The sequence below is a fragment of the Corynebacterium sphenisci DSM 44792 genome, from assembly GCF_001941505.1.
GTDB lineage: Bacteria > Actinomycetota > Actinomycetes > Mycobacteriales > Mycobacteriaceae > Corynebacterium > Corynebacterium sphenisci.
This window is the reverse complement of the sequence record NZ_CP009248.1, coordinates 1,114,772-1,339,844: the sequence shown is the minus strand read 5'-3', so window position 1 is coordinate 1,339,844 and position 225,073 is coordinate 1,114,772. Positions and strand designations below refer to the sequence as shown.

Below are 225,073 nucleotides of genomic sequence, written 5' to 3'. Positions count from 1 at the left end.
CGCCTCCTCCAGTTCGGCCGATCCCGGCGGATCCCGGATCGGTGCGTTCCCCCGGGGATCCTACCGGCGCCGGCCGGCGCCGCCCGCCGGCGGTGCTCAGCGGCGGCCGAGCCCGGCCAGGGCGGCGGCCAGCCGCCGCGGATCATGGCGGCCGGTGGCCCGGCCGTCGGCGTCGAGTTCGGCGACCGCCGCGTAGACCACCTCGGCGCCCACCCCGGCGGCGGCGCGCTCCAGGTAGCTGCGCTCCGAGGCGCCGCGCACGGTGTCCTCGTCGACCAGGATCCGGTCCACGCCCAGGCCCGGGGCGTGCTGGGCGATCATGTGGATATGCCGCTCCGCGGAGAACCCGGCGGTCTCCCCCGGCTCGGAAACCAGGTTGAGCACCACCACCCGCAGCGCCTCGGTGCCGTCGAGGGCGGCGACCAGCTCGGGCACCTGCAGATGCGGCAGCACCGAGGTGAACCAGGAGCCGGGGCCGAGGGTGACCATGTCGGCGCCCCGGATCGCGGCGACCGCCTCCGGGGTGGCCGGGGGCTGCTCCGGGATGAGCCGGATCCGGCGCACCTGGCCGGGGGTGCTGGCCACCGCGACCTGGCCGCGCACCGGGCGCACCACCCGGGCGTCCTCCTCCAGGCCCACCACCTCCGCCTCGATCTCCAGCGGCCGGGGGCACATCGGCAGCACCCGGCCCCGGATGCCCAGCAGCCGGGCCACCTCGTCGAGGGCGGCCACCTCATCGCCGAGCACGCTGGTCAGCCCGGCGATCATGAGATTGCCCACGGCATGGCCGGCGAGCGCCCCGGTGCCGCCGAAGCGGTGCTGCAGGGTGGTCTCCCACAGCCGGCCGCGTGCATCGCGGGGGGACAGCGCGGCCAGGGCCATGCGCAGATCCCCGGGCGGGATCTGGCCCAGCTCCCGGCGGATCCGCCCCGAGGAGCCGCCGTCGTCGGCGACGGTGACCACCGCGGTGATGTCCTCGGCGATGGTGCGCGCGGCGCACAGGGTGGCGAACAGGCCGTGCCCGCCGCCCAGGCAGGTGATCGTGGTCATGGGCCGGGTCCTCCTAGGCGCGGTCGATGTCGCGGTGCGTGACCGAGACCTCGACCCCGGACAGGCCGGCGAGGCGCTCGGCGAGGGCCTCGGCGACGGCGACGGAACGGTGGTGGCCGCCGGTGCAGCCGATCGCGATGGTCATGAAGCTCTTGCCCTCCCGGCGGTAGCCGGGCAGCGCGGTCTCCACCATCTGCCGCAGCAGATCCAGGAACCGGGCCGCGGCGGGCTGCTCCAGCACGTACCGGGCCACCGCCTCCTCGGTGCCCCGGTGCGGGCGCAGCTCCGGAATCCAGTACGGGTTCGGCAGGAAGCGCACGTCGACCAGGAGATCCGCGTCCCGGGGGGCGCCGTGCTTGAAGCCGAAGGACTGGATGGTCACCCGCTGGGTGTGCGTGTCCGGGTCCGCGAAGCGCCGCTCCAGCTCCCGGCGCAGCTCGTGGATGTTCATCGCCGAGGTGTCCACCACCACGTCCGCGGTGGCCTTGATCCCGGCGAGCATCTCCCGCTCCCGCTCGATCCCGGCGACCAGGGTGTCGCCCTCCTGCAGCGGATGCCGGCGGCGCACCTGGTCGTAGCGGGCGATGAGCACGTCGTCCTGGGCGTCGAGGAACATCACCAGGGGGCTGCGCCCGGCCGAGCGCAGCCGGTCCAGCACCTCCCCGAGGTTGCCGGCGAAGGCCCGGGAGCGCACGTCGGTGACGATCGCCAGCCGCTCCACCGGGGAATCGCCCTCGAAGGAGAGCTCCACCATGCGCATGATGAGCTCCGGGGGCAGGTTGTCGGCGACGTACCAGCCCATCTCCTCCAGCACCGCCGCGGCGGTGTTGCGGCCCGAACCGGACATGCCGGTGATGAGGACCAGGGAGGTGTCCGGGGTGGACTCCGGTGCATGCGCGTCGCTCATGTCCGCGACTCTACTTATCCGGCCCCGCCCCCGCCGCCGGATGCAGCGCCGCGTGCACCGCGGCGGCCAGGGCCGGGCCGATCCCCGGCGCGGCCTGGATCTCCGCGACGTCCGCGGCGCGCAGCCGCTTCACCGAGCCGAAGTGCTTGACCAGCTCCGCCCGCCGCTTCGGGCCCAGCCCGGGGACGTCGTCGAGCACCGAGGCGCGCATCCGGGCGCTGCGCCGCTGCCGGTGGTAGCCGATGGCGAAGCGGTGCGCCTCATCGCGGATCCGCTGCATGAGGAACATCGCCTCGCTGTTGCGCGGCAGGATCACCGGGTCCTCCTCCCCCGGCACCCAGATCTCCTCCAGCCGCTTGGCCAGGCCGACCAGGGTGACGTCGTCCACGCCGAGCTCGTCGAGCACCGCCTGCGCGGCGGCGACCTGGGGGGCGCCGCCGTCGACGATGAACAGCTGCGGGGGGTAGGCGAAGCGGCGGGCGCCGGTGGTCTCCTCCACCACCTCCGGGGCCTCGTCGGCGAAGGCGGCGTCGTCCTCCTCGGGCACCGCCCGGCGGTCCTCCACATGCCGGCGGAACCGCCGCCGGGTGACCTCGGCGATGGAGCCCACGTCATCGCTGCGCCCCTCCCCCGCGGCCTCCCGGATCCGGTAGCGCCGGTAGTCGGATTTGCGGGGCAGCCCGTCCTCGAAGACCACCAGGGAGGCCACCACGTCGGTGCCCTGGATATGGGAGATGTCGGTGCATTCGATGCGCAGCGGCGCCTCCGCCATGCCCAGGGCGTCCCGGATCCCCTCCAGGGCCTGGGAGCGGGCGGTGAGATCCCCGGTGCGGCGCAGCTTGTGCTGGGTGAGCGCCTCCTCGGCGTTGCGGGCCACGGTGGCCATCAGCTCCCGCTTGTCGCCCCGCCGGGGCACCCGCAGATCCACCGCCGACCCGCGCAGCCCGGCGAGGTAGTCGCGCACCCCGGCGGCGTCCGCGGGCATCGCCTGCACCAGGATCTCCCGGGGCACCGCGGTGACCCCGCCGGTGGCGCCGTCGCCGTCGACCCGGGCGTGGTCGGCGGCGTCGCCGTAGAACTGGATCAGGAAATCGGCGATGAGCCGGGGCAGCGCCGGATCGGCCTCCCCCTCGGCCAGCGCCCCGGTCTCCGCGTCGCCGCTCTTCTCCACCGCCCAGCCGCGCTGGCCGTGGATCCGGCCGGCCCGGACGTGGAAGATCTGCACCGCCGCCTCCAGCTCGTCGGTGGCGAAGGCGATGAGATCGGCGTCGGTGCCGTCGGGCAGCACCACCGCCTGCTTCTCCATCACCTGGTGCACCGCGGCCAGGTCATCGCGCAGCCGGGCGGCCCGCTCGAAGTCCAGCTCCTCCGCGGCGGCGGCCATCTCCGCCTCCAGTTCGCGCACCACCGGGCCGGTGCGCCCGGCCATGAAGGAGACGAACCCGTCGACGATCTCGCGGTGCTCGGCGGCGCTCACCCGGCCCACGCAGGGCGCGGCGCATTTGTCGATGTAGCCCAGCAGGCAGGGCCGGTCCAGCTGCCGCTGCCGGTTGAACACCCCGGCCGAGCAGGTGCGGGCCGGGAACACCCGGGTGAGCAGGTCCAGGGTCTCCCGGATCGCCCAGGCCTTGGAGTAGGGCCCGAAGTAGCGCACCCCCTTGCGGCGCGGGCCCCGGTAGAGGAAGAGGCGCGGGTACTCCTCGCCGATGCTGACGGCGAGCATGGGATAGGACTTGTCGTCCCGGTACATGACGTTGAACCGGGGGTTGAAGCGCTTGATCCAGGTGTACTCCAGCTGCAGCGCCTCGACCTCGGTGCGCACCACCGTCCAGGTCACCCGGGAGGCGGAGAGCACCATCTGCCGGGTGCGCGGATGCAGCCCCGCGGTGTCCTGGAAGTAGTTCGACAGCCGGGCCCGCAGGTTCTTCGCCTTGCCCACGTAGAGCACCCGGCCATCGGCGTCGAGGAAGCGGTACACCCCCGGCTCCACCGGGATGGTGCCGGGGGCGGGGCGGTAGGTGGCCGGGTCCGCCACGGCCCTAGTCCTCCGGCATGTAGCGGTCCTCGAGCTCCCGGAAGCGGTGCACCGCGGTCACCGCCGCCTCGCCGTCGCGGGCCTGGATCGCCCACATCGGCACGAACTCGAAGTCCGGCAGCTCCAGCCGCGCCCAGCGGGCCTCGGCCGGGAAGCTCAGCCCGTAGACGTCCGCCCAGACGTAGAAGCGCGCGGAGAGGAAGTTGCGCACCTCCACCCCGCGGGCGTTGACCCGCACCCGGGCGCGCAGGCCCAGCAGGCAGATCCCCGCCAGCAGCAGGCCCACCAGGGGGAAGGCGAACATGTCCACGGTGGTCACCGCGGCGCCGGTGTCGCCGACGTTGACCACCAGGCCCATGAACACGTGCACGGCGAGCACCACCGCGGCCGCGGTCCAGGACCACAGCCGCATGGTGCGGGAGGTCACGGTGAGCTCCCAGTCCCCGGCGAGGACCTCGCGCACCACCTCCGGGGTCTCGTCGCCGGCGAAGGGGGTTTCCGGGTTGCTCATCGGCGATCCTCCAGGTCACGAAGCAGGCGGGCGGTGTGCAGGGCGGCGATCATGGCCTCGCGGCCCTTGTCCTCGGCGGCGCCCGGGCCGCCGGCGCGGGCCACCGCCTGCTCCTGGGTGTCGCAGGTGAGCACCCCGTTGCCCACCGGGGTGCCGGTGTCCAGGGCGATCCGGGTCAGCCCCGCGGTCACCGAGTCGCAGACGTAGTCGAAGTGCGGGGTGCCGCCGCGCACCACGCAGCCCAGGGCCACCACCGCATCGCAGTCGGCGGCCAGCGCCCGGGCGACCACCGGGATCTCCAGGGCGCCGACGACCACATGGGCCTCGGCGGTGGCCCCGGCCTCGGCGGCCGCGGCCAGCGCGCGCTCCTGCAGCAGCGCGGTGACCGGCTCGTTCCAGCGGGAGGTGACCACCCCCACGCGCAGGCCCCGTCCGTCGGGGATCCCGATCTCCGGCAGTCCGGCTCCGCTCATCGCCGCTCCTCCTCCATCGCCTCGGCCCCGCCCCCAATGTAGTCGTCCAGCCAGGGCAGCTCGTGGCCCATCCGCTCCCGCTTGGTCATCAGGTAGCGCACGTTGTCCTCGGTGACCTCCACCGGCACCGGCACCCGCCGGCTCATCCGCAGCCCGTAGCCGCCGAGCCCGGAGCGCTTCGCCGGGTTGTTGGTGAGCAGCGCCATGGAGCGCACTCCCAGATCCCGCAGGATCTGCGCCCCGGTGCCGTACTCCCGGGCGTCCGCGGGCAGGCCCAGGGCCAGGTTCGCGTCCACGGTGTCCGCCCCGTCGTCCTGCAGCCGGTAGGCCTCCAGCTTGTGCATCAGCCCGATCCCGCGGCCCTCGTGGCCGCGCATGTAGAGCAGCACCCCCCGGCCCGCCTCCTGGATCGCGGCCATCGCCTTGTGCAGCTGCTGGCCGCAGTCGCAGCGCCGGGAGCCGAGCACATCGCCGGTGAGGCATTCCGAATGCACCCGCACCAGCACGTCCTCCCCGTCGCCGATCTCCCCGCAGACCAGGGCGATATGCTCCACCCCGTCGACCAGGCTGCGGTAGCCGCAGGCCAGGAACTCGCCGAATTCGGTGGGCAGCTTCGTCCGGGTCACCGGCTCCACCAGCGACTCGTGGTGCCGCCGGTGCTCGATGAGCTGCTCGATGGAGATCAGCGCCAGGTCGTGCTCATCGCAGAAGCGGCGCAGCTCCGGGGCCCGGGCCATCCCGGTGGGATCCTCCTGGGAGACCACCTCGCAGAGCACCCCGGCCGGGCGCAGCCCCGCCAGGCGGGCCAGGTCCACGGCGGCCTCGGTGTGCCCGGCCCGGGCGAGCACCCCGCCCTCGCGGGCGCGCAGCGGCACCACGTGCCCGGGGCGGGTGAAGTCCGCGGCGGTCGACCCCGGATCCGCCAGCCGGCGGATGGTGCGCGCCCGGCAGGCCGCGGAGATCCCGGTGGTGCCGGTGTCCGCGTCCACGGTGACCGTGTAGGCGGTGCCGCGGACGTCCTCGTTGCGGGCCACCATCGGCGGCAGCCCCAGCCGGTCGCAGTCGGCGCCGGTCAGCGGCGCGCAGATGTACCCGGAGGAGTAGCGCACGGTGAAGGCCAGCAGCTCCGGGGTGGCCTTCTCCGCGGCGAAGATGATGTCGCCCTCGTTCTCGCGGTCCTCGTCGTCGACGACGACGACCGCCTTGCCCGCGGCGATGTCCGCGATCGCGCGTTCCACGGTGTCCAGTGCAGTCACGCCCATGAGCCTAACGGTCGAGCATCCTCTCGACGTACTTCGCCAGCACGTCGACTTCCAGGTTCACCGTGGCGCCCGCCGGCCGGTCGCCCAGGGTGGTCTCCGCCAGGGTGGTCGGGATGAGGCTCACCTCGAACCAGCCCTCGCCGATCCCGGAGACGGTGAGCGAGACCCCGTCCACGGCGATGGAGCCCTTCTCCACCACGTAGCGGGCCAGCCGCCCCGGCAGCGAGATCCGGACCACCTCCCAGTGCTCGGCGGGGGTGCGGGCGAGCACCTCGCCCACCCCGTCGACGTGGCCCTGCATGATGTGCCCGCCGAGCCGGCCGCCGGCGGCGAGCGCCCGCTCCAGGTTGACCGGGTCGCCGGGGGCGAGGGCGCCGAGGCCGGTGCGGTCCAGGGACTCGCGCATCACGTCGGCGGTGAAGCCGTCGGCGCGGGGTTCGGTGACGGTCAGGCACACCCCGGCCACGGCGATGGAGTCGCCCGCGGCGGCGTCGGCGACGACCCGGCGGCAGGCGATGTCCAGGACGATCGCGTCGCCCAGGTCGCGCACCGCGCGGACGCGGCCGATTTCCTCAACGATTCCGGTGAACACGCCGTCCAGGGTAGACGGCCCTCAGCCGCGGCCGGCGACGGGGCCGCGCACCGCCCGGATCAGCACGTCCCCGCCGAGGTTCTCCACCCCGGTGGTGCGGAAGCGGGCGATGTCGGCGACGGTGGTCGCCGAACCGGTGTCCACCACCGCGGTGCCCGCGCCGAGCAGCCCGGGGGCGACGTAGGACTCGATCGCGTCGACCAGGCCCGCGGCGAGGAAGGCCCCGGCCAGTCGGGGCCCGCCCTCGACGAGCACGTCGATGAGGCCCAGGTCGGCGAGCACGTCGACCACCCGGTCCATGTCCCGGGTCTGGATGTGCCGGAAGCCCCCGCCGAGCTCCGGGGTGTCCGGGTCCGCCGGGCCGGCCCCGCCGCGCACCGCCGCGTCGGCGGGCACCGCCTTGCGGCCCACCACCACCCGCAGCGGCTGGTGCGGCAGCAGGGCGCCGTCGCCGCTGCGGGCGGTGAGCCGGGGGTCGTCGGCGAGCACGGTGCCGGTGCCGACGATGATGGCGTCGCGCCGGGAGCGGTCCACGTGCACCCGGCGCCGCGCCAGGTGCCCGGTGATCCACTGGGAGGAGCCGTCGGTGGCGGCGGCCAGCCCGTCGACGGTGCCGGCGGTCTTCAGGGTGATATGCGGCCGGCGGTGCGCCTGCCAGTGCAGCCAGGGCCGCAGCACCCCGTCCGCGATATCCGCGGCGAGCACCCCGCCGACCACCGCCACGCCCCGGCCGACGAGCCAGTCCGCGCCCCCGGCGGCCACCGGGTTGGGGTCGGCCACGCCGTGCACGACCTCGACGATCCCGGCCTCGACGAGGGCGCCGGTGCACGGCGGGGTGCGGCCGACGTGGTGGCAGGGCTCCAGGGTGACCACGGCGGTGCCGCCGCGGGCGCGCTCCCCGGCGGCGGCCAGGGCCTGCGCCTCGGCATGGGGCCCGCCCACCGGGTCGGTGCCGGCGGCGGCCACCGCGATCCCGCGGGCGTCGAGGATGACGCAGCCCACCGGGGGGTTGGGCCGGGTGGTGCCGCGCACCCGCTCGGCCGCGGCGATCGCCAGGCGCATCGCCTGGTCGTGGCTCAGGGGCGTCGTGGGCAGCAGGTCGGGGTGCAGCGGCATGGCGGGCCTACCTCTCCGCGGCGGCGAGGCGCCGCAATTCGGCGACGGCGGCGCCCGGGTCGCCGGCCCCGTAGACCGCGGAGCCGGCGACGAAGGCGTCGCAGCCGGCCGCCGCGGCGGCGCCGATCGTGGCCGGGGCGATCCCGCCGTCGATTTCGATCAGGGTGTCCAGGCCGCGGGCGTCGATCTCGGCGCGCAGGGCGCGGACCTTGTCCAGCTGGTCGGGCATGAAGGACTGGCCGCCGAAGCCCGGTTCCACGCTCATCACCAGCACCACGTCGAATTCGCCGAGGTGCTCCAGCAGCGGCTCGATCGGGGTGCCCGGGCGCAGCGACACCCCGGCGCCGACCCCGGCGGCGCGCAGCCGGCGGGCCAGGGCCACCGGGTCGGCGGCGGCCTCGACGTGGAAGGTCACCGAATCGGCGCCGGCGGCGATGTAGTCGTCCACCCAGCGCTCCGGGTTCTCGATCATCAGGTGCACGTCGAGGTGCTGGTCGGTGACCCGGTCCACGGCGGCGAGCACCGGGGCCCCGAAGGACAGGTTCGGCACGAAATGGCCGTCCATGACGTCGACGTGCACCCAGTCCGCGTCGGCGATGGCCGCGATCTCGCGGTCCAGCCGGGCGAAGTCGGCGGAGAGGATGGACGGGGCGATGATGGGTTGCCTCATGGCCCCGATCCTAGCCGGGCCGGCTACTCCGCGAGGGGCCGGCGCAGCAGCGCCAGGAACATCGCGTCGGTGCCGTGCCGGTGCGGCCACATCTGCACCGCGCGCCCCGGCCCGGTGCCGGCCATCGGCGCCACCGCCGCGGCGGCGTCGAGCTCGACCAGGCCGAGGTCGCGCACCGCCCGATCCACCGCCGCCCGGGTCTCCCGCAGATGCGGGGAGCAGGTGGAGTAGGCGATCACCCCGCCGGGGCGGACCAGCCGCGCGGCGGCGGCGAGCAGCTCCCGCTGCAGCCGCACCAGGCCCGGCAGATCGGCGGGCCGCTTGCGCCAGCGCGCCTCCGGGCGGCGGCGCAGCGCGCCCAGCCCGGAGCAGGGCGCGTCCACCAGCACCCGGTCGTAGCCGGGGTCGAGGCCCGGGTCGCGGCCGTCGGCCTCGTGCACGGTCACCGGCAGGCCCGTGGTGGCCCGGCGCACCAGCTCGGCGCGGTGGGCGGCCGGCTCCACCGCGTCCACGGCGGCGCCGTCGACCGCGGCGATGGCGCCGAGCAGCGCCGCCTTGCCGCCGGGGCCGGCGCACAGGTCCAGCCAGCGGCCGCCGTCGGCGCCGGCCAGGGGCGCGATGCTCAGCGCCCGGGCGATGAGCTGGGAGCCCTCGTCCTGCACCTGGGCGAGGCGCTCGCGCACCGCGTCGAGCTCCCCGGGATCCCCGGCGGGCAGGTGCACCGCGTAGGGCGAGTAGGGGCCGACCTCGCCCCCGGTGGCCAGGGCCAGCTCCTCGGCGGTGATCTCCCCGGGCCGGGCGGCCAGGTGCACCCCGGGCCGGGCGTCGTCGGCGGCCAGCGCCGCGGCGAGCTCCCCGGCCTCCGGGCCCAGCGCCTGGGCGAAGGCCTCGGCCACCCAGCGCGGGTGCGCGTGCCGGAAGGCGAGGTGGCCCACCGGGTCGGCCCCGGCGTCCGGGGCGAGCCGGGCCACCCAGGCCTCCTCGTCCCGGGCGGCGACCCGGCGCAGCACCGCGTTGACGAATCCGCCGGCGCCCTCGCCGGCGGCGATCCGGGCGGCGGTGACGGAGGTGTCCACCGCGGCATGGGCGCCGACCCGGGTGCGCAGCAGCTGGTAGGCGCCCAGCCGCAGCACGTCGAGCACCTCCGGGTCGAGCGCGTCCAGGGGCCGGTCGCAGACCTCCGCGAGGACCGCGTCGAGCAGCCCCTCGGCGCGCAGGGCGCCGTAGGCCAGTTCGGTGGCGAAGGCGGCGTCCCGGCCGGCGAGGCCCCGCCGGCGCAGCTCCCCGGGCAGCACGAGGTTGGCGTAGGCCCCCTCCGCGCGGACCTTGCCGAGCACGGTCAGCGCCGCATGCCGGGGCGCGTCCAGGCGGCCCGGGCGGCGCCGCCCCCGGGCCCGCCGGTCCCGCTCCGCCCCGCGGGCGCGGCGGCGGGGCGCTCCCCCGTCGGTGCCGGCCATCTAGGACACCCGCCTTCCGTCCGGGCGGGCCCCGTTGGCCCAGTCCGCGGCGGCCATCATCCGCTTGCCGGGGGCCTGCACCCCGGTGAGCGCCACGGGGCCGGTGCCGGTGCCGACCAGCACCCGGCGCCGGCGCACCCGGATCTCCCCGGGGGCGGGGGCCCCGCCCGCCGCCTCCGCGGCGGCCTCGTCCAGGGGACGCACGGGGCCGAGCTTCAGCCGCTCCCCGTCCAGGGTGGTCCACGCCCCCGGCGCCGGGGTGTGCGCCCGGATCCGGCGGTCGATGACGTGCGCGGGCAGGGTCCAGTCCACCCGGGCGTCGCCGACCCGGATCTTCGGGGCGTGGCTGACCCCCTCGGCGGGCTGCGCCTCGGCGCGCAGCACCCCGGCGGCCAGCCCGTCCATGGTGGCGGCGAGCAGCCCGGCCCCGGAGTCGGCGAGTCGGCCGAGCAGGTCCGCGGCGGTGTCCTCGGCCCGGATCGCCTCGGTGACCCGGCCGAGCACCGGCCCGGTGTCCAGGCCGGCCTCGATCCGGAAGGTGGAGGCGCCGGTGACGTCCTCCCCGGCGGCGATCGCGGCCTGCACCGGGGCGGCGCCCCGGTAGGCGGGCAGCAGCGAGAAGTGCAGGTTCACCCAGCCGTGGGCGGGCAGGTCGAGCAGCTCCCCGGGCACCAGCAGCCCGTAGGCGACCACCGCCACGCAGTCCGGGGCGAGTTCGCGCAGCCGGGCGGCGATCGCGTCGTCGCGCAGGGTGGCGGGGGTGAGCACCTCCACCCCGGCGGCCTCGGCGACCTCCTTGACCGGGGAGGGCCGCAGCCGCCGGCCCCGGCCCACGGGCGCATCGGCCCGGGTGAGCACCGCGACCACCTCGTGGTCGGGGTGGTCGAGCAGGGCGCGCAGCGCCGGCACCGCCGGCTCGGGCGTGCCCGCGAAGATGATCCGCATGGCCTCTCCTACCTTCCGTTCCGGAACCAGTCCATGGCGCGCACCCGCGCCATCGCCGCCCGCCGCGCCGCCGGCTCCAGCCGGCGCAGGAACAGCACCCCGTCGAGGTGGTCCGCCTCATGCTGGATGCACCGGGCCAGCAGGCCCTCGGCCTCGATGGTCACCGGGGTGCCGGCGGCGTCCTGCCCGGTCGCGCGCACCCGCAGATGCCGTTCGGTGTCCGCGGCGACCCCGGGGATGGACAGGCAGCCCTCCTCCGCCACCTCGGTGGCCTCCCCCACCGGCTCCCAGCGGGGGTTGACCAGCACCCCGCGGCGGCCCTCGCAGTCGTAGGCGAAGATCCGGCGCAGCACCCCGATCTGGTTCGCGGCGAGGCCCACCCCGCCGCCGGCGTCCATGGTGTCGAGCAGATCCTCGGCGAGCCGGCCGAGTTGCTCGTCGAAGACGGTGATCTCCTCGGCGCGGCTGGTCAGCGCCGGATCGCCGAAGAGGCGGATGTCGCGGATCGCCATCGGGGGCGTCACCTCCGGGGTCTCGGGCCGGCGGGGGCCGGCGGGGCGGGGCCGCACCATGGTACCCGCCCGGCCGGCTCAGCCGATCCGGGCCGGGTCCACGATGACGCGCACCGGGCGCTCCTCGCGCACCAGGGCCCGGGAGGCCGCCGCGGCGCGCAGCGCCCGGCCGAGCTCCCGGGCGTGCTCCCGGGGCACCCGCAGCAGCGCCCGCCGGGTCTCCGCGGCGGTGAGCCCGGCCGGCGGCCGCGGCCCGGGCGGGAAATCCACCGGGCCGAGCACCTCGGCCCCGGCGGGCAGGGCCAGCTGGCCGAGGAAGCGGCGCACCGCCTCGGCGGTGCCGTCCACGGCGGCCATCCGGGTCGCCGGGGGGAACCCGGCCACCGCCCGGTCCGCCAGCTCCGCCGCCGCCGCCCCGGCCGGGTCCCAGCGCAGCAGCGCCGCCACCGCCGGGATCGCGGCGTCGGCGTCGACGACCACCGCGCCGCCGGCGGCCGCGGGCCGGGCCAGGGCCGCGGCGGCCAGCCAGTGCGCCAGGGCGTCCTCGGCGGCGCGCAGATCCTGCCGGCCGAGCATCGCCCAGGTGTCCAGGAGCAGCACCGCCCCGTAGCCGCCCTCGGCGACCGGCTCCGCGCCCGGGGTGGCCACCACCACCCGGGGCCCGTCGTCCACCCGCCGCAGGATCCGCTCCCCCGCCGAGGAGCGCACCGGGTGCGGGGCGAAGACCCGGCCGAGCTCCTCGGCGGTGCGCTCGGAGCCGGTGATCGTGGCCCGCAGCCGCGGCGAACCGCACTCCCGGCAGCGGTGCCGGGCCACCGGGTGCCCGCACCAGCGGCAGGCCGGCGGCTGCGCCGCCCCCTCCGGGCCGGGGGCGGGGATGCCCAGCGGGCCATTGCAGGCCGGGCAGCGCGCCGGGGTGCCGCAGCGCCCGCAGGCCAGGGCCGGCTGGTAGCCGCGGCGGGGCACCTGCACCAGCACCGGGGCCCCGGCGCGCAGCGCGGCGGTGGCCGCCCGGTAGGCGGCCGCGGGCAGCCGGCCCCGGGGGGCGGCGTCCGGGTCCACGGCGCTGTCCGCGGTGGCGCTCAGCGCCGGCGCCGCCGCGGCCAGCGCCGCGGTCTCCGGCACCAGGGAGCCCGCCCAGCCGCGGCGCACCAGATCGGCGACCTCGGCGGTGCGCGCCCAGCCGCCGAGCAGCAGCGCGCAGCCCTCCTGGGAGCTGCGGGTGACCAGCACCTCCCGGGCGTGGGCGTAGGGGGCCCGGGGGTCGACGAGGTTGTCGTCGCCGTCGTCGAGCAGCACCGCCAGGCGCAGCCCCGGCAGCGGCGCGAAGGCCGCGGAGCGGGTGCCCACCACCAGCCGGGCGGAGCCGTGCAGGATGTCCAGGTAGCGCCGGTAGCGCGCCTCCGGGCCGACCTCGGCGGTGAGCACCGTGATCTGCCGGGCGGCGACCAGCTCCCGCAGCGCCGCCTCGACCCGGGCCACCCGGCGGGCGTCCGGGACGATGATGAGCGCCCCGCCGCCGGCGCGCGCCACCGCCACCGCCAGCTCCGCGACCCGGGCCGCCCGGTCCTCGCCGGGGGCGGCCTGCCAGGCCGCCCGCGCCGGGGCCCCGGCCAGGGTGGCGTCCACGAAGGACTCCCCCCAGGCGTAGCGGGACCAGGCCCCCAGATCCGGCGCCTCCCCCGCCAGCGGGCCCAGCTCCTCCCAGCTGGGCGGCTCCCCGGTGCGGCCCCGCTCCACCCGGGCGTGCCGGCCGGGCACCGCGGCCCGGATGAGATCGGAGCGCACCCCGCCGAGGTACTCGGCGAGGGAGTCCACCAGCCGCGCCAGCCGCGGCGGGTAGACCACCTCCGGGGAGATCACCGCCTTGAGCGGCTGCAGATCCCCGGGGTGCTCGGTGGCGGCGGCGCGCTCCAGCAGGATCCCGTCGACCAGCCGGCCGGCGAAGCGGATCCGCACCCGCACCCCGGGCCGGGCCGCCTCGTCGAGGTCCCCGGGGATCCGGTAGTCGAAGGCCCGGTCCAGGTGCGGCAGCCCGAGCAGCGGCAGCACCCGGGCCACCATGGGCCCCGCGGGGGCCGGGCTCGTCTGCTCCATGTCCGCCGATGGTAGGCGCGCGGGCGGCGGCGCCGCGGTGCGGGCCTAGGCCCCGGCGGCGGCGCGCAGGTCCGCCACCCGGTCGACCCGCTCCCAGGGCAGATCCACGTCGGTGCGGCCGAAGTGGCCGTAGGCGGCGGTGGGCGCGTAGATCGGCCGGCGCAGGTCCAGTTCGGCGATGATCGCCGCCGGGCGCAGGTCGAAGACCTTGCGGATCGCCTCGGCGATCCGGTCCTCGGGCACCTGCGCGGTGCCGAAGGTCTCCACGTACAGGCCCACCGGGTTGGCCCGGCCGATGGCGTAGGCCACCTGCACCTCCACCCGGTCGGCGAGGCCGGCGGCGACGATGTTCTTCGCCACCCAGCGCATCGCGTAGGCCGCGGAGCGGTCCACCTTCGAGGGGTCCTTGCCGGAGAAGGCGCCGCCGCCGTGCCGGGCCATGCCGCCGTAGGTGTCCACGATGATCTTGCGGCCGGTGAGCCCGGCGTCGCCCATCGGGCCGCCGAGCACGAAGGAGCCGGAGGGGTTCACCAGCAGGGTGAGGTCCGCGGTGGCGAGCTCCGGGAGGCCCTCCTCGGCGAGCACCGGCTCCAGCACCGCGGCGCGCAGGTCCCGCTCCAGGTCGGCGTGCGCCACCCCGGGGTTGTGCTGGGTGGAGATCACCACGGTGTCCAGGGCCACCGGGCGGTCGTGCTCGTCGTAGCCGATGGTGACCTGGGTTTTGCCGTCGGGGCGCAGGTAGTCCAGGGTGCCGTCCTTGCGCACCTCGGTGAGCCGGCGGGCCAGCCGGTGCGCCAGGGCGATGGGCAGCGGCATCAGCTCGGGGGTCTCCCGCACCGCGTAGCCGAACATCAGGCCCTGGTCGCCGGCGCCGGCGCGGTCCAGGTCCTCCACCGGCCCGGCGCCGCTGCGCGACTCCAGGGATTCGGTGACGCCCTCGGAGATCTCCGGGGACTGCTCGCCGATGGAGATGGACACCCCGCAGGTGGTGCCGTCGAAGCCCTTCTCCGAGGAGTCGAAGCCGATCTCGCGCAGCCGGGAGCGCACGATCCCGGCGATGTCGACGTAGGCGGAGGTGGAGACCTCGCCGACGACGTGCACCAGGCCGGTGGTGACCACGGTCTCCACCGCCACCCGGGCCTGCGGGTCCTTCGCCAGCATGGCGTCGAGGATGGAGTCGCTGACGGCGTCGCAGATCTTGTCCGGGTGCCCCTCCGTCACCGATTCGCTGGTGAAGAGTCGGAGTCGTCCGCTCACGGTGTCCTGGCCTTTCCCCGCCCGCGCCGGTCTCGCCCGGCCGGGGGCGTGGTGCTCATCGTCTGTGCTGGTTCGCCCGCCGCCCCGGTCGCCCGGGACGGCACCCCGCAGAGTCTAGACCAAGCGGTACGCCCGGGGGGAGCCGGGGGCGGCCCCGGCGGGTCCGGCGGGGTTCAGCGGGCCGCGGCCGCGGCGGCGGCCCGGTCCAGGATCGCGGCGGCCACCGCGTGCTTGGAGCCGCGCGGCACCTCGGTGACCTCGGCGCCGGCCTCCCCCGCCGCCGGGGCGAGCAGCCAGCCGGCGTTGTCCTCGGCGCCGAAGGTGGCGCCCCCGGAGACGTCGTTGCACATGAGCAGATCGCAGCCCTTGCGGGCCAGCTTCGCCCGCGCATGCGCCAGCGGCCCGGCCTCGGCGTCCCCGGTCTCCGCGGCGAAGCCGACGATGACCGGGCCGGCGGCGCCGCGGGTGCGCACCAGCTCGGCGAGGATGTCCGGGTTCTCCACCAGCTCCAGGGTGGTGGGGCCCTCCCCCGCGCCGGCGGCCTTCTTCAGCTTCGCCTCCGCGGCCCGGGCGGGCCGGTAGTCGGCCACCGCCGCGGCCATCACCACGATGTCCGCCGCCGGGGCCCGGGAGGTCATCTCGGCGCGCAGCTCGGCGGCGGAGACCACGTCCACCCGCCGCACCCCGGGCGGGTCCGGCAGCGCGTCCACGGCGCCGGCGACGAGGGTCACCTCCGCGCCGCGGTGCGCCGCGACCTCGGCGATCGCGAAGCCCTGCCGGCCGGAGGAGTGGTTGCCCAGGAAGCGCACCGGGTCCAGGGCCTCCCGGGTGCCGCCGGCGGAGACCAGCACCCGGGTGCCGGCGAGATCCCGGGCGAGCGCCCCGGGGCGCTCGGCGGCGAGCAGCGCCATCGCCCCGATCTGCGCCGGCTCCGGCAGCCGGCCGGGCCCGGAGTCGGCGCCGGTGAGGCGGCCCACCGCCGGCTCCAGCACGATGGTGCCGCGGCGGCGCAGGGTGGCCACGTTGTCCCGGGTCGCCGGATGCGCCCACATCTCGGCGTGCATCGCCGGGGCGAGCACCACCGGGCAGGTGGCGGTGAGCAGGGTGGCGGTGAGCAGATCATCGGCCCGGCCGGCGGCGGCCCGGGCGAGCAGATCCGCGGTGGCCGGGGCGACCACCACCAGATCCGCCTCCTGGCCGATCCGGACGTGCCGGACCTCGTCCACGGCCTCGAAGACGCCGCTGGACACCGGGTTGCCGGACAGCGCCTCGAAGGTGGCGGCGCCGACGAAGTTCAGCGCCGCGGGGGTCGGCGCGACCCGCACCCGGTGCCCGCGTTCGGTGAGGAAGCGCACCAGGTGGCAGGCCTTGTAGGCGGCGATGCCGCCGGCGACGCCGACGACGATGTTCAGCCGCGCACGGGGATCTCGGCCAGGCATGGGCGCCCCGCTAGCCCTCGGTGTGCTCGAGCAGCCCGGAGTTGATCTCGCGCAGCGCGATGGACAGCGGCTTCTCCGCCGCCGCCGGGTTGAGCAGGGGGCCGACGAACTCGAGCATGCCCTCGTCGAGCTGCTGGTAGTAGTCGTTGATCTGCCGGGCCCGCTTCGCCGCGAAGATGACCAGCGCGTACTTGGAGGACACGGTGGACAGCAGCTCGTCGATCGGCGGGTTGGTGATGCCCACCGGCGGGTCGAACACGGCCTCCGGGGCGGGGGTCGCCACGGCGGCGGTGGTGGAGTCCTGGGTCACGTCGATTGCTTCCTTCGGTTCTCGGTTCGGGTGTCGGCGCGCGCCGGGGGCGGCGCCGGACAAGACGCCCGGCCGGGGGCCGGGCGCCGGGGTGCGGGCCGGTGGGTGCGGGGTCAGCCGGCCCGGAGTTCGGCGGCGATGGCGGCGACCGCGGCGGTGACGTCGTCGTTGACGACCACCCGGTCGAACTCGTCGCGGGCGGCGAGCTCCACCTCGGCGGTGCGCAGCCGGCGCCGGATCTTCTCCTCGTCCTCGGTGCCGCGGCCGGTGAGGCGCTCCACGAGCACCTCCCAGCTGGGCGGGGCGAGGAAGACCAGGCGGGCCTCCGGCATCGCCCGCCGGATGCTGCGGGCGCCGGCGAGGTCGACCTCCACCAGCACCGGCCGGCCGGCGGCGCGGGCCTCGGCCACCGGGGCGCCCGGGGTGCCGGAGCGGTGCAGGCCGCCGTGCACGTCCGCCCACTCCAGCATCTCCCCGGCGTCGATGCGCTCCTGGAACGCCTCCGGGGTGACGAAGAGGTAGTCCTCGCCGTCGACCTCGCCGGGGCGCGGGGCGCGCGTCGTCATGGAGACGCTGAAGAACAGCCCCGGAACCTCCGCCCGCAGTCGCGAGACCACGGTGGACTTGCCGACCCCGGCGGGGCCGGAGAGGACGACCAGGGGTGCGTCGCCGGTTCCGGTACCGCGCATGGGGCTAGTCCTCCGGGGAGAAGCCGAAGCGCTCCAGCAGCGCGCGGCGCTGCCGATCGCCCAGGCCGCGCAGGCGGCGGGTCTGGGCGATCTCGAGATCCGACATGATCTCCTGCGCCTTGACCTTGCCCACCTTGGGCAGGGCCTCCAGGAGGGCGGAGACCTTCATCTTGCCGATGATCTCGTCCTTGTCGGCCTGCTTGAGGACCTCCGGGAGGTCGGTCGCGCCGCGCTTGAGCTTGTCCTTGAGCTCGGCGCGGACCTTGCGGGCCTGGGCGGCCTTCTCCAGCGCTGCGGCGCGCTGCTCCGGGGTCAACTGCGGAAGGGCCACGGGTTCCTCCGTTACATCTAGGGGTATGGGTTGATTCGCCTCGGCCGGGTGGCCTGCGGCGGTTTCTCGACGGTACCGCACCGGTGACCCGTTGCGGTAATGCCCCGCCGTGTGTTTCGCCTGTTCGGGTGCGCGGGGCTCCGCGCGCCCGGGGGCGTCGACCGGCCAAGTGTAGCACCGCGCGATCCCGGCGCCGGCACCGCCCGGGGGCGGCGGGTGGGCCGGTCCGCCCAGCTCAGGCCGGGAAGTCCGCGGCGGCGGCGAGCGCCGCGGCGCGCAGCGCCGCCGGATCCGGGCCGGCGGCGAGCACCGCCCGGGAGATGTTCGGCAGGGCCAGCCGGGCCGCCGCCCCCGCCACCCGCGCCACATCGGCGGCGTCGGCGCCCTGGGCGCCCACCCCGGGCATGAGCACCGCCCCGCCGAGGTGGTCCAGCCGGGGCGGTTCGGCGACGGTGGCGCCGACCACCACGCCCACCGGGCCGGCGGGCTCCCCGGCGGCCAGGTGCGGCGCATTCGCCGCGGCGGCGGCGTCCACCATCGCCTGGGCGAGGGTGCCGCCCCCGGTGCGCGCGGACTGCACCGCCGCCCCCTCCGGGTTGGAGGTCGCCGCGAGCACGAACAGCCCGCGGCCGGTGGCCTCGGCGGCCTCGATCGCCGGGGCCAGCGCGCCGAAGCCGAGATAGGGCGAGACGGTCACCGCGTCCGCGGCCAGCGGCGAGCCCTCCCCCAGCCAGGCCCGGGCGTAGGCGGCCATGGTGGAGCCGATGTCGCCGCGTTTGGCGTCGGCGACGGTGAGCGCCCCGGCCTCGCGCAGCGCCGCCAGGGCCCGCTCCAGCACCGCGATGCCCGCGGAGCCGTACTCCTCGAACAGGGCCACCTGGGGCTTCACCAGCGCCACGGTGTCGCCGAAGGCGGCCACGCAGATCTCGGTGAACCGGGCCAGGCCCGCGGCGTCGGCGGGCAGCCCCCAGGCCGCCAGCAGCCCCGGGTGCGGGTCGATGCCCACGCACAGCCGGCCGCGCGCGGCGGTCGCCGCGGCCAGCCGGGAGCCGAACCCGGCCCGGCTCACCGGGACTCCGGGTGCAGATCCTGCAGGGCGCGCACCGAGGTCTCGTTGTTGAGCACCGCGGAGATGCCCTGCACCGCGGCGACCGCGCCCTGCACCGTGGTGACGCAGGGCACGCCCATGGCCACCGCGGCGGCCCGGATCTCGTAGCCGTCGGAGCGCGACCCCGCCGAGCCCACCGGGGTGTTGATGATGAGATCCACCTCGCCGCCGCGGATCGCGTCGACGATGGTGGGCTCCCCGGCGACCTCCGGGCCCTCCGCGGTGAACTTGTGCACCTCCCGGCAGTCGATGCCGTTGCGGCGCAGCATCGCCGCGGTGCCGTGCGTGGCCAGGATGGTGAAGCCCAGGCCGGCCAGGCGCTGGATCGGGAACACCAGGGTGCGCTTGTCCCGGTTGGCCAGGGACACGAACACCGTGCCGGCGGTGGGCAGCTGCCCGTAGGCGGCGGCCTGGGACTTGGCGAAGGCGGCGCCGAAGTCCCCGGCCAGGCCCATCACCTCGCCGGTGGACTTCATCTCCGGGCTGAGCAGGCTGTCCAGCTGGCGGCCGTCCGGGCTGCGGAAGCGGTTGAAGGGCAGCACCGCCTCCTTCACCGCGATCGGCGCATCGGCGGGCAGGTCCCCGCCGTCGCCCCGGTCCGGCAGCATCCCCTCGGCGCGCAGTTCGGCGATGGTGGCGCCGAGCATCACCCGGGAGGCGGCCTTGGCCAGCGGCACCCCGGTGGCCTTGGAGACGAAGGGCACCGTGCGGGAGGCCCGCGGGTTGGCCTCGATCACGTAGAGGGTGTCGTCCTTCAGCGCGTACTGCACGTTCATCAGCCCGCGCACCCCGATGCCGCGGGCCAGTTCCGCGGTGGCCCGGCGCACCTCCTCGATGGTGTCCGCGCCCAGGGTCATCGGCGGCAGCGCGCAGGCGGAGTCGCCGGAGTGGATCCCGGCCTCCTCGATATGCTCCATCACCCCGCCGAGGTAGATCTCCCCGCCGTCGCACAGGGCGTCCACGTCGATTTCGATGGCGTTGTCCAGGAACCGGTCCACCAGCACCGGGTGGTCGGTGGACAGCTCCGTGGCCCGGTTGATGTAGTCCTCCAGGGTCGCCTCGTCGTAGACGATCTCCATGCCCCGGCCGCCGAGCACGTAGGAGGGCCGCACCAGCACCGGGTAGCCGATCTCCTCGGCCACCGCCCGGGCCTGGTCGAAGGAGGTGGCGGTGCCGAACCGGGGGGCGGGCAGCCCGGCCCGGGCGAGCACCTCGCCGAATTCGCCGCGGTCCTCGGCCAGGTCGATGGCCTCCGGGGTGGTGCCCACCACGGGCACCCCGGCATCGGCGAGGCGCTGCGCCAGGCCCAGCGGGGTCTGCCCGCCGAGCTGCACGATCACCCCGGCGACGGTGCCGGAGCCGGATTCGGCGTGGTAGACCTCCATGACGTCCTCGAAGGTCAGCGGCTCGAAGTAGAGGCGGTCGGCGGTGTCGTAGTCGGTGGAGACGGTCTCCGGGTTGCAGTTGACCATCACCGTCTCGTAGCCCACCCGGGACAGCTCCAGGGCGGCGTGCACGCAGGAGTAGTCGAATTCGATGCCCTGGCCGATCCGGTTCGGCCCGGAGCCGAGGATGATCACCTTCTCCCGCTCGGTCTGCGGGGCGACCTCGCTCTCCGCGGCCGGGTCCAGCTCATAGGCGGAGTAGTGGTACGGGGTGGTCGCCTCGAATTCGGCGGCGCAGGTGTCCACGGTCTTGAACACCGGGTGCACGCCGAGCCGCCAGCGCAGCGAGCGGATCCCGTCCTCCCCGGCGAACTCGGGGCGCAGCGCCGCGATCTGGGCGTCGGACAGGCCCCAGTACTTCGCCCGGCGCAGCAGCGCCTCGTCGAGCACCGGCGCCTCCAGCAGCGCGGTGCGCAGCTCCTGCAGATGCTCCATCTCCGCGATGAACCAGGGGTCCAGCCCGGAGGCCTCGTGGATCTGCTCGATGCTGGCGCCCAGCCGCTGGGCCAGCTCCACGTCGTAGATCCGGCCCTCGGTGGGCCGGCGCAGATCCGCCAGCACCGCCGCCACGTCGCCGGCGCGCTCCCCGGCGAAGTCCTCGTCGGGTACGGTCCAGAACCCGGCGGGCTTGCCCTCCAGGGAGCGCATCACCTTGCCGAGGGCGGAGATGTAGTTGCGGCCGATGGCCATCGCCTCGCCCACCGACTTCATGGTGGTGGTGAGGGTGTCGTCGGCGCCGGGGAACTTCTCGAAGGCGAACCGGGGCGCCTTGACGATGACGTAGTCCTGCACCGGCTCGAAGGCGGCCGGGGTCTCCCCGGTGATGTCGTTCTGGATCTCGTCCAGGGTGTAGCCGATGGCCAGCTTCGCGGCGAATTTCGCGATCGGGAAGCCGGTGGCCTTCGAGGCCAGGGCCGAGGAGCGCGACACCCGCGGGTTCATCTCGATGGTGATGATCCGGCCGTCGTCGGGGTTGATCGCGAACTGGATGTTGCAGCCGCCGGCGGCCACCCCGACCTCGCGCAGGATGGCGATGCCCTGGTCCCGCATGATCTGGAACTCGCGGTCGGTGAGGGTCATCGAGGGCGCCACGGTCACCGAGTCGCCGGTGTGCACGCCCAGGGCGTCGACGTTCTCGATGGAGCAGATCACGACCACGTTGTCGTCGGAGTCGCGCATCAGCTCCAGCTCGAACTCCTTCCAGCCGAGGATGGACTCCTCGATGAGCACATTGGCCTCCGGGGAGGCGGCGAGGCCGCCGCCGGCGATGCGCTCCAGGTCCTCCTGGGTGTAGGCCAGCCCGGAGCCGAGCCCGCCCATGGTGAAGGAGGGCCGCACCACCACCGGCAGGCCCAGTTCGGCGACGGTGTCGTGCACCTCGGCCATGGAGTGGCACACCCGGGAGCGGGCGGATTCGCCGCCGACCCGGGCGACGATGTCCTTGAACATCTGCCGGTCCTCGCCGCGCTCGATGGCGGGGATGTCCGCGCCGATGAGCTCGACGCCGTACTCCTCGAGGATGCCCGCCCGGTCCAGGGCCATCGCCGCGTTGAGCGCGGTCTGCCCGCCGAGGGTGGCCAGCACCGCGTCGATGGGGTGGCCCTCGGCGCGCTCCTTGGCCAGGATCTTCTCGATGTACTCGGGCTGGATCGGCTCGATGTAGGTGTGGTCGGCGAACTCGGGGTCGGTCATGATGGTCGCCGGGTTGGAGTTGATCAGGGTGACGCGCAGTCCCTCCTCGCGCAGCACCCGGCAGGCCTGGGTGCCGGAGTAGTCGAACTCGCAGGCCTGGCCGATGACGATGGGGCCGGAGCCGATGACCAGGACGTGGTTGATGTCGGTGCGACGGGGCATGGGTTTACTCAGTTACCTTCCTGGTCGGCGGTGCGGTCCATCAGCTCGAGGAACGCGTCGAAGAGGCTGTGCGCGTCATGCGGGCCGGCGGCGGACTCCGGGTGGTACTGCACGGAGAAGGCCAGGCCGGAGTCGAGGGCGACGCCCTCCACGACGCCGTCGTTGAGGCAGGTGTGGGTCACCCGGGCGGTGCCCCATTCGGTGTCGAAGGGCGTGTCCGGCTCCCCCTCCAGGGCGAAGCCGTGGTTCTGCGCGGTGATGTAGATCCGGCCGTCCCGGTGGTCCTGCACCGGCACGTTGATGCCGCGGTGCCCGAAGCGCAGCTTGTAGGTGCCCAGGCCCAGGGCGCGGCCCAGGATCTGGTTGCCGAAGCAGATGCCGAACAGGGGCATGCCCGCGCTCATCGCGTCCCGGGCGACCTGCACCATGTGGTCGGCGGTGGCCGGGTCCCCGGGCCCGTTGGACATGAAGATCCCGTCCGGGCGGTGCGCGGCGACGGCCTCGGCGTAGCCGGTGTCCGCGGGCACCACCACCACCCGGATGCCGCGGCGGGTGAGCTCGCGGGGGGTGTTGGACTTGATGCCCAGGTCCCAGGCCACCACCGTGCGCCGGGCCTCGCCCTCGGGTTCGATGACGTAGGGCTCGGCGCAGCTGACCTCCCCGGCGAGCTCCGCCCCGGCCATCGGCGGCTGGGCGCGCACGATCTCGATCAACTCCTCGACGTCGCGGCCGGCCTCGGCCCCGGAGAAGATGCCCGCCGGGGTGGAGCCGTTCTCCCGCAGATGCCGCACCAGGGCGCGGGTGTCGACCTGGCGGATGCCGACGATGCCCTGCGCGGCGAGCTCCTCCTCCAGGGAGCGGGCGGCCCGCCAGTTGGAGTGCGCCCGGGCGAGGTCGCGGATGATGAACCCGGCGGCCCAGATCCGGCCGGTGCGGGATTCGCTGTCCTCGTCATTCCAGCCGGTGTTGCCGATCTGGGGGGCGGTGGCGATGACCAGCTGCCGGTGGTAGCTGGGGTCGGTGAGGGTCTCCTGGTAGCCGGTCATGGCCGTGGAGAACACCGCCTCGCCGAGGGTGCGGCCGACGGCGCCGAAGCCGAGGCCGCGGAAGACCCGGCCATCGGCGAGCACCAGGATCGCGGGGGTGTCGGGGCGCGCGGGCGCGTGTGTCACGGGGGTGCCTTTCTTGCTGCTGCGGGGGTTGTTCTCTGCGCCGGCGGCGCCGGCGGGGCGGCTCATGCGGCCGGCCCGGGGTCGGCGACGCCGTCGAGGGCGGTGACCCGGCCGCGCAGGATGGTCGCGGCGACGCCGACGGCCAGCTCCATGCCCTCGTAGGGGGTGTTCGCGGACTTCGAGGCGAGGTCCTCGCCGTGCACCGTCCACCGCCGGTCGGGGTCGACGACGGTGAGGTTGGCGGGCTCGCCCACCGCGATCGGCCGGCCGTGCCCGGGCAGGCGCACGATCTCGGCGGGCCGTTCGCTCATCACCCGGGCCAGCCAGCGCCAGTCGCAGGGCCCGTCGAGGACGAAGGCCCCGGCGATGAGCGCCAGCGAGGTCTCCAGGCCGAGCATGCCCGGTTTGGCGTGCTCGAATTCGCAGCACTTCTCCTCGGAGCCGTGCGGGGCGTGGTCGGTGGCCACGCAGTCGAGGGTGCCGTCGATGAGCGCGGCGCGCAGCGCCGCGGCGTCGCGGTCCTCGCGCAGCGGCGGGTTGACCCGGTACACCCCGTCGTAGCTCTCCAGCCGGGCGTCGGTGAGCAGCAGATGGTGCGGGGTGACCTCGGCGGTGAGCGGGATGCCGCGCTCCTTGGCCCAGGCGATGAGCGCCACGGTGCCCTCGGTGGAGGCGTGGCAGATGTGCATCCGGCCGCCGTAGTCGCGGGCCAGGATCGCGTCCCGGGCGACGACCGACTCCTCGGCCACCCGGGGCCAGCCGGCCAGACCGAGCCGGGCGGCGGTGGCGCCCTCGTGGGCGACCGCGCCGACGGTGAGCCGGGGGTCCTCGCAGTGCTGGGCGAGCAGCACGTCCTCGCCGCGGGCGTATTCCACCGCCCGGCGCATCAGCATCGGGTCGTCGACGCATTTGCCGTCGTCGGAGAAGACCCGGACCCGGGCCTGGGAATCGGCGAGCATGCCGAACTCGGTGAGGCCCTCGCCCCGGAGCCCCCGGCTGATCGAGCCCACCGGGTGCACATCGCACAGGCCGATCGCCTGGGCCTTGAGCCACACCGCCTCCGCGATCGCGGGGTCGTCGGTGACCGGGGCGGTGTTCGCCATGGTGAACACGGCGGTGAACCCGCCGCGGGCGGCGGCCGCCGAGCCGGTGGCCAGGGTCTCGGTGTCCTCCCGGCCGGGTTCGCGCAGGTGCACGTGGATGTCCACCAGGCCGGGCAGCAGCACCAGATCATCGAAGTCGAGGGTGCGCGCGGCGGGGTCGGCGGGCTCGGCGCCCTCGCCGATGGCGGCGATCACCCCGTCCCGGATGAGCACCCGGGTGGGCTCGCCCTCCCCGTAGGGGCGCACCCCGGTGAGCAGCAGCTCCCCGGGGGCGGGGGCGGCCAGCGGGCCGACGGCCGGGTAGCCGGCGTCGTCGCGGGTGGCGGGGCTCATTTCGCGGCTCCTTCGGTCTCCGGGGCGACCCCGGCGGTGAGCAGGGTGAACAGCACGGCCATCCGCACGTGGACGCCGTTGGCGACCTGCTGCAGCACCGCGGTGCGCGGCAGGTCGGCGACGTGGTCGTTGATCTCCATACCGCGCAGCATCGGGCCGGGGTGCAGCACCACGCAGTCCTCGCGCAGCAGCCGCTCCCGGTCCCGGGACAGCCCGTAGCGGGTGGCGTACTCCCGGTGCGAGGGGAAGAACCCGCCGGTCATCCGCTCCGCCTGCACGCGCAGCATCATCACCGCGTCCGCCTCGGGCAGCTCCGGCTCCATCCGGTGCGCCACCCGCACCGGCCAGGTCTCCACCCCGACCGGCAGCAGGGTCGGCGGGGCGACGAGCACCACCTCCGCGCCGAGGGTGGACAGCAGGTCCGCGTTGGAGCGGGCCACCCGGGAGTGCAGGATGTCGCCGACGATGACCACCCGGCGCCCGGCGATGCCGCCGAGGCGCTGGCGCAGGGTCACCGCGTCGAGCAGCGCCTGGGTGGGGTGCTGGTGTTTGCCGTCGCCGGCGTTGATCACCGCCGGGGCGCCCCCGTGCGCCCCGGTCCAGTCGGCGATGAGCTTCGCCGCCCCGGAGGCGGGGTGGCGCACCACGATCGCGTCGGCGCCGATCGCGTCCAGGGTCAGCGCGGTGTCCTTCAGCGACTCCCCCTTCTTCACCGAGGAGGAGGAGGCCGAGATGTTGATCACGTCGGCGCTCATCCACTTCCCGGCGGTCTCGAAGGAGGCCCGGGTGCGGGTGGAGTTCTCGTAGAAGCAGGTGAAGATGGTGCGCCCGCGCAGGGTGGGCAGCTTCTTGATCTCGCGGCCGGCCAGCGCCTCCCGGAACCGGTCCGCCTCGTCCATCAGGCCCAGGATCTCCTCGCGGCTGAGGTCCGCGATGCTCAGCAGGTGCTTCATGACCCGGCCCCCCGGGTGAGCAGCACCGCGTCCCGGCCGTCGATGGCCCGGGCCAGCACCCGCACATCCTCGCTGCGCGAGGTGGGCAGGTTCTTGCCCACGTAGTCGGCCCGGATCGGCAGCTCCCGGTGCCCGCGGTCGACGAGCACCGCCAGCTGGATGGCCGCGGGCCGGCCGATGTCGCCGATGGCGTCCAGGGCGGCGCGGATGGTGCGCCCGGAGAACAGGACGTCGTCGACCAGGATGACGATCGCCCCGTCCACCCCGCCGTCGGGGATCCGGGTCGGCTGCAGCGCCCGGTGCGGCCGGTCGCGCAGGTCATCGCGGTACAGGGTGATGTCCAGGCTGCCGGTGGCGGGCCTGATGCCGGAGAAGCGCTCGATGTCCCCGGCGAGCCGCTCGGCCAGCGGCACCCCGCCGGAGGGGATGCCCAGCAGCACCACCGTGGGTGCCGCGGATCCGTCCAATGCGGTCTTCTCGATGATCTGGTGCGCGATGCGCGCGACCGTGCGCGAGACCTCCTCGGCGTCCAGCAGCTTCGCCGTCGCCCGGGTCCCGTCCGGTGTTCCGTCGCTCATCGTGACCTCCTTCCCCGCCTCTCGGTGCGGTCCGTTAAAGGATGTCGACTTGTGACATGCCGATCCGAGGTTACCACCGGTGATCCCGGCCACCCGGATGCGGCTCAGCCGGCGGCGGGCGGCTCCTGCGGCGCGGCCGCCGCATCCGCCCCGTCCGGGGGTGCCGGCGCCTGCCCGGGCGCCTGCCCCGGGTCCCCGGCGCGCACCGCGGCGGCCGCGGCCCGGGCGTGCTCGGCGACGTCCGCGGCGGCGTCCAGCACGGCGTTGATGTACGGCGGCGCGGCGTCGGTGGAGTACTCGGCGGCGAGCTCCACGCCCTCCACCACCGCCACCCGGGCGGGCACCTCCGGGTTGTGCAGCAGCTCCCACACCGCCACCCGCAGGATCGCCCGATCCACCGCGGGCAGCCGGTGCAGCGGCCATTCCTCGGTGAGGTAGCCGACGATGGTGTCGTCCACGCCGTCGAGCTCCCGGGCCACGCCGACGACGATCCGCTCGGCGTACTCGGCCACCGGGGCCACCCCGGAGCCGTCCTCCCGGGACATCTCGATCCGCTCCGCGACCAGGTCCACGGGGTTGACCCCGCGCTGCTCGGCCTCGAAGAGCAGGTCCACGGCGCGCCGGCGGGCCCGGTAGCGGGCGCCGCGGCGCTTGTAGTTGGGTTCCTTCATGCCTCGGTCAGCTGTTCACCCGGGACAGGTAGGAGCCGTCGCGGGTGTCGATCTTCAGCACGTCGCCGGTGTTGATGAACAGCGGCACCTGCACCTCGGCGCCGGTCTCCAGGGTGGCGGGCTTGGTGCCGCCGGTGGAGCGATCGCCCTGCAGGCCCGGGTCGGTGTGCTCCACGGTGAGCTCCACGGCCACCGGCAGTTCGGCGAACAGCGGCTGGCCCTCGTGGAAGGACACCTGCACCGGGGAGTTCTCCAGCAGGAACCGGGCGCCGTCGCCCATCAGCTCCGGGGCGATGTTCAGCTGGTCATAGGTCTTGTCGTCCATCAGCACGTAGTCGGTGCCGTCGTGGTACAGGTAGGTCATATCCCGGCGGTCCACGGTGGCGGTCTCGACCTTGACGCCGGCGTTGAAGGTCTTGTCGGTGGTCTTGCCGGTGACCACGTCCTTGAGCTTGGTGCGCACGAAGGCGGGGCCCTTGCCCGGCTTGACGTGCTGGAATTCGACGATCTGCTGAAGCTTGCCGTCGATCTTCAGCACGAGGCCGTTCTTGAAGTCGGAGGTGGTTGCCACGTGAGTTGCTCCTGTACCGGGGTCGGGGACGTCGCTGTCGCGGGCCCGCCGCCGGCGGGCCCGGGGGATCAGGCTACCCGGTCGGCGCCCCGCGCGGGAAACGCCGCGCGGGGCCCCCGGCCCTAGAGCGTCTTCGGCAGGTCCACCAGGTTCTCCGACTCCCCGGAGGTGATGATCACGGTGTCCTCGATGCGCACCCCGCCCCGGCCGGGCACGTACACCCCGGGTTCGATGGTGAGGGTCATCCCCTCCGCCAGGGCGCCGCGGCCGCGGGTGGCGGCGAAGGGCGGCTCGTGCACGTCGACGCCGATGCCGTGCCCGGTGGAGTGCACGAAGTACTCCCCCCAGCCGGCGGCGGCGATCACCTCCCGGCAGGCGGCGTCGACCTCGCGGAGCCCGGTGCCGGGCCGGGCCGCGGCCAGGCCGGCGAGTTGGGCGCGCAGCACCACCGAGTGGATCTCCCGGGCGAAGTCGTCGGCGGCCTCGGCCCCGCCGACCACGGTGGTGCGGGTCATGTCCGAGCAGTAGCCGTCGACCAGGGCGCCGAAGTCGATGGTGACCAGGTCCCCGCGGGCGAGCACCCGGTCCGCGGCGCCGTGGTGCGGCAGCGCCGAGTTCGGCCCGGAGGCGACGATGGTGTCGAAGCTGGGCCGGTCCGCCCCGCGCAGCCGCATCCGGTGCTCCAGGTCGGCGGCGACCTCCCGTTCGGTGCGCCCGGCGGCGATCCCGCCGGCGGCGAGCAGATCCCGGTAGGCGCCGACGGCGACCGCGGCCGCGCGGCGCAGCAGGTCCAGCTCCGCCGGCTCCTTGACCAGGCGCAGGTCCTCCACCAGGCCCCGGGTGGGTTCCAGGCCGAGCCCCGCGGCGGCCTCGCGCAGGGCGCCGGCGGCGGCGAAGCTCAGCCAGTCCGCCTCGAAGCCGACCCGGGCGGGGCCCCCGGGATCACCGGCCCGGCCCGGCCAGGCGGAGCCGTCGCGGTAGTCCGCGAGCAGCGCCGGGGGGCAGTCCCGGGCGGTGACGCAGCGCAGGCCCGGGGCCTGGTCGGCGACCTGGGTGGTGTAGCGGGAGTCGGTGGCGATCGCCGCCGCCCCGGAGGCGTCGAGCAGCAGCGCCGCATTGGAGCCGGTGAAGCCGGTGAGCCAGCGCACGTGCTCGGCGCGGGTGACCAGCAGCGCGGCGGTGCCGGCGGCGGCCAGGGCCGCGGCGAGCCGGTCGCGGCGGGCGGCGTGGTCGATGGCGGTCATGGGTTCACTCCCCCGTCCCCGCCAGCCGGTGCGCCACATCGCGCAGGGCCAGCGCGTAGCCGTTGGTGCCGCAGCCGATGAGGATCCCGGCGGCGATCCCGGACAGCAGCGAGCGGTGCCGGAACTCCTCCCGGGCGTGCACGTTGGAGATGTGCACCTCGTGGAAGCCGGGCCCGGCGGCGACCTCGGCGAGGGCGTCGCGCAGCGCCACCGAGGTGTGCGTCAGGCCCCCGGGGTTGATGATCACCGGCCAGCCGCGGTCGGCGGCCTCATGGGCCCATTCGATGAGCCGGCCCTCGTACTCGGACTGCCGGCAGTCCACGGCCAGGCCCAGCTCCGCGCCGAGCGCGATCAGGCCGCGCTCGACCTCGGCGAGGGTGGTCGCCCCGTATACCCCGGGTTCGCGCCGGCCGAGCCGGGACAGGTTCGGCCCGTTGAGCACCAGCACCGTGGGCCGCTCCGCGGCGCTCATCGCGCACCCCCCGTCCGGGCCGGCCGGCCGGATTCGCACAGCGCGGCGTAGGCGGCGCGCAGCGCCTCCTCGGCGGGGGCCTCGATCCGGGTGCACTCCCCGGGCCGGGTGACCGCGACGAAGCGCAGCCGGCCGCCCCGGTTCTTCTTGTCCCGGGTCATCGCCGCGTGCAGCTCGTCGAAGAGGCCCGGGGCGTAGGTGGTGGGCAGGCCCACCGACTCCAGGATCCGGCGGTGCCGGGCGAGCAGCTCGGGGCCGATCATGCCCAGGTGCGCGGCGAGCTCGGCGACGTAGACCATGCCCACGGCCACGGCGTGGCCGTGCCGCCAGCGGTAGCGTTCGTGCAGCTCCACCGCGTGGCCGAAGGTGTGCCCGTAGTTGAGGGTCTCCCGCAGCCCGGCCTCGCGCAGGTCCGCGGCGACGACCTCCGCCTTGACCGCGATCGCGCGGGCGATGAGCTCCGGCAGCGCCCGGTCCACGTCCAGGCAGGCCGCCGGGTCGGCCTCGTAGCGGTCCAGGATGACCGGGTCGTCGATGAACCCGGCCTTGATGATCTCGGCGCTGCCGGCGACGATCTCCGCCTCCGGCAGGGTGCGCAGCTGGTCCAGGTCGGCGAAGACGGCCCGCGGCTCGTGGAAGGCGCCGACCAGGTTCTTCCCGGCGGCGGTGTTCACCCCGGTTTTGCCGCCCACCGCGGCGTCCACCATGCCCAGCAGGGTGGTGGGCACCTGGATCACGTCGATGCCGCGCATCCAGCCGGCGGCGAGGAAGCCGCCCAGGTCGGTGGCGGCGCCGCCGCCGACGGCGACCACCGCGTCCCCGCGGCCCAGGCCGCGCTCCCCGAAGGCGTCCCAGCAGGCCCCGGCGACCTCGAGGGTCTTGCCCTCCTCGGCGTCGGGCAGCCCGATCCGGGCCGCCGCCACCCCGCGGGCCTCGATCGCCTCGGCGATCCGCGCGGCGTAGCCGGCCACGGTGGGCTGGTGCACGACCGCGGCGACCGCCCGGTCCCCGGCGGTGGCGGCCGCGGCGATCGCCTCGACCAGGCCGTGGTCCACGGTCACCCGGTACGGGTCGGGTCCGCGGACCTCGATGATGCTGCTCACGTCGTACTCGTCCTTTCACGCGGCGGGGCGGGCTACGCCCCGTCGTCGCCGTCTGTCTCCAGGAAGGAGAGGATCTGGGCCACCACCCGCTGCGGGGAGCGCTCGTCGGAGCGCACCCGGAAGTCGGCGACCTCGTCGTAGAGCGGCCGCCGCCGCCCGAGGAGTTCACGGTAGCGCGCCTCGGGGTCCGCCCCGGCCAGGATCGGCCGGTGCCCGCCCCGCGCGGTGCGGCGCACCCCCTCGGCCACGGAGACGTCCAGGTGGACGACGGTGTGCCGGGTGAGCAGCTCCCGGGTCGCGGGGGTGACCACCGCTCCCCCGCCCAGCGCCAGGATCCCCTCCCCGGCGAGGGCGGCCTCGACCACCTCGGCCTCCAGCACCCGGAAGGCCTCCTCGCCGAGCTCGGCGTAGACCTCCCCGCAGGCCCGGCCGGTGCGGTCCTCGATCATCTCGTCGGTGTCGGCGAAGGCCACGCCCAGGGCGCGGGCCAGCCGCCGGCCGACCGTGGTCTTGCCCGCCCCGGGCGGGCCCACCAGCACCGCCGCCGGCCGCCGCGGATCCTGACCTCTCGCCACCGCCGCCCCCTAGGCCCAGTCCAGCCGCTCGGCGACCCGCGCCAGGTAGCCGCGGGCGTTGCGGGCGGTCTCCCCGATGGAGTCCCCGCCGAACTTCTCCAGGGTCGCCTGGGCGAGGGTGAGCGCCACCATCGCCTCGGCGACCACCCCGCCGGCGGGCACCGCGCACACGTCGGAGCGCTGGTGGATGGCGGTGGCCGGCGCCCCGGTGGCCATGTCCACGGTGCGCAGCGCCCGCGGCACCGTGGAAATCGGCTTCAGGGCGGCGCGCACCACCAGCGGCTGGCCGTTGGTCATCCCGCCCTCCAGGCCGCCGGCCCGGTTGCTCAGCCGGCCCACCCCGGAGTCCTGGCGGACCATCTCGTCATGGGCCTCGGTGCCTCGGCGGCGGGCCTCGGCGAAGCCGTCGCCGATCTCCACGCCCTTGACCGACTGGATGCCCATCACCGCCGCCGCCAGCCGGGAGTCCAGCCGGCGGTCCCCGGAGACGTGCGCGCCCAGGCCCACCGGCAGCCCGTGCACCACGACCTCCACCACCCCGCCGAGGGTGTCGCCCTGCTTCTTCGCCGCCTCGATCTCGGCGATCATGGCGGCCTCGGTGGCCGCGTCGAAGGCGCGCACCGGGGAGGCGTCGATGGCCTCCTGGTCGGCGAAGGCCGGCGGCGGGCCGGCGTAGGGCTCGGCGGCGCCGATGGACACCACGTGGCTGACCACCTCCACGCCGAGCACCTCGCGCAGGATGGACCGGGCGACCACGGCGGCGGCGACCCGGGCGGCGGTCTCCCGGGCCGAGGAGCGCTCCAGGATGTTCCGGGCGTCGTCCTGGTCGTATTTGAGCATCCCGGTGAAGTCGGCGTGCCCGGGCCGGGGCCGGGTCAGCCGGGCCCCGCGGGCGGTGTCCAGCTCCGCCGGGTCCACCGGGTCGGCGCTCATCACGGTGGTCCACTTCGGCCATTCGGTGTTGCCCACCTGGATCGCCACCGGGGAGCCGAGGGTGCGGCCATGGCGCACCCCGCCGAGCAGGGTGACCTCGTCGGCCTCGAACTTCATCCGGGCACCGCGGCCGTAGCCGAGGCGGCGCCGGGCGAGGTGGTGGGAGATCTCGTCGCGGGTGACCGGCACGTCCGCGGGGACGCCCTCGAGCATCGCGATCAGGGCCTGGCCGTGGGACTCGCCCGCTGTGGTCCATCGAAGCATGCGGACATTGTGGCATGAGCGGGCCCGCCGTGGCGGCACCGCCTCCCGCGAAACGGGTGACCGGGCTCACCCGGCGGCGCCGGGCAGCGCCCGGGCGGCGAGCGCGATCCCGGCCGCGGCGAGCATCCCCGGCCCGTGCGGCAGGCTGCGCCGACCGATGGCCAGGCCCGCCGCGGCGGTGAGCAGCCCGGAGAGGGCCCCCGCCAGCCAGGCCGCGGCGGCCGCGTCGACCGCGGACCCGGCGCCGCCGCCGAGCAGGGCGCCGAGGGCGGCGCCGAGTTTGACGTCCCCGCCGCCGAGCCGGCCCGGGGCGGCCAGCGCCGCCGCCAGCAGCGGCCCGGCCCACGCGGCCGCCCCGGCGAGCGCCCCCGGCAGCGCCCCGCAGCCGGCCGCGCCGGCCAGGGCGAGGCCCAGCCCCGGCAGGGTGAGCGCGTCATCGAGCCGGCCCCGGCGCAGATCCCGGATGGCCAGCGCCGCCGCCCACGCCGCCCAGCAGGCCCACCAGGCCACCGCGGCCGGCGGCCCCGGGCAGATCCCCGTCCCCATGCCGGCAGGCTAGGCCGGGGCGCGCCCCCGCGCAGCCCGGGCCGCGGCGGGGGCGGCCGGGTCCCCCCCTTACCCCCCGGCGGCGAGGGCGGCGCGCATCGCCGCGGCCGGGGCGGGCCGCCCGGTGAACTGCTCGAACTGGCCGAGCGCCTGGTGCAGCAGCATGTCCAGGCCCCCGGCGGCGGGGGCGCCGCGGCGGCGCGCGGCGGCGGCCAGCGGGGTGGGCCAGGGCTCGTAGATGACGTCGAGCACGTACGGCGCCCGGGCCAGCTGCACGGCGATCCCGGTCAGCGCCCCGGCGGGCACCGTGGAGACCAGCGCATCGGCGGCCCCGGCGACATCGGCGAGGTTCGGCGCGTCCAGCGGCACCCAGGTCATGCCCACCCCCAGGGCGGCGGCCAGCGGCTCGAGCACCAGGGCGCGCTCGGAGCGGGCCAGCACGTCGACATGGCGCACCCCCATCCCGGCCAGGGCGAACAGCGCCGGGCGGGCGGTGCCCCCGGCCCCGACCACCGCGGCCCGGCCCCGCCGGGCCCGGGTCAGGCCCAGCTCCGCCAGCGCCCCGGCGACGCCCTCGCAGTCGGTGTTGTCCGCCCGCCAACCCCCGTCGGGCAGCCGGGTGAGGGTGTTCACCGAGCCGATCAGCCGGGCCCGGTCGGTGACCTCGTCGGCGACCTCCAGGGCGGCGAATTTGCCGGGCATGGTCACCGAGAACCCGGCCCACTCGGGGCCGGCGCCGCGGACCAGGCCGGGCAGCTCCTCGGCGGTGCACCGGATCGCCTCGTAGCGCCAGTCCGGCAGCCCCGCCGCCCGGTAGCCGGCGTTGTGCAGCAGCGGGGAGCGCGAATGCGCCACCGGGTCGCCGAGCACCGCCGCGCGGCGCCGCACCTGCCCGTTCATCGGTTGGAGTCCAGCACCCCGTTGTCGATGGCCTCCTGGATGGCCGCGGTGTGCTCCTCGAGGGTGGTGGTGAACACGGTGGTGCCCTCCCGGTCCACGGTGACGAAGTACAGCCAGTCCCCGGCCGCGGGGGCCTCCATCGCCCGGATCGCCTCAATCGAGGGCGCGGCGATGGGGGTCGCGGGCAGCCCGTCCGCGGCGTAGGTGTTCCACGGGGTGGGCCGGGCCCGGTCCTCGTCGGTGGTGGCGATCTCCTGGTCCGGCAGGTCGTAGTTGACGGTGGAGTCGAATTGCAGCCGCATCGGCTCCGCCAGCCGGTTGAGGATCACCCTGGCGACCTTCGGGAAGTCCTCGTCGCGGGCCTCCATCTGCACCAGGGAGGCGGCGGTGAGCACCTCGTAGGGGCTCAGCCCCACCGCCTGGTCGGCGGAGCCGATCCCGGAGTCCTCGTAGCGGGCCACCGATTCGCGCACCAGGGCGCCCAGGATCTCCGCGGGGGCGGCGGTGGGGTCGAACTGGTGCACCCCGGCGATGATGAGCCCCTCCAGCCGGCGCGGGTCATCGCCGCGGGCGGCGACCGGGCCGCGCGCCCACCCCGGCACGCCCAGGGCGTCCAGGTCGGTCTCCGCGGCGGCGCGGCGCAGCTCCTCGACGCTGACGCAGTCGTCCTCGGCGATGCAGGAGGCCTCGGAGATCAGGGTGAAGATGCCCTTGCGCACGTCCTCGCTGGCCACCACCCGGGTGTCCTCGAAGCGCACCCCGGTGGGCAGGTCCACGGTGCCGGCCCGGTTCTCCGGCTTGAGCAGCGCATCCACCGCCGCGGCCGCGGACATGTGCTCCTCCAGCCGGTACCAGCCCGGCTGCAGCTGGTTGGCCCGCGGGTGATCCGCGGCGGCGCCCATGAACGCCCCCTCGGAGGCGACCACCCCGTCGTCGACGAGCCGGGCGGAGAGATCCGACAGCGAACCCCCGGCGTCGACCTCGACCAGCACCACGGTGCCGTTGCCCTCGCCCCGGTAGTCCCCGCCGGTGCCGCCGACGGCCCAGGCGAAGCCGACCCCGGCGACGACCAGCAGGCTGAGCAGGATGGAGGTGATGTTGATGGCGAGGGCGGTCTGCCGTCGCCGGATCCGCCGGCCGGGCCCCCGGCGGGCCGCGGCGGGCCCCGCGGGGCCCCGGCTGGGTCGACGTCGGTTGCCGGACATCGGTTCTCCTTCGGGCGTGCAACGCGCAAGGTGTCCCCGCGGCGGCGGTGCCGCGGGGGTCGTGACCGCCCGATTCTCCCCCATCGGGGGCGGCTTTGTCACGTTCCGGTCACGTCCGCGCGCCGCATGTCGAGCCAGGACTGCAGGATCTCCACCGCCGCGGCCTGGTCGATCCGATCCCGGCCCTCCCGGGCGCGCACCCCGGCCGCCCGCATCCGGCGGGCCGCGATCGCGGTGGTCATCCGCTCATCGCCCAGCCGCACCGGCACCGCCGGGCCGAGCCTGCGGCGCAGCCGGAAGGCGACGTCGGCGGCCTTGCGGGCCGAGGAGCCGGCGCTGCCGTCGAGCATCAGCGGCAGCCCCACCACGATCTCCGCAACGTCCAGCTCCCGGGCCAGCGCCACCAGCCGGTCGATGTCCGGCCCGTCCGGGCCGCGCCGGCCGGTGGCCCGGGCGATGGTCTCCACCGGGGTCGCCAGCAGCGCCCCCGGGTCGCTGACCGCGACCCCCACCCGGACATCGCCGACGTCCACGCCGAGCCGCCGGCCGGGGCCGGGATCGTCGGCGCCGGGCCGGTCCGGGACGGGCGCGGCCACCGCCGGCCCCCTAGGCCCCGGCGAGCCGGGCGCGCACCGCGGCCAGGCCCGCGTCGATCCCGGCCGGGTCGGCCCCGCTGCCCTGGGCCAGCTGCGGTTTGCCGCCGCCGCGGCCGCCGATTTCGGCGCCGAGCACCGCCACCAGGTCCCCGGCGGCGTAGCCGGCGGCGACGCCGGCGTCGGAGACCGCGATCGCGAAGGGCGCCTTGCCGCCGGCCTCGGCGGCCAGCGCCACCACCGCCGGCCTGTCGCCGAGCCGCCGGCGCAGATCATCGGCCAGGGCGCGCATGTCCTTGGCCTGGGTGCCCTCCGGCAGCCGCAGCCCCAGGTAGGTCACCGCGCCGAGGTCCTCGGCCCGGTCCAGGTGCGCCGCGGCACCCGCGCGCAGCTGCGCCGCGGTGAGATCGGCGATCCGGCGCTCGGCGGCGCGCAGCTTCTCCGACAGTGCCGCGATCCGCTCCGGCAGCTCCGCCGAGGGGGCCTTGAACTCGGTGGCCAGCCGCTCGGCGAGGAGCCGCTCGGCGGAGAGGTAGCGGAAGGAGTCCATCCCCGAGTAGGCCTCGATCCGGCGCACCCCGGAGCCCACCGAGGATTCGCCGAGCACGGCCACCGGGCCGATCCCGGAGGTGTGCGCGACATGGGTGCCGCCGCAGAGCTCCATGGAGAAGGGCCCGCCCATCTCCACCACCCGGACCCGCTCGCCGTAGTTCTCCCCGAACAGGGCCAGCGCGCCCATCGCCTTGGCCTCCTCCAGGGAGGTCTCGATGGTGTTGACCGTCCAGTCCGCGTCCACGGCCTCGTTGGCCACCTGCTCGACCTCGCGGAGCTGCTCCGGGGTGAGCCCCTGCGCCCAGGAGAAGTCGAAGCGCAGGTAGCCGGGCTTGTTCAGGGAGCCGGCCTGCACCGCGTCCGGGCCGAGCACCTGGCGCAGCGCCGCGTGGATGAGGTGCGTGGCCGAATGCGCCTGCTCGGCGCTGTGCCGCCACGCCGGGTCCACCCGGGCCTCGGCCAGGGAGCCCACCGCGACCTCCCCGGCGGCGACCCGGCCGCGGTGCAGCCACAGCCGCTTGCCGGCCTTCTGCACGTCGGTGACCTCGATCGCGGAGCCGTCGGGCAGCGTGATCCGGCCGTGGTCGCCGAGCTGGCCGCCGGATTCGGCGTAGAGCGGGGTGCGGTCCAGGATCACCTCCACCTCCTCGCCCTCGGCGGCGGCGGGCACCTCCGCCCCGCCGGAGAGCAGGCCCAGGATGGTGGATTCGTCCACCAGGCGGTCGTAGCCGGTGAACTCGGTGGGGTGCTCGTCGAGGAAGCGCCGGTAGACCCCGAGGTCGCCGTGATCGCGCTTCTTCGCCCGGTTGTCCGCCTTCGCCCGGGCGCGCTGCTCGGCCATGAGCTCCCGGAAGCCGGCCTCGTCGACGCCGAGCCCGGCCTCGGCGGCCATCTCCAGGGTCAGGTCGATCGGGAAGCCGTGCGTGTCGTGCAGGGTGAAGGCGTCCGCCCCGGAGAGCCGGGAGCCCCCGGAGGCGCGGAGCCGCGCGGCGGCCTCGTCGAAGAGCCGGGTGCCGGTCTCCAGGGTGCGCAGGAAGGCGCGCTCCTCGGCGGCGGCGGCGTGGCTGATCCGCTCCCAGTTCTCGGCCAGCTCCGGGAAGGAGGGGGTCATCGTGGCCCGGGCGGTGTCCAGCAGGGCGACCAGGGTCTCCCCGCGGGCGCCGAGCAGCCGCGCGGAGCGGATGATCCGGCGCAGCAGCCGGCGCAGGATGTAGCCGCGGCCCTCGTTGGAGGGGGTCACCCCGTCGAGCATGAGCATCAGCCCGGTGCGGGAGTGGTCCGCGATCACCCGGAAGCGCACGTCGTCCTCGGCGGCCGCGTCCCCGCCGGCGGCGTAGCGGGCGCCGGTGAGCTCCTCGGCGGTGTCGATCACCGGGCGCAGCAGATCCGTCTCGTAGACGTTCTCCACCCCCTGCAGCAGGAAGGCGACCCGCTCGATGCCCATCCCGGTGTCGATGTTCTTCTTCGGCAGGGCCCCGACGATCTCGAAATCGCCCTTGCCGGTGCCCTCCCCCCGCTCGTTCTGCATGAACACGAGGTTCCAGATCTCGATGTAGCGGTCCTCGTCGGCGACCGGGCCGCCCTCCACCCCGTAGTCCGGGCCCCGGTCGTAGAAGATCTCCGAGCAGGGCCCGCAGGGCCCGGGCACGCCCATCGACCAGTAGTTGTCCTCCATGCCGCGGCGCTGGATCCGCCCCTCCGGCACGCCGACCACGTTCGCCCAGATGTCGTGGGCCTCGTCATCGTCGAGGTAGACGGTCACCCACAGCCGCTCCGGGTCGATGCCGAAGCCGCCCTCGGCCACCGGGGTGGTCAGCAGCGACCAGGCCAGGGTGATCGCGCCCTCCTTGAAGTAGTCGCCGAAGGAGAAGTTGCCGGCCATCTGGAAGAAGGTGTTGTGCCGGGTGGTGATCCCGACCTCCTCGATGTCCAGGGTGCGCACGCATTTCTGGATGGAGGTGGCGGTGGCGAAGGGCGGGGTCTCCTGGCCCAGGAAGTAGGGCTTGAAGGGCACCATCCCGGCGTTCACGAAGAGCAGGTTCGGATCCTCCAGGACCAGCGAGGCGCTGGGCACCTCGACATGGCCCGCGGCGGTGAAGTGCTCCAGGAAGCGCTTGCGGATCTCATGGGTCTGCACGTCGGGTCCCCTCGGTGTTCTCTCGTCGGTGTCCGGTATCGGCCGCGCCCGGGTGCCCCGGGGCGCGCCATGACTGACCCAGCATACTCCGGGTGCCCCCGGCCCTCGCGGGGGGCGGGGCCCGGCATGCCGCGCCCGGCCGCGGTCAGCGCCGGAAGGCGCGCACGATCCGGCGCAGCCCCGCGAGATGGCCCACCATCGGCTTCTCCCGGCCGTGCCCGGAGGGCCGGTAGTACTCGGCGTCGAGCAGCTGCTCCGGGGGGTACTGCTGGGCGACGATGCCCCGCGGGTCGGCGTGCGGGTAGGCGTAGTCCACGGCGTTGCCCAGGGCCTTGGCCCCCGAGTAGTGGCCGTCGCGCAGATGCGGCGGCACCGGGCCGGTTTTGCCGGCCCGGACGTCCCGCAGGGCGGCGTCGATGGCGGTGATCACCGAATTGGACTTCGGGGCGGTGGCCAGGTGGATCACCGCCTGGGCCAGCGGCAGCCGGCCCTCGGGCAGCCCGATGAGCTGCACCGCCTCCGCCGCGGCGACCGCGACCTGCAGCGCGCCCGGATCGGCCATCCCGATGTCCTCGCTGGCCAGGATGATGATCCGGCGGGCGATGAACCGGGGGTCCTCCCCGCCCTCGATCATCCGGGCCAGGTAGTGCAGGGCGGCGTCCACGTCAGAGCCGCGCACCGATTTGATGAAGGCGCTGGTGACGTCGTAGTGCTGGTCGCCGTCGCGGTCGTAGCGCACCGCGGCGGTGTTCACCGCCGCGCGCACCCGCGCCGCGTCCACCTCGGCGCCGTCGGCGGCGCCCTCCGCGGCGGCCTCCAGGTAGGTCAGCGCCCGCCGGGCGTCCCCGGCGGCCAGGGCGACCAGCTCCGCCCGGCCGTCGGCGGACAGCCGCACCCGGCCGGCCAGGCCGCGCTCATCGGCGACCGCCCGGTCCAGCACCGCGGCGATGTCCGCCTCCCCGAGGGGCTCCAGCTGCAGCAGCAGGGAGCGGCTGAGCAGCGGGGCGACCACGGAGAAGGAGGGGTTCTCGGTGGTCGCGGCGACCAGCAGCACGGTGCGGTTCTCCACCGCGGCGAGCAGCGCGTCCTGCTGGGTCTTGGAGAACCGGTGCACCTCGTCGATGAAGAGCACGGTCTGGGTGCCCTCCCGCACCAGGGTGCGCCGGGCCCGCTCGATCACCGCCCGGACCTCCTTGACCCCGGAGTTCAGCGCGGACAGCGCCTCGAAGCGCCGCCCGGTGGCGGTGGAGATCAGGCTGGCCAGGGTGGTCTTGCCGGTGCCGGGCGGGCCGAAGAGGATCACCGAGGCGTCCCCGCCGCCGTCGACCAACCGGCGCAGCGGGGCGCCCTCGCCGAGCAGGTGCCCCTGCCCGGCGACCTCGCCGAGCTCCCGGGGCCGCATCCGCACCGCCAGCGGCGCATGCGCCCCGGGGTGGAAGTAGTCCCCCGCCGATCCGGCGGCCGACGCGGCGGCCTCGCCGCCGGGGGCGTCGAAGAGTCCCGGCTCCCCGGCCATCGGCTAGCGGCCCCCGCGGTCGGCGAAGAGGCGCAGCACCCCGTCGGCGAACTCCACCAGCCCGGCGAGCTCCGCCGATTCCGCGGCGAAGCCGCGCAGCGCCCGGGCGGTCTGCGCCAGATCCGCGCGTTCCCGGGCCCCGCCCCAGGTGGCGGGGCGGCCGCCGGCGGCGGCCGGCTCCGCCAGGCCCCGCTCCAGGGCCTCCTCGAATTCGAGGGCGGCGTCGACGGTGCCGAAATGCAGCAGGGTCACCGAGATCAGGGTCCAGCCGAGCAGGGCGACGGTGATCCGGGCGTGCAGGGTGCCCTCGGCCTCGATGTCCGGCCACAGGTGCCGGACCTCGGCATACCAGGTCTCCACGAAGGCCCGGGCCTCCTCCCCGGTCAGCGCGGGGGTGCCGGGGTGCTGCGGGAAGCCGGCGACGACGCTGGCCACGTCGAAGGCGACGTCGCGGAAGCCCGCCCACTCGTAGTCCAGGAAGCTCAGCCGGTCCCCGGCGAGGATGTTGTCCGGGGCGAGATCGAAGGGGGTGAAGGCCCGGTGGTAGCCGGCGGCGATCCGCCGGGCGGCCTCCGCGGCCGGCCCGAGCACCGCCTCGTCGATGACCACCCCGTGGCCGCGCAGCAGCCGCGCCCCGGCGTCGATGGAGCGCACGATGCCCCGATCCCGGGCGCCCTCGGCGGTGTCCGCCGGGCGGTGCCGGGCCCACAGCCGGTGCAGCAGGGTGTGGAAGCCCTCCTCCCGGCTGGCGGTGGCGGCGTGCATCCGGCCCAGCGCGGAGCCCAGGGTGCGCAGCGCGCGCAGCCGCTCCTCGGCGGGCACGGTGGCGCGCAGCAGCTCATCGTAGGTGCCGTGGTCCCCGCAGTCGGTGAGCACCAGCAGCCGGCGGGCCACGTCATGGGCGAGCAGCGCCGGACCGGGCCGGACCTCCTCGGGCAGGGCGTTGGTGAACTGGTAGGCGGCGATTTCGCGCAGCAGCGAGGGATCCGCCCCGGTGGTGGCGGAGGCGGGCAGCCGCTTGACCACCACGGTGCGCTCCGGCAGGAAGTTGTTCGGCGCCACCCGGAAGCGCAGCACCGTGGACTCCCCGGAGCCGCCGAGGTCCTCCGGGTCGGAGAGCCGCTGCTGCCCGCCGAAGCGGCGGGCCAGCAGCTCCTCGGCCAGCGCCAGGATCGCCGCCGGGTCCCCGGCCTCGGCCGGCTCCCCGGGCGCGGCGCCGCGCGCGGTCTCGTCTGGTTCGTGCATGGTGCGGTCCTCCCGCCCGCCGGCGGCGGGCTAGTTCGCGGGCTCGCCCGCCGGCCGCGGCTTGGCGTCGATCCCGGATTCGCGGCGCTGGGCGGCGGTGATCGGGGCCGGGGCGTCGGTGAGCGGATCCACCCCGCCGCCGGACTTCGGGAAGGCGATCACCTCGCGGATGGAGTCCACCCCCGCGAGCAGGGTCATGATCCGGTCCCAGCCGAAGGCGATGCCGCCGTGCGGCGGGGCGCCGAAGGCGAAGGCGTCGAGCAGGAAGCCGAACTTCTCCCGGGCCTCCTCGGCGTCGATGCCCATCACCGCGAACACCCGCTCCTGCACGTCCCGGCGGTGGATCCGGATCGAGCCGCCGCCGATCTCGTTGCCGTTGCAGACGATGTCGTAGGCGTAGGCCAGGGCCGAGCCCGGGTCGGTGTCGAAGGTGTCCAGGTGCTCCGGCTTCGGGGAGGTGAAGGCGTGGTGCACCGCGGTCCAGGCGCTGTGCCCCAGGGCCACGTCCCCGGAGGCCTTCGCCTCCGCGGCGGGCTCGAACATCGGCGCGTCGACCACCCAGGTGAAGGCCCAGGCCCCCTCGTCGATGAGGCCCAGCTTCTCCGCGATCGCGCCACGGGCGGCGCCGAGCAGCGCCCGGGAGGACTTGATCTCCCCGGCGGCGAAGAAGATGCAGTCGCCGGGCCGGGCCCCGACGTGCTCGGCGATCCCGGCGCGCTCGGCCTCGGTGATGTTCTTGGCCACCGGGCCGGCGAGCTCGCCGTCCTCGCCGACCAGGATGTAGGCCAGGCCGCGGGCGCCGCGCTGGCGGGCCCACTCCTGCCAGGCGTCGAGCTGCCGGCGGGGCTGCCCGGCGCCGCCGGCCATCACCACCGCGCCGACGTAGTCGGCCTGGAACACCCGGAAGGTGGTGTCGGCGAAGAACTCGGTGCAGTCCACCAGCTCGATGTCGAAGCGCAGATCCGGCTTATCGGAGCCGTAGCGGGCCATCGCCTCGGCGTAGCTCATCCGCGGGAAGGGGGTGCTCACCCGGTACCCGGCGGCGGACCACACCGCGGCGAGGATCTCCTCTGCCAGGGCGATCACGTCCTCCTGGTCGGCGAAGCTCATCTCCACGTCCAGCTGGGTGAACTCCGGCTGCCGGTCGGCGCGGAAGTCCTCGTCCCGGTAGCAGCGCGCGATCTGGTAATAGCGCTCCATCCCGGAGACCATGAGCAGCTGCTTGAACAGCTGCGGGGACTGCGGCAGGGCGTAGAAGGTGCCGGGCTTCAGCCGGGCCGGCACCAGGAAGTCGCGGGCGCCCTCGGGGGTGGATCGGGTCAGGGTGGGGGTCTCGATCTCGGTGAAGTCGTGGGCGTCGAGGACCTCCCGGGCGGCCCGGTTAGCCCTCGCGCGCAGCCGCAGGATCGACGCCGGGCCCTCCCGGCGCAGGTCCAGGTAGCGGTAGCGCAGCCGGGTCTCCTCGCCGACCTCGTTGGCCGAGGACTGGTCGTCGAGCTGGAAGGGCAGCGCGGTGGACTCGTTGAGGATCTCCAGGGAGCCGACGTTGACCTCCACCTCGCCGGAGGGCAGGTTCGGGTTCTCGGAGCCCTCCGGGCGGCGCTCGACGACGCCGACGACCCGGATGCAGTACTCGGAGCGCAGCCGGTGGGCCTGCTCGGCGACCTCGGATTCGCGGAAGACGACCTGCGCCAGCCCGGAGCGGTCGCGCAGGTCGATGAAGATGACGCCGCCGTGATCGCGGCGGCGGGCCACCCATCCGGTGAGGGTGACGGTCTGTCCGGCCTGCTCCGCGCGGAGCTCTCCGGCGAGATGGGTACGCAGCACTGCGTGGTCCTTCCAGGGGTCGGGATGGGACGGTTCCTTGGGTCGCCGGCGGGCCCCGCCGGGCGTACGGTGCCCGAAGTCTACCCCCATCCGCCCGCGCCGCCCCGCCCGGGGCGGCGTCGCCGCGGCGCCGGCCGGCGGCCGTGGGATACTGGCGGCCATGACCTTCAAGTCGGATTTCCGGAAGAGCGGCGCCCGGGTGCGCCGCGCCGGCGGCGGCCCCCGCCGCGGCGGGATCGCCGTCGGCGGCGGCCTCGGCGGGCTGCTCCTGGTCGGCCTGTTCATCATGCTCGGCGGGGATCCCGCGATGCTCGCCGGGGACGGCGGCGGGCCGGCGCCGGCGCCGGAGGCCCGGCAGGAGGCCGGGGCGGATCCCTGCGAGACCGGGGCGGACGCCAACCGGCGGGCCGACTGCCGGGTGGAGTTCACCGGGATCTCCCTGGACCGGGTGTGGGCCGAGCAGCTGCCCGCCCAGGCCGGGATCGAGTACCAGGCCCCGGAGCTGGCGCTGTTCCAGGGCAGCGTGTCCACCGGCTGCGGGGCCGCGGAGGCGGCGACCGGGCCGTTCTACTGCCCCGCCGACCGCACCGGCTACTTCGACACCTCCTTCTTCGACACCCTGGTCCGGCTCGGCGGCAGCGACGGGCCGCTGGCCCAGCAGTACGTGGTGGCCCATGAGGTGGGCCACCACATCCAGAACCTGGAGGGCACCCTGGGCCGCTCCGACTACGGCAACCCCGGCGCGGACTCCGATGCGGTGAAGATCGAGCTGCAGGCCGACTGCTACGCCGGGATCTGGGCGCATTACGCGGACAAGGGCCCGGAGGCGATCCTGGAGCCGCTCACCGACGCCCAGGTCGCGCAGGCCGTGGAGACCGCCCGGGCGATCGGGGACGACTCCATCCAGCGCCACTCCGGCCGCGGGGTCAACCCGGACGCCTGGACGCACGGTTCCTCGGAGCAGCGCCGGGAGGCCTTCCTCGCCGGCTACCGCAGCGGCCGGATGGCCTCCTGCGACACCCTGGGCCGCGGCGCCTACCGCTGAGCGGCGCCTACTATGGCGGCCATGACCACGCAGGAGCAGCCCGGGGACCGCGCCACCGCCTTCCTGGCGGCCTTCAACGAGATCGAGCGGCATCTGCGCCGCGAACTCGACGGGAAGCGCCATGTCGGCTTCACCTGGATGGTCAACGAGCTGCATGAGCGGGGCCGGCTGCCGGAGCGCCAGCAACGCGCCCTGGTCGCCTTCGCCCGGCTGCGCAACGCCATCGCGCACGGCGAGTACCGGGACGGCCGCCCGATCGCGGACCCGCTGCCGGAGACCGTCGCCGAGATCCGCCGGCTGGCCGGGATCCTCGTCGATCCGCCGACCGTGCTGGGGGTGCTGGAGCGCCGGGACCCGGTGACCGTCGCCCCGGACGACCCGGTGGACCGGATCCACGCCCTGCTCCGGGAGACCACCTACTCCCAGTTCCCGGTGTACGAGGACGGCTCCTGCGTGGGCCTGCTCACCACCGACGCGGTGGCCCGCTGGGTGGCCGCCGACCTCGGCGCGGACGGCAGGCTCGGCGCGCGCACCGTCGCCGAGGTGCTCGGCCACGCCGGGCACGAGGAGATCCCGGTGCTGGTGCCCCGGGACATCACCGTCGCCGAGGCCGCCCGGCTGCTCACCCGGCCCGGCGCCGACGGCCGGCTGCCCCGGGCGCTGGTGGTCACCGAGCACGGCCGGGCCGGGCAGAAGCCGCTGCGGGTGGTCGGCGGCGGGGATCTGCCCGCGATGTACGAGGCGCTCAGCCTGACCGCCGGCTGAGCCGCGGGGCGCCGGCGCCGCGGCCACCCCCGGGGGGAGCGCCGGGATCGGCCCGGGCCCGGCGGGCGGGCCCGCCGGGCGGATACGATGCCCGGGTGAGCACCATGACCCGCGCCCCGGAGGGCCCAGACCATCCCGTCAACGAATACCCGGGCCACGGCAGGCTGCTGCTGCTCGGCTTCCAGCATGTCCTGGCCGCCTACGCCGGCGCGGTGGCGGTGCCGCTCTTCGTCGGCTGGGCGCTGGTCGAGGCCGGCCGGATGCAGCCCTCGGACATCCCGCACCTCATCGCCGCGGACCTCTTCGTCGCCGGCATCGCCACCGTCGTGCAGTCGGTGGGCATCTGGCGCTTCGGGGTGCGGCTGCCGCTGATCCAGGGCTGCACCTTCTCCGCCGCGATCCCGATGGTCGCCATCGGCGGCACCTACGGGGTGCCCGCCATCTACGGCGCGGTGATCGCCTCCGGGCTGTTCATGATGGCCTTCGCCCCGCTGTTCGCCTCCCTGCTGCGGCTGTTCCCGCCCCTGGTCACCGGCACCGTGCTGCTCATCATCGGCACCACCCTGATGCCGGTGGCCGCCGACTGGGTCGGCGGCGGGGCCGCGGTGAAGGGCACCGCCGAGTACGGCGCCCCCCGCAATCTCGCCATCGCCGCCTTCGTGCTGGCGCTCATCATCGTCATCGAGCGCTGGGGGCCGGCCTGGCTGTCCCGGATCGCGGTGCTGGTGGGCATGCTCACCGGCCTGGCGCTGTGCATCCCGCTGGGCATGGTGGACTGGACCGAGACCCAGGACTCCCCCGTGTTCGGCCTGACCACCCCCTTCTTCTTCGGGCTGCCCCAGTTCGTGCCCGCCGCCGTGTTCGCCATGTGCATCGTCAGCCTGGTCACCATGGTGGAGGCCACCGGGGACGTGCTCGCCATCGGCGAAATCACCGGCGCCGAGGTCGACGACCGCCGGATCGCGGACACCCTGCGCGCCGATGGCGCGGCCACCGTGCTCGGCGGGGTGTTCAACACCTTCCAGTACACCGCCTTCGCGCAGAACATCGGGGTGCTGTCGATCACGGGCGTGAAATCGCGCTGGGTGACCGCCGCCGCCGGCGGGATGCTGGTGGTGCTCGGCCTCATCCCGAAGACCGCCGCCCTGGTCGCCGCGATCCCGGCCCCGGTGCTCGGCGGGGCGGGCCTGGCCCTGTTCGGCATGGTCGCCGCCTCCGGGGTGCGCACCCTGTCCACGGTGCGCTTCACCGAATCCAACATCATCGTCGTCGCCGTGCCCCTGGCGCTGGGCCTGCTGCCCGCGGTGAGCCCGGGGCTCTTCGCCGGCACCCCGGACTGGGCGCAGACCTTCCTGTCCTCCGGCATCGTGATCGGCTCCGTGGCCGCCATCGTGCTCAACCTGGTGTTCAACACCGGCTCCCGGGCGCCGCTGGTGGCCAAGCCCACCGCGCACGACTCCTTCCGCGGCAAGCTCAACCTCAGCGACGACGACCACGACGGTTTCGGGGACACCCCCGCGGAGCGCTCCCGGCGGGCGGCCGGGCCGGGGGCGGGCGCCTAGCCCAGCACCACCCGGAACCCCGCCGCCGCGGCGGCCGGGCCGGCGAGGAGCTCGGCGAAGGACAGCGCCGGGCCCTCCTCGGAGACCCCGGAGAGCAGCCCCACCGCCGCCGGGGCCCGCCCGGGCCGCTCCAGGTACACCGGGGAGCCGGAGTCGCCGCGGATCGCCGCCGCGGCGAAGGCGACGTCGGAGCCCTCCCGCCCGACCAGGGCGGTCATCGGCCCGCAGCTGCGCCCGGAACGCTGCCCGGTGAAGCACAGCCGGGGCCGCCGCGCGGCCAGCTCCGCCGGGGCGAGCACCCGCCCGGGCGCGGCGCCGGCCTCCCCCGGCCCCGCCGGGTCCGCGATCCCGGGCTCGCCGCCGGCGGGGTCGTCGAGGGCGATGAAGCCGAGGTCGAGCTCATCGGCCCACTGCGAGCCGCCCGCGGCGAAGGTGAACTCCCCGATCCTGGTCCAGCCGCCGAGGCGGCCGGGCACCAGGGCGGCGTCGCCGACCGATCCGCAGTGCCCGGCGGTGAGGAAACCGCGCCGGCCGGCGGGGTCCTCGGCGAGGAAGCCGAGGGTGCAGGTGCCGTCCGCGGCCGGGTTGACGTAGCCGGCGCCGGGCCGCGGCGGCTCCGCGGGGGCGTCCAGGAGCTGCGGCAGCAGCGCCCCGGCGGCGGCCATCGCCGCGACCGTGCCGGCCGCGATCGCGGCCAGCCCGGCGAGGATCCGCGCCCGGCCGGCGCCCACGGTGGCCATGGCCCCCATCCTGCCACCCGCCCCCGGCGAGCCGGGCGGCGGCACCACTGGTGCGCCGCGGGGGTTTCACGCTCCCGAAACACGGGGGAAACCCACGGGGTGACCTGCGGGAATATCCTGCGGCCATGACCGTCTGCCTGGAGGACATCTACCGCATCGGGCCGGGCCCGCACCTGCTCGACGCGGTCGCCCCGATGGCGGCGGCGGCCCGCTTCGCCGCCGCGGCCCGCCCCGGGCCCGGAGACCTGGTGGAGGTGGCGCTGCGCGGCCGGCTGGCCCGGGTGCCGCTCGGCCGGGGGCCGGGGCGGGCGGTGCTGCTGGGCCTGGCCGGCCGGGATCCGCGCACGGTCACCGCCGCCGAGGCCCCGGTGCTCGGCGCCCCGATCCCCGCCGAGGGCTCGGTCGCCGGGGTGCGCTACCGGATCCGGCGCGACCCCGCGGAGCTGCCGGTGGTGCCCGACGGGCTGGTCCTCCGGCTGCCCCTGGCCCGCGGCGACGCCCCGGCGCCGGGGATCGTGCTGCACTGCCGCGCCGATGGCCGGGTGCTCTCCGCCGGGGAGCTCGCGGGACGCCGGCCCACCGCCCCGCCGACCGCGCTCCCCGACGCCGGGGAGCTGCTGGACCGGGCCCGGCTGGCCGGCTCCCTGGCCGGGGCGGTGGCCGCCGCGCATGCCGCGCGCACCGGGGACCCCGATTCCGCGGCGGCGCATCTCGACGACGTGTGGGCGGTGATGCGCGAATCGGTGGCGGCGGGGCTGAGCCGCCGGGTGGGCCCGGCCGGGGTCAGCCCCCGGGCGCCGGGGCTGCTCGACGGGCTGCTCCGCGGGGCCGGGGCCGGCGGGGCCGGGCTGGACTGGGTGCGGCTCTACGCCCTGGCGGTCAGCGAGGAGAACGCCGCCGGCGGCCGGGTGGTGGCCTGCGGGGGCAACTCCTGCTGCGGGGTGCTGCCCGCGGTGCTGCACCACGGCCTGGGCGGGCCGGCCGGGCCGCGCCGGGCGGCCGCGCACGAGTTCCTGCTCGCCGCCGCCGGCGCGGGCGCGGTGTGGGCCACGGCCCCGGAGCCGGAGCGGGCCGCCGCGATGGCGGCGGCCGGCCTGGCCACGGTGCACGGGGCGGAGCCGGCGGCGGCGCTGGCCGCCGCCCGGCGGGCCGCGGCGGGGCTGCCCGCCGGGGCGGACGCCGGGGATGTCGCGGTGCGCGCGATCCGCGCGGTCGCCGCGCCCCGGGCGGCCTGAGCGCTACACCGGCGGGGCGCCGCCGAGGATGGCGATGAGGTCATTGGCCGCGCCGAGGTACCAGCCCTGCAGATAGCCCACCGCCGCGCGCACCGGCTCGGGGGCGTGCAGGGCGCCGAGGAGGTCATCGGAGCCGGTGAGCGAGCCGTCCACGGCGGCGCGCACCGCATCGGCGATCATCGGCCCACCCGCCCGGCGAGCAGGGCGACGACCTCATCGAGGGGCACCGGCCGCTGGCCGTGCTCGGCGAGGTCCTTCAGCTGCACCTCCGCGCGGTCCAGCTCCGCGTCGCCGAGCACCAGGGCGTAGCGGGCGCCGGCCCGGTCCGCGGCCTTCATCGCGCCCTTGAGCCCCCGGCCGCCGTAGGCCATGTCCGCGCGCACCCCGGCATCGCGCAGCCGGTTGACCAGGACCGCCATCCGGGCGGCGGCGGCCGCGCCCAGCGGCACCCCGAACACGTCCACCCGGGAGGCCTCCCCGGCGGTGACGCCCTCGGCGGCCAGGGCCAGCACCGCCCGGTCCACGCCCAGGCCGAAGCCCACCCCGGAGACCTCCTGGCCGCCGAGCTGCGCCATCAGCCCGTCGTAGCGGCCGCCGCCGCCGATCCCGGACTGGGCGCCGAGCCCGTCGTGCACGAACTCGAAGCAGGTCTTGGTGTAGTAGTCCAGGCCCCGGACCATCCGGGAGTTGATGGTGTAGGCGATGCCCATGTCCTCGAGCAGCCCGGTGACGGTCTCGAAATGGGCCCGGCAGTCCGCGGAGAGGTGGTCCAGCATCAGCGGCGCCTCGGCGAGCATCTCCTGCACCTCCGGGCGCTTGTCGTCGAGCACCCGCAGCGGGTTGAGCTGCGCCCGCCGCCGGGTCTCCTCGTCCAGGGGCAACCGCAGCAGGAACTCCTGCAGCTTCGCCCGGTAGGCGGGCCGGCAGCCCTCGTCGCCGAGGCTGGTCAGCTCCAGGCGGTAGCCGGTGAGCCCGATGCTGCGGAAGCAGGCCTCCGCCAGGGCGACCACCTCCGCGTCCAGGGCCGGGTCGTCGACCCCGACGGCCTCCACGCCGACCTGCTGCAGCTGCCGGTAGCGGCCCGCCTGGGGCCGCTCGTAGCGGAAGAAGGGCCCGGCGTAGGACAGCTTCACGGGCAGCTGGCCGCGGTCCAGGTTGTGCTCGATCACCGCCCGGATCACCCCGGCGGTGCCCTCCGGGCGCAGGGTGACGGAGCGGCCCCCGCGGTCGGCGAAGGTGTACATCTCCTTGCTCACCACGTCCGTGGACTCGCCCACCCCCCGGGCGAACAGGCCGGTGTCCTCGAACACGGGCAGCTCCACCGGCGAGTAGCCGGCCAGCCGGGCGCGGCGCACCCAGGTGTCGCGCACCGCCTCGAACTCGGCCGAGGCCGGGGGCACGTAGTCGGGCACCCCCTTGGGGGCGTGGAAGGGCCGGAACCGCTGCGTCGTCTGCTCGCTCACCCGGGCAAGACTACCCGGCTAGCGCACCTGGGCCAGGAAGGGGTTGCCCGCCCGCTCCGCCCCGATCGTCGAGCCGGGGCCGTGCCCGGGCAGGATGGGCAGCCCGTCGGGCAGCGGCAGCACCCGATCCCGCAGGCTGGCCAGCATCGCCGCCGGATCCGAGGCGGGCAGGTCGGTGCGCCCGATGGAGCCGGCGAAGAGCACGTCCCCGGTGAAGAGCACCTCCTCGGCCCCGTCGGCCACGCGCAGCATGACGCTGCCCGGGGAGTGCCCGGGGGCGTGGCTGACCCGCACGGTGAGCCCGGCGAGGGCCAGCTCCGCCCCGTCGGGCAGGTCCCCCGGGTCCTCGGGCGGATCCATCGCGGCGACGTTGAACATGGCGCCCAGGTTCAGCCCCGCCCCGATGACGGGGTTGGCCACCATGAAGCGGTCGTGGGCGTTGATCCGCACCGGCGCGCCGTGCTCGCGCTGCACCTCGGTGCTGTCCCGGGTGTGGTCGATGTGCCCGTGGGTGAGCAGCACCGCCTCCGGGGCCAGGCCGTGCTCGGCGCACAGCTCGCGCACCCGCGCCGCGGCGCCCATGCCCGGGTCGATCACGATGCAGGGCCGGGCGGGGGCCCCGGCGCCGGCCTCCGGGTCGGCGGCGACCCCGGTGACGAGGTAGCAGTTGGTCTGCAGCGGCCCGGCCGCGAATCCGATGATCTCGATGCTCATGGGGGCCATTGTCCACGAAAGGGGCGCGCCGGGTCCGCCCCGGCGGCCGCGCCGGGCATAATGGGCGCGGTACCGGACCGGTATTCTTCAGCGACACACCGACGATCGGAAGGCGGGCACCACGTGGCCGGGAACGAGCAACGGCGCCGCGAGGCGATGAGGAACCTCGAGCGCGAACTGCGCAAGCGCGAGCGGGCCGAGAAGACCAAGCCGCTGGGCGTGGTGGCCGCCACCCTGGCGATCCTGGTGGTCATCGTCGGCGGGATCTGGTTCCTCACCACCATCGGCGGGGAGGACGAGGAGGTCGAGGCGGAGTCCACCACCCCGGTGACCGACCCGGCCGACGAGGGCGTCGAACCGCTGTCCCTGGTCCGCGCCGAGGCGCTGCCGGACACCGTCACCTGCGATTACGTCGAGGACGGGGCCGCGGCCAAGGAGGTCGCCGCCCCCGACGGCGCCGAGGTGCCCGCCACCGGGGAGGTCACCGTCACCCTGGCCACCTCCGCCGGGGAGATCCCGATGGTGCTGGACCGGTCCCTGTCGCCCTGCGCGGTGCACGCCATCGAGCACCTGGCGCGATCCGGCTACTTCGATGACACGGTCTGCCACCGGCTGACCACCGGCGGACTCAACGTGCTGCAGTGCGGGGACCCCACCGGCAGCGGCACCGGCGGGCCGGGCTTCCGCTTCGCCGACGAGTACCCGGTGGACGGCTCCGAGGCCGGGGCCGGGCAGACCGTGGTGTACCCGGAGGGCTCCATCGCGATGGCGAACAGCGGCCCGGACACCAACGGCAGCCAGTTCTTCCTCAACTACGCCGACGGCACCCTGCCGCCGAACTACTCGGTGATCGGCCGGATGGACGACACCGGCCTGGCCACGGTGCGGGCCGTGGGCGACAAGGGCGTCGCCGACGGCGGCGGCGACGGGGCCCCGGCCGAGGAGGTCCGCATCCGCGAGGCCACCGTCTCCTAGGGCCGCGCCCGCCCGGAACGCCGGCGGCCCCGGGGGGTGCTCCCCCGGGGCCGCCGGCGTTCCCCGGTGCCGGGGGCTCAGCCGCCGCTGGTGACCCGGAAGACGTCGTAGACGCCCTCGATCCCGCGCAGCACCGAGATCACGTAGCCCAGCTGCTTGGTGTCGGAGACCTCGAAGGTGAAGCGCATCGTGGCCACCCGGTCCGCCGAGGCGTGCGAGGAGGTCGACAGGATCGACACCTTCTGGTCGGAGATGGTGCGGGTGATCTCGGAGAGCAGCCCGTGCCGATCCAGGGCCTCGATCTGGATGGTCACCGTGAACACCGCGCCCGGGGCCTCCGCGGCCCATTCCACGCCGATGATCCGCTGCGGCTCGGCCCGCAGCTTCGCCGCGTTGGTGCAGTCGGTGCGGTGCACCGACACTCCCCCGCCGCGGGTGACGAACCCGAAGATCCGGTCCCCGGGCACCGGGGTGCAGCATTTCGCCAGCTTGGCCATCATGTCCGCGCTGCCCTCGACGAGCACCCCGGCGCCGTCGGCGCGGGCCCGCTTGGCGGGGGCCTGCATCTTGGACAGCGGGGTGCGCGCGGCGAGCTGGTCCTCGGCGTCGTCGCGGGAGCCGAACTGGGCCATCAGCCGGTTCGTGACGTGGCCGGGGCGCACCGTGCCCTCGCCGATCGCGGTGTAGAGGGCGTCGATGTCCGGGTAGTTCAGCTCGGCGGCGATCTGCTGCATGGACTGCGGGGTGAACAGGCGGTGCAGCGGCAGCCCGCCGCGCTGCACCTCCGCGGCCAGGGCGTCCCGGCCGGCCTCCAGGGCCTCCTCGCGGCGCTCCTTGGCGAACCACTGCCGGATCTTCGCCTTCGCCCGGGGGGTGCGCACGAAGGACTGCCAGTCCCGGGAGGGCCCGGCGTGGGTGTCCTTGGAGGTGAACACCTCCACCCGGTCCCCGGTCTTCAGCGGGGACTCCAGGGCGACCAGCTTCCCGTTGACCTTCGCCCCGATGCAGCGGTGCCCGACCTCGGTGTGCACCGCGTAGGCGAAGTCCACCGGGGTGGCCTCCGCGGGCAGGGTGATCACGTCCCCCTTGGGGGTGAACACGAAGATCTCGTTGGTGGCCAGGTCGTAGCGCAGGGAGTCGAGGAACTCGTTGGGGTCGGCGGCCTCGCGCTGCCAGTCCAGCAGCTGGCGCATCCAGGCCATCTGCTCCACCTCGTGGGAGTCCCCGGAGTGGGAGCCCTTGGTCTCCTTGTACCGCCAGTGCGCGGCGATCCCGTACTCGGCGTTGAAGTGCATCTCCCGGGTGCGGATCTGCACCTCGAGGGGTTTGCCCGAGGAGCCGATGACGGTGGTGTGCAGTGACTGGTACACCCCGAACCGGGGCGCGGAGATGTAGTCCTTGAACCGGCCCGGCATCGGCTGGTACAGGGTGTGCACCGCGCCGACCGCGGAATAGCAGTCCGCGTCAGTGTCCACCAGGATCCGGATGCCCACCAGGTCGAAGATCTCGTCGAACTGGTGCCCGCGCACCATCATCTTCTGGTAAATCGACCAGTAGTGCTTGGGCCGGCCCTGCACCTCGGCGGCTATATGCGATTTGCGCAGGAAGGCGGTGACCTCCTCGCAGACCTCGGCGAGGTACTTGTCGCGCTGCGGGGCCCGGTCGGCGACCAGGCGCACCAGCTCCTGGTACTTCTTCGGGTGCAGGATGGCGAAGGAGAGGTCCTCCAGCTCCCATTTCACGCTGGCCATGCCCAGCCGGTGCGCCAGCGGGGCGATCACCTCGAGGGTCTCCCGGGCCTTCTTCGCCTGCTTCTCCGGGGGCAGGAAGCGCATGGTGCGCATATTGTGCAGCCGGTCGCAGACCTTGATCACGAGCACCCGCGGGTCGCGGCTCATCGCCACGATCATCTTGCGCACCGTCTCCGCCTCCGCCGCGGAGCCCAGCGCCACCTTGTCCAGCTTGGTCACCCCGTCCACCAGCCGGGCCACCTCGGGGCCGAAGTCGGCGGTGAGCTGCTCCAGGGAGTAGTCGGTGTCCTCCACGGTGTCGTGCAGCAGCGCCGCGATGAGCGTGGTGGTGTCCATGCCGATTTCGGCGGCGATGGTGGCCACCGCCAGCGGGTGGGTGATGTAGGGCTCCCCCGATTTGCGGGTCACCCCCTCGTGCAGGCGCTCCGCGGTGTCGTAGGCGCGCTGCAGCTCCGCCAGATCCGCCCGCGGGTGCACCTCCCGGTGGATCGCCACCAGCGGCTCCAGCACCGGGCGCACCCGGCCCCGGGCCCCGGTGAGGCTGCGGGCCAGGCGGGCGCCGTAGCGCCGGGCGGAACGATCCTGGTTCACCTGGCGGCCGCCTCGCGCACCGGCTTGACCACATGCACCGGCAGATCCGGGAAGCGCCCCCGGCCACCGAGGTCGGGCACCTCCAGCACCGCGGCGACCCCGACCACCTCCGCCCCGCAGGCCTCCAGCAGCGCCCGGGCGGCGCCCATGGTGCCGCCGGTGGCGAGCACGTCGTCGACGAGGGCGACCCGGCGGCCGGCCAGCGGGATCCCGCCGGCGGGCACCTCCAGGGCGGCGGTGCCGTACTCCAGCTGGTAGTCCTCCCGGTGCACCGGCGGGGGCAGCTTGCCCTCCTTGCGGACCGCGAGCACGCCCAGGCCCATGGAGTAGGCCACCGCGGAGCCGAGCAGGAAGCCGCGGGCGTCCAGGCCGGCGATGAGCTCCGCGTCGACCGCCGCGCAGGCCGCGGCGAGGTCCTCGATGATGAGCCGGAAGGCCCCCGCGTCGGCCAGGGCCGGGGTGAGGTCCTCGAAGAGGATTCCCTCCTCGGGGAAGTCGGGCACGAGCCGGATCAGATCCGACAAGGCCTGCTGGGCGGTGGCGTGGGTCACGGGTGCCTCCATGGGTCGAGTTCCCGGGGCCCGGGGGTGCCCCCCGGGGCCGCGGGGGGCCGGGCCGGTGCTCACCTTCACGTTACCCCGGCGTCAGCGCCCGCCCGGCCGCCAGGTCAGGGGTCCGGACTCGCCCGCGCCCGGGGCCGGGTCGATGCCGGCGCGCGGCGCCCCGGCGGCGGGCGCGGCCTCGGCCGCCGCGGCGGATTCCGCGGCGTCCGGGTCCTCCCCGGCGCGGGCGGCCGCCACCCGGGTGGCGTGCTCGCGGTACTTGCGCTGCCGGGACTTCAGGGCCACCAGGATCGGCGCGGCGAGGAAGATCGAGGAGAAGGTGCCCTCGATGATGCCGATGAACTGGATCACCGCCAGGTCCGCCAGGGTGGACACGCCCAGCGCCCACACCGCGATGAGCAGCAGCGCGGCCACCGGCAGCAAGGTGGACACGGTGGTGTTGATGGAGCGCATGATGGACTGGTTGACCGCCAGGTTCACCAGCTCCGGGTAGGAGCGGCGGGTGGACCCGGCGAAGCCGGCGGTGTTCTCCTCCACCTTGTCGAAGACCACCACGGTGTCGTAGAGGGAGAAGGACAGCACGGTGAGCAGGCCGATCACCGTGGCCGGGGAGACCTGCAGCCCGGTGAGCGAGTAGCAGCCCAGGATCACCACCCCGTCGACGAGCAGGCCCGCGATCGCCGCGATCGCCATATCCCGCTCGAAGCGCAGGGTGATGTAGCCGAAGACCAGGACCAGGAAGACCACCGCGGCGATGAGCATCCGCTCGGTGATGGAGCTGCCCCAGGATTCGGAGACGGTGGAGTCGCCGATGGTGTCCGGGCTGGGCGCGCCGGTGGCGTCGACGGGGGAGAACTCCTCGAACAGGGCCTCCCGGGCGTCGCCGATCTCGGCCTCGCTGAGCCGGGTGGAGGTGATCTCCAGCACCCGGCCCTCCCCGGAGCCGATGATCTGCACCTGCTCCGGGACCACCCCGGTGGCGTCGGTGAACACCTCCTCGGCGGCCTCCTCGGCGACCTGCCCGGCGGGCATGGTCATCCGGGTGCCGCCCTCGAAGTCGATGCCCAGGCTGAAGCCGCGGATCGCGATCGCGGCGAGGGCGATCACGATCACCGCGGCGGCGATGGTGAACCAGCGCCGCGAGCGGCCGACGATGTCGACCCCGCCGGCGCCGGTGTAGAGGCGGGTGAGCACGCCGCCGGCCTGCCGGCCGCGCAACGAGTCCTGCGGGGCGACCGCCCCGGTCCCGGTGGTGGTGGGCTCGGCCATGTCAGCTCTCCTTCCGGGAGGCGGTTCGGGGGGCGTCGACGTCGCCGGGCAGGGTCTCCCCCGCCCCGCGCCGGGTGCGCGCCAGGGCCATCACCGACCCGAAGCCGTTCATCGACGGCTTCGCCAGCCAGGGTTTCCGGGAGGCCAGGATGACCAGCGGCGCGGTGACCAGGAAGGCGGTGATGATGTCGAAGGCGGTGGACAGGCCCAGGGTGAAGGCGAAGCCCTTGACGTCGCCGACGGCGAGCACGTAGAGCACCACCGCGGCGATGATGGAGACGAAGTTGCCGGACCAGATGGTGCGCTTGGCGCGGCGCCAGGCGTGCGGCACCGCGGAGCGGAAGGTCCGGCCGTCGCGGATCTCGTCCTTGATCCGCTCGAAGAAGACGATGAAGGAGTCCGCGGTGGTGCCGATCGAGATCACGATCCCGGCGATGCCGGCGAGATCCAGGCTGTAGCCGATCCACCGGCCGAGCAGGATGAGCACCCCGTAGACCATCGCCCCGGAGGCGGCGAGGGAGACCAGGGAGATCGCGCCCAGGCCCCGGTAGAGCACCAGGGCGTAGACCACGATGAGCAGCACGCCGATGAGCCCGGCGACCAGGCCGGCGGTCAGCGAGGCCGCGCCGAGGCTGGCCGGGATGGTGGTGGCGGTGCCCCCGGATTCGCCGTCCTCGCCGGCGAAGCTCAGCGGCAGCGCGCCGTAGCGCAGGTTGTTCGCCAGCGCCTGCGCCTCCTCCAGGGTGAAGTCTCCGGTGATCGAGGTCGCCGAGCCCACCGGGGTGGCCTCGCGGATCACCGGGGCGGAGAGCACCTGGGAGTCCAGCACGATGGCGACCTGCTGCTGCAGGTACTCGGTGGTCAGCTTCGTCCAGGTGGCCGCGCCGGTGGCGCCCCCGGCGGAGCGGAAGCGGAAGGAGACCTCCACCTCCCCGGTCTGCTGGTTGTAGCCGCCGTTGATCGGCGAGGAGGTGTCGATGGCGTCGCCGGAGAGGCGCTTGCCGCCCTCGTCCTCGCCCTCCAGCAGCGGCGCCGGGCCCAGCAGCAGGGTCTGCCCCGGGTTCGAGGGATCGCAGGTGACCAGCGGCTTGGCCGGGTCATCGGCCCCGCCGAGCGGATCCGCGGCGGCGGGGTCGGCGCACTGCAGCAGGGCCGCGGCGGCCATCAGGGTGGTGGGGTCCTCGGCCTGCCGGGCGGCCAGCAGCACCTCGCGGACCCGCTCCCGGCGCTCGGCGCGTTCGATGGAGTTCGCCGGCTCCGCGGGGGCCTGCGCCTCCACCGGCGGCACCGGCTCCGGGTCCTCGGCCATCCCCGGCGGCAGCGGCTCATCCGGGTTGGCCTCCTCGAAGGCCGCGCGCTGCTGCTGCACGGTCTCCGCCAGACGCTCGTTGAGCCCGTCGACGGCCTCGGTGGCCTGCTCCGGGGTGATCACCCCGGCCTCCACCCAGTCCACGGCGACCTCGTGGGTGCGCTCGCCGAGGACGGTGATGTCCGGGTTCTCCGGCTGGCTCACCGGGCGAAAGAACAGCTGGGAGGTCTGGCCCAGGGCCCGGGCCTCCTGGGAGTCCTCCCCGGGCACGGTGATCACCAGGGTGTCGCCGTCGGTGACCACCTCGGCGCCGGTGACGCCCATCCCGTTGACGCGGTTCTCCAGGATCCGCCGGGCCTGGTCGAGCTGCTCCGGGGTGGGCTGGTCGCCCTGCGGCACCAGGGTCACCCGGGTGCCGCCCTGCAGGTCGATGCCGAGTTTCGGGGTGGCGTTGCGATCCCCGGTGAACAGCACCAGGGCGTAGGTGAGGAGGAGGATGACGACGAACAGCGCCAGCGCCAGCATGGGGCGGGCGCCGCGCCGGTCGCGTGCGGTGGCGCGGCGGCGTCGGGTGGAGGTGGCCAAGACGGGACTCCTGCCGGGGTCGGGGATGATTCGGGCGGCCGCACCGGGTGCGCGCGGCCGCGGGGGCGGGGGCGGGGCGGGCGGCTCAGGCGCCGTCGGCGGGCGCCTCGGGCGCCTCGGGCGCCTCGGGCGCCTCCGGGGCGGGCCGCGCCGGCCCCTCGGCGGCCTCGGCCTCCCGGGTGAGGTTGCGCAGGATGGCAGCGCGCTCCCAGGTGGTCACCACGCCGTCCGCGATCTCCAGGTCCACGGTGGTCTCGCCGACCGCCACGATCCGGCCGTGCACGCCGGCGCCGGTCTGCACCCGCTCACCGGGGGCGACCCGATCCTGCATCGCCCGGATTTCCCGGATCTTCTTGTTCTGCCGGAAGGTCTGCCACAGGGGCACCGCCAGCAGCACGACCATGAGGAGCAAGAGCAGCATCGGTTCCATGGCGCATGAGTCTAACCTGCCCCGTCCCGGGCGCACCCCCCAGGGCGCGGCGTGGCGCTCAGAACAGGCCCGGGGCGCCCTCCGGCGGCTCCAGGCCGAGATGCCGCCAGGCGGTGGCGGTGGCCACCCGGCCGCGGGCGGTGCGCGCCACCATCCCGGCGCGCACGAGGTAGGGCTCGCAGACCTCCTCCACGGTGCCCGGGTCCTCGCCGACGGCCAGGGCCAGGGAGCCCACCCCCACCGGGCCGCCGCCGTGGCCGCGGATGAGCGCGTCGAGCACCGCCCGGTCCAGCCGGTCCAGGCCCATCTCGTCGACGTCGAAGACGATGAGCGCCGCCCGGGCGGCGCCGAGATCGATCACCCCGGAGCCGTGCACCTCGGCGAAGTCGCGCACCCGGCGCAGCAGCCGGTTCGCGATCCGGGGGGTGCCCCGGGAGCGGGAGGCGATCTCCACCGCGGCGTCGGGGTCGATGGCCACGCCCAGGATCCCGGCGGCGCGGGTGACCACCTCGGTGAGATCCTCGACCTCGTAGTACTCCATCTGGGCGGTGTAGCCGAAGCGGTCCCGCAGCGGCCCGGTGAGCATCCCGGAGCGGGTGGTCGCCGCCGCCAGGGTGAACGGCGGGATCTCCAGGGGGATGGAGGTCGCCCCCGGGCCCTTGCCGACGATCACGTCGATCCGGAAATCCTCCATCGCCATGTAGAGCATCTCCTCCGCCGGCCGCGCGATCCGGTGGATCTCGTCGATGAAGAGCACGTCGCCCTCCATCAGGTTCGACAGCATCGCGGCGAGATCCCCGGCCCGCTCCAGGGCCGGCCCGGAGGTCATCCGCAGCGAGGTGCCCAACTCCTGGGCGATGATCATCGCCATGGTGGTCTTGCCCAGCCCGGGCGGCCCGGAGAGCAGGATGTGGTCGGGGGTGACCCCGCGCCGGCGGGCCCCGGAGAGGATCAGGTCGAGCTGGCCGCGCACCTTGGGCTGGCCGATGAACTCGTCGAGGGATTTCGGCCGCAGGGTGACCTCGGCGGCGCGCTCGGCCTCCAGCGGGCCCGGGTCCACCGGGCGCTCGCGGCCGGCCCCGCCGCCGCCGGCGAGGTTGAATTCGGTGCTCTCGATATCGCCCATGTCCGCCCAGCCTAGTTCCGGCCCAGTTCCGCCAGCGCCGCGCGCAGCGCCGCGGGGACGTCCAGCTCCGGGTCCGCGGCGAGCACCCGCTCGGCGGCGGCGGCCGCCTCCGGGCGGGCGAAGCCCAGCCCCAGCAGCGCCTCCACCACGGTCTCCCCCGCCGCGCCGGCCGCGGCGGCCGGGGCCGGCCCGGCGGCGCCGCCGGCGGGTTCGCCGGTCGGGGCGGCGAAGGGGGCGACCTTCTCGCCGAGCTCCACGATCATCCGGGCGGCCATCCGGGTGCCCACTCCGTTGGCCCGGGCCAGCGCCTTGGCGTCCTCGGCGGCCACCGCGGCGGCGATCTCCGCCGGGGTGAGCGCCTCGAGCACCGCCAGGGCGAGCTTCGGGCCCAGCTTGGAGACGGTCTGCAGCACCTCGAACATGCGCCGCTCCTCGTCATCGGCGAAGCCGTAGAGGGTCATCGAGTCCTCGCGCACCACCAGGGTGGTGAGCAGCCGGGCGGCCTCCCCGCGGCGCAGGGTGGCCAGGGTGCGGGCGGTGGCGGTGACCAGGTGGCCCACCCCGGCGCATTCCACCACCGCGAACCCGGCGCCGAGGTCGACGACCTCGCCGCGCACCGAGGCGATCATCGGCCGGCCCCCGCCCGGGCGGCGAGGTCGGCGGCGGCGCGCTCCCGGGCCAGCTGCGGGGCCCGCCAGCAGTGGCACACCGCCAGCGCCAGGGCGTCGGCGGCGTCCGCCGGCTGCGGCGGCTCGGCCAGGCCCAGCACCCGGGTGACCATGGCGGTCATCTGCGCCTTGTCCGCCCGTCCGTTGCCGGTGACCGCCTTCTTCACCTCGGAGGGGGTGTACTCGTGGATGTCCAGGCCGCGGCGGGCCGCGGCGAGCATGATCACGCCCACCCCGTGCGCGGTGTGGATCACGGTGGAGACGTTGCCGCGCTCGAAGACCCGCTCCAGGGCCACCACATCGGGCTGGTAGCGGTCCAGCCACTCCTCGGCGGCGTTGGACAGCCGCAGCAGCCGCTCGGCCAACGGCAGGTCGGCGGGGGTGCGGGCGACGCCCACGGCGACCGGGGTGACCCGGCGGCCGGCCGCCCCGTCGGCGATGGAGAGGCCGCAGCGGGTCAGCCCGGGGTCGACGCCCATGACGCGGATGGGGGTGGCGTTGATTCTCACGCGTCCATTCCTACCAGATCCCCCGAACAGATGTTTGCACCCGGCGTCGGACGGGGCCCGGCCGCGCGGCGGCGGCCGGGCGGCGCGCCTACTCCTCCTCGAGCTCGGCGAGCACCTCATCGGGGATGGACATGTTGGTCCACACGTTCTGCACGTCATCGGAGTCGTCGAGGGCGTCGATGAGCCGGACCATCTTCCGGGCCCCGGCCAGGTCCAGGGGCACCTCCACATCGGCCCGGTAGTCCGGGTCCGCGGAGTCGTACTCCACCCCGGCGTCCTTCAGGGCGTTGCGCACGTTCATCAGGTCGTTGATCCCGGAGACGATCTCGAAGGAGTCGCCGAGGTCGTTGACCTCCTCGGCGCCGGCGTCGATGACCAGCATGAGCAGATCATCCTCCTCCTGCCCGTCCTTGGGCAGCACCACGACGCCCTTGCGCTCGAACATGTACGCCACCGACCCGGGGTCGCCCATGTTGCCGCCGGCCTTGGTCACCCGGGAGCGCACCTCGCTGGCCGCCCGGTTGCGGTTGTCGGTGAGGCACTCGATGAGCATGGCCACCCCGCCGGGGCCGTAGCCCTCGTAGAGGTTGAGCTCCCAGTCCGCGCCGCCGGCCTCCTCGCCGGAGCCGCGCTTGCGGGCCCGCTCGATGTTGTCGTTGGGGACGGAGAGCTTCTTCGCCTTCTGGATCGCGTCGTAGAGCGTCGGGTTGGCGGCCGGATCCCCGCCGCCGGTGCGCGCCGCCACCTCGATGTTCTTCACCAGGCGGGCGAACTGCTTGCCCCGCTTGGCGTCGTTGGCGGCCTTCTTGTGCTTGGTGGTCGCCCATTTCGAGTGGCCTGCCATAAGCGAAATCAACTCCCTCGTCGAAGCCGGTCAAATCCGGCCCCACTATAGCCGGGGGGTGTTACCGCCCGGTTTCGCCCGCGGCCGCCGGCAGGTCGATCCCGGCGCATCCGGTGAGGAAGAGCCGGTGCAGCCGGTCCTCCCCCGGCGCGCACTCCGGGTGGAAGCTGGTCGCCAGCACCGCGCCATGGCGCACCGCGACCACCGCCCCGGAATGCGGGCCATGGCCGGCCGGCACCCGGGCGAGCACCTCCACCCCCGGGCCGACCGCGGTGACCTGCGGGGCCCGGATGAACACGGCGTGCACCTCCCCGGCCACCCCGCGGACGGCGAGATCGGCCTCGAAGGACTGGGCCTGGCGCCCGAAGGCGTTGCGGCGCACGGTCACCGGCAGCGCGCCCAGGCGCACCGCGTCCGGGCGGGTGTCGAGGACCTCCTCGGCCAGCAGGATCATCCCGGCGCAGGTGCCGAAGGCGGGCAGACCCCCGGCCAGCGCCGCGGCCAGGGGCCCGGCCAGGCCCTCGGTGCGCAGCAGCCGGGAGATGGTGGTGGATTCGCCCCCGGGCAGGATGATCCCGGCGAGATCGGCCAGATCCGCCGGCCGGCGCACCCGGCGATGCGCCACGCCGAGCCGGTCGAGTACCCGCTGGTGCTCGGCGACGCCGCCCTGCAGGGCGAGCACCCCGATGACCGGGGCGCTCACCCGGCCGCGCCCGGGTCGTGCGGCACCGGGTCCACCCCCGGCGCCAGGTGCCGGGTGAGCCCCTCCTGGGTGACCACCGCGACGAGATCCCCGGCCCGGTTGAAGATCCGGCCGTGGGTCAACGCCCGGCCGGCGTGCGCCGAGGGCGAGACCTGGTCGTAGAGCAGCCACTCATCGGCCCGGAAGGGCCGCAGGAACCACATCGCGTGGTCCAGGCTGGCCTCCTGCACCTCCACCCCGGGATGCGGCACCAGGGCCGAGGACAGCAGGGTCATGTCCGACATGTACGCCAGGGTGCACACGTGGAAGGTGGGGTCGTCCGGCAGCGCCGCCTTGGAGCGGAACCACACCACCTGCTGGGAGGCGGTGTACGGGTTGTGCCGGTAGTCGTCGGCGTCGACCACCCGGATGTCCCAGTCCGACCATTCCCGCAGCAGCAGCCGGCGGGTCCGGGTCATCCCGGAGGTGTCCATCACCACGTCCTCCGGGTCCGGCACGGCGCGCATCTGGTCGGAGTGCTCGATCCCGGTGTCGCCCTCCCGGTGGAAGCTGGCCTGCATGGCGAAGATGGTGCGCCCGTCCTGCACCGCCTTAACGTGCCGGGCGATGAAGGAGCGGCCGTCGCGGATCCGGTCCACCACGAACACGGTGGGGATATGCGGCCGGCCGGGGCCGACGAAGTAGGCGTGCAGGGAGTGCACCGCGAAGCCCTCGCCGACGGTGCGGGTGGCCGCGACCAGCGCCTGCCCGGCGACCTGGCCGCCGAAGGTGCGCTGCAGCACCGACTCGATCACCGGGCCGCGGAAGATGTCCCGGTCGATGCGCTCCAGGTCGAGCACGCGCTGGATATCGGCCATGGTCGCCTACCAGCCCCGCTCGGCGAGGCGGTGCGGGGCGGGGATGTCGTCGACGTTGATGCCGACCATCGCCTCGCCCAGGCCCCGGGAGACCTCGGCGACGACCTCCGGGTCGTCGTAGTTCTGGGTGGCCCGGACGATGGCCTTGGCCCGGCGCTCGGGGTCGCCGGACTTGAAGATCCCGGAGCCGACGAAGACGCCCTCGGCGCCGAGCTGCATCATCATCGCGGCATCGGCGGGGGTGGCGATCCCGCCGGCGGTGAACAGCACCACCGGCAGCCGGCCGGCCTCGGCGACCTCCCGGACCAGCTCGTAGGGGGCCTGCAGCTCCTTGGCGGCGACGTAGAGCTCATCGGGGGCCATGGAGCGCAGCCGGTTGATCTCGGCGCGGATGGTGCGCATGTGGGTCACCGCATTGGACACGTCGCCGGTGCCGGCCTCGCCCTTGGAGCGGATCATCGCCGCGCCCTCGTTGATCCGGCGCAGCGCCTCGCCGAGGTTGGTGGCCCCGCAGACGAAGGGCACCTCGAAGGCGAACTTGTCGATGTGGTTGGCGTAGTCGGCGGGGGTGAGCACCTCGGACTCGTCGATGAAGTCCACCCCCAGCGAGGCCAGCACCTGGGCCTCCACGAAGTGGCCGATCCGGGCCTTGGCCATCACCGGGATGGACACCGCCTCGATGATCCCGTCGATCATGTCCGGGTCGGACATCCGGGACACGCCGCCCTGGGCGCGGATGTCGGCGGGCACCCGCTCCAGGGCCATCACCGCGGTGGCCCCGGCGTCCTCGGCGATCCGCGCCTGCTCCGGGGTGACGACGTCCATGATGACGCCGCCCTTGAGCATCTCGGCGAGTCCGCGCTTGACGCGGGCGGTGCCCTGGCCGGTGGTGTTTTCGGAGGTGGTCAACGCAGGCTTCTCCCATGTCTCGGGTGTGTCGGCGGACCCGGGCGGCGGCGTGGCCGGCGCCCGGGCCCCGGTGGTCACCGACAATAGTAGACCGCCCGGTACAAGTCCCTAGGAGCCGGGGCGGGCGACGATGTCGAAGTACTCCGGGCTGGGCGCGGTGCCCGCCAGGCGCAGGGCGCGCACCAGCCGCCGCCGGCGCAGCGCCCGGGTGTCGGTGACCGCGTCATTGTAGAAGCGGCGGGCCAGGTCCACCCGGGTGCGCGCGTCGTTGACCTCCAGGGCCACCGGGGCGGGCACCGCCGCCCCGGCCTCGTCCAGGGCGGCGGAGAGCGCCGCGGCGAGCCGGTTCTCCGCATCGGCGCGCGGGCCGGGCTCCGCGGCGGTCAGCGGCAGCGCCTCCGCGGCCCCGGCGAGCCCGGCCAGCTCCGGGAAGGCCGCCCGGGTCACCGCGGCCCGCCGGCCCAGGGCGGCCTCCAGGGAGGCCCGGGCCAGATCGCAGCGCACGTGCATGCGGTTGAGCCGCTGCGCCATGGAGGACGCCAGCAGCGCCAGGATGGCCAGGGCGACCACCAGGATCGCGGCCAGCAGGGCCCATACCGGGATATGCACCATCGTCAACCCACCCGCACCTTCTCCCCGTCCCCGCGGACGGTGTCGTAGACCTGCAGCACCCGGTCCGCGATCGCGGACCAGTCGTAGTCGCGCGCCCGGGCGTGCCCGGCGGCGACCAGCGCCGCCCGGCGGTCCGGATCGTCGAGCACCCCGCGCACCGCCCGGGCCAGATCCGCGGCGTCGCCGTTGCGGAACAGCTCCCCGTGCGCCCCCTCGCCGAGCACCAGCCGGAAGGCGTCCAGATCGCTGGCGACCACCGCGGCGCCGGCGGCCATCGCCTCCACCAGCACGATGCCGAAGCTCTCCCCGCCGCGCTGCGGGGCGACGTAGACGTCCGCGGAGGCCAGCACCGCGGCCTTGGCCCGTTCCGGGACCCGGCCGACGAAGCGCAGCGCCTCGGCATGCCGGCCGGCGCGGCGCACCGCCGCCTCCAGCTCCCCGTCGCCGACGACGACCACCTCCACCCCGGGATGCGCCGCCCGGATCCCCGGCAGCGCGTCGAGCAGCACGCCGAGGCCCTTGCGGGGCTCGTCGAAGCGGCCGAGGAAGACCAGCCGGGGCCGGCCCGGCTCGGCCGGGCCGATTCCGGCCTCGGCGGCCACCGCCGGGTCCGCCAGGCCGGGGGCGCGCTCGTAGTCGGCGACGCGCACCCCGTTGGGGATGAGCACCGGGTCGCCGCCGAGCTGCTCGACCTGCCAGCGCCGGGCCACGTCGGAGACCGCGATCCCGCCGCGGATCCGCTCCAGCAGCGGCCGCAGCGCCGGCAGCGCCAGGCGCAGCAGCCGGGAGCGCTCCGCGGCGGAGTGGTAGGTCGCCACCACCGGGCCGGTGGCCTGGGCCAGGGCGAGCATGGACCAGGAGGGCGAATTGGGCTCGTGGATGTGCAGCACGTCGAAGTCGCCGCGCCGGATCCAGCGGCGCACCCGGTACGCGGTGCGCGGGCCGAAGGCGAGCCGGGCCACCGAGCCGTTGTAGGGGATCGGCACCGCCGCGCCGCCGCGCACCACGAACCCCGGCACCTCGGCGTCCCGGCCGGCGGGGCCGATGAGGGAGACCTCGTGGCCGCGGCGGCGCAGTTCCGCGCACAGGTCGATGGCGTGGGCCTGCACCCCGCCGGGGTAGTCGAAGCTGTAGGGGCACACCATGCCGATCCGCATCTCAGCGCCCCCCGCGCCGGTCGGCGGGCCAGAAGGGCTGCAGCAGATGCCAGTCCTCGGGGTGGGCGGCAATCGCCTCCTGCATCTGCGCCGCCTGCTCGGCGACGATCTCGGGGACCGGGCGGCCGGCGACGGCGATTTCCGGCCGGATCCGGATCCCCCAGCGGCCGGGGCCGTCGAAGAACAGGTCCACCACGTGCAGCGCCGCCCCGGTCTCCCGGGCCAGCGCCGCCGCCCCGGCGGGGATGGTCGCGGCCTCGCCGAAAAACTCCACCGGCACCCCGTCGCCGGCGAGGTCCCGGTCCCCGAGCAGGCAGACCACCCCGCCGCCGGCGAGGGTCTCGCGCAGCCCGGCGATCGGCGGCTCACCCCCGGTGAGCGGCAGCACCCGCATGCCCAGGGACTCCCGGAAGTCCACGAAGGCGTCGTAGAGCGCCTCCGGGCGCAGCCGCTCGGCGACGGTGGTGAACCCGCCGACCCGGTCGATGAGCCAGGTGCCGGCCATGTCCCAGTTGCCGGAGTGGGTGGTCACCAGCACCACCCCGCGGCCCCGGGCGTGCGAGGCGTCGAAGTGGCCGGCCCCGGTGAGCCCGGCGCCGATCCGGGCGGTCAGATCCGGGGAGGCCATCCGGGGCAGCCGGAAGGCCTCCACCCAGTAGCGCAGGTAGGAGCGCAGCGAAGCGCGCACCAGCCGGTCGGGCACCGCCCCGGGGGCGCGCCCGGTGACCCGGGCGAGGTTGCGGCGCAGCTGGGCCGGGCCGCCGTCGCGCGCCGCCATCCGGTCGGCGATGGCGTAGCCGGCGCGCAGCACCGGGGCCTCCGGCAGCAGGCCCAGCACCCGCCAGCCGGCGAGGTAGCCCAGGGCGGCCAGCTCCTCGCGGCCCCGGGCCGGCCGGGCCCTCATCCCGCGGCGCCCTTCGGCGCGGCGATCGGGTCCCCGGCATGGGGGTCGCGGGCGGCGATGACCATGCGCTGCACCACGGTGGCCGCCGAGCCGAGGGCCAGCGCCACCAGGGCCACGTCGAGGGCGTGCGGCACCCCCAGGCCGCTCAGGCCCAGGCCGACCAGGGCGAGGATGAGCCGCTCGGCGCGCTCCACCAGGCCCCCGTCCACGGCGATCCCGGAGGCCTCGGCCCGGGCCTTGACGTAGGACACCACCTGGGAGGCGACCAGGGTGACCAGGCAGGCCGCCTGGATCGCGGGATGGCCGTGCCCGTCATGGGCCAGCCACCACAGGATCGCGCCGAACAGGGCGCCGTCGGTGATCCGGTCGCAGCCGGCGTCGAGCACCGCGCCGAAGCGGGTGCCGCCGCCGCGCAGCCGGGCCATGGTGCCGTCGAGCAGGTCGAAGAAGGTGAACACGGCGGTGAGCACCGCGGCGGCGAAGAGGTGCCCGGCCGGGATCAGGGCCACCGCGATCCCGGAGGCGGCGGCGGTGCCGGCCACGGTGAGCGCGTTCGGGCTCACCCCGGCGCGGTTGAGCGCCGCGGCCACCGGCTCCACCACCACCGCCACCGGGCGGCGGCCCCTGGCGCTGAGCATCTAGTCCTCCCCCCACGCCGCGGCGAGCAGCCGGCGGGTCTCCCGCAGCAGCTGCGGGAGCACCTTGGTGCCGTCGAGGACGGTCATGAAGTTCGCGTCGCCCACCCAGCGCGGCACGATGTGCATGTGCAGGTGCTGGCCCACCGAGCCCCCGGCGGCCCGGCCCAGGTTGAAGCCCACGTTGACCGCATGCGGCCGGGAGACCCGCTTCAGCGCCCGGATCGCGCGCTGCGCGAAGGCCATCAGCTCCGCGGCCTCCGCCGGGTCCAGGTCCTCCAGGTCGGCGACCTCCCGGTAGGGCAGCACCATCATGTGCCCGGCGTTGTAGGGGTACAGGTTGAGCAGGCAGTACACCCGCTCCCCGCGGGCGACGATGAGCGCCTCCTCGTCAGCGCGCCGGGGCAGCTCGGTGAAGGGGTTCGCCCGGGTGCCGTCGCCGGCCGCCGCGGCGTCATCGGCGATGTAGCCCATCCGGTAGGGCGCCCACAGCCGCTCCAGGCGGTCCGGGGCGCCCAGCCCCGAATCCACCACCCGGCCGGGCTCAGCGGCGGGCGTCAAGGCGCTCCCCGTTCGGCTGCTCGTTGATCCGCTCGGCGATCCAGGAGGTCACCAGCGCGGCGGCCTCGGCCACCGGCACCCCGTTGACCTGGGAGCCGTCCAGGAAGCGGAAGCTCACCGCGTCGGCCTCGACGTCGCGGGCCCCGGCGAGCACCATGAAGGGCACCTTCTGGGTGGTGTGGTTGCGGATCTTCTTCTGCATCCGGTCATCGGAGGAGTCCACCCGGGCGCGCACCCCGGCGCCGCGCAGGCGGTCCATGAAGGCCTCCAGGTGCGGCACGCAGTCCTCGGCGACCGGGATTCCGACGACCTGCTCGGGGGCCAGCCAGGCCGGGAAGGCCCCGGCGTAGTGCTCCAGGAGCACCCCGAAGAAGCGCTCGATGGAGCCGAACAGGGCCCGGTGGATCATGATCGGGCGGTGCTTGGCGCCGTCGGCGGCGGTGTACTCCAGCGCGAAGCGCTCCGGCAGGTTGAAGTCCAGCTGCACCGTGGACATCTGCCAGGTGCGCCCGATCGCGTCGCGGGCCTGCACCGAGATCTTCGGCCCGTAGAAGGCCGCCCCGCCCGGGTCGGGCACCAGGTCCAGCCCGGAGGCGTCGGCGACCCGGCGCAGGATCTCCGTGGAGCGCTCCCAGATTTCGTCGGTGCCGACGAACTTGCCCTCGTCCTTGGTGGACAGCTCCAGGTAGAAGTCGTCCAGGCCGTAGTCGCGCAGCAGGGAGATGATGAAGTCCAGCACATCGGTCAGCTCCGCCTCGAGCTGCTCCTCGGTGCAGTAGATGTGCGCATCGTCCTGGGTGAACCCGCGGGCCCGGGTGAGGCCGTGGATCACCCCGGACTTCTCGTAGCGGTAGACCGTGCCGAACTCGAACATCCGGATCGGCAGTTCCCGGTAGGACCGGCCCCGGGAGGCGAAGATCAGGTTGTGCATCGGGCAGTTCATCGGCTTGACGTAGTAGTCCTGCGGGGCCCGGATGCAGGTGCCGTCGGGGGCGTACTCGCCGTCGAGCTGCATCGGGGGGAACATGCCCTCGGCGTAGAAGTCCAGGTGCCCGGAGCGCTCGAAGAGCTCCCCCTTGGTGACGTGCGGGGTGTTCACGAAGTCGTAGCCGGCCTCGATGTGCCGGCGCCGGGAGTGCTGCTCCATCTCATTGCGCACGATCCCGCCCTTGACGTGGAACACCGGGAACCCGGAGCCGATCTCGTCGGGGAAGCTGAACAGGTCCAGTTCCGCGCCGAGCCGGCGGTGGTCGCGCTTCTCCGCCTCGGCGAGCATGTCCAGGTAGGCGTCCATGGCCTCCCGGGACTCCCAGGCGGTGCCGTAGATGCGCTGCAGCCCGGCGTTGGCCTGGTCGCCGCGCCAGTACGCCGCCGAGGAGCGGGTCAGCGTGAACGCCGGGATGTACCGGGTGGTGGGCACATGCGGGCCGCGGCAGAGGTCGAACCAGACGGTGTCGCCGGTGCGCGGGTTGACGTTGCGGTAGCCGGTGAGCTCCGCGCCGCCGACGTCGACGTTGGCGTCCTCCTCGGCGCCGACCGCGCCCCGGGACTTGTCGGCGATGAGCTCCAGCTTGTAGGGCTCCCCCTTGAGCGAGTCGGCGGCGGAGTCGGCGGAGTCGAAGACGAAGCGCTCGAAGCGCTGCCCGGACTTGATGATCTTGCGCATGCGGCGCTCGATGCGCTTGAGGTCCTCGGGGGTGAAGGGCTCGGCGACGTCGAAGTCGTAGTAGAAGCCGCCCTCGATGGCCGGGCCGATGCCCAGCCGGGTGCCGGGGAACTCGGCCTGCACGGCCTGGGCGAGCACATGGGCGCAGGAGTGCCGGATGACCGAGCGGCCGTCCTCGGTGTCGGCGGGCACCGCCTGCACGGTCTCCTCCGCGGCCGGGGCGTAGGCCAGGTCGCGCAGCGCCCCGGCGGAGTCGCGGACGCAGACGATGGCCTCGGGGCCCTTGTTCGGCAGTTCCAGGTCGCGCATCGCGGCCCCGGCGGCGACCCCGGCGGGGACGGTGAACGAGACGGCGGGGCGGGCGGGGGTGGTCACTTCGGATCTGCTCCTTCATGCTCGGGCGGGTGCCGCATACCGGGCGACTCCCGCGGACCGGGCCAACCTTACCCGGTGCCCGCGCGCGCCCGGGCGGCGGCGAGGCCCGGCCCGCTAGTCGGCGAGCAGATCCGCGGCCCAGTCCTCCCCCGGCCGGGTGCCCCGGGGCACCGCGAACACCGCGGAGGTGGTGGCGGTGGCGTAGCCGCCGAAGAGATCCGCCCGGCCCAGCCGGCGCCGGATCGGATCGAACTGGGCCAGCGGATCGCGCTGGAAGGCGATGAAGAGCAGCCCCGCCCGCTCCGGCCCGGCCACCCCCGGCCCGGCGGCCGGGTCGGCGGCGATGAGCTCCTCGAAGGGGTAGCTGCGCCGCAGCAGCCGCCGGCCCGGGTCCTGCCGGGGCGCCGCCGCCCGGGCGACGTGCGCCAGCGGGGAGACCCCGGTCTCCGGCGGGGCCCCGTCGGCGAGCCGGCGGCCCACCGCCCGCTCCCGGGCCGGGCGGTCCAGCCGGGACCAGGCGGGCAGGTCCAGCTCGATCCGGCGCACCACCATGGCGGTGCCGCCGCGCAGCCAGTCCGGGCCGGAGTCGATCCACACCAGCCGGTCCAGCTCCTCCTCCCCGCGCGGGTTGCCCACCCCCAGCAGATGCCCGCTGTGCCCGCGCGGGTGCTCCCCGGCGGCCCGGCCCCGGGCGTCCGGGATGGCTCCGTCGGCGGACCAGCGCAGCCGGGCGGCGGTGGCGTCGCGCAGCAGCAGCCGGGTGGCGTGCGCCAGGGTCATCGGGTCATCGGCGCACAGCTGCAGCAGCAGATCCCCGCCGGAGCGGGCCGGGTCGATCCGGTCGCCGGGGTACTCCGGCAGCGGGGCCAGCCACGCCGGGCGCTGCCCGGCCCGGCCGGCGGCCTCCAGGAAGCCCGGGCCCAGGCCCAGGGTGACGGTGAGGTTCGCCGGGGCCCGGCCCAGTTCCGCGGCGAGATCCCCGGGCACCGGCTCCCCGGCGGTGAGCCGGCGGGCGTCGTCGGTGAGCAGGGCCAGCATCCGGCGCAGCGCCGGCCGGTCGGCGCCGTCGACGAGGTCGAGGGCGAGCAGCCGGGCCAGGGACTGCCGGGGGGTGGCCACCCCGGCCTGGTGCGGCCCGTCGAAGGCGACGGTGGCCGCCTGCAGCTCCGGTACCGGCTCCGGCTCCTCCGGGGTGGGCCAGTTCAGCAGCGCGGAGCCGGGCACCAGGCCCAGCCCGGCGAGGAAGCCCCGCCTGTCCAGGATCATGCTCCGTCCCTCCTGCCCGGCCGCGATCGCCGCGGACCCCCACCAAGATAGCGGGGACCGCCGGGCCCGTGCGGGCGCCGGCGGTCCTGCGCTGGCCGGGGGCGGCGGGGGTTACTTGTCCCCGTCGTGCTCCATGTCCCCGTGGTCCATGTCGCCATGGTCGATGTCACCGTGGTCCATGCCCTCCTCGTAGCCCTCGTGGCCCTCGATGTCGCCGTAGTTCTCCTCGCCGGAGGGCTGCACGCGCACCGGCAGGTCGATGGTGAGCTCGGAGCCGTCGGAGAGCTCGATGACGACGGTGTACTCGGCACCGGGCTCCAGGGCCTCGTCATTGTTCATGATCATGAGGTGATCGCCGCCGGGGACGAGCTCATGGGAGCCGCCGGCGGGGATCGTGTGCCCGCCGTCGATCTTGCGCATCACGCCGTCGGCGACCTCGTGCTGCTCGAAGACGGTGCCCTCGGCGAGGCCCTCGACCCGGAAGCCGGTGATCTCCACATCGGCGTCGGTGTTGTTGACCAGGGTGCCGAAGATGGCGGTCATCGGCTTGTCGGCCGGCTTCTCCTTGATGTAGCCGTCCTCCAGGGTGACCCCGGCGGCGGCCTCCTCGGACTCACCGGCGGAGGTGGCGGTGGCGGTGGTGGCCTCGGTGGCGCCGGTGGCGTCATCGGCGCCGTCGTCGGTGGAGCAGCCGGCCAGGGCCAGCGCGGCGGCGGCGCCGGCGGCGGCCAGGATGCGGGTGCGGCGGTGCAGTGACATGGGGGTTCCTTTCGGGTGGCGCCTGCCCGCCCGGCCGCCTGCGGCGGGCCGGGCGCGTCGGGCGCGTCGGGTGGGATATCCGGTTATCGGATGGTCGGGGCTGCTGAACCCGCGCGGGATCAGCCCTCCAGCAGCGACTGCGCCCAGTACTCGTCCTCCCGGGTTCCCCCCGGGATGGCGAACACGGCGGAGCCGATATGCACGATCCACTCGTTGAGCCGGTCCTCCTCGTCCAGCCTGCGCTGGATGGGATCGAACTGCTCGAGCGGATCCTTCTGGAAGCATATGAACATCAACCCGGTGTCCTCGGACTCCGCGGAGCCGGGCTGCGGCGGGTGATCGTACTGGTAGACCCGGCGGCGGATCTGCAGGCCGGGTTTGCCGTCGGCGGGCATGGAGCGGGCCATGTGGCTCTTCGGGTCGACCACGGGCAGACCGAACTCGTCGCGCAGCTCCAGATCGGCCGGGTCGTGCTCCTTCTCCTTGCCCAGCGGGGCGCCGGTGTCCAGGGTGCGGCCGACGACCTCCTCGCGGCCCTTGCGGTCGAGCAGCTCCCACAGGTCGATGAGCATGTCGATCCGCCGGATCACCATGGAAGTGCCGCCGCGCAGCCACTCGGGGCCGGAGTCGATCCAGACGATCTCATCGAACTCCTCCTCGGTGCGCGGGTTGACGGTGCCGTCGAGCTGGCCGAAGCGGTTGCGCGGGGTCTCCCCCGGCGCCCGGGTGCCGTTGGCGTTGAGGAAGCCGTCCTGGATCCAGCGCAGGTCCAGGTAGGTCCCGGCGTTGCGGATCATGTACCGGGTGGCGTGCGAGAGGGTCATCGGATCATCGCAGCACACCTGCAGCATGACGTCCCCGCCGCACCAGCGCTCCTCCAGCCGGTCCCGGGAGTACGCGGGCAGCGGGCCCAGCCAGTCCGGCTTCTGGTCCCGGCGATCGATGGCGTCGAAGAAGCCCTCGCCGAAGCCGACCGTGAAGCTGAGGTTGGCGGGCTTGGCCACCATCTCCGGCTCCAGCTCGGTGATCGAGGGCTCGCCCCGGCTCATCCGGCGGGCGTCCTCGGTCCAGGTGCGCATCAGCCGGCGCATCTGCTCCCGGCCGGCGCCCTCCTTCACGTCGAAGGCGATGACCCAGGCCACGGCCTGCGACTGGGTGTCGATGCCGGCCTGGTGCGGGCCGTCGAAGGGGACGATCTCCCGGGCGACGGGGGTGTCCTCGGCGGACCGCTCCGCCGGTTGGCGGGAGCCCGCGGCCGCCGGGGTGGCGGCGGTGGCGGCCAGGGCGGATGCCCCGGCGCCGACCCCGATGCCGGTGAGGAACCTGCGGCGGGGGAATGTGCTGCTCATGTGTCCTTCCACTGCATAGCCGAAACCGACCGTCACCCGTCCCGCCGGCTGCGGCGGGTGATGACGGAGACGCCGGCGATGACACCGCCGACGAGGACCGCCAGTGCGACGCCCGCGCCGATGGCCCAGCCGGGCAGTGCGTCCCGGCCGTTGCCGGCCTCGCCCGCGGCCGGCGCCTGGGCCGCCGCGGGGTCGCCGACGCTGAAGGTCACCTTGCCCCGGGTGGAGTGCCCGTCCGAGGAGGTGATCTGGAAGCCGACCATGTAGTCGCCGTCGCCGGGCCGGACATCGTCCGGCACCGCGACGGTGACGTAGCGACCGTCCAGCTCCGGTTCCGCGGTGAAGAGCACCTCGCCGGTGCCGGTGTCGCTGACCGCGACGGTGTTGAAGTTCAGCTTGGGCTCCCCGGAGAAGGTCAGCGTGATCTCCCGGGGGAACTCCTCGACCGTGCCGCCCATCGGGGGGTCGGCGTCGATGACGGAGTCGTGCGCGGCGGCCGGGGTGGCCGAGGCGGCCAGCAGCGCCGCGGCGGCGAGACCGCCGGCGAGCATGCGCCCCCGGCGGATCGGCGAGTCGATCATCGTGCTCCTCCCTCGGCGGACGGCGGGTACCGCACCATCGTACGGCCACCCGCGCGGGCGGGGGCGGCGCCGCCGGGGTTTCCGGCGGTCTCCGAGTAGTCGGGCCGCGGGGCCGGAAAGTTCCCGGCCGGGGCCCCGCGGGGCCCCGGGATCGGCGAAACCCGCCCGGCGGCTGCCGGACGGGTCTCGTCCTCGGTAGCTCCAGCTGGGATTGAACCAGCGACCTTTCCGGTGTGAACGGAACGCTCTCCCACTGAGCTATGGAGCTTCGGCTCCGGGCTTCCCCGGCGCTGGGGGATAAGTTAGCACAGGACCGCGCCGCCGGGAAAACCCGGTGCTCAGCGGCCGTTTCGACCCGATCCCCGGGGACGTGCCGCGACGGCCGGCGCCGCCCCGGGGGTGCGGGCCGGCACCGGGGAACCGGGCCGCCGGGGCGCTCCCGGCGGAGGCCCGCCGGGGTGGGAGACGCGGTGACGCACCGCCCCACCTGGGGATTTGTGCCCGCGGATCGAATGCCGCTATTGTTCTTCACGCACCGCGAGCGGCACGGCAGGCCCGCGCCGACCACGGTGCGATGCGGATGTAGCGCAGTTGGTAGCGCATCACCTTGCCAAGGTGAGGGTCGCGGGTTCGAGTCCCGTCATCCGCTCGGATTTCCCGGGGCATCCGCCGTCTGGTATATCTCTTGGGGAATCACGAGGCGGAGCACGCCACGGTGGAATGGCCGAGTGGTTAGGCAACGGTCTGCAAAACCGTGCACACGGGTTCGATTCCCGTTTCCACCTCGAAGTACGCAGGTACTGTCCCGCGCGATTAGCTCAGCGGGAGAGCGCTTCCCTGACACGGAAGAGGTCACTGGTTCAATCCCAGTATCGCGCACGAGTACCCGGGTCTTTCGCCCGGGGACTTGCGGATGTAGCGCAGTTGGTAGCGCATCACCTTGCCAAGGTGAGGGTCGCGGGTTCGAGTCCCGTCATCCGCTCCACCGGAAGCCGCCGCCCCCCCCCCGGGGGCGGCGGTTTTCGCATGGTCCCGCCGGGCCTGCGGCGGGGCCCTCCCCCGGCGGCCGGCCGCGGGTCCGCGGGCGGCCACGGAGCACGCCGGCGCCCGGTGGGCGCACCGGGGGCCGACGGCGCCGCGCCGCCCCGGGTGGCGGGGCGGCGGGGCGCGGACGCGGCGAAAGCCGGCGGCGGACCCTGGGTGGGGGTCCGGCGCCGGCCTTCGACCGGGGCTGGTGTCATCCGGCGAGCTCGTCGCCGGGCGTCGGGGCCTGATTCATCCGACTCATCCTGCGGGGATCCCGCGGCCGGGTGGGGCCGTGGGGGTCCTGCATCCGGGGCCGTGCGGCCCCGGGTGGGCGGGGGCGGGCAGCCCCCGGGTCACCTGGTTCAGCGGTGGCCGAGCTGGTCGTCGATGCGCAGCAGGCCGGAGCCCTCGTCGCCGACGATGGTGAGGCGGCCGATGATGGTGCGGACGGTGTCCTCCTCCTCGATCTGCTCCACGAGGAACTCGTCGAGCAGCGGGCGGGAGTCGACGTCGCCCTCGTCGTCGGCGAGCTTGCGCAGCGCGCGGATGGAGGCGGAGACCTTCTGCTCATGCTCGAGGGCGAGGCGGAAGGCGTCGATGGCCGCGGAGATCTTCACCTCGGGCTTCTCGACGGTGCCGATCTGGGCGCGGTTGTCGCGGGAGTCGAGGTGCTCGATGAACTTCTCGGCGTGCTCGATCTCCTCCTCGGCCTGGGCGCGCATCCACGCGGCCATCCCGGTGAGGTCCATCTGGTCGAGCTCGATGGCGAGCTGGCGGTACACGGCGGAGGCGGTGAGCTCCATCGTGATCTGGTCGTTGAAGGCCTTTTCGAGTGTGTCGTTGAGTCGCATGCCTCGAGGATAGAGCGCGCCTTTCAAAAACGGCAAGCATGTTCGACGTTACGATAATTGCGTGTCCTGGCCTTTTAGGATTAGGGTCCCCGCACATATAGGCCCTGACCAGGGCCCGACCGTGCCCGGTTTCCGCCCGGATGGGTCCGGAATCCCCGGCGGCCCGGGACGGCCCGGGAAAACGGGGGTGCCCCGGGGGTAATCTGGGGCCCGCGGGGCCGGGCCGGGAGGCTCCCGGCGCCTCGGGCCCCGGGCGAGGAGCGCGCGATGGACTGGTACGGCCGGATCGACGGCGGCGGGGGCGACCTCGCCGGGTTCATCGGGGCCCGGGCCCCCGGCACGGTCACCGCGGTGGGCATCTGCTCCCTGGACGGCCGGGCCGCCCTCGACGGGGTCTCCGGGGCGCTGGGCGATCCGGCGGACCGGGCGCTGCTCGCCGGTCTGCGGGAGGGCGCCGACGCCATCCTGGTCACCGCCGGCACCGTCGCCGCCGAGGACTACGGCCCGGCGGCCATCCCGGTGGCGGTGGTCACCGGCTCCCTCTCCCCCGATCCCGCCGCCCGGCTCTTCCGGCCCGGCCCCGGCCAGGCCGCCCCGCTGCTGCTCACCACCGCCCCCGCCGCCGGGGACGGGGCCGCACCGCGGTGGCGGCGCCGGCGCGCCCGGCTCACCGCGGCCGGCGCGGAGGTGCTGGAGCTGCCCGGCACGGCACCGGGCCAGCTCATCGCGGCCCTCGCCGCCCGGGGGCTGCGCCGGGTGCTGCTCGAGGGCGGCCCCTCGTTGTACGCCGCCTTCCTCGCCGCCGACGCCGTCGACGAGCTCTTCCTCACCATCGCCCCGGTCACCGCGGGATCCGGGCCGAGCCTGCTCGGCGCGGCCGAGTCGGCGCCCCGGCGCTTCACGCGCACCGGGCTCGCCGCCTCCGACTCGCATGTTTTCCTCCGCTACGGACGGCGCCGGGCCGGGTAGCCTCGGCGGGGTGAGCCCCACCCGCACCGCCATCGAGCCCCCGCCCCCGGCGGCCCCGGCGCCCCCGGGCGCCGCCGCCGGCCGCGTCAACCGGATCCTGGCCACGCTGGCGTGGCCGCTGGCGATCATCGCGATCCTCCAGCGCGCCGTGTTCCACGCCGCGGACACCTCCACCACCGACGACTTCACCACCGTGTTCTCTGCGGTGCGCCGCTTCGTCGAGGGCGACTTCGTCTACCGGCAGGACTACCAGTCGGTGCTGCCGCACTACCTCTACTCCCCCGGCGGCACCCTCGTGCTGACCCCGCTGCTCGGCTGGACCGATGAGGTCGACGCATCCCGCACCCTCTTCCTGTGGCTGCAGGTCGGCGCCATCATCGCCGCGATCCTGCTGCTGCTGCGCTGGGTGGGCGTGCCGGCGCGCTCCTGGCTCACCCCGGCGGCGATCGGGGCGGCCTTCCTCACCGAGACGGTTACCAACACGGTGGCCTTCACCAACGTCAACGGGCTGCTGCTGCTCGCCGAGGTGGCCTTCCTGATGCTGCTCGGCCGGGGCCGGGGCATCGCCGCCGGCCTCATCCTGGGCCTGGCGATCACGGTGAAGCCGGTGGTGGCGCCGCTGCTCTTCCTGCCCTTCGCCCGCCGCCGCTTCGCCGCGGTGGCCGCCGGGGTGGCGGTGCCGGTGGTCGCCAACCTCGCCGCCTGGCCGCTGATGCGCGCCCCCGGCGAGTACTTCACGCTCACCGTGCCCTATCTGGGCCAGGTCCGCGACTACGCCAACGTCTCCCTGGCCGGCCAGTTCGTCTTCTTCGGCGCCTCCCCGCGGTGGCTGGCGCTGTGGCAGGCGGTGATCGCCGCCATCGTGGTCCTCGGCGTGGCGCTGCTGCTGCGCTGGATGGACCGGGACCCCCGGATGTGGTCCGCCGCCACCGCGGCGCTGCTGCTCACCGGGGTGTTCCTGCTCGGCTCGCTGGGCCAGATGTACTACACGATGCTGCTGTTCCCGCTGGTGGCCACGGTCGCCGGGCCGCTGACCGGGGCGGTCGACGCCCTGGGGGAGCCGGCCCGCTCCCCGATGACCGCCTGGCCGGCGGTGGCCGGCCTGGTGCTCTGCGTCTGGTACGACTCCTTCGCCACCAACGCCTGGCCACTGGGCTCCTACTGGTTCGAGGTCGGCCGCGGCACCATCGGCTGGATCCTGATCGCGGCGGCGATCACCGGCTGCGCGGTGAAGTGGACCATCGAGGACCTCGCCGCGGGCCGGCCGCTGCTGCCGGGGCTGACCCCCGGGGGTGGTCGCCGTGGCTGAGGGCCCGGAGGACCTCCGCGCGCTGGACGACGCCGAATGGCGCCGCCGCCTCGACGCGGCGAGCTACCGGGTGCTGCGCCGCGGCGGCACCGAACCGCCCTTCACCGGGGAGCACACCGACCGCGACGAGCCCGGGGTGTACCGCTGCCGGGGCTGCGGGGCGGAGCTGTTCCGCGCGGAGGCGAAGTTCGACGCCGGCTGCGGCTGGCCGGCGTTCTTCGACCCGGCGGACTCCGGGGCGGTGGTCACCCGCCGCGACGCCTCCCTGGGCATGGTGCGCACCGAGGTGCGCTGCGCCCGCTGCGACGGCCATCTCGGGCACGTCTTCGCCGGGGAGGGCTTCGGCACGCCCACCGATCTGCGCTACTGCATCAACTCGGTGTGCCTGGACTTCGTCCCCGCCCCCGGGCAGGACGATCCGGGCGGCGCCGCGCGCTGACCCGGGCATGCGCGGGGCCCGCCGGCCCCGGGGGCGACCCCGGGGCCGGCGGGCCCTGCGCCGGACGCCCGATCGGGTGGATCAGGGCAGGGTCTCGACCAGCTCGCCGATGTCGGCGACCCGGCGGCCGGTGAAGAAGGGGATCTCCTCGCGCACGTGCAGCCGGGCCTCGGTGTAGCGCATCTTCCACATCAGCTCCACGATGCGGCCCAGGTCCGGGCCCTCGAAGGCGAGGATCCACTCGTAGTCGCCGAGGGCGAAGGACGGCACCGTGTTGGCGCGCACGTCCGGGTAGTCCCGGCCGGCGGCGCCGTGCTCGGCGAGGATCCGGCGGCGGTCCTTGGCGTCCATCAGGTACCAGTCGTAGGAGCGCACGAAGGGGTACACGGCGATGTAGTCGCCGGGCTCCTCGCCCATGATGAAGCTGGGCAGATGGGACTTGTTGAACTCCGCCGGGCGGTGCAGGCAGGCGTTCGACCAGTACGGGGCGGCGGCCCGGCCCAGGGCGGTCTCCCGCTGGAAGCGCTTGTAGAACTCCTGCAGATCCTCGATCCGCTCGGCGTGCACCCAGAACAGGATGTCCGCCTCGGCGCGCAGCCCGGAGATGTCGTAGACGCCGCGGATCTCCAGGTCCTCCTCAGCGTAGGAGTCGAGGAAGGCGCGCGCCTCGGCGACCGCCTCGGCGCGGTCGGCGCCGAGGGCGCCGGGGGTCACCTTGTAGGCGGTGAACATCGCGTAGCGGGTGATTTTGTTGAGCTTGTCGAAGTCGAGCTTCGCCATCGTGGGATCTCTCCTCGGTCGTGCCTGCTGCGGATGCCGGGGCGGCGAATCCGCGTACCCGGTTGAGGGTACCCTCTAACGCCGCGCGAGGACCGCCTCGGCGACCTCGTCGGCGGCGCGGCGGCCGTCGGCGAGGCAGGCCGGGATGCCCGGGCCCCGGTGCCAGGCCCCGGCGGCGGCCACCCCGGCCAGCGCCGGATCGGCCAATGCCGCGTCCGCGACGTCCATCAGCTCGGTGTGGCCCACCCCGTAGCGGGGCAGCCCGCCCCACCAGCGCTGCACCATGGTCTCCACCGGCTCCGCGGTGAAGCCGGTGACCCGGCGCAGATCCCGCAGCGCCAGCTCCACCAGGCGATCATCGTCCTCGTGCACCAGGGAGTCGTCGTCGAAGCGGCCGAAGCTGGCCCGGATCAGCGCCCCGCCGCGCTCGCCGAGATGCGGCCACTTCCGGGAGGAGAAGGTGAAGGCCTTCGCGTCCAGGCCGGCGTCCGCGGCGACCAGGATCCCGGAGTTCTCCGGCAGCCCGGCGTCGGTGTCGAAGCGCAGCGCCACCACCGCGGAGCTGGCCAGGTCCACCCCGGCGATGATCTCCGCGGCATCGGGGGCGAGCCCCGCCAGCAGCCGGCCGGTGGCCGGGGCGGGGGCGGCGAACACCACCGCATCGGCCCGGCCCACCCCGGGCACCTCGTAGCCGCCGTCGGCCCGGGCGACCGGGCCCGGCTCCACGCCCAGCCGCAGCTCCGCGGCCGATTCGCGCACCAGGGCGTCCAGCAGCAGCCGGAAGCCGCCGGCGAAGGTGCGGAACACCGGGGCGGGCTTCTTCGGGGCGGTGGAGGCCACATGGGGCTCCGATTTCGCCCGGCGGGCCTCGAGCACCGCCTTGGCCGCACCGGTGAGGGTCACCGGCTCCCCGGCGCGGGCCAGATCGTCGAGGGCGCCGGCGAGCTGCGGCACCGTGGCGCGCACCCCCAGGTCATCGGCGAGGGTGGAGTACACCCCGCCGAGCAGCGGGGAGACCACGTGGTCGGCGACCTCCTGGCCGAGCCGGGCGGCGACCAGCTGGCCGAGGTTGCAGTCGTCCCCGGGCACCCAGTGCATCGGGGCGACCTCCTCCACGGCGGCCTCGGCCCGGATCCGCTCCGCGCAACCGGCGGAGACCAGGTCGGCGATGTCCTCGGCGGTGGCGGGCACCCCCATCACGGTGTTGCGGGGCATGGCGCGCAGCGCCCCGTCCACGTAGAGCGCCGAGGGCAGGCCCGAGGGGGTGACCAGCTCCCCGCCGAGGCCCAGGGACTCGAAGAAGGCGGTGGCGTCGGCGCGGAAGGCCAGGTACGCCTCCGCGCCGACCTCCACCGGGCCGGCGCCGGAGTCGACGGTGCGCAGTTTGCCGCCCACCCGGCCCGCGGGATCGGCGACGATGATCCGGGCGCCCGCGCCGAGCCGTTCGCGCAGCCGGTGCGCGGCGGCCAGCCCGGTCACCCCGGCGCCGAGGACGATGACGGTGGACGGTTCCTGCATGGGCTTCCTCCAGGTAGGCGGCGGGCGCCGGGATCGGCCGGGGTCCGCCGGGCGGGTGGGGCGGGCGCGCCGGCCCGCGGCGGGCGCCGGCTAGCGCGGCGCCGGGGGCTGGGCGTGCACGAAGTCGACGGTACGCGTGATGGCGTCGGCGTCGGTGTCCGGCAGCACCCCGTGGCCGAGGTTGAAGATGTGCCCGCGGGCGTCGCCGCGGTCGATCGCCCGGTCCGCCTCGGCGAGGATCCGGCGCACCTCGGCCTGCACCGCGGACTCCCCGGCGAAGAGGATCGCCGGGTCCAGGTTGCCCTGCAGCGCCCGGGCGGAGTCGCCGCGGCCGTCGGCGGGATCGTCGTCCTGCAGCGCCGCGGAGATCCGGCGGGCGGCGATGTCCAGCGGCATCCGCCAGTCCACGCCGACGACCTCGGTGCCGGCGGCGGCCATCGCGCCGAGCAGCTCCCCGGTGCCCACCCCGAAATGGATCCGGGGCACCCCGGCGTCGGCGATGGCGCCGAGGATCCGGGCCGAGTGCGGCAGCACATGCCGGCGGTAGTCGCGTTCGGTGAGGAAGCCCGCCCAGGAGTCGAACAGTTGCACCGCGTCCACCCCGGCGTCGATCTGGGCGCGCAGGAAGCCGGTGATGAGCGGGTCGATCCGGCTCATCAGCCGGTCCCACAGCGCCGGCTCGGAGTGCATCAGGGCCTTGGTGCGCTCATGGTTGCGGCTGGGCCCGCCCTCGATGAGGTAGGAGGCCAGGGTGAACGGCGCCCCGGCGAAGCCGATCAGCGCCTGCCGGTCGGTGAGCTCGCCGAGGATGGCGCCGATGCCCTCGACCACCGCGGCGACCTGGTCGGGGTCGAAGCCGGGCAGCGCGTCGATGTCCGCGGCGGTGCGCACCGGGTGCGCCACCACCGGGCCGCGGCCGGGCACGATGTCCAGGTCCACCCCGGCGGCCTTGAGCGGCACCACGATATCGGAGAAGAGGATCGCGGCGTCGACGTCATGCCGGCGCACCGGCTGCATGGTGATCTCGGCGAGCAGATCCGGGCGGAAGCAGGACTCCAGCATCCCGATGTTCGCGCGGATCTCCCGGTACTCGGGCAGGGAGCGGCCCGCCTGGCGCATGAACCACACCGGGCGCCGGGAGGGGGTGCGGCCGGCGGCGGCGTCGAGGAGCGGGGCGTCGGTGAGCACACGGCGATTCGTCATGCGCCTAATCATGCCCCATCGCCGCGGCGGCCCGCGCCCGGGTGCCGGCCCCGGCGCGCCTTCACCGGGCCGGGCCCGGCGGCGGCTATCTTCGGCGATCGTGACCGAGAACGACTCCGCCCCGCAGGCCTTCCGCGATGCCGTGGCGTCGATGCACGACGTGCGGCTGCGGCCCGAAATCTCCCTCGGCGAGATCCGGCCGCCGCGCAGGCTCGCCCCGTTCTCGCATGCCGTGGGCCTGGAGGTGGTGCGCCCCGAACCGGAGGTGATCCCGGAGACCTCCGGGGACGACGCCTTCGGCCGGCTCATCCTGCTCCACGATCCGCGCACCGAGGAGACCTGGGAGGGCACCATGCGCCTGGTGGCCTACATCCAGGCGGACATGGACCCCGACGTCGCCGGGGATCCGCTGCTGCCCCAGGTGGCCTGGCAGTGGCTGCTGGAGGGCCTCGCCGAGGCCGGCGCCGGCTACTCCAACCTGGGCGGCACGGTGACCTCGACGAATTCGGTGCGCCACGGCGACATCTCCGGGCCCCCGCAGGCCTTCCAGCTGGAGCTGCGCTCCTCCTGGACCGCGGTGGAGGAGGATCTGGGCCCCCATGTGGAGGCCTTCGCCCATGTGCTGGCCCATGTCGCGGGCCTGCCCCCGGAGGGCGTCACCCGGCTCGGCGGCTAACCGCTCCCCCGCCGCCGCGGGGTCAGTAGTACACCGCCAGCGGCCCGTCCGGGCCGTCGATGATCCGCACCTCGGTGTCGAACACCGCGGTGAGCAGCCCGGCGTCCATGATCTCCGCGGTGGGCCCGAAGGCGGCGACCCGGCCGTCCTTGACCGCCAGGATCCGGTCGGCGTGCCGGGCGGCGAAGTTGATGTCGTGCAGCACCGCCACCACGGTGCGGCCCAGCTCCCGGACCACCCGGGCGAGATGCCGCATCATCTGCGCGCTGTGCCGCATGTCCAGGTTGTTCAGCGGCTCGTCGAGCAGCAGGTAGTCGGTGTCCTGGGCGAGCACCATGGCCACGTAGGCGCGCTGCCGCTGGCCCCCGGAGAGCTCGTCGAGGTAGCGGCCCTCCAGCTCGGTCAGGCCCAGGAAGTCGATCGCCTCGCTCACCCGCTCCTCGTCGGCGGCGGTGAGCCGGCCCCGGCTGTGCGGGAAGCGGCCGAAGCCGACGAGCTGGCGGACGGTGAGCCGGGTGATGAAGTGGTTCTCCTGGCGCAGGATGGCCAGCACCCGCGCCAGGTCCCGGGAGTCCGCCTCGGCGACGTCCATCCCGGCGACCTCGATCACCCCGGCGTCGGCGCCCATCAGCCGGCCGATCATGGTGAGCAGGGTGGATTTGCCGGCGCCGTTGGGGCCCACCAGGGCGGTCACCCCGCCGGCCGGGATCTCCAGATCCACCGGCCCGATCCGGACCTCCTCGGTGTAGTCCCGGCGCACTCCCTCGAGCGTGATCACAGCCGCCCCTTTCGCATGACGTGGAGGAGGAAGGCGGTGCCGCCGACCACCTCGATGATGATGCCCACCGAGCCCTCGGCGTAGAAGACGTGCCGGAGCAGGAAGTACGCCCCGGCGAGCACGGTGAGGCCGGTGAGCCAGGCCACCGGCAGCACCAGCCGGTGGTCGTGGGTGTCGGCGAGCTGGTAGGCGAGCATCGCCACCAGGAAGCCGAGGAAGGTCATCGGCCCGACCAGGGCGGTGGACACCGCCATCAGCACCGAGACCAGCAGCAGCACGATGATGGTCTCCCGGCGCTCGCGCAGGCCCAGGTTCACCGCCACCGGGGCGCCCAGGGCGAGCGCGTTGAGCCGCCGGGAGCGGGCGTAGAGCGCCATCCCGGCAGCGCCGGCCAGGGCCGCGGACAGCGGCAGATGGGCGATGTCGGCGTTGGCCAGCGACCCGATGAGCCGGGCGGTGAGCACGTCGAAGTCGCTCGGGGTGAGCAGCCGCTGCAGGAAGGTGGCGGTGGCACCGAGTCCGGCGCCGAGGATGATGCCGACCAGCAGCATCACCTGGATGTCGCCGCGGGCGCCGGTGAGCAGCCAGCCGTAGAGCAGCGCGGCGAAGCCCACCATCAGCGCCACCTGGCCGAGGAACTGCCAGCTGCCGCGCACCGCGGTGGCCCCGGCGGCGCCGAGGGCGAATACCGCTGCGGTCTGCACCAGCACGTAGAGCGACTCGAAGCCCATGATGGAGGGGGTGAGGATCCGGTTGCGGGTCACCGTCTGGAAGGCCACCGTGGCGGTGGCCTGGCAGAAGGCGACCAGGGCGATCACCGCCAGGTCGGCGGCGCGCATGCCGGCGATGATCCGCCAGCCGCGGCTGCCCGCGGGCATCGGGTTGTCCCAGGCGAGGATGCCGAATCCGGCGGCGGCGGCGAGCGCCGCGAGCACGAGGACCACGGCGAGGTAGCGCCGGCGGGCGGCGGCGGTGGGCAGCGGCCCGCTGGAGCGCCGGGCCGGGGCGGCCGGGGCGCTCATCCGGCCGGCTCCCGGGTGCGCAGCAGCAGGGTGATGAACACCGCGGCGCCGACCACGGCGAGGATCAGCGACACCGGCACCTCGAAGGGGGCGATGATGGTGCGCCCGATGAGATCGCAGACGATGACGACGGCGATCCCGGCCAGGCACACCCAGGGCAGGTTGGCGCGCAGGTCGTCGCCGCGCACCAGGGAGACCAGGTTGGGCACGATGAGCCCCAGGAAGGGCAGGTTGCCGACCACCACCGTCACCGCCCCGGCGGCCACCGCGACCAGCCCGGTGCCGAGCAGCACCACCGCCCGGTAGTTCAGGCCCACGTTCACCGCCACGTCCTCGCCGAGCCCGGCGACGGTGAACCGGTCGGCGGTGAGGAACACCGCCACCAGGATGGCCAGGGTCAGCCACAGCGGCTCGTACTGGCCGCGCAGCACCGAGGTGAAGGAGCCGGCGAACCAGATGCCCATGGACTGCAGCAGGTTGGCGCGCAGCGCCAGGAAGGTGGACACCCCGCCGACCACGGCGCCGAGCATCATGCCCACGATGGGCACGATCACCGAGGAGCGCAGGGTGACGGTGCGCAGGAAGGCGAAGAAGATCATGGTGCCGGCGAAGGCGGCGGCGATGGCCACCGCCATCTTCACCCAGATCGGCGCCGCGGGCGCGAGGATCATCGTCGCCAGCAGGCCGAGGCCGGCCCATTCGGTGGTGCCGGTGGTGGTCGGCTCCACGAAGCGGTTCTGCGTGATGAGCTGCATCACCAGCCCGGTCATCGCCATGGTGGCCCCCGCCAGCACCAGGGCGATGGTGCGCGGCACCCGGGTGATGGCGAACATCTCGGCGCCGTCCGCGGCGCCGAGGACGTCGTACTGGCCGGTCAGCAGGCTGGCCGCGATGAGCGCGGCCACCCCGGCCAGGCCGAGCAGCAGGGTGGGCGGGAACAGCCGGCCGCGGCCGGGTCCGCCGCGGTCGGCGGCCGGCCGGGGGCGGGCGGGGGCTCGGGTCATGGCGTCTGGGCTCCGCTGCGGCGCTACGCCGAGGCCCGCTCCAGCTGCTCGGCCAGCTGGTTGAGGAACTCGGTGTAGGTCTGGATGGACTCGTCGAGGTAGGTGTATGCGGGCATGTAGGCGATCCGGTCGGCGGTGACCGCGTCCACCCGGGCCAGGGCCGGGGAGGCGGAGATGAGCTCCGCGGCGGGCCGGGACTCGGGGTCGTCGCCCTTGACCGCGGCGTCGCGGTCCATCACCAGCAGCCAGTCCGGGTTCGCCTCGGCGATCGCCTCCACGGAGATGTCATCGCCCATGTGGTCGTGGGTGGCGTCGTCGACCTCGAGCGCCGGGGTGAGATCCAGCATGTCGAAGACGGGGCCTACGGCGCGGCCCACGCCGGGTGCGGAGTAGTTGACGTCCCCGCCGGAGGTGATCACGCCGAGCACGGTCTGCTCCGGGTCGTAGGCGGACCTGGCGCGGTCGATGGCGGCGCGGAACCCGTCGACGAGTTCGGCGGCGCGCTCCTCCTTGCCGAAGATCTCGCCGAGCACCTCGGTCTGCCGGATCAGCTCATCGGCCAGCGGCTCGTCCTCGCGGACGTCGAGGTCGACCAGGGCGGCGTCCGGGGCCAGGCGGGCGAGATCGTCCTTGTACTGGCCGAAGCGCTGGCCGTTGAGGATGAGATCCGGTTCCGCGGCGACCACGGCCTCCAGATCGGGTTCCCGGTGGTTGCCGAGATCGACGACCGAGTCATCGTCGGCGTAGCCGCTGGTGGGCGGCAGCAGCTTCTTCGGGGCGGCAGCCAGCTCCACCCCGAAGTCCTCCAGGGTGCGGAAGAGCCGGTTGTCGGTGGCCACCACATGGGCCGGTTCGGCGGGGACGGTCTTCTCCCCGTCGTTGTCGACGATGGTGCGGGTCTCGCCGCCGGCGGCGGCTCCGGCGTCGTCGGCCCCGGCGGGGTCATCGTCGCCGCAGGCGACGAGGCCGAGGCCGAGGGCCGTCGCGGCGAGCGCGGCGAGCGGGCGGCGCAGGAGGGTGTTCACGGGAAAATCGCTCCTTGGGTCGGTCCGCTACCGCCGGTGTCGGCGGGCGGGTCGGGATATGCGGGCACCGCGTGATGAGATGGATTCACCACGCGGCTCCCGGGCAGGTTAGCAAAGGGTCACCAGAACCCGCTATGGTGCCCCCGCCTATCGCCGATAAGTGTGCTTTGCCCAGCTCAGGCGCGGATGCCCCTCCCCCGGACGCGCCGGTGCAGACGGCGGCGCCGTGCGGAGCGCGCCGCCGCCGTATGATTCCCCCATGTCCACGATGCTGCTGCGCCCGGAGGGGGGCACCCCGCCGGTGCTCGCCACCCCGGAGGAGGTCGCCGGCGCCGCGGCGGCACTGGCCGCCGGCCGCGGCCCCGCCGCCATCGACACCGAGCGCGCCTCCGCGCACGTCTACGACGACCGGGCGCTGCTCATCCAGGTGAAGCGGGAGGGGGCGGGCACCTTCCTGGTGGACCCGGAGACCCACCCCGGGGCGGTCGGCGCACTGCGCCCGGTGCTCAACCGGGTGCCCTGGATCGTGCACGCCGCGGTCTCCGATCTGCCCTGCCTGGCGGAGCTGGGCCTGGCCCCGCCGGCGCTGTTCGACACCGAAATCGCCGGCCGGCTGCTCGGCCTGCCGAAGGTCAACCTGGCGGCCTTGACCGAGGAGTTCCTGGGCGTGTCCCTGGCCAAGGGCCACGGCCGCGAGGACTGGTCCACCCGCCCGCTGCCGGAGGACTGGCTGGACTACGCCGCCCTCGACGTGGAGCTGCTCGCCCCGCTGGCGGAGGCCCTCGGCGACGCCCTGGCGGAGCTGGACCGCACCGACTGGCTGCTCGACGAGACCGCCGCGCTGCTCGCCGAACACCCGCCGGCCGCCGAGCCCCGCCCCGGCGGGCCCGGCCATCTCGCCGAGGCCCCCGACCCCGGGGCCTGGCGGCGGCTGAAGGGGATCTCCGCGCTGCGCCGCCCGGAGCAGCTGGCGGTGGCCCGGGCGCTGTGGCTGGAGCGCGACCGGATCGCCCGCGCCGAGGACCGCTGCCCGGCCCTGGTGCTGCCCCATCCGGTGATCGTGGACGTGGCCAAGGCGCTGCCCGCCGATGAGGCGGAGCTGGGCCGGGTGCGCGGGTTCCCGCGCCGCCGGGCCGGCGCCGCGCGGCGCTGGCAGCAGGTCGTCGACGCCGCCCGGGACACCCCCCGGGCGCAGTGGCCGCAGCCGCCGCGGCGCACCCGCGGCCGGCCGCGGCACCGGGACTGGCCGGAGCGCTTCCCCGGCCCGGCGGCGGCGCTGACCGCCCTGGAGGCCGCGGTCGCCGAGGCCGCGGAGGGCTTCGGCCTGGACCCGGCGACCCTGGTGAGGGGGAAGCTGCTGCGGGAGCTGGCCTGGCTGCTCGGCGGCGGCGACGGCGAGGCCGCCCGCCCCCGGGACATCGCCGCGGTGCGCGCGGTGCTCGCCGCCGGCGGGGCCCGGCCCTGGCAGGTCGACGTGGTCGGCGATCTCGCCGCCGCGGCGGTGCTGCTGCCCGCCCGCGAACCCCTGCCCGGGGCCTAGTCGCCGGGCTCGAGCAGCGCCAGCGCCTCCACATGGCTGGTGCCGGGGAAGGCGTCCACCGCCTCCAGCCGGCGCACCCGGTAGCCGGCCGCCGCCCAGGCGCCCAGATCCCGGGCGAAGGTCGCCGGATCGCAGCCGATGTGCAGCACCCGCCCCGGCCCGGCCGCGGCGATCGCGGCGACGGTGCCCGCGCCGGCCCCGGTGCGCGGCGGGTCCAGCACCACCGCGGCCGGCCGGGGCAGCGCCGGCACGGCCTCCTCCACCAGCCCGGTGCGGAACTCCACCGGCAGATCCGCCAGGGCCCGCGCCCCGGCGGGGCCGGCCGCCGCGGCCGCCTCCACGCTGAGCACCCGGCCGGCCTCGCCGACGCCCCCGGCGAGGGCGGCGGCGAGCACCCCCACCCCGCCGTAGAGATCCCAGGCGACCTCGCCGGGGGCCGGGGCCAGCCAGTCGCGCACCCGGGCGGCGTAATGGGCCGCGGCGGCGCGGTGGGCCTGCCAGAACCCGTCCACGGGCACCTCGAAGACCCGCCCGCCGACCCGCTCCGGGGCGCATGCGGCGCCCTCCAGCACGGTCGCCGCCGGACGGCGGACGCGGCGCCGGCCCCGCACCCCGCGCTCCGGGGCGGCGCGGTGCAGCAGATGCCGCCGCCCCTCGGCGTCGAGCACCGCGTGCAGCTCCCCGCCGGGCGGGCAGGTGCCCGGCTGGCCGAGGCCGGCGGTGAGCCCGGGCGCGTTCTGCGCGCAGTCCACCCCGGTGATCAGCTCCCGGGAGCGGCGCCGGCGCAGCCCGGCCCGGCCCGCGTCGTCCACGCCGAGCCGGGTGCGGGTGCGCCAGCCGGTGGCCGGGGCCAGCGCGGTGGCCGCCGGCGCCGGCGCCTCCGGCAGCCGGCCGATCCGGCGCAGCGCGTCGGCGACCACCGCGGCCTTCAGCTCCGCGGCGTAGCCGGGGTCGATGAAGTCCCAGTCGCAGCAGCCGGCGCCCGCCGCGGCGGCGGGGCAGCCCGGCTCCCGGCGGTGCGGGGAGGCGCCGAGGATCTCCTCGGCGGTGCCCCGCAGCAGTTTCGCGGCCGGGTCGGCCAGCCGCACCCGGGCGGTCTCCCCGGGCAGCGCCCCGCGCACCAGCACCACCCGCCCGGCGAGGCGGGCGATGAACTCGCCGCCCTGGGCGGGCCGGTCGATGCGCAGCTCCACGGTCTCGGGTGCCTCGGTCATGGGGTCCTCCCCTGCTCGGTGGCCGGGGCCCCGGCGGCGCCCCCGGCCTCTGCGGCCTCGGCGGCCTCCTCCAGGGCCCGGGCCAGCCGGATCGCCCACACCGTGATCAGCAGCACCAGCCCGGTGAGCGGCCAGCCCATCAGGATCCGGGCGATGCCCAGCCAGGTGACGTCCCCGGCGTTGTAGAAGCCCTGCTGCACGGCGAAGCGGGCGGCGAAGACCGCGGTCCACGCCCCGGTGGCCACCTGGTAGGCGCCCCGGATCCGGCGTCGGGCGAGCCAGGCCGCGCCCCGGCCGCTGATCCCCTCCCAGATGAGGCCCACCGCCGGGCGGCGCAGCAGCATCGAGGCGGCGAAGGCCACCGCGGCGACCGCGGAGTACCAGATGCCGTAGAGGAAGTAGCCCTTGGCGTCGCCGACCAGGAAGGCGATCCCGGCGCCGATGAGCACGGCGAAGAGCCCGGAGACGGCCGGCTGCAGGGTCTCCCGGCGGCTCAGTCGCCACAGGAACACCCCCAGCGCCACCGCCACCGCGGCGGCCAGCGCCGGGCCCAGGCCCCAGGCGGCGTTGACCGGGACCAGCACCGCCACCGGCACGGTGGAGGCGACCAGCCCGGAGACCCCGCCCATCTGCTCCAGCAGCGGGGCGGGGCCCTCCCCCGCCCCCGGCGCGGCCGCCCCGGGGTCGGGTCGGGTCACTGCTCCGCCGCGCCGGGGGCGGGCGTGTCCCCGGCCTGCTGACGCTGCTGGGCCTCGTAGGCCTCCCGGATCTGGCGGGCCATCTCCGGGGGCAGGGTCACCGGCAGCGGCTGCCCGGCGGGCATCGGGTTGTCGCCGCGGCTGACGAAGGTGCGCGCCACCACGCCACGGCCGATCTCGGCGAGCTCCTCGGCCTTGTCCACCGGGCCGGACAGGGTCATCCGCAGCATCCAGCGGGGCCCGTCGACGCCGATCACGCGCATCGCGATGCCCTCCCGGGTGCCGTAGATCTCGGTGCCCCAGGGCCCGGGGACGTCGGCGACGTCGAGCTGGTCCTCGGCGAGGCCGTCGCGGATCTCCGCGGCGGCCTTCGCCCACTGCCCCCCGGAGGTCGGCGCGGCGAAGGCCACCGGGGTGATCCGGCCGGCGGGGGTGATGAGGTGCAGCATGGTGGGGCCCTTCGGCCCCATCTCCACCTGCACGTCGCCGACCCGGGGCACCGGCAGCAGGATGGAGCCCAGGTTCAGCTTGGCCTTGGCGAAGTCGCTGAAGTCGAAGCCCTCCGGGGAGACCTCGCCGACGTCGAAGGGCCCGGCCGCCGGGGCCTGCGGGGCCGGCTCCGCCGGTTCCGCGGCCGCCGCCTCCTCCGGGGCCCCGGGGGCCCCGGGCGCCTCCGGGGCGGCCGGCTCATCGGGTTCGTCGTTCTTCCTGCCGAAAGGCCACATGCGGGTGGTCTCCTCACCTGGTGGTAGCGGTTGGCGTGCATCGCCCGCGGACATTGCCCCTCCACAGTAGCGCCCGGCGGCGCCCCGGTTCAGCCCACGCCGGTGGATCCGTGCCCGCCGGCGCCCCGGGCGGTGTCCTCGAGGGCGTCGACCTCCACCACCGGGCACAGCTCCACCCGCTGCACCACCAGCTGCGCGATCCGGTCGCCGCGGCGGATCCGGATCGGCTCCGCCGGGTCCAGGTTCACCAGGCAGACCTTGATCTCGCCGCGGTAGCCGGCGTCCACGGTGCCCGGGGCGTTGACGATGGACAGCCCGTGTTTCGCGGCCAGCCCGGAGCGGGGGTGCACCAGGCCGACGGTGCCCGCGGGCAGCGCGATGGCGATGCCGGTGCCGACCAGGGCGCGCCGCCCCGGGGCCAGGGTGACGTCGGCGGCGGCGCGCAGGTCGATTCCGGCGTCGTCGGGGTGCGCCCGCTCGGGCAGCGGCAGATCGGGGTCGAGGCGGCGCACCCGCAGCGCGGCGGGGCCCGGGGTCGTGGCATGGTCCATGGCCGCCAAGGCTACCGGGGCGGCCCGGTAGAGTCGGTGCCGTGAGCGAAACGACGACGAACGCGGGTGCGCCCGCCGCGGCCTACGCCGAGCGGCTGTGGGTGCCCTGGTGGTACTGGCCGGTGGCCTTCGCCGGGGCCGGGGTGTGCACCGCCCAGGTGGGCTTCAACCGCCCCTTCTCCTGGACCCTGGTGGGCGGGGCGATCCTGTTCTCCCTGACCGTGTGGATCCTGCTGACCATGTCGCGCACCCGGCTGCGGGTGGAGGTCGACGGGGCCGGGGAGCGCTGGCTGCACGCCGGGGACGCGATGCTGCCGGCCTCGGTGGTCTCCCGCAGCCTGGCGGTGCCGAAGTCCGCCCAGCGCAACGCCCTGGGCCGGCAGCTCGACCCGGCGGCCTTCCTGGTCACCCACGGCTGGGTGCCGGACATGGTGCTGCTGGTGCTCGACGATCCCGATGACCCCACCCCCTACTGGCTGGTGTCCACCCGCCGGCCGGATCGGCTGCTGGAGGCCTTCCTCGGCCCGGACCGGGCCAGCGCCGACGCGGCCTGAGCCGGCCGCCGGGATCCGCGCCGCCCCCGCACGGGTGACCCGTGCGGGGGCGGCGCGCATGCGGGGGCGGGGCCCGCTCAGGCGCAGTCGCGGCAGATCGGGAACCCGTCGCCCGGGTCGTGCGCGATCATGGAGCGGTGCTGCACCAGGAAGCAGGAGCCGCAGGTGAACTCGTCCTCGCGGCGGGGGATCACGGAGACCTGCAGCTCCTCGCCGGAGAGGTCCGCACCGGGCAGCTCGAAGGGCTCCACGATCTCGCCCTCGTCATCGTCGGCGACCCGCTGCTCCGCGGCGGCGGCCTGGAGGCCCTCCAGGGAGTCGGCCTGGGGCTCCTCCTCCTCACGCGTGCGCGGGGTATCGTAATCGACTGCCATATCCTCGGCCCTCCTCCACGGGTCACGGTGCGGCGGGTGTCCGCCGTGCTTGCGCGGATACTATGACATGGCGTCGCCAATGTCATACCCGCAGGTCGGCGTGTCCCCCGGGACGGTCCCGGGCGGCGGTCGCGGACCGCCGGCGACGCCGCCGACGACGACGAAAGGACCGGCGTGCCCCGCCACCGCAGAATCGAAGCCCGCCGGCCCGGCCGGGGGCCCTACCTCATCATCGTCGGCGTGCTCGCCGCGGCCATGATCGCCGGCTGGACGCTGGTCGCCCTGCGCGGCCCGGACCACGCCCCGGTGGCCTGCGAACGCCCGGAGACCGGCCTGACCGTGGCCTCCACCCGGCTCCTCGGCGAGGCGGTGGCCCCGCCGGCGGAGGTGCCGGTGCGGGTGCTCAACGCCAACGGGGAGGCCGGGGAGGCCACCGCGGTGGCCGAGCAGCTCGCCGAACTGGGCTTCGGCCGGCACCCGGAGGAGGCCGCCGGCAATGACCCGGTGATCGCCGCGCAGGACCTGGACTGCCATGGCCAGCTGCGCTTCGGCGCCGACGCCATCGGCCGGGCGGGCACCCTGCACCTGCTGCTGCCCTGCTTCGAGCTGGTGCAGGACCGCCGGATCGACGGCACCGTGGACGTGGCCCTGGGCCGCGGCTTCGACGGCCTCGACGACTCCGCCCCGGTGCGCGCGGTGCTGGAGGCGCTCAACGCCGGCGAGGAGCCCGACCCGGCGCTGACCCGGGATCTGCCCGCGGCGACCTGCTAGCCGCCGGCCCCGGGCAGCGGCCCGGCCCCGCCGGCGGCGGCCAGCGCCGCCCGGAAGGCGCCGGCCACCGCGGGTGCGGCGGCCACCACCGGGGAGCCGGACCGCGGCAGCGCCACCTCGGCGCCGGCCTCCGCGGCGATGAGCGCCCCGGCGGAGTAGTCCCAGCGGTTCAGCCCGTGCTCGTAGAAGCAGTCCACCGCGCCGGCGGCGAGCAGGCACAGATCCAGCGCCGCCGAGCCCACCCGGCGGATGTCGCGGACCTCGGGCAGCAGCGCGGCGAGCACCGCCGCCTGGGCGGCGCGCCGGTCCGCGGCGTAGCCGAAGCCGGTGGCCACCAGGGAGGTGCCGAGATCCCGGGGGGTGGCGCAGGCCAGCGGGCGGCTGGTGCCATCGGGGAGATCCACCGCCGCCCCGGCGCACCGGGCGGCGTGGAAGACCCGGCCGCCGGCGACGTCGGCCACGGCCCCGGCCACCGCCGCCCCCTCGACCTCCGCGGCGACGCTCACCCCGTAGGCGGGGATCCCGTAGAGGAAGTTCACGGTGCCGTCGATGGGGTCCACCACCCAGGTGACCCCGGCTCCGGCCCCGGCCGGGCCGCCGCCCTCCTCGCCGAGGATCGGCTCCCCGGGGCGCAGCGCCGCCAGCAGCCCCCGGATGAGCCCCTCGGATTCCCGGTCCACGGCGGTGACCGGATCGGAGGCGGTGGACTTGGTGGCCGCCCCGGCGCGCAGGCCGGCCGATCCGAGTTCGGCGCGGCGGCGGCGCACCAGGTCCGCGGCGGCCGCGGCGACCAGCCGCGCGGTCTCGCGCAGCCGGGCCGGATCGGCGCCGCCCGCGCCGGTCGCCGGGACGGGGGATTGAGAGGATGTGCCCATGGCGCCATTGTGCGTGCTCCGTACAATCGACGCCATGAGCGAAAATCACGCATTCGGCGTCGACGTCGGCGGGTCCGGCATCAAGGGCGCCGTGGTCGACCTGGACACCGGGGAGTTCGTCGGCGACCGGATCAAGATCCTCACCCCCCGGCCGGCCACCCCCGACGCGGTTGCGGAGACGATCGTCGAGATCCTCGACCGGGCCGGCTGGGCCGGCCCCGTGGGCGTCACCCTGCCCTCGGTGGTGCGCGATCAGACCGCGCACCTGGCCGCCAACATCGACCCCTCCTGGGTGGACACCGACTGCGCGGGGCTCTTCGCCCGGCACCTGCCCGGCCGGGAGGTGTGCGTGCTCAACGACGCCGACGCCGCGGGCCTGGCCGAGGCCCGCTACGGCGATGAGCGGGCCCGCGCCGGCTCGGTGGTGCTGCTCACCTTCGGCACCGGGATCGGCTCGGCGCTGCTGCATGACGGGGAGCTGTTCCCGAACACCGAGTTCGGCCACCTCATCGTCGACGGGAAGGAGGCCGAGCACCTCGCCTCCGCGGCGGTGAAGGAGCGCAAGGAGCTGTCCTACCCCAAATGGGCGAAGCGGGTGACGAAGGTGCTGCGCGCCTACGAGGACCTGCTCTGGCCCACCCTGTTCATCGTCGGCGGCGGGATCAGCCGCAAGGGCCACAAGTGGGTGCCGCTGCTGGAGAACCGCACCCCGGTGGTGCAGGCGAAGCTGCGCAACACCGCGGGCATCGTCGGCGCCGCGATGGCCGCCGACCAGGGGCTGCGCCCCTGAGCGGGCCGCCCCGGCGGGGCCGGGGGCGTCCCCGGCGGCCCGCTCGTGGTTACAATGGGGACTCGACTCACGGAGGCCTTCGGCACCGCGCACCCCGGTGCGCCGGCGGCCGGGACGTCCCCACCGGCATCCCCGACCCCCGTGGCACCCATATTTCGGCATAGCGGACGCACCCCGATTCGCGCGCCGATCGGACGCCCGTCCGATCGTCGCGCCCGGGGGCGTGCACGCATCCTGATACTCGATTGAAGTGAAAGGGCGTTCGTGGCAGGCAACGATTCCGACCAGCCGGCGGGAGCCGACACCCCGGATTCGGGGGCGGCGCAGAAGACGCCCGTGAAGAAGGCGGTGAAGAAGACCGCCGTGAAGAAGACCGCGGTCAAGCGCACCGCGGTGAAGAAGACGGCGGTGAAGAAGACCGCCGCGAAGAAGGCCCCGGCGAAGAAGGCCGCGGCCGCGAAGGCCACCGCGGCGCAGGCCGCCGACGCCGCCGGGGCACCCGCCGAGGAGGCGGCGGCCCCGGCGAAGAAGACCGCCGCCCGCAAGACCGCGGCGAAGAAGGCGACCGCGCCGAAGAAGACCGCCGCGAAGAAGACGGCCGCGAAGAAGACCGCCGCCCGCGCGTCGGCGAAGGCCAAGGACCGGGACGCCGAGCTCACCACCGGGACCGCCGCGGCCGAGGACGCCGGGGACGACGCCCGGGAGGCCGGCGCCGAGGAGGCCGCCGAGGGCGCCGACGAGGTGGTGACCATGGCCGCCGGCATCGACGAGGCCGAGGACGAGGACGCCGAGGACGACGCCGTGGACTCCACGGGGGACAAGGACGCCGACACCGTCGACGAGGTGTGGAACGAGGACGAGTCCGCCGCGCTGCGCCAGGCCCGCAAGGACGCCGAGCTCACCGCCTCCGCGGACTCGGTGCGCGCCTACCTCAAGCAGATCGGCAAGGTCGCCCTGCTCACCGCCGAGGAGGAGGTCTCCCTCGCCAAGCGGATCGAGTCCGGGCTCTACGCCCAGTACAAGATCGACGAGGCGAAGAAGGCCGGGGAGCGGCTGCCGCATGCGCTGCGCCGGGACCTGCGGGCCATCGCCAAGGACGGCCAGAAGGCGAAGAACCACCTGCTGGAGGCGAACCTGCGCCTGGTGGTCAGCCTGGCCAAGCGCTACACCGGCCGCGGCATGGCCTTCCTGGATCTCATCCAGGAGGGCAACCTGGGCCTCATCCGCGCCGTGGAGAAGTTCGACTACACCAAGGGCTACAAGTTCTCCACCTACGCCACCTGGTGGATCCGGCAGGCGATAACCCGCGCCATGGCCGACCAGGCCCGCACCATCCGGATCCCGGTGCACATGGTGGAGGTCATCAACAAGCTGGGCCGGATCCAGCGCGAGCTGCTGCAGGACCTGGGCCGCGAGCCGACCCCCTTCGAGCTCGCCCGGGAGATGGACATCACCGAGGACAAGGTGCTGGAAATCCAGCAGTACGCCCGGGAGCCGATTTCGCTGGACCAGACCATCGGCGACGAGGGCGACTCCCAGCTCGGCGACTTCATCGAGGACTCCGAGGCGGTCATCGCCGTGGACGCGGTGAGCTTCACCCTGCTGCAGGACCAGCTGCAGGACGTGCTGAAGACCCTCTCCCCCCGGGAGGCCGGGGTGGTGCAGCTGCGCTTCGGGCTCACCGACGGCATGCCGCGCACCCTCGATGAGATCGGGCAGGTCTACGGGGTCACCCGGGAGCGGATCCGCCAGATCGAGTCGAAGACCATGTCCAAGCTGCGGCACCCCTCGCGTTCCCAGGTGCTGCGCGACTACCTGGAGTAGCCGCCGCCCGCGCCGCGCGACGCCCGGGGCCCCGCATCACTCGGATGCGGGGCCCCGGGCGTCTGCCCCTCCCCCGCCCGCCCCGCGCCGGGGCGGGCGGGGCCGGCTAGTAGACGACCTGGAAGACCCAGCCGACCAAGGTCAGCGAGGTGATGGAGATCAGCGCCAGGGCGATCAGGTTCAGCCAGATCCCGGAGCGGATCATGTCGCCCATGGTGACGTAACCGGAGCCGTAGGCGATCGCGTTCGGCGGGGTGGCCACCGGCATCATGAAGGCCGAGGTCGCGGCCAGCGCCACCGGCACGCAGAGGATCATCGGGTCGATGCCGATGGCCATCGCGATACCGCCGATGATCGGCAGGAAGGTCGCCGCGGTGGCGGTGTTCGAGGTGAACTCGGTGAGCACCAGCACCACGAAGGCGACGATGAGCACGATGAGCAGGATCGGCAGCCCGCCGATGCCCTCCAGCTTCTGCCCGATCCACTCGGAGAGCCCGGAGTCGCCGAACTGGCCGGACAGCGCCAGCCCACCGCCGAAGAGCAGCAGCACACCCCAGGGCAGCTCGTACATGTTCTCCCAGGTGAGCAGCTTCACCCCGTCCGGGCCGCCGGGGATGAGGAAGAGCGAGATGCCCACCGCCATCGCGATCACGGCATCGGCGACCATGGTGTCCGGCCAGATGACGGGTACGAACACCCAGCTCAGAGCGGCGATGACGAAGACGGCGAGCACCCTCGCCTCGCCGCGGCCCATGGGGCCGAGCTGCGCGAGCTGGTCGCGCATCATCTCCCGGCCGCCGGGCACGGTCTTCACCTCGGGCCGGTAGAGCACGAAGGTGAGCAGGAACCAGGCGGCGAGCATGAGGACCACCGCCACCGGCACGCCGACCAGCATCCACTGGGCGAAGCCGATGTCGAGGTCATGGGCGTCGGCCATGTAGGCGGCGAGCATCGCGTTCGGCGGGGTGCCGATGATGGTGCCCAGGGAGCCGATGGAGGCGGAGTAGGCGATGCCCAGCATCAGGGCGATGCCGAAGTTGGAGTTGGGCACCGGGTCCTCGTAGAGGCCCTCCTCCTCGACGAGCTCCTCGGCGGCCGCCGAGGCCGCCCCGACCTTCTGCTCGCGGCGGATCACGTCCACGATCATGGACAGCACGGACACCCCGATGGGCAGCATCATCACCGCGGTGGCGGTGTTGGACACCCACATGGACAGGAAGCCGGTGGCGATCATGAAGCCGAGGATGAGCATCTTCGTCGAGGAGCCCATCGCGACGAGCACCCACAGCGCGATCCGGCGGTGCAGGTTCCACCGCTGCATCGCCAGGGCGAGCATGAACCCGCCCATGAAGAGGAAGATGGTGGGCTTGGTGTAGGAGCCGGAGAAGTCGCCGATTTCGGCGAGGCCGAGCATCGGGAAGAGGAACAGCGGCACCAGGGCGGTCGCGGCCAGCGGGATCGCCTCGCTCATCCACCAGGAGGCGATGAGCACGGTGGCGCCGGCGGTGGCGCGCAGCTCATAGGGCAGCTCGGCCGGCATGAGCAGGAACACCGCCAGGCCCAGCACCACGCCGATGAGCAGCCCGCTGCGCTTGCGCAGCAATTCCCGGGGCGAGTCGCCCCTGTCCCTCTGCCCCTCGGAGAGGGGCCGCTCCCCCTCGGCGGTGCGTGGCTGGGTCGACATCTGGCATCTACCCCGTTTCCGGTCTCGGGCGCCCGCGGCCCCCGTGCGGGGGGAGGATTCGCGTGGACGCCGGTCGATAACATCCACGCTAAATCATAATTCACCCGCGGAATGCCCCGCGCAGGGGGGAGTGCTAATCACCTAGCGGTGAATTTTGCTCAAGGCATTCCCGGTAGGCCATCGGATCATCCTCCAGGCCGGCGCAGCGCTCGGCCAGGGCGGATCCGGCCTGGAAGAGCACGATGACCACCACGATGGCGAGCACCCCGGTGGCGATCCCGATCCCAGCAAGGCCCTGGGCCCCGGCGGTGCGCGGGGCGCGGCCGGCGGCGAGCACCCGGCGACGGGCCCCGCGGGCGCGCAGGATGGCGACCACGCCGAGGATGATCGCCACCGCGGCGAACCCGGCGCCGATCAGGAAGGGCGAGGTGAGCAGGCCGCCGATGCCGAGCACCAGGGCGGCCAGGCCGAGGTTGCGGCCCACCCCGGCGCCGTCGATGCCGTCGGGTCCGTAGCCGGCGGGGTCCTGGTCGGCCATGGGGGGCTCCTACTCTTCTCGGTGGTCGGGCTTGCCGGGTTCAGGCTACCCGGCGCCGCGGCGCACCCCCGGCCCGGGTCACCAGCTGCGCAGCACCGAGATCCGCGTGCGCAGCTGCTCGGCGGTGCACATCGCCGTGGGCGGGCCCCCGCAGCGGGCCCGGATCTCGTTGTGGATCTGGCCATGCGGCCGGCCGGTGCGCGCCGCGGTCATCGACACCAGGGTGTTGAGCTCCTTGCGCAGCCGGGGCAGGTCCTCGCTCATCGCGGCGAACCCGCCGGCCGCGCCCGCCGCGGGGGCCGCCGCCCCCGGCGGCGGGGGCACCGCCGGCGACCCGGAGCCGGCCCCGGGCGGCGGCGGCACCGCCGGGGCGTCGGCGCCGGCCCCGGGCCCGGCGGCGGCGCGCTCGGCGGCGTCGAGCTGCTCGGCCTGGCGGCGCTGCAGCAGCAGCCGCATCTGCTCCGGGTCCAGCAGCCCCGGCAGGCCCAGGTAGTCGGCCTCCTCCGGGGAGCCGGCGACGGTGGCGGTGCCGTAGGAGGAGCCGTCGTAGATGAGGTAGTCCAGCTCCGCGTCGGCGCCCAGGGACTCGTAGGCGGGCAGGTCATCGGGCTCGTCGGCGCGCCGGTTGGCCTCCGCGACCAGGTCATCGTCCCAGCCCTCGTCGGCGCGGTGCGGTTTGCCCAGCACATGGTTGCGCTGGGCCTCCATCTGGCTGGCCAGGTCCAGCAGCACCGGCACCGAGGGCAGGAACACCGAGGCGGTCTCCCCCGGCCGCCGGGAGCGCACGAAGCGGCCCACCGCCTGGGCGAAGAACAGCGGGGTGGAGGCGCTGGTGGCGTAGACGCCCACGGCCAGCCGGGGCACGTCCACGCCCTCGGAGACCATCCGCACCGCCACCATCCACTCGTCGGTGGATTCCGCGAAGGCGGCGATCCGCTCGGAGCTGCCCTCCTCGTCGGAGAGCACCAGGGCCACCGGGGTGCCGGACAGCCCCTCCAGGATCCGCCGGTAGGCCCGGGCGCTCTTCGCGTCGGAGGCGATCACCAGCCCGCCGGCGTCGGGCACCTCCCGGCGCATCTGGGTGAGCCGGGTGTGCGCGGCGCGCAGCACCGCCGGGATCCAGTCCCCGGAGGGGTCCAGGGCGGTGCGCCAGGCCCGGGTGGTCTCCTCCGGGCTGAGGATCTCGCCGAGCCGGGCGGCGAACTCCTCCCCGGCGGAGTCCCGCCAGCGGGCCTGGCCGGAGTAGGCGAGGAAGACCACCGGGCGCACCACCCCATCGCGCAGCGCCTCCCGGTAGCCGTAGGTGTAGTCGGCGGCGGAGACCCGGTGGCCCTCGGCGTCCTCGACGTAGCGGACGAAGGGGATCGCGGCGTCGTCGCTGCGGAAGGGGGTGCCGGTGAGGCAGAGCCGACGGGTGACCGCCCCGTAGGCCTCGGCGATGCCGTCGCCCCAGCTGCGCGCGTCCCCGCCGTGGTGCACCTCGTCGAGGATCACCAGGGTGCGCCGGGAGGTGGCGAGCACCCGGTGCTTGGCCGGGTGCACCGCCACCTGGGCGTAGGTGACGACGATGCCGTGGTAGGAGGGGTTGAGCACGCCGCCGGTGTTGCTGAACGCCGGGTCCAGCTGGATCCCGGCGGCCGCGGCGGCCCGGGCCCACTGGGTCTTCAGGTGCTCGGTGGGCACCACCACGAACACCCGGTCCACGGTGCGCGCGGCGAGCAGCTCGGCGGCCAGGCGCAGCGCGAAGGTGGTCTTGCCCGCCCCCGGGGTGGCCACCGCCAGGTAATCCCGCGGCGCGTTCTCCAGGTAGCGGTCGAGGGCCTCCCGCTGCCATGCGCGGAGCCCGCTCACCTCCTGCGCAGGGTCTTGTAGATGCGCTCGCAGTCCGGGCACACCGGCGAGCCCGGCTTGGCGGACTTCTTCACCGGGAAGGTCTCCCCGCACAGCGCGACGACGTGGGTGCCGGCGACGGCGGACTCCACGATCGCGTCCTTCTTGACGTAGTGGAAGAACTTCGGGGTGTCGTCCCGGGTCGACTCGTCGACGTCGACGTCGGTGCGTTCGATGGTCTGGGTGGTCTTCAACGGGGTGGTCACGGCTCCCGATTGTGCCCCATCCCCGGACGCGGGCAAAGGTGCGCCCCGAGCAGCGAGTACGGTACGGGGCATGGCGACGAAACACGGATTCGGCAAGGGGGAAGCGGCGCTCATCACCGATGCGCGCACGTCGCCGCTGCGCAACTACCGCTACCGGCGGCGCACCTACGCGGCCCTGCAGTGGTCCCGGATCCCGCTGCTGCTGCTCGCCGGCGCGGCGTTCATGTGGTGGCACGTGGAGTGGCTGGCGGTGGTGCTCACCATCGCCAGCGTGCCGATGCCCTGGATCGCGGTGGTGATCGCCAACGGCGTCGGCGAACCGGCGGACAAGCGGGCGCCCCGGGTGTACAAGCCGGGCGTGGCCCGGGAGGAGGCCGCCCGCCGGGAGCGCGAGCGGCTCGCCCTGGCCCGGTCCGCGGAGGACCCCGGCGGCACCCCGAACGCGCCGATGCGCCGGGACGCCGAACCCGGCCGGGGCCTCGGCGACGCCCCCATCGTGATCGACATGCCGGAACCGGGGGACCCGGGGGCCGGCCGATGAGCCGGCCCGCGGAGGACGCCGGGGCCGCCCCCGCCGACCCGGCCGCGCTGCGCCTGCTGGTGGACCTCGCCCCGGAGCTGGCCGCGCGGCTGCGCGCCATCGGCTACACCTCGGCCGGCCTGGCCGGGCTGCTCGGCGCCGCCGGGCTGGCCGCCCTGGACCGGGCGGAGCCGGCGGCGGTGGCCCGGGCGGTGGACCGCGCCGCCGCCGGGGGCGCGGCGCCGGAGCTGGTCGCCGCGGTGCGCGGGCTCATCCTGGAGCAGCCCGCCGACCTGGCCGGGGCCCTCGGCGCCGGGCTGCGGGATCGGCTGCTCGACGCCGGCCTGCTCGAGGCGCGCCCCGGCGGCCAGCGGGCCCGGGTGGATCTGCGCCCGGTGCGGATCGCCGGGGCGGAGCGGCTGGTGCTCTCCGACCGGGACGCCTCGATGCGGCCCCGGGTCCCGGGCCGGGAGCACGTCCCCGGGGTGGGCCGGGCCTCCCGCTCCCTGCTGGACATCACCCCGGTCGATCCGGTGGGCTCGGTGCTCGACCTCGGCGCTGGCTGCGGGGTGCAGGCCCTGGGCCAGCTCGGCGCGGGCACGCTCACCCTCACCGACGTCAGCGAGCGGGCGAACCTGCTGGCCCGGGCCACCATGGCCGCCAACGGGCGGGCCGATGCGGAGGTGCTCGCCGGCGGCTGGTTCGACCCCGTCGCCGGCCGGCGCTTCGACCGGATCGTGGCCAACCCGCCCTTCGTGGTGGGCCCGGCCACCGTCGGCCACGTCTACCGGGACTCCGGGCTGGACCTGGACGGGGCCACCGAGACCCTGCTCTCCGGGGTCGCCGGGCACCTCACCGACTCCGGCTCCGCGCATCTGCTGGGCTCCTGGGTGCACCCCGCCGAGGGCGACTGGGCGGCCCGGGTGGCCTCCTGGGTGCCCGCCGAGGGGGCGGCGGCCTGGGTGGTGCAGCGCGATGCGGTGGATCCGGCGGCCTACGTGGGCACCTGGTTGCGCGACGAGGGCGTGGACCCGCGCTCGGCGGAGGGCCGCCGGCGCAGCCGGGAATGGCTGGATCACCTGGCCGGGGCCGGGGTGGCGGCGGTGGGCTTCGGCTACGTCACCGTGCACCGGATCGACGGGCCCTCCACGGTGACCTGCGAGGAGGCCGCCCAGCCGATGGCCGGGGCCTTCCGGGGCGAGGCCGTGGAGCACCGGCTGCGGGAGCGCTGGCTGGCCGAGGCCGGGGCCGAGGGCGTCGCCGCGGCCCGGTTCCGGCTGCGCCCCGGGGTGGCCCTGGAGCGGGTCGGCCTCGCCGACGCCGAGGCCGGCCAGGGCTTCGCGCCGGCGGCGCTGCGGCTCACCCGCACCGACGGACCCCGGTGGAGCCATGACATCGACGAGCCGGTGGCCGCCCTGCTCGGCGCGCTGCACCCGCAGGCGCCGCTGCGGCTCACCGTGGAGCTGCTGCACGGCTTCGGCGCCTTCGGGGAGGCCGATCCCGAGGCGGTGCTCGCCGCGGCGGTGCCGGTGGTGGCCGATCTGGTGCGCCATGGCATGGTGCTGCCCGAGGAGCTGCTGGCCCCGGCCGCGGGGCCGCCGACGAGGGAGGAGTGAGCCGATGCGGGCGGTGCTGACCCGGGTGAGCCGGGCGAGCGTGACGGTCGACGGGGAGGTCGTCGGTGCGATCGACGGCGGGGCCACCGGCGGGATCCTCGCCCTGGTCGGGGTGGGCCGGGACGATGCCCCGGAGGCCTGGCGGACCATGGCCCGCAAAATCGCGGAACTGCGCATCCTCGAGGGCGAGGCCTCCGCGGTGGAGGCCGGCGCCCCGGTGCTCGTGGTGAGCCAGTTCACCCTGCTCGGCGCCACCGCCCGGGGCCGGCGGCCCTCCTGGTCGGCCGCGGCCCCCGCGGAGCGGGCGGAGCCGGTGATCGAGCGGATCGTGGCGGAGCTGCGCGATCGCGGGCTCACCGTGGCCACCGGCCGCTTCGGGGCGATGATGCGGGTGGACAGCGCCAACGAGGGCCCCTTCACCGTGCTCGTGGAGTGCTGAGGCCGCTCCCCCGCCGGGCGGCCGCGGGGGCGGGATCCGGGGGGGTTTCGCGTTTATTCCCGGAACTACCTTTTATTGCGGCTCACCGCGGGTTAGACTAACAGCGCTAGCCGGCGAATCCCCAGGTGGGGACGATTCCGGAAAATCGGGAACGACAGTCGGGAACAACCGCGGCCGGATGCGCGTTGTACCGGGTGAGACCGTCGACCCCCTCAGGAGGACCGATCATATGACCAGTGCCGATGTCCGTCAGAGCAGCGCCAAGGGGGCGACGGCGGATCGGGGCCGGCGCTCGGGGAACAACAACAACCCCTCGCAGGATCTCGTCCGCGTCTACCTCAACGGCATCGGCAAAACCGCCCTGCTGTCCGCCGAGGAGGAGGTCGAGCTCTCCAAGCGGATCGAGGTCGGCGTCTACGCCCAGCACCTCCTCGACTCCGGGGCGAAGGTCACCCGGGCGAAGAAGCGGGACATGAAGGTCCTGGTCAAGGAGGGCAAGGCCGCCCGAGCGCATCTGCTCGAGGCGAACCTGCGGCTGGTGGTCAGCCTGGCCAAGCGCTACACCGGCCGGGGCATGCCGCTGCTGGATCTCATCCAGGAGGGCAACCTGGGCCTCATCCGGGCGATGGAGAAGTTCGACTACACCAAGGGCTTCAAGTTCTCCACCTACGCCACCTGGTGGATCCGGCAGGCGATCACCCGCGGCATGGCGGACCAGTCGCGCACCATCCGGCTGCCCGTGCACCTGGTGGAGCAGGTCAACAAGATCTCCCGGATCAAGCGGGAGCTCTACCAGCAGCTCGGCCGGGAGGCCACCAACGAGGAGCTCGCCGAGGAGACCGGCATCCCGGAGGCCAAGATCGAGATGCTGCTGCGCCAGTCCCGGGACCCGGTGAGCCTGGACATGCCGGTGGGCACCGACGAGGAGGCCCCGCTGGGCGACTTCATCGAGGACTCCGAGGCCACCGACGCCGAGGAGGCCGTGGTCGCCGCGCTGCGCCACCATGACGTGCGCCGGGTGCTGGCCACCCTGGAGATCCGGGAGCGCGAGGTGATCAAGCTGCGCTACGGCCTCGATGACGGGCTGCCGCGCACCCTGGATCAGATCGGCCGGCATTTCGGGCTCTCCCGGGAGCGGGTCCGCCAGATCGAGCGCGAGGTCATGGCCAAGCTGCGCGATGGCGAACGCGCCGACAAGCTGCGCGCCTACGCCACCTAGCGCGCGGCGCCGCGGCGCCCCGGGCGGGTGGAGCCAGTCCGCCCGGGTGCGCCGAACCACCGGCGCGGCCGGTGCCGACCCCGATTCCGGGTTTCGGTTATCCTGGCTCTACGGAACACGCTGCGGATGCGCTTATCGGGCAATCCCGCAGGTGAGCCGACGACCGACCCGGGCTCCGGGCCCCGGCCGCCGGCGAAGGACGAAACCGGAGGACCTTACGTGAGAGACCTGGTAGACACCACGGAGATGTACCTGCGCACCATCTTCGAGCTCGAGGAGGAGGGCATCATCCCCCTCCGGGCCCGCATCGCCGAGCGCCTGGAGCAGTCCGGCCCCACGGTCTCCCAGACCGTGGCCCGGATGGAGCGCGACGGGCTGCTCACCGTGTCCGCGGACCGCAGCCTGAAGCTCTCCGAGGAGGGCCGCCGCCGCGCCACCGCGGTGATGCGCAAGCACCGGCTCGCCGAGCGGCTGCTCACCGACGTCATCGGCCTGGACTGGGACAAGGTGCACGACGAGGCCTGCCGCTGGGAGCACGTCATGTCCGATGAGGTCGAGGTGCGCCTGCTGGAGGTCCTGGGCGAGCACGAGTACTCCCCCTTCGGCAACCCGATCCCGGGCCTGGAGGCCCTCGGCGCCGAGCCGGCGCCGGGCATGCCCGAGGAGGCGGTGCGGCTCTCCGAGATTCCCGAGGGTGGCCCCTACCCCGTCGAGATCCAGCAGATCAACGAGATCCTGCAGGTGGAGCACACCTACATGCGCCGGCTGTACACCGCCGGCATCCGCCCCGGCGCGGACGCCGAGGTGGAGGTGCACTCCGGGCGGGTCACCCTGATCCGCGGCGGGCACTCCCTGGATCTGCCCGATGAGCTGACGCATGCGGTGATGGTGATCAAGAAGTGAGGCTGCTCGTCACTGGCGGCGCCGGCTACGTCGGCGGGGTCACCGCGGCGGTGCTCGCCGAGGGCGGTCACGAGGTGACCGTCATCGACGATCTCAGCACCGGCAACCGCGACGGGGTGCACCCCGCCGCGCGCTTCATCGAGGCCCCCGTGGCCGAGGTCGCCGGCGACGTGCTCGCCGAGGGCGACTTCGACGGGGTGCTGCATTTCGCGGCCCGGTCCCTGGTGGGCGAGTCCTGCGAGGACCCGGCCGCCTACTGGCACGGCAACGTGGGCACCTCCCTGGCGCTGCTCGACGCGATGCGCGCCACCGGCACCACGAACCTGGTCTTCTCCTCCACCGCGGCGACCTACGGGGAGCCGGAGCGGGTGCCGATCACCGAGGACATGCCCAAGGCGCCGACCAACCCCTACGGCGCCACGAAGCTGGCCATCGACCACGCGATCACCTCCTACGCGGAGGCCTACGGGCTCGCCGCGACCAGCCTGCGCTACTTCAACGTCGCCGGCGCCTGGGGCGGGTTCGGGGAGAACCGGGTGGTGGAGACCCACCTCATCCCCCTGGTGCTGCAGGTCGCGCTCGGCCACCGGGACAAGATCCTGGTCTTCGGCGACGACTGGCCCACCGCGGACGGCACCTGCGTGCGCGACTACATCCACGTCAAGGATCTCGCCGACGCGCATCTGCTGGCCCTGGAGTCCAACGAGGCCGGCCGGCACCGGATTTACAACCTCGGCTCCGGGGACGGCTACTCGGTGCGCCAGGTCATCGACACCTGCCGGGAGGTCACCGGCCGGGAGATCCCGGAGCAGCTGGCCCCGCGCCGCGCCGGCGACCCGGCCACCCTGATCGCCTCCTCCGCCAAGGCCGTCGAGGAGCTGGGCTGGCGCCCGGAGCGCACCGATCTGCGCACCATCGTCGCCGACGCCTGGGAGTTCACCGAGGCCCTCGGCGACCGGGCGCACTCCGCCCCGGCCTGAGCCGGCCGGCGCACGCCCCGACGGCGGGCGGCGGGACCCCCGGGTCCCCGCCGCCCGCCGTCGCCGATCCGGGGCGCGCCGTTAGCCCGGGCCGCGCAGCGCCTCGGCGAGCTCCCGGGAGGTCGCGGTCATCGAACGCACCGCCATCGAGCCCCGCCCCGCGTCGATCGCCCGGCGCAGCAGCCCGCTGAGGCTGTGCCCCGGATCCGCCTCCTCCGCGGCGGCCAGGGCCGCGTCCGCCACCGCCGGGCAGCCCCGGGCGTAGCGGTCCAGCCCGTAGATGGCCAGCGCATGGGCCCGCGGCTCCCCCTCGAAGGCCCCGGCGGCGGCCAGCCACAGCGCCCGGGCCACCGGCTCCCGCTCATCGCCGATGGCGCACATGGTGGTGTCGCGCACCGTGAGATCGACCAGCGCCCGGGCCAGCACCCGCAGCCGGTCGACCTCGCCGAGCACCTCGCCGATGCCCAGCCGGCCGGCGGCGACCTCGGCGACGAGCCCCTCCCAGTCCGCCAACCAGGCCCGCCGCCGGCGCAGGGTCTGCGCCGGGCGCTCCGCGGCGAGCAGCCCCGCCCATTCCGCGCGCACCTGCGCCAGCGCCGCCGCCCCGGCCGCCGCGGCCGCCGGGTCCGGGGCGAAGCGCTCCGCCAGCGCCCCCGGGTTCGCGGCGATCGCCTCCCCGGCGGCGGCCAGGTGCCGGGCCGCGGCGCTGGCCGCCGGGTCGCCCAGCACGCCGAGCACCGCGCCCCGGTCATCGCGCAGCGGCACCCCGGCGGCGACCCGGGTCGCGCCCGCCCAGGTGCGCAGCCGGTGCCCGGCCAGCCGGGCGGCCGCGGCCACCTCCGCCCGGCGGGCGGCCCCGGCCGGCCAGGACCGGTCCACCAGGAACACGTCCACCCAGGGGCGCGCCCCCTCCCCGCCGCGGACCTCGGCCAGTCCCGCGGCCAGGTGCATGGGCACCCGCCCCGGCGGCGGCGCCGGCCGGGTGAGGATCGGCCCGGCGTCGCGGCCGCCGCCGTGCACCACGGCGATGAGCCGCCCCCGGGGGTGGAAGCCGAGCAGGCCCGGCAGATTGGTCAGGCAGCTCGCCGGGTCGGTGAGGTCGATGGGCGGCGGGCCCTCCCCCGGCGCGGGGGTGCGGTCGTTGTCCATGGCCGGCATCCTGCCCGCCCCCGCCGGGGTGCGCCCCCGGCGGCGGCGCACCCGGCCGGCGATTGTGGACCGGCCCCGGATGGTGGACGGCCGGGGAATAGCGCGGCGAATCACCGCGTTGTGAGGAACACGAGGTCCACCGCGACGGGGCACTAGACTGGCCCCTCACGCTGAATCGAACCGAAGGGAGGGCCCCGAGCATGGCCGAGGAGGCACGCGAGCACCGCATGTACGACATGGAGTTCCCCGCGCCCGAGGTCCGCCCCGCCGAGGGCCGGCTGACCATGGTGGTGGCCCTGCAGGGCTACGCCGACGCCGGGATGGCCGTGGGCGGCTCCGCGGAGCACCTGGTCGGCGCCCTGGAGCACCGCGCGGTGGTGAGCTTCCACAATGACGAGCTGATCGACTACCGCTCGCGGCGGCCGGCGGTGACCATGGCCGGCGACGAGATCGCGGCGATGAAGGAGCTCAGCCTGACCCTGCAGGTGCTCCGGGACGACTCCGGCAAGCCCTTCCTGCTGCTCTCCGGCCCCGAGCCGGATTTCCGCTGGGACGGGTTCTCCGAGGCGGTCGCCGATCTGGCGGAGCGCTTCGACGTGGGCCGCACGGTCAGCCTCTACGCCGCCCCGATGACGGTGCCGCACACCCGGCCGCTGGGGCTCATCTGCCACGGCAATGACCCGGAGGTGCTGGCCCGCAACCGCACCTGGGGCCAGCGGGTCACCGTGCCCGGGGCGGCCAGCCTGCGCCTGGAGCTGGAGCTGTCCCGTCGCGGCCGATCCAGCTGCGGATTCACCGCCCAGGTGCCGCACTACATCGCCCAGTCGGAGTACCCGGAGGCGATCCTGGCGCTGCTGCGCGCGGTCGCCGACACCGGGGGCCTGGATCTGCCGCTGGCCGCCCTGGAGCGGGAGGCCGGGCGGGTGCGCGGGATGCTCGACGAGCAGGTCCGCGACTCCGCGGAGGTCGCCCGGATCGTGGAGCTGCTGGAGCAGCAGTACGACGAGGAGGCGCGCCGCCGGGAGCTGCTGGAGTCCAGTCCCCTGGTCCGCCCGGACGGCTCCACGCCCACCGCCGATGAGCTGGGCGCCGAATTCGAGCGCTTCCTCGCCGACCGGCTCGACGAGGACGCCGCCGGGGCCGGGGAGGATCCGCTGCCGCCGGGCATCCCCGCCGCCGGGGTGATCGACGACCTGGTGCGCCGGGTCACCGAGCGCGACGGCCGCGGGGGCGACGAGGGGGCCGATCCGGCGCCGGCGGAGGACGGGGATCCGGACGACCGCCCCGCCGAACCGGGACCCGCCGCGGGCGGGGATCCGGCGGAGGGCTCCCCCGGGCCCGGGGACGGCGACGGCGACGGGGACCGCGGGGGCCGGGACGGTTCCGGCGGCCCGGGCCGGCGCGGCTGGCGCGGCTGGTTCGGGCGCCCCTGAGCCGCACCGCCGGGGGCGCGGCGGCGGCTCCGTTACCCTGGGGCTCGTGAAGCTCTCCCAGATGCTGCCCGATCTCGCCGATGTGCCGGAGCCGCTGCTGCCCGATGCGGTGCTCGACTCCTTCGGCCGGTGGACCGCCGAGCAGGGGATCACCCCCTACCCGGCGCAGGAGGAGGCGGCCCTGGCGCTGGCCGCCGGCGACCACGTCATCCTGGCCACACCCACCGGATCCGGCAAATCCCTGGTCGCGGTGGCGGCCCATTTCGCGGCCCTGGCCGGCGGCAAACGCTCCTTCTACACCGCCCCGATCAAGGCCCTGGTCAGCGAGAAGTTCTTCTCCCTGTGCGAGATCTTCGGCGCCGAGAACGTCGGCATGATGACCGGCGACGCCACCGTCAACGGCTCCGCCCCGATCATCTGCGCCACCGCCGAGATCGTGGCCAACATCGCGCTGCGCGACGGGGTGGACGCGGACATCGACCAGGTGGTGATGGACGAGTTCCACTTCTACGCCGAACCCGACCGGGGCTGGGCCTGGCAGGTGCCGCTGCTGCTGCTGCACCGGGCCCAGTTCCTGCTCATGTCCGCCACCCTCGGCGACGTCGGCATGTTCCGGGAGGATCTGCGCCGGCGCACCGGCCGGGACGTGGAGCTGGTCACCGGCGCCGAACGCCCGGTGCCGCTGGAGTTCCGCTACGTGCACACCCCGGTGCACGAGACCATCGCGGAGCTGCTGGAGGAGGGCGCCGCCCCCATCTACGTGGTGCACTTCTCCCAGCGGGAGGCCGCCGAACGGGCCCAGGCGCTCACCGGGCTGAAGCTGCTCGACGCGACGGAGAAGGAGCGGATCCGCGCCGAGATCGGCGATTTCCGGTTCAGCACCGCCTTCGGCCGGGACCTGTCCAAGCTGGTGCGCCGCGGTATCGGGGTGCACCACGCCGGGATGCTGCCGAAGTACCGGCGCCTGGTGGAGCGGCTCAGCCAGACCGGGCTGCTGAAGGTGATCTGCGGCACCGACACCCTGGGGGTGGGCATCAACGTGCCGATCCGCACCGTGCTGATGACCGGGCTGGTGAAGTACGACGGGGTGCGCAGCCGCACCCTGAAATCCCGGGAGTTCCACCAGATCGCGGGCCGGGCGGGCCGGGCCGGCTACGACACCGAGGGCACCGTGGTGGTGCAGGCCCCGGAGCACGAGATCGAGAACGCCCGGCTGCGCCGCCGCGCCGGCGGGGACGAGGCGAAGCTGCGCAAACTGCGCAAGAAGTCCGCGCCCAAGGGCGAGGTGACCTGGTCGCAGAGCACCTACGAGCGCCTGGTGGAGCAGCCCCCGGAGCAGCTGACCAGCCGGTTCCGGGTGTCCAACGCGATGCTCATCAACGTGATCGCCCGCGGCGGGGACACCTTCGCGCATATGCGGGAGCTGCTGCGGGACAACCACGACACCCGCCATCAGCAGAACGAGTCCATCCTCACCGCGATCGAGCACCTCCGGGGCCTGCTCGCCGCCGGGATCGTCGGCATGGCGGACACCCGCTACGGCCCGCAGCCGCGGCTGATGATCGAGCTGCAGCGCGATTTCGCCCTCGACCAGCCGCTGGCCCCCTTCGCCCTGGCCGCCCTGGAGCTGCTGGACCCGGACTCGGAGTCCTACACCCTGGACGTGCTCAGCGTCTTCGAGGCGATCCTCGACGATCCGCGGCCACTGCTGGCCGCCCAGCAGCGCGCCGCCCGGGGCGCCGAGATCGCGGCGCTGAAGGCGGAGGGGGTGGACTACACCGAGCGGATGGCGCTCATCGAGGACGTCACCCACCCCAAGCCCCTGGAGGAGGAGCTGGAGGCGGCCTACCGCACCTACGCCGCCGGCCACCCGTGGGTGCGCGAGTTCCGGCTCTCCCCGAAGTCGGTGGTCCGGGAGATGGTGGAGAAGGCGATGACCTTCTCCGACGTGATCGCCGAATACGGGCTGGCCCGGGCGGAGGGGGTGCTGCTGCGCTACCTCACCGACGCCTGGCGCACCCTGTCGCGCACCCTGCCCCCGGAGGCGGCCAACGAGGAGCTCGCGGACATCATCGCCTGGCTCGGCGAGCTGGTCCGGCAGGTGGACTCCTCGCTGGTGGACGAGTGGGCGGCGATGGCCGACCCGGAGGCCCCGATCGACGAGTCGGTGCTGGCGGAGACCGCCTTCGGCCAGGATGAGGCGCATCCGGTCACCGGCAACCGGCGGGCCTTCCTGCGCATGATCCGCAACCTGATGTTCCGCCACGTCAGCCTCTTCGCCCTGGAGCGGGAGGAGGAGCTGGCCCGCCTGGACGCCGGGCTCGCCGATCCCCCGGACTGGCCGGCGGCGATGGACGACTACTTCGCGGAGTACGACGAGGTGCTCCTCGACGCCGACGCCCGCGGCCCGGGGGCCTTCCGGGTCGACGAGTCCACCGGCGCCGAGGGCTACTGGCGGGTCACCCAGACCATCCACGACCCGGCCGGGGACCACGGCTGGCGGCTGCTCGCCGAGGTGGACCTGGCCGGCTCCGACGAGGACGGGGAGGTGCGGCTGCGCGCCCTGGAGATCCGCGCCGGATAGCCGGGCGCCGCCCGCCCCGGGTGGGGCGGGTGGCGCCCGCGGGGGCGGCCGGCGGTTATCCGGCGGCGCCGGCCGCGGCGTGCTCGGCGGCGCCGATGTCCTCGGCCCCGGTGGCCAGGTAGGCGCGCAGCACCAGCTCCCCGATCCGCTCGAACTCCGGCCCGCGCACCGAGCTGGTGCGGTGCACCATGCCCACGGTGCGCCCGGGCCGCACCGGCCCGGCGAAGCGGGCGGTGGTCAGCCCCGGCCGGGTGGCCTCCACGTCGATCGCGGAGGCGGGGATGAGGGTCTCCCCCAGCCCGCCGGCGACGCACTGCACCACCGTGGACAGCGAGGCCGCCCGGGTCTCCATCCCGGAGTCGTCGGTGCGGTGCGCGTCCACGCTGCGGCAGAGATCCAGCACCTGGTCGCGCATGCAGTGCCCGTCGTCGAGCAGCAGCAGGTCGAGATCCTCCAGGGCGGTCAACGGCACATCCTCCCGGCCGGCCAGCGGATGGCCCTCCGGCAGCACCAGCTGGAACTCCTCGTCGTAGAGGCGGTGGTCCTCGAACACCGCCGTGCCCGAGGGCAGCGCCATGATCGCGATGTCGATGGTGCCCGAGCGCAGCGCCTCCACCAGGTAGGTGGTCGGCTCCTCGTGGATCCGCGGCTCCAGATCCGGCAGCTCCTCGCGCACCAGGCGCAGGAAGTTCGGCAGCACATAGGGCGCGATGGTGGGGATGAACCCGATGGACAGCGGCCCGGAGAGCCCCTCGGAGCGGCCCGCGGCGCGGTCGACGACCTCGTCGACGAGCTCGGAGACCTGCCGGGCCAGCGGCAGCAGGCCGCGGCCCAGCGGGGTGACCAGCACCCGGCGGGTGGAGCGCTCCACGAGCTGCACCTCCAGGCCCTGCTCGAGCGTCGCCAGCGCCTGCGAGAGGGAGGGCTGGGAGATGCCGAGGCGGCGGGCGGCCTGGCCGAAGTGGCCGGTGTCGGCGATGGCCACGAAGGCGCGGAGCTGGGGCAGCGTCGGCCGGTATTCACGATTACGCATACCTATAACCGTACACCACACTGTTCGCCGTATCCTCTTGACGATGCGGGCGGGTGCGGGCATACTCGGAAACGCCCCCGTAACAGGCGCCCACCGGGCGCCGGGCGGGGCCAGCCCCACCCGCACCCACTCAGCAACACCTAGGAGGACCCCATGGCTCTGCTCACCGTCGGTGACCAGTTCCCGCAGTTCAACGTTACCGCCCTGAAGGGCGGCAACCTCCGCGAGGCCAACGCCCAGTCTCCGGACGACTACTTCGAGGAGATCTCCAACGACTCCTACGAGGGCAAGTGGAAGGTGGTCTTCTTCTACCCGAAGGACTTCACCTTCGTCTGCCCCACCGAGATCGCCGCCTTCGGCAAGCTCTACGAGGAGTTCGAGGACCGCGACACCGTCGTGCTCGGCGGCTCCGGCGACAACGAGTTCTCGCACTTCAACTGGCGGGCCACGCACCCCGAGCTCACCGAGGTGCCCTACCCCATGTTCGCCGACACCCGGCATGACCTGATGCGCGCCCTCGGCGTGGAGAACGCGGACGGCGTCGCCGACCGCGCCACCTTCATCGTCGACCCGGACGGCGTCATCCAGTTCGTGTCCGTCACCCCGGACGCCGTCGGCCGCAACGTCGACGAGGTGCTCCGCGTCCTCGACGCGCTGCAGTCCGAGGAGGTCTGCGCCTGCAACTGGCAGAAGAACGACCCGACCAAGACCATCGACAAGATGGACGTGCTGAAGCAGGAGCTGAAGTAAGACCATGAGCATCGACAACCTGCGCTCCGGTCTTCCGGAGTACGCCAAGGACCTGAAGCTGAACCTCGGCTCGCTGACCCGCTCCACCGAGCTCAACGAGCAGCAGCTGTGGGGTGCGCTGCTGGCCTGCGCCGCGGCGACCCGCAACGACACCGTCTTCTCCGAGATCGCCGACGAGGCGAAGGAGCACCTGTCCGAGGAGGCCGTCGAGGCCGCCCTGGGCGCGGCGTCCATCATGGCGATGAACAACGTCGCCTACCGGACCCGGCACATGCTCGGCGACGACTACGCCCAGGTCAAGTTCGGCCTGCGGATGAACATCATCGCCAAGCCCGGCGTGGAGAAGGCCGACTTCGAGCTCTGGGCCCTGGCCGTGTCCTCCATGAACGGCTGCGAGGCCTGCGTCACCTCCCACGACAAGGTCGTGCGCGAGGAGGGCCTGACCAAGGAGCAGGTCTGGGAGGCCGTCAAGGTCGCCGGCACCGTCGCCGGCGTCGCCCAGGCCGTGATGATCGAGGACGCCCGCTAGACCGGCGCCCGAACCGCACCCGCCCGGCGGGTCGCGGCGCGCACCGCCCCGGAGGGATCCCCTCCGGGGCGGTCCGCTATGCCCCTCCCCCGGCGGCCGGCCCCGGACGGCGGCGCCCCCGCCACCCGCGGTATGCGGGCGCGGGGGCGCGGCGCCGGCCGGCTCAGGCGACCACCGGGCGCCGGCCGCCGACGATCTGCCGGTAGGCGTGCGCGGAGGCGACCACGGTCACCGGGACGAAGTAGAGCATGCCGACCAGGCAGAGCATCGCGCCGAGCAGCACCAGCAGGCCGTTGACGATGATCAGGCCGATCAGCGGCAGGAGCACCGGCTTGATCGCGGTGATGTTCGCGCGGATCGCCTCCACCGGGCCGCGGCGATCGTCGAGCACGAAATGCTGGGCGAACATGGTGCACAGGCCCACCGCGACGCTGAGCACCAGCAGCAGCACCAGGCCGGTGAGGGAGAGCACCAGATCCCCGTCCGCCACGCCCTTGACGCCCAGCGGCATGGCGATCAGCGTCGCCACCACCCCCAGCGCGGTGACCAGCAGCCAGGTCAGGATGGCCGCGCCCCAGGTGTCCACCCGGAAGAAGTCCCCGAAGTGCAGCCGGCGGCCGTCGAGGTACTCGAAGGCCCCGCGCAGGCCGAGCACCTGCAGCAGCAGCCCGGCCATGCCGGTGATCACCTGGCCCGCGAAGGCGGCCGGGGTCGCCAGCTGGTCGATGACCTCCGGGAGGGTCTCCGGGTCCGGGTCCAGGCCCGGGGCGGGCAGGCCCAGCAGGGACACCGTGACGTTCACCGCGAACACCGCGAAACCGGCCAGCGCCGCCCCGCCCAGCCAGACGCCCAGGTTCGCGTTGACCCCGCGGAACCCGGCCTTCACCGCGGCGCCGACCCGCAGCCCCGGTGCGGCGACGGCCACCGGCGCCTGCGGCGGCTCCTCTCCCCCGGGCTGGCGCACCCCCCGGCCGATCGACGCCCCCGCCGCACCGGGGCTCCCCGCCCAGTACCCCGCATCGGCCCCGTGGCCGGCTGCCCCGCCGTCCGGGGTGGGCCGGAGGTAGGGGTCCTCGCCGTAGGGGCGGTGGTCGTCGGCGTCCCACCCGCCGGGGCCGGGATTGTCGCTCATCTGCGCTCGTCACCTTTCATGTATCCGGATCACGGCCCCGGGCGGGGCCTCACCCCCGCACCGTAGGCGCCGCCGGTGGGCCATGCCACCTCCGCCGGCGCCGGCGCCCGGCCCCGCCGGACCCGGGATCAGATGAGCTCCACCTCGGCGACCCCGGTGAAGGGGCGCAGCCGGCCGGCGGCGTCGCGGGCGGAGCCGGCGTAGCGGATCCGGTGCACCCCGGGGGCGGCGTGCGCGGTGTCCCAGCGCACCGTGGCCACGGTGCGGGCGCCCTCCCTCCGGAACAGCAGCCGGGTGTCCTCATGGGAGTCGTCGGCGACCACCGCCCCGGAGGGATCCTCCACCACGTGGTACCCGGCCTCGTGGCGCAGGTCCGCGTTCGGGTTGGCCGCGGCGAACTCCACGGTCACCGGCTCCCCGCGGCGCACCGGGGCGCCCGGGGCGGCGAGCACGTCGCCGAAGTCCCCGCCCGCCGGCGGCAGATCCACCGGGGGCCCGCCCTTCGGCGAGGGCGGGATCATCCCGGTGAGGTCCCCGGCCGGGCTGCCCGGGTCGACCGCCTCCCCGGCGGCGAGGCCGGCGGCGAGACCGTGCAGGGACTGCATCGCCGCGCCGAGGGTGTCCCGGCCGAAGATCGTCGCCCCGCCCTCGTAGTCCTGCTGGTCGTACTCCTGCGGGGTGGCGATGTAGTGGCCGTAGCCGGAGACGTAGCCCTGCACGATCACGGTCGCCGGGTCCGCGCCGAGGGCCTCGGCGACGACGGCGCGGATCCGCGCCCCGGCGACCGTGGTCGGCTCGAAGGGCAGGGAGGCGATGGTCACGCCGCCGAGGCGGTGCACGTGGAAGAGGTGGGTCTGCTGCACCATCCCGGGCAGGTAGCCCACCGGCAGCAGCAGCTCCTTGGCCCCGTGGATCTCCTTCGCCGCCGGGGGCACCGCCACCGCGTTGACCCGGCGCACCCAGGGGGTGCCGCCGCGGGAGCCCTCGTTGAAGCCCAGCGCCGGATCCCCGCCGCCGTCCTCCTGGCTGGAGGCGGCGAAGGCGGCGCCGAGGATGGCCGGGCCGGTGCGCCCGGGCCGGCCGTGGTCGGTGAACCGGGGCGCCACGGCGACGTCGCTCATGTCCACCCACCGGTGCCGGCCCTCGATGCCCCCGCCGGCCAGCGGGATCGCCCGGCCGCGCACCCCGTCGGCCTGCCGGCGGCCGAGGATCCGGGCGGAGTCGTACTCGTCGACGCCCGGGCCGGAGCCGGGGACGAGCCCCTGGTTCGGGGACACGTCGCCGGGGGTGGACATGGCGAAGGCGGCGACGAAGGGCGCCTCCGCCGGGGCCCGGTGATCCACCCCGGCGGCGTGCTCGGTGAGCCAGGCGGCGTAGCCCTTGGAGTCGCCGGAGATGAGCGTGTGCTCCGGTCCGAAGGTGGTGGGGTGGATCCCGAACCAGTTGATGAAGCCCGCGGACCGGCCCCCGCGCAGCACGTGCAGGGTGGTGGAGTCGGGGTTGACGCCCCCGGGGAACAGGGCGCGTTCCGCGGCGGGGTTGCGCTCGAAGGCGGCCCGGGAGCGGTTCACCCCGGCGTCGCCGACGGTGCCGACGGTGAGCGCGATGGCGCCGGGGGCGAGATCGGCGTGCGCCCGCTCGATCGCGGAGACGATCCCGGCGACCGTGGCCTCGAAGGTCACCGGCCGGAAGCCCATGGTGGTGATGTCCACCATCAGGTGGCCGGAGGTCCCGCCCGGGGCGACGTGGGTGTGCGAGGCCCCGATCAGCACATTGCCCTCGTGGTAGAGCGCGCCGTACCGGGCGGCCAGCCGGCGCAGCACCTCCTGCTGGATGGACTGGAACATCAGCCCCATGTCCGCGGTGACGTGCACCAGCCGCCGGTCCGCGGCATCGGCGAAGACGAAGGCCCGGGCGAACTGGCGCTGGTGCAGCCCGGCGGAGGTCTGCTCCGGCACCGCGTAGCCGTTGAACCCGGCGCCGAGGGGCTCCCCGGTCATGTCCGCGAGGCCCCGGCCCACCGTCATCGGGGCGGCCGCGGCGGCGCGGTCGGCGGCGCCGGCGGTCATCCGGGACAGCAGGATCGCCCCCGCGGCGGCCGCGGAGCCGCCGAGGAAGCCGCGTCGGGTGGTGCGGGGCCCGGATCCCGCGCACCGGGTCGCCGTGGTGGTGTGTCGCCGCATCGCCGCTCCCGCATGCTCCGGCCCCGGGGCGTCCACCCCGGGGCGTGCTGTCGTTTACGAGGGGAAACCTACCGGGTGCGCCCCGGCGGCGGGGCCGAACCGGCCCGGGAGCCCCCGGCGGGGGTGGCGGGGCCGGGGGCGGCCTCAGAGCACCATCGTGGCCAGCCAGCCGGCGAGCAGCAGCGGGATGTTGAAGTGGATGAAGGTGGGGATCACCGAGTCCCGGATGTGGTCGTGCTGGCCGTCGGCGTTGAGCCCGGAGGTCGGGCCCAGGGTGGAGTCCGAGGCCGGGGAGCCGGCGTCGCCGAGGGCCCCGGCGGTGCCGATGAGCGCCACCGTGGCCACCGGGGAGAAGCCCATGGTCGCGCACAGCGGCACGTAGATGGCGGTGATGATGGGCAGCGTGGAGAAGGAGGAGCCGATGCCCATGGTGACCACCAGGCCGACCACCAGCATCGCCAGCGCCGCGATCGCGCGGTTGCCGGCGAAGATCTCCGCGGTGGTGGTGACCAGGGACTCCACCTCGCCGGTGGCGGTCATCACCGCGGCGAAGCCCTGGGCGGTGATCATGATGAAGCCGATCAGGGCCATCATCTTCATGCCCGAGGTGAACACGTCATCGGCCTGGCGCCATTTCACCGCCCCGGTGCCCATGAACACCGCCAGCCCGGCCAGGGCGCCCACCAGCAGCGAATCCGCCTCGGCGTCGCGGGCCTGCATCACCACCTGGATGAGGAAGGTGACCAGGATGGCGACCAGGGCGACGCTGACCCGGTAGCGCGAAATCGGCTCCTCCCCGTCCCCGGTGTCCGCGATCGGCCGATCCTCGTAGTCCCGGGGCCGCCGGTAGGAGACGAGCACCGCGATCGCCAGGCCGGCGAGCATGCCCAGGGCCGGGATGCCCATGGCGTGCATGATCGCGATCCCGGAGGTGTCCAGCCCCGCCTTGCGGATGTTGCCGAGCAGGATGTCGTTGAGGAAGATGTTGCCGAAGCCCACCGGGATGTACATGTAGGTGGTGGTCAGGCCGAAGGTCATGATGCAGGCCACCAGCCGGCGGTCCAGGCGCATCCGGTTGAACACGGTCAGCAACGGCGGGATGATCAGCGGGATGAAGGCGATGTGCACCGGGATCAGGTTCTGGCTCATCACCGACATGGCCAGGATCCCGGCGAGCATCCCCCATTTCGTGGCCGCCACCGCGGCGCGCCGCGCCCCCGGGGATTCCACGCCGAGCCGGCCGATCAGCCATTCGGCGAGCAGCCGGGGCAGCCCGGAGCTGGCCACCGCCATCGCGAAGGCGCCGAGCAGGGCGTAGCTGAGCGCGATTTTCGCGCCCCCGGACAGGCCCTCCTGGAAGGCGACCATGGTGCCGTCCAGGCCCAGGCCGCCGAGCAGCCCGCCGACCAGGGCCCCGGTGAACAGGGCGAGCACCACGTGCACGCGGGCGACGGCGAGGATGAGCATCACCAGGACGGCGACCAGCACGGCGTTCATGCGTCAACCCTAAAACACGCCGGCGCGACCCAGGGGAGAATCCCCGCCCGCGCGGGGCGGATGAGGCCGGGATCACCTCGGGGGCTCCCCCGCCGGCTAGCCGCCGAGGGCGTCGCGCAGCCCCCGGGCCGCCGCCCGCGGGTCGGCGGCCTGGGTGATGGCGCGCACCACCACCACCCGCTCCGCGCCCCGGGCGCGCAGCCCGGCCACCCGCCCGGCGTCGACGCCGCCGATCGCGAACCAGGGTTTGCCGGCGGCCGCGGCCAGCTCCGCGGCCCGGGCTACCATCGCCGGGCCGACCGGGGCCCGTCCGGGTTTGGTGGGGGTGGCCCACACCGGGCCGATCACCGCGTAGTCGATCCCCGGGTCGGCGAGGGATTCGGCGAACATCGCCTCGGTGCGGTTGGAGCGGCCGAGCAGCACATCCGGGCCGAGCAGCGCCCGGGCCTGGGCGGTGGTGAGATCGCCCTGGCCCACGTGGAAGACGTCCGCGCCGGTGAGCGCGGCGACGTCGGCGCGATCGTTGACCGCGAAGAGCCGGCCGTGCTCGGCGGCGACGGCGCCGAGCAGCCGCACCGCCTCGATTTCGGCGCGGGCCTCGATGGCCTTGTCGCGCAGCTGGATGATGTCCACGCCCCCGGCGTAGGCGGCGTGCAGGAAATCCTCCAGGTCCCCGGTGGCGGTGCGCGCATCGGTGCACAGGTACAGGCGGGCCCCGGCGAGCAGGCGTTCGCGGCGGGCGCGCAGCTCCGGGTCCGGGGCGGGCGGGGACCAGATGCTACTCATGTTGCCTATAGTAGGGGCCGATATCCGCGGGAGCCCGGTACCGGGCTGAGAGGGCCCCGGGGGCCGACCGCAGAACCTGACGCGGGTCATGCCGCCGGAGGAAGGATGACCATGGTCGACCATGCCGCAACCAGCCGCACCGCCGCCGCAGCCGGCGGGCCCGACCATGACGTGATCGTGGTCGGCGCCGGGATCATCGGCCTGGCCACCGCCCGGGAGCTGCTCCGCCGCGGCCGGGGGGTCACCGTCGTCGACCCGGATCCGGTCTCCGGGGCGTCCCGGGCGGCCGCCGGGATGCTCGCGCCGGTCGCCGAGGTGGTCTGGGACCAGCCGGCGCTCTACCCGCTGATGGTCGAATCCGGGCGCCGCTGGCCGGGGCTGGCCGCCGCCGTGGCCGCCGAATCCGGCCGGGAGGTCGGCTACCTGGCGAACGCCACCCTGGTCTGCGCCGGGGACGCCGCGGATCGCCGGCACCTCACCGAGCTCGCCGGGCTGCAGCGGGATCTCGGCATGGCGGCGGAGCCGATCCCCGCCGCCGAGGCGCGCCGGCGGGAACCCGCCCTGGGCCCGGGCTGCGTCGGCGCGGTGCACCTGCCCGGCGACCACCAGGTCGACCCCCGCCGCTTCTGCGCCGCCCTGCTCGAGCTCCTCGGCCCCCGGGTGCGCCGGGCCCGGGTGGCCGGGGTGACCTTCGCCGGGGACCGGGCCACCGGGGTGCGCCTGGCCGACGGAACCGAACTGCGCGGCGCCGAGGTGCTGCTCGCCGCGGGCCTGGGCATCGGGGACATCGCCGGGGCGCCGCCGGAGGTGGCCGCCGCGCTGCGCCCGGTGCACGGCGAGGTGCTCCGGCTGCAGGTCCCGGAGCGGCTGCGTCCGCTGCTCACCCGCACCATCCGCGGGGTGGTGCACGGTCGCCCGGTGTACCTGGTGCCCAGGGCCGACGGCACCGTGGTGCTCGGCGCCACCTCCCGCGAGGACGCCCTGCCCGGGGTGCTCGCAGGCGGGGTGGAGCAGCTGCTCCGCGACGCCCGCCGGCTGGTGCCCGCGGTGGCCGAGCTGGAGCTGGTGGAGACGATCGCCCGGGCCCGGCCCGGCTCCCCCGACGACGCCCCGCTGATCGGCCGGATCGGCCCGGGGCTGAGCGTCTCCGCCGGCTACTTCCGGCACGGCATCCTGCTCACCGCGCTCGGCGCCGCCCTCGGCGCGGACGCGGTGACCGGCGCCCCGCCGGATCCCCGGTTCGCCGCCGCCATCGACCCCACCCGCTTCCCGACAAGGAGGAACGAGACCCCATGACCCTCACCGTCAACGGGCGGCCGCATCCGGCGGCGCCCGGAGAGACCCTGCTCGACCTGGTGGCCGGCTGGACCGGCCGCGACCTCGGCTCCGACGGGGCGCCCGCCGACGGCCGGCCGCTGGGCGTCGCCGTCGCCGTGGACGGCGCGGTGGTGCCGCGCGCCCGCTGGGCGGCGACCCCGGCCGCCGGCGCGGTGGACATCGTCACCGCGGTGCAGGGGGGCTGACATGGCGCACGTCGACGAACCCCTGCGGATCGGGGATCTGGAGCTGGGCTCCCGGCTCATCATGGGCACCGGCGGGGCGACCAGCCTGGAGGTGCTCGGCCGGGCCCTGGTCGCCTCCGGCACTCAGCTGACCACCGTGGCGATGCGCCGGGTCGACGCCGGCGGGCGCGGCGGCGTCTTCGAGCTGCTGCACGGGCTCGGCATCGCGGTGCTGCCGAACACCGCCGGCTGCTACACCGCCCGGGACGCGGTGCTCACCGCCCAGCTGGCCCGGGAGGCCCTGGAGACGGACCTGGTGAAGCTGGAGGTGATCGCCGACGAGGACACCCTGCTGCCGGACCCGGTGGAGCTGGTCGACGCCGCCGACCGGCTGGTCGCCGACGGGTTCACCGTGCTGGCCTACACCAACGACGACCCCGCGCTGGCGAAGCGCCTGGAGGAGCTCGGCTGCGCCGCGGTGATGCCCGCGGGGGCCCCGATCGGCACCGGGCTGGGCATCCTCAACCCGCACAACATCGAGCTCATCGCCGACCGCGCCGGGGTGCCGGTGATCCTGGACGCCGGGATCGGCACCGCCAGCGAGGCGGCCACCGCGATGGAGCTGGGCTGCGACGCGGTGCTGCTGGCCTCCGCGGTGACCCGCGCCCAGGCCCCGGAGACCATGGCCGAGGCCTTCCGGCACGCCGTCGCCGCCGGCCGGCTGGCCCGGCTGTCCGGGCGGATCCCGCGGCGCCGGCTGGCCCGGGCCTCCTCCACCTTCGAGGGCCTGGTCACCGGGGGCCGGGAGGACGAGTCGCTGTGAGGGCCCTGGTCGAGCCGGGCCCGCCGCTCACCGACGCCGAGGCCGCCCGCTACGCCCGGCACCTCAGCCTGCCCGGGCTGGGCCCGCTCGGCCAGCGCCGGCTGCGCGCGGCCCGGGTGCTGGTGGTCGGCGCCGGGGGCCTGGGCTCGCCGATCCTGGCCTACCTCGGCGCCGCCGGGGTCGGCCGGCTCACCGTCATCGACGATGACGTGGTCGAGGAGTCGAACCTGCAGCGCCAGGTGCTGCACCGCGCCGCCGACCTCGGCCGGCCGAAGGCGGAGTCCGCCGCCGACGCGGTGCGCCGGCTGGATCCGGCGGCGCGGGTCACCCCGGTGGTGGGCCGGCTCACCGCGGACAACGCCGCGGCGCTGTTCGCCGACCATGATCTGGTGCTCGACGGGGCGGACAACTTCGCCACCCGCTACCTCGTCGCCGACGCCGGCGAGCTCACCGGCACCCCGGTGGTGTGGGGCACCATCGACCGCTACGCCGGGCAGGTGTCGGTGTTCTGGCCCGGGGAGGGCCCGCTGCTGCGGGATCTCTACCCGGAGCAGCCGGATCCGGATTCGGTGCCCTCCTGCGCCGCCGGCGGGGTGCTCGGCGCCCTGGTCGGCCTGGTCGGCTCCACCATGGCGGTGGAGGCCCTGAAGGTGCTCGCCGGAGTCGGGGAACCAGCGGTGGGCCGGCTGCTGCTCATCGACGCCCTCGCCGCGCGCACCCGGGAACTGGCCTTCGCCCCGGACCCGGACCGGACGCCGGCGACCGCGCTCGCGGAGGTCGGCGCCGCCTGCCCCGCCACGGCGGCCCCCGCACCGGAGCCGGCGCCGGCCGCGGTGGGCGCCACGGCGCTGGCGGCGGAGCTGGCCGGCCCCGCCGCGCCCGTCGTGGTCGATGTGCGGGATCCGGGGGAACGGGCGGAGCTGCCCATTCCCCCGGCGCGCCCGGTTCCGCTGGCGACGATCCTGGTCGAGGGCTGGGCGGCGCTGGCGGGCCTGCCCGGCTGCGCCGGGGACCGGCCGGCCCCGGTGGTGCTGGCCTGCCGCTCCGGGGCGCGATCGGCCCGTGCGCTCGCGGCGCTGGCCGCGGACCCGGCGACCCCCGCGGCGGCGGCGCCACGGGTGCTCGCCGGGGGCGCGCTGGCCTGGGCCGCCGGACCGGGCGCCGGCTGAGCGTTCAGCGCCGCCCGGCCCGCGCCGCGTCGATCAGGGCGCGCGCCCGGGCGGCGATCCCGGCGGCGTCCAGGCCGTGGGCGGCCAGGATCGGGCCCCGCCCGCCCTGGTCGAGGAAGGCGGTGGGCAGGCCCAGGCAGGCCACCGCCGCACCCGGGCGCCGGGTGGCGATCCCGGCGGCCAGGGCCGCCCCCGCCCCGCCGCGGGCCAGCCCGTCCTCCACGGTGACCGTGGCCGGGGCGGCGGCGCAGACGGCGACCAGCTCCGGCGGGGTGGGCAGCACCCACCGCGGATGCAGCACCGCGACCGCCCGGCCCTCCGCGGCCAGCCGCCGCCCGGCCGCGAGGGCCTCCCCGGCCAGCGCCCCGATCCCGATCAGCAGCACCTCGGCGGCGCCTGGATCGCCCAGCAGCACCTCCACCCCGCCGGCGCCGGGCAGCGCGGCCCGCGCCGGGATCGGCTCCGGCACCGGGCCCTTGGGGTAGCGCACCAGGGCGGGTCCGGGGGCGGCCAGGGCCTCGTCCAGGGCCCGGCGCAGATCCGCGCCATCGCGGGGGGCCGCGGCGCGCAGGCCGGGGGTCGCCGCGGCGAGCACCAGATCCCAGGCCCCGTTGTGGCTGGGCCCGTCCGCCCCGGTGACCCCGGCCCGATCCACGGCGAGCAGCGCCGGCCGGGCGGTGAGCGCCAGATCCATCAGCAGCTGATCCATCCCGCGCTGCAGGAAGGTGGAGTACATCGCCACCACCGGCCGGGCCCCGCCGAGGCTGAGTCCGGCGGCCAGGCCCAGCGCGGCCTGCTCGGCGATGCCGACGTCGTGCAGCCGGCCCGGGTGCCGCTCGGCGAATCCGGCCAGCCCGCAGGGCCCGGCCATCGCCGCGGTGACCGCGTGCACCCGGGGATCCCTGGCCGCGGCCGCCTCCGCCCAGTCGCCGAAGACCGCGGTCCAGGTCTCGGCCGGCTCCGCGGGCGCCCCCGGGTCGGCGGGGGCGACGGTGTGCATCGCCTCGGCGGCGTCGGCCAGCGCCGGGGCGTGGCCCCGGCCCTTCACCGTGCGGGCGTGCACCAGGCGCAGTCCCCCGGCGTCCCGGGCGGCGGCGAGCGCCGCCTCCACCGCGGCGATGTCGTGCCCGTCCACCGGCCCCGCGTAGCCGATGCCCAGGGCCGCGGCGACCTCGGCGAGCCGGGCGGGCACCGCGCCGACGGTGGGCGCGTAGGATCTGCCGTTGTCGTTGAGCACCAGCACCAGATTCGGCGGCGGGTCCTCGGCCGCGGCGACGTTGAGCGCCTCCAGGGCCATCCCCCCGGTGAGCGCGCCATCGCCGAGCACGCAGTACACGGTGGCGTCGGGGGTGCGCCCGCGCAGCGCCCGGGCCAGGCCGAGGGCCACCGCGGGGGCGGCGGAGGCGTGCGAGGACTCCAGCCAGTCGTGGGCGGATTCGGCGCGGGCGGGGTAGCCGGAGAGCCCGCCCGCGGCGCGCAGCCGCCGGAACCCGGCGGCCCGGCCGGTGAGCATTTTGTGCACATAGGCCTGGTGGCCGATGTCGAAGAGCACCGGGTCCGCCGGGGAGTCGGCGACCCGGTGCAGCGCGATGGTCAGCTCCACCACCCCCAGGTTGGAGCCCAGGTGCCCGCCGCAGCGGGCCGTGGCCGCCACCAGCGCGGCCCGGATCTCGGCGGCGAGCCGGGTGAGCGCGGCGCGGTCGAGCCCGCGCAGATCCGCCGGGGATCTGATGGATTCCAGGATGCCCATGATGCCTCCCACCCTACGTAGCCGCCACCGCGGCGGCGGCCGGTGCCCGCCCCCTCGCGGTGAGCCGATAATGTGGGCGGCGATCATGACCGAGAGCAGCAGCGCGAGCCCCTCCCCCGCCCCCGACCCCGAGGACCGCGGATCCGCCCGCCCCGGCGCGCCCCGCCGCCGGGGCCGGCACCGCCGCGGCCGATCCGGCCGCGGCGGCGGAGGCGGCCGCGCCGGCCACGGCGACCGGGGCGCGGTGGCCGTGGACAAGCGGGCCCTGCACGAGCGCCTCGACGGGGTCACCATCGCCGAGGCGCGCACCTTCCGCCGCCGGATCAAGCGGGCCGGCACCCCGCAGGCGCTCTCCGCCATCGGCGCCGACATCGAGCTGGCCCGGGAGCGGCTCGCCGAACGGGCCACCGGGATTCCCGAGATCCGCTACCCCGCGGAGCTGCCGGTCTCCGGCCGCCGCGACGACATCGCCGAGGCGATCGAGAACCACCAGGTGGTGGTGATCGCCGGGGAGACCGGCTCCGGCAAGACCACCCAGATCCCGAAGATCCTGCTGGAGCTGGGCCGCGGGGTGCGCGGCCGGATCGGGCACACCCAGCCCCGCCGGCTGGCCGCGCGCACCGTCGCCGAGCGGATCGCCGAGGAGCTCGGCGAGGACCTCGGCGAGCACGTCGGCTACGCGATCCGCTTCGACGACCGGGTGGGCCCGCGCACCGCGGTGAAGCTGATGACCGACGGCATCCTGCTCGCCGAGATCCAGCGCGACCGGATGCTGCTCGATTACGACACGATCATCATCGACGAGGCCCACGAGCGCAGCCTGAACATCGACTTCCTGCTCGGCTACCTGCGCCGGCTGCTGCCCAAGCGCCCGGATCTCAAGCTGGTGATCACCTCGGCGACCATCGACCCGGAGCGCTTCGCCCGGCATTTCGCCGACGCCGCCGGTGAACCCGCCCCGGTAATCGAGGTCTCCGGGCGCACCTGGCCGGTGGAGATCCGCTACCGGCCGCTGCAGCAGGAGTACACCGCGAAGAACGGGGAGACCCGGGTACGCGACCTGGACCCGGTCGACGGGGTGATCGCCGCCTGCGAGGAGCTCTTCGCCGCCGGCGAGGGCGACATCCTCTGCTTCTTCGCCGGGGAGCGCGACATCCGCGAGGCCGCGGAGGCGATCGAGGGCCGGCGCTGGCGGGGCGTGGAGGTGCTGCCCCTCTACGGGCGGCTGTCCAACGCCGAGCAGCACCGGGTGTTCCGCCCGCACGCCGGGCGCCGGATCGTGCTGGCCACCAATATCGCGGAGACCTCCCTGACCGTGCCCGGGATCCGCTACGTGGTGGACCTCGGCGACGCCCGGATCTCGCGGTACTCCACGCGCACCAAGGTGCAGCGGCTGCCCATCGAGCCGGTGAGCCGGGCCAGCGCCAACCAGCGCTCCGGGCGCTGCGGCCGCGTCGCCGAGGGCATCGCGATCCGCCTGTACTCGGAGGAGGACTTCCTCTCCCGGCCCGAGTTCACCGACCCGGAGATCCTGCGCACCAACCTCGCCAGCGTGATCCTGCAGATGGCCTCCCTGGGACTGGGCGACATCGCGAAGTTCCCCTTCGTGGAGGCCCCGGACGGCAAATCCATCCGGGACGGGGTGAACCTGCTCGACGAGCTCGGCGCCATCGAACCCGGCACCCGCGACGCCCCCGAGGGGCCGACCCTGACCCGGATCGGCCGGGAGCTGGCCCGGCTGCCGGTGGACCCGCGGCTGGCCCGGATGCTGGTGGAGGCCCGGGACAACGGGGTGCTGCCCGCGGTGACCGTGATCGTCGCCGCGCTGAGCCTGCAGGACGTGCGCGAGCGCCCCGCCGAGAAACGGGCCCAGGCCGACCAGGCCCATGCCCGCTTCCAGGACCGGGAATCGGACTTCCTCACCTACCTGGCGCTGTGGGAGCATCTGCGGGACAGGCGCCGCGAGCTCTCCGGCAACCAGTTCCGCAAGCTCTGCCTGCGCGAGTACCTGCACTACATGCGGGTGCGGGAATGGCAGGACCTGGTGCGCCAGCTCACCCGGATCACCGCGGAGCTGGGCTGGAACCCGGTCTCCGGCGGGAAGGCCGACCCGGAGCGGATCCACCGGTCACTGCTGGCCGGGCTGCTCTCCCGGATCGGGGTGCGCGAGGGCGAGGGCCGGGAGTTCACCGGCAGCCGCAACACCCGCTTCCTGGTGCACCCCTCCTCCCCGGTGTCGAAGAAGCCGCCGCGGTGGGTGATGGCCGCCGAGATCGTGGAGACCTCCCGGCTCTTCGCCCGCGACGTCGGCCGGATCGAGCCGGAGTGGGTGGAGCGGCTGGCCGCGCACCTGCTCAAGCACCAGTACTCCGATCCGCACTGGTCGGCCAAGCGGGGCTCGGCGATGGTGGCGCAGCGCTCCACCCTCTACGGGGTGCCGGTGGTCGCCGGCCGCCAGGTGCCCTACCACCGGGTGGATCCGGAGGCGGCCCGGGACATGCTCATCCGGCATGGCCTGGTCGCCGGCGAATGGGGCTCCCGGCACGATTTCCAGGAGCGCAACCGGGAGCTGCTCGCCGAGGCCGCCGCGGTGGAGGACAAGGCGCGCCGCCGGGGCCTGGTCGTCGACGACGAGACCCTGCACGCCTTCTACGACGCCCGGGTGCCCCGGGAGGTCACCACCGCCGCGCATTTCGACCGCTGGTGGCGCGATGCCCGGGCGGAGGATCCGGGGCTGCTGGACTTCGACCCGGAGCAGCTGCTGGACCCGGAGGCCGGCTCCGTCGACGGCGCCGCCTTCCCGGATCTCTGGCGGCAGGGCTCCCTGGAGTTCGCCCTGGAGTACCGCTTCGAACCGGGCGCGGCCGATGACGGGGTGAGCCTGCGGATCCCGATGCCGCTGCTGGCCGGGGTGCGCCCCGAGGGCTTCGACTGGCTGGTGCCGGGGCTGCGCGCGGAGCTGGTGGAGGCGCTCATCCGCACCCTGCCGAAACCGCTGCGCAAGACCGTGGTGCCCGCCCCCGATTTCGCGGCCAAGGCCCTGGAGCGGCTCACCCCCTATGCGGCGCCGCTGACCGAGGCGCTGGCCGATGCGCTGCGCGCCCTCGGCGGCACCGGGATCTCCGCCGGGGATTTCCGCCCCGCCCTGCTGCCGGCGCATCTGCGGATGAACTTCGCGGCGGTGGATCGCCGCGGCAAGGTCGTCGACCAGGACCGGGATCTGGCGGCGCTGCAGCACCGGCAGGCCGGGCAGGTCACCGCCGCGGTGTCCAAGGCCGCCGGCCGCGCCGCCCGGGGCGCGGCCAATGCCGGCGGCGCCCCCGCCGCGGCCGCGGGCGGGGCCGGTTCCGCGGTGCTGCTGCGCGGGCCGGTGCCGGAATGGACCGCGGAGGACCTCGGCGAAATCCCCGAGGAGGTCACCACCATGGTCGACGGGCAGCGGGTCACCGCCTACCCGGCCCTGGTCACCACCGCCGAGGGGGTGGCGGTGCAGGTGATGCCCACCCGGGCGCAGGCCGATGCGGCGATGGTGACCTCCACGCTGACCCTGCTGCTGCGCGGGATCCCGGTCAACCGGGCGCAGATGGTCAAGGGACTGCCGCTGCAGCAGCGCGTGGCCGTGGACGCCTGGCCGCACGGCGGTGCCGCCGGCCTGGTGGAGGACTGCCGGGTCACCGTGGTGCGCGACGCGATGCTCGCCGCCGGGGGCCCGGTGCGCGACCCGGCGGCCTATGCGGCGCTGCGCGAGGCGATCGCCCCGGAGGTGCCCGGCGGGGTGCGCCGGCTGGTGGTGGGCATCGCCGGGTTCATGCCGGAGTACCTGCGGATCCGGGATCAGCTCGACGGCTGGACCGGGGAGGCGGTCGACGACATGCGCGGGCAGCTGGAGTTCATGCTGCCCCGCGGGGCGGTGGCCCGGCACGGCTGGGCGCATCTGCGGCATATGCCCCGTTACCTGGAGGCGATGCGGATCCGGATCGAGGAGATGGACCTGGACCCGGATCGGGACGCGGAGCTGGAGGACCGGGTGCGCGGGGTGCGCGAGCAGCTGGCGGCGAAGCTGAAGACGCTGCCGGAGGGCCGGCGGGCGGCGCCGGCGGTGCGCGACATCGGGTGGCGGATCCAGGAGCTGCGGGTGAGCCTGTTCGCCCAGCGGCTGGGCACCGCCGGATCGGTGTCCCCGCAGCGGATCGGCCGGGAGATCGCGAAACTGCGCTAGCGGCGGGCGCCCTCAGCGGCCCGCGGCGTCGCGGGCCTCGGCGGCGTGCAGCCGCCGGATCTCCTCGAGGAAGTCCTCCGCGGAGGAGAAGGACTTGTAGACCGAGGCGAAGCGCAGGTAGCCGACCTCGTCGAGATCGCGCAGCGGCTCCAGGATGGCCAGGCCCACCTGGTTGGAGTCGACCTGGGAGGTGCCCTGGGAGCGCAGCGTCTCCTCCACCTGCTGGGCGAGCTTCTTCAGCTTCGCCTCGGGCACGTCCCGGCCCTGGCAGGCCCGGCGCACGCCCCGGATCACCTTGTCCCGGCTGAACTCCTCGGGCTGGCCGTCGCGTTTGACGACCATCAGCATGGAGCGCTCCAGGGTGGTGAAGCGTTTGCCGCAGGCGACGCACTCCCGGCGGCGGCGCATGGTCGAGCCCTCCTCGGTCAGGCGGGAGTCGACGACCTTGGTTTGCTCATGGTGGCAAAAGGGGCAGTGCATTGCCCCAGCTTAACCGGCGGCCGCCTCCGCGCCGATGGCGACCGGGTGGGCCGGGGGCGCCGCGGGCGCCGGCTCCGGATCGGTCCAGGACAGCCCCAGCGCCCCGCCGAGGAAGGCCCCGGCGAGGACCACCGCGGCGACGGTGGCCCGGGTGCGCGGGATTTCGCGCACCGGCCCGGCCACCGCCCCCGGGGCCTCGGCGCGCACCCCGGCGGCGCCCAGCCCCGCGGAGCGCCGGCGGCGCACCGGGGCCGGGGCCGGCAGTCCGGGCCGGGGCGCGGCGGCGCCGCGCGGGGGCCGGCGCACCGCGCCGCGCCGCGGGGCGGCGGTCCGGCGGGGGGCCTGCTCCACCCAGGCGGGCAGGGTGGGGATGGACTGGCCGGCGGGGATCCGGCCGCGCCCTCCGGGGCGGTGGATGGTGCTGGCGGTCATCGTGGTCTCCTTCATGGCGCCGACTGTGCCCGGCGACCGGACGCTGCGGCCCGGTCACGCGGACAGGTGTTCGAGTCCGTCTCTGTGTTCGATTTATAGCACGGCTGTTCGGTCCGTGTCCAGACATGCGTTCGAAGGATCGAACAGGCGTGCACTGGGGCGGGGGATCCTGTACTGTCGTATTCGAACGCACAGGCGTACCACCCGAGGGCGCCGCCGGGGGAACCGGCTCCGGAGCGTGGACGAACGACGCCAACCGTGGAGGAACCGACGATGACCGAGCAGACCAGGCCCGATCCGAAGACGCTCACCGAACGCCAGCGGCGCATCCTGGACATGATCCGGGAGGCGGTGCTGGAGCGGGGCTACCCCCCGAGCATCCGCGAGATCGGCGACGCGGTCGGCCTGAACTCCACCTCCTCGGTGGCCTACCAGCTCAAGGAGCTCGAGCGGAAGGGCTTCCTGCGCCGCGATCCGAAGAAGCCGCGCGCGGTGGACGTGCGCGATCTGGGCCACCGCTCCCCCGCCCCCGCCGGCGGCCCGGACATCCCGCAGGTGCCGGAGGGCGCCACCGCCCCCACCTACGTGCCGGTGGTCGGCGACATCGCCGCCGGGGCGCCGATCCTCGCCGAACAGCACATCGACGACTACATGGCGCTGCCGGAGAACCTGGTCGGCCAGGGCGAGCTGTTCATGCTGCGCATCGTCGGCGAGTCCATGCGGGACGCCGGCATCTTCGACGGCGACTGGGTGGTGGTGCGCTCCCAGAACGTGGCGGAGAAGGGCGAGTTCGTCGCCGCCATGATCGACGGGGAGGCCACCTGCAAGGAGTGGTCGGAGGACGCCTCCGGCAAGTGGCTGCTGCCGCACAACGACGATTTCGAGCCGATCCCCGCCGAGCGGGCGCGGATCCTGGGCAAGGTCGTCACCGTGCTGCGCAAGCTCTAGCGCGCGGCCGAAGGGCCCGGCCCCGGGGAGCTCCCCGGGGCCGGGCCCTTCGGCGTGCGCCGGGCGCGGCTCAGTCCGCGGCGGCCTCGGCGAGCAGCTCGCGCACCGCGGTGCGCGCGGCCTCGGCGTCGGGGGCGTCCAGGGCCAGCCGGGCGGCGGCCCGGCACTGCTCCCGGGTGACCACGCCGAGCTGGGCGCCCACTCCGGGCAGCGCGGTGGCCGCGGCGGACAGCGAGGCCACCCCCATGCCCACCAGCACGCAGGCCAGCGCCGGATCCGCGGCGGCCTCCCCGCACACCCCCACCGGCACGTCCATGTCCGCCCCGGAGCGGCAGGTCATGTCGATGAGCCGGAGCACCGCCGGCTGCCAGGGGTCGGTGAGGTAGGCCAGGGCCGGGGAGAGCCGGTCGGCGGCCATCGCGTACTGGGTGAGGTCGTTGGTGCCGATGGAGACGAAGTCGAGCACCTTCATCAGGTCGTGGCTCATCAGCGCCGCGGCCGGGATCTCGATCATCGCCCCGGCGGTGAGCCCGCGGTCCCGGCACAGCCCGGCGAACCAGGTGGCCTCCTCGAGGGTGGCCACCATCGGCGCCATCACCCAGATGGGGGCCTCCGGGGCGCGTTCGGCGATCTCCCGGGCCCGGGCGATGGCGTCGAGCTGGCGCTCCATCAGCCCGCTGGAGGAACGGGAGATGCGCAGCCCCCGCACGCCCAGCGCCGGGTTCTCCTCATCGGCGAGGTTGGCGAAGGCCAGCGGCTTGTCGCTGCCGGCGTCGAGGGTGCGGATGACCACCTTGTCCTCCGGGAAGGCGCGCAGCACCTTGGCGTAGATCTCGGCCTGGTTCTCCACGCTGGGCTCGGTGGCCGCGGAGAGGAAGCACAGCTCGGTGCGGAACAGGCCCACCCCCTCGGCGACGCCCTCGGCGGCGGCGCGGGCGGCGTTGCCGTCGCCGACGTTGGCCAGCAGCTGCACCGGCTCGCCCTCGGCGGTGCGGCCGGGCCCGCGCCAGGCGGCGGTGAACTCGGCCAGCCGCAGGTCCTCGGCGACGGCCTCCCGGGCCCGCTCCGGGTCCGCCCCGGTGCGCACCACCCCGGTGATGCAGTCCACCAGCAGCGGCTCCCCGGCGGGGATCTCGCGCAGCGCCGCCCCGGCGGCGACGCAGCAGGGCACGCCCAGCTGGCGGGCGATGATCGCGGTATGCGAGGTGGGCCCGCCGAGCACGGTGACCATCGCGGTGAACAGGGCCGGGTCCAGGGTGGCGGTGTCCGCCGGGGCGAGGTCCTCGGCGAGCAGCACGCAGGGCCCGTCCACGGTGGGCAGGCCCGGCTCCTCCTCCCCGCGCAGGTGGGCGATCACCCGGTCCCGGATGTCCTCCAGGTCGGTGGTGCGCTCGGCCATCACCCCGCCGGCGGCGCGGAACATCTCCACGAACTTGTCGATCGCCCGGGCCACGCCGACCTCGGCGGGCACCCGGGCCTTGATCTCCTTCACCGCGGCACGGTGCCAGCCCCGGTCCAGGGTGAGCTTGGAGGTGGCCAGCAGCACCTCGGCGGCCGAGCCCTCGGCCCGGCCGGCCCGGGCGGCGAGCCGCTCGGAGACCGCGGTGGTGGCCGCCCGGAAGCGCTCCACCTCGGCGTCGACGTCCTCGGCGGCGATGGTGGCGTTGTCGTCGGGCAGCGCCGGCCGCGGGTTGGCCCATACCGCGGGCGCGTAGCGCACCCCGGGGACGACGGGCGCGGCCTTGACGGTGAGCTCTTCGGGCATGCGTTCCTCCTGGATGACGGAGCCCGGCCGCCGGTGCGACGGGGCTCCGGGGGCGGCGGGCCACATGTGCGTGTCCCCTCCATGGTACGCCACCCCCACCGGGGTTAATTCTGCAAACCTCCTTGACAATCGGGCATAATCGGGCAGGATCACGGGTGAATCCAGGGAATCCGCGGGAAAAACGGGCATCGGCCCGGATCCCGCCTCCCCCGGGCCCCGCACACCCCACCCGCCCCAGCCAGCCAGGAGGTACCCCGGAATGTACGCAGAGGAACGGCGACGCAAGATCGCCTCGCTCACCGCCGTGGAGGGCCGGGTGATGGTCGCCGAACTCGCGGAGACCTTCGATGTCACCGCCGAGACCATCCGCCGCGATCTCAAGGAGCTCGCCGAGGAGGGCGCGGTCAACCGGGTGCACGGCGGCGCCGTGGCCGCCAAGGCCTTCCAGACCCTGGAGGTCTCCGTCGCCGACCGGGAGAACGCGCAGCGCGACGCCAAGCGGCTCATCGCCCGCGCCGCGGTGGCCTTCCTGCCCGAATCCGGCTGCGGGATCTTCCTCGACGGCGGCACCACCACCGAGGCCCTGGCCAAGCTGATGGCCGCCAACCCCAACCACCGGCACTGGTCGGTGGTCACCAACTCGCTGCCCTCGGCGCTGACCCTGGCCGCCAACCCCTACATGGAGCTGCAGCTGCTCGGCGGCTCGGTGCGCGCGATCACCCAGGCGGTGGTCGGCGACCAGGCGCTGCGCACCCTGGCCCTGATGCGCGCCGACGTGGCCTTCATCGGCTCCAACGCGGTGACCATCGACCACGGCCTGTCCACCGCCGACCCCCAGGAGGCGGCGGTGAAGCGGGCCATGATCGCCAACGCCCGCCAGGTGGTGGTGCTCTGCGACTCCACCAAGCTGGGCCGGGACTACCTGGTCAGCTTCGCCTCCCTGGAGGACATCGACGTGGTGATCACCGATGACTCCGCCCCGCGGGCGTTCATCGACGAACTCGGCGAAAACGGGGTGGAGGTCGTCATCGCGCGATGATCCTCACCCTCACCCCCAACCCCTCCATCGACCGCACCTGCTCGGTGCCCCGCCCGCTCACCCGCGGCGGCGTCTACCGCCTCACCGGGGCCAATGACGTCGCCGGCGGCAAGGGGGTGAACGTCTCCGCCGCGGTGGAGCGCGCCGGCCGGTCCACCCTGGCGCTGTTCCCGGTGGCCAAATCCGGCCGGTTCTGCCGGCTGGTGCGCGCCGCCGGGGTGCCCTACGAGCCCGTCGACGTCGACGAGGAGGCCCGGGTCAACCTCACCATCGTGGAGGGCGACGGCACCACCACCAAGCTCAACAACCCCGGTTCGGAGCTGCACCCCGACGACGCCGCCCGCTGCCTGGACCGGCTCACCGCGCACGCCCCCGGCGCGGACTGGGTGGTGCTCGCCGGCTCCCTGCCGCGCGGGGTGGACCCCCGGTTCTACCTGCGCGCGATCGCCGCGGTGCGGGCCGCCAACCCGGCCGCCCGAATCGCGGTGGACACCTCCGACGCGCCCCTGGCCGCGATCGGCGCGGCCCTGCGCGCCGGGCAGCCCGCCCCGGATCTGCTCAAGCCCAACGGGGTGGAGCTCGGCCAGCTCGCCGGGGTCGACGGCGCCGACCTGGAGGCCCGGGCGGAGGCCGGCGACTTCACCGGGATCATCGCCGCCGCCCGCGCGGTGGGCGCCCTGGGCGTGCCGGAGCTGCTCATCACCCTCGGCTCCGCCGGGGCGGTGCTCGCCCTGGCCGGGGGCCCGGTGCTGCACGCCACCTCCCCCCGGATCATCCCGCAGTCCACGGTCGGCGCCGGCGACTCCGCCCTGGCCGGCTACCTGCTCGGCCACGCCGCCGGGGACGCCCCCGCGGCGCGGCTGCGCCGCGCCGTCGCCTACGGGGCGGCGGCGACCTCCCTGCCCGGCACCACCGCACCCCGGCCGGTGCAGGTGCACCCGGATCAATCCCGCGTCACGATCCTCGCCGACGCGCCCGTCGAAGGGAACCGTCCATGACCGAGACCATCATCACCCCCGAACTGGTCGAGCTCGACGTCTCGCCGGGGGCCGACCCGGAGGCGGTGATCCGGCGCCTCGCCGGACTCGTCGCCGCCGCCGGCCGCGCCGGCTCCGCCGAGGCGCTCGCCGCCGACGCCCTGGCCCGGGAGGCCTCCGCCGGCACCGGCGTGCCCGGCGGGGTGGCCATCCCGCACTGCCGCAGCGAGACGGTCGCCGAACCCACCCTGGCCTTCGCCCGGCTCGCCGACCCGGTGGACTTCTCCGGCCCCGACGGCCCCGCCGATCTGGTCTTCCTCATCGCCGCGCCCGCCGGCGCCGGCAAGGCCCACCTGAAAATCCTCTCCAAGCTGGCCCGCGCCCTGGTGAAACCCGATTTCCGGGCCCGCCTGCGCGGTGCGGGGACCCCCGCCGACATCGTCGACGCGGTCGCCGAGCGCATCGCCGGCAAACCCGCGGCCTCCCCGGCCACCCCGGCGCCGCCGCGCCCGGAGCCGGTCGACGCCGGCCCGGCGACCCGGATCACCCGGATCGCGGCGGTGACCGCCTGCCCCACCGGCATCGCGCACACCTACATGGCCGCGGACTCCCTCGCCCAGGCCGCCGCCGACGCGGAGGGCGTGGAGCTCACCGTGGAGACCCAGGGCTCCTCCTCCACCGCGGTGCTCGACCCGGCGGTGATCGCCGCCGCGGACGCGGTGATCTTCGCCACCGACGTCGGGGTGCGCGACCGGGGCCGCTTCGCCGGCAAACCGGTCGTCGAATCCGGGGTGAAGCGGGCCATCAACGAGCCCGCGGCGATGATCGCCGAGGCGGTCGCCGCCGCCGCGGACCCGGGCGCGCACCGGGTCGCCGCCGATTCCGGCGCCGCGGATCCCGCCGCGGCCGAGGCCGGCGGGCCCGGCGGGCTGGGCTGGGGCAAGCGCATCCAGCAGGCGGTGATGACCGGGGTGAGCTACATGGTGCCCTTCGTCGCCGCCGCCGGCCTGCTCATCGCCCTGGGCTTCCTCTTCGGCGACTACGACGTCACCCGGGTCGCTCAGGCGGTGGTCGCCGACCACACCCTGTGGGACCTGCCCGGCCATGACGTGGCCGTGGACGGGGAGCTGGTGACCGTGCGCCGGGAGGGCCTGGCGCTCTACCTGGGCGCGGTGCTGTTCACCACCGGCCAGGCCGGGATGGGCGTGATCGTGGCGATCCTCTCCGCCTTCATCGCCTTCGGCCTGGCCGGCCGCCCCGGCATCGCCCCCGGCTTCATCGGCGGGGCGATCTCCGCGACCATCGGCGCGGGCTTCCTCGGCGGCCTGGTCACCGGCATCGTCGCCGGGCTCATCGCCCTGGGGCTGGCCTCGGCCCGGGTGCCGCGCTGGCTGGGCTCGCTGATGCCGGTGGTGATCATCCCGCTGCTCGCCTCCGCCGGGGTGGGCCTGCTGATGTTCCTGCTCCTCGGCCGCCCGCTGACCTCCCTCATGGAGGGCCTGGAGTCCTGGCTGGGCTCGCTCTCCGGCGGTTCCGCGGCCCTGCTCGGGGTGATCGTCGGGCTGATGATGTGCGCCGACATGGGCGGGCCGATCAACAAGGCCGCCTACCTCTTCGCCACCGCCGGACTGTCCACCGGGGACGCCGCGAGCATGCGGGTGATGGCCGCGGTGATGGCCGCCGGCATGGTGCCGCCGCTGGCCATGGCCCTGGCCTCGGCGCTGCGCCCGCGGCTGTTCACCCCCGCGGAGCGGGAGAACGGCAAGGCCGGCTGGCTGCTCGGCGCCTCCTTCATCTCCGAGGGCGCGATCCCCTTCGCCGCGGCCGATCCGCTGCGGGTGATCCCCTCGATGATGGCCGGCGGCGCGGTCACCGGGGCGCTGTCCATGGCCTTCGGGGCGGCCTCGCATGCCCCGCATGGCGGGGTGTTCGTCTTCTTCGCCATCGACGGCTTCGGCTGGTGGCTGCTGGCCATCGCCGCGGGCACCGTGGTCGGCGCGACCGCGGTGAGCCTGCTCAAGCATCTGCGGCCCGGGGCGGCCGCCGACCCGGGCGTGGCGGATGCCACCGCCGCGGCGGCGGCGCCGGCGGGTGCGGGCACGTAGCATTTCCGGTGAGGGGGCGCGCCGGGTCCCGCCCGGCGCCGCCCCGCCGGTTCACCCCGCGGGCCCGGCCCCGCATCCGAAGAAAGGACCCCCAGCATGGCCTCCACCACCGTCACCGTCGGCTCCACGGTCGGGCTGCACGCCCGGCCCGCCACCGTCATCTCCGAGGCCGCCGCCGAGTACGACGACGAGATCCTGATCGAGCTCGTCGACGCCGACGACGATGACGCGGAGCCCGCCGACGCGGCCTCCTCCCTGATGATCATGTCCCTGGGCGCCGAGCACGGCGACCAGGTGACGATCAGCTCCGACAACGCCGACGCGGTGGCCGCGATCGCCGCCCTGGTGGAGAAGAACCTGGACGAGGAATAGCGCCCGGACCCGGCACGCGGCCCCCGGCCCGCGCGTTCCTCCCCCGAGGCGGCGCGCGGGCCGGGGGCCGCCCGGCGCCTCAGCCGGCCAGCCGGCCCTCGCCGATGCGGCCGTAGAGCCGGGCCAGCACGGGGTAGCCGACGATGATGCCCACCGAGCCCCAGGCGATCCCCTCCAGGGTGAGCCCGCCGACGTCCAGGGTGAGGTTGCCGATCCCGGCGATGAGCGCGGTGGCCGCGGCGAGCAGGTTCACCGGGTTGTTGAAGTCCACCCGGTTGTCCAGCCAAATCCGCACCCCCAGCATGCCGATGAGGCCGTAGAGCACCGTCGCCGCGCCGCCGAGCACCCCGGTGGGGATGGTGAGGATGAGCGCCCCGAACTTGGGGATGAACGCCAGGGTCACCGCGGTGGCCGCGGCCACCCAGTACGCGGCGGTGGAGTACACCCGGGTCGCCGCCATCACCCCGATGTTCTCCGCGTAGGTGGTGGTGCCGGAGCCGCCGAAGCCGCCGGCCAGGGTGGTCGCCAGCCCGTCGGCGATGAGCGCGTCCCCGGCCAGATCGTCGAGATCCCGGCCGGTCATGGCGCTCACCGCCTTGACGTGGCCGACGTTCTCCGCGATCAGCACCACGATCACCGGCAGGCCGACCAGCACCGAGGACAGCCGGAACTCCGGGTGGTGGAAGGCGGGCAGCCCGAACCAGTCCGCGGCCGCCAGCGCGGTCGTCGCCTCCGGGTCGAGGTTGCCGGTGGCCGCCGCGAAGGCCCAGCCGGCGACCACGCCGAGGAGCACGCCCAGCCGGGCCACCATGCCCCGGCCGGCGACGGTGGCCACCACGATCCCGGCCAGGGTGACGAAGGCGACCAGCGGCTGGGCGGCGAAGTTCGAGGTCGCCGCGGGCGCCAGGTTGAAGCCGATGAGCGCCACGATCGCGCCGGTGACCGCCGGGGGCATCACCGCGTCCAGGATCCGCCGGCCCGCCAGGCGCACCGCGAACCCGACCGCGGCGAGCACCAGGCCGGCGGAGATCACCACGCCCAGCTGCACCCCGATGCCCTGGGCCTCGGCGGCGGTGAGCGGGGCGATGAAGGCGAAGGAGGAGCCCAGGTAGCTGGGCAGCCGGTTGCGGGTGAGCAGCAGGAAGCCCATGGTGCCCAGCCCGGAGAACAGCAGGGTGGTGTTCACCGGGAAGCCGGTGAGCAGCGGCACCAGCAGGGTGGCGCCGAACATGGCGATCACGTGCTGCATGCCGATGCCGATGGTGCGCGGCCAGCTCAGCCGCTCCTCCGGGGCGACCACCCCGCCGGGGGCGATCCGGCGGCCGTCGCCGTGCAGGGACCAGCCGAAGAGCCGGCCGGGGTGGGGTGCGGTGGACTCGGGTGCGGCGGCGCCGCCGGGGGTGGATGTCACGGACCCCGATGCTACGCCCCGGGGTCCTCCTCGGCGATGTACCCGGCGAGCTCCTCGGCCACGGACACCGGCACCCGGGCGTCCAGCTCGGTGCCCTCGGCGGTGTAGGACTCCGCCAGCACGGTGCCCTGCTCGTGGATCCGGGAGACCAGGTCCCCCCGGTCGAAGGGGATCCGCAGCAGCACATGCCGGTCCAGCATGTTCAGGGCCAGCTCGATCCGGGTCTCCAGCTCCGCCAGGCCCTCCCCGGTGCGCGCGGAGACGAAGACCACGTCATCGAGGCCGTGCCGCAGCTCCGCCAGGGTCGCCGGGTCGGCGGCGTCGATCTTGTTGACCACCAGCAGCTCCGGCGGGGCCGGGGCGCCGGTCTCCGCCACCACCTCGTCGATCACCTCCCGCACCGCGCGGATCTGCTTGCGCGGGAAGGGGTCGGAGCCGTCCACGACGTGCAGGATCAGGTCGGCCTCCACGATCTCCTCCAGGGTGGAGCGGAAGGCCTCCACCAGCTGGGTGGGCAGATGCCGGACGAAGCCGACCGTGTCGGTCATGATCACGGTGCGCCCGTCGCGCAGCCGGGCCCGCCGGGTGGTCGGGTCCAGGGTGGCGAAGAGCTCGTCCTCCACCAGCACCCCCGCCCCGGTGAGCGCGTTGAGCAGCGAGGATTTGCCGGCGTTGGTGTAGCCGGCGATGGCGATCCGGGGCAGGTGCCCGGCCTGGCGGCGGGCCCGCTTGACCTTGCGGGCGGTGGTCATCCCGGCCAGCTCCCGGCGGATCCGGGCCATCTCCTGGCGCAGCCGGCGCCGGTCGGTCTCGATCTTGGTCTCGCCGGGCCCGCGCAGGCCCACCCCGCCGTTGGAGCCGGCACGGCCGCCGGCCTGCCGGGACAGGGAGTGGCCCCAGCCGCGCAGCCGGGTGATGAGGTACTGCATCTGGGCCAGGGAGACCTGCGCCTTGCCCTCCTTGGACTTCGCGTGCTGGGCGAAGATGTCCAGGATGAGCATGGTGCGGTCGATCACTTTCGCGTCCAGCCGGTCCTCCAGGGCGACCATCTGCCCGGGGGAGAGCTCCCCGTCGGCGATCACGGTGTCCGCCCCGGTGGCCCGGATCAGGTCCCGCAGCTCGGCGACCTTCCCGGAGCCGATGTAGGTGCCCGGGTCGGGCTGGTCGCGGCGCTGGATCACCGCGTCCAGGACCTCGGAGCCGGCGGTCTCGGCCAGCGCCCGCAGCTCCGCCATGGACGCCTCCGCCTCGGCGAGGCTGCCCTCGGTCCACACCCCGAGCAGCACCACCCGCTCCAGGCGGAGCTGCCGGTACTCGACCTCGGTGATGTCCTCGGCGTCGGTGGCGTGGGTGGCCGCCCGGGTGATCCGGCGCAGCGCGGAGCGCGCCTCCAGGTCCAGGTCGCCGACGGTGGGGTCGCCGGGCCCGGCCGGGTCCGGCTCCCCCGGTGCGGCGGGGGCGGTCGGATCCGCGGCGGCCCCGGCGATCCGGTCCGGATCGGCGGGGCGGTCGGGGGTCCCGGGGGCGGCGGCGTCGGCGGCGGCGTGCTGGTTGCTCATCGTGGCCCCCATTGTGCCCGCACCCCGGCGGCGGCGGGCGACCGGGCCGTGGGGCGCGCCGCCCGCCGGCTAGCCGGCGGGCCGGGGGCGCAGCACCAGGGCCACCGGGCCGCGCCGGCCGCCGGCGTCGGTGGCGCAGGCCCCGCCGGCGGCCGCGGGGCAGCCCGCGCAGCCGGCGGCCGCGCAGGGCGCGGCGAAGGCCTCCCGGGTTAGGCGCCCGGTGCGCTCCAGGTGGGCCATGGCGGCGTCCACGGTGCCCCCGGCCAGGCCGGTGGCCCGGGCGATCTCCGCCCGGGAGGTGGCCCCGGCGGCGATGGCCGCCTCCACCGCGGCCAGCGGCCGGGCCGGCGCGGCGGCGGGGGCGGCCGCGCCGCGGCCGCGCAGCAGTCTGCTCAGCATGCCCGTCCCCCTAGAGCAGCGCGGCGAGGGTCTGGAAGACCGCCACGGAGAGCAGCCAGGCGCCGAGCAGCTGCACCACCAGCCCGAACAGGGTCCAGCGCAGGCCGATTTCGCGTTTCTGGGCGGCCAGCGTGGCCACGCAGGGGGTGTAGGCGAGCAGGAAGACCATGAAGGCCCACACCGCGGCGATGGGGTGCCCGCCGGAGGCCTCCGCGAAATCCGCCCGGGTGCGCTCGGCGAGCGCGGAGCCGGCCTGCTCCTCCGGGGCGGCGTCGGTGACGTCGTCGACGGCGTAGGTCTGCGCCCAGGTGGAGATCACCGCCTCCTTGGCGACGAAGCCGGTGATGAGGGTGCCGGTGAGCGACCAGGAGCCGTAGCCGGCGGGTTCGAAGACCGGGGCGATGGTCTCCGAGACCGCCCCGTAGACGCTGTCCCGGGGGGCGAGGTCCTCGTCGGCGATGCCGTAGCCGTCGACCACCGGGATGGACTGCAGCGCCCACACCACCGCGACGGTGGCCACGATGATCCCGCCGGCGGTGCGCAGGAAGCCCCGGAGCCGGATCCAGGTCACCGACAGCGCCAGCCGCGGGGTGGGCAGCTGGTAGGTGGGCAGGTCGATGACCAGCGGCTCGGAGCCCATGGTGCGCCACAGGGTGTGCCGCAGCACCAGCCCGGTGGCCACGATCAGCCCGATCGAGATGAGGTACATCGCGAAGACCACGGTGCCGGCGTGGCCGGGGAAGAAGGTCGCCGCGAGCATGACGTAGACGGTGAGCCGCGCCGAGCAGGAGGTGAAGGGGATGAGCAGCGCGGTGAGCAGCCGGTGCCGGGGGTTGCCGAGCACCCGGGTGGCGGAGATCGCGGGCACGTTGCAGCCGAAGCCGACGATGAGCGGGATGAAGGCCTTGCCGGGCAGCCCGATGGCGCGCATCACCCGGTCGGTGACCACCGCGGCCCGGGCCATGTACCCGGAGTCCTCCAGCACCGCGAGGCAGAGGAACATCAGCGCCATCAGGGGCGCGAAGGTGAGCACCATGCCGACGCCGCCGATGAGCCCGTCCACGATGAGGCCGGTGGCCACCGGCCCGCCCAGGCCCACCGCCGCCAGCAGGGCGCGCGCCGCATCCGAGAGCGGCCCGGTGACCAGGGATTCCAGGCCGTCCTGGAGGGGTGCGGCGACGGTGGTGGTGATCTGGAAGACCAGCCACATCGCGGCGAGGAAGAGCAGCGGCCCGGCCACCGGGTGCAGCGCCACCCGGTCGAAGCGGTCGGAGGCGGTGACCCGGTCGCCGGCCCCGGAGCGCGCCGCGGCGACCGCGGCGTCGATCCGGGCGAAGCGGCGCTCCACCGCGGCGTCCTCCCCGGGCTCGGCGCCCTCCGGCGCGGGATGCAGCACGGTGGCGCAGCCGGCGAGGGCGGCGGCGACCACCGGGGCGATGGCGGCCACCCCGGCGCGGCGCCGCGGATCGCAGTCCACCACCGGGAAGCCCAGCTCATCGGCCAGGGCGGCGGCGTCGATCTCGGCGCCGTGCGCGCGGGCGACATCGGATTTGGTGAGCACCGCGACCACCCGGTAGGGCAGTTCGGCGACCTGGCAGGCCAGGTAGAGCCCGCGGGCCAGGTTGGTGGCGTCCACGGCGACGAGCACCAGATCCGGCCGCTCCGCCGGGGGCTTCTCCACGAGCATCTCCCGGGTGAGGTGCTCGTCCGGGCTCAGCGGCTCCAGGGAGTAGGTGCCGGGGAAGTCGATCACGTCGTAGACCCCGGCCTCGGTGCGCCAGGCCCCCCGGGCGACCTCGACGGTGGTGCCGGGCCAGTTGCCCATCTGCACCTTCGCCCCGGTGAGGGCGTTGAAGAGGGTGGATTTGCCGGCGTTGGGGGCGCCGACCAGGCCGATCACCGGTGCCCCGGCGGGGGCGGGGGCGCCGCCGGCGCAGGAGTGGCAGCCGGGGGCGGCGGCGATGGCGGCGGGGCGGTCCGCGAGCGCGGGGCCGGTGGCGCGGGCGTCGGCGCTCATGCGAGCACGTCCATCTCGCGCAGGGTGGCCTGGTCGACGGCGTAGCGGGAGCCGCCGCTGCGCAGCACCCGGCCGCCGGCGGCGGTGCGCTGGCCGACGACGACGCTCATCCCGGGGCGCAGCCCCAGTTCGGCGAGGCGCCGGCACAGCCGGGGTTCGGTGCGCGGGGCCGCGAGCACCGCGGTGGCGCCGACGGGCACCCGGTCCAGGGTGACGGTCCCGGGGACGGATCCGGGTGCTGGGGTGGGGCTGGGCTTCGGCATGGGCTGTGCCTTTCGGTTCCTCAGGGAAGGCTCGGGATCATGGGCTGCCCCGGCCTTGCCCTATCTGACTTGATATGCAGACGCTAGCATTGCCCATAGTTCTTGCACATGTTTGCTTAGGCTTATTTCTGGGTGAGCGCACCCCCGTCAGGGGCGGCCCCGGCGGGGTCTACAATCGCCGGCATGAACACGGACCTGCGGGCAATCGGACTCGATCGGGGCGGCTGGCGCGCCACCATCGAGGCCGCCATCGGCACCGACCGGCTCAGCGTGGTCGGCGAACCCCGGGGCGGGCAGCTGGTGCGCTACGACGACCCCTCCGGGGCGCAGCTGTACATCCTCGGCGTGGAGCCCTACTCCACCTACGCCGGGTTCACCGGCCGGCGCAGCGCCACCGCGCACGTCACCGCCGTCGACGATGTGCTCGCCCTGGTGGAGGTGCTCGACGATGACCCCGCCTCCCCCGGCTACGAGACCGCGGTGGCGGCGCTGACCTGCAACCTGGCCCAGGGCCCGCTGATCGTCGACGCCGGCACCCAGTCCTTCGAGCAGGTGGCGCTGACCGCCCTGGCCGTGGACGCCACCGTGGTCGACGGCGCCGACGCCGGCGAACCGGGGATCACCGCGACCGGGGCGCAGCCGGTGCTGCACCCCGACGGCACCCGGCTGCCGGACGCCTCGGCGCGGATCCGGGCCACGGTGCGCTCCGCGGAGCGCCGGGTCGGCGAACTCGGCGGCCAGGCCTTCTGGCTGCTCGACCTGGACCTGCCGGTGCCGATGGACGTGTGCCTGCCCGCCGGCGAGGGCCCCGGGCCGGCGGCCGGGGACACCGTGGCCGGCCTGTTCCAGCTGGTCGGCGAAATCCTCGCCCCGGCCGGCTGCGGCGACGGCGGCTGCGGCTCCGGCGGCTGCGGCTCGGGCGGCTGCGGCTGCGGGGGCTGAGCCCCCCCCTAGCCCAGCGCGGCCGGGTCCACCTCCCCCTCGGCGAGGATCACCGAGGGCCCGGTGAGCTCGGCGGCGCCCCCGGCGCCGATCCCCACCCGCACCACCCCGCCGGGCACCCGCACCGAGACCTCCCCGGCCACCCGGCCGGCGTCGGCCAGCGCCGCCGCGGCGGCGGCCACGGTGCCGGTGCCGCAGGAGCGGGTCTCCCCCGCCCCGCGCTCGACCACCCGCATGGACACGACGTCCCCGGCCAGCGGGGTGAGGATCTCCAGGTTCGCCCCGGCCGGGAACATCGCCTCCGGGAACTCCGGCGCCCCGGCCAGCTCGAGCCCGGCCAGCGCCTCGGCGGTGAGCCCCGGCAGCACGCAGGCCAGGTGCGGATTGCCCACGTCCACCCCGATCCCGGCGTAGCGGGCCCCGTTCAGATGCGCCGCGGCCACCCCGAGCACGCCCACCCGGCCCATGTCCACCCGCACCTCGGCGCGGGTGCGGTCCGCGGCGAGCACCCGCACCGGGCGCAGCCCCGCCCGGGTGCCCACCCGCACCCGGGGGCCGGCCGCCAGGCCCCGGGAGACCAGGTGGTGCGCGAAGACCCGCACCCCGTTGCCGCACATCTCCGCCACCGACCCGTCGGCGTTGCGGTAGTCCATGAACCAGTCCCCCGCCGCCACCCCGGCGGGCAGCCCGGGCAGCACCCCGGCGCGCACCAGCGCCCCCGCCCGGGCCACCCGCAGCACCCCGTCCGCGCCGAGGCCCGCCCGCCGCTCGCACAGCGCCGCGACCAGGTCCGGGCCCAGCTCCAGCGCCGCGTCCGGATCGGGCAGGATCAGGAAGTCGTTCTCGGTGCCGTGGCCCTTGGCGAAGCGGATCATGGGCCGGGAGTCTACTCCCCCGGGCGCGTCCCGGCCTCCCCCAGCGCCGCCAGGGCCTCCCCCAGCGGGTCCGCGCCGGCGGCGTCCAGCCAGCGGATCCGCGGATCCCGGCGGAACCAGGAGCGCTGCCGGCGGACGTAGCGCCGGGTGGCCCGGAGGGTCTCCGCCTCCGCCCCGGCCCGGTCCAGCCGGCCGTCGAGCAGCGCCAGCACCTGGGCGTAGCCGATCGCGCGGCGGGCGGTGGCGCCCCGACGCAGCCCCGCCGCCGCCAGGGCGGCGACCTCCTCGACGAGGCCGCCGGCGAACATCGCCGCGGTGCGCCGGGCGATCCGCCCGTCCAACCAGGCGCCCCCGGCGCCCAGGCCCAGGATCCGGGTGCCCCAGCGCGGCTCGGCGCCGATCCCGGGCCGGGAGGCCGCGAAGGGTTTCCCGGTGAGCTCGATGACCTCCAGGGCGCGCACGATCCGGCGCGGATCCCGGGGCTCGATCACGGCCGCCGCGGCCGGATCCACCTCGGCGAGCCGGGCGTGCAGGGCGGGCACCCCGATCTCGGCCTGCACCGCCTCCCAGCGGGCGCGCACCGCCGGGTCGGTGGGCGGGAAGCGCCAGCCGTCGAGGAGGGCCTGCACGTACATCATGGAGCCGCCGACCAGCACCGGGGTGCGCCCGGCGGCCAGGATCGCCGCCACGTCCGCGGCGGCGGCGCGCTGGTAGGCCGCCACCGAGGCGATCTCGGTGACCTCCAGCACGTCCAGCTGGTGGTGCGGGATCCCGCGGCGCTGCGCCGGCGGCACCTTCGCGGTGCCGATGTCCATGCCCCGGTAGAGCTGCATGGAGTCGACGTTGACGATCTCCCCGCCGAGCCGCTCGGCCAGGTCCAGGCCGAGCGCCGATTTGCCGCTGGCGGTGGGCCCGACCACCGCCACCGGGGCCGGTGGGCGGCTCACCACGACCACCGGGCGACGTGGTAGCCCACCCCGAGGCCCGCCTCGGCGAGCAGCACCCGCCGGGTCGCCTCCGCGGCCGGACCCGCGGCGAGCGCGGCCAGCGCCGACCAGACCGGGGCGGTGTGCAGGCCCACCCGCCGCGCCTCGGCCGGATCCAGGGCGGCGAGCTCCGCGGCGGCGCCGGGCTCGCCCGCGGCGACCCCGGCGCAGGCGGCGTCCAGGCGCGCGGCGCCGGGCAGCTCGGTCAGCGGCGCCCGCGGGGTGAGCGCCGCCGGGCCCTCGGCGACGACCAACGCCGGCCCCGGATGCGCCCAGGCGGCGTCGGGCCGGTCGGTGGCCGCCGCGGCCGCCGGGTCCGCCCCGGCCAGGGCGAGCATCCGGCGGGCGATGAGCTCCGGCAGATGCCGGCCGGCGCCGAGGTCGACCTCCGCGCCCCAGGCCGCGAGGCTGCCGATCCGGCCGGTGGCCTGGTGCTCCTCGGCCAGGCGCAGGATCACCGGCCGGCGCGGATCGGCGGCCAGCAGATCCCCGATCCCGGCGCGCACCGCCGCGCGCACCCGGGCCGCCGCCGGGTCCGCGCCGGCGAGCTCGGGGGCCAGCAGCGGCGCCCCGGGCAGGATCAGCAGTTCGCGGTTCACGGCCCACAGGGTACCGGCCGCCCCCGGACCCGGGCGCGCCCGCCCCCGCGGGGCGCCCGACATGCGATACTCGAATGCGGAAAACGTGTCCGGCAGCCGTGTCGCGCGGCGCAGAGAAGCACCGGAGGAAGCAGACGCCATGACCGACGGAACCCACCGCCCCACGCCCGGGCCGCGCCCCGGACCCCGCCCCGGCCCCGGGCCCGCCCCGGCGGCCGCCCGCACCCCGGCCGCGCCGCCGGCCCCGGCCCCGGAACCCGACCCGGACACCTGGGGCCGGGTCGACGAGGCGGGCAACGTGTTCCTGCGCACCGCCGAGGGGGAACGCCAGATCGGCTCCTGGCAGGCCGGGGAGCCCGCCGAGGCGCTGGCGCACTACGCCAACCGGTACCGGGATCTGGCCACCGAGGTGGTGGTGCTGGAGTCCCGGCTGCGCACCCACCCGGAGGAGGCCGCCCGGATCGCCGGCGATGCCCGCACCATCCGGGAGGGCCTGGCCACCGCCGCGGTGATCGGGGATCTCGGGGCCCTGGACGCCCGCCTGGAGAAGGTGATCGACGCCGCGGCGGGTGCCGGGGAGCGGGTCAAGCGGGACAAGGCGGCCCGCCGGGAGAAGGCGATCGCGCGCAAGGAGGCCCTGGCCGCCGAGGCCGAGGAACTGGCCGAGCACTCCACCGAGTGGAAGGCCGCCGGGGACCGGATCCGGGCCATCCTCGAGGAGTGGCGCACCATCCGGGGCATCGACCGGCGCACCGATGACGCGCTGTGGAAGCGCTACGCCCGGGCCCGGGACGCCTTCAACCGGCGCCGCGGGGCGCATTTCGCGGAGCTGGACCGCCACCGGGCCGCCGCCAAACGCGCCAAGGAGGAGCTTATCGGCGAGGCGGAGGCGCTGCAGGACTCCACCGACTGGGGCGCCACCGCCGCGGCCTACCGGGAGCTGATGACCCGGTGGAAGGCCGCCGGCCGGGCCCCGAAGGACGTCGACGACCGGCTCTGGGCCCGGTTCAAGGCCGCCCAGGACCGCTTCTTCACCGCCCGCAACGCCGTCACCGAGCAGCGGGACCGCGAATTCGAGGCCAATGCGGAGGCCAAGGAGGCGCTGCTGGCCGAGTACGGCCCCCGGATCCGGCCCGAGGAGGATCTCGACGCCGCCCGCGCGGAGCTGCGCGCCCTGCAGGACAAGTGGGAGGCGGTGGGCTTCGTGCCGCGGGGCCGGGTCCGCGAGTTCGAGTCCCGGATCGCCGAGCTGGAGCGCCGGGTCGCCGAGGCCGCCGACGCCCGGTGGCGGCGCACCGACCCGGAGGCGCAGGCCCGGGTCGCCCAGTTCGAGTCCCGGGCCGCGGAGTTCGCCGCCGAGGCGGAGCGCCTGGCCGCCGCCGGTGCCCCGGAGCAGAAGATCGCCGCCGCCCGGGACAGCGCCGCGCAGTGGCGGGACTGGGCGGACACCGCCCGCCGCGCCCTCGAGGAGGGCTGAGCCGGAAAACGCCGCCCGGCCCCCGCGGGGGGCCGGGCGGCGCGCCGCATCCGCCGGGTCAGGCCCCGTCGCCGGCGGCGCCGTCCTCCCCGGCGGCGCGCTCGGCCTCGGCGCGGGCGGCCCGGCGCCGCCGGGAGCGCTCCCGGCGATCATCGACGATCCCCAGGTCGGTGCTGGTGTGCGGGGTCAGCCCGCCGCGCAGGTACTGCTGCTGGGCGCGCAGCACCGGGTCCGAGTCGGCCTGCTCCCGGCGGGCCAGCTCCAGGGCGGCCTGCAGCGTGGAGCGGCGGAACACCACCGCGGAGATCCCCACCGCCAGGCTGGCCGCGGCGATCATGCCGATGATCAGCCCCCAGCTGATCCCGTCGCCGGTCTGCAGCAGCGGCCGGGTCTGCCGCATCCAGCCGGCGAACATGGCGTACACGGCGGTGACGCAGGCGAAGATCCAGCCGATGAAGGCCACCACCGCGGAGCGGGACAGGAAGGTGGCGAAGCTGAGCAGGATGGTGACCACCATGAAGATGGTGTACAGCCGCTCCGCCGGGGTGATGTTCTGGATCCGGGCGACGTCGGTGTCCAGCAGCACGTCGAAGCCGAGCACCGGCCCGGAATGCGGCAGGAAGAAGGTCACCAGCAGCACCACCGCGGCGACCAGCACCGCCACCAGCGGGCCGGAGAACTCGATGTCGCCGGCGGCGCGCTTCTCCGCGGCGCGCAGGTCCTCGTGCACCTGCGCCGGGTCCCGCCCGTCGGGGGCGGCGGCCTCCGCAGCGGTGCGGGGCCCGGGGCCCCCCACCGTGTCCGGGCGCCCGGCGTCATCGCGTTCAGTCACAGCCGCATCCCCTTTCCTCTCGTGCGGCGGGCCGGGGCCGGCCCACCGTCGGCAAGCCTAGCCCGACGCCCACCGGCGCCGTCGTGGGGGTGCGCCCGGCCTGCCACATGTCCCCGGCGCGGGTGCGCCGGTGGCCGGCGATCGGCGAATCGGCCACCAGATGGTGCGGCGCGGAACCGGTGACGGTGACCGTGAGATAGTCCCCGGGCCGGATCCGCCCGGCCTCCGGGCCGGGGGCGAAGTGCACCAGCCGGCCGTCGCGGGCCCGGCCGGACATCCGCCCGGTCTCCCGGTTGCGCCGGCCCTCGTTGTCGGTGACCAGCAGCTCCAGCCGCCGGCCCACCTGGCGGGCGTTCTCCTCGGCGCTGATCCGCTCCTGCAGCTCGAGCAGCCGGCCGTAGCGTTCGGCGACCACCTCGGGGGGCACCTGGTCGGCCATGGTGGCCGCCGGGGTGCCCGGCCGCGGCGAGTACTGGAAGGTGAACGCGGAGGCGAAGCGGGCGCGCTCGACGACCTCCAGGGTGGCGGCGAAGTCCTCCTCGGTCTCCCCGGGGAAGCCGACGATGATGTCGGTGCTGATCGCCGCCTCCGGCAGCGCCTCGCGCACCCGGTCCAGGATGCCCAGGAAGCGACGGGTGCGGTAGGAGCGGCGCATCGCCTTGAGGATCCGGTCGGAGCCGGACTGCAGGGGCATGTGCAGCTGGGGGCAGACGTTGGGGGTCGCCGCCATCGCCTCGATCACGTCATCGGTGAACTCCGCCGGATGCGGGGAGGTGAAGCGCACCCGCTCCAGGCCCTCGATACCGCCGCAGGCGCGCAGCAGCTTGGCGAAGGCGGAGCGGTCCCGGGGCAGCTCCGGATCGTCGAAGTGCACCCCGTAGGCGTTGACGTTCTGGCCGAGCAGGGTGACCTCGCTGACGCCCTGCGCGGCCAGCGCGGAGACCTCGGCGAGGATATCGCCGGGGCGGCGGTCGCGCTCCCGGCCGCGCAGCGCCGGCACGATGCAGAAGGTGCAGGTGTTGTTGCAGCCCACGGACACCGACACCCAGCCGGCGTAGGGGGATTCGCGTTTCGCGGGCAGCACCGAGGGGAAGTCCTCCAGGGCCTCCCGGATCTCCACCTGGGCCCGGCGGTTGTGCGCCGCCCGGTCCAGCAGCGCCGGCAGGGAGCCCAGGTTGTGGGTGCCGAAGACCACGTCCACCCAGGGGGCCTTGCGCACCACCAGCTCCCGGTCCTTCTGCGCCATGCAGCCGCCCACGGCGATCTGCATCCCGGGGTGGGCGTCCTTGACCGGCTTGAGCTGGCCGAGGGTGCCGTAGAGGCGGTTGTCGGCGTTCTCCCGCACCGCGCAGGTGTTGAACACCACCACATCGGCCTGCTGCCCGGCGGCGGCCGGGCGGTAGCCGCTGTCCTCGAGCAGCCCGGCGAGGCGCTCCGAGTCGTGCACGTTCATCTGGCAGCCGAAGGTGCGCACCTCGTAGGTGCGCCCGGCGCCGGCGGGCGGCGCCGGCGGACTGGGGTTGCTGGGCTGGGTCACGGCGATCGAGGATAGCCCCGCGGCGCAGCGCCGCCCCAATCGCCGGCGCCGCCGCGGCGGGGCGCTCAGCCGGGGCCGCCGCCGTCGAGTTCGGCGTAGCGCTCGGCCAGGGCGGCGCGGGCCCGGCGCATGGCCACCTCCTGCGGGAAGCCGCGGCGGGCCAGGGCGCCGAGCACCCGGCGCAGGTCCCGGTCCCGCTCGGCGCGGTCGGCGGGCACCCGCCGGATCGCGGCGGTCCGTTTGGCGGCCACCGCCGCGGCGGTGGCCTCCTCCTCGGCGTCGCCGACCTGGTCCAGGGCGGCGTCCCGGTCGGCGGCGGAGACGCCCTTGTCGCGCAGCTCCCGGTCCAGCACCCGCCGGGATTTGCCGCGGCGCCGGGCGCGCTGGCGCACCCATTCCGCGGCGAAGGCGGCGTCGTCGAGCAGCCCGGCGGAGCGCAGATCGGCGAGCACCTCGGCGATCAGCTCGGCCGGGGCGTCGTCGTCCTCGGCCAGGCGGCGGCGCAGCTCCTCGGTGGCGCGGGCGCGCTGGTCGAGCAGCCGCAGCGCCCGGGCGCGCAGCGGCGCCTTGGCCCGCTCCCGGTCGAGGTCGACGATGCCGGAGCCGTCGGCGCCGCGTTCGGCGGCGGCCAGCGCCCGGCGCAGCCGCGCCACCTGGTCCGGGTCCGGGCCGGCGGCCGGGTCGCCCACCCCGGGCCTACTTCCCGTCGTCGAAGGAGTCGATGTCCGGGACCAGGTCCACCGGGGCGTCCGCGTCCGGCTCCTCCTCGACGTTGGCGTACTCGCCCACGCCCAGCTTGCGCTTGATCTTGTCCTCGATCTCGCGGGCCAGGTCCGGGTTCTCCTTCAGGTGCATCCGGGCCTTCTCCTTGCCCTGGCCGAGCTGATCGCCCTCGTAGGTGAACCAGGAGCCGGACTTCTTCACGATCCCGTTGTCCACGCCCATGTCGATGAGCGAGCCCTCCTTGGAGATGCCCTCCCCGTAGAGGATGTCGAACTCGGCGATCTTGAACGGCGGGGAGACCTTGTTCTTCACCACCTTGAGCTTGGTGCGGCTGCCCACCGCGTCCTGGCCGTCCTTGAGGGTCTGGATCCGGCGCACATCGCAGCGCACCGAGGCGTAGAACTTCAGGGCCTTGCCGCCGGTGGTGGTCTCCGGGGAGCCGAACATCACGCCGATCTTCTCGCGCAGCTGGTTGATGAAGATGGCGGTGGTGCCGGAGTTGGACAGCGCCCCGGTCATCTTGCGCAGCGCCTGGCTCATCAGCCGGGCCTGCAGGCCGACGTGGCTGTCGCCCATCTCCCCGTCGATCTCCGCCTTCGGGGTGAGCGCGGCCACCGAGTCCACCACGATGATGTCGATCGCCCCGGAGCGGATCAGCATATCGGTGATCTCCAGGGCCTGCTCCCCGGTGTCCGGCTGGGAGACCAGCAGGTTGTCGGTGTCCACGCCGAGCTTGCGGGCGTACTCGGGGTCCAGGGCGTGCTCGGCGTCGATGAAGGCGGCGATCCCGCCGGCGCGCTGCGCCTCGGCGACGGCGTGCAGGGCCACGGTGGTCTTGCCGGAGGACTCCGGGCCGTAGATCTCCACCACCCGGCCGCGCGGGAAGCCGCCGATGCCCAGGGCCACGTCCACGGCGATGTTGCCCGAGGAGATCGCCTGGATCGGCGGCCGGTCCTCATCGCCCAGGCGCATCACCGCGCCCTTGCCGAAGTCCTTCTCGATATTGGCCAGGGCCACGTCGAGCGCCTTGAGCCGATCCCCGCCGGAGGCCGCCGAAACGGTCTTCTTCTTCGCCACTGTCGTCTCCTCCATGCCGCGCTGGCGGCGTGTCGTCTGTTGTCCGCGCCCGCCGGGCCCGCCCCGGCGCCGGCCCGCATCCCTTGGACGCGCGCCGCCGGGGGCGGGTTCCGGGTGGGGCCGGTTCCTCGCCCTGGGTTCTACCGCGGCCCCGGACGCGGGGGCCACGGGATCCGAGCATAGCCGAACGCCCTTTCGAACGGAAGCCGGCGCGCCGGATCAGCCCGCCTCATCGGGGCCGAGCCACCGCTCCGGGGGCACGTCATTGTCCCGGCACAGCGCCCACCACACCTCGCGCAGGTCCGCGCCGGCCTCGATCGCCTCCGCGGCGGTGACCCCGAACCCGGTGAGCACGTGGCTGCCGACCAGCCAGGGCCCCTGCACATCGCCGAACTCGGCGAGCACGTTGCGGTGGAACTCGGTCAGGCGCATGCCGTCCAACCTACAACCCGCCCCGGCACCGGCGGGCGCGCCGCGCGGCGGACGCGCCGGGGGTGATTCCCTGAACGATGATCAGAGACTGTATTAGCATGGCCGCGTGAACAAGACAGCCCTCCGGGACCTCGTCCTCATCGCGGCCTTCGCCGCCCTCATCATCGTCCTCGGCGCGGTGGCCGTGCCCGTCGGCGCCGCCGGGGTGCCCATCGTGCTGCAGAACATGGGCATCGCCCTGGCCGCCATGCTGCTCGGGCCCCGCCGCGGCTTCCTCACCGTCGCCCTCTTCCTCGGCGTCGGCCTGCTCGGGGTGCCCAACCTCGCCGGGTTCAAGCCCACCCTCGCCGCGCTGCCCGGGCCCACCGTCGGCTACCTGGTGGGCTACCTGGCCACCCCGCTCATCGTCGGCGCGCTGACCGCCCGCCGGCCCCGCGGCACCGCCGCCCAGGTGGGCGTCTTCGCCCTGGCCGGGCTGGCCGGCGTCGCCGCCCAGTACCTGCTCGGCTCCGCGGGCCTGGTGCTCCGGGCGGACATGGCCCCCGGGGCGGCGCTGGCCGCCAACGTGGTGTTCATCCCCGGCGACGTGGCCAAGGTCGTGGTCGCCGCGCTCATCGCGGTACCGGTGCTGCGCGCCCTGCCGGAGCTGCGCCCCCGCCGCGCCGGCGGCGTCGCGTAGATGCCCCGGATCGTCTTCTCCGGGGTCACCCGCGACTACGCCGGGCGCCGGGTGCTCGGGCCGGTGGACCTGGACCTGGTCGAGGACCGGATCGGGATCATCGGGCCCAACGGGGGCGGCAAATCCACCCTGGTGCGCATGATCAACGGCCTGGCCGAGCCCAGCGTCGGCCGGGTCACCGTGGACGGGGTGGACCCCTCCGTCGAGGGCCGGGCGGTGCGCCGCCGGGTCGGCTTCGTCTTCGCCGACGCGGACAACCAGATCGTGATGCCCACCGTCGCCGAGGACGTCTCCTTCTCCCTGCGCCAGCGGCGGGTGCCGCCGCGGCAGCGCCCCGCGCAGGTCGCCGCGGCGCTGCGGCGGGTGGGCCTGGCCGACCACGCCGGGGACAGCCCGCACACCCTCTCCGGGGGCCAGAAGCAGCTGCTCGCGCTGACCTCGGTGCTGGTGCTGGAACCGGATCTCATCATCGCCGATGAGCCGACCACCCTGCTGGACCTGCGCAACCGCCGGGAGCTCGCCGCGGTCTTCCGCGGACTCGCCCAGCAGCTCATCGTGGTCAGCCACGATCTGGATTTCCTCGCCGGCTTCGACCGGGTGCTCTGCATCGAGGACGGCCGGGTGGTCGACGACGGCGCCCCGGGCCCGGTCATCGCCGGCTACCTCGCCCGGATGGGCGGTTGAGATGGCCCGCCGGCTGCCCATCCCGCTGTCCGTGCACGTGCCCGGGGATTCGGTGCTGCACCGCGCCCCCGCCCCGGCGAAGCTCGCCGGGCTGATCGCCTTCATCCTCGTGGTGAGCCTCGGCGCGCGCACCATCGCCCTGGCCGGCGCCGCGGTGGCGGTGGCCGCCGCCGGCTACCCGGTGGCCCGGATCCCGGCCCGGGTGGCGGCCTGGCAGATGCTCGGCGCGGTGCCCATCCTCGCCGGGATCGCGGTGCTGCAGGCGATCACCGCCTCCCCGCAGAGGGCCGCGGTGATGTTCCTGTCCATCCTCGCCTGCGTGGTCGCCGCGACCCTGCTCACCCTGACCACCCGGGTCTCCGAGATGATGGACGCCCTGGACCGGGCGCTGGCGCCGCTGGGGCGGCGCGGCTTCCCCGCGCGGACGGTGTCCCTGGCGCTGTCGCTGACCCTGCGCCTGATCCCGCTGCAGGTCGCCGCGGTGCAGGAGGTCCTCGACGCCCGCCGCGCCCGCGGCGCCCGCGGCTCCCCCGCCGCCTTCGGGGTGCCGGTGGTGATCCGCACCGTGCGCCGCGCCGAGGCGATGTCCGATGCGCTGCTCGCCCGCGGCGTCGGCGACTGAGCACCCCGGCCGGCGTCGCCGCCGCCGTTCCCCCGCCCGACCGTCGCGGCCCGAGCGGGCCCGGATGCGGCGAAGGGCCGGCCGCCCCCTCCGGGGTGGCCGGCCCTTCGGCTGATCGGGGTCGGGCTATTCGCCGCGCAGCTCGCGCAGCTTCGCCTCCACCGCCGGGTCCGCCGGCGCGGCGGCCTCGGCGGAGCCGGCGCCCAGCGCACCGGCGGCGCCGCCGGAGCCCACCGCCTTGGGCGCGTTCATCTCGGCGCGGATCTGCTCCAGCCGGGAATGCCCGGCCAGCTGCACCGAGGCCTGCTCGACCTCGGCCATCCGGCCCTGCACGGAGCCCTGCGCCAGCTCCGCCTGGCCGAGGGCGTTGGCGTAGCGGCGCTCGATCTTCTCGCGCACCTGCTCCAGGTTCGGGGTGTTGCCGGAGGACAGCTCGTTCATGGACTGCAGGGACTCGGAGACCTTCTCCTGCATCTTGGCCTGCTCCAGCTGGGAGAGCAGCTTGGTGCGCTCGGCGACCTTCTGCTGCAGGGCCATGGAGTTGCGCTCCACGGCCTTCTTCGCCTGGGCGGCCTGCTGCAGGGACTGGTCGTGCAGCCCCTTGAGATCCTCCACGGACTGCTCGGCGGTGACCAGCTGCGCGGCGAAGGCCTCGGCGGCGTTCTCGTACTCCGCCGCCTTGGCCTCGTCGCCCTCGGCGCGGACCTTGTCGGCCAGCTGCAGCGCCTGCCGGGTGTTGCCCTGCAGCTTCTCGATTTCGGCGAGCTGCCGGTTGAGCCGCATCTCCAGCTGGCGCTGGTTGCCGATGACCGCGGCCGCCTGCTGGGACAGCTCCTGGTGCTGGCGCTGGGCATCCTCGATGGCCTGCTGGATCTGGACCTTGGGATCGGCGTTCTCCTCGATCTTCGAGTCGAAGAGGGCCATGAGGTAGTTCCAGAACTTCGAGAACGGGTTAGCCATGTGTTCGGTGCCTTCCTGCAGGAGGGTCTGTCGGTGGGTGACGGGTCCGCGGGTGGCCGGGAGCCGGGGGCTGGCGCCCGCGGCCTCACGATACCCGCGCCGGGGCGGCGATGCACCGGTTACCCGGTCGCGCGCCCCGCGGGTCTCAGATGGCGGCCATCTCGGGCCGGGCGGCGTGCAGCGCCATCGCCCCGGCGGCCTCGATCAGCACATCGGCGACGGAGACGCTCAGCCCCTGGCAGACCGAGGCGAGCAGTTCGGAGGAGACCTCCTTGCGGCCGCGCTCCAGCTCCGAGAGGTAGCCGGGGCTCACCGCGGCGAGTTGGGAGAGCTCGCGCAGGGTCATCCCGTTGCGGCCGCGCACATCGCGCAGCGCCTCGCCCAGGGCCTCGCGCAGCAGCGGCTCGTGCTCCGGCGCCGGGGCATGCGGCAGCTCGGCGGCGCGGGGCGGCCGCGCCGGCGCGGGCAGGGTCATCGTGTGGTCGTTCATCATGGGGTACAACGCCCCGGGGCGCCGTTTTGTTCCGGGCACCCGGGCCCCTCCCCCGCCGCCGCGGCGAGCATGGCCAGCGCCCCGGCCACCGCGGCCTCCCGGATCCCGGCGCGGCCGAGCCCCCGGTCCAGGGCCAGATCCGCCACCCGGGTGCCGCCGGGCCCGGCGACGGCGCACCACACCTCGCCGACCGGGCGGCCCTCCTGCGGCTCCGGGCCGGCCACCCCGGTCAGCCCCACCCCCCAGTCCGCGGCGCAGCGGTCCCGGGCGCCCTCGGCGAGGGCGCGGGCGGTCTGCGGGCTCACCGCGCCATGGGCGGCCAGGATCTCCCGGGGCACCCCGGCGAGGCGCTCCTTGAGATCGGTGGCGTAGACCACCAGGCCGCCGCGCAGCACCGCCGAGGCCCCGGGGACCTCGGCGACTCGGGCGGCGAGCAGGCCCGCGGTGAGGGATTCGGCGGTGGCCAGGGTCCGGCCCCGTCCCGCCAGCAGGCGGACCACCGCGGCCGGGTCGGCCGGGCCGGGGCGCGGTTCAGCGGGCACGGCGGGAGTCCAGGATGTACTGCACCCCGGTGAGCACGGTGACCGCCAGGGCAGCGGCCATGACGATCCAGGCCGGGATCCGCACCCAGTCCACGGGCACGATGAACAGGGCCACCGCCAGGGTCTGCAGCACGGTCTTGATCTTGCCGCCGCGGGAGGCCGGCACCACCTGGCCGCCGCGCAGCAGCACCATCCGCCACACGGTGATGCCGAGTTCGCGGATCACGATCACCACGGTCACCCACCAGGGCAGCGCCCCGATCAGGTTGAGCCCGACCAGGGCGCCGATCATGAGCAGCTTGTCCGCGATCGGGTCGGCGATCTTGCCGAAGTCGGTGATCAGCCCGCGGCTGCGCGCGATCTGCCCGTCGATCCGGTCGGTGGCCATGAGCAGGCAGAACGCCGCCAGGGCCCACCAGCGCCAGCGGTCGGTGGCCCCGCCGTCGTGGAGCAGCAGCCACAGGAACGCGGGTACCGCGACGATGCGCAGCACGGTCAGCGCGTTCGGGAGGTTCCAGTTCGAGGCGGTCGCCCGTTCCGCGGGCTTGGAGGTCATCACGGTCCCCGACCCTACCCCGGACCTACCCCCGCTCGGGATGCGGGACGGTGTGCGAGCCGGCGCCGGAGGCCATCGGGCCGCCCGGATCCAGCCGCGGCGGCGGCACCGCGCCCATGTTCTCGTCGCGCTTGATCTTCAGCCAGGACGCCGCCACGGTCACCGCGAGCACCACCACGATCACCGCCAGGGACACCGGGGTGGAGATCTCCGGCACCGCCAGGCCCTGCCCGCCGTTGAGGAAGGGCAGGTTGTTCTCGTGCAGGGCGTGCAGCAGCAGCTTCACCGCGATGAAGCCGAGGATCGCGCCGAGGCCGTAGGCGAGGTAGACCAGCCGGTCGAGCAGGCCCTCCAGCAGGAAGTACATCTGGCGCAGGCCCATCAGGGCGAAGATGTTCGCGGTGAAGACGATGTAGGGCTCGCGGGTGAGCCCGTAGATGGCGGGGATCGAGTCGAAGGCGAAGAGCAGGTCGATGAAGCCGATGCACACCAGGGCGATCATCAGCGGGGTGACCATCCGCCGTCCCCCGGCGCGGGTGACCAGCCGGTCGCCGTCGAGCTCGTCGCTGACCGGGATCACGGTGCGGGTGAGCTTCACCACGGTCATGTCGTGCACCGGCGGCTGCGGCTTGTCCGCCACCTCGTCGTAGACGGTCTTGATCGCGATGTAGAGCAGGAAGATCGCGAAGAGGTAGAACACGTCCGACCAGGCGGCGATGATCGCCGCGCCGAGGCCGATGAAGATGCCGCGGAAGACGATCGCCAGCGCGATCCCGATGAGCAGCACCTTCTGCTGGTAGCGCTTCGGGATCCGGAAGGAGCCGATGATGAGCGCGAAGATGAACAGGTTGTCCACGCTGAGCGAGAGCTCTGTGATGTAGCCGGCGAAGAACTCCAGGCCATGCTGGTGGGGGTCGGCCGCCCCGGGCCAGCGCACCCACAGGAAGCCGCCGAAGAGGCAGGCCAGGGCGATGTAGAAGAGCATCCACGCCGCGGCCTCGCGCATGGTGGGATCATGCGGCCGGCGGACGTGGCTGTAGAAGTCGAAGATGATGAAGGCCAGGAGCACCACGATGGTGATGCCCCAAGTCAGGGGGGTGACGTGCATGGGTTACGCGGGTCCTCCGGTCGCGGGAACGGGCCGGAGGTCTCCCCCGCCGCCGACCCGCCCGGGGTTCGGCGACCGGCGGGGCCGGGGCATCCGGGATGCCCGTGCTGACGACCGCCGCCGCGGGTTTCGGGGTACTCCCCTCCACGGGGCACACTGTACACCGGCGCCGCCGGGGCCGGCCGCCGCGGCGGCGCCGGCGGCGGCGCCGCCTCAGGCCAGGCCGTCCACCGGGTCGGCGTCGACGATCTCCGGCCCCTCCTCGACCGGGGCCTCGGCCGGGTCGGCGCCGCGGATCATCCACAGGATGGTCTCCAGCTCCTCCGGCTTGACCAGCACATCGCGGGCCTTGGAGCCCTCGGAGGGGCCCACCACCCCGCGGGTCTCCATCAGGTCCATCAGCCGGCCGGCCTTGGCGAAGCCGATCCGCAGCTTGCGCTGCAGCATCGAGGTGGAGCCGAACTGGCTGGTCACCACCAGCTCCACGGCCTGCAGCAGATCCTCCAGGTCATCGCCGATGTCCGGGTCGATCTGCTTGGCGGAGTCGGCCGCGGCGTCGTCGGTGACGCCCTCGGTGTAGTCCGGCTCCGCCTGCGCCTTGCAGGCCTCCACCACCGCGGCGACCTCCTCGTCGGTGACGAAGGCGCCCTGGATGCGCCGGGGCTTGCCGGCGCCCTGCGGGATGAACAGGCCGTCGCCCATGCCGATCAGCTTCTCCGCCCCGGCCTGGTCCAGGATCACCCGGGAGTCGGTGAGGGAGCTGGTGGCGAAGGCCAGCCGGGAGGGCACGTTGGTCTTGATGAGGCCGGTGACCACGTCCACCGAGGGCCGCTGGGTGGCCAGCACCAGGTGGATGCCGGCGGCGCGGGCCTTCTGGGTGATCCGCACGATCGCGTCCTCGATGTCCCGGGGCGCGGTCATCATCAGGTCGGCGAGCTCGTCGACGATGCACACGATGTACGGGTAGCGCCGGTACTCCCGCTCGGAGCCGGGCGGGGCGACGAGCTCCCCGGAGTCGACCTTGCGGTTGAAGTCCTTGATGTGCCGCACCCGGGCGGCCTTCATGTCCAGGTAGCGCTGCTCCATCTCCTCGACCAGCCACTGCAGCGCGGCGGCGGCCTTCTTCGGCTGGGTGATGATCGGGGTGATGAGATGCGGGATGCCCTCGTAGGGGGTCAGCTCCACCATCTTCGGGTCCACCAGGATGAGCCGGACCTCCTCCGGGGTGGCCCGGGTGAGCAGGGACACCAGCATGGAGTTGACGAAGGCGGATTTGCCGGAGCCGGTGGAGCCGGCGACCAGCAGATGCGGCATCTTCTGCACCGAGTGGGAGAGGAACTCGCCCTCGATGTCCTTGCCCAGGCCGATGAGCATCGGGTCGTGGTTGGCGCGGGTCTTCGGCGCGTCGAGCACATCGGCCAGGCGCACCATCTCCCGGTCGTCGTTGGGCACCTCGATGCCCACGGCGGACTTGCCGGGGATGGGGGTGAGCAGCCGGACGTTCTCGGTGGCCACCGCGTAGGCGATGTCGGACTGCAGGTTGGTGACCTTGGACACCTTCACCCCGGGGCCGAGCTCCACCTCGTAGCGGGTGACCGTGGGCCCGCGGGAGAACCCGGTGACGGTGGCGTCGACCTTGAACTCCCGGAACACCTCGGTGATCGCCTCGATCATCCGGTCGTTGGTGGCGGTGCGGGTCTTCGGGGCGTCGCCGGCGAGCAGCAGGTCGGTGGAGGGCAGCCGGTAGTCGCCCTCGGGCTGCCGCGGCGCCGGCGGCACCGCCGGTTTGGGCTCCGCCTCGGATTTGGGGGTCGCCGCCGGGACCGCCGCCGGGTCCACCCCGGAGCGGGCCCGGATCGCCTCCATGCGGCGCCGGGTGGCCGCGGAGATCGCGTCCGCGGCCCCCTCCCCCGCGGCCTCCCCGGCCGCGGCGTCCGCGCCGTGCGCGGCCGCGTCATCGTCGAGGGCGGAGGCGTCGTCGGGCACCGGGGCGCCGAGCGCGGGCAGCTCCGCGGTCTCCGGGGCGGAGAACAGCGCGGTCTGCCGGGCCCGGTCGCCCTCGCCGGCGGCGGGGGCGTCGCCCTCGACGGGGTAGCTCTCCATGGGGCTGGGCCGGCGCCGCCGCCGGGGCGCCGGCGGCTGCTGCCCCGGCGCCTCCGCGGGGTCGGCGTCGACGAGGGCGTGCAGGTCCTCCTCGGCGTCCCCGCCGCCGCGCCGGCGGCGCCGCCGCGGCGCGGGCTCGGCCCGGCCGGGCTCGGCGGCGCCGGGCCGGGCCGGCCCGGCGGGCGCGTCGCGGCCGTCGACGCGGGCGTCGAGCAGCCCGTCGACCCGGGCGTAGGGATCGTCGGCCTCGGCGGCGCCGGCGCCGGTCCGGTAGCCGAGGTAGCCGGCGAGGGCGTCGACCAGCCGGCGCACGCTGGTGCCGGTGGTGACCAGGGCGCCGTAGAAGACCAGCCCGAAGAGCAGGATGATGGCGAGCACGGGGGTGAATCCGGCCGACAGCGGGGCCCCCGTCCAGGCGCCGACGGCGCCGCCGGCGGTGAACCGGCCGGCCCAGTCGGCCGGTTCCCCGGAGCCGATGTGCACGATGGCCAGCAGGCCCACGGCGATGATCCCGGCGCCGAGGGCGACCCGCCCGGAGCGCCGCCCGGTGGGCGCGGTGCCGAGCATCAGCGCGACCGCCAGGGCGACCAGCAGCGGGGGCAGCAGGTAGGTGCCCAGGCCCACGATCGCGGCGACGGTGGCGTGGATCGCCGCGCCCACCGGGCCGGCGAGGTGGAACCAGCTGGCCGCGGCGAGCACCACGGCCAGGGCGAGCAGCAGCAGCGCCAGCCCGTCCCGGGAGCCGGCCGGGGCCGGTCCGGCGCCCTCCCCGGTATCGGGGCCGTCAACCCAATCGTCTTGACGATCCCGGTGTTCCCCCTCGTCGCGGCGCCCGGGGCGGCTGACGTAGGTGGTGCGCTGGGCATCCGGGTCACCGGCGCCGGCGCCGCGCGCGGGCGGGGCGTCGGCGAAGTCCTCGTCCCGGTAGCCGGCCGCGCCGGCCCGCCCGGAGACCCGGCGGGTCAGCCCCGCCACGCCGCGGGCGGTGTGCGACCAGGCCCCGGCGAGCCCGGCGCCGACGGCGCGGAAGGCGCTGCCGGTGCGCTCGAAGTCGTCGTCGTAGCCGGACCGGGCGGAGCTGCCCGAGGCGCGCGCGGCGTCGCCGCCGCGGGTGGCCGGGCGGGTCCCGGTGCCGCGGCGGGCGGGGCGGGCGGAGGTGCTCCTGGTTCGGCTGCTGGCAGACATGGAAACAACAATAGTCGTATTCCGCCCCGTCTTTCACATCCGCAACACGGCGCGTCGGGCCGTCATCCGCCCCGCCCGGGCCCCGGGGCCGCCTCCGGCTACAGCGCGCGCCGGTGCACCGCGGCCGCGTCCCCGGCCACCGTGACCCGCGCCGGGCGGCCGGTGACCCACAGCAGCAGCTCCCCGGGCTCCCCGGTCACCGCCACCCGCGGGGCGCCCGGGCCCCGGGCGCCGGCCCGCACCGGCGCCCGGCCCGGGGCGAGCAGCTCCACCGCGGCCGGGCCGCGGCGGCCCAGCAGCAGCCGGGCGTAGCGGCCCAGGAGGCCGTGCAGCCGCTCCTGGACGGGCCCGGGCAGCTCCCGCGGCGCCCAGCCGGGCGCCCCGCGGCGCAGATCCTCGTGGTGGATGAAATGCTCCCCTGCGTTCACCGCCTCGTCGAGGGGGCGCAGCGGGGACCACCGGGGCGGCCCCGCCGCCCAGCGCGCCACGACCTCCCCGTGGCCGAGGGCGGCCACCCGCGCGGAGACCCGCCCCAGGTGCCCCGCCAGGGCGGGCAGGAAGATCCCGGCCGCGGCGTCCGGCCGGGTCTCCCGGACCAGCAGGTGCACCGCCAGATCCGCGGCGGTCCAGCCGGCGCAGGCGGTGGGCGCGGCCGGGCCGGCGGCGGCCAGCGCCCGGGCCAGGGCGGCGCGTTCCTCGGCGGCGAAGCTCATGGGCCGAGCATAACCGCCCGGATCGCCGACGCCGGCGCCACCCCGGGAGGGGGCGGCGCCGGCGGATCGGGCGGGGCCGGATCAGAGGCTGGGCCGGGTGACCTCGATGTCCTCGTCGGTGACCTCGGCGACGGCCTCGGAGCTCATCGGCACGATGGTCGGCACGATCATCGGGGAGCGGCGCCACTTGGCGTTGATCGCCTTCTCCACCCGCCGGCGGACCTCCTGGACCATCCGGTAGGGGTTGTTCTCCCCGGAGCCGGCCAGGTCGTACATGATGTCGTCGACCTGCTTCTCCACGTCGGCGACCAGCTCCTTGGTGTCGTCGGAGAAGCCGCGGGCCTGCGCCTTCGGCCGCTCCAGGGGACGCCCGGTGCGGTTGTCGATGACCGCGGTGACCGCGATCAGCCCGCCCTCGGACATCTCCGTGCGGTCGGCGAGCACATCGGCGTCGACGTCGCCCATGGTGACCCCGTCGACGTAGAGGTTGCCCACCGGCACCTGGCCGACGACCTTGGCGTGGCCGTCGACGAGGTCCACGACCACGCCGTTCTGCGCCAGCACCACGTTCTCCCGGGCCACGCCCGTGGAGATCGCCAGCTCCTTGTTGGCCCGCAGATGCCGCCACTCGCCGTGCACCGGCATGGCGTTGGAGGGCCGCACCGCGTTGTACAGGAAGAGCAGCTCCCCGGAGTAGCCGTGCCCGGAGGTGTGCACCTTGGCGTCGGAGTTGGTGATCACGGTCGCCCCGATTTGGGCGAGCATGTTGATCACGCCGAAGACGGCCTCCTCGTTGCCCGGCACCAGGGAGGAGCTGAGAATGATCAGGTCCCCGTCCCGGACGGTGATCTGCCGGTGCTCCCGGCGGGCCATCCGGCTCAGCGCGGCCATCGGCTCACCCTGGGTGCCGGTGGTGACCAGCACCACCTTGTGCGGGGCCATCCGGGAGGCCTCGTTCATCTCCACGATGGTGCCCCGCGGGGCGTGCAGGTAGCCCAGCTCCTCGGCGATCCGCATATTGCGGATCATGGAGCGGCCGTTGAAGGCGACCTTGCGGCCGGCGGCGACGGCGGCGTCGATGACCGCCTGCACCCGGTACACGTTGGAGGCGAAGGCGGCGACGATGACCCGCTGCTTGGCCTCGGTGATGAGCCGGCGCAGGGTGGGCACCAGATCCGCCTCGGACCCGGAGATGCCCGGGGTGGTGGCGTTGGTGGAGTCGCACAGGAACAGGTCCACGCCCTCGTCGCCGAAGCGGGACAGCGCCGGCAGGTCGGTGGGCTTGCCGTCCGGCGGGGTCTGGTCGAGCTTGATGTCGCCGGTGTGCACCAGCAGGCCCGCCCCGGTCTTCAGGGCGATGCCCAGGCAGTCCGGGATGGAGTGGTTGACGGCGAAGAAGCGCACGTCGAAGGGGCCGTAGTTGACGTGCGAGGTCTCGTCGACCTCCACGCAGTTCGGGCGCACCCGGTGCTCCTGGCACTTGGCCTGGATGAGCGCGAGGGTGAACTTGCTGGCCACGATCGGGATGTCCGCGCGCTGCTTGAGCAGCCAGGGGATGGCGCCGATGTGGTCCTCGTGGCCGTGCGTGATGACCGCGGCCTCGACCCGATCCCACTTGTCCTCCATGTAGGAGAAATCCGGCAGGATGAGGTCCACGCCCGGCTCGTTGGAGCTGGGGAAGAGCACGCCGCAGTCGATGATGAGCAGCCGGCCGCGGTACTCGAAGACGGTCATGTTGCGGCCGATCTCCGAGATGCCGCCGAGGGCGACGATGCGCAGCCCGTCCTTCGGGGCCTTCGGCGGCTCCGGCAGGCGGCGGGTCAGATCCGCGCCCTGCATGGACTGCACCACGTTGCGGCGGTTGCCGCCGCGGCCGCGGCCGGACTGGCCGCCGCCGGATTTGCCGGACTGGTTGGACTGGCCGCCGCGGCCGCCGCGGTTGCCGGACTGGCCGCCGGACTTGCCGGATTTGCCGGACTGGTTGGCCTGGCCGCCGGATTTACCGGACTGGTTGGCCTGGCCACCGGACTTGCCGGACTGGCCGCCGCCGGACTTCGCCTTGGCGGACTTGGCGTTGGCCGACGAGGGCTCCTCGGCGGGCGGGCCGGCCTTGCGGGTGACCTTGCGGGAACGGTTCCTGTTGTCTCCCATCTACAGCACACCCGCCTCTCGCAGGTCTGCGGCGAGCAGGTCGAGCTGCTCCTGGTCGGGGGCTAGCTGAGGCAAACGGGGGTCTCCTGTCGTGATGCCCTGCAGCTGCAGGGCGGCTTTCGAAAACGTCACGCCGCCCAGGCGGGCCTGAGCGCGGAACAATGGGCTGAGGGAAGCGTTGATGGCGCGGGCGCCGGCGAGATCGCCCTCGTCGAAGAGGCGGCGCAGCTCCACGAGCTTGCGCGGGGCGGCGTGCGCGATGACCGAGATGAAGCCCGTGGCGCCCATGGCCAGCCAGGGCAGGTTCAGCACATCGTCGCCGGAGTACCACGCGAGGTCCGTGTCGGCGATGATACCCGCCGCGGCCCCGAGGTCCCCCTTCGCGTCCTTCACGGCGGTGATCCGGGGGTGCTCGGCCAGGCGCCGGATGGTGTCCGGCTCAATCGGGATCGCCGAGCGCGGCGGGATGTCGTAGAGGCACACCGGCAGATCGGTGGCGTCGGCCACCGCGGTGAAATGCCGCACCAGGCCCTCCTGCGGGGGCTTGGAGTAGTAGGGCGTGACCACCAGCAGGGAATCCGCCCCGGCGGCCGCGGAGGCCCGGGCCAGCTCGACGGAGGCGGCGGTGTCGTAGCTGCCGGCGCCGGCGACCAGGGTGAGCCGATCGCCGAACTCGGCGCGCACCGCGCGCAGCAGGGCCAGCTTCTCCTCGGCGGAGGTGGTCGGCGATTCGCCGGTGGTGCCGGCGAGGATGAGGGCGTCGACGCCATTGTCCGCCAGGTGCCCGGCGACGCCGATCCCCGCGTCGAGGTCCAGCGAACCGTCCTCCGCGAACGGGGTGACCATGGCGACGGCGACGGTGCCGAAGTCGTCGACCCCCCTGTCCGAGGCGAATCCAGTGCTCATTGTCTCTGGCCTTCCGTTCCTGTCCGGCGGCCCCTCGGCCGCGATCCCGGCGCCGCCGCCGGCCGGTTGCCCGGTGCGGTGGCGCCCACGTGCTTCACAATCCGCGGGGCCCTCCGGCCCCGCCTCCTATACAGATCTACCCGCCGCGGCCGCGCCCTTGGCCCATTGCCGCCGATCCGGCGGGTGGGCGCGCCGGGCGACCGGGCCCGCTAGCCCTCGAAGGCGTGCGGGCTGGAGGCGATGACCGAGCCATCGCGCAGCCGGCTGATCTCGAAATCGCCGAAGGCGTCGGGGGCGACGCCCTGCAGCTCCCGCAGGCACGCCACCGCGAGATCCCGGATCTCGGCGTCGGCGTGCTCCGTGGCGCGCATCCCGATGAAATGCCGCCACGAGCGGTAATTGCCCGTCACCACGATACGCGTCTCGGTGGCGTTGGGCAGCACCGCCCGGGCGGCCTGCCGGGCCTGCTTGCGCCGCAGCAGGGCGTTGGGCTCCTCGGCGAAGCGCTCCTCCAGCCCGTCCAGCAGCCGCTCGTAGGTGGCCCGGGACTCGTCCGCGGCGGCGGCGAAGAGCTCCGCGAGCCCGGGGTCGCCGGCAATCGCCTGCGGGGCGACCACCCGGCTGGGCCCCTCCGGCACATAGCGCTGGGAGAGCTCGGAGAAGGAGAAGTGCCGGTGCCGGGTGAGCTCATGGGCGCAGGAGCGGGACAGCCCGCGGATGTACAGCGTCGCCGAGGCGTGCTCGAACAGGGAGGTGTGCCCGACCTCCAGCACATGGCGCAGGTAGGCGTCGTTGGCGGCGGTGCGCGGGTTCGGCCGATCCCAGGTCTCGTAGCAGGCCCGGCCGGCGAACTCGATCAGCGCCTCCCCGTCGCCGACCCCGTCGGCGTGCTCCGGGGGCCGCCAGGCCACGTCCGCGGGCGGCCGGAAGGAGGTGCAGGCGACCAGGGTGACGGACAGCTCGGTGAACTCCGGCACGCCGATCACAGGCCCAGGTAGGACTCGAGGCCCACGGTCAGCCCCGGGTGCTCGGCAATCCGGCGCACCCCGGTGAGCACCCCGGGCACGAAGCTGGTGCGGTCGTAGGAGTCCTGCTTGATGGTCAGCGACTGGCCCTCGGTGCCCAGGATCACCGTCTCGTGGGCCACCGCCCCGGTCATCCGCACCGCATGCACCGGCACCCCCTCCACCGCCGCGCCGCGGGCGCCGTCCAGGGCCTGCTCGGTGGCGTCCGGCTGGGCGTCCAGGCCGGCCTCCCGGCGGGCCCGGGCGATGCCCTCGGCGGTGTGCACCGCGGTGCCGGAGGGGGCGTCCTTCTTGTGCGGATGGTGCATCTCGATGACCTCCGCGGATTCGAAGAAGGGCGCCGCGATCTCCGCGAAGCGCATGGTGAGCACCGCGGAGATGGCGAAGTTCGGCGCGATCAGCACGTTCGCCCCGGCCGCGGCGTGCTCCTCCAGCCAGCCGCGCACCCGATCCAGCCGCTCGGCGGTGAACCCGGTGGTGCCGACCACCGCGGAGATGCCGTGCGAGATGAGGAACTCCAGGTTGCCCATCACCGCATCCGGCTGCGTGAAGTCCACCGCCACCTCCGCGCCGGCGTCGACCAGCGCGCGGGGATCGTCGCCGGCGTCGACCCGGGCGACCAGCTCCAGGTCCGCCGCCTCCGCCACCGCCTCGCAGATGGTCCGCCCGACCTTGCCCTTCGCGCCGAGGACGCCGACCTTGATCGCTGCCATGTGCTCGCTCCTTCTCCGCTGTCGCGCTCAATGCCTGCGACCACTCTAGGCGCAGCCCCGGCGCCGCCGCGCGCGGCCCGCCGACCCGGCCGGCCCCGGCGCCCGCGGCGGGCGGTAGGCTGGCCCGCCGTCGGCGCCCGGGGCGGCCGGGGCGCGGCCCGGGCCGGCCCTCCCCCGGGTGCGGGAAGGAGCGTGGACATGGCGCGGCGTGGCGCCGGCGGGCAGGCGGCGATCTGGGTGCTGCTGGGGGCGACCTTCATCGCCATCCTCAACGAGACCGTGATGAGCGTGGCGGTGCCGGTCTTCGCCGCGGACCTGGGGCTCACCGCCCCGGTGGCGCAGTGGGTGACCACCGCCTTCCTGCTCACCATGGCGGTGGTGGTGCCGGCCACCGGCTACCTCATCGACCGCTTCCCGCTGCGCGGGCTCTTCGCCGCCTCCCAGGGGCTCTTCGTCGCCGGCACCGCCCTGGGCGCGATCGCCCCCGGCTTCGCCCTGGTGCTCGCCGGGCGGGTCACCCAGGCCGCGGGCACCGCGGTGCTGCTGCCGCTGCTGATGACCACGGTGCTGCGGCTGGTCCCGGAGCACCGCCGCGGGGCGATGATGGGCACCATGTCGGTGGTCATCGCGGTGGCCCCGGCGATCGGGCCGACGGTGTCCGGGGCGCTGCTGCGGGCCTCCGGCGGGCAGTGGCGGATGCTCTTCGCGGCGATGGCGCCGGTGGCGGTGGCCGCCCTGGCCATCGGGCTGCCGCTGCTGCCCCGGCACGGCGGCGGCGGGTCGCGCCGGCTGGATCCGGCCTCCCTGGCGCTGGCCGCCGCCGGCTTCGGCGGCTCGGTGCACGCCCTGGCCGGGGCCGGGCCCGGGGCGGGGCCGGGGATCTGGGCCTCGGCGGCGGTGGGCGCGGCGGCGCTGGCGCTGTTCGCCCGCCGGCAGCTGCGGCTGGCCCGGGCGGGGGCGGCGCTGCTGGATCCGGCGGTGTTCCGCACCCGCGCCTTCGGCCTCACCGCGGCGCTGCTCGCCGCCGGGTTCGCCGCGATGTTCGGGGTGATCATCATCCTGCCGCTGCACCTGGCCGCCCGCGGGGTGGATGTGCTGGTGATCGGGCTGATGCTGATGCCGGGGCCGCTGGCGATGGGGCTGCTCGGCCCGCTGATCGGGCGCTGGTACGACGCGGCCGGCCCGCGCCCGCTGGTGCTGCCCGGCACGGTGGCGCTCACCGCCTCCCTGACGGGGCTGTGCTTCCTCGGCGAGGCCGGCCCGCTGTGGTGGATCGTGGTCTGCCACGTGGTGCTGGAGCTGGGCCTGGGCCTGGTGTTCACCCCGCTGTTCGCCTGGGGCCTGGGCGAGCTGCCGGAGGCGCTGCAGGCCGATGGTTCGGCGGTGCTGAACACCCTGCAGCAGGTCGCCGGGGCCGCGGGCACCGCCTGCTTCGTCGCCGTGGCGGCGGCCGTGGCCGGCCTCGCCGCCGGGGACGGCCCCGCCGATCTCGGCGCCCTGGTGGCCGGGCACCGCGCGGCGATGGCCGCCGGGGCGGCGCTGGGGGCGCTGATGGTGGTGCTGGCCGCCCGGATCCGGCCCCGGCCCCGGCCGCGGGTGGAGCTGGTCTGAGGCGGCGCCGCCCGCCGCCGGGGGCTCCGGCGGCGGGCGGGGCGGGCGGCGGCCGGCTCAGCCGACCCGGCGGGCGCCGCCGGAGGGGGTGGCGGCGAGGAAGGCCGGGGCGGTGAAGCCCGCCTCGGCGAAGGCCGCGGCGATGGCGCCGGCCACCTCCCGCTCGTCCTCGGCGCGCACCAGGGCGATCGCGGAGCCGCCGAAGCCGCCCCCGGTCATCCGGGCGCCGAGGGCGCCATGGGCCATGGCGGTGTCCACCGCCAGGTCCAGTTCCGCGCAGGAGACCTCGTAGTCGTCGCGCAGGCTGGCGTGCGAGGCGCACATGGACTCGCCGAAGCCGGCGAAGTCCCCGGCGCGCAGCTGGGCGATGGCGGCGGTGGTGCGCTCGTTCTCGGAGAGCACGTGGCCCACCCGACGGCGCACCGTGTCCGCCCACCGGTCCGGGTCCTCCCCCGCCGGGACGGAGCCGGCCGCCCAGGCCTCGGCGTGGGCCAGCGGGTCGGCGACCTCGCGCAGCACCTCCGCCCCGGCCGCGGCGGCGACGGCGTCGATCACCCCGCGCCGGGAGGCGTACTGCCCGTCGGCGAGGCTGTGCGCGGCCCGGGTGTCGATGACCAGCAGCTCCAGCCCGGCGGCGCCGAGATCGCAGGGCACCTGCTCATCGGTGTCCGCGCCGAAGTCGATGGCCAGGGCGCTGCCGGCCTCGCCGAGCAGCGCGATCCGCTGGTCCAGACCCCCGGTGGCGGCGCCGACGACCTCGTTCTCCGCCCGCATGCAGGCGGTGACCAGGCGGCGCCGGGCGGCCTCGTCGGGGGCCTCGGCGGCCAGCTCCCGGGCGGCCAGCGCCACGGAGCACTCCAGGGCCGCGGAGCTGGACAGTCCCCCGCCGACCGGCACATCGGAGGTGATCGCGATGTCGAAGCCGCCCAGATCGGCGGGCAGGTCCCCGGCGGCCTGCTGCGCCCAGATGGCGCCGGCGGCGTAGCCGGCCCAGCCGGCCGGGGAGCCCGGGCCGACCTCGGCCAGGGCGATCTCCACCGGCTCGGCCTCGGCCCCGTCGAAGTCGGAGACCAGCCGCAGCCGGCCGTCCGCACGCGGGGCGACCGCGGCGAAGGTGCGCTGGGCCAGGGCGAAGGGCAGGCAGATCCCGCCGGCGTAGTCGACGTGCTCGCCGATCAGGTTCACCCGCCCCGGCGCCGCCCACACCCCGGCCGGCTCCGCGCCGAAGGCGCGGCGGAACAGGGCGGCGGCGTCCGCGGCGCCGGCGGCGTCATCGCGCGCCGGGGCGTAGGCGGGGGCGTTCGGCCGCTCGCTCATCGGGCCACCTCCCGGAACCGGTCCGCGATCCGCTCGGGGGTGGTGTCGGAGATCCACGCCCCCTGCCCGGATTCGCTGCCCGCGAGGAACTTCATCCGCCCCGGCGAGCGCATCATCGAGTACAGCTGCAGGTGCAGCCGGCCGTCCCGGCGGTCCTCCCCCACCGGCGCCTGGTTCCACGAGGCGATGTAGGGGGTGCGCTCGACGCCCTCGAAGAAGCGATCCAGCCGGCCGAGCAGATCCAGCAGGATCCCGGCCAGCTCCTCCTTCTCCGGGTCGGTGAGCGCGGCGAAGTCGGGCACGTCCCGGTAGGGCACCACCATCGCCTCCACCGGCCATTTCGCGAAGGCCGGCACGAAGGCCAGGAAATGCTCCCCCTCGATGAGCACCCGGCGCCGGGAACCGCGCTCGGCGGCGAGCAGATCGTCGAAGAGCTCCCGGCCGGTTTCGGCCCGGTGCTCCCGGCAGCGCCGGGCGATCGCCGCCGCCCGCGGCGGCAGGTAGGGGTAGGAGTAGATCTGCCCGTGCGGGTGCTGCAGGGTGACCCCGATCTCCTCGCCCCGGTTCTCGAAGGGGAACACCAGGCGCACCCCCTCGATCTCGGAGAGCTCCCGGGTGCGGTGCGCCCAGGCCTCGATCACGGTGCGCACCCGGCGCCGCGGCAGGTCCCGGAAGGACCCGGAGACCTCGGGGGTGAAGCAGACCACCTCGCAGCGGGCCAGCGCCGGGCGGCGCTGCACCAGCCCCTGGCCCTCGACATCGCCGGCGAAGTCCTCCGGCACCTCCATGTGCATGGACAGCGAGGGGAAGCGGTTCTCGAAGACCACCACGTCGTAGTCCTCGGCGGGCACCTCGGTGGGCGGTTCCCCGGGCCGGGTCGGCGCCAGCGGATCCTCGTTGGCCGGGGGCATGAAGGTGCGGTTCATCCGGTGCGCGGCGTAGGCGTACCAGTCCCCGGTGAGCGGATCCCGGCGCAGCTCGGATTCGGTGATCGCCTCCGGCAGGTCCCGGGCGTCATGCAGCTCGCGGACCCGCTCCCCGGTGGCGTAGCCCGGGGAGTCGTCGAAGTAGATCAGCTCCCGGCCGTCGGCGAGGGTGGTGCGGGTGACGGCGAATTCGTGCTCGGCCACCGGCTACGCCTCCCCCTCCGCGGCGAGCGCCTGGGCCTCCACGGTGCCCGGTTCCACGGGCACGATGATGGGGCGCAGCTTCGCCCAGATGAAGAACACGGCGGCGACGACGACCAGGGCGACGCCCGCCCAGGTGTTGTACATCGCCTCCTTGGGCAGCCCGGTGTCCGGGTTCAGGCCCGGGTCGAGCAGCATCGCGGAGAGCAGCAGCACCACCCCGTAGAGGGCGAGCAGCAGCCCGATCACGTTGCGGATGTCGAAGGCGCCGGCGGAGCGCCGGCCGGCGCGGGGGGTGTCGTTGGTTGCCATGGGTAATCCCTCCTAGGCGAAGATGACGTTGAGGACCAGGACCATGGCGAGGCAGAGCATGCCCAGCGGGACGGTGCGGCGGTACCAGGGCAGGCACTCCTCCGCGGCGTCCACGAGATCCTCCTTGGGGGTCACGGACTTGACGAAGCCGACCAGCTCATGGTCCGGCTTCGGCTCGGTGACCAGCGAGACGATGATCGAGGCGATGATGTCCACGGCGAAGGCGATGGACGCCGCGACGAAGGCGGTGCCCTGCCCGGGCAGGTTGAAGAACCCGGCCTCCAGCCCGGCGAACTCGGAGATGCCCCAGTAGGTCATCGCGGACAGGGTGCCCAGCACCAGGCCCACCCAGCCGGCGGTGGGGGTCATCCGCTTCCAGAACATGCCCAGGATGAAGGTGGCGAACAGGGGCGCGTTGAAGAAGCCGAACAGCGTCTGCAGGTAGTCCATGACGTTGCCGAAGTTGTCCGCGATGAGCGCGGTGCCCACCGCGATCACGGTGGCCCCGATGGTGGCCAGCCGGCCCACCTTCAGGTAGTAGTCGTCGGCGCGGTCCTTGACCACGTAGGTCTGCCAGATGTCGTAGCTGAACACGGTGTTGAAGGCGGAGATGTTCGCCGCCATGCCGGCCATGAACGCGGCCAGCAGGCCGGCCAGGGCCACGCCGAGCAGCCCGTTGGGCAGCAGATCCCGCATGAGGTAGAGCATCGCGTCATTCGGCGGGGCGGTGGAGTCCATGATCGGGGCGACGGTGGCCGCGGCGATCATGCCGGGGAGCACCACCACGAAGGGCACGAACATCTTCGGGAAGGCACCGATGATCGGGGTGCGCCGGGCCGCGGAGAGCGAATCGGCGGCCATGGAGCGCTGCACCTCGACGAAGTTGGTGGTCCAGTAGCCGAAGGAGAGCACGAAGCCGAGGCCGAAGGTCAGCCCGATGACGGAGACGATCGGGTTGTCGAAGCCGGAGATGTCGGTGCCCGGCCAGGTGTGGAAGTGGCTCTCCGCGTTCAGGGCGGTCTTCAGCCCGCCCCAGCCGCCGACGTTGTGCAGGCCGATCAGGGTCAGCGGGACCAGGGCGGCGACGATCACGAAGAACTGGAGCACCTCGTTGTAGATCGCCGCGGACAGCCCGCCGAGGGTGATGTAGGACAGCACGATCACCGCGGCGATGAGCAGGGTGACCAGCAGCGGCCAGCCGAGCAGGGAGTTGACCACCTTGGCCAGCAGCAGCAGGTTGATGCCCGCGATGAGCAGCTGGGCCACCGCGAAGGAGATCGCGTTGACCAGGTGCGCCCCGGGCCCGAAGCGGCGGAGCATGAACTCCGGCACCGAGCGGACCTTGGAGCCGTAGTAGAAGGGCATCATCACGATGCCGAGGAAGACCATCGCCGGGATGGCGCCGATCCAGAAGTAGTGCATCGTCTGGAAGCCGTATTCGACGCCGTTGGCGCTCATGCCGACGATCTCCACGGCGCCGAGGTTCGCCGAGATGAAGGCGAGCCCGGTCACCCAGGCCGGCAGGGACCTGCCGGAGAGGAAGAAGTCGATCGAGCTGGACACCTTGGACCGAGCGGCCCATCCGATGCCGAGCACGAAGATGAAGTACAGCGCCACCAGTGAGTAGTCCACCCAGGTGGCGTTGAGGCGCAGGGCCTCCTGAGCCATGATCAAGGTCACGTCTCCTTTGCCGTGGGCCCGCGCGGGGAGGCCGCGGGTGCGGCCGGCGCGGCCGGGCCCGGATTGCCGTGGGGCGCCACACGCGGCCGGCATGACGAGCCGCCGGCGACCCCGGGGGCCGTACCTCGCGTGCATTTGCCCGTCACCCCCGGTTTACCCGCGGGACGCGGTTTCCGCCTCCCCCGGCGACGTGGGAATGGCCACATTTTCGGCCGTACCGGGAAATCCCCCGGGTTTCATTACCCTTCTGAATCGATCAGGGGACGGATAACCGGGCGGCACCGGGTGCTAAGCGGCGCTCACCGCAGCGGCCCCCGGCCCCGCCGGGGCACCCCTGCGCGCACCCCGGCCCCGGCCGCGGCGGCGGCCGGGGCCGGGTCCGGCCGGATCAGTCGATCGCCCGGATGCCGACCTCGAAGCGGCGTCGCTCCCCCGGGGCCAGGGTGAGCAGATCGGTGCCCGAGTTCAGCGCGTCCGGCGGGCAGGTCATCGGCTCCACCGCCACCGCCCGGCCCAGGCCCGGGAAGCCCTCCCCCCGGGCCGGGTCCGCGGTGTAGATCTGCAGCCAGCCGAATTCGCCGCCGGCGCGCAGCTCCACCGCCCCCTCCGGGCCGCGCAACCGGGCGCGCAGCACGCCGTCGGGGTCCGCGGCGGCGCCGAAGCAGTGGTCCAGCCAGGTGCCGTCCATCGGCACCGACCAGCCGGCCCCGGTGCGCCGGCCGCCGACCTCGCCGAGCACCGGATCCGCCGGGCCGGGATCGCCGATCGGCAGATTGCGCCGCGGGTCCAGCGGCAGCGCGGTGGTCACCGGGGCCTCCAGGACGGTCTCGTCGAGCTCCGCCCCGCAGGCGACGAGGTAGGGGTGCCAGCCCACCCCGAGCGGGCACTCCTGGCCGGCGAGGTTCGCCACCGTCAGCTCCCCGGTGAGCCCGGTGTCGGCGTCCAGGGTCCAGTCCGCGGTGAGCTCCAGGGGCCAGGGCCACCCGGGCTGCTCGGGGATGCGCAGCCGGCGGCGGATGGTGCGCTCCGGGTGGGCGGCGCCCTCGGGGGCGGCCGGGGACCAGGCCATCCGCCCGGTGAAGCCGTGGATGGCGGTGTGCCGGGGCGGTTCGGTGACCACCAGGCGGTGCGCCCGGCCGGCGAAGGAGTATTCGCCGTCGCGGGTGCGGTTCGGCCAGGGCGCGAGCAGGATCCCGGCGTCCAGCGGCGGCGGCGTCGCCTCCGGGTACTCGGCCAGCAGCGGCCGGCCGCGGTGCCGCAGGCTGCGCGGGCCACCGCCCACCTCGCCGATCCACGCCTGGTAGTCGCCGGCGCACAGCATGGTGCGCGCCCCGGGGTCGTCGTTCATGGGCACATCCTCGCCTCGGGCGGCGTCGGCTGGGCGGCGCGGCCCGCGCCCGCCCGGGTCCCGGCCCCGCCGCCGTCCGGCCGGGAGAACCCGACCCCAGGGTACCCCCGTCGGTGAACACCGCTACCGGGGTCCGGGGGCGCCGCCGGGCGGAAGCGCCGCGGCCCCCGGGCGGACGCCGCGGGGGCGTCCGGCCGGGGGCCGGGGGGCGAGGCGCGCGGCGCGGCCCCGGGGGGTCGGGGCGCGCGCCTGGGGGCGGGGCTACTCCTTGACCGGGACCAGCGAGATCTTGCCGCGGTTGTCGATGTCGGCGATCTCCACCTGGAGCTTGTCGCCGACGGTGACCACGTCCTCGACCTTGTCGATCCGCTTGCCGTCGCCGAGCTTGGAGATGTGCACCAGGCCGTCGCGGCCGGGCACCAGGGAGACGAAGGCGCCGAAGGCGGTGGTCTTCACCACGGTGCCCAGGTAGCGCTCTCCGACCTTGGGCAGCTGCGGGTTGGCGATCGCGTTGATCTTCTCGATCGCGGCCTCCGCGGCCTCCCCGGAGGTCGCCGAGACGTACACGGTGCCGTCGTCCTCGATGGACACGTCCGCGCCGGTCTCCTCGGTGATCCCGTTGATGATCTTGCCCTTGGGCCCGATCACCTCGCCGATCTTCGAGGGCGGCACGGTGATGGTGGTGATCCGCGGGGCCAGCGGGCTCATCTCGTCGGGGCCGTCGATGGCCTCCTCCATCACCGCGAGGATGGTCTCCCGGGCGTCCTTGGCCTGGGCCAGGGCGTCGGCGAGCACCTTCGAGGGGATGCCGTCGAGCTTGGTGTCCAGCTGCAGGGCGGTGATGTAGTCCGCGGTGCCGGCGACCTTGAAGTCCATGTCGCCGAAGGCGTCCTCGGCGCCGAGGATGTCGGTCAGCGCCACGTAGCGGGTCTCCCCGTCCACCTCGCCGGAGACCAGGCCCATCGCGATGCCCGCGACCGGGGCCTTCAGCGGCACGCCCGCGTTGTACAGCGACAGCGTGGAGGCGCACACCGAGCCCATCGAGGTCGAGCCGTTGGAGCCCAGCGCCTCGGAGACCTGCCGGATGGCGTAGGGGAACTCCTCGCGGGTGGGCAGCACCGGCAGCAGCGCGCGCTCGGCGAGCGCCCCGTGGCCGACCTCGCGGCGCTTCGGGGAGCCCACCCGGCCGGTCTCGCCGGTGGAGTACGGCGGGAAGTTGTAGTGGTGCATGTAGCGCTTGTGATCGACGGGGCTCAGCGAGTCGATCTGCTGCTCCATCTTCATCATGTCCAGGGTGGTCACGCCCAGGATCTGGGTCTCGCCGCGCTCGAACAGGGCGGAGCCGTGGGCGCGCGGGATGAGCTCGATCTCCACGCCCAGGTCCCGGATCGCGTCGGTGGCGCGGCCGTCGATGCGGTAGCCCTCGGCGAGGATCATCTCCCGCACCACGGACTTCATCACCGCGTTGTAGGCGTTGCGGATCTCGTTCTCCCGCTCCGGGAAGTCCTCGGCGAGCTTGTCCACCACCTCGGCCATGTGCTCGTTGGTGGCGTCGTCGCGCTCCTGCTTGCCGGGGGTGCGCAGCAGCTTCGGCAGCTTCTTGCGGGCCAGCTTCTCCACCGCGGCGTGCACCTCCTCGGCGTAGGCCGGGTACAGCGGGAACTCGCGGACCTCGCCGGCGGCCTCCTCGGCCAGGGCGCGCTGGGCGCGGCACAGCTCGGCGATATGCGGTTTGGCGGCCTCCAGGCCGGCGGCCACCACGGACTCGGTGGGCGCGGGCCCGCCGGCGGCGATGAGGCCGGTGACGCCCTCGGTGGCGCCGGCCTCGACCATCATGATGGCCACGTTGTCGGCGCCGTCGCCGTCGCCGGTGAGCCGGCCGGCGACGACGATCTCGAACAGCGCGGACTCGTGCTGCTCCTGGGTGGGGAAGGCCACCCAGGCGCCGTCGCGGTGCTTCTCGTCGGCGACCAGCGCCATGCGCACCCCGCCGACGGGGCCGGACACCGGCAGCCCGGAGAGCTGGGTGGCCGCGGAGGCGGCGTTGATCGCCACCACGTCGTACATGTCCTTCGGATCCAGGCTCAGCACGGTGATGATGATCTGGATCTCGTTGCGCAGGCCCTTGACGAAGGTGGGCCGCAGCGGCCGGTCGATCAGCCGGCAGGCCAGGATCGCGTCCTGGCTGGGCCGGCCCTCCCGCCGGAAGAAGGAGCCCGGGATACGCCCGGCGGCGTACATCCGCTCCTCCACGTCGACGGTGAGGGGGAAGAAGTCCAGGTGCTCCCGGGGCTTGCTCGATGCGCAGGTGGTGGCCAGCATCATCGTGTCGTCGTCGAGGTAGGCGGTGACCGCCCCGTCGGCCTGCAGGGCCAGCTGGCCCGTCTCGAAGCGCACCTCGCGCTTGCCGAAGTCCCCGTTGTCGATGACGGCGACCGTCTCGACGATGTCGGAGAAGTCGTCCTCGTACTCGTATTGGGTGTTGTCGCTCATGCGGTTGTAGACCACGTCTTTCGTTCGGTGTCCCGTGGGCGATCATCGGTGCCGCCCCATAGTTTTCCGTCTATGGACACCCCGGGGAGTCTACCAGGCCGGGCATGCGAAAGCGCCCCGGCCGGCGGAACCGGCGGGGCGCGGCGCGAGGGGCGGGTGCCGCGGCTAGCGGCGCAGGCCCAGGCGCTCGATGAGGGCGCGGTAGCGCTCCACGTCATTGTCCTGCAGGTACTTCAGCAGGCCCTTGCGGCGGCCGACCAGCAGCAGCAGGCCGCGGCGGGAGTGGTGGTCGTGCTTGTGGAACTTCAGGTGCTCGGTGAGCTCGCGGATGCGGGCGGTGAGCAGGGCGACCTGGGCCTCGGGGGAGCCGGTGTCGGTCTCGTGGACGCCGAATTCCTTCAGGATCTCGGCCTTGCGCTCGGTGGACAGCGCCATGTGCGCGTCTCCTCTTCTGTTCGGTGGCTGTTTCAGTCCACTGGGGCCGCGGGGCATCCCCCGCCTGCGGCGACCGTTCGTGGACCACGGTCGCGACCGGCGGCCCACGATACCAGGCCGCCGCCGCGGCCGGGAAATCCGGGCGCCCCCGGCGCGGCCCGGGCTAGCCGAGGCCGAGGATGCCGCGGGCCTCGGCGACGTCCCGGCGCATCCGGGCGATGAGCGCGTCGACCCCGTCGAAGGTGACCATCGGCCGGATCCGCCCCACCAGGTCCAGGTGCCCGGTGAGCCCGTAGAGGTCCGCGGAGCGGTCGATGACGTGGGCCTCCACGGTGCGCGCGGTGTCGCCGAAGGTGGTGTTCGTGCCCACGCTCACCGCGGCCGGGCAGGTCCGGTGCAGCGGCATGTCCCCCTCCGGGTCCGCCGCGGCGCGCCCCGGCCCGGCGGTGACCGTGAACCAGCCGGCGTAGACCCCGTCGGCGGGGATCGCCACCGCCTCCGGCAGCGCCATATTCGCCGTGGGGAAGCCCAGCTGGGCGCCGCCGCGGCCCCGGCCGTGGATGATCTCCCCGCTGAGCCGGTGCGGATGCCCCAGGCAGGCCGCGGCGCCGGCGACGTCCCCGGCGGCGAGCAGGGCGCGGATCCGGGTGGAGCTCACCGGGCCGCGCTCATCGGCGAGCAGGTCCACGATATGGGCCTCCATGCCGTGCGCGGCGGCGTGCGCCGGCAGGGTGGTCCGATCCCCGGCGGCGCGGGCGCCGTAGGTGAAGTTCTCGCCCACGTGCACCGAGGCCGCGTGCAGCCGCCGGCCCAGGATCTCGGCGACGAAGCGCTCCGGGGCCATCGCGGCGAGCTCCCGGGTGAAGGGCAGCACCAGGGTGCGGTCCACGCCGAGGTCGGCGGCCAGCTCCGCGCGGCGGGCCGGGGTGGCCAGCATCGCCGGGGCCCGCTCCGGGGCGAACACCGCGATCGGGTTGGGGTGCAGGGTGACCAGGACCGTGGGCAGGCCGAGCGCGCGGGCGCGGGCGGTGGCCGAGGCGATCAGCTTGGCATGTCCCCGGTGGATGCCGTCGAAGACGCCGATGGTGACCACCGTCGCCCCGAGATCCGCGGGGATGTTCTCCAGTCCGTGCCAGATATCCACCCGGCCCACGATACGACATGGCGGGGCGCGCCCCGCAGCCGCCCGGCGCACCCGGACGCCCCCGCCGCGGCCACCCGCGCCGGTAGGATCCCCGGCATGCCCACCGCCGACCGGCCCGCAGCCGACCCCGCCCGCACCCCCGCCGCCGCAGCGCCCCCGGCCGCCGACCCGCTGGCCGGCTCCGGGGTGGTGGTCGTGGACAAGCCCGCCGGGATGACCAGCCACGACGTGGTCGCCCGGGTGCGCCGGATCCTGGGCACCCGCCGGGTCGGCCATTCCGGCACCCTGGATCCGATGGCCACCGGGGTGCTGGTGCTCGGCGTGGGCCGGGGCACCCGCTTCCTGGCCCACGTGCACGCCGACGCGAAGGCCTACGCGGCGACCATCCGGCTGGGCGCGGCCACGGTCACCGACGACGCCGAGGGCGAGCCCACCGGCGGCGCCCCGGCCGGCGGGCTGGCCGAGGAGGCGGTGCGCGCCGCGGTGGCCGGGCTCACCGGGGAGCTGATGCAGGTGCCGGCGGCGGTGTCCGCGGTGCGGGTGGACGGCGAGCGGGCGCATGCCCGGGTGCGCCGCGGCGAGGCGGTGGCGATTCCGGCCCGGCAGGTGACCGTCGGCCGCTTCGAGATCACCGCGCTGCGCCGCCCGGAGGGCGCCGGGGGGCGCTGGCTGGACCTGGACGTGGTGGTGGAGTGCTCCGCGGGCACCTACGTGCGCGCCCTGGCCCGGGATCTCGGGGCCGCGCTCGGCGTCGGCGGGCACCTCACCGCGCTGCGCCGCACCGCCGCCGGGCCCTTCACCCTCGCCGATGCGGTGGACCTCGACGAGCTCGCCGCGCGCGGTGCGCCCTGCCTGGACCTGGACGCGGCCTGCCTGCGCTGCTTCCCGGTGCGCGAGGTCGACGCCGCGCAGGCGGCGATGCTCGCCCAGGGCCGCTGGCTGGAGCCGGTGGGGCGGAGCGGGGTGCATGCCGCGCTCGGCCCGGACGGGCGGGTGCCGGCGCTCATCGAGGAGTCCGGGCGGCGGGCGCGCACCGTGTTCGTGGTGCGCCCGGCCACCCTCGGCTGAGCCGGCGCCTCAGCGCACCACGGCGGTGGCGATCACGTAGCCGTGGTCGACGGTCCAGGAGCCCTCGATGAAGTGCACCGGGGTGGGCCGGGCGAGGATGTAGGAGATGAACCCGCCGTCCTCGCGCAAATCCACCTCGGCGTCCTCGAAGCCCAGCCAGCGGCCGGTGATCGGGAACCACGCCTTGTAGGTGGCCTCCTTGGCGCAGAACAGCAGCCGGTCCGCGAAGTCCGGTTCGGCGGCGGCGACCATGGCCCGCTCCCGGGGCGAGGCGATGGAGTCCAGCACCCCGGCGGGCAGCGGTTCGGCGATTTCCGCGTCCACCCCGATGGAGCGGGTGAGCGGCCGGGGGGCGACCACCGCGGCCCGGAAGCCATCGGTGTGCGTCATGGAGCCGGTGAGCTCCGCCGGCCACAGCGGCATCCCGCGCTCCCCGCGCAGGATCGGGGTGGCCGAGGGCCGGCCGGTGAGCTCCTCGATGGCGCGGTGCGCGCACCAGCGGGCGTCGCCGAACTCGGCCTTGCGCGCATCCACCGCGCCGGCGACCAGAACGCGTTCCCGCGGGTCCAGGCGGCGGTAGTTGTCCAGGCTGATGCCGCTGGTCCACATCTGGTGGTAGGTGGCATGCGCCGGGAGCATGGTCCGGGTGAGCACGGTCATCGATCCTCCATAACCGGGTAGGGCCACCGGGGTTCCGGGGGCCGGCGCCGCCATTGCCGCGGATAGCCGAGGGAGACCTCGGCATGGCGCACCCCGTCGATCTCGTGCACCGCGGGGATGTGCAGATGCCCGTAGACGACCGCGCGGGCGCCGTAGCGCCGCGGCCAGTCCCGGGTGTGCCGGGTGCCGCACCAGGGGGTCATCTCCGGGTGCCGCAGCGCCGCCAGCGGCTCCGGCGCCAGCGGCCAGTGGTTGACCAGCACGGTGGGCCCGGCGATCCGGGACAGCCGGCGCACCGTGTAGGCCAGGCGCCGCCGGCACCACAGCACCGGGTCGGCGAAGGGCCGGATGGACATCTCGTCGGTGAACACCACCCCGCGCTCCGCCGCCTCCGCCAGGGCCTCGTCGACGGTCGTGCCCGGGCGGCGCCAGGAGTAGTCGTAGAGGGTGAACAGGGGGCAGACGGTGACCCCGCCGAACTGCGGGTAGGGGTCCTCGGGGGTGAGCACGCCGAGGGTGCGGCAGCCCTCGATGAGCTGGGCGTAGCGGTCCTCGCCGACGTGCCGGTCGGTGCCGCGGCAGAACAGGTCGTGGTTGCCGGGGGTGAAGATCACCCGGGCGTAGCGGGCGGCGAGCTCGCCGAGGGTGCGCAGGATGAGCTCGGGGCGCTCGGCGACGTCGCCGGCGACGATCAGCCAGTCGTCCGGGTTGTCCGGGGCGAGTCCGGCGACCACCTCCCGGTTGCCGCGCACCGAGACGTGCAGGTCCGCGACGGCCCACAGGGTGCGCGGGCGCTCGGCCTCGGCCATCGGCGGGCCTCCTTCCCTGCTGCTGCGGCCGCGGCCCCCGGGCGGGGGCCGCATCCGATCCATCGGCCCGGATAACGGAATCGTAACGGTGCACCGGCGGCATCGGCGGCACCGGGCCGGCGCCTCGGCACCGGCGGCGCCACATGGGAATCATGCGGCAACTGTGGCCACAATAGCAACAGGCGCACCAGCTTTTGCATGATGAACTTGATTCGGGGGTGGGTCCGCTCCCCCGCCGCCCGGCTCAGTCCGGGGCGCCGGTGCGCGCCCACCGGGCGCCGCGGAAGCGCAGTCCCACCGCCACCATCCGGATCAGCAGGAAGCAGACCAGGCCCCACCACACCCCGGTAAGCCCCCAGCCGAAGAAGGCGCTGAGCCACACCGGCGGCAGGAAGCCCAGGACCACCGCGGCGATGGAGATGTTCCGCAGGTACCGGGAGTCCCCGGCGCCGAGCAGCACCCCGTCCACGGCGAAGACCAGCCCGCCGATCGGGATCATCGCCACCAGCAGCCACCAGGGCCCGGCGGCCAGCTCCGCCAGCACCGCGGGCACGTCGGTGAACAGCGCCGGCAGCACCCGGTGGCCGAGCCCGAACACCGCCGCGAGCACCCCGGCGAAGCCCAGCGACCAGGCGATCACCCGGCGCCCGGTGCGCCGGGCCAGCGCCACCGACCCGGAGCCCAGCGCCGCGCCGACCAGGGTCTGCGCCGCGATCGCCAGCGAATCGAGCACCAGGGACATGAAATTCCACAGCTGCAGCAGCACCTGGTGGCCGCCGAGGGCGGCCTCCCCGAAGCGGCCCGCCACCCCCGCGGCGGAGAGGAAGGCCACCTGGAAGGACAGCGAGCGCAGGATCAGGTCCCGGCCGAGCACCAGCTGCCGGCGGATCAGCCGCGCCCGCGGGGCCGCGGACACCCCCTCGGCGCGCACCGTGCGCAGCAGCATCACCGCGAAGCAGGTCGAGGTCAGGGTCTGCCCGAGCACATTGGACCAGGCCGAGCCGACCAGGCCCAGCCGGGAGACCATGGGCGCCACCGAGGCCGCCGCCGGGAGCACCCCGGCGAGCACGAACAGCAGCGGCCGCCGGGTGTCCTGCACCCCGCGCAGCCAGCCGTTGCCGGCCTGGGTGAGCAGGGTCAGCGGGATGCCGAGGGAGGCCACCCGCAACCAGGTCGCCGCCTCCGCGGCCACCGAGCCCACCGGGGCCAGCCAGCGCGTGAACACCCCGGCGAAGGCCTGGATCACCGCCAGCAGCACCAGTCCCACCAGCAGCGCCACCCAGGTGGCCTGCACCCCCTCGGCCACCGCCGCGGGCCGATCCCCGCGGCCGAAGGCCCGGGAGGCGCGGGCGGTGGTGCCGTAGGCGAGGAAGGTCAGCTGGGTGGTGACCATCGCCAGGATGGTGGAGCCGGCGGCCAGCGCGGCCAGCTCCGTGGCACCGAGCCGGCCCACCACCGCGGTGTCCAGCAGCAGGTACAGCGGGGCGGCGGCGAGCACGCCCAGCGCCGGCAGCGCCAGGGAGAGGATCCGCCCGGCGGTGGCCTCCGGCACCGCGGCGGCCCCCGGTGCCGCGGCGCTCACGGCCGGGTGCCGGCGGCCGTGCCCGAGGCCGCGGCCAGGGCCGCGAGCACCGCCTCCCGGTCCCCGCGGACCTCGCAGCCGGCGGCGCGCAGATGGCCGCCGCCGCCCATGGTCGCCGCCACCGCGGAGACGTCGACGAGCGCCCGGGAGCGCAGCGACAGCGTCCAGCGGCCGGGCTCGTACTCCTTGAGCACCGCGCACACGTCCCCGCCGTCGGTGGTGCGGGCCACGTCCACCACCGCCTCCACCTCGTCATGGCCCACCCCGGCCATCTCCCCGCGGCCGATGGTGACGTGCACCAGCCCGGCGCCGCCGCCCCAGTCCGGGTCCCGGCCGGCGGTGGCCATCACCCGGCCCAGGAAGGGCAGGAACTCGAAGGGGTGGCCCTCCAGCAGCTCTGCGCCGATGGTGCGCGGATCCAGGCCGAAGTCGAGCAGCCGGGCCGCGGCCAGGTGCATCCGGGGCCGGCCGAACTGGAAGCTCACCGTGTCGGTGAGCAGCCCCGCGTAGAGGGCGTGCGCCATCTCCCGGTCCAGCCGGATCCCCCACACCTCGAACAGGTCCAGCAGCACCATGGTCGCCGACTCCGCCTCCACGTCGACGAGGTTGACGGTGCCGAACATGGTGTTGGAGTCGTGGTGGTCGATGTTGACCACCCGGTCCGCGGCGAGGATCCGGTCGGCGAGCTCGCCGAGCCGGGAGGGCGAGGCGCAGTCCACGGTCACCCAGGTGTCCACCCGCTCGGGCAGATCCCGGCAGCCCACGAAATCCCGCCAGCCGGGGATGGTGAGCAGCGACTTCGCCGGCAGCGCCTCCTCCCCGTAGGTGGCCAGGGCGCGCACCCCCCGCTGGCGCAGCGCCATCACCATCGCCGCGGCCGCCCCGATCGCGTCCGCGTCGGGGTTGACGTGCGCGACGACGACCACCTGCCGGGCGTCGGCGAGGGTGTCCATGGTCGCCTGCAGCGGCCCGGACATCCGCCGGCTGATGGACTGCGCCACCGGGGCCGCGACCGCGCCCGGCCCGGTCACGCCGGCTCCCCCGGCTCGTCCTCGCGGCGGTACGGGTCCGGGTCCCCGGCGGGCCGGGCGTCCCGGGCCGCGGCGGCGAGCTCCGCGTCCCGGGCCCGGGTGCGCGCCAGCAGCTCCTCCAGGTGCGCGGAGGCCTGCGGCACCGTGTCCACCTCGAAGGACAGGGTGGGGGTGAAGCGCACCCCGGTGCCCCGGCCCACCTTGGTGCGCAGCGCCCCGCGGGCCCGGTCCAGGGCCGCCTCCGCGGCGGCCCAGTCCGGCTCCTCCTCCAGGGTGCGGCCGCGCACCGTGTAGAACACGGTCGCATCATGCAGATCCCCGGTGACCCGGCAGTCCGTGACGGTCACGAACTCCAGCCGGGGATCCTTGATCTCCAGCTCGATCGCGGTGGCCACGATCTCCTGGATCCGCTTGGCCAGTTTGCGGGCGCGGGCCGGGTCGGCCATCTCCATCACTCCCTCGGGTCGGGCTGCCGCGGCCGGGGTCCGGGCGCGGCGGGTACGGGCACCCAGGCTAGCCGCTTCGCGGCGCCGCGTCCTCCCCGGCCCCCGGGGGCGCGCGAAGGCCCCGGCCCCGCCCCCGCGGACGCGGGGACGGGGCCGGGGCGGCGGCGGGGTGCGCGCTAGGTGCGCGGCACCTCCACCTCCTCGAACACCTCGATGATGTCGTCGACCTGGATGTCCGGGTAGGACAGCACCATACCGCACTCGTAGCCGGCGGAGACCTCGGTGACGTCGTCCTTCTCCCGGCGCAGCGACTCGATGGTCGCCTTCTCGGTGACCACGTTGCCGTCGCGCAGCAGCCGGACCTTGCCGTTGCGGCGCACCTTGCCGGACTCCACCATGCAGCCGGCGATGAGGCCGACCGCGGAGGCCTTGAACAGGGCGCGGATCTCGGCGCGGCCGACCTGGCGCTCCTCGAAGACCGGCTTCAGCATGCCCTTCAGGGCCGCCTCGACCTCCTCGATCGCCTTGTAGATCACCGTGTAGTACCGGATGTCCACGCCCTCGGCGTTGGCCATCTCGGTGGCCTTGCCCTCGGAGCGGACGTTGAAGCCGATGATCACCGCATCCGAGGCGGCGGCGAGGTTGACGTTGGTCTGCGTCACCGCGCCGACGCCGCGGTCGATGATGTTCAGCGCGACCTCGTCGTCCACCTCGATCTTCAGCAGGGCCTCCTCCAGCGCCTCCACGGTGCCGGCGTTGTCGCCCTTGAGGATGAGGTTGAGCGTGGAGGTCTCCCGCAGGATCTCGTCGAGGTTCTCCAGGCTCACCCGCTTCCGGTTCTTAGCCTGCAGCGCATTGCGCCGGCGGGCGTCGCGGCGATCCGCGATCTGCCGGGCGGTGCGGTCCTCCTCGACGACGAGCAGGTTGTCGCCCGCGCCGCATACCGAGGTCAGGCCGAGCACCTGCACCGGGCGGGACGGGCCCGCCTCCTCGACGTCGTTGCCGTACTCGTCGATCATGCGGCGCACCCGGCCGTAGGCGTCGCCGACGACGATGGAGTCGCCGACGCGCAGGGTGCCGCGCTGCACGATCACGGTGGCCACGGGGCCGCGGCCGCGGTCCAGGTGGGCCTCGATGGCCACGCCCTGGGCGTCCATCTCCGGGTTCGCGCGCAGGTCCAGCTCGGCGTCCGCGGTGAGCAGCACCGCCTCCAGCAGGGCGTCGATGTTCTCGCCCTGCTTGGCGGAGATGTCGACGAACATGGTGTCGCCGCCCCACTCCTCGTCGGTGAGCCCGTACTCGGTGAGCTGCCCGCGGATCTTCTGCGGGTCGGCGCCCTCCTTGTCGATCTTGTTCACCGCGACCACGATCGGCACCTCGGCGGCCTTGGCGTGGTTGATCGCCTCCACCGTCTGCGGCATCACGCCGTCATCGGCGGCGACCACCAGGATCGCGATGTCCGTGGACTTCGCGCCGCGGGCGCGCATGGCGGTGAACGCCTCATGGCCCGGGGTGTCCAGGAAGGTCACCCGGCGCTCATCGTCCTCGAAGGGCACCTGCACCTGGTAGGCGCCGATGTGCTGGGTGATCCCGCCGGACTCGTGCCCGCCCACGTTGGCCTGGCGGATGCTGTCCAGCAGCCGGGTCTTGCCGTGGTCGACGTGGCCCATCACGGTGACCACCGGCGGCCGGATCTCGAGATCGTCCTCGCCGCCCTCGTCCTCGCCGAACTGCAGGTCGAAGGACTCCAGCAGCTCCCGGTCCTCGTCCTCGGGGGAGACGACCTGGACCTTGTAGTCCATCTCGTCGCCGAGCAGCTGCAGGGTCTCATCGCTCACCGAGGCGGTGGCGGTGACCATCTCGCCCAGGTTGAACAGGGCCTGCACCAGGGCGGCCGGATCGGCGTCGATTTTGTCCGCGAAATCGGACAGCGAGGCGCCGCGGGCGAGCCGGATGGTCTGGCCCCGGCCGTTGGGCAGCTTGACGCCGCCGACGACCGAGGGCGCCCGCATCGCCTCGTACTCGTGCCGCTTCTGCCGCTTCGACTTGCGGCCGCGCCGCGGGGCGCCGCCGGGCCGGCCGAAGGCGCCGGCGGTGCCGCCGCGCCGTCCGCCGCGGCCGCCGCGGGGGCCGCCGCCGGGGCCGCGCCGGCCGCCGCCGGGACCGCCCGAGGAGGCCTTCGCCGGCATCTGGCCGGGGTTCGGGTGCGGGGGCATCGCGGCCGGGGTGGGCCGGCCGCCGCCGGGCCGGGGCCCCCGGCCGGCGGGCTTGGCGCCGCCCTGCGGGCGGGGCCCGCCGCCGGGCCGGGGCCCGGGCTTGCCGCCGGGACGCGGCTGCGGGCGCGGCATGTTGGAGGGCCGCGGCGCCGGCCGGGTGCCGGTGGAGAAGGGGTTGTTGGCCACCCGCGGGGCGCGGGCGCCCGGCTTCGGGCCGGGCTTGCCGCCGGGCTTGGGGCCCGGGGCGGGGGCCTCGGCGCGCTGCGGGGCCTTCGGGCCGGGCGCGGCGCCGGGCACCTGGGTGGGCTTGGGCGCCTTCGGCGCGGCCGGGGCCGGGCCGGGCCGGGCCGCGGCGGGCTTGGCCGGGGCCGCCTCCGCCGGGGTCGGCGGGGTGGGCCGCTTCGGCGCGGCGGGGGCCTTGGCGGCCTTCGCCGGCTTGGGGCCGGGCTTGGTCGCCGGGCCGGGCTTGGCGGCCGGGCCGGGCTGGCCCGGCTGGCCGGGCTGACCCGGCTGGGCCGCGGCGGGGGCGGATTCGCCCCGCTCGTCGGCGTACACCTTCTTCATCTTGCGCACGACCGGGGGTTCCACGGTCGACGACGCGGTCTTGACGAACTCGCCATGCTCCTTGAGCTTGGCGAGGAGTTCCTTGCTGGTGACCCCGAGCTGCTTAGCCAGCTCATGGACACGGAGCTTTCCGGACACTGCTCTCCTCACTTGCGGAGTCGAGCAGCACCCCGGGCGCTCGCCCGTGCTGGTGTGTCCCGACCCCGAATTATCGGTTGCCGTTCATCGCTGATGCTTCATCGTGTGCTCATCAGTGTTCAGGTCTTTCCCTTGGAACGAGGCCCCCGCGCGACGTCCCCGAGATCCTCGAGGTAGTCGCGCACGGGGCCGGCGTCCGCGGTGGCGGACACCCTCAATGCGCGGCCGAAGGCGCGGCGCTTGTCGGCCGCCGCCCACGCGTCCAGCGTGGGCGTCAACCAGGCGCCGCGGCCCGGCAGCCGCCGGCGGGGATCGGGGATGACGCGCAGCGCCGCCCCCTCGCCGCGGGCGACGACCCGCAGCAGTTCCGTCTCCGGCAGCCGGGCGCGGGTGGCGATGCAGGTGCGGGTGCGGATGCGCGGGGCGCCGGCCGGGATCGGATCCCGGTGCGGCGGTCGCGGTCCGGCGGATTCGCCGGGCCAGCGGAAGTCATCCTCGTGCAGCGCGCAACCGCCCTTTCGCATACGTCGTTTCCGTGCCTTGGCCGATGACCAGCATAACCCGGACCGGGCCCATGTGCCCAACCCGCTGGCCGGGCGCGCCGGGGCGGCTACTCGGCGTCGGAGCGGATGTCGATCCGCCAGCCGGTGAGCCGGGCCGCCAGCCGCGCGTTCTGGCCCTCCCGGCCGATCGCCAGGGAGAGCTGGTAGTCGGGCACGGTGACCCGGGCGCGGCGCTCCTCGGCGTCGGCGACCTCCACGGCGAGCACCTTCGCCGGGGCCAGGGCGTTGCCCACGAAGGCCGCCGGGTCCTCGTCGAAGTCGATGATGTCGATCTTCTCCCCGCCGAGCTCCTCCATGATGGTGCCCACCCGGGAGCCGCGCGGGCCGATGCAGGCGCCCTTGGCGTTGAGCCCCTTCACCAGCGGGCGCACCGCCACCTTGGAGCGGTGCCCGGCCTCCCGGGCGATGGAGACGATCTCCACCGCCCCGTCGGCGACCTCCGGCACCTCCAGCTCGAACAGCCGGCGGACCAGTTCCGGGTGGGTGCGGGAGAGGTTGATGCCCACCCCGCGGGGGGTGCGCTCCACGCCGACGACGTAGCACTTCACCCGCTGGCCGTGCTCCAGGGTCTCCCCCGGCAGCTGCTCGGCCGGGGGCAGCACCCCGTCGCGGCCCTCCGCCTCGGAGCCGATGTGGATGATCTCGATGCCGCGCTCGTTGGCGCGCACGTCGCGCTGCACCACCCCGGAGACCACCTGGTTGGAGTAGTCGGCGTATTCGCCGAAGACCCGGTCGGTGGCGGCGTCGCGCAGCCGCTGCAGGATCACCTGGCGCACCTTGGGCGCGGCGATGGACTCCAGGTGCTCGGGGGTGTCGTCCCATTCCGCGATGAGGTTGCCCTCGGCGTCGCGCTCCTGGGCGAAGACGGTGACCTCGCCGGTGTCGGCGTCGATGTCCACCCGGGCGTGCGGGGCCGGCGCGGTGGTCTCCCGGTAGGTCTCCCGCAGCGCCCGGCCGAGCAGGCCCAGCATCTCCTCCACGCGGATGCCCTGCTCCCTCTCCAGGGTGCGCAGGGCGGCGAGCTCGATCTTCACTTGTCTTCCTCCAGGCGGGTGCGGGCTGCGGTGAAGTCCAGCCCGGCCAGCTCCGCCTCCGGGCGGGGCGCCGGGCCGAACTCAACTTCTACCACCGCCCCGGCCACCGCACCCAACCCGGCCACCCGCAGGCCCGGGCCGGAGCCGCCGGCCCGCCCGCCGCGGCCCCGGCCGCCGGGTGCGGCGGCGTCGACCAGCACCACCCGGGCGCCGTCGGGGTCCAGGGCGCCGATCCGGGCCAGCCCGGCGTCGCCGGGCAGCCGCACCAGCCGGCCCCGGTTGCGCCGCCAGTGCCGCGGCTCGGTCAGGGGGTGGTCCACCCCCGGGGTGGAGACCTCCAGGGTGTAGGGCTGGGCGCCGAACTCGGCCCGGCCGGCGGCCTCGGCGGCGTCCAGGGCGGCGGAGACCTCGGCGGTGACCCGCTCCAGGGCGTCCAGGTCGGGCGGGGTGTCCCCGTCGACGAGCACGGTGACCTGGGACTTGGCGCCGGCCCGGACGACCCGGACGTCCTCGACGTCCAGGCCCCGGCCGGCGACCGCGCCGGTGATGATCTCGCGGATGACGTGGGGGCTGGGAATTGCCATGCCGCCGAGTCTATCGGCCCCCGGTTCTGGCACGATGGTCGCGTGAGCGTGCCGCGAATGACCCCCGTCCCCGCCCCCGCCGACCGGCCCCGCGCCACCGCCGCCCGGCCCAGCCGCCGCGTCTTCCTCGGCGGCGCCCTGGGCCTGGCCGGGGCGGGGCTGGCCGCCGCGGCCGGCTGCGGGATCACCGAACCGCGCCCCGATGCGCTGCTGCGCGCCCAGCTGGCCCTGGCCAACCGGGACGTGCTGCGCCTGGGTGAGGATGCCGGTGCCCGGGTGGAGCACGCCCGGGTGCTCGCGGCCGAAATCGAGCGGGCCTGCGGCACCCGGGAGGACGGCACCGCCCCGCAGTCCTGCGTCGCCGACCCGGAGGCCGCCGCGGACCCGGCGGAGGGCACCGGGGCCCGGGAGCTGCTGCTGGATTCGCTGCGTTCGCCGCTGCTGCCGGAGGCGCTGGCCGACGGCCCGCTGCGCGAGGAGTTCCCGGTGCTGGTCGCCGCCGCGGTCACCGGCGGGATCGTGCTCGCCGCGCGGGAGGCGGAGGTGGAGTGGGCGGAGCTGACCCCCCTGTTCGAGGGCGCCGAGCCCGGTCCGGCGGATGCCGGGCTGCTCGCCGGGGCGCTGGCCGCCGAGTACCAGCTGATCTACGGCATGGGGGTGGCCGCGCCCCGGGTGCCGGCCGGCCTGGCCGAGTCCACGGCGACCTCCGCGGACCGGCACCGCCGGGTGCGCGATGAGGTGATCCGGGTGCTCGACGCCGCCGGCGCGGAGGTGCCGGCCGCCCCGGCCGGCTACGCCCCGGCCGGCGGGGCGGACCCGGACGCCGATCCGGGCGAGTTCGCCGCGGAGCTGGAGCGCGCCGCGGCGCGGGCCTGGCGCGGGGTGCTCGCCGAGGCCCATGAGCCGGGGGTGCGCTTCTTCGCGCTGCAGGCCGCGGGTCTGGCGCAGGCCGGGGCCGCGGTTTTCGCGGGCGAGCCCACCGCGGCGGTGCCCGGCCTGGGCGGCGCCGCCCCGGGCGCCGGCGGGTGACCGGACGGCGCCCCGCACCCCGCCGGGGGATGCGGGGCGCCGGCCGCGGGCCCGCCGGGCTCAGTCGCCGCGCACCAGGGCGCGCACCGCGGCGACCGCCTCGGCGTAGGGGACCTCCCGGGTCCCCCCGCCCATCCGGTCGCGCAGCTCCACCAGCCCGTCGGAGAAACCGCGGCCGACGACCACCACCACCGGCATGCCGAGCAGTTCGGAGTCGCGGAACTTCACCCCGGGGCTGACCTTCGGCCGGTCGTCGAGCAGGGTGCTCACCCCGGCGGCGTCGAGGTCCCCGGCCAGCCGCTCGGCGGCCTCCCCGGCGGCGGCGTCCTTGTTCGCGATCACCACATGCGCCTGGTACGGGGCCACCGAGGCGGGCCAGCGCAGCCCGCGCTCGTCGCTGAGCTGCTCGGCGAGCACCCCCACCAGCCGGGACACCCCGATCCCGTAGGAGCCCATGGTGGGCCGGGCCCGTTTGCCGGACTCGTCGAGGATGTCCACCTCGAAGGCGTCGGTGTACTTGCGGCCCAGCTGGAAGATGTGCCCGATCTCGATGCCGCGGTCCAGGGTGAGGGTGCCCCGGCCGTCCGGGGCGGGGTCGCCCTCCCGGATCTCGGCGGCCTCGATGGTGCCGTCCGGGGTGAAGTCCCGGCCGCAGACCAGGTCCACCACATGGGCGTCCGGCGCGTCGGCGCCGGCGATCCAGGAGGTGCCGGCCACCACGCGCGGGTCCACCAGCAGGCGCACCCCGTGGGCGGCCAGCGCCCGCGGGCCGATGAAGCCCTTCACCAGGAAGGGGTGCCGGGCGAAGTCGGCGTCCTCGGCCAGGCGCACCGCGGCCGGCTCCAGGGCCGCCTCCACCCGCTTCATGTCCACCTCGCGGTCGCCGGGGATGGCCACCCCGAGCAGCTCCTCCTCCCCGCCGGGTTCGGTGACCGCGAGCAGGATGAGCTTGAGGGTGTCCGCGGCGGTCACCGCGCGCTCCGGCAGGGCGCGGCCGGCCCAGTCCACCAGGGCGGCGATGGTGGTCGCCCCCGGGGTGGGGTGCACCACCGCCTCCGGCAGCCCCTCGACGGGCCCCGGCTCCGGTGCGGGGGTGGTCACCGCCTCCACGTTGGCGGCGTAATCGGAGCCGGTGGAGCGCACGAAGGTGTCCTCCCCCGCCTCGGCGACGGCGAGGAACTCCTCGCTGGCGGAGCCGCCCATCGCCCCGCTCATCGCGGAGCAGATCACGTAGTCCACGCCGAGGCGGTCGAAGATCCGGCGGTAGGCGGTGCGGTGCGCCTGGTAGGCGGCCTCCAGCCCGGCCTCGTCCATGTCGAAGGAGTAGGAGTCCTTCATCACGAACTCGCGGCCGCGCAGGATGCCCGCCCGGGGCCGCTCCTCGTCCCGGTACTTGGTCTGGATCTGGTACAGGATCGCCGGGAAGTCCTTGTACGAGGAGTACAGGTCCTTCACCATGAGGGTGAAGATCTCCTCGTGGGTGGGCCCGAGCAGGTAGTCGTTGTCGCGGCGGTCCTTGAGCCGGAACAGGTTGTCCCCGTACTCGGTCCACCGGTCGGAGGCCTCGTAGGGCTCCCGGGGCAGCAGCGCCGGCAGCAGGATCTCCTGGGCGCCGATGGCGTCCATCTCCTCGCGCACCACCGTCTCGATATTGCGCATCAGGCGCAGCCCCAGGGGCAGCAGCGAATACACGCCGGGGGCGACGCGGCGCATGTACCCGGCCCGGACGAGGAGCTTGTGGCTGGTGACTTCCGCATCGGCCGGATCCTCGCGCAGGGTGCGCAGGAACAGCCGGGACATTCGCTGAATCATGCCCGGCAGTCTAGCCGCTGCCCCGGGCGGCCGAGGCCGCCGGGCCGCCGGGGGCGGCCGCGGTAGCATCACCGCATGCGCATCATCCTGCCCCCCTCGGAGACGAAGGCCCCCGGCGGCGCCGGGGCCCCGCTGGACCCGGCGGCGCTGGGCTTCCCGGAGCTGGCCGGCGTCCGCGCCGAGATCGCCGCGGATCTGACGGCCCTGGCCGCCGACCGGGACCGGGCGATGGCGGCGCTCGGCCTGGGCCCCCGGCTGGCCGCGGAGGTCGACGCGGACCGGGAGCTGGCCACCGCGCCCACCATGGCCGCCCTGGACCGCTACACCGGGGTGCTCTACGACGCCCTGGACGCGGCCACGCTCGACCCCGCGGAGCGGTCCCGGCTGCTCATCGGCTCGGCGCTGTTCGGGCTGCTGCGCGCCGATGACCCGATCCCGCGCTACCGGCTCTCCGCGGGGGCGAAGCTGCCCCGCCGGGCCGACCCGGCGGCGGCGCCGCCGACCATGCGGGCCCGCTGGGCCGGCGCGCTGCCGGCGGCGCTCGCCACGCTGCCGGGGCCGGTGCTGGACCTGCGCTCCGGGGGCTACGTGAACCTGGGCCGGGCCCCCGCGGCGATCACCGCCCGGGTGGTCACCGCCGCCGGGAAGGTGGTCTCGCACCACAACAAGCACCACAAGGGCCTGCTCGCCCGGGCCCTGGCCCGCGCCGACGCGGAGCGCCCGCTGGCCGACCGGGCGGCGATGGTCGCCGCCGCCCGGGCCGCCGGCCTGGACGCCGCGGCGGCCGCCGACGGGGTCATCGAGGTGACCGCGCACCCGGGTTGAGCCCCGGGCGGGGCGGCGGAGCCGGTCAGCGCCCCCCGGCCCCGTCGGCGGCGGCGACCTCGCCGATCACCAGCACCGCCGGCGGGCGCACCCCCTCGTCCACGAGCCGCCGCCCCAGCTCGCCCAGGGTGCAGCGCAGGCTGCGCTGGTTGGCGGTGGTGCCCTCCTGCACCACCGCCGCCGGGGTGCCCGGGTCCCGGCCGCCCTCGATGAGCGCCGCCGCGATCGCCGGGCCGTTGCGCACCCCCATGATCACCACCACGGTGCCGCGCAGCCGGCCCAGCGCCGGCCAGTCCACCAGGGACTCCGGGTGCCCCGGGGGCAGGTGCCCGGAGACGATCGCCAGATCGTGGGTGAGCCCGCGCCGGGTCACCGGGATCCCGGCTGCGGCGGGCACCGCCACCGCGGAGGTGATCCCGGGCACCGCCCGCACCGGGATGCCCGCCTCGACCATGGCGGCGTGCTCCTCCCAGCCGCGGCCGAAGACGTAGGGGTCGCCGCCCTTGAGCCGCACCACGAACAGGCCCTGCCGGGCCCGGTCGGCGAGCAGCTCGTGGATCCGGTCCTGGGCCATCGCCCGGCCGTAGGGCAGCTTCGCCGCGTCGATGATCTCCACGTCCGGGTCCAGCTCCCCGAGCAGGGACAGCGGGGCCAGGTGGTCGGCGACCACCACATCGGCCAGCCGCAGCAGCCGGCGGCCCTCCACGGTGATGAGCCCCGGGTCCCCGGGGCCGCCGCCGACCAGGGCCACGGTGCCGGCGAGATCCCCGGCCCGGGAGGCCCGCCGGCCGGTGACCCGGCGCACGTCGGCGGCCTCCCCGCCGGTGGCGTCGTCGACCAGGGTGCCGCGGCGGGCGGCCTCCACGCTGACCTCCCGGCGCAGCCCCGGATCGCAGAGCACCACCAGGGACTTGCCCCAGATCATCGCCGCGGTGAAGGTGGTCCGGTACAGCGAGATCCGCCCGGCCTCCGCCCAGGCCTCGATCACGGTGGTGATCTCCCCGCCCTCGCAGACGGTGACCTCCGCCCCGGCGTCGAGGAGATCCGGGATCACGCGTTCGGCGAGGGTGGAGGCGCCGACGACCAGCACCGGCCGCCCCTTCAACTGCAGGCTCATGCACCGGATTTTAGCGATCCGGCCCGCCCCGGCCGGCGGCCACCCCGGCACCGGGCGCCGCCGGGCGCTCAGCGCGCGGCGGCGACCAGGCCGGCGATCCCGGCGGGGTTGCCCGCCGGGTGCAGGTGCAGGTAGGAGGCGTGCACCCGGCCGGAGGGGTGCACCAGGCCCTCGGTGACCGGACCGCGCTCATCGCGCCAGCCCCAGGCCGGGGTCCAGCCGGCGGCGCGGGCGGCGCGCAGCCCCGCCGCGTCCAGGGCGGTGCGGTGGAACTCGTGGCCGCGCACCCGCGCCCCGGCCGGGCCGAGCGCGGAATCCGACAGCGCCACCGCCTCCCGGTAGCCCAGGGTGAGCCGCGGCGACATCGCCGCCGACCCGGGCAGCACCCCGCACATCGGCAGGCCGGCGAGCTCCTCGAGCAGCAGGAGCAGACCGGCGCATTCGGCGTGCACCACCGCCCCCCGGTGCACCGCCGCGCGCAGCGCCGCGGCGAGATCGGCCCGGGCGGACAGCGCCTCGGCATGCTCCTCGGGGAAGCCGCCGGGCAGGATCACCGCCGCCGCCTCGGGCAGCTCGTCGACCAGCGGGTCGAACACGGCGACCTCCGCCCCGGCGGCGGCGAGCAGCTCCGCGTGCTCGGCGTAGGCGAAGCTGAACGCCGGCCCGGCGGCCAGGGCCACGCGGGGGCCGGTGCCCGGCGCCGCCGCGGCGGCCCCGAGTTCGGCCGCCGGATCCCAGGGCTCCTCGGCGACGCCGGCGCCGAGGCCGGCGAGGGCGGTCAGCCGGTCCAGGTCCACGTGCGCCTCCACCAGGTCGGCCATCGCGGCCACCGCCGCCGCGGCGGCGGCCCCGCCCTCGTCGGCGGTGACCAGGCCCAGGTGCCGGGAGGGCACGGCGGCCCCGTCCACCCGGGGCACCGCCCCGAGCACCGGGGTGCCGGCGGCCTCGATCGCGGCGGTGGCCACCGCGGCATGCCGCGGCGAGCCCACCCGGTTGAGGATCACCCCGGCCACCGCCACCCGGGGGTCGAAGGTGGCGAAGCCGTGCACCAGCGCCGCGGTGGACTGGCTCATCGCCCGGGCGTCGACGACCAGCACCACCGGCGCGCCGAGCAGGGCGGCGACCTCGGCGGTGGAGCCCTCCGCGCGCAGCGGATCCCCGCCGATCCGGCCGTCGAAGAGGCCCATCACCCCCTCCACCACGGCGATCCGCGCCCCGGCGGCGCCATGGGCGTAGAGCGGGCCGACCCGCCCGGCCCCGCAGAGCACCGGGTCCAGGTTGCGCCCGGCCCGCCCGGTGGCCAGCCGGTGGTAGCCGGGGTCGATGTAGTCGGGGCCGACCTTGAAGGGGGCGACCGGGCCGCGGCGGGCCAGGGCCGCCATCAGCCCGGTGGCCAGGGTGGTCTTGCCGGCGCCGGAGGAGGCCGCGGCGATGACCACCGCCGGGGCGGCGCTCACCACTCGATGCCCCGCTGGCCCTTGCGGCCGGCGTCCATCGGGTGCTTCACCTTCGTCATCTCGGTGACCAGGTCGGCGACGCCGAGGAGCGCCTCCGGGGCGTCGCGCCCGGTCATCACCACATGCTGCCGGCCGGGCCGGTCCGCCAGGGTCGCCACCACCTCGTCGAGGTCGATCCAGCCCCAGTTCAGCGGGTAGGTGAACTCGTCGAGGACGTAGAGGTCATGCGCCTGCGCCGCCAGCCGGCGGCGGATCTCCGCCCAGCCCTCGGCGGCGGCGCGGGCGTGGTCGGCCTCGGCGCCGCGTTTGCGGGCCCAGGACCAGCCCTCGCCCATCTTGTGCCATTCCACGGCCCCGCCCTCCCCGGTGGCCTCGTGCAGCTCCCCGAGGCGGCGGAACACCGCCTCCTCGCCGACCCGCCATTTCGCGGATTTCACGAACTGGAACACCCCGATGCCCATGCCCTGGTTCCAGGCGCGCAGCGCCATCCCGAAGGCGGCGGTGGACTTGCCCTTGCCGGGGCCGGTGTGCACCGCGGTGACCGGCAGCAGCCGGCGTTGCCTCGTGGTCAGCCCGTCATCGGGGATGTTCGCGGGATCCACCCGGCCCTTCGGCATGCGCTCCTCCTCGGCTCGGCTCCCCGCCCACGATATCCGGCTGCCGCGCGCCGCGGGGCGGCGGCCGCCCGGGTCGCGCGCGGCGCTCAGATCCCGGCGCGCACCACCCCGGCGACCGCGTCGGCGTCGAGGGCGGCCAGCCGCACGCAGGGCGCGCCGAGGGAGTCGGCGAGCTCCGCGGCCAGGCCCAGCCGCACCCGGCCGGATTCGCAGTCCACCACCACCGCCCCGGCGGCGCCGCGCTCGCGCAGCGCCGCCGCCGCGGCCCGGGCCCGCTCCCGGCCGCCGGGGCCGGTGGCCCGGCCATCGGAGAGCACCACCAGCAGCGCCCGCCGGCCGGGTTCGCGGCGGCGCTCCCGCTCGATCAGGTGCAGCGCCTCCACCAGGCCCTCGGCCAGGGGGGTGCGCCCGCCGGTGCGCAGCCGGGCGAGCCGGCGCACCGCGGCGTCGATGGAGCGGGTCGCCGGCAGCGCCACCTCCGCCCCCGGGCCGCGGAAGGTGATCACCGCCACGGTGTCCCGCTTCTGGTAGGCGTCGCGCAGCAGGGAGGTCACCGCCCCGGTGACCGCGGAGAGCCGGTCCCGGGCGGCCATCGACCCGGAGGCGTCGACGAGGAAGACCACCAGGTTCGACTCGGTGCCGCGGCGCAGCGCGCCGCGCAGGTCCCGGGTCTCGAGGGCCAGCCGGCCGTCCTCGACCACGGCGCCGCGGCCGGCGGCGGCGGCGACGGTGCCGGGCACGTGCACCCCGTGCCCCCCGGCGATGGCGCGCACCGTGGCCCCGCGGGGCCCGTGCGCGGCGGAGCGGCGCCCGGACAGGCCCTCCCCGGCCCCGGGCAGCCGGATGTCACGGACGGCGAAAGGGGGCGCCCTGGGCGGCGCGACCCCCCTCCCCCGGCGCCTCCGCGCCGGCCTCGGGATCCGCCTCGGGGGCGGCGTCGGCGTCCCCGGCCGCCGGCGGCGGCTGCGCCCCCTCCGGCTCCCCGGCGGGGTCCTCCCCCGCCCCGGCGGGCTCGGGCTCCCCGGGCTCCTCGGGGAAGTCCCGCCGCGCCCGGTCCATCGCCTCGTCGAGCTGCTCCGGGTCCAGGCCCGGCTCGTCGAAGGGGTCCCGGCGGCGGCGGTGCGGCAGCGCCAGCTCCGCGGCGACCCGGATGTCCTCGTCGGCGACCCGGACCGCGCCGGCGGCGGGGCCGTCCGCGACGGCGGCGCGCCAGGCGGCGTGCGCCCGGGCGGCCCGGGCGATCACCAGGTCCGCGCGCATCCCGTCGACGTCGAAGGAGGCGCACAGCACCGCGATCCGGCCCAGCGCCGCATCGTCGAGCACCACCTCCGGCAGCACCGCCCGGGCCCGGGTGAGCCGGGCGCCGAGGTCGGCGTCCGCCCCGGCCCAGCGGGACCGGAAGGCCGCCGGGGACTCCTCGAAGGCCATCCGGCGGCGGATGATCTCCACCCGGTCCGCCGGCTCCCGGCTGGCGGCGACGTCCACGGCCAGGCCGAAGCGGTCCAGCAGCTGCGGGCGCAGCTCCCCCTCCTCCGGGTTCATGGTGCCCACCAGCACGAAGGAGGTGTGCTGGGTCTCGGAGACCCCGTCGCGCTCGATGGTCACCCGCCCGGTGGCGGCGGCGTCGAGCAGCACGTCGACCAGGTGGTCCGGCAGCAGGTTGACCTCGTCGACGTAGAGGATGCCGCCATCGGCCTCGGCGAGCAGGCCGGGGCGCACCGTGGCCCGGCCGGTGGTGAGCACCGTCTCCACGTCGATGGAGCCGACCACCCGGTCCTCGGTGGCGCCCAGCGGCAGGTTCACCAGCGCCCCGCGCAGCAGCGGGGCCAGGGCGCGCACCGCGGTGGTCTTCGCGGTGCCCTTCTCCCCGCGGATCACCACCCCGCCGATTTCCGGGGCGATGGCGCCGAGCACCAGGGCCAGGCGCAGCCGGTCCTGGCCGACGACGGCGGAGAAGGGGTAGACGGTCGCGGTGTCGCTCATGGACCCGTTTCTACCCGACGCGCCCGCGCCCCGCGGCACCCGTCGGGGTGCGCGCGGGGCGCGGGCGCGGGGCCGGCCGCGGGGGCGGTCAGCGATCCAGCTTGAGGGTCTTCTCGGAATCGGCCCAGACCCTCTTGAACAGGGCGGTGTCCTCGGAGAGGTGCACCCCGTAGGAGGGCACCATGTTCTTGATCTTCGGCGCCCAGTCGCCCATCTTCGGGCCGAAGCAGCGCTCGATCAGCTTGATCATCACCGCGGGGGCGATGGAGGCGCCCGGGGAGGCGCCCATCAGCCCGGCGATGGAGCCGTCCGCGGAGTTGATCACGGCGGTGCCGAACTCCAGGGAGCCGAACTTCGGCGCCTTCGCCGGGGCGATCACCTGCACCCGCTGGCCGGCGTTGATGATCTCCCAGTCCTCGTCGCGGGCGGCGGGCACGTACTCGCGCAGCGAGTCCATCCGGGCGGAGAAGTTCTTCAGCACCTCCTCGATGAGGTACTTGGTCAGGCCCAGCTCCTGGAAGCCCACGCCGAGCATGGAGGGCAGGTTGTGCGGGCGCAGCGCCTTCACCAGATCCAGGTTGGAGCCGGTCTTGAGGAACTTCGGGGTCCAGCCGGCGTAGGGGCCGAACATCAGGCCGCGCTTGCCGTCGATGACCCGGGTGTCCAGGTGCGGCACGCTCATCGGGGGCGCGCCGACGCTGGCCTTGCCGTAGACCTTGGCGTTGTGCTTGCCGATCAGCTCCTCGTTGGTGCAGCGCAGCCACTGCCCGGAGACCGGGAAGCCGCCGTAGCCGCGGATCTCGGGGATCTTGGCCTTCTGCAGCAGCGGCAGCGCATTGCCGCCGGCGCCGACGAAGACGAAGTTGGCCCGGATGGTGCGGGTGTCCCCGGTATGCCGGTTCTTCACCGTCACCACCCACTTCCGGCCGTCCCGGGTGAGGTCGGTGACCACGTGGCCGTAGCGCACCTCGGTGCCCCGGTCGGACAGCGAGGCGAGGTACTGGCGGGTCAGCGCCCCGAAGTTGACGTCGGTGCCGTTGGTGTTGCGGATGGAGGACACCGGGGTGGAGAAGTCGCGGCCCTCGGCCATCAGCGGCAGGTACTCCGCCCAGCGGTCGTTGTCCTCGATCAGCTCCTGGCCGAAGAACAGCGGATGCTCCTTGAGCGCCTCGTAGCGCCGCCGCATGTAGTGGATCTGGTCCTCGCCCTGGGCGAAGGTGGTGTGGTCCACCGGGTTGATGAACTCGCGCGGGTCGGTGAGCACCCCGTCGGAGACCAGGTAGCTCCACAGCTGCCGGGAGACCTGGAACTGCTCGTTGATGGTCAGCGCCTTGGTCACGTCGACCTGGCCGCGCTTCTCCGGGGTGTAGTTGAGTTCGCACAGCGCCGAGTGGCCGGTGCCGGCGTTGTTCCACGGGGAGGAGGACTCGGCGGCGGGGGCGTCGAGGCGCTCCAGCACGATCTGGGACCAGGCGGGCTCCAGCTCCTTGAGGAGGACGCCGAGCGTGGCGCTCATGATGCCGGCGCCGATCAGCGCGACATCGACCTCATCTCCGACCTTGGCTGGCAGGTTCTTCTGGGACACGGCAGGCAACACCCTTCACGATTGGGACGCGGGACACGGCGGGGATGCGCCGGCCCGGGCTGTTTCTCGTTTACCGCCTCCATTGTGTCACACAACCACAGACGCCCAGTCACGATCCCGCTACCCTGTGCCTCGTGAGCGACGACAACCAGCGGCCCCGCCCCGACGCCGCGCCCGACCGGGACTGGGCCCCGGACATCCTCGGCGCGGGCTTCACCGCATGCACCATCGACCTCGGCCCGGACCCGGACGGGGAGACCGACGTGGTGGCCACCGTGGTGCGCCACGCCCCCGACGGCGCCGACGCCCCCGGGTTCGCCGACCGCGATGCGGTGCTGCTCATCCACGGGATGAGCGACTACTTCTTCCAGGACCACGTCGCGGCCCGGCTGCATGCCGCCGGCTACGCCTGCTACGCGGTGGACCTGCGCAAATGCGGGCGCTCGCACCGGCCGGGGCAGACCCGGCACCATGTCACGGAGATCTCCCGCTACGACGCGGACCTGGATGCGGCGGTGGATCTGGTGCTCGCCGCCGGCCACCCCCGGGTGGTCCCGCTGGGCCATTCCACCGGCGGGCTCATCCTGGGCCTGTGGCTGGACCGGATCCGCCGGCTGGCGCCGGACCGGCACGCCCGGATCCCGGGGGCGGTGTTCAACAGCCCCTGGCTGGAGCTGCCCTTCACCGGGCCCCGGCTGCCGCTGACCAAGGCGGTGACCGCGACCATGGCCCGGCTGCGGCCGAACATGTGGACCCCGGACAAGGGGCTGCCCGCCTACGGCGACTCCATCCACGCCTCCCGGCACGGCGACTGGGACTTCGACCTGGCCCATAAGCCGCTGGCCGGGTTCGAGAAGCGCTTCTCCTGGCTGGACGCGGTGCGCCGGGCGCAGCGCCGCCTGCAGCGCGGGGTGGAGGCGGGGGTGCCCTGCCTGGTGCTGCACTCCGACGCCTCCCGGCTCAACGCCCCCTACGCCCCGGCCACGGACACCTCGGACGCGGTGCTGGTGGTCGACCACATCGTCCGGTACGCCCCGAAGCTGGGCTCGGACGTGGAGCTGGTGGCCATCCCCGGCGCCCGCCATGACGTGTACCTCTCCCGGGAGCACGCCCGGGAGCAGGCGCTGCGGCTGACCCTGTCCTTCCTGGACCGGGTCACCGCCGGCTGAGCGGCCCGCCGGGACGGGAACAGCGGCGCCGCCGCGCGCGTTGCAGGGGGAAGGCGCGGGATGACCCGCGCGCGCAGCCCCCCCCCAGTCAAGGAGAGCAATGACCCCCACCGAGCACTACGACGTCGTCATCATCGGCACCGGCTCCGGCAACGCGATCCCCTCCCCCGCCTACGACGGGCTGCGGATCGCGCTCATCGAGGAGGGCCGCTTCGGCGGCACCTGCCTCAACGTCGGCTGCATCCCGACGAAGATGTACGTGCTCGCCGCCGACGCCGCCCGCGGCGCCCAGCGCGCCGCCCGGCTCGGGGTCGACGCCGAGGTCACCGGGGTGGACTGGGAGGCGATCCGGGAGCGGGTCTTCGCCCACCGGATCGACCCGATCGCCGCCGGCGGGGAGGCCTACCGCCGGGGCCCGGAGACCCCGAACATCGACGTCTACGACGGCCACGCCGAGTTCACCGGGCCGCGCACGCTGCGCACCGCCCGCGGCGGCGAGGAGGTCACGGTCAGCGGGGATCAGGTGATCATCGCCGCCGGGTCGCGCACCAACATCCCCCCGGTGGTGGCCGATTCCGGGGTGCGGTACCGCACCAACGCCGACGTGATGCGGATGCCGCGGCTGCCGGAGGAGATGATCATCCTCGGCGCCGGCTACATCGCCGCGGAGTTCGCGCACGTCTTCTCCGCCCTGGGCACCCGGGTGCACGTGATCAACCGCTCGGCGCTCATGGTGCGGCACTGCGACGAGTCCATCGCCCGCCGCTTCACCGAGCTCGCCGGGGGGCGCTGGACCCACCACGCGGAAACCGAGATCACCGCCCTCGCCGAGGACGGCGACCGGATCCGGGCGGAGCTCTCCGACGGCACCACCCTGGTCGCCGATGAGCTGCTGGTGGCCACCGGGCGCCGCCCCAACGGGGACCTGATGAACCTGCCCGCCGCCGGGGTCGGGGTCCACGACGACGGCCGGATCATCGTCGACGCGCATGGCCGCACCACCGCCGAGGGGGTGTGGGCGCTCGGCGACGCGTCCTCCCCGCACCAGCTCAAGCACGTGGCCAACCACGAGGCGGCGGTGGTCTTCCACAATGTGCTGGCCACCCGCGCCGGGGCCGGGGCGGATGCGCCGCTGCGCACCCTGGATCACGGCCCGGTGCCCTCGGCGATCTTCTCCGATCCGCAGATCGGCCAGGTCGGGATGACCGAGGCGGAGGCCCGGGAGTGGGCGGCGCGCACCGGCGCCTCGATCACGGTGAAGGTGCAGGACTACGGCGACGTCGCCTACGGCTGGGCCCTGGAGGACGAGCACGGCTTCCTCAAGCTGATCGCCGACCGGCGCACCGGGGAGCTGCTCGGCGCGCACGTGATCGGCGAGCAGGCCGCCACCCTGGTGCAGCAGCTGGTGCAGCTGATGGCCTTCGGCATCGACTGCCGGGCCGCGGCCCGGGACCAGTACTGGATCCACCCGGCGCTGCCGGAGCTGATCGAGAACGCGCTGCTCGGCCTGGAGTTCGACGAGCCCGCCTGAGCCCGCCGGCCGGCTCAGCCGGCCGGGTCGAGCTGCGCGATCCCGGTGGCCGCGGCCAACCCGGGCCCGGCCAGGTGATCGCGCACCGCGTCGGCGAGCAGGTCCAGCTGGCGCTCCCGCGCCGCGCGGAAGGAGGTGCCCGGGCTGACCCGGAAGCCGTCCTTGCCGGCCTCCGCGGCGACCTCGGCGAGCAGCCGGCGGCGCACCGGGTCCTCCTCGAGCAGCCCGTGCCGGTGGGTGCCGCGCACCGGGCCGCGCACCGCGCCCTCGCCATGCGGCCAGGTCGCCTCGGCGCTGCGGATGACCCGGCCCTGGCGCACCTCGTAGGAGCCGCCCGGGTGCCGGCGCAGGATCTTGTCCTCCCCGAAGGCGATGTCCACGTCGAGCAGGCCCAGCCCGGCCACCGCCCCCGCCCCGGACTCGACCCGGTCCTCGATGCCCCGGCAGAGCATCTGGAACCCGCCGCAGATGCCCAGCACCGGCACGCCGCGGCCCGCCCGCGCCGCGATCGCCGCGGCCAGGCCGGTGCGGCGCAGCCAGGCCAGGTCGGCGATCGTGGACTTGGTGCCGGGCAGCACCACCAGATCCGCGGCGAGCGCGTCGAGCGGGTCGACGGTCCAGCGCACCCGCACCCCCGGCTCCACGGCGAGGGCCTCCACGTCGGTGGCGTTGGACACCCGGGGCAGCCGGATCGCGGCGACCTCCAGGGCCTCGGCGCCCAGCGGGGCGGCCCCCGGGCCCACCGGGGCGCCGACCCGGGCGGCCAGCGAGTCCTCCGCGTCCACCCACAGCCCGGGCAGCTCCGGGACCACCCCCAGCACCGGCACCCCGGTGCACCGGGTGACCTCCGCCAGCCCGGGGGCGAGCAGGCCCGGGTCGCCGCGGAAGCGGTTCACCGCGAACCCGGTGATCCGCTCCCGGTCCGCCGGGTCCAGGATCGCGTGGGTGCCCACGAAATGGGCGAGCACCCCGCCCCGGTCGATGTCGCCGACCACCACCACCGGCAGCCCCGCGGCCTCCGCCAGGCCCATGTTGGCGATGTCGGAGTCGCGCAGGTTCACCTCCGCGGGGCTGCCCGCGCCCTCGCAGATCACCACCTCATGGCGCTCCCGCAGCCCGGCGAGGGCGTCGGCGACCACCCCGCGCAGCTCCCGGCGCCGGCCCCGGTAGTCCCGGGCGCCGACCCGGCCGGCGGCCCGGCCGCGCACCACCACCTGGCTCACCGCCTCCGCCTCGGGTTTGAGCAGCACCGGGTTGAAGTCCACCGAGGGCGCCAGCCCGCAGGCGGCGGCCTGCAGCGCCTGGGCGCGGCCGATCTCCCCGCCGTCGGGGGTCACCGCGCAGTTGTTGGACATGTTCTGCGCCTTGAACGGCGCCACGTCCACGCCCCGCCGGGCGAGCAGCCGGCACAGCCCGGCGACGAGCACGGATTTGCCGGCGTCGGAGGTGCAGCCGGCGATGAGCGCGGCCGGGGCGGCCACCGGGGCGCCCCTAGCGCCGCGCCGGGTCCACGGCGCCCTCGCTGGGCAGGGTGAGGATCTCGTGGCCGTCCTCGGTGACCAGCACGGTGTGCTCGAACTGGGCGGTCCAGGCCCCGTCGGTGTTCTGCACCGTCCAGCCGTCCTCCCAGATCCGGTAGTCCAGGCCGCCGAGGTTCACCATGGGCTCCACGGTGAGCGTCATCCCCGGCTCCAGCAGGGTGTCCTGGGAGGGTTCGTCGTAGTGCAGCACCACCAGCCCGTTGTGGAAGGTGGTGCCCACCCCGTGCCCGGTGAAGTCGCGCACCACCTGGTAGCCGAAGCGGCGGGTGTAGGCCTCGATCACCCGGCCGATCACGTTGATCTCCCGGCCGGGCCGGATCGCCGTGATCCCGCGCATCATCGCGTTGTAGGTGCGCTCCACCAGCAGCCGGTGCTCCTCGGCGACCTCCCCGGCGTAGTAGGTGGCGTTGGTGTCGCCGTGCACCCCGTCCTTGTAGGCGGTGACGTCGACGTTGACGATGTCGCCCTCCTCGATCACCTGGGTGCCGGGGATGCCGTGGCAGACGATCTCGTTGAGGGAGACGCAGCAGGACTTGGGGAAGCCCCGGTAGCCCAGGGTGGAGGGGTAGGCACCGTGGTCGAGCAGGTACTCGTGCACCACCCGGTCCACCTCGTCGGTGGTGTTGCCGGGCACGCACGCCTCCCCCGCGGCCTGCAGCGCGTCCGCGGCGATCCGGGAGGTCTCCCGCATCGCGGCGATGTCCTCCGCGGACTGCACCAGCGGCTCCCCGACGCCCTCCCGGACGCTGTCCCGCCAGGCGTACTCCGGCCGCGGAATCGACGGCGGCACGGTGCGGATCGGCGTCGGGGGCTGCTGCTTCAGGGGGCTGCGCGTGCTCATGGCGGTCATGGTACCCCCGGCCCGCGCCCCCGGTTCAGGGTGCCGGGGTGAGTTCCGCGGCCTCGTCGAGCAGCTCCAGGAAGCGGTCCGTGACCGCCACCGCATGCTCCGAGCCGCCGCCGTGCACGATGAGCGTGGCGAAGGCCAGGTCCCCGCGGTAGCCGGTGAACCAGGCGTGCGAGCCGCCCGGGGCCTCCGCCTCCCCGGTCTTGCCGCGCACCTCCCCGCGGCCGGCGATCGCGGTGGCGGTGCCGGAGGTGACCACCGAGCGCATCATCGAGCGCAGCCCGGCGAGCACCGCCGGGTCCAGCGGCCGGGAGGCCCGGGAGGACCAGGTGCCGGCCGCCGGCAGCAGCGTCGGCGCGGGCGTGCCGCCGCGGGCGACGGTGGCGGCGACCAGGGCCATGCCGAAGGGGCTGGCCAGGTCCAGGCCCTGGCCGTAGCCGGCGTCGGTGCGCTCGGCCTCGTCGGTTCCCTCGGACACCGAGCCGGTGAAGGTGGTCAGCCCCGGGATCCGGTAGTCCACGCCGAGGCCGAAGGCGGCGGCCTGCTCCTTGAGCTGCCCCGGCGCCAGGGAGTGCGCGATATTGCCGAAGGTGGTGTTGCAGGACCTGGCGAAGGCGGCGTCCAGGCTGGTGTCGCCCACCCCGGAGCCGTTGTAGTTGGTGACCACCCGGTTGCCGATCTCCATGGTGCCCGGGCAGGGCACCGTGGCCCCGGGGTCCAGCCCGGCCAGCGCGATGCCCGCCCCGGCGGTGATGATCTTGAAGGTGGACCCGGGCGGGAACTGCCCGGTGAGCGCCAGGTCCCCGCGCTCATCGGCCTTGCGGGTCTGCGCCACGGCGAGCACCTCCCCGGTGGAGGGCCGGATCGCCACCAGCATGGTCTCCGCGTCGGCGCGGGTGTCCACCGCCGCCTGCGCGGCGTCCTGCACCGACTTGTCGATGCTCGCCCGCACCGCCTCCGCGGCCCGCGGGGCCACCCGGTGCAGTTCGCTGACCGTGGCCCCGTCCGGGCTGGCGGCCACCACCGCCCAGCCGTCGACCCCGGCCGGGCCCTCGGCGACGAGGTCCTCCACCCGGCTCATCAGCTCCGGGGCGAAACCGGGATCCGGGCGCACCATCGCCGCCTCGTCATTGACCCGCACCCCCGGGATCTCCGCCAGCTGCTCCCGGATCCGCCCCGGGGCGTCGCCGGGCAGCACGATCACGGAGAAGGGCCCGCTCCCGCCGGCGGCGGCGGCGCCGACCGCGCGGGCGTCCACCCGCGGGCCCTGCGGGTCCGCGGCGAAGCCGTTGTTCACCACGGTGGCGATCCGGTTCACCGCGCCCTGCGCGGAGTCGGCGACGTCGCGGTCCAGGATCACCCGGTGCACGGTGCCCGGGCGCAGCAGCTCCGCCCCGTCGGAGCCGACCACGGTGGCCCGGTCCGCGGGCAGGGTGCGCAGCGCCGGGTGCTGGTTGGCGCCCAGCCGGGGGTGCAGCGCGGAGGGCTGCCAGCGCAGCAGCCACTGCCCGCGCACCCGGGCCAGGGCCATGGTGGTGCGATAGCGCCAGCGCCGGTCGCCGCCGAGGGCCCAGTCCAGGTCCACCTCCGCGGTGGACTGCGCCCCGTCGCCGTCGATCCGGGCGATCCCGTGCTCCAGGTAGGACGCGTCCAGGGCCCGCCAGGCCAGGCCGAGATCCTCCTCGGCGGCCTCCGGGCGGTCGGTGAGCTCCGCGGCGCCGGGGATGTCCGCGGCGGCCAGGGCGGTGAGGAAGCGCTCCAGCACCTCCCGGCCGTCCTCCGGGCGCGGGGTGCAGGCCACCGCGCCGGCGAGCAGCGCCAGCGCCAGCAGCAGCCCGCCCAGTCGGCGGCGCGGGGACCCGGGGAACTCCATGATCGCCGAATCTAGCGCCGCGGCCGCCGCGGCCCGCCGAGGCGCGCCGAACGGCGTGCGCCGGAGGGCGCGGCGGCGCCGCCTAGAAGAAGCGGATCGGGTTGACCACGTCGGCGGCGATGACGATGATCCCGAAGGCCAGCAGCACCGCGGTGAAGGCGAGGGTCACCGGCATCAGCCGGGTGTAGTCCACCGGCGCCCCGGGGGCCAGGCCGCGCACCCGGCGCAGCAGATCCCGCAGCCGCTCGTAGCCGACCACCGCGATATGGCCGCCGTCCAGCGGGGGCAGCGGGATCAGGTTGAACATGGCGAGGAAGAAGTTCAGGTTCGCCAGCATCATCACGAACATGGACCACAGGTCCGCCTCCGCGAGCTCCCCGCCGAAGCGGGAGGCGCCGACCACGCTCATCGGCGACTCCGGGTCGCGTTCCGCGCCGAAGACGGAGGCGACCACGCCGGGCACCTTGCCCGGGATGGCGAGCAGGCCCTCCCACACCGCGGCGAACATGTGCCCGGTGAAGGCCAGCGACCCCGGTACCGCGGTGAGCGGGTCGTACTCCAGGATCCGCTGCTTCGGGGCCTGGAAGGCGATGCCCACCGCGGCGACCTCCACCGCATCCCCGCCGACCATCCGGGTGACCCGCTCCGGGGCGACGGTGACGTCCATGAGCTGGCCGACCCGCTCCACGGTGAGCACCACCGTGGCGTCCTCGGTGGCGCGCACCGCCTCGGCGACCTCCCGCGGGGTGGCCACCTCCGCCCCGCCGACGGCGACCACCACGTCCCCGGCGCGCAGCCCGGCCAGCTCCGCGGGGCCCGCCCCGGTGCATTCGGCGAGGGTGCCGTCGGCCGCCTCGGCCGGGGGCACGCACTGGGTCTGCGCGATCCGGGGGCTGAGGTCCACGTCCGGGTCCGGCAGCCCCCAGGTCACCGCCACCGCGTAGATGAGCAGCACCCCGACCACCAGGTTCATCGCCACGCCCCCGGAGAGCACCGCCACCCGGGCCCACCAGGGCCGGCGGTACATGGCGTAGGGCTCCTCCTCGGGGGTCACCGGGTCCGCGGCGGTCATGCCCGCGATATCGCAGAAGCCGCCCAGGGGCACCGCCTTGAGCCCGTACTCGGTGACGTGCCCGCCGGCGGCGCGGTGCCGGCGGCGGAACGAGGCCACGGTGGGGCCGAAGCCGATGAAGTACCGGCGCACCCGCATCCCGAACACCCGCGCGGCGGTCATATGGCCCCATTCGTGCAGGGCGATGGTCACCGCGATGCCGACGGCGAAGAGGGCTACTCCGAGGAAGAAGGACACCGCGCCAGTGTAGCGGGGGCCCGCGCCCGGATGCGCCGCGCCGGGCCGGGCGGCGGGCACCCCCACCCGCGGGTGGGGTATCCTGAGCCTCGATACTCAACATCTGCTGAGAGTGTGCCAAGATACCTGTTAACAGGTACGTGGCGAACAGGAGGAGACCGTGGCCCAGACCCATCAGAAGGAAGAGTTCTACAACGGCGTCAGCACGCTGGACGAGCCGTCGGCCAAGTGGGGGTGGCATGACCTCGGCAAGGGGGCCATGCAGAAGGCCGGCTGGGTGTCGGTGCTCTTCATCTTCGGCATGCTGATCGGCAACCACCACGGCCGGGTCGAGGACCTCTGGCTGATCTCCATCGGCGTGGTGCTGATCATCGGCCTGCTGCTGCACGCCTTCGCCCCGCGCGGCCACCAGGTGCACACGGTCACCGCCCGCAACAAGCCGCAGGGCCACGTGGAGCCGAACTGGTGCGCCGACCAGGCCGCCGGCACCGGCGTCTACGCCGAGCTCACCGACCGCCAGGCCCGCGCCTGGAACCGGATCGCCGCGCACCCGGCCAACGAGGCCGAGGCGATCACCGCCGCCGAGCCCAAGGCCTGAGCGACCGCCCCGCAGGCACGGACCCGCCCCGCACCGCACGGTGCCGGGCGGGTCCCGCCGTTCCGGGCCCCTCCCCCGCCCCGGCGGGCCGCCGGCCTCAGGCGCCCTCGGCGGCGAGCTGCCCGCAGGCCGCGGAGATCTCGTCGCCGCGGGTGTCGCGCACCGTGCACGGCACCCCCTGGGCGTTGACCCGGCGCACGAACTCGTCCTGGCGCTCCCGCGGGGCGGCGTCCCATTCCGAGCCCGGGGTGGGGTTGAGCGGGATCACGTTGACGTGCACCCGCGGGCCCAGGGCCCGGTGCAGCCTCCGGCCGAGCAGATCCGCCCGCCAGCCCTGGTCGTTCTTGTCCCGGATCAGCGCGTACTCGATGGACACCCGCCGGCCGGTGCGGTCGGCGTAGTAGGCGGCGGCGTCGAGCACCTCCGCCACGGGGAAGCGGTTGTTGATCGGCACCAGGGTGTCGCGCAGCTCATCGTCCGGGGTGTGCAGGCTCACCGCCAGGGTCACCGACAGCCCCTCATCGGCCAGCCGCCGGATCGCCGGGGCCAGGCCGACGGTGGAGACCACCACGTTGCGCTGGGAGATGCCGAACCCGTCGGGCGCCGGGGAGGTGATCCGGCGCACCGCGGCGACCACCCGCTTGTAGTTCGCCAGGGGTTCGCCCATGCCCATGAAGACGATGTTGGACAGTCGCCCCGGGCCCCCGGGCAGCGCCCCGTCGCGCATCGCCGCGGCGGCGTCGCGGACCTGGTCGACGATTTCCGCGGTGGAGAGGTTGCGCTGCAGCCCGCCCTGGCCGGTGGCGCAGAAGGGGCAGGCCATGCCGCAGCCGGCCTGGGAGGAGATGCACAGCGTGGCCCGGTCCGGGTAGCGCATGAGCACCGACTCCAGCAGGGTGCCGTCGCCGGCGCGCCACAGGGTCTTCCGGGTGGCGCCGTCGTCGGTGGTGACGTGGCGCACCGCGGTGAGCAGCTCCGGGAACAGCGCCTCCTTGACCCGGCCGCGGGCGGCGGCGGGCAGATCCGTCATGGTCAGCGGATCGGATTCCAGGCGGGCGTAGTAGTGCCGGGCGATCTGGTCGGCGCGGAAGGCGGGCAGGCCCAGCTCGGCGACCGCGGCCTGCCGGCCGGCGGCGTCGAGATCGGCGAGGTGGGTGGCGGGCATGCCGCGGCGGGGGGCGGTGAAGACGAGGGGGAGGCTCTTGCTCATGGTGCCCCCAGCATCCCATGCCCGCCCGGCGCCGGCCCAACCGGGCGCCCGCCCCGCGCCGGCGCACCCGCCCGGCGGGGGCGGCGGGCGGATTCCCCCGCCCGCGGGGTTCCGGTGCACCGCGCCCATCCTGTTGAATGGGATCATGACCACTCCCCCCGCCAACGATCCCGTCCACGACCCCGCCGCCCCGGCCGCGGGCCTGCCGGAGACCCGCGCCGAGGCGCCCGCCGCCCCGGCGGCCCCCGCCGCCCCGGAGGCGCCCCCGGCGCAGCCGGCGAAGAAGAAGAAGGTCAAGTCCACCACCGCCGGCGGCACCTGGACCGCGCTCATCATCGGCGCGATCCTGCTCATCGTGCTGCTGGCGTTCATCATGCAGAACGGCGAATCGGTCACCCTGCACCTGTTCGCCTGGGACCTGAACTTCCCGCTGGGCGTGGGCATGCTGCTCGCCGCGATCCTGGGCGCGCTGATCATGGCCTGCGTGGGCGGTATCCGGATGCTGCAGCTGCGCCGCCAGATCAAGAAGGGCTGATCCCGCCGACCCCCGACTCGCCGCCGCGCCCCCGCGCGGTGGCGTTTTTCCTCCCTCAGCTGGCCAGCACCAGCAGGATCCAGGTGATCGCGGCGGCCGGCAGCATCCCGTCGAGGCGGTCCATCAGGCCGCCGTGGCCCGGCAGCAGCCGGGACATGTCCTTGATCCCCAGGTCCCGCTTGACCTGGCTCTCCACCAGGTCGCCGAGGGTGGCGGCGAAGACCAGGCCGACGCCGAGGGCCACGCCGAACCACCAGGGCCGGTCCAGCAGCAGGATCGCCGAGCCCACGGACACCGCGATGCCCAGCACCAGGGACCCGGCGAAGCCCTCCCAGGACTTCTTCGGGCTCACCGCCGGGGCCATCGGGTGCCTGCCGAAGAACACCCCGAAGGCGAAGCCGCCGATGTCGGAGGCGATCACGCCGAGCATGAAGGCGAGGATCTGCAGCCCCGGGTCCCCGCCGCCGGGCGCCTCCAGGGTGGACAGCATCGCGGCGAAGGCCAGCGGCACCGGGATCCACAGGATGACGAAGACCGCGGCCGCGGAATCGCGCAGCCAATTGCGCGGCGGGGTGCGCATGCCCTCGTGGAAGAGCCGCTGCACCACGGTGACCATGCAGGTCAGGCTCATCGCGGCGGTGAGCCCGCGGACCCCGAAGGGGATGGTCGCCCAGAGGGTCGCCTGGCCGCCGAGGAGCAGCGGGGCGGCCGGCACAAGCCAGTCGGATTCGCGCAGCCGGCGCAGCACCTCCCAGGTGGCCAGGGCGGAGACCACCGCCAGCAGCGGGTACCAGGCCGCCGGCCCGGCGATGATCGCGGCGAGCACCACCACGCCGAGTACCGCGCCGGTGCCGATCGCCGCGGGCAGGTTGCGGCCGGTGGCGTTGCGCGGTTTCGGGATGCGCAGTTCCTCGCGCAGCCGTTCTCTGTCGGGGATGGGCACGTGCCGGGCCTTTCGGGTGGGTGTTGCGTGGGGGCGGCCTGGCTAGACCTCCATCAGCTCCTGCTCCTTGCGGGAGACCAGCTCGTCGACCTTGTCCACGTACTCGCGGGTGACGTTGTCGAGCTCCTTCTCGGCGGCCTGCACCTCGTCCTCGCCGGCGTCGCCGTCGCGCTGGATCCGCTTCAGCGAGTCCATGCCCTTGCGGCGCACGTTGCGGATCGCGATCTTGGCGTCCTCGCCCTTGGCCCGGGCGAGCTTGGCCATGTCCCGGCGGCGCTCCTCGGTGAGCTGCGGCACGGTCACCCGCAGCACCTGGCCGTCGTTGGTGGGGTTGACCCCCAGATCGGAGTTGCGGATGGCGTTCTCGATCTCGCCCATGAAGTTCATCTCGTAGGGCTTGATGATGAGCATCCGGGCCTCCGGCACCGAGATGGTCGCCATCTGGGTGATCGGGGTGGGCACCCCGTAGTACTCGGCGATGACGCCGTTGAACATCGCCGGGTTGGCCCGCCCGGTGCGGATCGTGGTGAGCTCCTCGCGGCAGAATTCCACCGAGTTGCCCATCTTCTCCTCGGCGTCCAGCAGGGTTTCGTCGATCATCATCGCCTCTTCGTCTCTCGGCGCCCGGGGCCCCGGGCGGGGTCGGCGCAGCCGCCGACGGGATCCGCCGCCGGCTGCCGCCCTCGAATCTATCAGGCCCGGCGGCCCCGGCCGGGGCGGCGGCGCACCCGGCCCGGGCGCGCCGCGGGGGCCTAGGAGCGCACCAGGGTGCCGATCGGCTCCCCGCCCACCGCCCGGGCGATATTGCCCTCGGTGAGCAGGTTGAACACCAGGATCGGCATCTCGTTGTCCATGCACAGGCTGAAAGCGGTGGCATCGGCCACCCGCAGGCCCCGCTCGATGCACTCGCGGTGGCTGATCTCGTCGAAGAGCTCCGCCTCCGGGTTGTCCCGGGGGTCGCTGTCGTAGATGCCGTCGACCGCCTTGGCCATCAGCAGCACCTCGCAGCCGATCTCCAGGGCGCGCTGCGCGGCGGTGGTGTCGGTGGAGAAGTAGGGCATGCCCATGCCGGCGCCGAAGATCACCACCCGGCCCTTCTCCAGGTGCCGCTTGGCGCGCAGCGGCAGGTAGGGCTCGGCGACCTGGGTCATCTGGATGGCGGTCTGCACCCGGGAGTCGATGCCCTGCTGCTCCAGGAAGTCCTGCAGCGCCAGGCAGTTCATCACGGTGCCGAGCATGCCCATGTAGTCGGAGCGGGCCCGGTCCATGCCGCGCTGCTGCAGCTGGGCGCCGCGGAAGAAGTTGCCGCCGCCGATGACCACGCACACCTCCACCCCGGAGCGGGCCACCTCGGCGATCTGGCGGGCGACGTTCTCCACCACGTTGGGGTCCACGCCGACGCCGCCGCCGCCGAACATCTCACCCCCCAGCTTGAGCATGACGCGCTTGAATCCGGTCCGGTGCTTGGTCTCGTCGCTGGCCACGGTGGCTCTCCTAGGGGTGTCGCGGTGCTCGCCGCCCGGGGGCTGCCCGGGCCGGACTCCAACATACCGCGCCGGGACGGGCCGAACCGACCCCCGGGAACGGCGGGACCCGCCCGCCCCGGGGTGCGGGGCGGGCGGGTCCGGGGGCGCCTGCGGGCGCCGGGCGGGCGGCTAGGCCTGGCCGACCTCGTAGCGGGCGAAGCCGGTGATGGTGACCCCGGCCTCCTCCATGAGCTTGCCGACGGTCTTCTTGGAGTCGGCCACGGAGGGCTGCTCCAGCAGCACGACGTCCTTGTAGAAGCCGTTGAGCCGGCCCTCGACGATCTTCGGCAGGGCGGCCTCGGGCTTGCCCTCCTCGCGGGAGATCTTCTCGAACACGGCGCGCTCGGACTCGACGCGCTCGGCGGGGACGTCCTCGCGGGAGAGGAACTGGGCCTTCAGCGCGGCGATCTGCATCGCGGCACCGTGCGCGGCCTGCGCGGCCTCCTCGCCCTCGCCGGTGTAGGCGACCAGCACGCCGACGCCGGCGGGCAGGTCCGCGGCGCGGTGGTGCAGGTAGACGGCGATGTTCTCGCCCTCCAGGGTGACCGCGCGGCGCAGCTGCAGCTTCTCGCCGATCTTGGCGGAGAGCTCCTGGGTGGCCTCGGCGGCGGTGACCCCGTCGAGGTCGACCGCGGCGAGCTCCTCGGGGGTGTTCGCCTTGGCCTCGGCGGCGGCGGCGGCGACCGTGTTCGCGAAGTCGATGAACTCCTGGTTCTTCGCGACGAAGTCGGTCTCCGAGTTGACCTCGATCATGGTGGCGCCGGAGACGGCGACCAGGCCCTCGGCGGCGGTGCGCTCGGCGCGCTTGCCGACGTCCTTGGCGCCCTTGATGCGCAGGATTTCGACGGCCTTGTCGAAATCGCCGTCGGTCTCCACGAGGGCGTCCTTGCACGCCTTCATGCCGGAGCCGGTCGTCTCACGGAGCTTCTTGACGTCCGCGGCGGTGAAATTCGCCATCAGGCGATCCTCCTTGTGTCGGTGGTACGTGGGGTGCCGGGTGGGCTACTCGGCGGCCGGGGCCTCGGTGGCCGGGGCGGCCTGCTCGGCGGGGGCCGCGGCCTGCGCCGGGGCCTCGGCGGCCTGCTCGGCGGGGGCCTCGGCGGCCGGGGCGGCCTGCTCCGGGGCGACGTCGCCGGCGGCCTCGCGGGCGGCGGCGGCGTCGCGCTCGGCGCGCACCCGGCGGCCCTCGTCCACGGCGGCGGAGATGATCTTGGTCAGCACGGTCGCGGAGCGGATCGCGTCGTCGTTGCCCGGGATCGGGTAGTTGACGTCGTCCGGGTCGCAGTTGGTGTCCAGGATGGCCACCACCGGGATGTCCAGCTTCTTCGCCTCGGAGACGGCGATGTGCTCCTTGTTGGTGTCGACGATCCACAGCGCCGAGGGCACCTTGGACATGTCCCGGATGCCGCCCAGGGTGCGCTCCAGCTTGGTGCGCTCGCGGGTGAGCATCAGGATTTCCTTCTTGGTGCGGCCCTCGTAGCCGTTCTCCGCCGCGTCCATGGCCTGCAGCTCCTTGAGCCGGTTCAGGCGCTTGGCGACGGTCTGGAAGTTGGTCAGCATGCCGCCGAGCCAGCGGTGGTTGACGTAGGGCATGCCCACGCGCTCCGCCTCGGCCTGGACGGTCTCCTGGGCCTGCTTCTTGGTGCCGACGAAGAGGATGTTGCCGCCGTGGGCGACGGTCTCCTTGACGAACTCGAAGGCCTCGTCGATGTAGGTCAGCGTCTGCTGCAGGTCGATGATGTAGATGCCGTTGCGGTCGGTGAAGATGAAGCGCTTCATCTTCGGGTTCCACCGACGCGTCTGGTGCCCGAAGTGGACGCCGGCGTCGAGGAGCTCTCGCATGGAGACAACTGCCATGTCGTGTTCAGGGGGTGGCTGACGCGTCCGGCGCCGGGTGCCCCGGCGGCCGCGGCCGTTCCCCCTTCCTCGCTTTCTCTCGGTTTCGGTTGGGTTCTCGTGCGGGTTCTCCCCGCACCCTGGCCCCCTCCCCGACCTGGGCGAACCCGGTGAAGCCGGGTCACCTCGCCCATGTGGCGGCGATATGGAGGGTGCGCGATGTCGACGCCCGGGGCGGACCCGGTGCGTCGCCCGCGCAATATTAGCGGCCCCGCCGGTCAAACACCATTTCCGCCCCCGCCCCGCGCGCCGCCCGGCGCCGGGGCGGCGCCCCGGCGCGGGATGTCCACCATCGCCGGGCCGTCCACGGCCGGCGCCCGCGCGGCGGCCGGCCGGCCGCGCCCGGCCCGGGGTCGCGGTGTGCTGGGCGCATGCGCACCACCGCCCGATCCCGCCGGCTGCCCGCCGCGCTGCTCGCCGCGGCCCTGCTCGCCGCCCCCGCCGCCGCGGCCGCCCCGCCCGCCGCGCGCGCCCCGGCGGCGGCGCCCGCGGATCCGGCGCGGCATCTGCGGCCGGTGCCCGGGGCGGTGCTGCGCCCCTTCGATCCCCCGCCGCGCCCCTGGGCCGCCGGGCACCGCGGGGTGGATCTGGCCGCGCCGGTGGGCGCCCCGGTGCGCGCCTCGGCGGCCGGGGTGGTGCATTTCGCCGGCCCCGTCGGCGGCGTCCCGGTGGTCTCGGTGCGCCATGGGCCGCGCCTGCGCACCACCTACCAGCCGGTGGCGGCGGTGGTGCACGCCGGCCAGCCGGTGGCCCGGGGCCAGGTGATCGGGCACCTGGCCGCCGGGGCGGAGCCGGGGCTGCACTGGGGCGCCCGGGTGGGCGCCGGCTACCTCAACCCGCTGGATCTGCTGGGCCGGCGCCGGATCGTGCTCAAACCCCCCGCCGGCTGAGCCGGCCCCGGCGGGCGGGGCTCAGGCGCGCGGATGCGCACGGCGGTGCGCCTCGCGGAGCCGGTCCACGGAGACGTGGGTGTAGATCTGCGTGGTGCCCAGGCTGCGGTGGCCGAGCAGCTCCTGCACCACCCGCAGATCCGCCCCGCCCTCCACCAGGTGGGTGGCCGCGGAATGGCGCAGCCCGTGCGGGGACAGGTCCACCCCGGTGGCGGCGGTGACCCGGTGCACGATCCGGCGGGCCTGCCGGGGATCGAGGCGGCCGCCGCGATCGCCGAGCAGCAGCGCTGGCGGGGAGTCCGGCCGGGCCAGCCGGCCGCGCCCGGCCAGCCAGCGGGTCACCGCCGCGGCGGCGGCCGGGCCGAAGGGCACGGTGCGCTGCCGGTCGCCCTTGCCGGTGACCACCAGGGTGCGCCGGTCCAGGTCCACGTCGCCGAGATCCAGCCCGCACAGCTCGCCGACCCGGATCGCGGTGGCGTAGAGCAGTTCGGCGACCACCAGATCCCGGGCCGGGCCCGGCTCCCCGGATTCCGCGGCGGCGGTGGCGAGGGCGCCGAGCGCGGTGGCCGCCTGCTCGGCGCTGAGGATCTCGGGCAGCTCATGGCGCGGCCCCGGCGCGGTGAGCCGGGCGGCCGGGTCGGCGGGCAGGATGCCGTTCTCGGCGCACCAGGCGCCGAAGAGCCGGATCGAGGTCGCCGCCCGGGCCATCGAGGAGCGGGCCGCGCCGGCGGCGTGCCGGCGGGCCAGGTGGGCCCGGATCCGGCGCAGGTCGAGATCCCCGATCCGGTCCAGGCCGCGCAGCAGCGGCACCAGATCCGCGCGGTAGCCGGCGGCGGTGCGCTCGGCCAGGCCCCGGGAGAGCCGGATGTGGTCCAGGAAGTCCCCGAGCACCGCCTCCACGCCGGGGGCGAGGTCCTCGGCCATCGGCGCCTCCCGGGATGCTCCGGGCGAAACGGAGGGCGGCGGCGTCTGCGGTTCCGGAGTTGAATCCGGAGTCCGCGACGCCGCCGCCCGTGCCTCACCCATGATGCAAGACCTTACCCCGCAGGGGCTGTGGAAGTCGGCGCCAGCCCGCACCAACTTCCTCACTTAGGCTTGCCTGGCCTATAGTACAGATTCCCCCGGCGAGCGCAACCCCCCGATCCGGGTTTTTTCCGGGAAAACTTCGTTTTCGCAGGTCAATCCCGGGAAATTTTTTTGCCGGCACCTCCCCCGCGGCCGGTCGCGGCCCCGACGCACCGCCGCCAGCGCGCACCCTCCCGGCGCACCAGCGCCTTGGTCTCCAGGGCGGTGAGCAGCTGGGCGGTCAGCCCCGGCGGGACCCCCGCCTCGGCGGCGATCTCGCGGACCCGCGCCCCCGGGCCCCGCGGCGGGGTGGCGTCGTAGATCCGCAGCTCCTCCCGGGGCAGCGCCTGCACCGGGTCCGGGGCCCAGTCCAGCTCCAGCTGGGCGTCCTCGTGCACGGCGCCCACCGGGCGCAGCAGCCCCAGCACATCGCGGGCCCCGGTGACCAGGGTGGCCTCGCCCTCCCGGATCGCGGCATGGCAGCCGGTGGCCCCGGCCGCGCCGACCGGGCCGGGCACCGCCCCCACCGGCCGGCCCAGCCGGCCCGCCCAGTGCACGGTGTTGCGGGCCCCGGAGCGCCAGCCGGCCTCCACCAGCACCAGCGCCCCGCCGAGCCCGGCGATGAGCCGGTTGCGGGTGAGGAAGCGGTGCCGGGCCGGCCGCGTCCCCGGCGGGTACTCGGTGACCACCGCCCCGGATTCCGCGACCTCCCGGAACAGCCGGTGATGCGCCGGCGGGTAGGTCACCCCGGGCCCGGCGGCGGCGATGACCACGGTGCGCCCGCCGGCCGCCAGCGCCGCCCGGTGCGCCTGGGCGTCCACGCCGAGGGCGCCCCCGGAGAGCACGGTCACCCCCGCGCCGGCCAGCCCGGCGGAGATCTCCGCCGCCAGGCGCAGCCCGTAGCCGGAGGCCGCCCGGGTGCCGACCACGCCGACGGCCTCCCCGAGCAGCCCGGCCAGCGGGGCCCCGCGCACCCACAGCGCATGGGGCGCCGGGGCCCGCGCCCCGCCGCGGGCGAAGGCCTGCACCGCCGCCACCGGCCATTCCGGGTCCTCCGGGGTGACCAGCCGGAACCCGGTGGCCGCCGCCGACTCCAGATCCGCGGCCGCCCGATCCTCGGCGTGGCGGGCCTCGGTGGCCCGGGCCAGGCCCGGCGGCAGCCCCCGGCGGGCGCGGATCCGCTCCGCGGCCTCCTCCGGGCCGACCTCCCCGAGCAGCGCGTTGAGCTCCCGGTGCGGCCCCTCCACCACCCGGGCGAGATAGGCCCACGCCGCCGCGCCCATCAGGCCCCCGCCCCCGCCGCGCGGCGGGCCCCGGCGGGGCCGCCCCCGCCCGCGTCCGCCCCGCCCGACCCGCTCCGCCGCCGCAGCCGCATCCGCCGCTCCCCCGTCCCCGGGCCCGGCGGGGCGCCGGCGGCGCCCCGGCGACCGGGCCCGTCGCCGGCGATGCTGCCACCGCGGGCGCGCCGCGGCCCGCCGGCGCATCGCGCCGGCGGGCCGGGTGTGCACGGTTCCGGGAATGTGCGCTGCCCGGCCGCCCGGGCTAGTCGGGCAGCCGCAGATCCGGTTTGTCGAGCTCCTCGATGTTGACGTCCTTGAAGGTGATCACCCGGACGAAGCGGACGAACCGGGCCGGGCGGTACATGTCCCACACCCAGGCGTCGGACATGCGCAGCTCGAAGTAGACCTCCCCGCCGGAGTTGTGCGGGATGAGCTCGACGGCGTTGGCCAGGTAGAAGCGCCGCTCGGTCTCCACCACGTAGGAGAACTGGCTCACCACGTCGCGGTACTCGCGGTAGAGCGACAGCTCGACCTCGGCCTCGTAGTTGTCCAGGTCCTCGGCGCTCATCTGGCTCCCTCGTCGTCGGTGTCGGCCGCGCAGGCGGCGCGGACGTTGGCGTAGCTCATCCGGTGGCAGCCGGCGGGCCCCAGCCGCGCCAGCGCGGCCATGTGCGCTCGGGTGCCGTAGCCCTTGTGGGCGGCGAAGCCGTAGCCCGGCCACCGGGTGTCGTGGTCAACCATAATCCGGTCGCGGGCCACTTTGGCGAGGACACTCGCCGCGGCGATGCACCGCGCCGCCGCGTCCCCGCCGATGATCGGCAGCTGCGGCACGGCCAGGCCGGGCACCCGCCAGGCGTCGACGAGCACGTAGCCGGGGGCCGGGTCCAGGGCGGCGACCGCCCGGCGCATCGCGGAGAGGTTGGCGTGGGTGATCCCGCGGGCGTCGATCTCCGCCGGTTCCACGGCGACCACCGCCCAGGCCCGGGCGACGGACTTGATCGCCGGCTCCAGCCGGGCCCGGGCGGCGGGGCTGAGCCTCTTGGAGTCGGTGAGCCCGGCCAGCTCCGGGGCGATCGGCGGGTCGAGGATGCAGGCGGCGGCGACCAGGGGGCCGGCGCAGGCGCCGCGGCCGGCCTCGTCCACCCCGGCGACCGGCCCGAGGCCGCGGGCGGCCAGGGCCACCTCGTGCATCCGATCCTGGGCCAGCCGGCGCAGCCGGGGCCGGCGCCGCTCAGCCGCCCTGGATGTCCGGGGCATCGACGCCGCCGATGCGGCTGAAGGGCAGGATCACCGCGCGCACCTTGCCCACCACCGCATCGCGCGGGATGGTGCCCTGGTGCTCATCGCCCTGGTGGTAGCGCGAGTCCATGGAGTTGGTGCGGTTGTCGCCCATCATCCACAGCGCCCCCTCGGGCACGGTCAGCGGCCCGAAGTAGGGTCCGCCGCAGGCCTCGGAGCCCACCGCCGGGTCCACCGGGTAGGCCGGCGGATCCAGGGTGTAGGAGTCGTCCACGGGGGCGCCGTCGACCATCACCCCGGGATCGCCGGGGGTGCACCGCACCGTCTGCCCGCCCACCGCGATGACCCGCTTGACCAGCGCGTTCTCATCGGGGGCGACGACGCCGATCCAGGAGCCGACGGTCTGCACGCTGTTCAGCACCGGATTGGCGGAGCGCTGCGTGGTGAACACCGGGTCCCAGGAGTCGGGCCCGTTGAAGACCACCACATCGCCGGGTTCGGGATCCCCGAAGCGGTAGGCGAGCTTGTCCACCCAGATCCGGTCCCCGGTGCAGCCGGCGCAGCCGTGCAGGGTGGGCTCCATGGACTCCGAGGGGATGAGGTAGACCCGTCCGATGAAGGTCTGCACCCCGACGCTGATGAGCAGCGCGATCACGATGATGATCGGGATCTCGACGTACCAGGGGGTGCGCCGCTCCGGATCCGCGGGCGCGTCCTCCCCCGCGTCCGCGGACGCCGCCGGGTCCGCCGGATCCGCCGGCCGCCCCGCCCCGGCGTCCGGCCCCGTGGCGGGGCGGGCGGCGGTGGCGGGGTCGTCGGCGGGGTCGTCGGCGGGGTCCCCTGCGCCGGCCGGGCCGGCGGGGCGGTGCTCGGTGGTCATGGAAGGCGACTATACAAGCGCGCGCGGGCTCAGCCGCGGATGCGCGCGAGCGGGCCGTCCACCGCCGGCGGGTTCAGGCAGGAGTCCGGGATCCGGGCCGCGGAGCACTTCGCCGGCGGGTTCGCCGGGCGGTAGCCGGCGGCCACCCCGCCCCCGGCGATGAGCTCGCGGTAGGCCGCCACCCCGGAGGTGGGCCGGCGGGTGAGCGCGGGATCGTCGAGGATGTCGATCCGGTACAGCCCGAACCGGGCGGAGTAGTCGCCCCATTCGTAGTTGTCGGTGATGGACCAGTGGTTGTAGCCGATCACCGGGTAGCCGTCGGCGATGGCCCGCTGGATCCAGAACACCGTGTCGCTGACGAAGTCGCCGCGGGTGGCGCCGTCCTCGCGGGCGCCGTTGATGCTCGGCATCCCGTTCTCCACGATGTAGATGGGCAGGCCCGGGAAGGCGCCGGCGAAATGCCGGATCGCCTCGTAGACCCCGTCCGGCTGGGGGCGCACCCGGCCGAAGTCCGCGCTGGCGGCGTGGATCGCGGAGAGGTTGTCGGCGCTGAGCCCGTAGTAGTAGTCGATGCCGACGTAGTCCAGGCTGTCGCGCACCCGGTCCAGCAGCATCAGGTCGGTGATCCCGGTCACCGCGGGCAGGAAGGCCTCGTTGGTGGTGACCATCGCCGCCGGGTCGGCGGCGTGCGCGGCGGCGTAGCCGAGCTTGTGGGCGGCGACCACGTTGTCCAGGAAGGCGGGCATGTCGGTGGCCCGGATCATGCCGATCTCGACCTCGTGGCCGAAGAAGACCAGCGGCTCGTTGAAGGTCACCCACATGGTGCCCGCGCCGGCCCAGCGCTCGGTGATGAGCTCGGCGAAGCGGCCGAACAGGGCCGGCGCCTCCGGGTCCAGGAAACCGCCGCGGTCGGCCAGCCAGCCCGGGTAGACGTAGTGCACCATGGTGATCATGGGGGTCATCCCGTGCGCCCGGATGGCGCCGATGATCCGGTCGTAGTGGGCCAGGGCGGCCTCGTCGAAGCGGCCCTGCTCGGGCTCGATCCGGGCCCATTCCACGGAGATCCGGTAGGTGTTCACCCCCATCGAGGCGGCGTTGGCGATGTCCTCCTCGTAGCGGTTCCAGAAGTCGGCGGCGTTGCCGACCGGGTCGACGTCCGGGCCGTCCTGGTTGGCCTCGACGTAGCGCAGCCAGTTGGAGTCGGGGTTGGAGCCCTCCACCTGGAAACCGGAGGAGGCCACCCCCCAGTGGAAGCCGTCGACGGCGGGGGCGGCCTCGGCGGCCGCGGCGGGGGCGGGCAGGAGGGCGAGGGCGGCGGCGAGGATGGCCGCGAGTCCGGTGCGGCCCGCGCGGCGGGCCCGGTTGATGGCGAACATGAGATGAATCTATACAATCCCGCGCCCCGGATGGTGGACCCGCGGGGGTGGCCGCGGGGCGCGCCGGCCCGCCCGGGATCGGCGACGCCCCCGCGGCCCGGGAGGGGCCGGCGGGGGCGTCGCGCGGGCGGGGTGGCCTCAGCGCTTCTCGCGGATGCGGGCGGCCTTGCCGCGCAGGTTGCGCAGGTAGTACAGCTTCGCACGCCGGACGTCGCCGCGGAAGACGACGTCGATGTGGTCGATGTTCGGGGAGTGCACCGGGAAGGTGCGCTCCACGCCGATGCCGAAGGAGATCTTGCGGACGGTGAAGGTCTCCCGGATGCCGCCGCCCTGGCGGCGGATCACGACGCCCTTGAAGACCTGGATGCGCTCGTTCTTGCCCTCCACGATCCGCACGTGCACCTCGACGGTGTCGCCGGCGCGGAACTCGGGGATGTCGTCGCGCAGCGACGCGGCGTCGACCTTGTCCAGAATGTTCATCGGTGTATTTTCCTTTAGCTTTCGCTGTGGACAGAGGACCCTGGCGGCTCCTCCCCTGGTGGCGGGGCGCTCGACCGGTTCATGCCCGAGACATGTGAAGCCCCCGCGACCGGCTCCGGTCGCGGGCAACCCGGGCATTATGGCATGTCCGGGCCGCCGCCCCCAAATCCCGGCCGCGGGCGGGTCGTGGTGCCGTACCAGGGCGCGCCGTCCGGCAGCGCCCCGGCGACCAGGGCGGTCACCGCCCGATCCGGGGCATCGCCGCGCAGCGCGGCCTCGATGTGCACCAGTTCCGCGGTGGGCGGGGTCGCCCCGCGGGCCCGCGCCTCGTCGAGCAGCATGTTGTCGGCCTCGCAGAAGGACCGCTGCACCTCATGGCCGAGCTCGGCGACCTCCAGGCCGGCGGCGGCGGCCGCGGCGCGCAGCCGCCCGGCCACCGCCGGCCAGTCCGCGGGGTCGATCAGGGCGGATACCCGGGTGCGATGCTCCATGGCACCCCAGGCTACCGCTCGAATCCGGCGCGGCGGAGCGCCTCGGCCATCGCTCCCCCGCCCCCGGCCCCGGAGTCGCCGCCGCGCCCGCGGCCGCCGGCCCGGCGCCGGCCCCGGGATCCGCCGCTCCCCCCGGCGCCGCCCCCGCGGCCGCCCCGCCCGGCGCGCCCGGCCCCCGCGGCGGCGGGCTCGTCGGCCAGGCGCATGCTCAGCCCGATCCGCTTGCGGTCCAGGTCCACGTCGAGGACCTTGACCCGGACCACCTGGCCGGAGGCGACCACCTCATGCGGGTCGGCGACGTAGCGGTCGGCGAGGGCGGAGACGTGCACCAGCCCGTCCTGGTGCACCCCGATGTCCACGAAGGCGCCGAAGGCGGCGACGTTGGTCACGGTGCCCTCCAGGATCATGCCGGGGACCAGGTCGGCGGGCTCGGCGACGTCCTCGCGCAGCGCCGCGGTGCGGAAGGCCGGGCGGGGGTCCCGGCCGGGCTTGTCGAGTTCGGCGAGGATGTCGGCGACGGTGGGCAGGCCCACCCCGGCGGCCTCGTCGACGAAGTCGGCCGGATCGAGCCGGCCCAGTGCGGCGGCGTTGCCGATGAGCTCGGCGACGCCGAGGCCGGCGGCGGCGGCGATCCGGTCGGCCACGGGGTAGGACTCCGGGTGCACCGCGGAGGCGTCGAGGGGGTTGGCGGCCCCGTGGATGCGCAGGAACCCGGCGCACTGCTCGTAGGCGCGGGGGCCCAGCCGGGGCACGTCGAGCAGCTCCGCGCGGGAGGTGAAGGCGCCATGGGCGTCACGGTGCGCGACGATGTTGCCGGCCACGGTGGCGCTCACCCCGGCGACCCGGGCGAGCAGCGCGGCGCTGGCCGTGTTGACCTCCACGCCGACGGCGTTGACCGCGTCCTCCACCACCGCGTCGAGGCCGGCGGCGAGCTTGGCCTGGGAGACGTCGTGCTGGTACTGGCCCACCCCGATGGACCTGGGGTCGATCTTCACCAGCTCCGCGAGCGGATCCTGCAGCCGGCGGGCGATGGACACCGCCCCGCGCAGGGAGACGTCCATGTCCGGGAATTCGGCGGCGGCCGCGGCGGAGGCGGAGTACACCGAGGCGCCGGCCTCGGAGACGGTGACGGTCTGCGGGGCGGTCCCGCCGGCGGCGGCGAGGAGCTCGCCGACCTCCCGGGCCAGCCGGAGGGTCTCCCGGCTGGCGGTGCCGTTGCCGACGGCGATGAGCTCCACGCCGTGGTCGGCGGCCAGCTCGGCCAGCCGGGCCCGGGACTCCGCCCAGCGCCGGGTGGGCTGGTGCGGGTGCACCACGGCGGTGGCCAGCACCTTGCCGGTGCCGTCGACCACGGCGCATTTCACCCCGTTGCGGTAGCCGGGGTCCAGGCCGAGGGTGGCCCGCCGGCCCGCGGGGGCGGCCAGCAGCAGATCCCGCAGATTGCGGGCGAAGACGGCCACCGCCTCGTCCTCGGCGCGTTCGCGCAGCCGGTTGCGCGCGTCGAGGGCGGCACCGGGGGCCAGCCGGGTGCGCCAGGCCGCGCGCACCGCCCGGTCCAGCCAGGGTGAGCGGGGCAGGTCGCCGGCGGCGCGCACCCGCTCCTCGTGGACGGCGTCCTCCCCGGCGTCGACGCTGAGGGAGAGCACCCCCTCGGCCTCGCCGCGCAGCATGGCGAGCACCCGGTGCCCGGGCATCGCGGTGAGGGGCTCGGCGTGGTCGAAGTAGTCCCGGTACTTCGCCCCGGAGTCCTCCCTGCCCTCGACCACCGCGGCGCGCAGCACCCCGTCCGCCCAGACGCGCTCCCGGGTGCCGCCGACCAGGTCGGGATCGGTGGCCAGCCGGTCGACGATGATGTCCCGGGCCCCGGCCAGGGCCGCCTCGGCGTCGGCGAAGCCCTCGGCGAGGTGGCCCGCGGCGAGGTCGGCGGGGTCGGCGTCGGGGTGGGCGACGAGGGCGTCGGCCAGGGCGTCCAGGCCGGCCTCGCGGGCGATGTCCGCCCGGGTGCGGCGGCGGCGTTTGAAGGGCAGGTAGAGGTCCTCCAGGCGGGCCTTGGAGTCGCAGCCGGCGATGAGGGCGCGCAGCTGCCCGGTGAGCTTGCCCTGGGCCTCGATGGCGGTGAGCACGGTCTGCTTGCGGGCGTCGAGTTCGCGCAGGTAGGTCACGCGGTCGGCGATGGTGCGCAGCTGGGTGTCGTCGAGGCCGCCGGTGGCCTCCTTGCGGTAGCGGGCGATGAAGGGCACGGTGTTGCCCTCGTCGAGCAGCGCGATGGCGGCGGCCACCCGCCGGGCGGCGACGTCGAGTTCGGCGGCGATGGTGTCGGCGATCATTCGGGCGATTCTAGCGGCCCGCCACGGCACCGGGTTGTGCTAGTTGTGCTATCACTTTAGGTATCGGCCGCGCAGCCCGCGCGGCCCGCACGACCCCCGGGAGATCCCGTGACCGCAGCATCCGCCCCCCGCGCCGCCCTCCACGCCGGCGCCGCCGAGGACCTCGCCGGCCTCGCCGACCTGCCCGGCCCGGCGCTGGCCGCCCTCGGCCTGCTCGCCCTGGTCCAGCTCGGCCTCATGGCGGCCGCCCTGGTGGCCCTGGCCCGCACCCCGGCGAACCGGCTGCGGCACACCGGCCGGCTCGGCTGGATCCTCGCCATCGTCATCGCCAACATCATCGGGCCCATCGCCTTCCTCACCCTGGGCCGGGCCCCGGAGCCGGTCCGCGACCCCGCCGCCGGCGACGCCGGGCAGCCCGCCGATCCCGCGCCCCCGGCCGCCCCGCGGGCCAGCCGGCGCGGGCCGGCGCCCGCCGACGCGCCCCCGGCGATCGAGATCCGGGGCCTGCGCAAGTCCTACCGCGGCGCCGTGGTGCTGCCCGGGCTGGACCTCGCCGTGCCCGCCGGCAGTCTCTTCGGCTTCCTCGGCCGCAACGGCTCCGGCAAGACCACCACCCTGCGGATCCTGATGGGCCTGCACCGCGCCGACGCCGGGCTCGCCCGCGTCGCCGGGCACCCCGCCGGCAGCGCCGCGGCCCTTGCCGCCTGCGGCTACCTGCCCGACGTGCCCGCCGTGGACCCCTGGTGCGACGGGCCCGGCGCGCTGCGCCAGGCGGGCCGGCTCGCCGGCCTGTCCGGGCCCGCGCTGGAGACCCGGATCGGCGAGGTGCTGCGGTTGACCCGCCTCGACGGCGCCGCCGGCGCGGTCGCCGGCTACTCCCGGGGCATGCGCCAGCGCCTCGGCATCGCGCACGCCCTGCTCGCCGACCCGGAGGTGCTCATCCTCGACGAGCCGACCTCCGCCCTGGACCCCATCGCCCGCGCCGAGGTGCTCGCCGTGCTCGCCGGGCTGCGCGGCCGGGTGACGGTGTTCTTCTCCACCCACGCCATGGCCGACGTCGCCGCGATCTGCGACCGGGCCGCCTTCCTCGACGCCGGCCGGGTGGTCGACTCCGGGCCGCTGGCGGAGCTGGTCGCCCGGCATGCCGGGGATCCGCCGCCGATGAGCGCCCGGTTCCGCTGCGCCGACGCCGGCGCCGCCGCCGCGGCGCTGGCCGCCGCCGGCTGCGCCGAGGTCGCCCTCGACCCCGGCGCCGGGCTGCAGGAGGCCTTCACCGCCGCGCTGGCCCCGGCGGGGGGTGCGCGATGACCGCCGTGCTGGCCCGCCGCTGGGCGCGCTGCCTCGCCGCCAGCTGGACCACCCGGGCGCTGGCCGCGCTCGCCGCCGTGCTCGCCGCCACCGGCCCCGCCCTGGCGCGGCATCTGCCGGATCTGCTCACCGGGGCCCTCGGCGAGGCCGAGGGGGTGTCGGTGCGCTTCCTCGCCGAACCGGCCCTGGCCGACGCCTGGGCGCAGTGGACTTCCCACCTCACCCAGCTGCTCGGCCTGCTGGTGCCGGTGGTCGCCGCGGCGACCCTCGCCGCGGACCTGGACCGGGGCACCGCGGCGACGGTGCTCACCCGGCCGGTGCCGCGGGCCGGCTACCTGCTCACCGCCTTCGGCGCGGCCTTCGCCGCGGTGGCGGCGATCATCGCCGCGGGCACCGCGCTGACC

Annotated in this window: 210 protein-coding genes, 5 tRNA genes and 1 riboswitch (1 of these 216 only partly in view); of the genes, 54 read left to right on the top strand and 161 right to left on the bottom strand. The window is 75.0% G+C overall.

Annotated elements, in window-relative coordinates; translation table 11 throughout:
• Nucleotides 1–96: 96 nt before the first annotated feature.
• From CSPHI_RS06190 to aspS, 39 genes are all read right to left on the bottom strand, one after another.
• Nucleotides 97–1,050, bottom strand: a complete 954-nt coding sequence (locus tag CSPHI_RS06190) for a gluconeogenesis factor YvcK family protein (protein WP_075691971.1) — start codon at nt 1,048–1,050, stop codon at nt 97–99.
• Between the two features lie 13 nt (nt 1,051–1,063).
• Complete coding sequence (gene rapZ, locus CSPHI_RS06185; RefSeq protein ID WP_075691970.1) at nt 1,064–1,957, bottom strand: RNase adapter RapZ; 894 nt, start codon at nt 1,955–1,957, stop codon at nt 1,064–1,066.
• A gap of 10 nt (nt 1,958–1,967) precedes the next feature.
• The gene (gene uvrC / locus CSPHI_RS06180; protein ID WP_075691969.1) at nt 1,968–3,992 is read right to left on the bottom strand and encodes an excinuclease ABC subunit UvrC; all 2,025 of its coding nucleotides are present in this window, start codon (nt 3,990–3,992) and stop codon (nt 1,968–1,970) included.
• 4 nt (nt 3,993–3,996) lie between these two features.
• Nucleotides 3,997–4,503, bottom strand: a complete 507-nt coding sequence (locus CSPHI_RS06175; protein WP_084210282.1) for a PH domain-containing protein — start codon at nt 4,501–4,503, stop codon at nt 3,997–3,999.
• Nucleotides 4,500–4,976: a 6,7-dimethyl-8-ribityllumazine synthase gene (ribH, locus tag CSPHI_RS06170; RefSeq protein WP_075691968.1), complete on the bottom strand. Its 477-nt coding sequence runs from the start codon at nt 4,974–4,976 to the stop codon at nt 4,500–4,502. Before ribH ends, CSPHI_RS06175 begins: the two co-directional genes overlap by 4 nt.
• Nucleotides 4,973–6,232 carry a bifunctional 3,4-dihydroxy-2-butanone-4-phosphate synthase/GTP cyclohydrolase II gene (locus CSPHI_RS06165; RefSeq protein WP_245803276.1) on the bottom strand — a complete coding sequence of 420 codons (1,260 nt, stop codon included), beginning with the start codon at nt 6,230–6,232 and terminating at the stop codon, nt 4,973–4,975. The genes ribH and CSPHI_RS06165 overlap by 4 nt, the downstream gene beginning before the upstream one ends.
• A 10-nt stretch (nt 6,233–6,242) precedes the next feature.
• Entirely contained in the window at nt 6,243–6,830 is a 588-nt protein-coding gene (locus tag CSPHI_RS06160) for a riboflavin synthase (protein WP_075691966.1), read from the bottom strand.
• Between the two features lie 21 nt (nt 6,831–6,851).
• Complete coding sequence (gene ribD / locus CSPHI_RS06155; RefSeq protein WP_075691965.1) at nt 6,852–7,946, bottom strand: bifunctional diaminohydroxyphosphoribosylaminopyrimidine deaminase/5-amino-6-(5-phosphoribosylamino)uracil reductase RibD; 1,095 nt, start codon at nt 7,944–7,946, stop codon at nt 6,852–6,854.
• A gap of 7 nt (nt 7,947–7,953) precedes the next feature.
• Nucleotides 7,954–8,616 (bottom strand): ribulose-phosphate 3-epimerase, encoded by a 663-nt coding sequence (rpe, locus tag CSPHI_RS06150; protein WP_075691964.1) that lies wholly within the window; start codon nt 8,614–8,616, stop codon nt 7,954–7,956.
• A gap of 23 nt (nt 8,617–8,639) precedes the next feature.
• Nucleotides 8,640–10,073 (bottom strand): RsmB/NOP family class I SAM-dependent RNA methyltransferase, encoded by a 1,434-nt coding sequence (locus CSPHI_RS06145; protein ID WP_075691963.1) that lies wholly within the window; start codon nt 10,071–10,073, stop codon nt 8,640–8,642.
• Entirely contained in the window at nt 10,074–11,018 is a 945-nt protein-coding gene (fmt, locus tag CSPHI_RS06140; protein ID WP_075691962.1) for a methionyl-tRNA formyltransferase, read from the bottom strand.
• A gap of 8 nt (nt 11,019–11,026) precedes the next feature.
• On the bottom strand, nt 11,027–11,530 hold the full coding sequence (def, locus tag CSPHI_RS06135) for a peptide deformylase (protein WP_075693831.1): 504 nt from the start codon (nt 11,528–11,530) through the stop codon (nt 11,027–11,029).
• Nucleotides 11,531–11,608: 78 nt separating this feature from the next.
• Entirely contained in the window at nt 11,609–13,627 is a 2,019-nt protein-coding gene (locus CSPHI_RS06130; RefSeq protein WP_075691961.1) for a primosomal protein N' family DNA-binding protein, read from the bottom strand.
• A 45-nt stretch (nt 13,628–13,672) separates the two neighbouring features.
• Nucleotides 13,673–14,884: a methionine adenosyltransferase gene (gene metK / locus CSPHI_RS06125; RefSeq protein ID WP_075691960.1), complete on the bottom strand. Its 1,212-nt coding sequence runs from the start codon at nt 14,882–14,884 to the stop codon at nt 13,673–13,675.
• 173 nt (nt 14,885–15,057) lie between these two features.
• Nucleotides 15,058–16,323 (bottom strand): bifunctional phosphopantothenoylcysteine decarboxylase/phosphopantothenate--cysteine ligase CoaBC, encoded by a 1,266-nt coding sequence (gene coaBC / locus CSPHI_RS06120; protein WP_075691959.1) that lies wholly within the window; start codon nt 16,321–16,323, stop codon nt 15,058–15,060.
• Between the two features lie 10 nt (nt 16,324–16,333).
• Nucleotides 16,334–16,606 (bottom strand): DNA-directed RNA polymerase subunit omega, encoded by a 273-nt coding sequence (rpoZ, locus tag CSPHI_RS06115; protein ID WP_157118577.1) that lies wholly within the window; start codon nt 16,604–16,606, stop codon nt 16,334–16,336.
• A 140-nt stretch (nt 16,607–16,746) separates the two neighbouring features.
• A complete protein-coding gene (gene gmk, locus CSPHI_RS06110) occupies nt 16,747–17,322 on the bottom strand; it encodes a guanylate kinase (protein ID WP_075691957.1) in 576 nt (191 codons plus the stop codon).
• A gap of 4 nt (nt 17,323–17,326) precedes the next feature.
• The gene (gene mihF / locus CSPHI_RS06105; protein WP_075691956.1) at nt 17,327–17,653 is read right to left on the bottom strand and encodes an integration host factor, actinobacterial type; all 327 of its coding nucleotides are present in this window, start codon (nt 17,651–17,653) and stop codon (nt 17,327–17,329) included.
• A 235-nt stretch (nt 17,654–17,888) separates the two neighbouring features.
• A complete protein-coding gene (pyrF, locus tag CSPHI_RS06100; protein WP_075691955.1) occupies nt 17,889–18,722 on the bottom strand; it encodes an orotidine-5'-phosphate decarboxylase in 834 nt (277 codons plus the stop codon).
• On the bottom strand, nt 18,719–22,060 hold the full coding sequence (gene carB, locus CSPHI_RS06095) for a carbamoyl-phosphate synthase large subunit (RefSeq protein WP_075691954.1): 3,342 nt from the start codon (nt 22,058–22,060) through the stop codon (nt 18,719–18,721). Before carB ends, pyrF begins: the two co-directional genes overlap by 4 nt.
• Before the next feature lie 8 nt (nt 22,061–22,068).
• On the bottom strand, nt 22,069–23,298 hold the full coding sequence (gene carA, locus CSPHI_RS06090; protein WP_084210281.1) for a glutamine-hydrolyzing carbamoyl-phosphate synthase small subunit: 1,230 nt from the start codon (nt 23,296–23,298) through the stop codon (nt 22,069–22,071).
• Nucleotides 23,295–24,668, bottom strand: coding sequence for a dihydroorotase (locus tag CSPHI_RS06085; protein ID WP_075691952.1), 1,374 nt, complete (start codon nt 24,666–24,668; stop codon nt 23,295–23,297). Before CSPHI_RS06085 ends, carA begins: the two co-directional genes overlap by 4 nt.
• Nucleotides 24,665–25,621 carry an aspartate carbamoyltransferase catalytic subunit gene (locus tag CSPHI_RS06080; RefSeq protein ID WP_075691951.1) on the bottom strand — a complete coding sequence of 319 codons (957 nt, stop codon included), beginning with the start codon at nt 25,619–25,621 and terminating at the stop codon, nt 24,665–24,667. The genes CSPHI_RS06085 and CSPHI_RS06080 overlap by 4 nt, the downstream gene beginning before the upstream one ends.
• A complete protein-coding gene (gene pyrR, locus CSPHI_RS06075; RefSeq protein WP_075691950.1) occupies nt 25,618–26,199 on the bottom strand; it encodes a bifunctional pyr operon transcriptional regulator/uracil phosphoribosyltransferase PyrR in 582 nt (193 codons plus the stop codon). The genes CSPHI_RS06080 and pyrR overlap by 4 nt, the downstream gene beginning before the upstream one ends.
• A gap of 104 nt (nt 26,200–26,303) precedes the next feature.
• Nucleotides 26,304–26,870, bottom strand: coding sequence for a transcription antitermination factor NusB (gene nusB / locus CSPHI_RS06070; RefSeq protein WP_075691949.1), 567 nt, complete (start codon nt 26,868–26,870; stop codon nt 26,304–26,306).
• Between the two features lie 7 nt (nt 26,871–26,877).
• Entirely contained in the window at nt 26,878–27,441 is a 564-nt protein-coding gene (gene efp / locus CSPHI_RS06065) for an elongation factor P (protein WP_075691948.1), read from the bottom strand.
• Nucleotides 27,442–27,563: 122 nt separating this feature from the next.
• Nucleotides 27,564–28,685: an aminopeptidase P family protein gene (locus CSPHI_RS06060; RefSeq protein WP_075691947.1), complete on the bottom strand. Its 1,122-nt coding sequence runs from the start codon at nt 28,683–28,685 to the stop codon at nt 27,564–27,566.
• A gap of 4 nt (nt 28,686–28,689) precedes the next feature.
• Nucleotides 28,690–29,157, bottom strand: a complete 468-nt coding sequence (locus CSPHI_RS06055) for a type II 3-dehydroquinate dehydratase (RefSeq protein WP_075693829.1) — start codon at nt 29,155–29,157, stop codon at nt 28,690–28,692.
• Nucleotides 29,154–30,260, bottom strand: coding sequence for a 3-dehydroquinate synthase (aroB, locus tag CSPHI_RS06050; protein ID WP_075691946.1), 1,107 nt, complete (start codon nt 30,258–30,260; stop codon nt 29,154–29,156). The genes CSPHI_RS06055 and aroB overlap by 4 nt, the downstream gene beginning before the upstream one ends.
• Nucleotides 30,261–30,292: 32 nt before the next feature.
• Entirely contained in the window at nt 30,293–30,835 is a 543-nt protein-coding gene (locus CSPHI_RS06045) for a shikimate kinase (RefSeq protein WP_075691945.1), read from the bottom strand.
• 9 nt (nt 30,836–30,844) lie between these two features.
• Nucleotides 30,845–32,032 (bottom strand): chorismate synthase, encoded by a 1,188-nt coding sequence (aroC, locus tag CSPHI_RS06040; protein ID WP_075691944.1) that lies wholly within the window; start codon nt 32,030–32,032, stop codon nt 30,845–30,847.
• A gap of 66 nt (nt 32,033–32,098) precedes the next feature.
• Entirely contained in the window at nt 32,099–32,578 is a 480-nt protein-coding gene (locus CSPHI_RS06035; RefSeq protein ID WP_075691943.1) for a prepilin peptidase, read from the bottom strand.
• Between the two features lie 69 nt (nt 32,579–32,647).
• Entirely contained in the window at nt 32,648–33,478 is an 831-nt protein-coding gene (locus CSPHI_RS06030) for a shikimate dehydrogenase (protein ID WP_075691942.1), read from the bottom strand.
• Nucleotides 33,475–34,683, bottom strand: coding sequence for an endolytic transglycosylase MltG (locus tag CSPHI_RS06025; protein WP_075691941.1), 1,209 nt, complete (start codon nt 34,681–34,683; stop codon nt 33,475–33,477). Before CSPHI_RS06025 ends, CSPHI_RS06030 begins: the two co-directional genes overlap by 4 nt.
• A 98-nt stretch (nt 34,684–34,781) precedes the next feature.
• On the bottom strand, nt 34,782–35,279 hold the full coding sequence (gene ruvX, locus CSPHI_RS06020; RefSeq protein WP_075691940.1) for a Holliday junction resolvase RuvX: 498 nt from the start codon (nt 35,277–35,279) through the stop codon (nt 34,782–34,784).
• A gap of 10 nt (nt 35,280–35,289) precedes the next feature.
• Nucleotides 35,290–37,965: an alanine--tRNA ligase gene (gene alaS / locus CSPHI_RS06015; protein ID WP_075691939.1), complete on the bottom strand. Its 2,676-nt coding sequence runs from the start codon at nt 37,963–37,965 to the stop codon at nt 35,290–35,292.
• Nucleotides 37,966–38,110: 145 nt separating this feature from the next.
• A complete protein-coding gene (locus CSPHI_RS06010) occupies nt 38,111–39,481 on the bottom strand; it encodes a replication-associated recombination protein A (protein ID WP_075691938.1) in 1,371 nt (456 codons plus the stop codon).
• Nucleotides 39,482–39,484: 3 nt separating this feature from the next.
• Nucleotides 39,485–40,726 (bottom strand): hypothetical protein, encoded by a 1,242-nt coding sequence (locus CSPHI_RS06005; RefSeq protein ID WP_075691937.1) that lies wholly within the window; start codon nt 40,724–40,726, stop codon nt 39,485–39,487.
• A 30-nt stretch (nt 40,727–40,756) separates the two neighbouring features.
• Nucleotides 40,757–42,553, bottom strand: a complete 1,797-nt coding sequence (gene aspS, locus CSPHI_RS06000; protein WP_075691936.1) for an aspartate--tRNA ligase — start codon at nt 42,551–42,553, stop codon at nt 40,757–40,759.
• Nucleotides 42,554–42,713: 160 nt separating this feature from the next.
• Between aspS and ypfJ the strand changes: the two genes are divergently transcribed.
• The 3 genes from ypfJ (at nt 42,714) to CSPHI_RS05985 (ending at nt 45,925) form a co-directional block, all read left to right on the top strand.
• Nucleotides 42,714–43,598, top strand: coding sequence for a KPN_02809 family neutral zinc metallopeptidase (gene ypfJ, locus CSPHI_RS05995; RefSeq protein ID WP_075691935.1), 885 nt, complete (start codon nt 42,714–42,716; stop codon nt 43,596–43,598).
• A gap of 21 nt (nt 43,599–43,619) precedes the next feature.
• Complete coding sequence (locus CSPHI_RS05990) at nt 43,620–44,363, top strand: CBS domain-containing protein (protein ID WP_075691934.1); 744 nt, start codon at nt 43,620–43,622, stop codon at nt 44,361–44,363.
• A gap of 104 nt (nt 44,364–44,467) precedes the next feature.
• Nucleotides 44,468–45,925, top strand: a complete 1,458-nt coding sequence (locus CSPHI_RS05985) for a nucleobase:cation symporter-2 family protein (protein WP_157118576.1) — start codon at nt 44,468–44,470, stop codon at nt 45,923–45,925.
• On the opposite strand, the gene CSPHI_RS05980 is transcribed toward CSPHI_RS05985, so the two are convergent.
• Nucleotides 45,922–46,665, bottom strand: a complete 744-nt coding sequence (locus CSPHI_RS05980) for a chymotrypsin family serine protease (protein WP_075691932.1) — start codon at nt 46,663–46,665, stop codon at nt 45,922–45,924. The two genes, CSPHI_RS05985 and CSPHI_RS05980, sit on opposite strands and share 4 nt — an antisense overlap.
• Nucleotides 46,666–46,790: 125 nt before the next feature.
• Here CSPHI_RS05980 and CSPHI_RS05975 point away from each other — a divergent pair, with 125 nt between their 5' ends.
• Nucleotides 46,791–47,900: an L-serine ammonia-lyase, iron-sulfur-dependent, subunit alpha gene (locus CSPHI_RS05975; protein WP_075691931.1), complete on the top strand. Its 1,110-nt coding sequence runs from the start codon at nt 46,791–46,793 to the stop codon at nt 47,898–47,900.
• A gap of 3 nt (nt 47,901–47,903) precedes the next feature.
• Here the strand turns inward: CSPHI_RS05975 and CSPHI_RS12030 are convergent, their stop codons facing one another.
• From CSPHI_RS12030 to CSPHI_RS05965, 3 genes are read right to left on the bottom strand one after another with little or no spacing between them, the layout of a single operon-like run.
• Nucleotides 47,904–48,080 carry a hypothetical protein gene (locus CSPHI_RS12030; protein WP_157118497.1) on the bottom strand — a complete coding sequence of 59 codons (177 nt, stop codon included), beginning with the start codon at nt 48,078–48,080 and terminating at the stop codon, nt 47,904–47,906.
• On the bottom strand, nt 48,077–49,363 hold the full coding sequence (gene hisS / locus CSPHI_RS05970; protein ID WP_075691930.1) for a histidine--tRNA ligase: 1,287 nt from the start codon (nt 49,361–49,363) through the stop codon (nt 48,077–48,079). The genes CSPHI_RS12030 and hisS overlap by 4 nt, the downstream gene beginning before the upstream one ends.
• Before the next feature lie 18 nt (nt 49,364–49,381).
• Complete coding sequence (locus tag CSPHI_RS05965; RefSeq protein ID WP_169840398.1) at nt 49,382–50,077, bottom strand: MBL fold metallo-hydrolase; 696 nt, start codon at nt 50,075–50,077, stop codon at nt 49,382–49,384.
• 123 nt (nt 50,078–50,200) lie between these two features.
• On the opposite strand from CSPHI_RS05965, the gene CSPHI_RS05960 reads away from it, so the two are divergent.
• Nucleotides 50,201–51,052, top strand: a complete 852-nt coding sequence (locus CSPHI_RS05960) for a peptidylprolyl isomerase (RefSeq protein ID WP_211274688.1) — start codon at nt 50,201–50,203, stop codon at nt 51,050–51,052.
• A 77-nt stretch (nt 51,053–51,129) separates the two neighbouring features.
• On the opposite strand, the gene CSPHI_RS05955 is transcribed toward CSPHI_RS05960, so the two are convergent.
• The 23 genes from CSPHI_RS05955 to CSPHI_RS05845 all read right to left on the bottom strand — a co-directional run bounded on the left by CSPHI_RS05955 (nt 51,130) and on the right by CSPHI_RS05845 (nt 73,299).
• On the bottom strand, nt 51,130–53,394 hold the full coding sequence (locus CSPHI_RS05955) for a RelA/SpoT family protein (protein ID WP_075691929.1): 2,265 nt from the start codon (nt 53,392–53,394) through the stop codon (nt 51,130–51,132).
• The gene (locus CSPHI_RS05950) at nt 53,391–53,957 is read right to left on the bottom strand and encodes an adenine phosphoribosyltransferase (protein WP_075691928.1); all 567 of its coding nucleotides are present in this window, start codon (nt 53,955–53,957) and stop codon (nt 53,391–53,393) included. Before CSPHI_RS05950 ends, CSPHI_RS05955 begins: the two co-directional genes overlap by 4 nt.
• A gap of 81 nt (nt 53,958–54,038) precedes the next feature.
• Nucleotides 54,039–55,226 (bottom strand): protein translocase subunit SecF, encoded by a 1,188-nt coding sequence (gene secF / locus CSPHI_RS05945; RefSeq protein WP_075691927.1) that lies wholly within the window; start codon nt 55,224–55,226, stop codon nt 54,039–54,041.
• Between the two features lies 1 nt (nt 55,227).
• Nucleotides 55,228–57,060, bottom strand: coding sequence for a protein translocase subunit SecD (gene secD / locus CSPHI_RS05940; RefSeq protein ID WP_075693824.1), 1,833 nt, complete (start codon nt 57,058–57,060; stop codon nt 55,228–55,230).
• Between the two features lie 145 nt (nt 57,061–57,205).
• Nucleotides 57,206–57,550, bottom strand: a complete 345-nt coding sequence (yajC, locus tag CSPHI_RS05935; protein ID WP_075691926.1) for a preprotein translocase subunit YajC — start codon at nt 57,548–57,550, stop codon at nt 57,206–57,208.
• A 58-nt stretch (nt 57,551–57,608) separates the two neighbouring features.
• Entirely contained in the window at nt 57,609–58,676 is a 1,068-nt protein-coding gene (ruvB, locus tag CSPHI_RS05930; RefSeq protein WP_075691925.1) for a Holliday junction branch migration DNA helicase RuvB, read from the bottom strand.
• An 11-nt stretch (nt 58,677–58,687) separates the two neighbouring features.
• Nucleotides 58,688–59,305, bottom strand: a complete 618-nt coding sequence (gene ruvA / locus CSPHI_RS05925) for a Holliday junction branch migration protein RuvA (RefSeq protein ID WP_075691924.1) — start codon at nt 59,303–59,305, stop codon at nt 58,688–58,690.
• On the bottom strand, nt 59,302–59,823 hold the full coding sequence (gene ruvC / locus CSPHI_RS05920; RefSeq protein ID WP_425429740.1) for a crossover junction endodeoxyribonuclease RuvC: 522 nt from the start codon (nt 59,821–59,823) through the stop codon (nt 59,302–59,304). The genes ruvA and ruvC overlap by 4 nt, the downstream gene beginning before the upstream one ends.
• A gap of 118 nt (nt 59,824–59,941) precedes the next feature.
• Entirely contained in the window at nt 59,942–60,697 is a 756-nt protein-coding gene (locus tag CSPHI_RS05915; RefSeq protein WP_075691923.1) for a YebC/PmpR family DNA-binding transcriptional regulator, read from the bottom strand.
• 61 nt (nt 60,698–60,758) lie between these two features.
• Nucleotides 60,759–61,400: a pyridoxal 5'-phosphate synthase glutaminase subunit PdxT gene (gene pdxT, locus CSPHI_RS05910; protein ID WP_075691922.1), complete on the bottom strand. Its 642-nt coding sequence runs from the start codon at nt 61,398–61,400 to the stop codon at nt 60,759–60,761.
• Entirely contained in the window at nt 61,397–62,257 is an 861-nt protein-coding gene (locus CSPHI_RS05905) for an acyl-CoA thioesterase (protein WP_075691921.1), read from the bottom strand. Before CSPHI_RS05905 ends, pdxT begins: the two co-directional genes overlap by 4 nt.
• A 6-nt stretch (nt 62,258–62,263) precedes the next feature.
• Complete coding sequence (gene pdxS, locus CSPHI_RS05900) at nt 62,264–63,166, bottom strand: pyridoxal 5'-phosphate synthase lyase subunit PdxS (protein WP_075691920.1); 903 nt, start codon at nt 63,164–63,166, stop codon at nt 62,264–62,266.
• 108 nt (nt 63,167–63,274) lie between these two features.
• Nucleotides 63,275–63,778: an NUDIX hydrolase gene (locus CSPHI_RS05895; protein WP_075691919.1), complete on the bottom strand. Its 504-nt coding sequence runs from the start codon at nt 63,776–63,778 to the stop codon at nt 63,275–63,277.
• A gap of 2 nt (nt 63,779–63,780) precedes the next feature.
• Entirely contained in the window at nt 63,781–64,935 is a 1,155-nt protein-coding gene (locus CSPHI_RS05890) for a glycosyltransferase family 4 protein (RefSeq protein WP_075691918.1), read from the bottom strand.
• Nucleotide 64,936: 1 nt separating this feature from the next.
• Nucleotides 64,937–65,839 carry a phosphatidylinositol mannoside acyltransferase gene (locus CSPHI_RS05885; RefSeq protein WP_075691917.1) on the bottom strand — a complete coding sequence of 301 codons (903 nt, stop codon included), beginning with the start codon at nt 65,837–65,839 and terminating at the stop codon, nt 64,937–64,939.
• The gene (pgsA, locus tag CSPHI_RS05880; protein ID WP_075691916.1) at nt 65,836–66,477 is read right to left on the bottom strand and encodes a phosphatidylinositol phosphate synthase; all 642 of its coding nucleotides are present in this window, start codon (nt 66,475–66,477) and stop codon (nt 65,836–65,838) included. Before pgsA (CSPHI_RS05880) ends, CSPHI_RS05885 begins: the two co-directional genes overlap by 4 nt.
• Nucleotides 66,478–67,035: an ATP adenylyltransferase gene (locus CSPHI_RS05875; protein ID WP_245803361.1), complete on the bottom strand. Its 558-nt coding sequence runs from the start codon at nt 67,033–67,035 to the stop codon at nt 66,478–66,480.
• Nucleotides 67,019–69,076, bottom strand: a complete 2,058-nt coding sequence (gene thrS, locus CSPHI_RS05870; RefSeq protein ID WP_075691915.1) for a threonine--tRNA ligase — start codon at nt 69,074–69,076, stop codon at nt 67,019–67,021. The genes CSPHI_RS05875 and thrS overlap by 17 nt, the downstream gene beginning before the upstream one ends.
• Nucleotides 69,077–69,190: 114 nt before the next feature.
• Nucleotides 69,191–70,342, bottom strand: a complete 1,152-nt coding sequence (locus tag CSPHI_RS05865) for a Dyp-type peroxidase (RefSeq protein WP_075691914.1) — start codon at nt 70,340–70,342, stop codon at nt 69,191–69,193.
• A gap of 111 nt (nt 70,343–70,453) precedes the next feature.
• A complete protein-coding gene (locus CSPHI_RS05860) occupies nt 70,454–71,101 on the bottom strand; it encodes a copper chaperone PCu(A)C (RefSeq protein ID WP_075691913.1) in 648 nt (215 codons plus the stop codon).
• A gap of 119 nt (nt 71,102–71,220) precedes the next feature.
• Nucleotides 71,221–72,450: a Dyp-type peroxidase gene (locus tag CSPHI_RS05855; RefSeq protein WP_075691912.1), complete on the bottom strand. Its 1,230-nt coding sequence runs from the start codon at nt 72,448–72,450 to the stop codon at nt 71,221–71,223.
• Between the two features lie 32 nt (nt 72,451–72,482).
• Complete coding sequence (locus CSPHI_RS05850; protein WP_075691911.1) at nt 72,483–73,031, bottom strand: copper resistance CopC family protein; 549 nt, start codon at nt 73,029–73,031, stop codon at nt 72,483–72,485.
• Nucleotides 73,032–73,227: 196 nt separating this feature from the next.
• A tRNA-Val gene (locus CSPHI_RS05845) sits at nt 73,228–73,299 on the bottom strand.
• Nucleotides 73,300–73,607: 308 nt separating this feature from the next.
• Here CSPHI_RS05845 and CSPHI_RS05840 point away from each other — a divergent pair.
• From CSPHI_RS05840 to CSPHI_RS05825, 4 genes are all read left to right on the top strand, one after another.
• A tRNA-Gly gene (locus CSPHI_RS05840) sits at nt 73,608–73,680 on the top strand.
• A 65-nt stretch (nt 73,681–73,745) separates the two neighbouring features.
• Nucleotides 73,746–73,816 (top strand) — tRNA-Cys (locus tag CSPHI_RS05835).
• A gap of 22 nt (nt 73,817–73,838) precedes the next feature.
• Nucleotides 73,839–73,910: transfer RNA gene (locus CSPHI_RS05830), tRNA-Val, on the top strand.
• A gap of 30 nt (nt 73,911–73,940) precedes the next feature.
• A tRNA-Gly gene (locus tag CSPHI_RS05825) sits at nt 73,941–74,016 on the top strand.
• 403 nt (nt 74,017–74,419) lie between these two features.
• Here the strand turns inward: CSPHI_RS05825 and CSPHI_RS05820 are convergent.
• Entirely contained in the window at nt 74,420–74,908 is a 489-nt protein-coding gene (locus CSPHI_RS05820) for a ferritin (protein ID WP_075691910.1), read from the bottom strand.
• A 267-nt stretch (nt 74,909–75,175) separates the two neighbouring features.
• On the opposite strand from CSPHI_RS05820, the gene CSPHI_RS05815 reads away from it, so the two are divergent.
• The 3 genes from CSPHI_RS05815 to msrB are packed head-to-tail and all read left to right on the top strand — an operon-like array spanning nt 75,176 to nt 77,625.
• Nucleotides 75,176–75,877 carry a dihydrofolate reductase family protein gene (locus CSPHI_RS05815; RefSeq protein WP_075691909.1) on the top strand — a complete coding sequence of 234 codons (702 nt, stop codon included), beginning with the start codon at nt 75,176–75,178 and terminating at the stop codon, nt 75,875–75,877.
• A 10-nt stretch (nt 75,878–75,887) separates the two neighbouring features.
• Nucleotides 75,888–77,186: a glycosyltransferase family 87 protein gene (locus tag CSPHI_RS05810; protein ID WP_075691908.1), complete on the top strand. Its 1,299-nt coding sequence runs from the start codon at nt 75,888–75,890 to the stop codon at nt 77,184–77,186.
• Nucleotides 77,179–77,625, top strand: coding sequence for a peptide-methionine (R)-S-oxide reductase MsrB (gene msrB / locus CSPHI_RS05805; RefSeq protein ID WP_245803359.1), 447 nt, complete (start codon nt 77,179–77,181; stop codon nt 77,623–77,625). The genes CSPHI_RS05810 and msrB overlap by 8 nt, the downstream gene beginning before the upstream one ends.
• Before the next feature lie 81 nt (nt 77,626–77,706).
• On the opposite strand, the gene hemQ is transcribed toward msrB, so the two are convergent.
• The 3 genes from hemQ to hemE form a co-directional block, all read right to left on the bottom strand.
• Nucleotides 77,707–78,405 carry a hydrogen peroxide-dependent heme synthase gene (gene hemQ, locus CSPHI_RS05800; protein WP_075691906.1) on the bottom strand — a complete coding sequence of 233 codons (699 nt, stop codon included), beginning with the start codon at nt 78,403–78,405 and terminating at the stop codon, nt 77,707–77,709.
• Between the two features lie 75 nt (nt 78,406–78,480).
• Nucleotides 78,481–79,923, bottom strand: coding sequence for a protoporphyrinogen oxidase (hemG, locus tag CSPHI_RS05795; protein ID WP_075691905.1), 1,443 nt, complete (start codon nt 79,921–79,923; stop codon nt 78,481–78,483).
• Nucleotides 79,924–80,013: 90 nt separating this feature from the next.
• Nucleotides 80,014–81,138: a uroporphyrinogen decarboxylase gene (gene hemE / locus CSPHI_RS05790; protein ID WP_075691904.1), complete on the bottom strand. Its 1,125-nt coding sequence runs from the start codon at nt 81,136–81,138 to the stop codon at nt 80,014–80,016.
• On the opposite strand from hemE, the gene CSPHI_RS05785 reads away from it, so the two are divergent.
• Entirely contained in the window at nt 81,137–81,802 is a 666-nt protein-coding gene (locus tag CSPHI_RS05785) for a DUF3000 domain-containing protein (RefSeq protein WP_084210277.1), read from the top strand. The genes hemE and CSPHI_RS05785 overlap by 2 nt on opposite strands.
• Nucleotides 81,803–81,824: 22 nt before the next feature.
• Here the strand turns inward: CSPHI_RS05785 and CSPHI_RS05780 are convergent, their stop codons facing one another.
• The 4 genes from CSPHI_RS05780 to CSPHI_RS05765 are packed head-to-tail and all read right to left on the bottom strand — an operon-like array spanning nt 81,825 to nt 85,631.
• A complete protein-coding gene (locus tag CSPHI_RS05780; protein ID WP_075691903.1) occupies nt 81,825–82,580 on the bottom strand; it encodes an iron ABC transporter ATP-binding protein in 756 nt (251 codons plus the stop codon).
• The gene (locus CSPHI_RS05775) at nt 82,577–83,602 is read right to left on the bottom strand and encodes an iron chelate uptake ABC transporter family permease subunit (protein ID WP_075691902.1); all 1,026 of its coding nucleotides are present in this window, start codon (nt 83,600–83,602) and stop codon (nt 82,577–82,579) included. The genes CSPHI_RS05780 and CSPHI_RS05775 overlap by 4 nt, the downstream gene beginning before the upstream one ends.
• Complete coding sequence (locus CSPHI_RS05770) at nt 83,599–84,606, bottom strand: ABC transporter permease (RefSeq protein ID WP_075691901.1); 1,008 nt, start codon at nt 84,604–84,606, stop codon at nt 83,599–83,601. Before CSPHI_RS05770 ends, CSPHI_RS05775 begins: the two co-directional genes overlap by 4 nt.
• 23 nt (nt 84,607–84,629) lie before the next feature.
• Nucleotides 84,630–85,631 (bottom strand): siderophore ABC transporter substrate-binding protein, encoded by a 1,002-nt coding sequence (locus CSPHI_RS05765; protein WP_157118496.1) that lies wholly within the window; start codon nt 85,629–85,631, stop codon nt 84,630–84,632.
• 259 nt (nt 85,632–85,890) lie between these two features.
• Between CSPHI_RS05765 and CSPHI_RS05760 the strand changes: the two genes are divergently transcribed.
• Complete coding sequence (locus tag CSPHI_RS05760) at nt 85,891–87,171, top strand: HRDC domain-containing protein (protein WP_075691900.1); 1,281 nt, start codon at nt 85,891–85,893, stop codon at nt 87,169–87,171.
• Here the strand turns inward: CSPHI_RS05760 and CSPHI_RS05755 are convergent.
• The 4 genes from CSPHI_RS05755 to dut all read right to left on the bottom strand — a co-directional run bounded on the left by CSPHI_RS05755 (nt 87,168) and on the right by dut (nt 90,359).
• A complete protein-coding gene (locus CSPHI_RS05755; protein WP_075691899.1) occupies nt 87,168–88,385 on the bottom strand; it encodes a class I SAM-dependent RNA methyltransferase in 1,218 nt (405 codons plus the stop codon). The genes CSPHI_RS05760 and CSPHI_RS05755 overlap by 4 nt on opposite strands.
• Nucleotides 88,382–89,083: a DUF3159 domain-containing protein gene (locus tag CSPHI_RS05750; protein ID WP_245803358.1), complete on the bottom strand. Its 702-nt coding sequence runs from the start codon at nt 89,081–89,083 to the stop codon at nt 88,382–88,384. The genes CSPHI_RS05755 and CSPHI_RS05750 overlap by 4 nt, the downstream gene beginning before the upstream one ends.
• Nucleotides 89,080–89,808, bottom strand: a complete 729-nt coding sequence (locus CSPHI_RS05745) for a DUF3710 domain-containing protein (protein ID WP_075691898.1) — start codon at nt 89,806–89,808, stop codon at nt 89,080–89,082. The genes CSPHI_RS05750 and CSPHI_RS05745 overlap by 4 nt, the downstream gene beginning before the upstream one ends.
• An 89-nt stretch (nt 89,809–89,897) precedes the next feature.
• Complete coding sequence (dut, locus tag CSPHI_RS05740) at nt 89,898–90,359, bottom strand: dUTP diphosphatase (RefSeq protein WP_075691897.1); 462 nt, start codon at nt 90,357–90,359, stop codon at nt 89,898–89,900.
• 41 nt (nt 90,360–90,400) lie between these two features.
• On the opposite strand from dut, the gene CSPHI_RS05735 reads away from it, so the two are divergent.
• Complete coding sequence (locus tag CSPHI_RS05735) at nt 90,401–90,913, top strand: DUF3093 domain-containing protein (protein ID WP_075691896.1); 513 nt, start codon at nt 90,401–90,403, stop codon at nt 90,911–90,913.
• 77 nt (nt 90,914–90,990) lie between these two features.
• On the opposite strand, the gene CSPHI_RS05730 is transcribed toward CSPHI_RS05735, so the two are convergent.
• Nucleotides 90,991–91,287, bottom strand: a complete 297-nt coding sequence (locus CSPHI_RS05730) for a DUF4193 domain-containing protein (protein WP_075691895.1) — start codon at nt 91,285–91,287, stop codon at nt 90,991–90,993.
• 174 nt (nt 91,288–91,461) lie between these two features.
• Between CSPHI_RS05730 and cei the strand changes: the two genes are divergently transcribed.
• Nucleotides 91,462–92,058 (top strand): envelope integrity protein Cei, encoded by a 597-nt coding sequence (gene cei, locus CSPHI_RS05725; RefSeq protein WP_084210276.1) that lies wholly within the window; start codon nt 91,462–91,464, stop codon nt 92,056–92,058.
• On the opposite strand, the gene CSPHI_RS05720 is transcribed toward cei, so the two are convergent.
• Nucleotides 92,055–92,933 carry an inositol monophosphatase family protein gene (locus CSPHI_RS05720; RefSeq protein WP_075691894.1) on the bottom strand — a complete coding sequence of 293 codons (879 nt, stop codon included), beginning with the start codon at nt 92,931–92,933 and terminating at the stop codon, nt 92,055–92,057. The two genes, cei and CSPHI_RS05720, sit on opposite strands and share 4 nt — an antisense overlap.
• A gap of 34 nt (nt 92,934–92,967) precedes the next feature.
• Here CSPHI_RS05720 and ppgK point away from each other — a divergent pair, with 34 nt between their 5' ends.
• On the top strand, nt 92,968–93,723 hold the full coding sequence (gene ppgK, locus CSPHI_RS05715) for a polyphosphate--glucose phosphotransferase (protein WP_075691893.1): 756 nt from the start codon (nt 92,968–92,970) through the stop codon (nt 93,721–93,723).
• Nucleotides 93,724–93,987: 264 nt separating this feature from the next.
• On the top strand, nt 93,988–95,547 hold the full coding sequence (locus CSPHI_RS05710) for an RNA polymerase sigma factor (protein WP_075691892.1): 1,560 nt from the start codon (nt 93,988–93,990) through the stop codon (nt 95,545–95,547).
• 106 nt (nt 95,548–95,653) lie between these two features.
• Here CSPHI_RS05710 and CSPHI_RS05705 read toward each other — a convergent pair whose 3' ends face one another.
• From CSPHI_RS05705 to CSPHI_RS05690, 4 genes are all read right to left on the bottom strand, one after another.
• Complete coding sequence (locus CSPHI_RS05705; protein ID WP_075691891.1) at nt 95,654–97,231, bottom strand: SLC13 family permease; 1,578 nt, start codon at nt 97,229–97,231, stop codon at nt 95,654–95,656.
• 133 nt (nt 97,232–97,364) lie between these two features.
• Complete coding sequence (locus CSPHI_RS05700; protein WP_075691890.1) at nt 97,365–97,769, bottom strand: hypothetical protein; 405 nt, start codon at nt 97,767–97,769, stop codon at nt 97,365–97,367.
• 78 nt (nt 97,770–97,847) lie between these two features.
• Complete coding sequence (locus CSPHI_RS05695) at nt 97,848–99,620, bottom strand: DEAD/DEAH box helicase (protein WP_075691889.1); 1,773 nt, start codon at nt 99,618–99,620, stop codon at nt 97,848–97,850.
• Nucleotides 99,617–99,865 (bottom strand): DUF3039 domain-containing protein, encoded by a 249-nt coding sequence (locus CSPHI_RS05690; protein WP_075691888.1) that lies wholly within the window; start codon nt 99,863–99,865, stop codon nt 99,617–99,619. Before CSPHI_RS05690 ends, CSPHI_RS05695 begins: the two co-directional genes overlap by 4 nt.
• Nucleotides 99,866–99,935: 70 nt before the next feature.
• On the opposite strand from CSPHI_RS05690, the gene CSPHI_RS05685 reads away from it, so the two are divergent.
• The 6 genes from CSPHI_RS05685 (at nt 99,936) to galE (ending at nt 105,542) form a co-directional block, all read left to right on the top strand.
• Nucleotides 99,936–100,406 carry a DUF3099 domain-containing protein gene (locus CSPHI_RS05685; protein WP_157118494.1) on the top strand — a complete coding sequence of 157 codons (471 nt, stop codon included), beginning with the start codon at nt 99,936–99,938 and terminating at the stop codon, nt 100,404–100,406.
• Nucleotides 100,403–102,001: a DUF7782 domain-containing protein gene (locus tag CSPHI_RS05680; RefSeq protein ID WP_075691886.1), complete on the top strand. Its 1,599-nt coding sequence runs from the start codon at nt 100,403–100,405 to the stop codon at nt 101,999–102,001. Before CSPHI_RS05685 ends, CSPHI_RS05680 begins: the two co-directional genes overlap by 4 nt.
• Nucleotides 102,002–102,005: 4 nt before the next feature.
• A complete protein-coding gene (gene dtd, locus CSPHI_RS05675; protein ID WP_075691885.1) occupies nt 102,006–102,440 on the top strand; it encodes a D-aminoacyl-tRNA deacylase in 435 nt (144 codons plus the stop codon).
• Nucleotides 102,441–102,669: 229 nt separating this feature from the next.
• Entirely contained in the window at nt 102,670–103,659 is a 990-nt protein-coding gene (locus CSPHI_RS05670; RefSeq protein ID WP_075691884.1) for a sigma-70 family RNA polymerase sigma factor, read from the top strand.
• A 219-nt stretch (nt 103,660–103,878) separates the two neighbouring features.
• Complete coding sequence (locus CSPHI_RS05665) at nt 103,879–104,562, top strand: iron-dependent transcriptional repressor DtxR (protein ID WP_075691883.1); 684 nt, start codon at nt 103,879–103,881, stop codon at nt 104,560–104,562.
• Entirely contained in the window at nt 104,559–105,542 is a 984-nt protein-coding gene (gene galE / locus CSPHI_RS05660) for a UDP-glucose 4-epimerase GalE (protein WP_075691882.1), read from the top strand. Before CSPHI_RS05665 ends, galE begins: the two co-directional genes overlap by 4 nt.
• Before the next feature lie 81 nt (nt 105,543–105,623).
• Here the strand turns inward: galE and CSPHI_RS05655 are convergent, their stop codons facing one another.
• The gene (locus CSPHI_RS05655) at nt 105,624–106,691 is read right to left on the bottom strand and encodes a DUF4192 family protein (RefSeq protein ID WP_075691881.1); all 1,068 of its coding nucleotides are present in this window, start codon (nt 106,689–106,691) and stop codon (nt 105,624–105,626) included.
• A gap of 200 nt (nt 106,692–106,891) precedes the next feature.
• Between CSPHI_RS05655 and CSPHI_RS05650 the strand changes: the two genes are divergently transcribed.
• Together CSPHI_RS05650 and CSPHI_RS05645 are read left to right on the top strand one after the other, a co-directional pair.
• Entirely contained in the window at nt 106,892–108,124 is a 1,233-nt protein-coding gene (locus tag CSPHI_RS05650; protein WP_075691880.1) for a PAC2 family protein, read from the top strand.
• Nucleotides 108,125–108,185: 61 nt separating this feature from the next.
• Nucleotides 108,186–110,708, top strand: coding sequence for a DEAD/DEAH box helicase (locus tag CSPHI_RS05645; RefSeq protein ID WP_084210450.1), 2,523 nt, complete (start codon nt 108,186–108,188; stop codon nt 110,706–110,708).
• A 55-nt stretch (nt 110,709–110,763) separates the two neighbouring features.
• On the opposite strand, the gene CSPHI_RS05640 is transcribed toward CSPHI_RS05645, so the two are convergent.
• A complete protein-coding gene (locus tag CSPHI_RS05640; protein WP_075691878.1) occupies nt 110,764–111,741 on the bottom strand; it encodes a hydrogen peroxide-inducible genes activator in 978 nt (325 codons plus the stop codon).
• Nucleotides 111,742–111,894: 153 nt separating this feature from the next.
• Between CSPHI_RS05640 and CSPHI_RS05635 the strand changes: the two genes are divergently transcribed.
• The gene (locus CSPHI_RS05635) at nt 111,895–112,491 is read left to right on the top strand and encodes a peroxiredoxin (protein WP_075691877.1); all 597 of its coding nucleotides are present in this window, start codon (nt 111,895–111,897) and stop codon (nt 112,489–112,491) included.
• A gap of 4 nt (nt 112,492–112,495) precedes the next feature.
• Entirely contained in the window at nt 112,496–113,020 is a 525-nt protein-coding gene (gene ahpD, locus CSPHI_RS05630) for an alkylhydroperoxidase, AhpD family (RefSeq protein ID WP_075691876.1), read from the top strand.
• Nucleotides 113,021–113,183: 163 nt separating this feature from the next.
• On the opposite strand, the gene CSPHI_RS05625 is transcribed toward ahpD, so the two are convergent.
• From CSPHI_RS05625 to thiE, 4 genes are all read right to left on the bottom strand, one after another.
• Complete coding sequence (locus CSPHI_RS05625) at nt 113,184–114,152, bottom strand: hypothetical protein (protein WP_075691875.1); 969 nt, start codon at nt 114,150–114,152, stop codon at nt 113,184–113,186.
• Between the two features lie 128 nt (nt 114,153–114,280).
• Nucleotides 114,281–116,335 carry a neutral/alkaline non-lysosomal ceramidase N-terminal domain-containing protein gene (locus CSPHI_RS05620; protein WP_075691874.1) on the bottom strand — a complete coding sequence of 685 codons (2,055 nt, stop codon included), beginning with the start codon at nt 116,333–116,335 and terminating at the stop codon, nt 114,281–114,283.
• A gap of 144 nt (nt 116,336–116,479) precedes the next feature.
• On the bottom strand, nt 116,480–117,832 hold the full coding sequence (locus tag CSPHI_RS05615) for a Na+/H+ antiporter family protein (RefSeq protein ID WP_075691873.1): 1,353 nt from the start codon (nt 117,830–117,832) through the stop codon (nt 116,480–116,482).
• A gap of 96 nt (nt 117,833–117,928) precedes the next feature.
• Nucleotides 117,929–118,618, bottom strand: coding sequence for a thiamine phosphate synthase (thiE, locus tag CSPHI_RS05610; RefSeq protein WP_075691872.1), 690 nt, complete (start codon nt 118,616–118,618; stop codon nt 117,929–117,931).
• Between the two features lie 16 nt (nt 118,619–118,634).
• Nucleotides 118,635–118,738: riboswitch (TPP riboswitch) on the top strand.
• Here thiE and thiO point away from each other — a divergent pair.
• From thiO to CSPHI_RS05590, 4 genes are all read left to right on the top strand, one after another.
• On the top strand, nt 118,730–119,914 hold the full coding sequence (gene thiO / locus CSPHI_RS05605) for a glycine oxidase ThiO (protein WP_245803357.1): 1,185 nt from the start codon (nt 118,730–118,732) through the stop codon (nt 119,912–119,914). (Overlaps the previous riboswitch by 9 nt.)
• Nucleotides 119,911–120,141, top strand: coding sequence for a sulfur carrier protein ThiS (thiS, locus tag CSPHI_RS05600; RefSeq protein WP_075691870.1), 231 nt, complete (start codon nt 119,911–119,913; stop codon nt 120,139–120,141). The genes thiO and thiS overlap by 4 nt, the downstream gene beginning before the upstream one ends.
• A 1-nt stretch (nt 120,142) precedes the next feature.
• Complete coding sequence (locus CSPHI_RS05595) at nt 120,143–120,943, top strand: thiazole synthase (protein ID WP_075691869.1); 801 nt, start codon at nt 120,143–120,145, stop codon at nt 120,941–120,943.
• Nucleotides 120,940–122,112 (top strand): ThiF family adenylyltransferase, encoded by a 1,173-nt coding sequence (locus CSPHI_RS05590; RefSeq protein WP_157118492.1) that lies wholly within the window; start codon nt 120,940–120,942, stop codon nt 122,110–122,112. The genes CSPHI_RS05595 and CSPHI_RS05590 overlap by 4 nt, the downstream gene beginning before the upstream one ends.
• 4 nt (nt 122,113–122,116) lie before the next feature.
• Here CSPHI_RS05590 and CSPHI_RS05585 read toward each other — a convergent pair whose 3' ends face one another.
• Nucleotides 122,117–123,862 (bottom strand): 1-deoxy-D-xylulose-5-phosphate synthase, encoded by a 1,746-nt coding sequence (locus CSPHI_RS05585; protein ID WP_075691868.1) that lies wholly within the window; start codon nt 123,860–123,862, stop codon nt 122,117–122,119.
• 85 nt (nt 123,863–123,947) lie between these two features.
• Between CSPHI_RS05585 and hrpA the strand changes: the two genes are divergently transcribed.
• Nucleotides 123,948–128,081, top strand: a complete 4,134-nt coding sequence (gene hrpA / locus CSPHI_RS05580; RefSeq protein ID WP_084210274.1) for an ATP-dependent RNA helicase HrpA — start codon at nt 123,948–123,950, stop codon at nt 128,079–128,081.
• A 12-nt stretch (nt 128,082–128,093) separates the two neighbouring features.
• Here hrpA and nrdR read toward each other — a convergent pair whose 3' ends face one another.
• Entirely contained in the window at nt 128,094–128,561 is a 468-nt protein-coding gene (gene nrdR, locus CSPHI_RS05575; protein WP_075691867.1) for a transcriptional regulator NrdR, read from the bottom strand.
• Nucleotides 128,562–128,570: 9 nt separating this feature from the next.
• Nucleotides 128,571–128,993, bottom strand: coding sequence for a hypothetical protein (locus tag CSPHI_RS05570; RefSeq protein WP_075691866.1), 423 nt, complete (start codon nt 128,991–128,993; stop codon nt 128,571–128,573).
• Between the two features lie 273 nt (nt 128,994–129,266).
• Between CSPHI_RS05570 and lexA the strand changes: the two genes are divergently transcribed.
• Nucleotides 129,267–129,941, top strand: coding sequence for a transcriptional repressor LexA (lexA, locus tag CSPHI_RS05565; RefSeq protein ID WP_075691865.1), 675 nt, complete (start codon nt 129,267–129,269; stop codon nt 129,939–129,941).
• A gap of 70 nt (nt 129,942–130,011) precedes the next feature.
• Here the strand turns inward: lexA and CSPHI_RS05560 are convergent, their stop codons facing one another.
• Nucleotides 130,012–131,706, bottom strand: coding sequence for a phosphoenolpyruvate--protein phosphotransferase (locus CSPHI_RS05560; protein ID WP_075691864.1), 1,695 nt, complete (start codon nt 131,704–131,706; stop codon nt 130,012–130,014).
• Between the two features lie 259 nt (nt 131,707–131,965).
• Here CSPHI_RS05560 and CSPHI_RS05555 point away from each other — a divergent pair, with 259 nt between their 5' ends.
• The 4 genes from CSPHI_RS05555 to CSPHI_RS05540 all read left to right on the top strand — a co-directional run bounded on the left by CSPHI_RS05555 (nt 131,966) and on the right by CSPHI_RS05540 (nt 136,199).
• Nucleotides 131,966–132,745: a DeoR/GlpR family DNA-binding transcription regulator gene (locus tag CSPHI_RS05555; RefSeq protein WP_075691863.1), complete on the top strand. Its 780-nt coding sequence runs from the start codon at nt 131,966–131,968 to the stop codon at nt 132,743–132,745.
• Nucleotides 132,742–133,743 carry a 1-phosphofructokinase family hexose kinase gene (locus CSPHI_RS05550; protein ID WP_075691862.1) on the top strand — a complete coding sequence of 334 codons (1,002 nt, stop codon included), beginning with the start codon at nt 132,742–132,744 and terminating at the stop codon, nt 133,741–133,743. The genes CSPHI_RS05555 and CSPHI_RS05550 overlap by 4 nt, the downstream gene beginning before the upstream one ends.
• Nucleotides 133,740–135,827: a PTS fructose transporter subunit IIABC gene (locus CSPHI_RS05545; protein WP_075691861.1), complete on the top strand. Its 2,088-nt coding sequence runs from the start codon at nt 133,740–133,742 to the stop codon at nt 135,825–135,827. The genes CSPHI_RS05550 and CSPHI_RS05545 overlap by 4 nt, the downstream gene beginning before the upstream one ends.
• Before the next feature lie 96 nt (nt 135,828–135,923).
• On the top strand, nt 135,924–136,199 hold the full coding sequence (locus tag CSPHI_RS05540; protein ID WP_075691860.1) for an HPr family phosphocarrier protein: 276 nt from the start codon (nt 135,924–135,926) through the stop codon (nt 136,197–136,199).
• A 79-nt stretch (nt 136,200–136,278) separates the two neighbouring features.
• Here CSPHI_RS05540 and CSPHI_RS05535 read toward each other — a convergent pair whose 3' ends face one another.
• The 5 genes from CSPHI_RS05535 to CSPHI_RS05515 all read right to left on the bottom strand — a co-directional run bounded on the left by CSPHI_RS05535 (nt 136,279) and on the right by CSPHI_RS05515 (nt 141,848).
• Nucleotides 136,279–137,535, bottom strand: coding sequence for a uracil-xanthine permease family protein (locus tag CSPHI_RS05535; RefSeq protein WP_075693792.1), 1,257 nt, complete (start codon nt 137,533–137,535; stop codon nt 136,279–136,281).
• Between the two features lie 86 nt (nt 137,536–137,621).
• Nucleotides 137,622–139,169, bottom strand: coding sequence for a GTPase HflX (gene hflX, locus CSPHI_RS05530; RefSeq protein ID WP_084210272.1), 1,548 nt, complete (start codon nt 139,167–139,169; stop codon nt 137,622–137,624).
• Nucleotides 139,170–139,238: 69 nt separating this feature from the next.
• Nucleotides 139,239–139,568, bottom strand: coding sequence for a FeoC-like transcriptional regulator (locus tag CSPHI_RS05525; protein ID WP_084210271.1), 330 nt, complete (start codon nt 139,566–139,568; stop codon nt 139,239–139,241).
• A gap of 10 nt (nt 139,569–139,578) precedes the next feature.
• Nucleotides 139,579–141,585 (bottom strand): ferrous iron transport protein B, encoded by a 2,007-nt coding sequence (gene feoB, locus CSPHI_RS05520; protein ID WP_084210270.1) that lies wholly within the window; start codon nt 141,583–141,585, stop codon nt 139,579–139,581.
• Nucleotides 141,582–141,848, bottom strand: coding sequence for a FeoA family protein (locus tag CSPHI_RS05515; protein WP_084210269.1), 267 nt, complete (start codon nt 141,846–141,848; stop codon nt 141,582–141,584). The genes feoB and CSPHI_RS05515 overlap by 4 nt, the downstream gene beginning before the upstream one ends.
• 183 nt (nt 141,849–142,031) lie before the next feature.
• Here CSPHI_RS05515 and CSPHI_RS05510 point away from each other — a divergent pair, with 183 nt between their 5' ends.
• The gene (locus tag CSPHI_RS05510) at nt 142,032–142,790 is read left to right on the top strand and encodes a hypothetical protein (protein ID WP_075691859.1); all 759 of its coding nucleotides are present in this window, start codon (nt 142,032–142,034) and stop codon (nt 142,788–142,790) included.
• Nucleotides 142,791–142,798: 8 nt separating this feature from the next.
• Here the strand turns inward: CSPHI_RS05510 and dapF are convergent, their stop codons facing one another.
• From dapF to CSPHI_RS05495, 3 genes are read right to left on the bottom strand one after another with little or no spacing between them, the layout of a single operon-like run.
• Nucleotides 142,799–143,662, bottom strand: a complete 864-nt coding sequence (gene dapF, locus CSPHI_RS05505; RefSeq protein WP_075693784.1) for a diaminopimelate epimerase — start codon at nt 143,660–143,662, stop codon at nt 142,799–142,801.
• Between the two features lie 14 nt (nt 143,663–143,676).
• Nucleotides 143,677–144,615 (bottom strand): tRNA (adenosine(37)-N6)-dimethylallyltransferase MiaA, encoded by a 939-nt coding sequence (miaA, locus tag CSPHI_RS05500; protein ID WP_075693783.1) that lies wholly within the window; start codon nt 144,613–144,615, stop codon nt 143,677–143,679.
• Nucleotides 144,609–145,250 carry a hypothetical protein gene (locus CSPHI_RS05495; RefSeq protein ID WP_075691858.1) on the bottom strand — a complete coding sequence of 214 codons (642 nt, stop codon included), beginning with the start codon at nt 145,248–145,250 and terminating at the stop codon, nt 144,609–144,611. The genes miaA and CSPHI_RS05495 overlap by 7 nt, the downstream gene beginning before the upstream one ends.
• A 139-nt stretch (nt 145,251–145,389) precedes the next feature.
• On the opposite strand from CSPHI_RS05495, the gene CSPHI_RS05490 reads away from it, so the two are divergent.
• Entirely contained in the window at nt 145,390–146,727 is a 1,338-nt protein-coding gene (locus CSPHI_RS05490) for a DUF349 domain-containing protein (RefSeq protein WP_075691857.1), read from the top strand.
• Nucleotides 146,728–146,785: 58 nt separating this feature from the next.
• Here the strand turns inward: CSPHI_RS05490 and CSPHI_RS05485 are convergent, their stop codons facing one another.
• The 5 genes from CSPHI_RS05485 to CSPHI_RS05465 all read right to left on the bottom strand — a co-directional run bounded on the left by CSPHI_RS05485 (nt 146,786) and on the right by CSPHI_RS05465 (nt 151,328).
• Entirely contained in the window at nt 146,786–147,559 is a 774-nt protein-coding gene (locus CSPHI_RS05485; RefSeq protein ID WP_157118491.1) for an Rv2732c family membrane protein, read from the bottom strand.
• Nucleotides 147,552–149,165 (bottom strand): tRNA (N6-isopentenyl adenosine(37)-C2)-methylthiotransferase MiaB, encoded by a 1,614-nt coding sequence (miaB, locus tag CSPHI_RS05480; protein WP_425429739.1) that lies wholly within the window; start codon nt 149,163–149,165, stop codon nt 147,552–147,554. The genes CSPHI_RS05485 and miaB overlap by 8 nt, the downstream gene beginning before the upstream one ends.
• Complete coding sequence (locus CSPHI_RS12025) at nt 149,162–149,785, bottom strand: regulatory protein RecX (RefSeq protein ID WP_075691855.1); 624 nt, start codon at nt 149,783–149,785, stop codon at nt 149,162–149,164. The genes miaB and CSPHI_RS12025 overlap by 4 nt, the downstream gene beginning before the upstream one ends.
• Nucleotides 149,786–149,792: 7 nt before the next feature.
• Nucleotides 149,793–150,896, bottom strand: coding sequence for a recombinase RecA (gene recA, locus CSPHI_RS05470; RefSeq protein ID WP_075691854.1), 1,104 nt, complete (start codon nt 150,894–150,896; stop codon nt 149,793–149,795).
• A gap of 219 nt (nt 150,897–151,115) precedes the next feature.
• Nucleotides 151,116–151,328 (bottom strand): DUF3046 domain-containing protein, encoded by a 213-nt coding sequence (locus CSPHI_RS05465; protein WP_075691853.1) that lies wholly within the window; start codon nt 151,326–151,328, stop codon nt 151,116–151,118.
• Between the two features lie 106 nt (nt 151,329–151,434).
• Between CSPHI_RS05465 and CSPHI_RS05460 the strand changes: the two genes are divergently transcribed.
• From CSPHI_RS05460 to CSPHI_RS05450, 3 genes are read left to right on the top strand one after another with little or no spacing between them, the layout of a single operon-like run.
• Nucleotides 151,435–152,007 (top strand): biotin transporter BioY, encoded by a 573-nt coding sequence (locus CSPHI_RS05460; protein WP_075691852.1) that lies wholly within the window; start codon nt 151,435–151,437, stop codon nt 152,005–152,007.
• Entirely contained in the window at nt 152,008–152,691 is a 684-nt protein-coding gene (locus tag CSPHI_RS05455; protein ID WP_075691851.1) for an energy-coupling factor ABC transporter ATP-binding protein, read from the top strand.
• 1 nt (nt 152,692) lies between these two features.
• A complete protein-coding gene (locus tag CSPHI_RS05450) occupies nt 152,693–153,313 on the top strand; it encodes an energy-coupling factor transporter transmembrane component T family protein (RefSeq protein ID WP_075691850.1) in 621 nt (206 codons plus the stop codon).
• Nucleotides 153,314–153,439: 126 nt separating this feature from the next.
• Here CSPHI_RS05450 and CSPHI_RS05445 read toward each other — a convergent pair whose 3' ends face one another.
• The 11 genes from CSPHI_RS05445 to dapB all read right to left on the bottom strand — a co-directional run bounded on the left by CSPHI_RS05445 (nt 153,440) and on the right by dapB (nt 165,768).
• Nucleotides 153,440–154,273, bottom strand: coding sequence for a PspA/IM30 family protein (locus tag CSPHI_RS05445; RefSeq protein WP_075691849.1), 834 nt, complete (start codon nt 154,271–154,273; stop codon nt 153,440–153,442).
• 145 nt (nt 154,274–154,418) lie between these two features.
• A complete protein-coding gene (locus CSPHI_RS05440; protein ID WP_084210266.1) occupies nt 154,419–154,766 on the bottom strand; it encodes a helix-turn-helix domain-containing protein in 348 nt (115 codons plus the stop codon).
• Nucleotides 154,763–155,308 carry a CinA family protein gene (locus CSPHI_RS05435; protein WP_075691847.1) on the bottom strand — a complete coding sequence of 182 codons (546 nt, stop codon included), beginning with the start codon at nt 155,306–155,308 and terminating at the stop codon, nt 154,763–154,765. Before CSPHI_RS05435 ends, CSPHI_RS05440 begins: the two co-directional genes overlap by 4 nt.
• On the bottom strand, nt 155,298–155,864 hold the full coding sequence (gene pgsA, locus CSPHI_RS05430; RefSeq protein WP_075691846.1) for a CDP-diacylglycerol--glycerol-3-phosphate 3-phosphatidyltransferase: 567 nt from the start codon (nt 155,862–155,864) through the stop codon (nt 155,298–155,300). Before pgsA (CSPHI_RS05430) ends, CSPHI_RS05435 begins: the two co-directional genes overlap by 11 nt.
• A gap of 25 nt (nt 155,865–155,889) precedes the next feature.
• A complete protein-coding gene (locus tag CSPHI_RS05425; protein WP_084210265.1) occupies nt 155,890–156,972 on the bottom strand; it encodes a TerC/Alx family metal homeostasis membrane protein in 1,083 nt (360 codons plus the stop codon).
• Nucleotides 156,973–157,185: 213 nt separating this feature from the next.
• A complete protein-coding gene (locus tag CSPHI_RS11865; RefSeq protein WP_084210264.1) occupies nt 157,186–160,260 on the bottom strand; it encodes a DNA translocase FtsK in 3,075 nt (1,024 codons plus the stop codon).
• 98 nt (nt 160,261–160,358) lie between these two features.
• A complete protein-coding gene (locus tag CSPHI_RS05415; protein ID WP_075691845.1) occupies nt 160,359–160,973 on the bottom strand; it encodes a TIGR03085 family metal-binding protein in 615 nt (204 codons plus the stop codon).
• 81 nt (nt 160,974–161,054) lie between these two features.
• On the bottom strand, nt 161,055–163,124 hold the full coding sequence (locus CSPHI_RS05410) for a ribonuclease J (RefSeq protein WP_075691844.1): 2,070 nt from the start codon (nt 163,122–163,124) through the stop codon (nt 161,055–161,057).
• Complete coding sequence (dapA, locus tag CSPHI_RS05405; RefSeq protein WP_075691843.1) at nt 163,125–164,030, bottom strand: 4-hydroxy-tetrahydrodipicolinate synthase; 906 nt, start codon at nt 164,028–164,030, stop codon at nt 163,125–163,127.
• Nucleotides 164,031–164,239: 209 nt separating this feature from the next.
• Nucleotides 164,240–165,007 (bottom strand): FAD-dependent thymidylate synthase, encoded by a 768-nt coding sequence (gene thyX, locus CSPHI_RS05400; RefSeq protein WP_075693780.1) that lies wholly within the window; start codon nt 165,005–165,007, stop codon nt 164,240–164,242.
• Nucleotides 165,008–165,012: 5 nt separating this feature from the next.
• Nucleotides 165,013–165,768: a 4-hydroxy-tetrahydrodipicolinate reductase gene (gene dapB / locus CSPHI_RS05395; protein ID WP_075691842.1), complete on the bottom strand. Its 756-nt coding sequence runs from the start codon at nt 165,766–165,768 to the stop codon at nt 165,013–165,015.
• A gap of 198 nt (nt 165,769–165,966) precedes the next feature.
• Here dapB and CSPHI_RS05390 point away from each other — a divergent pair, with 198 nt between their 5' ends.
• A complete protein-coding gene (locus CSPHI_RS05390) occupies nt 165,967–167,379 on the top strand; it encodes an MFS transporter (protein ID WP_075691841.1) in 1,413 nt (470 codons plus the stop codon).
• A 57-nt stretch (nt 167,380–167,436) separates the two neighbouring features.
• Here the strand turns inward: CSPHI_RS05390 and galK are convergent, their stop codons facing one another.
• The 8 genes from galK to CSPHI_RS05350 all read right to left on the bottom strand — a co-directional run bounded on the left by galK (nt 167,437) and on the right by CSPHI_RS05350 (nt 177,244).
• Nucleotides 167,437–168,696, bottom strand: a complete 1,260-nt coding sequence (galK, locus tag CSPHI_RS05385; RefSeq protein WP_084210263.1) for a galactokinase — start codon at nt 168,694–168,696, stop codon at nt 167,437–167,439.
• Entirely contained in the window at nt 168,693–169,826 is a 1,134-nt protein-coding gene (galT, locus tag CSPHI_RS05380; RefSeq protein WP_075691840.1) for a galactose-1-phosphate uridylyltransferase, read from the bottom strand. The genes galK and galT overlap by 4 nt, the downstream gene beginning before the upstream one ends.
• Nucleotides 169,827–169,829: 3 nt before the next feature.
• On the bottom strand, nt 169,830–170,135 hold the full coding sequence (locus CSPHI_RS05375) for a hypothetical protein (RefSeq protein WP_075691839.1): 306 nt from the start codon (nt 170,133–170,135) through the stop codon (nt 169,830–169,832).
• Nucleotides 170,136–170,147: 12 nt separating this feature from the next.
• On the bottom strand, nt 170,148–171,803 hold the full coding sequence (locus tag CSPHI_RS05370; protein ID WP_075693776.1) for a sodium:solute symporter family protein: 1,656 nt from the start codon (nt 171,801–171,803) through the stop codon (nt 170,148–170,150).
• Nucleotides 171,804–172,203: 400 nt separating this feature from the next.
• Entirely contained in the window at nt 172,204–173,163 is a 960-nt protein-coding gene (locus CSPHI_RS05365; protein ID WP_211274687.1) for an aldose epimerase family protein, read from the bottom strand.
• A gap of 261 nt (nt 173,164–173,424) precedes the next feature.
• Nucleotides 173,425–175,656 carry a polyribonucleotide nucleotidyltransferase gene (locus CSPHI_RS05360; protein ID WP_075693773.1) on the bottom strand — a complete coding sequence of 744 codons (2,232 nt, stop codon included), beginning with the start codon at nt 175,654–175,656 and terminating at the stop codon, nt 173,425–173,427.
• A gap of 165 nt (nt 175,657–175,821) precedes the next feature.
• Nucleotides 175,822–176,091, bottom strand: a complete 270-nt coding sequence (gene rpsO / locus CSPHI_RS05355; protein WP_075691838.1) for a 30S ribosomal protein S15 — start codon at nt 176,089–176,091, stop codon at nt 175,822–175,824.
• 163 nt (nt 176,092–176,254) lie between these two features.
• Nucleotides 176,255–177,244, bottom strand: coding sequence for a bifunctional riboflavin kinase/FAD synthetase (locus tag CSPHI_RS05350; protein ID WP_075691837.1), 990 nt, complete (start codon nt 177,242–177,244; stop codon nt 176,255–176,257).
• An 87-nt stretch (nt 177,245–177,331) separates the two neighbouring features.
• Between CSPHI_RS05350 and truB the strand changes: the two genes are divergently transcribed.
• Nucleotides 177,332–178,303 carry a tRNA pseudouridine(55) synthase TruB gene (truB, locus tag CSPHI_RS05345; protein ID WP_084210261.1) on the top strand — a complete coding sequence of 324 codons (972 nt, stop codon included), beginning with the start codon at nt 177,332–177,334 and terminating at the stop codon, nt 178,301–178,303.
• A gap of 9 nt (nt 178,304–178,312) precedes the next feature.
• Here truB and CSPHI_RS05340 read toward each other — a convergent pair whose 3' ends face one another.
• The 9 genes from CSPHI_RS05340 to rimP form a co-directional block, all read right to left on the bottom strand.
• Entirely contained in the window at nt 178,313–178,963 is a 651-nt protein-coding gene (locus CSPHI_RS05340; RefSeq protein ID WP_157118489.1) for a 4'-phosphopantetheinyl transferase family protein, read from the bottom strand.
• Nucleotides 178,960–179,772 (bottom strand): metallophosphoesterase family protein, encoded by an 813-nt coding sequence (locus CSPHI_RS05335; RefSeq protein WP_075691836.1) that lies wholly within the window; start codon nt 179,770–179,772, stop codon nt 178,960–178,962. The genes CSPHI_RS05340 and CSPHI_RS05335 overlap by 4 nt, the downstream gene beginning before the upstream one ends.
• A 244-nt stretch (nt 179,773–180,016) precedes the next feature.
• Nucleotides 180,017–181,354, bottom strand: a complete 1,338-nt coding sequence (locus CSPHI_RS05330; protein WP_075691835.1) for an MATE family efflux transporter — start codon at nt 181,352–181,354, stop codon at nt 180,017–180,019.
• The gene (locus CSPHI_RS05325; RefSeq protein ID WP_245803354.1) at nt 181,351–182,385 is read right to left on the bottom strand and encodes a DHH family phosphoesterase; all 1,035 of its coding nucleotides are present in this window, start codon (nt 182,383–182,385) and stop codon (nt 181,351–181,353) included. Before CSPHI_RS05325 ends, CSPHI_RS05330 begins: the two co-directional genes overlap by 4 nt.
• The gene (gene rbfA / locus CSPHI_RS05320; protein WP_075693765.1) at nt 182,382–182,831 is read right to left on the bottom strand and encodes a 30S ribosome-binding factor RbfA; all 450 of its coding nucleotides are present in this window, start codon (nt 182,829–182,831) and stop codon (nt 182,382–182,384) included. Before rbfA ends, CSPHI_RS05325 begins: the two co-directional genes overlap by 4 nt.
• A gap of 176 nt (nt 182,832–183,007) precedes the next feature.
• Nucleotides 183,008–185,749 carry a translation initiation factor IF-2 gene (gene infB, locus CSPHI_RS05315; RefSeq protein WP_075691834.1) on the bottom strand — a complete coding sequence of 914 codons (2,742 nt, stop codon included), beginning with the start codon at nt 185,747–185,749 and terminating at the stop codon, nt 183,008–183,010.
• A gap of 119 nt (nt 185,750–185,868) precedes the next feature.
• Nucleotides 185,869–186,186 (bottom strand): YlxR family protein, encoded by a 318-nt coding sequence (locus CSPHI_RS05310; RefSeq protein ID WP_075693763.1) that lies wholly within the window; start codon nt 186,184–186,186, stop codon nt 185,869–185,871.
• 173 nt (nt 186,187–186,359) lie between these two features.
• Complete coding sequence (nusA, locus tag CSPHI_RS05305; RefSeq protein WP_075691833.1) at nt 186,360–187,346, bottom strand: transcription termination factor NusA; 987 nt, start codon at nt 187,344–187,346, stop codon at nt 186,360–186,362.
• The gene (rimP, locus tag CSPHI_RS05300) at nt 187,343–187,930 is read right to left on the bottom strand and encodes a ribosome maturation factor RimP (protein WP_075691832.1); all 588 of its coding nucleotides are present in this window, start codon (nt 187,928–187,930) and stop codon (nt 187,343–187,345) included. The genes nusA and rimP overlap by 4 nt, the downstream gene beginning before the upstream one ends.
• A gap of 57 nt (nt 187,931–187,987) precedes the next feature.
• On the opposite strand from rimP, the gene CSPHI_RS05295 reads away from it, so the two are divergent.
• Nucleotides 187,988–188,959, top strand: a complete 972-nt coding sequence (locus tag CSPHI_RS05295) for a DUF4439 domain-containing protein (protein WP_075691831.1) — start codon at nt 187,988–187,990, stop codon at nt 188,957–188,959.
• 60 nt (nt 188,960–189,019) lie between these two features.
• On the opposite strand, the gene CSPHI_RS05290 is transcribed toward CSPHI_RS05295, so the two are convergent.
• Nucleotides 189,020–190,771, bottom strand: a complete 1,752-nt coding sequence (locus CSPHI_RS05290) for a proline--tRNA ligase (protein WP_075691830.1) — start codon at nt 190,769–190,771, stop codon at nt 189,020–189,022.
• 75 nt (nt 190,772–190,846) lie between these two features.
• Here CSPHI_RS05290 and CSPHI_RS05285 point away from each other — a divergent pair, with 75 nt between their 5' ends.
• Nucleotides 190,847–191,596, top strand: coding sequence for a YaaA family protein (locus tag CSPHI_RS05285; RefSeq protein ID WP_075691829.1), 750 nt, complete (start codon nt 190,847–190,849; stop codon nt 191,594–191,596).
• A 25-nt stretch (nt 191,597–191,621) separates the two neighbouring features.
• Here CSPHI_RS05285 and cobA read toward each other — a convergent pair whose 3' ends face one another.
• The 6 genes from cobA to mqo all read right to left on the bottom strand — a co-directional run bounded on the left by cobA (nt 191,622) and on the right by mqo (nt 198,355).
• The gene (gene cobA / locus CSPHI_RS05280; protein ID WP_075691828.1) at nt 191,622–192,713 is read right to left on the bottom strand and encodes a uroporphyrinogen-III C-methyltransferase; all 1,092 of its coding nucleotides are present in this window, start codon (nt 192,711–192,713) and stop codon (nt 191,622–191,624) included.
• A 68-nt stretch (nt 192,714–192,781) separates the two neighbouring features.
• Nucleotides 192,782–194,173 carry a cobyrinic acid a,c-diamide synthase CobB gene (locus CSPHI_RS05275; protein WP_075691827.1) on the bottom strand — a complete coding sequence of 464 codons (1,392 nt, stop codon included), beginning with the start codon at nt 194,171–194,173 and terminating at the stop codon, nt 192,782–192,784.
• The gene (gene cobO / locus CSPHI_RS05270) at nt 194,167–194,787 is read right to left on the bottom strand and encodes a cob(I)yrinic acid a,c-diamide adenosyltransferase (RefSeq protein WP_075691826.1); all 621 of its coding nucleotides are present in this window, start codon (nt 194,785–194,787) and stop codon (nt 194,167–194,169) included. The genes CSPHI_RS05275 and cobO overlap by 7 nt, the downstream gene beginning before the upstream one ends.
• Nucleotides 194,788–194,873: 86 nt before the next feature.
• Nucleotides 194,874–195,560, bottom strand: coding sequence for a VWA domain-containing protein (locus tag CSPHI_RS05265; protein ID WP_245803353.1), 687 nt, complete (start codon nt 195,558–195,560; stop codon nt 194,874–194,876).
• Between the two features lie 73 nt (nt 195,561–195,633).
• Nucleotides 195,634–196,770, bottom strand: coding sequence for a magnesium chelatase ATPase subunit I (locus CSPHI_RS05260; RefSeq protein WP_075691824.1), 1,137 nt, complete (start codon nt 196,768–196,770; stop codon nt 195,634–195,636).
• 88 nt (nt 196,771–196,858) lie between these two features.
• Nucleotides 196,859–198,355: a malate dehydrogenase (quinone) gene (gene mqo, locus CSPHI_RS05255; RefSeq protein WP_075691823.1), complete on the bottom strand. Its 1,497-nt coding sequence runs from the start codon at nt 198,353–198,355 to the stop codon at nt 196,859–196,861.
• 134 nt (nt 198,356–198,489) lie between these two features.
• On the opposite strand from mqo, the gene CSPHI_RS05250 reads away from it, so the two are divergent.
• Together CSPHI_RS05250 and mtr are read left to right on the top strand one after the other, a co-directional pair.
• Entirely contained in the window at nt 198,490–199,524 is a 1,035-nt protein-coding gene (locus CSPHI_RS05250) for an alpha/beta hydrolase (RefSeq protein ID WP_075691822.1), read from the top strand.
• A 100-nt stretch (nt 199,525–199,624) separates the two neighbouring features.
• A complete protein-coding gene (mtr, locus tag CSPHI_RS05245; protein ID WP_075691821.1) occupies nt 199,625–201,055 on the top strand; it encodes a mycothione reductase in 1,431 nt (476 codons plus the stop codon).
• Between the two features lie 14 nt (nt 201,056–201,069).
• On the opposite strand, the gene CSPHI_RS05240 is transcribed toward mtr, so the two are convergent.
• The 4 genes from CSPHI_RS05240 to CSPHI_RS05225 all read right to left on the bottom strand — a co-directional run bounded on the left by CSPHI_RS05240 (nt 201,070) and on the right by CSPHI_RS05225 (nt 206,625).
• Entirely contained in the window at nt 201,070–202,536 is a 1,467-nt protein-coding gene (locus CSPHI_RS05240; protein WP_075691820.1) for a cobyric acid synthase, read from the bottom strand.
• A gap of 10 nt (nt 202,537–202,546) precedes the next feature.
• Nucleotides 202,547–203,437, bottom strand: coding sequence for a type I methionyl aminopeptidase (gene map / locus CSPHI_RS05235; protein WP_075691819.1), 891 nt, complete (start codon nt 203,435–203,437; stop codon nt 202,547–202,549).
• 34 nt (nt 203,438–203,471) lie between these two features.
• On the bottom strand, nt 203,472–205,316 hold the full coding sequence (locus CSPHI_RS05230; protein WP_075691818.1) for a penicillin-binding transpeptidase domain-containing protein: 1,845 nt from the start codon (nt 205,314–205,316) through the stop codon (nt 203,472–203,474).
• Between the two features lie 82 nt (nt 205,317–205,398).
• Nucleotides 205,399–206,625: a M50 family metallopeptidase gene (locus CSPHI_RS05225; protein WP_075693761.1), complete on the bottom strand. Its 1,227-nt coding sequence runs from the start codon at nt 206,623–206,625 to the stop codon at nt 205,399–205,401.
• 160 nt (nt 206,626–206,785) lie between these two features.
• Here CSPHI_RS05225 and CSPHI_RS05220 point away from each other — a divergent pair, with 160 nt between their 5' ends.
• Nucleotides 206,786–207,223 carry a DUF2631 domain-containing protein gene (locus CSPHI_RS05220; protein ID WP_075691817.1) on the top strand — a complete coding sequence of 146 codons (438 nt, stop codon included), beginning with the start codon at nt 206,786–206,788 and terminating at the stop codon, nt 207,221–207,223.
• 97 nt (nt 207,224–207,320) lie between these two features.
• Here the strand turns inward: CSPHI_RS05220 and rlmN are convergent, their stop codons facing one another.
• Complete coding sequence (rlmN, locus tag CSPHI_RS05215; RefSeq protein WP_075691816.1) at nt 207,321–208,433, bottom strand: dual-specificity RNA methyltransferase RlmN; 1,113 nt, start codon at nt 208,431–208,433, stop codon at nt 207,321–207,323.
• Between the two features lie 145 nt (nt 208,434–208,578).
• Between rlmN and CSPHI_RS05210 the strand changes: the two genes are divergently transcribed.
• Nucleotides 208,579–208,968, top strand: coding sequence for a LapA family protein (locus CSPHI_RS05210; protein ID WP_075691815.1), 390 nt, complete (start codon nt 208,579–208,581; stop codon nt 208,966–208,968).
• Between the two features lie 55 nt (nt 208,969–209,023).
• Here CSPHI_RS05210 and CSPHI_RS05205 read toward each other — a convergent pair whose 3' ends face one another.
• From CSPHI_RS05205 to rpsB, 5 genes are all read right to left on the bottom strand, one after another.
• Complete coding sequence (locus CSPHI_RS05205) at nt 209,024–209,911, bottom strand: phosphatidate cytidylyltransferase (RefSeq protein ID WP_245803352.1); 888 nt, start codon at nt 209,909–209,911, stop codon at nt 209,024–209,026.
• Between the two features lie 42 nt (nt 209,912–209,953).
• Nucleotides 209,954–210,511 carry a ribosome recycling factor gene (frr, locus tag CSPHI_RS05200; RefSeq protein WP_075693757.1) on the bottom strand — a complete coding sequence of 186 codons (558 nt, stop codon included), beginning with the start codon at nt 210,509–210,511 and terminating at the stop codon, nt 209,954–209,956.
• Between the two features lie 152 nt (nt 210,512–210,663).
• On the bottom strand, nt 210,664–211,350 hold the full coding sequence (gene pyrH, locus CSPHI_RS05195) for a UMP kinase (RefSeq protein WP_245803386.1): 687 nt from the start codon (nt 211,348–211,350) through the stop codon (nt 210,664–210,666).
• 216 nt (nt 211,351–211,566) lie between these two features.
• Nucleotides 211,567–212,394: a translation elongation factor Ts gene (gene tsf, locus CSPHI_RS05190; RefSeq protein WP_075691813.1), complete on the bottom strand. Its 828-nt coding sequence runs from the start codon at nt 212,392–212,394 to the stop codon at nt 211,567–211,569.
• Between the two features lie 45 nt (nt 212,395–212,439).
• Nucleotides 212,440–213,294, bottom strand: coding sequence for a 30S ribosomal protein S2 (gene rpsB / locus CSPHI_RS05185; RefSeq protein WP_075691812.1), 855 nt, complete (start codon nt 213,292–213,294; stop codon nt 212,440–212,442).
• A gap of 410 nt (nt 213,295–213,704) precedes the next feature.
• Here rpsB and CSPHI_RS05180 point away from each other — a divergent pair, with 410 nt between their 5' ends.
• Nucleotides 213,705–214,223 carry a murein hydrolase activator EnvC family protein gene (locus tag CSPHI_RS05180; RefSeq protein ID WP_075691811.1) on the top strand — a complete coding sequence of 173 codons (519 nt, stop codon included), beginning with the start codon at nt 213,705–213,707 and terminating at the stop codon, nt 214,221–214,223.
• A gap of 21 nt (nt 214,224–214,244) precedes the next feature.
• On the opposite strand, the gene CSPHI_RS05175 is transcribed toward CSPHI_RS05180, so the two are convergent.
• From CSPHI_RS05175 to CSPHI_RS05135, 9 genes are all read right to left on the bottom strand, one after another.
• On the bottom strand, nt 214,245–215,147 hold the full coding sequence (locus tag CSPHI_RS05175) for a tyrosine-type recombinase/integrase (protein ID WP_075691810.1): 903 nt from the start codon (nt 215,145–215,147) through the stop codon (nt 214,245–214,247).
• 254 nt (nt 215,148–215,401) lie between these two features.
• Nucleotides 215,402–216,571 (bottom strand): DNA-processing protein DprA, encoded by a 1,170-nt coding sequence (gene dprA / locus CSPHI_RS05170; protein WP_075691809.1) that lies wholly within the window; start codon nt 216,569–216,571, stop codon nt 215,402–215,404.
• Between the two features lie 259 nt (nt 216,572–216,830).
• Nucleotides 216,831–217,136: a DUF2469 domain-containing protein gene (locus CSPHI_RS05165; RefSeq protein WP_075691808.1), complete on the bottom strand. Its 306-nt coding sequence runs from the start codon at nt 217,134–217,136 to the stop codon at nt 216,831–216,833.
• Complete coding sequence (locus CSPHI_RS05160) at nt 217,133–217,783, bottom strand: ribonuclease HII (RefSeq protein WP_075693755.1); 651 nt, start codon at nt 217,781–217,783, stop codon at nt 217,133–217,135. The genes CSPHI_RS05165 and CSPHI_RS05160 overlap by 4 nt, the downstream gene beginning before the upstream one ends.
• A gap of 16 nt (nt 217,784–217,799) precedes the next feature.
• Entirely contained in the window at nt 217,800–218,687 is an 888-nt protein-coding gene (gene lepB / locus CSPHI_RS05155) for a signal peptidase I (RefSeq protein ID WP_075691807.1), read from the bottom strand.
• Nucleotides 218,688–218,716: 29 nt separating this feature from the next.
• Nucleotides 218,717–220,063 carry a family 1 glycosylhydrolase gene (locus tag CSPHI_RS05150; RefSeq protein ID WP_075691806.1) on the bottom strand — a complete coding sequence of 449 codons (1,347 nt, stop codon included), beginning with the start codon at nt 220,061–220,063 and terminating at the stop codon, nt 218,717–218,719.
• A gap of 138 nt (nt 220,064–220,201) precedes the next feature.
• Nucleotides 220,202–220,543, bottom strand: a complete 342-nt coding sequence (gene rplS / locus CSPHI_RS05145; RefSeq protein ID WP_075691805.1) for a 50S ribosomal protein L19 — start codon at nt 220,541–220,543, stop codon at nt 220,202–220,204.
• Between the two features lie 137 nt (nt 220,544–220,680).
• Nucleotides 220,681–221,034, bottom strand: coding sequence for a hypothetical protein (locus tag CSPHI_RS05140; RefSeq protein ID WP_075691804.1), 354 nt, complete (start codon nt 221,032–221,034; stop codon nt 220,681–220,683).
• A gap of 11 nt (nt 221,035–221,045) precedes the next feature.
• The gene (locus CSPHI_RS05135) at nt 221,046–223,361 is read right to left on the bottom strand and encodes a Tex family protein (protein WP_075691803.1); all 2,316 of its coding nucleotides are present in this window, start codon (nt 223,359–223,361) and stop codon (nt 221,046–221,048) included.
• A gap of 108 nt (nt 223,362–223,469) precedes the next feature.
• Between CSPHI_RS05135 and CSPHI_RS05130 the strand changes: the two genes are divergently transcribed.
• Together CSPHI_RS05130 and CSPHI_RS05125 are read left to right on the top strand one after the other, a co-directional pair.
• Nucleotides 223,470–224,669 carry an ATP-binding cassette domain-containing protein gene (locus CSPHI_RS05130; RefSeq protein ID WP_075691802.1) on the top strand — a complete coding sequence of 400 codons (1,200 nt, stop codon included), beginning with the start codon at nt 223,470–223,472 and terminating at the stop codon, nt 224,667–224,669.
• Nucleotides 224,666–225,073 carry the 5' portion of a hypothetical protein gene (locus CSPHI_RS05125; RefSeq protein WP_075691801.1) on the top strand. The gene runs 375 nt beyond the window's last position, so the window shows 408 of its 783 coding nt (coding positions 1–408); its start codon is at nt 224,666–224,668; its stop codon lies off the right edge, out of view. Before CSPHI_RS05130 ends, CSPHI_RS05125 begins: the two co-directional genes overlap by 4 nt.

Coding starts and splice junctions, on each gene's coding strand:
- ribD (WP_075691965.1), bottom strand. CDS start 7,946: ATGCCGCTGCACCCCGACCTGCTGCCCACGACGCCCCTGAGCCACGAC.
- CSPHI_RS05705 (WP_075691891.1), bottom strand. CDS start 97,231: ATGTCGACCCAGCCACGCACCGCCGAGGGGGAGCGGCCCCTCTCCGAG.
- ruvA (WP_075691924.1), bottom strand. CDS start 59,305: ATGATCGCCTCGGTGCGCGGCGAGGTCGTCGACCTCGGCGCCGGGTTC.
- CSPHI_RS05455 (WP_075691851.1), top strand. CDS start 152,008: ATGCCCCGGATCGTCTTCTCCGGGGTCACCCGCGACTACGCCGGGCGC.
- CSPHI_RS05785 (WP_084210277.1), top strand. CDS start 81,137: ATGCCCCATCGCCGCGGCGGCCCGCGCCCGGGTGCCGGCCCCGGCGCG.
- dapB (WP_075691842.1), bottom strand. CDS start 165,768: ATGGCAGCGATCAAGGTCGGCGTCCTCGGCGCGAAGGGCAAGGTCGGG.
- map (WP_075691819.1), bottom strand. CDS start 203,437: ATGAGCACGCGCAGCCCCCTGAAGCAGCAGCCCCCGACGCCGATCCGC.
- CSPHI_RS05165 (WP_075691808.1), bottom strand. CDS start 217,136: ATGAGCGCCGAGGACCTGGACAACTACGAGGCCGAGGTCGAGCTGTCG.
- CSPHI_RS05770 (WP_075691901.1), bottom strand. CDS start 84,606: ATGACCCGAGCCCCCGCCCGCCCCCGGCCGGCCGCCGACCGCGGCGGA.
- hemQ (WP_075691906.1), bottom strand. CDS start 78,405: ATGGCGAAGCTCGACTTCGACAAGCTCAACAAAATCACCCGCTACGCG.
- rpe (WP_075691964.1), bottom strand. CDS start 8,616: ATGAGGCAACCCATCATCGCCCCGTCCATCCTCTCCGCCGACTTCGCC.
- CSPHI_RS05755 (WP_075691899.1), bottom strand. CDS start 88,385: ATGACCGAGGCACCCGAGACCGTGGAGCTGCGCATCGACCGGCCCGCC.
- CSPHI_RS05135 (WP_075691803.1), bottom strand. CDS start 223,361: ATGATCGCCGACACCATCGCCGCCGAACTCGACGTCGCCGCCCGGCGG.
- fmt (WP_075691962.1), bottom strand. CDS start 11,018: ATGCGGATCATCTTCGCGGGCACGCCCGAGCCGGCGGTGCCGGCGCTG.
- CSPHI_RS06010 (WP_075691938.1), bottom strand. CDS start 39,481: ATGGCCGGGGAGCCGGGACTCTTCGACGCCCCCGGCGGCGAGGCCGCC.
- CSPHI_RS05985 (WP_157118576.1), top strand. CDS start 44,468: ATGACCCGCGCCCCGGAGGGCCCAGACCATCCCGTCAACGAATACCCG.
- rlmN (WP_075691816.1), bottom strand. CDS start 208,433: ATGAGCAAGAGCCTCCCCCTCGTCTTCACCGCCCCCCGCCGCGGCATG.
- CSPHI_RS05655 (WP_075691881.1), bottom strand. CDS start 106,691: ATGGACAACGACCGCACCCCCGCGCCGGGGGAGGGCCCGCCGCCCATC.
- CSPHI_RS05965 (WP_169840398.1), bottom strand. CDS start 50,077: ATGAGCATCGAGATCATCGGATTCGCGGCCGGGCCGCTGCAGACCAAC.
- CSPHI_RS05915 (WP_075691923.1), bottom strand. CDS start 60,697: ATGGCAGGCCACTCGAAATGGGCGACCACCAAGCACAAGAAGGCCGCC.
- frr (WP_075693757.1), bottom strand. CDS start 210,511: ATGATCGACGAAACCCTGCTGGACGCCGAGGAGAAGATGGGCAACTCG.
- dut (WP_075691897.1), bottom strand. CDS start 90,359: ATGGACCATGCCACGACCCCGGGCCCCGCCGCGCTGCGGGTGCGCCGC.
- CSPHI_RS05340 (WP_157118489.1), bottom strand. CDS start 178,963: ATGACCGTGCTCACCCGGACCATGCTCCCGGCGCATGCCACCTACCAC.
- CSPHI_RS05815 (WP_075691909.1), top strand. CDS start 75,176: ATGGACTGGTACGGCCGGATCGACGGCGGCGGGGGCGACCTCGCCGGG.
- CSPHI_RS05555 (WP_075691863.1), top strand. CDS start 131,966: ATGTACGCAGAGGAACGGCGACGCAAGATCGCCTCGCTCACCGCCGTG.
- CSPHI_RS05440 (WP_084210266.1), bottom strand. CDS start 154,766: ATGATGAACGACCACACGATGACCCTGCCCGCGCCGGCGCGGCCGCCC.
- CSPHI_RS05615 (WP_075691873.1), bottom strand. CDS start 117,832: ATGAACGCCGTGCTGGTCGCCGTCCTGGTGATGCTCATCCTCGCCGTC.
- CSPHI_RS05775 (WP_075691902.1), bottom strand. CDS start 83,602: ATGAGCGCCCCGGCCGCCCCGGCCCGGCGCTCCAGCGGGCCGCTGCCC.
- ypfJ (WP_075691935.1), top strand. CDS start 42,714: ATGACCTTCAAGTCGGATTTCCGGAAGAGCGGCGCCCGGGTGCGCCGC.
- cobA (WP_075691828.1), bottom strand. CDS start 192,713: ATGAGCCTGCAGTTGAAGGGGCGGCCGGTGCTGGTCGTCGGCGCCTCC.
- CSPHI_RS05670 (WP_075691884.1), top strand. CDS start 102,670: ATGACCAGTGCCGATGTCCGTCAGAGCAGCGCCAAGGGGGCGACGGCG.
- rbfA (WP_075693765.1), bottom strand. CDS start 182,831: ATGGCCGACCCGGCCCGCGCCCGCAAACTGGCCAAGCGGATCCAGGAG.
- CSPHI_RS05425 (WP_084210265.1), bottom strand. CDS start 156,972: ATGCACGTCACCCCCCTGACTTGGGGCATCACCATCGTGGTGCTCCTG.
- carA (WP_084210281.1), bottom strand. CDS start 23,298: ATGAGCCGCCCCGCCGGCGCCGCCGGCGCAGAGAACAACCCCCGCAGC.
- CSPHI_RS05865 (WP_075691914.1), bottom strand. CDS start 70,342: ATGATCCTGGACAGGCGGGGCTTCCTCGCCGGGCTGGGCCTGGTGCCC.
- CSPHI_RS05820 (WP_075691910.1), bottom strand. CDS start 74,908: ATGCGACTCAACGACACACTCGAAAAGGCCTTCAACGACCAGATCACG.
- CSPHI_RS05550 (WP_075691862.1), top strand. CDS start 132,742: ATGATCCTCACCCTCACCCCCAACCCCTCCATCGACCGCACCTGCTCG.
- CSPHI_RS05645 (WP_084210450.1), top strand. CDS start 108,186: ATGCTGCCCGATCTCGCCGATGTGCCGGAGCCGCTGCTGCCCGATGCG.
- CSPHI_RS05625 (WP_075691875.1), bottom strand. CDS start 114,152: ATGAGCGACAATCCCGGCCCCGGCGGGTGGGACGCCGACGACCACCGC.
- thiS (WP_075691870.1), top strand. CDS start 119,911: ATGACCCTCACCGTCAACGGGCGGCCGCATCCGGCGGCGCCCGGAGAG.
- nrdR (WP_075691867.1), bottom strand. CDS start 128,561: ATGCACTGCCCCTTTTGCCACCATGAGCAAACCAAGGTCGTCGACTCC.
- ruvC (WP_425429740.1), bottom strand. CDS start 59,823: ATGGGCGTCGACCCCGGGCTGACCCGCTGCGGCCTCTCCATCGCCGAC.
- CSPHI_RS05375 (WP_075691839.1), bottom strand. CDS start 170,135: ATGGCAACCAACGACACCCCCCGCGCCGGCCGGCGCTCCGCCGGCGCC.
- CSPHI_RS05230 (WP_075691818.1), bottom strand. CDS start 205,316: ATGGAGTTCCCCGGGTCCCCGCGCCGCCGACTGGGCGGGCTGCTGCTG.
- CSPHI_RS05650 (WP_075691880.1), top strand. CDS start 106,892: ATGGCCGAGGAGGCACGCGAGCACCGCATGTACGACATGGAGTTCCCC.
- CSPHI_RS05890 (WP_075691918.1), bottom strand. CDS start 64,935: ATGCGGATCGGCATGGTGTGCCCCTACAGCTTCGACTACCCCGGCGGG.
- CSPHI_RS05700 (WP_075691890.1), bottom strand. CDS start 97,769: ATGGCCGACCAGGACCCCGCCGGCTACGGACCCGACGGCATCGACGGC.
- CSPHI_RS05415 (WP_075691845.1), bottom strand. CDS start 160,973: ATGAGCTTCGCCGCCGAGGAACGCGCCGCCCTGGCCCGGGCGCTGGCC.
- hemG (WP_075691905.1), bottom strand. CDS start 79,923: ATGCAGGAACCGTCCACCGTCATCGTCCTCGGCGCCGGGGTGACCGGG.
- CSPHI_RS05905 (WP_075691921.1), bottom strand. CDS start 62,257: ATGGCCGATATCCAGCGCGTGCTCGACCTGGAGCGCATCGACCGGGAC.
- coaBC (WP_075691959.1), bottom strand. CDS start 16,323: ATGCCTGGCCGAGATCCCCGTGCGCGGCTGAACATCGTCGTCGGCGTC.
- carB (WP_075691954.1), bottom strand. CDS start 22,060: ATGCCCCGTCGCACCGACATCAACCACGTCCTGGTCATCGGCTCCGGC.
- secD (WP_075693824.1), bottom strand. CDS start 57,060: ATGCTGGCGCTGGCGCTGTTCGTCGTCATCCTCCTCCTCACCTACGCC.
- CSPHI_RS06175 (WP_084210282.1), bottom strand. CDS start 4,503: ATGAGCAACCCGGAAACCCCCTTCGCCGGCGACGAGACCCCGGAGGTG.
- CSPHI_RS06060 (WP_075691947.1), bottom strand. CDS start 28,685: ATGACCGCCATCGACCACGCCGCCCGCCGCGACCGGCTCGCCGCGGCC.
- CSPHI_RS05570 (WP_075691866.1), bottom strand. CDS start 128,993: ATGACCGCCAGCACCATCCACCGCCCCGGAGGGCGCGGCCGGATCCCC.
- CSPHI_RS05180 (WP_075691811.1), top strand. CDS start 213,705: ATGCGCACCACCGCCCGATCCCGCCGGCTGCCCGCCGCGCTGCTCGCC.
- CSPHI_RS05140 (WP_075691804.1), bottom strand. CDS start 221,034: ATGGAGCATCGCACCCGGGTATCCGCCCTGATCGACCCCGCGGACTGG.
- CSPHI_RS05980 (WP_075691932.1), bottom strand. CDS start 46,665: ATGGCCACCGTGGGCGCCGGCCGGGCGCGGATCCTCGCCGGGCTGGCC.
- cobO (WP_075691826.1), bottom strand. CDS start 194,787: ATGCCGAAGGGCCGGGTGGATCCCGCGAACATCCCCGATGACGGGCTG.
- CSPHI_RS05730 (WP_075691895.1), bottom strand. CDS start 91,287: ATGGCAGTCGATTACGATACCCCGCGCACGCGTGAGGAGGAGGAGCCC.
- dtd (WP_075691885.1), top strand. CDS start 102,006: ATGCGGGCGGTGCTGACCCGGGTGAGCCGGGCGAGCGTGACGGTCGAC.
- CSPHI_RS05465 (WP_075691853.1), bottom strand. CDS start 151,328: ATGCGCCTGACCGAGTTCCACCGCAACGTGCTCGCCGAGTTCGGCGAT.
- pyrR (WP_075691950.1), bottom strand. CDS start 26,199: ATGAGCGACGGAACACCGGACGGGACCCGGGCGACGGCGAAGCTGCTG.
- CSPHI_RS05515 (WP_084210269.1), bottom strand. CDS start 141,848: ATGCCGAAGCCCAGCCCCACCCCAGCACCCGGATCCGTCCCCGGGACC.
- CSPHI_RS05640 (WP_075691878.1), bottom strand. CDS start 111,741: ATGCGTAATCGTGAATACCGGCCGACGCTGCCCCAGCTCCGCGCCTTC.
- hflX (WP_084210272.1), bottom strand. CDS start 139,169: ATGAGCAACCAGCACGCCGCCGCCGACGCCGCCGCCCCCGGGACCCCC.
- CSPHI_RS05490 (WP_075691857.1), top strand. CDS start 145,390: ATGACCGACGGAACCCACCGCCCCACGCCCGGGCCGCGCCCCGGACCC.
- rimP (WP_075691832.1), bottom strand. CDS start 187,930: ATGGCAATTCCCAGCCCCCACGTCATCCGCGAGATCATCACCGGCGCG.
- ppgK (WP_075691893.1), top strand. CDS start 92,968: ATGAGCGAAAATCACGCATTCGGCGTCGACGTCGGCGGGTCCGGCATC.
- CSPHI_RS05620 (WP_075691874.1), bottom strand. CDS start 116,335: ATGCGGCGACACACCACCACGGCGACCCGGTGCGCGGGATCCGGGCCC.
- CSPHI_RS05585 (WP_075691868.1), bottom strand. CDS start 123,862: ATGGGCATCCTGGAATCCATCAGATCCCCGGCGGATCTGCGCGGGCTC.
- CSPHI_RS06025 (WP_075691941.1), bottom strand. CDS start 34,683: ATGTCCGGCAACCGACGTCGACCCAGCCGGGGCCCCGCGGGGCCCGCC.
- CSPHI_RS05990 (WP_075691934.1), top strand. CDS start 43,620: ATGACCACGCAGGAGCAGCCCGGGGACCGCGCCACCGCCTTCCTGGCG.
- CSPHI_RS05855 (WP_075691912.1), bottom strand. CDS start 72,450: ATGAGCAGCACATTCCCCCGCCGCAGGTTCCTCACCGGCATCGGGGTC.
- def (WP_075693831.1), bottom strand. CDS start 11,530: ATGGCGATCCGCGACATCCGCCTCTTCGGCGATCCGGCGCTGACCAGC.
- CSPHI_RS05560 (WP_075691864.1), bottom strand. CDS start 131,706: ATGCCCGAAGAGCTCACCGTCAAGGCCGCGCCCGTCGTCCCCGGGGTG.
- CSPHI_RS05210 (WP_075691815.1), top strand. CDS start 208,579: ATGACCACTCCCCCCGCCAACGATCCCGTCCACGACCCCGCCGCCCCG.
- CSPHI_RS05595 (WP_075691869.1), top strand. CDS start 120,143: ATGGCGCACGTCGACGAACCCCTGCGGATCGGGGATCTGGAGCTGGGC.
- thiE (WP_075691872.1), bottom strand. CDS start 118,618: ATGAGTAGCATCTGGTCCCCGCCCGCCCCGGACCCGGAGCTGCGCGCC.
- CSPHI_RS11865 (WP_084210264.1), bottom strand. CDS start 160,260: ATGTCTGCCAGCAGCCGAACCAGGAGCACCTCCGCCCGCCCCGCCCGC.
- lepB (WP_075691807.1), bottom strand. CDS start 218,687: ATGACCACCGAGCACCGCCCCGCCGGCCCGGCCGGCGCAGGGGACCCC.
- galK (WP_084210263.1), bottom strand. CDS start 168,696: ATGAGCGAGCGGCCGAACGCCCCCGCCTACGCCCCGGCGCGCGATGAC.
- CSPHI_RS05685 (WP_157118494.1), top strand. CDS start 99,936: ATGGCGACGAAACACGGATTCGGCAAGGGGGAAGCGGCGCTCATCACC.
- CSPHI_RS05760 (WP_075691900.1), top strand. CDS start 85,891: ATGTCCACGATGCTGCTGCGCCCGGAGGGGGGCACCCCGCCGGTGCTC.
- CSPHI_RS06055 (WP_075693829.1), bottom strand. CDS start 29,157: ATGAGCGCCGCGGAGCGGCCCACGGTGCTGGTGCTCAACGGGCCGAAC.
- CSPHI_RS05635 (WP_075691877.1), top strand. CDS start 111,895: ATGGCTCTGCTCACCGTCGGTGACCAGTTCCCGCAGTTCAACGTTACC.
- CSPHI_RS05295 (WP_075691831.1), top strand. CDS start 187,988: ATGACCCCCGTCCCCGCCCCCGCCGACCGGCCCCGCGCCACCGCCGCC.
- CSPHI_RS05390 (WP_075691841.1), top strand. CDS start 165,967: ATGGCGCGGCGTGGCGCCGGCGGGCAGGCGGCGATCTGGGTGCTGCTG.
- CSPHI_RS05540 (WP_075691860.1), top strand. CDS start 135,924: ATGGCCTCCACCACCGTCACCGTCGGCTCCACGGTCGGGCTGCACGCC.
- CSPHI_RS06130 (WP_075691961.1), bottom strand. CDS start 13,627: ATGGAGCAGACGAGCCCGGCCCCCGCGGGGCCCATGGTGGCCCGGGTG.
- CSPHI_RS05335 (WP_075691836.1), bottom strand. CDS start 179,772: ATGGCCGAGGCCGAGCGCCCGCGCACCCTGTGGGCCGTCGCGGACCTG.
- rpsB (WP_075691812.1), bottom strand. CDS start 213,294: ATGGCAGTTGTCTCCATGCGAGAGCTCCTCGACGCCGGCGTCCACTTC.
- CSPHI_RS05720 (WP_075691894.1), bottom strand. CDS start 92,933: ATGGGCACATCCTCTCAATCCCCCGTCCCGGCGACCGGCGCGGGCGGC.
- thiO (WP_245803357.1), top strand. CDS start 118,730: ATGGTCGACCATGCCGCAACCAGCCGCACCGCCGCCGCAGCCGGCGGG.
- CSPHI_RS06085 (WP_075691952.1), bottom strand. CDS start 24,668: ATGAGCCCCGCCACCCGCGACGACGCCGGCTACCCGGCCGTCGGCCCG.
- rplS (WP_075691805.1), bottom strand. CDS start 220,543: ATGAACATTCTGGACAAGGTCGACGCCGCGTCGCTGCGCGACGACATC.
- CSPHI_RS05680 (WP_075691886.1), top strand. CDS start 100,403: ATGAGCCGGCCCGCGGAGGACGCCGGGGCCGCCCCCGCCGACCCGGCC.
- dprA (WP_075691809.1), bottom strand. CDS start 216,571: ATGGGCGCGGCGGCGTGGGCCTATCTCGCCCGGGTGGTGGAGGGGCCG.
- CSPHI_RS05290 (WP_075691830.1), bottom strand. CDS start 190,771: ATGATTCAGCGAATGTCCCGGCTGTTCCTGCGCACCCTGCGCGAGGAT.
- CSPHI_RS05975 (WP_075691931.1), top strand. CDS start 46,791: ATGACCGTCTGCCTGGAGGACATCTACCGCATCGGGCCGGGCCCGCAC.
- CSPHI_RS05360 (WP_075693773.1), bottom strand. CDS start 175,656: ATGAGCGACAACACCCAATACGAGTACGAGGACGACTTCTCCGACATC.
- CSPHI_RS06005 (WP_075691937.1), bottom strand. CDS start 40,726: ATGCACGAACCAGACGAGACCGCGCGCGGCGCCGCGCCCGGGGAGCCG.
- CSPHI_RS05510 (WP_075691859.1), top strand. CDS start 142,032: ATGAACACGGACCTGCGGGCAATCGGACTCGATCGGGGCGGCTGGCGC.
- CSPHI_RS05885 (WP_075691917.1), bottom strand. CDS start 65,839: ATGAGGGCCCGGCCGGCCCGGGGCCGCGAGGAGCTGGCCGCCCTGGGC.
- pyrH (WP_245803386.1), bottom strand. CDS start 211,350: ATGCTCAAGCTGGGGGGTGAGATGTTCGGCGGCGGCGGCGTCGGCGTG.
- truB (WP_084210261.1), top strand. CDS start 177,332: ATGCCCACCGCCGACCGGCCCGCAGCCGACCCCGCCCGCACCCCCGCC.
- CSPHI_RS05895 (WP_075691919.1), bottom strand. CDS start 63,778: ATGGTGCATATCCCGGTATGGGCCCTGCTGGCCGCGATCCTGGTGGTC.
- feoB (WP_084210270.1), bottom strand. CDS start 141,585: ATGAGCGCCGACGCCCGCGCCACCGGCCCCGCGCTCGCGGACCGCCCC.
- hemE (WP_075691904.1), bottom strand. CDS start 81,138: ATGATTAGGCGCATGACGAATCGCCGTGTGCTCACCGACGCCCCGCTC.
- CSPHI_RS05370 (WP_075693776.1), bottom strand. CDS start 171,803: ATGGCTCAGGAGGCCCTGCGCCTCAACGCCACCTGGGTGGACTACTCA.
- lexA (WP_075691865.1), top strand. CDS start 129,267: ATGACCGAGCAGACCAGGCCCGATCCGAAGACGCTCACCGAACGCCAG.
- CSPHI_RS12030 (WP_157118497.1), bottom strand. CDS start 48,080: ATGATCGCCGATGCGGTGCGCGCCGCCGTGGACGGCTCGCTCACCGGC.
- pgsA (WP_075691846.1), bottom strand. CDS start 155,864: ATGACCTCCAAGCCCGCGGAACGGGCGACCGCCTCGAACTGGAACCTC.
- CSPHI_RS06190 (WP_075691971.1), bottom strand. CDS start 1,050: ATGACCACGATCACCTGCCTGGGCGGCGGGCACGGCCTGTTCGCCACC.
- pgsA (WP_075691916.1), bottom strand. CDS start 66,477: ATGCTCAGCGCCAGGGGCCGCCGCCCGGTGGCGGTGGTGGTGGAGCCG.
- yajC (WP_075691926.1), bottom strand. CDS start 57,550: ATGGAACCGATGCTGCTCTTGCTCCTCATGGTCGTGCTGCTGGCGGTG.
- CSPHI_RS06035 (WP_075691943.1), bottom strand. CDS start 32,578: ATGGGGACGGGGATCTGCCCGGGGCCGCCGGCCGCGGTGGCCTGGTGG.
- nusB (WP_075691949.1), bottom strand. CDS start 26,870: ATGAAGGAACCCAACTACAAGCGCCGCGGCGCCCGCTACCGGGCCCGC.
- mtr (WP_075691821.1), top strand. CDS start 199,625: ATGACCCCCACCGAGCACTACGACGTCGTCATCATCGGCACCGGCTCC.
- ribH (WP_075691968.1), bottom strand. CDS start 4,976: ATGAGCGGAGCCGGACTGCCGGAGATCGGGATCCCCGACGGACGGGGC.
- CSPHI_RS06030 (WP_075691942.1), bottom strand. CDS start 33,478: ATGAACGGGCAGGTGCGGCGCCGCGCGGCGGTGCTCGGCGACCCGGTG.
- ahpD (WP_075691876.1), top strand. CDS start 112,496: ATGAGCATCGACAACCTGCGCTCCGGTCTTCCGGAGTACGCCAAGGAC.
- CSPHI_RS05445 (WP_075691849.1), bottom strand. CDS start 154,273: ATGGCTAACCCGTTCTCGAAGTTCTGGAACTACCTCATGGCCCTCTTC.
- CSPHI_RS05745 (WP_075691898.1), bottom strand. CDS start 89,808: ATGTGGCCTTTCGGCAGGAAGAACGACGAACCCGATGAGCCGGCCGCC.
- CSPHI_RS05450 (WP_075691850.1), top strand. CDS start 152,693: ATGGCCCGCCGGCTGCCCATCCCGCTGTCCGTGCACGTGCCCGGGGAT.
- CSPHI_RS05285 (WP_075691829.1), top strand. CDS start 190,847: ATGCGCATCATCCTGCCCCCCTCGGAGACGAAGGCCCCCGGCGGCGCC.
- rapZ (WP_075691970.1), bottom strand. CDS start 1,957: ATGAGCGACGCGCATGCACCGGAGTCCACCCCGGACACCTCCCTGGTC.
- tsf (WP_075691813.1), bottom strand. CDS start 212,394: ATGGCGAATTTCACCGCCGCGGACGTCAAGAAGCTCCGTGAGACGACC.
- CSPHI_RS05545 (WP_075691861.1), top strand. CDS start 133,740: ATGACCGAGACCATCATCACCCCCGAACTGGTCGAGCTCGACGTCTCG.
- CSPHI_RS05525 (WP_084210271.1), bottom strand. CDS start 139,568: ATGCTGAGCAGACTGCTGCGCGGCCGCGGCGCGGCCGCCCCCGCCGCC.
- CSPHI_RS06145 (WP_075691963.1), bottom strand. CDS start 10,073: ATGGCCGGCACCGACGGGGGAGCGCCCCGCCGCCGCGCCCGCGGGGCG.
- gmk (WP_075691957.1), bottom strand. CDS start 17,322: ATGCGCGGTACCGGAACCGGCGACGCACCCCTGGTCGTCCTCTCCGGC.
- CSPHI_RS05410 (WP_075691844.1), bottom strand. CDS start 163,124: ATGGGAGACAACAGGAACCGTTCCCGCAAGGTCACCCGCAAGGCCGGC.
- CSPHI_RS05150 (WP_075691806.1), bottom strand. CDS start 220,063: ATGTTCGCCATCAACCGGGCCCGCCGCGCGGGCCGCACCGGACTCGCG.
- hrpA (WP_084210274.1), top strand. CDS start 123,948: ATGACCGAGAGCAGCAGCGCGAGCCCCTCCCCCGCCCCCGACCCCGAG.
- CSPHI_RS06080 (WP_075691951.1), bottom strand. CDS start 25,621: ATGAAGCACCTGCTGAGCATCGCGGACCTCAGCCGCGAGGAGATCCTG.
- CSPHI_RS05260 (WP_075691824.1), bottom strand. CDS start 196,770: ATGAGCGACACCGCGACCGTCTACCCCTTCTCCGCCGTCGTCGGCCAG.
- secF (WP_075691927.1), bottom strand. CDS start 55,226: ATGGCCGAGCCCACCACCACCGGGACCGGGGCGGTCGCCCCGCAGGAC.
- aroC (WP_075691944.1), bottom strand. CDS start 32,032: ATGCTTCGATGGACCACAGCGGGCGAGTCCCACGGCCAGGCCCTGATC.
- CSPHI_RS05175 (WP_075691810.1), bottom strand. CDS start 215,147: ATGGCCGAGGACCTCGCCCCCGGCGTGGAGGCGGTGCTCGGGGACTTC.
- CSPHI_RS05860 (WP_075691913.1), bottom strand. CDS start 71,101: ATGTCACTGCACCGCCGCACCCGCATCCTGGCCGCCGCCGGCGCCGCC.
- CSPHI_RS05365 (WP_211274687.1), bottom strand. CDS start 173,163: ATGAACGACGACCCCGGGGCGCGCACCATGCTGTGCGCCGGCGACTAC.
- dapA (WP_075691843.1), bottom strand. CDS start 164,030: ATGAGCACTGGATTCGCCTCGGACAGGGGGGTCGACGACTTCGGCACC.
- CSPHI_RS05950 (WP_075691928.1), bottom strand. CDS start 53,957: ATGGAGGCACCCGTGACCCACGCCACCGCCCAGCAGGCCTTGTCGGAT.
- CSPHI_RS05850 (WP_075691911.1), bottom strand. CDS start 73,031: ATGATCGACTCGCCGATCCGCCGGGGGCGCATGCTCGCCGGCGGTCTC.
- ruvB (WP_075691925.1), bottom strand. CDS start 58,676: ATGGGCGATATCGAGAGCACCGAATTCAACCTCGCCGGCGGCGGCGGG.
- rpsO (WP_075691838.1), bottom strand. CDS start 176,091: ATGGCGCTGTCCACCGAGCGCAAGGCCGAGATCCTGAAGGAATTCGGC.